Below are 223,136 nucleotides of genomic sequence, written 5' to 3' on the forward strand. Positions count from 1 at the left end.
AAGGCGACCTTGTTGATCACCTCGTTCTCGGCCACGATCACCACCAGGCGGCCGCCGCGATTGGAAATGCGCACGTCAGAAAACAGCCCGGTGGCGTACAGCGCCTTCAGGCCCTCGTCGATCTTGGCCGGCGTCAACGGCGGCGCACCAAAATAGGTGCGGATGGTTTCGGCGTCGACCCGGCGGTTGCCTTCGACGATGATCGAATTCGCGGTCTGCGCGACGGCGCTGACGGGCGCGAGAACCGATCCGGCGACCCCCGCGACGGCCACCAGGGCGACGACGCCCAGGACCGAAGCCATCTTACTCACGAACCGGACACTAACAGCCATTTGGTGCGCAACCTTACCGTTGTTCTGACGCCGGCCTGTTCACGCGCACGTAAACAGGCACGATCCTTCACCCTGCATTCCGCTTGTACAGGCTTTTCCCAGGCCTGCAAACCGAAGCAACCCGCGCCCGCGCGCCTTTTCCCGACCCCGTGGCACGTCGGCAACGCTTCGGCGGAGACCCGTCAAGATTTTGATATATTGAGAATATCGTTCCACGTCGCAAACAGCATGAGCATGAGGACCAGCGCCAAACCGATGCGGAACCCGACCTCCTGCGCCCGATCGCTGAGCGGGCGGCCGCGCAGCGCTTCGATGGCGTAGAACATCAGATGTCCACCGTCGAGCAAGGGTACGGGAAAGAGGTTAAGAAGACCGATCGAAACCGACAGGACCGCCGCGAGCTGCAGGAGCGCGCCGATGCCGAAGGTCGCCACCTGGCCCGAGACCTGGGCGATGCGGATCGGGCCGCCGAGCTGGTCGGCCGATTCGCGCCCGGTGACCACGCCGCCGAGATAGGAGAAGGTTCGATCGACGATGAACCACACCTCCTTGCCGGCGAGCCCCACCGCTTCCACCGGCCCGAAGCGCTGGGTGGTCACCTCCCCCGCCCCGGTCGAGCGGGAAATGCCGAGCACGCCGATGCGGTGGACATTGCCGAACGTGTCGGTGATCTCGCGCCGGTCCGGCGTCGCGGTCAGCGTCTCGTGCACGCCGCCGCGCTCCACCACCACGGCCAGCTTCTGGTCGGCGCTGGCGCTGACGATGCGCTGCATGTCGCCGAACGATTCGATCGGCGTGCCGTCGATGGAGAGGATGAGGTCCTGCGGCTGGAAGCCCGCGCGCTCGGCGGCGCTGCCGGCCTGGATCGAATCGACCCGCGGCGTCGTCACCTGCCGGCCGACCGTCATGAACAGGCCGGCGAAGATGACGATGGCGAGGATGAAATTGGCGATCGGCCCGGCGGCGACGATCGCCGCCCGCGCGCCCACCGGCTTGTGGAAGAAGCTCACCTTCTTCTCCGCCTCGGTCATCTGCGACAGCCCGTCGCGGTCCGGGGCGCTGGCGGCATTGTCGTCGCCGAGGAACTTCACATAGCCGCCGAGCGGGATGGCCGAGACCTTCCAGCGCGTGCCGTGGCGGTCGTTGAAGCCGACGATCTCCGGCCCGAAGCCGATCGAGAACGCCACCACCTTCACGCCCGCCCGGCGCGCCACCCAGAAATGGCCGAGCTCATGGAAGAACACCACGATCGTCAGCACGAACAGGAACGGCAGGAGGTAGCCGAGCAGCCATTCGGCGCTACCACCCATCGACGAGAGCACACCCATTTCGGTTTCCTATTGTGCGCGACGACCGCAGCCTTGCGATCCGCTCGCGGTAGATGTCGCGGTCAAGTTTGGCAGAGAAACGGCAGCGCGCCATTTTTGCCGGGGATGGCGGGCCGATTGCGTCGCCCTACCACACCAGAAGGCCCGCCGCCGGCGCCGCCGGATGGCGGGCGAGGCCGATGACGCAGGCGAAGGCCGCCGCCGCGATGAACCCGTCGAGCCGATCCATGAGCCCGCCATGGCCGGGAATGAGATGGCCGGAATCCTTCACGCCGAAGCGCCGCTTCATGGCGGATTCGAACAGGTCGCCCGCCTGGCTGAACACGCTGGCGGCGAGAGCGGCCGGTGCCGCCAGCAACGCCGATTCGATGCCGGCGAGCCGCACGGTGAGCATGCCGGCCGCCACCGCGAACAGGCTGCCGCCGATGGCGCCCGACCAGGTCTTGTTGGGGCTGACCCGCGGCCAGAGCTTCGGACCGCCGATCAGCCGGCCGCAGAAATAGGCGGCGATGTCGCTGGCCCACACCACCGCCAGCAGCCAGACGACCGCGACGAAGCCGAGGCCGGGATCGAGCCGCAGCGCGGTGACCGAGAATGCCAGCGCCCCCGCATAGAGCACGCCGACCAGGGCCCACAGCCGCATGCTCTTCCCGCCCCGCGCCGCCAGCGCCGCCCCCAGCGCGCCGGCTGGAAGGGCGAGCGCCAGTGTCGGCGGGCCGGCGACGAGACCGAACAGGGCGACCGCGATGCCGGCGCCGCCGAGCCCGACCACGGCGGAGATCGGCGTCAGCCGCGCCATGTCGATCCATTCCCGCAGGATCAGCAGCGAGGCGAGGAAACACAGCAGCACGAAGGGCCGGCCGCCCCACACCGCGGCGGCGATGACCAGCGGGCCCAGCACCAGCGCCGAGCCCAGTCGCGGCAGGAAATCGGCACCGATCTTCAAGTCACGAACGCCCGGCCGTGTCGAGGCCGCCGAAGCGCCGCTCGCGTCTGCCGAATTCGTCGAGGGCACGCTCAAGCCAGCCGCGGTCGAAATCCGGCCACAGCACCGGCAGGAACACCAGTTCGGCATAGGCCGCCTGCCAGAGCAGGAAATTCGACAGCCGCTGCTCGCCGCTGGTGCGCACGATGAGGTCGAGCGGCGGCAGTTCGGCGGTGTCCAGCGCGCCGGCGATGCGCGCGGGGGTGACGTCCTCCGGGCTCAGGCGGCCGGCCGCCACCTCGCGGGCCAGCGTGCGGGCGGCGCGGGCAATCTCGTTCTGCGAGCCGTAATTGAAGGCGACCGCGAGCGTCAGCCCGTCATTGCCGCGCGTGAGGGCTTCGGCCTCGCGCAGCATGGCCTCGATCTCGCCGTCGCGCGGATGGCCCTCGCCGAGGATGCGCACCCGCACGTTGCGGGCGTGGAGGTCCTGGAGGTCGCGGCGGATGAACAGCTTGAGCAGCCCCATCAGCTCGTCGATCTCGCCCTCGGGGCGCGACCAGTTCTCGCTGGAGAAGCTGAAGACGGTCAGCGCCTCGATGCCGAGCTCGATCGCCGCGCGGATCGTGCGGCGCACCGCCTCGACGCCGCGGCGGTGTCCCTCGAAGCGCGGCAGCCCATGCGCCGTCGCCCAGCGCCCGTTGCCATCCATGATGATGGCGACGTGTCGCGGCACCGCTCGCCCGGTCGGCGCAGCCTCCGGCTGTCCGGCCTCGATCGGTGCATCGTCTGACACGTCCAACTTCGCGATCTTCAAGGAGGTCGACCTCCGCGCCACCGACCGGCGCCGCACTCAAACCGCCAGGATTTCCTTTTCCTTCGACGCGAGCACCTGGTCGATCTCGGCGATCGACTGGTCCGTCGCCTTCTGGACCTGGTCGCTCAGGCGGTCGAGGTCGTCGGAGCTCATGTCGCCGTCCTTCTCGGCCTTCTTCAGGCTGTCCATGCCGTCGCGGCGCACGTGGCGCACCGAGACCCGGCAGGCTTCGGCATATTTATGGGCAACCTTCACCAGCTCCTGGCGGCGGTCCTGGGTAAGCTCGGGAATACGCACGCGGATCACCTGGCCCTCGGTCTGCGGGTTGAGGCCGAGATTGGACTCGCGAATCGCCTTCTCCACCGCCGAGGTCATCCCGCGGTCCCACACCTGCACCGACAGCAGGCGTGGCTCGGGCACGTTGATCGACGCCACCTGGCTCAGCGGCATGTGGCTGCCATAGGCATCCACCTGGATCGGCTCCAGCAGGCTCGCCGAGGCGCGCCCGGTGCGCAGGCCGCTCAGCTCCTGCTTCAGGACACCGATGGCGCCCTGCATGCGGCGCTTCAGATCGGCAATATCGGTCGGACCAGTGCTCATAGCGGACCCTCGTCTTCGTCATGCGCCGGGTTCGCGTCGCGCGGGCCGCTCACGGCGGCAACCGCGCCTCGAGCGGCCGGACCCGGCTATATCAGATGGATTGCCGCGCGAGGCAAGCGGGGAGACCGCTGGCTACGGCGCGACGGTGGTGGAGCGCCCCCTTCCCCGCACCGCATCCTCGATGGCGCCGGGCTGACGGATGGAAAAAACGATGATCGGCAGCTTCGCCTCGCGCGCCAGCGCGAAGGCGGCGGCGTCCATCACCTTGAGGTCCTTGGCCAGTGCCTCGTCATGCGTCAGCCGCTCGTAGCGGGTCGCGGTCGGGTCCAGCTTGGGATCGGCGGTGTAGACGCCGTCGACATTGGTCGCCTTCATCACCGCGTCGCATTCCAGTTCGGCGGCGCGCAGCACGGCGCCGGTATCGGTGGTGAAATAGGGATTGCCGGTGCCGCCGGCCAGCACGACGATGCGCCCGCGCGACAGGTGGCGCGAGGCGGTCTGGCGGGCATAGGGCTCGCAGATGGTCGGCATCGGAATGGCGGAGAGCGTGCGGGCCGGGGTGCCGGCCTCCTCGATCGCCTTCTCCAGCGCCAGCGCGTTCATCACTGTCGCCAGCATGCCCATATGGTCGGCGGTGGCGCGGTCGAGGCCGCGGCCGGCGACGCTGGCGCCGCGCAGGATGTTGCCGCCGCCCACCACCACGGCCACCTCGGCGCCGCTGCTGCGTGCATCGGCGAGATCGCGGGCGATGCCCTCGATGGTCGGCCAGTGGAGGCCGAACGCCTCGCTGCCCATCAGCGCTTCACCGGACACCTTCACCAGCACGCGCCGGTACGTGATTTGCGGTTCCGCCGCTGTGGTCATGAGGCACCTTCCGAGCTTTCGCGCGGCGATCCGCGCCGCCGCCGGAGTAAAACACGCCGGGCTCACGCGTGGCGGCCCGGCGTGGTCTTATCAAACGCTTTGTGCGTCTCAGGCGCCGGCGGCCGCGGCGACCTCGGCGGCGAAGTCGCTCTCCTGCTTCTCGACGCCTTCGCCGAGGGCGAAGCGCACGAAGCCGGTGATCTTCACCGGAGCGCCGACCTTGCCCTCGCTCTCCTTCACCGCCTGGGCGACGGTCTTGGAGGGCTCGTGGATGAAGGCCTGCTCGAGCAGCGTGACTTCCTTGTAATAGGTCTTCAGGCCGCTCTCGACGATCTTCTCGACCACGTTGTCCGGCTTGCCGGACGCCTTGGCCTTCTCGGCCAGCACGTTGCGCTCGCGCGCCACCAGCTCGGGATCGATGGCGGAGGCGTCGAGCGCCTGCGGGTTGGCGGCGGCCACATGCATGGCGACCTGGCGGCCGAGGGCAGCGAGCTCCTCGCTCTTGCCGGTCGATTCGAGCGCGACCAGCACGCCGATCTTGCCGAGGCCCTCGCCCACCGAGCCGTGGATGTAGCTGGCGACGACGCCGGAGCCGACTTCCAGCTGCTTGGCGCGGCGCAGGTTCATGTTCTCGCCGATGGTGGCGATGGCGGTGGAGACCGCCTCGGCGACGGTGCCGCCGCCGGGATAGGCGGCCGAGGCCAGCGCGGCGACATCGTCGCCGGCGCCGAGCGCGACCTGGGCGATGTTGCGCACCAGCGCCTGGAACTGCTCGTTGCGGGCGACGAAGTCGGTCTCCGAATTCACCTCGACCACCACGCCCTTGGTGCCGGCGAGCGCGAGGCCGATGAGGCCCTCGGCGGCGACGCGGCCGGCCTTCTTGGCCGCCTTGGCAAGGCCCTTCTTGCGCAGCCAGTCGACGGCCGCCTCGATGTCGCCCGCGACTTCGCCGAGCGCGTTCTTGCAGTCCATCATGCCCGCGCCGGTCTTCTCGCGCAGCTCCTTCACCATGCCCGCGGTGATGTTGGCCATATTCCTATTCCTCACACGATCTCATGTGTCATTCGACGACACGGCCGGCCGGAGGGTTCCGGGCCGGCCGCGCCTTCACGAACTCGACGGCAGCGCAAGGCTGCCGCAAAACCCTTCCGCCTGCGTCACTCGACGTCGGCGGTCAGCCCCTTGGCCTGGGCGATCCAGCCGTCGACGCGGCCGGGCAGACCCACTTCCTCGCCGAGGCGGTGCGCATCGGCCGCATCGAGGGAGGCGATCTGCGAATAGTGGAAGATGCCGAGATCGGTCAGCTTCTTCTCGATGGCGGGCGACACGCCGGTCAGCTTCTTCAGGTCGTCGGCGATGCCGCGCGGACCCGAGAGCGGCTCGAAGCTCGACCACACGGTCTCGGCCGGCAGTTCCTCGACCATCGGAACCTCGGAGGCGCCGATATCGATGCCGATATCGCCCTGGGCGCGGCCGATGCCGTCGATCGCCGCGCGGGCGATGAGGTCGCAATAGAGGTTGATGGCGCGGCCGGCGTCGTCATTGCCCGGCACCGGGTAGGAGATGCCGTCGGGATCGCAATTGGTGTCGAGGATGGCCGCGACCGGAATGCCCAGGCGGCGCGCCTCGGCGACCGCGAGGTCTTCCTTGTTGGTATCGATGACGAACAGCAGGTCCGGCAGGCCGCCCATGTCGCGGATGCCGCCAAGGGCGCGGTCGAGCTTCTCGCGCTCGCGCTGGAGCGTCAGGCGCTCCTTCTTGGTGTAGCCGACGCCTTCGCCGGCATTGAGCAGCTCTTCGAGCTTCTTCAGGCGGGCGATGGAGTGGGAAATGGTCTTCCAGTTGGTCAGCATGCCGCCGAGCCAGCGGGAATTGACGTAATACTGGGCCGAACGCTTGGCCGCATCCGCCACCGAATCGGCCGCCTGGCGCTTGGTGCCGACGAACAGCACGCGGCCGCCGCGGGCCACAGTGTCGGACACCGCCTGCAGCGCGCGGGCCAGTGAAGGCACCGTCTGGGCGAGGTCGATGATGTGGATGTTGTTGCGGGTGCCGAAGATGAACGGGGCCATCTTCGGGTTCCAGCGGTGGGATTGATGGCCGAAATGCACGCCAGCTTCAAGCAGCTGGCGCATGGTGAAATCGGGAAGTGCCATGGTCGTCTCTCTTCCGGTTAGCCTCCGCGGACATGGCCGTGCCGAAGGATTCGGCGGCGGCACCGGAGCGGCCGGATTGCCCCTTCCACGCATGGAAAAGAGCCCGGCCGCGAAGTCCGCGTGCGGGATGGCGCGGCTTATAGGCGAGGTGACGGTCTTAGGCAAGAGAAACGGGTGGTTTCAGAAACGGGGGCCCTCACAAACCGGCGGCCTCAATGCATCTCCACCGCCACCACGCCGGGCACCGCCTTGATGGCGCCGGCGATCTGCGGCGAGAGGCCGAAGCGGCCGGGAAGCTTCACCTCCACCTCGGTGGCGCCCTTCTCGCCGAGCAGCAGCACGAAGGCGACCTCGCCGTCGCCGCGCCCGCCGCCGAGCGAGCCGAGCCGCGAGGCGACGCTCTCCAGCGGGTCGGTCGAGCGCAGGAAGATGCGCAGGCCCTTCTGCATCTTGGCCGCGGCCTGGTCGAGCGGCTCGGCGGTCTGGATGCGCGCGCGCACGTCCTCGCCCTGCAATTCGGCGGCGACGTGCAGCAGCAGCGCGGTGCCCGGCTCCAGCAGGTCGCGGAACTGGTTCAGCGCCTCGGAGAACAGGATCGCCTCGAACTGGCCGGATGGATCCGACAGGCCGACAATGCCCATCTTGCTGCCGCTCTTGGTGCGCCGCTCCTGCCGGCTCACCACGGTGGCGGCCAGCCGCCCGGCGGTGGCGCCGGCGCGCACCGAGCGGGAGAAGTCGCTCCAGCGCTGCACCCGGAAGCGCTCCAGCGCCTTGCCGTAATCGTCGAGCGGATGGCCGGTGAGGAAGAAGCCGATGGCGTCGTACTCCTTCTGCAGCCGGTCGGCCGGCAGCCAGGCCTCGACATGGGGAATATGCAGGTCGACCTTCACCGTCTCGCCGCCGAACATGTTCCACTGGCCGGAGGCGGCCTCGGCGCTCGCCGCCTGCGCATGGCCGAGCACCGCCTCGACGGCGGCACTCGCGCGGGCGCGGTTCGGCTCCAGCGAGTCGAAGGCGCCGGCATTGACCAGGCTCTCCATGGTCCGCTTGTTCAGCGCCTTGGCGTTGATGCGGGCGGCGAAGTCGGCGAGGTCCTTGAACGGCCGGTCGCCCCGCGCCTCGACGATGGCGTCCACGGCCTGCACGCCCACCCCCTTGATGGCGGCGAGCGCATAGTGGATGCGCCCGTCCTTCACCGCGAAATCGCGGCCGGAATGGTTCACCGAGGGCGGCACCACCACGATATCGAGCCGCTGCGCCTCCTGGCGGAATTCCGCCAGCTTGTCGGTATTGCCCATGTCGAGCGTCATCGAGGCGGCGAGGAACTCGGTGGCGTAGTTGGCCTTCATGAAGGCGGTCTGGTAGGCGACCAGCGCATAGGCGGCGGCGTGGCTCTTGTTGAAGCCGTAATCGGCGAACTTGGCCAGCAGGTCGAAGATCTCCGAGGCCTTGGCCTTCGGCACGCCGCGCTCGACGGCGCCGTCGACGAAGCGCTCGCGCTGCTTGTCCATCTCGGCGCGGATCTTCTTGCCCATGGCGCGGCGCAGCAGATCCGCCTCGCCGAGCGAATAGCCCGACAGCGTCTGCGCGATCTGCATCACCTGCTCCTGGTAGATGATGACGCCGTAGGTCTCCTTCAGGCTGGCTTCGAGCGCCGGGTGGACATACTCGGCCTTTTCCTGCCCGTTCTTCACCGCGCAATAGACCGGGATATTGGCCATCGGGCCCGGACGGTACAGCGCCACTAGCGCGATGATGTCCTCCAGCCGGTCCGGCTTCATGTCGACGAGGGCGCGCCGCATGCCGGCGCTTTCCACCTGGAACACCCCGACCGTCTCGCCGCGCGTCATCATCGCGTAGCTTTTCTCGTCGTCGAGCGCGATGGTGCCGAGATCGAGCTTGATGCCGCGCTGGCCGACGAGCCGCACCGCGGTCTGCAGCACGGTCAGCGTCTTCAGGCCGAGAAAGTCGAACTTCACCAGCCCGGCCTGCTCGATCCACTTCATGTTGTACTGCGTCACCGGCATGTCGGAGCGCGGATCGCGATAGAGCGGCACCAGCCGGGAGAGCGGCCGATCGCCGATGACGATGCCGGCGGCATGGGTGGAGGCGTGGCGGTTGAGCCCTTCCAGCCGGGTGGCGATGTCGAAGGCGCGCTTCACCACCGGGTTGGCGTCGGCTTCCGCCTGAAGCTTCGGCTCGTCGTTGATCGCCTGCTTCAGCGTCACCGGATTGGCCGGGTTCTGCGGCACCAGCTTGCACAGCTTGTCGACCTGGCCATAGGGCATTTCCAGCACCCGGCCGACGTCGCGCAGCACGCCGCGCGCCTGCAGCGTACCGAAGGTGATGATCTGCGCCACCTGGTCGCGGCCGTAGCGCTGCTGCACGTAGCGGATCACCTCGTCGCGGCGCTCCTGGCAGAAATCGATGTCGAAATCGGGCATCGACACGCGCTCGGGATTGAGGAAGCGCTCGAACAGCAGCCCGAAGCGCAGCGGATCGAGATCGGTGATGGTCAGCGAATAGGCGACCAGCGAGCCGGCGCCCGAGCCGCGGCCCGGCCCGACCGGGATATCGTGCTGCTTCGCCCATTTGATGAAGTCCGACACGATGAGGAAATAGCCGGGGAACTTCATCTTGGTGATGATGTCGAGCTCGAAGGCCAGACGGTCGCGATAGTCCTTCTCGGTGAGATCCGGCGCCGGGCCGTGAACGGCCAGACGCGCCGCCAACCCCTCCTCCGCCTGCACGCGCAACTCCTCGGCCTCGTCGCGCTCCATGGTGAAGCGCGGCAGGATCGGCTTCACCGTGCGCGGGCGATAGGCGCAGCGGCGGGCGATCTCGACGGTGTTGGCCAGCGCCTCGGGCAGGTCCTCGAACAGCTTGATCATCTCCGCCCTTGTGCGGAAACGGTGATGCGGCGTGAGCTGGCGCCGCTCGCTCTCCGCCACCAGCCGCCCCTCGGCGATGCAGATCAGCGCGTCATGCGCCTCGTAGTCGTCCTGCGTGCCGAAGAACGGCTCGTTGGCGGCGACCAGCGGCACTTCCATGCGATAGGCGAAATCGACCAGCGTGCGCTCGACCCGGCGCTCCTCGGCGATGCCGTGACGCTGGATCTCGACATAGAGCCGGTCGCCGAACAGGACCTTGAGGGCCTCCAGCCGCTGGGCGGCGACATCCGGCGCGCCGAGCACGATCGCCCGGTCGATGGGGCCGGAGGGACCGCCCGTGAGGCAGATCAGGCCGGCGGCGCGGGCCTCCAGCCAGTCCGCCTTGATATGCGGGGCGCCATCGTCGGCGGTGTCGAGATAGGAGCGCGACACCAGCTCCATCAGGTGCCCCCAGCCGGTCTCGTCGGCGGCGAGCAGCACCAGGCGGGGACGTTGCGCATGCGCCGGGCCGCGACCGGCCTGGTCGCCGAAATCGATGGCGAGCGCGCAGCCGACGATGGGCTGGATGCCGGCGCCGGCCATCTTCTCGGAGAATTCCAGCGCGCCGAACAGATTGCCGGTGTCGGTCAGCGCGATGGCCGGCTGATGGTCCTTCTTGACCAGATCGGCGAGCTTGCCGACCGGCAGCGCCCCTTCCAGCAGCGAATAGGAGGAATGGACGTGGAGATGCACGAATCCGACATCGGCCTCGGCCATGGGAACTTCCTTTCGCGACTCAATCGGCCTTCATGGTGGGCATCGCGCCCCGCGGCGTCCACCTCGGCGTCCACAGGCGGCGCGGTGTTTCCCCGCCATCCTCTATACGCCGGTGAATACCCCGGCCCAGATGCCGATCATCGCGACGAACAGGCCGATGGACGACAGGGCGGCGACTTCCTGCAACAGGATGCGGATCATGGCGACCTCCGTTTGATCCATTTGAGTATGGAACATACAGAGAACATCGGGGATAAGCCGCTTCAGGTCAAGCTTTGTTCCCTCTCTGTTCCAGGTCGTGGTTGCGGAAGCGCTAACGTGACGTGTCGAATTCTCGGCAATATTCAGCCGATACGGGGCGGCCAGAAGAGGTCGAGGCGCACCGACAGTCCGCTTCCACCGAACGCGTCGGCGCCGACGATCAGCGCGCTGCAGCGCGCCGGCTTGCCGTCCATCGCCTCCAGGAAGGTCATCACCTCGCTACGGCAGATCTCGCCGACGGTGGCGCCCTCGATCACCACCCGGATGCGGATGGCATCGCGCGCCTGCGACGCCTCCGGCACCAGCTCGGCGACACAGTCATAGCCCGACGGGGTGGAGGCCCGCACCGAGAAACGGTCGAGCGTCGCCTGATGTTCGTCGGCATGGTCGACCAGATAGTCGTAGTCGCCGTCGCCGGCGAGGCGCTGCCATGCGGTCGGCGGCACATAACGGGTGCCAAGCAGCCGCAGCATGACGATCAGCGCCACCGCCGCCACCACGGCGATGGACATGAGCGTCAGAGGATCGCTGCTCGGCAGGTTCATTCGGACGATTCTCGCTGGCGGGAAAGAGGTAACATAATACAGGACACCTCCGCCACAACCGTCCGGCCCCTATCAGGCCAGCTCCACCACCTGTCCGTCCTGGATGGTGACGCGCCGATGCATGCGATAGGCAAGTTCGAGATTATGGGTGGCGATCACCGCCGCCAGTCCCGTCGCCTCCACCAGTTGCTGCAAGGCACCGAACACATGGTCGGCGGTGTGCGGGTCGAGATTGCCGGTCGGCTCGTCGGCCAGCAGCACCCGCGGCGCGTTGGCGACGGCGCGGGCGATGGCGACGCGCTGCTGCTCGCCGCCCGACAATTCGCCGGGGCGGTGCTCCAGCCGCTTGCCGAGGCCGAGATAGGTCAGCAGCTCGGTGCCGCGCCTGGCCGCCTCGCGCTTGGCGAGGCCGCGGATCATCTGCGGCAGCATCACATTCTCCAGCGCCGAGAATTCCGGCAGGAGATGGTGGAACTGGTAGACGAAGCCGATATCGGTGCGGCGGATGCGGGTGCGCTCGGCATCCGGCAGGCCGGCGGTCGGCTGGCTGCCGATATGCACCTCGCCGGCATCCTGGTGCTCCAGCAGGCCGGCAATGTGCAGGAGCGTCGACTTGCCGGTGCCGGAGGGCGCGACCAGCGCCACCGACTGACCCTCCATCACGACGAAATCGGCGCCGCGCAGAATTTCCAGCGTGCCCTCACCCTGGACGTAGCGGCGTTCGATGGCTTCGAGGCGCAGCGCGGCGGCCATGCGGGCCTCACTCGTAGCGCAGCGCTTCCACCGGATCGAGGCGCGCGGCGCGCCAGGACGGGTAGAGCGGAGCGAGGAAGGACAGGACCAGCGCCATGACCACCACGGTCGCGGTCTCGCCGGCATTCATCTCGGCCGGCAGGCGCGAGAGATAATAGAGTTCCGGCGAGAACAGCTCGGTGGCGGTGAGCCAGGAGATGAACTGGCGGATCTCCTCGACGTTCAGGCAGACGACGAGCCCGAGCAGGAAGCCCGCCAGCGTGCCCACGACGCCGATCGCCGCGCCGGTGACCAGGAAGATGCGCATGATCGCCCCGCGCGAGGCGCCCATGGTGCGCAGGATGCCGATGTCGCGGCCCTTGTCCTTCACCAGCATGTTGAGGCCGGACACGATGTTGAACGCCGCCACCACCACGATGAGGGTGAGGATGAGGAACATCACGTTCCGCTCCACCTGCAGCGCGTTGAAGAAGGTGGCGTTTCGCTGTCGCCAGTCGACGATATAGACCGGCCGGCCCGCCGCCTGCTGCACCTCGGCCCGGTAGCGCTCGATGGCGTCGGGATTGTCGGTGTAGACCTCGATGGCGGTAACGTCGCCGTCCTTGTTGAAATAGGCCTGCGCCTCCGGCAGCGGCATGAACACGAAGGCGCCGTCATATTCCGACATGCCGATCTCGAAGATGGCGGCGATGCGGTAGGCCTTTATGCGCGGCGAGGTCCCCATCGGGGTGACGGCACCGCGCGGCGAGACCAGGGTCATGTTGTCGCCGGCATGCAGCGACAGCTGGTCGGCGAGGCGCTTGCCGATGGCGATCCCCTCCCCGCTGTCGAAGCCCTCCAGCGTGCCTTCGCGGATGTTGGAGCCGATCGAGGGCAGGTCCCGCAGATTGGCCTCCGAGATGCCGCGCACCAGCACGCCGCTGGCATTGAACGCCGAGGAGGCCAGCGCCTGTCCCTCGATCAGCGGCACGGCGAACTTGATGCCCGGCACGCCGGCGATGCGCTTGGCCACCGCGTCGTAATCGGTGAGCGGGCTGTCGATCGGCTGTACCAGCAGATGGCCGTTGAGGCCGAGGATCTTCGACAGCAGCTCGGTGCGGAAGCCGTTCATCACCGCCATGACGATGATCAGCGTCGCCACGCCCAGCACGATGCCGAGGAAGGAGAAGCCGGCGATGACCGAGATGAAGCCTTCCTTGCGGCGCGCGCGCAGATAGCGCAGCGACAGCATCCATTCGAAGGCGCTGAACGGGCGCGTGCCGGACGGCTCGCCTCCGGTCGCCGAGGGCGCAGCCGGCTTCTTCGCCGGCTTTGCCGCGCGTGCGGCAGCTTTTTCCGCGACCTTGGCCGCCATCTGTCCTCCGCCCGCCGGGCTCATTCGAGAATGCGGGCGAGCGCCGCCGCGACGGTGAGGTTTTCGCGCGAGCCGTCGGCCCGGCGCTTCAGCTCCACCGTGCCGGCGGCGAGGCCCTTCGGCCCGACGATGATCTGCCAGGGCAGGCCGATCAGGTCGGCGGTGGCGAACTTGGAGCCGGGACGCTCCTCGGTATCATCATAGAGCACGTCGACGCCGCGGGCGGTCAGATCGGCATAGAGGCTCTCGCAGGCGGCGTCGGTGGCCGCGTCGCCGGCCTTGAGGTTCAGGATGCCGACGCGGAACGGCGCGATCGCCTCCGGCCAGATGATGCCGTTCTCGTCATGCGAGGCCTCGATGATCGCCGCCACCAGACGCGACGGGCCGATGCCGTAGGAGCCCATGTGGACCGGGCGCTCGACGCCGTCCGGCCCGGTGACCTTGGCGCCCATCGGCTCGGAATATTTGGTGCCGAAATAGAAGATGTGGCCGACCTCGATGCCGCGCGCCGACAGCCGGCTCTCCTCCGGCACCTGCGCGAAGGCGTCGGCGTCGTGCTTCTCCTCGGTGGCCGCGTAGAGACTGGTCCACTGGTCGACGATCGACTGCAGCTGCGCCGGGTCGGCGAAATCGACATCGGCGCCCGGCGTCGCCATGCCGAGATAGTCGGCGTGGCAGAACACCTCGCTCTCGCCGGTGGAGGCGAGGATGATGAATTCGTGGCTGTGATTGCCGCCGATCGGGCCGGTATCGGCCACCATCGGGATCGCCTTGAGGCCGAGGCGCGCGAAGGTCCTGAGATAGGCGACGAACATGCGGTTATAGGCGGTGACGGCGCTGTCGAAATCGAGGTCGACCGAATAGGCGTCCTTCATCAGGAATTCGCGCGAGCGCATGACGCCGAAGCGCGGGCGCACCTCGTCGCGGAACTTCCACTGGATATGGTAGAGGTTCAGCGGCAGGTCCTTGTAGGACTTCACATAGGCGCGAACGATCTCGGTCAGCATCTCCTCGTTGGTCGGCCCGAACAGCATGTCGCGTTCGTGGCGATCCTTGATGCGGAGCATTTCCTTGCCGTAGTCGTCATAGCGCCCGCTCTCGCGCCACAGATCCGCCGACTGGATGGTCGGCATCAGGATCTCGATGGCGCCGGAGCGGTTCTGCTCCTCGCGGATGACCTTGCAGATCTTGTCGAGCACCAGCTTGCCCAGCGGCAGCCAGGCATAGATGCCGGCGCTCTCCTGCCGGATCATGCCGGCGCGCAGCATCAGCCGGTGCGAGACGATTTCGGCTTCCTTCGGCACTTCGCGCAGGATGGGAAGGAAGTAGCGGGACAGGCGCATCGGACAGGACTCGCGATTCGGCCGGCGCGGATGGCCGGAAAGACGGAGCCGAGTGAAACCGGATCGGCGCCGAAAAGACAAGCCCTCGCCGCCCCGTCTCCCGGCCCGAAACCGCGTGGCGACGCCGATGTGAACGCCCGCCACGCTTCCGATGCACTTTTGACTATTGCGCTGCACAAACGATCTATTGCGGCGCAAGGATGACAAGCAGGTTAATTCCGGCCTATGTTGATTTCCTCAAGAAAGGGGTCCGCCCGTCGACGCTCAGGCGCGATGTTCGGCCCGGGTCTCGGGAGGAATGATCGGCAAGAAAGCCCCCTGGCGGATCACCGTAATGGGACGGAACCAGGCGCGGGCGGCCATGACGAAAGAGAAGGCGGGATCCTCGGATCCCGCCTCTTTTTTTGCCTGCCGGCAAGCAAAACGGCCGGTCAATCGACCTTGAACGGCATCGGGAACATGTCGAGCCGCAGCCGGTGGGTCTCGATCGCGAAAGCGAACAGCCCGACGATGACGGCGGAGATGAGCGTGGTGGCGATCGCCTTGCGCAGCAGCAGCGGGCGCTGCGGCGCGCCGGGCTCGGTGCCGTCGCCGAGCGCGCCGTCCTCGTGCTGCGAGCGCACGCCGAACGGCAGGGTGGCGAAGATCACCGTCCACCAGACGATGAAATAGATCGCGACATAGGTGCCGATGCCGAGCACGGTTCAGGCCTGCTCCAGTTCGACGAGGGTGCCGTTGAAATCCTTGGGATGCAGGAACAGCACCGGCTTGCCATGGGCGCCGAGGCGCGGCTCGCCGCTGCCCAGCACCCGTGCGCCCGCCGCCTTCAGCCGGTCGCGGGCCTCCAGGATATCGTCGACCTCGTAGCAGATATGGTGGATGCCGCCATCCGGGTTGCGATCGAGGAATTTCGCCACCGGCGAGCCGGTCCCCAGCAGCCCGAGCAGCTCGATCTTGGTATTGGGCAGCTCGACGAACACCGTCGTCACCCCGTGCTCGGGCTGGTCGACCGCCTCGGACACCGTAGCGCCGAGCGTGTCGCGATAAAGCGCGGTCGCCGCGGCCAGGTCCGGCACCGCGATGGCGACATGGTTGAGACGACCGATCATGACAGCACCTCCCGCCCGCTAGCGGGCGAAGTCCTTCATACCGTGATCACCAGCACATGGCAGAGCGGCTTCTTGCCCCAGGCGCCGTTCACCTGCGAGCGTACGGCGCGGGTGAGCGACTCCGCCACCGCGTCCGGGTCGCGCCGGCGCGGCTTCGGCAGGCCGTCGAGACAGTCGAGAATGGCGTCCTCGATCACCTCGTCGAGCGGCTTGCCGCCAAGGCCGAGCTGCGGCAAGCCGCTGAGGTCGATCATCGGGTCGCCGACCACCTCGCCCTTGGAGGTCATCGCCACCGCCACCGACACCAGGCCGGCGAAGGACAGCCGTCGGCGCTCGGCGATCGCCGGGTCGGCGTCGCCGACCAGGACCTGGCCGTCCTTGTAGAGCTTGCCGACCGGGATCTCCTCGATCACCTCGGCGTCGTGCGACGGGTCTTCGCCGATCAGCCGCACCATGTCGCCGTCGACGATGCGCACCACCTGCTGCGCGCCCATGCGGCGGGCGAGATCGGCGTGCTCGGACAGGTGCAGCGGCTCGCCATGCACCGGCACAGAGATGCGCGGGCGCAGCCACTTGTACATCTGCTCCAGCTCGCCGCGGCGCGGATGGCCGGAGACATGCACCAGCGCGTCGCGGTCGGTGGTCACCTTCACGCCATCCAGGATCAGCGCGTTGATGATGCGGTTCACCGCCCGCTCGTTGCCCGGAATGGTGCGCGAGGAGAAGATGACGTGGTCGCCGGCGGAAAGCGCGATCTCCGGGTGATCGTCATCGGCGATGCGGGCCAATGCCGCGCGCGGCTCGCCCTGGCTGCCGGTGAGGATCGCCACCACCTTCTCGCGCGGCAGGAAGCCATAGGCATCCACCGAGCGGAACGGCGGCAGGCCGTCGAGCAGCCTTTGCTCGCGCGCGACGCCGATGACGCGCTCCATCGCCCGGCCGACCAGCACCACTTCGCGTCCGACCGAGATCGCCGCCTCCGCCACCGAGCGGATGCGCGCGACATTGGAGGCGAAGGTGGTGACGGCGACGCGATGGGGCGAGGCGCGCATCAGGTCGGCCAGCACGGCGCCGACCTCGATTTCCGACGGCGAGACGCCCTCGCGAATGGCATTGGTCGAATCGCAGATCACCGCCCGCACGCCCTCGTCGCCGAGCGCGGTGAAGCGGGCCGGATCGGTGACGTTGCCGACCACCGGGGTCGGGTCGATCTTCCAGTCGCCGGTATGCACCACGAGGCCCAGCGGCGTGCGCAGCGCCAGCGCATGGCTGTCGGGAATCGAATGCGCCACCGGCACGAACTCGACATCGAACGGGCCGATCTTCTCGCGCCCCCCCGAGGCGACGACGCGGAACGGGATCTTCGGCGCGCCGGGCTCGCCAAGGCGGCGGGCCTCGGCCAGGGCGGCGGTGAAAGGCGTCGTGTAGACCGGGCAGCCGAGGCGCGGCCACAGATCGACCAGCGCCCCGACATGGTCCTCATGGCCGTGGGTGAGCACGAGGCCGACGATGTTCTCGCGCTCCCGATCGAGGAAGGCGATGTCCGGCATGATGATGTCCACGCCCGGCACGTCCGGCCCGGCGAAGGAGATGCCGAGATCCACGACCAGCCACTGCCGCTTGTGGCGGGGGCCGTAACCGTAGATCCCGAGATTCATGCCGATCTCGCCGACGCCTCCCAGTGCCGCGAAGACCAACTCGTCCGAAGACTTGCTCACTCAACTGCCTTTCATCACCCATGACCCGCCGACGACGGGAAAATGTCGCCGGCACGGATGGTCTCGCGCACCCCGTCGGGGCGGCGCAGGACCAGGGCACCGGAAAAATCCAGCGCCTCGAATATGCCTTCGGTCTCGCGACCGTGCAGCCGCACCGTCACCGCCCGGCCGATGCCGAGCGCACAGCGCAGCCAGGATTCGCGGGTCCGCGAAAACCCCTCGCCACGATCCCATTGCGCAAGTCGCGCCTGCATGGCGGTATCGAGCGCCGAAAGCAAGGAGTCTGGCTCGGTCGGAAACCCGGCGGCGGCGAGACTGGTAGTCGGATAGGGAGCATCGCCGGGGCTGCGGGCGCAGTTGACGCCGAAGCCGATCACCGTCGCCATCCGCCGGTCCGCCAGCACCGTGCCCTCGAGCAGGATGCCGGCGAGCTTGCCGCCGTCGATGAGCACGTCGTTCGGCCATTTCACGCCGATGCGCAGGGGATCGATGCCGGTCACCGCCCGCACCGCGTCGTAGAGCGCCAGCGCCGCGACGAAGCACAGCTCCGGCTGGCGCACCGGCGGGCCGGGATCGACCAGCAGCAGCGAGGCGTAGAGATTGCCGGGCCGGGAATCCCAGGGCCGCCCGCGCCGGCCGCGGCCGGCGGTCTGGCGGGCGGCCACGAACCAGCAGGGCGCGGCGGTGGGTGCCCCCCCGGTTGCGCGGGCCAGCGCCTCCGAATTGGTGGAGCCGATCTCCTCGAAACGAACGACCGGCGTTGCGCCCCGTCCTGCGCCCATCCTCAGAAGAGCGCCTTCGCCGCCACCCCCGCGGCAGCCAGCAACGGCGCCGGATAGACGAAGAGCAGCAGCGTGAACAGGCCGGAAACCGCCAGCACCGCCTTCAGCTCGCCCGGCATCGGCTCGAACGGAGCGGCCGGCTCGTCGAAATACATCACCTTGACGATGCGCAGATAGTAGAACGCGCCGACGACGCTCGCCAGCACGCCGACCACCGCCAGGGTGTAGAGCCCGGCCTGGATCGCCGCGAGGAAGACGTAGTACTTCGCCAGGAAGCCGGCGAGCGGCGGGATGCCGGCCAGCGAGAACATCAGCGCCGCCAGCATGAACGCCTTCACCGGGCTGGTGCGGGCGAGGCCGGCGAGGTCCTCGTAGGTCTCCACCATGCCGTCCTTGCGGCGCATGGACAGGATGCAGGCGAAGGTGCCGAGCGTCATCGCCACATAGACGGTCATGTAGACGAGCACGCCGCGTACGCCCTCCTCGGTGCCGGCGGCGAGGCCGACCAGCGCGTAGCCCATGTGGCCGATGGAGGAATAGGCCATCAGGCGCTTCAGGTTCTTCTGGCCGATGGCGGCGAAGGCGCCGAGCACCATCGAGGCCAGCGAGATGAACACCACGATCTGCTGCCACTGGTGGGCGACGTTCGGCAGAGCCTCGATGGAGAAGCGCACGAACACCGCGATGGCCGCCACCTTCGGCGCGGCGCCGAAGAAGGCGGTGACCGGGGTCGGCGCGCCCTCGTAGACGTCCGGCGTCCACATGTGGAACGGCACCGCCGACACCTTGAAGGCGAGGCCGGCGAACATGAACACGATGCCGAAGATCAGCCCCAGCGACGGCTCGCGCGCGGCATCGGCGATCCTGGCGAAGTTCACCGAGCCGGTGAAGCCGTAGATCAGCGAGGCGCCGTAGAGCAGCATGCCGGAGGACAGCGCGCCCAGGACGAAATATTTCAGGCCCGCCTCGGTGGAGCGCACCGAATCCCGGTTGTTCGCCGCGATGACGTAGAGCGCCAGGCTCATCAGCTCGAGGCCCATATAGAGGGCGATGAGGTCCCCGGCCGAGATCAGCATCATCATGCCGAGCGTCGAGAGCAGGATCAGGATCGCGTATTCGAAGCGGCTCTGCTTCTCGACCTTCAGCCAGTCCACCGACATGGCGAGCGCGCCGCCGGAGCCGAGCAGGGTCAGCACCTTCAGGAAGCGCGCATAGGCATCGACCTGGAAGCTGCCGTTGAACAGCACCGCCGGCTCGGACGGGCCGAGCAGCACCAGCACCAGCGCGGCGAACAGGGCCGCCAGCGCCAGGCCGTTCACCGTGTCCACCGATTTCGAACCGGCAATGGCGCCGAACAGCACCAGGGACAGCGCGACGAAGGCCAGGAGCATTTCCGGCAGCGCGGGGCCGAGCGCAGCGAGGGAGAAGGTCATCTTACGGGCTCCGCGAGCATCATGGATCGGTTCAAGGCAGCCCCCGTCAGTGCAGCGCCAGCGCGGCAGCCTTGACGGCGCCGGCGGCGAGATCGGCGCGGGCGACGATCGCCTGCACGGCGACGTTGCACGCATCGAGGATCGGGCCCGGCCAGATGCCGAACAGGATGGTGAAGAACAGCAGCGGGATGAGCGAGGCGAGCTCCCGGCGGTTGACGTCGAGAATGTCCTTCAGTCTCTCCTTCTCCAGCGGCCCGAAGATCACCCGGCGATACAGCCAGAGCGCATAGGCCGCCGACAGGATGACGCCGGTGGTGGCGAAGAACGCCACCCAGTTGTTGCGGCCGAACACCGCGAGCAGGGTCAGGAGCTCGCCGATGAAGCCGGAGGTGCCGGGCAGGCCGACATTGGCCATGGTGAACACCATGAACACCGTCGCGTAGACCGGCATCCGGTTGACCAGCCCGCCATAGGCGGCGATCTCGCGGGTGTGCATGCGGTCATAGACCACGCCGACGCACAGGAACAGCGCGCCCGACACGAAGCCGTGGCTGACCATCTGGAACACCGCGCCCTGGATGCCCTCCTGCGTCAGGGTGAAGATGCCCATGGTGACGTAGCCCATGTGCGCCACCGACGAGTAGGCGATCAGCTTCTTGATGTCTTCCTGCATCAGCGCGACCAGCGAAGTGTAGATGATCGCCACCACCGACAGGGTGAACACGAACGGCGCGAAATAGGCCGAGGCGTCCGGGAACATCGGCAGGCTGAAGCGCAGCAGGCCGTAGCCGCCCATCTTCAGCATGATGCCGGCAAGAATGACCGAGCCGGCGGTCGGTGCCTCGACATGCGCGTCCGGCAGCCAGGTATGCACCGGCCACATCGGCATCTTCACCGCGAAGGAGGCGAAGAAGGCGAGCCAGAGCCAGGTCTGCATCCCGGCGGGGAAGCCGAAGGTCAGCAGCTTGGTGATGTCGGTGGTGCCAGCCTGCCAGTACATCGCCATGATGGCGAGCATCATCAGCACCGAGCCGGCCAGCGTGTAGAGGAAGAACTTGAAGGTGGCGTAGATGCGCCGCTTGCCGCCCCAGATGCCGATGATGAGGAACATCGGGATCAGGCCGCCTTCGAAGAAGATGTAGAACTGCAGCAGGTCCAGCGACGTGAAGGTGCCGATCATCAGCGTCTCGAGCACCAGGAAGCAGATCATGTACTCCTTGACGCGCACATGGATCGATTCCCAGCTCGCCAGGATGCACATCGGCATCAGCAGCGTGGTGAGCAGCACGAAGGGCAGCGAGATGCCGTCCACGCCCATGCGATAGGCGGCGATGTCGCCCAGCCAGGGGCGGTATTCCTGAAACTGGAAGTCGGTATTGGCCGGATCGAAGCCGAACAGCAGCAGCAGCGAGATCAGGAAGGTGACGAGGGTCGCCCACAGCGCGACCCAGCGGGCATTGCGCTGCGCGACCTCGTCGTCGCCGCGGATCATCAGCACGATCAGCAGCGCGCCGACCACCGGCAGGAAGGCGACGACCGAAAGAATGGGCCAGTCGTACATCAGTGCGCCCCCCCGAACATGAACCAGGTGATGAAGGCGGCGACGCCGACCAGCATCACGAACGCGTAGTGGTAGAGATAGCCGGTCTGCAGGCGCACGACGCGGTTGGTCACGTCGATCACCCGCGCGGAGATGCCGTTCGGTCCCCACCCGTCGATGACGCGCCCGTCGCCTTCCTTCCAGAGGAAGCGGCCGAGCCACATCGTCGGCCGGACGAACAGGAAGTCGTAGAGCTCGTCGATGTACCACTTGTTGAGCAGGAAGCGGTACAGAACGTCATTGCGCCTGGCCAGCGCCTTCGGCACCGCCGGATTGAGGATGTACATCCAGTAGGCGAGCACGAAGCCGAGCACCATCATCACCGTCGGCGCATATTTCGCCCAGGCGGGAACGTGGTGGATCTCTTCCAGGATCTTGTTGTCCGGCGCCATGAAGATGGCTTCGCGGAAGAAGTGCTCGACATCGTGACCGGCGAAGTAGGGATAGAAGATCATACCGGCGAAGAGCGCCCCCACCGACAGCACGCCGAGCGGAACCATCATCGACAGCGGCGATTCATGCGCGTGGTCGAACGTGTGGTGGTCGGCGCGGGTGTGGCCGTGGAAGGTGAGGAAGGCGAGGCGCCAGGAATAGAACGAGGTCAGCGCCGCCGCCACCACCGTGCTCAGCCAGCCATAGGTGGCGAGCGGGTTGTGGCTGACGAAGGCCGCCTCGATGATGGCGTCCTTGGAATAGTAGCCGGCGGTGAAGGGGAAGCCGGTCAGCGCCAGCGTGCCGATCACCATGGCGGCATAGGTATAGGGGATCTTCTTCGCGAGCCCGCCCATGTGCCGCATGTCCTGCTCGTGGTGCATCGCATGGATGACCGAGCCGGCGCCGAGGAACAGCAGCGCCTTGAAGAAGGCATGGGTGAACAGGTGGAACACGCCGATCGAATAGGCCCCGACGCCGAGAGCCACGAACATGTAGCCGAGCTGCGAGCAGGTCGAGTAGGCGATCACCCGCTTGATGTCGGTCTGGACGAGGCCGACCGTCGCCGCGAAGAAGGCGGTAGTCGCCCCGAAGAAGATCACCACGGTGAGCGCGGTCTGCGACAGCTCGAACAGCGGCGACAGGCGCGCCACCATGAACACGCCGGCCGTCACCATGGTGGCGGCATGGATGAGCGCCGAGACCGGGGTCGGGCCCTCCATCGCGTCCGGCAGCCATGTGTGCAGGCCGAACTGCGCCGACTTGCCCATGGCGCCGACGAACAGCAGCAGGCAGATGATGGTCGGCGCGTCCCAGTCGTGGCCGAGGAAGTGGATGGTCTTGCCGACCAGCGACGGCGCCGCGGCGAAGACCTGCTCGAAGCCGACCGCGCCGGTCATCATGAACACGGCGAAGATGCCGAGCGCGAAGCCGAAATCGCCGACGCGGTTGACGATGAACGCCTTCATCGCCGCCGCGCAGGCCGAGGGCTTCTCGTACCAGAAGCCGATCAGCAGGTAGGAGGCGAGGCCCACGCCCTCCCAGCCGAAGAACAGCTGCACGAGGTTGTCCGCCGTCACCAGCATCAGCATGGCGAAGGTGAACAGCGAGAGATAGGCGAAGAAGCGCGGGCGGCTCGGATCCTCGTGCATGTAGCCGACGGAATAGAGGTGCACCAGCGAGGACACGGTGGTCACCACGATGAGCATCATCGCGGTCAGCGTGTCGACGCGCAGCGCCCATTTCACGTCGAGGCCGCCGGAGGAAATCCAGGTGAAGAGCTCGACCGTGCCGCCCTGCCCGCCGAAGCCGGTCTGGATGAAGGTGATCCAGGACAGCAGGCAGGAGATGAACAGGGCGCCGGTGGTCACGATCTCGGAGGCGCGCGCACCGATGACGCGGCCGAAAAGCCCCGCGATCAGGAAGCCCGCGAGTGGGAGGAAGACGATCGCCTGATACATAAACGGGTCTCCCTCAACCCTTCATCGTGTTGATGTCCTCGACGGCGATCGAACCGCGATTGCGGTAGAACACCACGAGGATGGCGAGGCCGATGGCCGCCTCGGCGGCGGCAACCGTCAGCACGAACAGCGCGAAGATCTGTCCGGTGATGTTGCCGAGGAACACCGAGAAGGCGACGAAGTTGATGTTCACGGCGAGCAGGATCAGCTCGACCGACATCAGGATGACGATCACGTTCTTCCGGTTGAGGAAGATGCCGAGCGTGCCCAGCGTGAACAGGATCGCCGCCACGGTCAGGTAATGCGAGAGACCGATGACCATGACTCAGAGCCCCTTGCCCGAGGGCACCTTGACGACGTCCATCGCCATGGCCTTGGTGCGCGCGTTCTGCACCGGAATGCTCTGGCGCTTGACGTTGGGCTTGTGGCGCAGCGTCAGCACGATGGCGCCGATCATCGCCACCAGCAGGATGAGCGCCGCCGCCTGGAAGAAATAGACGTAGTCGGTGTAGAGCACGCGGCCGATCTGCACCGTGTTCGGCACGTCGGAGGCGACGTTCGCCACCGCGCCGGTGACGCCGGTCCCGAAGGTCCAGGAGCCGAACACCAGCACCAGCTCGGCGAGGAACACGAGGCCGATCAGCGCGCCCACCGGCAGATATTGCAGGAAGCCCTGGCGCAGCTCGACGAAGTCGACGTCGAGCATCATCACCACGAACAGGAACAGCACCGCCACCGCGCCGACATAGACAACCACCAGCAGCATCGCCAGGAACTCGGCGCCGACCAGGATGAACAGCCCCGCCGCGTTGACGAAGGTGAGGATGAGGTACAGCACCGAATGCACCGGGTTGCGCGAGGCGATGACCATGAAGGCCGACGCCACCGCCACACCGGCGAAGAGATAGAAGAACAGCGCGGCGAGGCTCATGCCCGGCACTCCCCCTTGAACCCGGCGGCGAAACCAATCGCCTGGCCGGCCCGCGCTTCGGCGGCCATTCCCGTCACGTCGATCACTCGTCTTCCCCCCGCCGCTCAACGATAGGGCGCGTCGAGCGCCATGTTGCGCGCGATCTCGCGTTCCCAGCGGTCGCCATTGGCGAGCAGCTTGGCCTTGTCGTAATAGAGTTCCTCGCGCGTCTCGGTGGCGAACTCGAAGTTCGGTCCCTCGACGATCGCGTCCACCGGGCAGGCTTCCTGGCAGAAGCCGCAATAGATGCATTTCACCATGTCGATGTCGTAACGCGTGGTGCGGCGCGTGCCGTCGTTGCGGCGCGGGCCGGCCTCGATGGTGATGGCCTGCGCCGGGCAGATCGCCTCGCACAGCTTGCAGGCGATGCAGCGCTCCTCGCCGTTCGGATAGCGGCGCAGCGCGTGCTCGCCCCGGAAGCGCGGCGACACCGGCCCCTTCTCGAAGGGATAGTTCAGCGTCGCCTTCGGCTTGAAGAAGTAGCGCATCGCCAGGAAGAACGCCGAGACGAACTCGGTCAGCAGCAGCTGGCGGGCGGCCAGATCCAACCTCATATCGCTCTCCTCATTCGGCCATGGCTATGGCGAGGCCGAAGCCCACCAGCGGCATCGAGACGGCGAAGACGCGGATCACCGTCTTCCACCACGAAATGACGCCCTCGAGCTGATCGCGGCTCAGCTTGCGGGCCTCACGGGAACCGCGGATCGATGTCTCCATCAGCCGCGGCAGCACGAACCATTCCACCGAGCCGATCAGCAGCCCCACCAGCGCGCCGATCCAGGCGATGGCCGAGGCATCAAAAAGTGCGGCAAGCGACGTTTCGCTCATCTCAACCTCCGGCACCGGGTGCCAGGCCGGTGAAGTGCAGCACGCTCGCCACCAGCACCACCATCACCAGCGAGATCGGCAGGAAGACCTTCCAGCCCAGCCGCATCAGCTGGTCGTAGCGATACCGGGGGACCATGGCCTTGACCATGGCGAACATGAAGAACACCAGCAGCACCTTGACGAGGAACCACACGATGCCCGGCACCCACGTGAAGGGCGCGATCGGGAACGGCGGCAGCCACCCGCCCATGAACAGGATCGCGGTCAGCGCGCACATGGTCATGATCGCCACGTATTCACCGAGCATGAACATCATATAGGGGGTCGAACCGTATTCGACCATGAAGCCGGCCACGAGCTCGGATTCCGCCTCGCCGAGGTCGAAGGGCGGGCGGTTGGTCTCGGCCAGCGCCGAGATGAAGAAGATCACGAACATCGGGAACAGCGGCAGCCAGTACCACTGCAGCATGCCCCACGGCCCGTTCTGCGCCTCGACGATGGCCGACAGGTTCAGCGAGCCGGCGCACATCAGCACCGTGACGATCACGAAGCCGATCGAGACCTCGTAGGACACCATCTGCGCGGCGGCGCGAAGGGCGGACAGGAAGGGATATTTCGAGTTCGACGCCCAGCCGCCCATGATCACGCCATACACGCCGAGCGACGAGATGGCGAAGATGTAGAGCACGCCGACATTGATGTCCGCCACCACCCAGCCGGCATCGAGCGGCACCACCGCCCAGGCGGCAAGCGCCAGCAGGCAGGTGACGAACGGGGCCAGCAGGAACACGCCCTTGTTCGAGCCGTCCGGGATCACCGGCTCCTTCAGCACGAACTTCAAAAGGTCGGCGAAGGACTGGAACAGGCCGAAGGGGCCGACGACGTTGGGGCCGCGGCGCAGCTGCACCGCCGCCCAGATCTTGCGGTCGGCGAGCAGCACGTAGGCCACAACCAGCAGCAGCCCGACCAGCAGCCCGAGGCTCTGCGCGACGATGATGAGAACGTGGACGAGCGTATCGAACCAGGTGGCGTTGGTCATGGTCTCGGTCATGCTCCCCTCCCCTTACTCGGCCGCCGCCGCGAGGCGGCTATGGGCGAGCGCGGAGCATTCCGCCATCACGGCGGAGGCGCGGGCGATCGGATTGGTGAGATAGAACTCGGTGACGGCGGCGCGGAACGGCGCGCTCGCCGTCTCCCCGCCGCGGGCGGCGAGATCGACGACGGCCTGCGCCTCCGCCGGCTCGACATGGTCGAGGCGGGCGAGATGCGGATGGGCGGCGTAGAGCGCCGCGCGCAGCTGGCCGAGGCTGTCGAAGGGCAACTTGCTGCCCAGCACGTCGGACAGGGCGCGCAGGATCGCCCATTCCTCACGCGCCTCGCCGGGCGGGAAGGCGGCGCGGTTGGCGATCTGCGCCCGGCCTTCGGTGTTCACATAGGTGCCCGACTTCTCGGTATAGGCCGCGCCCGGCAGGATGACGTCGGCGCGGTGGGCGCCGCGGTCGCCATGGGTGCCGATATAGACGACGAAGGCGCCCGGCGCGATGTCGATCTCGTCGGCGCCGAGCGCGAACAGCACGTCGACCCCGCCCGGATTGGTCATGGCGACGGCGTCGAGACCGCCCACGCCCGGCACCGCGCCGACATCGAGCGCGCCGACGCGGCTCGCGGCCGTGTGCAGCACGCAGAAGCCGTTCCAGCCGTCCTTCACCGCGCCGACCGACACCGCCAGCCGCGCCGCAAGCGCCAGCACCGCCGCGCCGTCCGGCCGCGAGAGCGCGCCCTGGCCGACGAGGATCATCGGGTTCTTGGCGTTCTTCAGCGTCTCGGCGAACGTGCCGCTGCCGACGAGATCGGTCAGCGTGTCCGGGCCGGCGCCGAGATAGTCATAGGCATAGGTGAGGTCGACCGGCTCGCCGACGAGGCCGATCGGGAAGTTGCCGTGCAGCCAGCGCTTGCGGATGCGGGCATTGAGCACCGAGCCCTCGAGCCGCGGATTGGCGCCGACGATCAGCAGCGCGTCCGCCTGCTCGATGCCGGCAATCCCGGCATTGAACAGGTAGGATGCCCGGCCGAGCGAGGGATCGAGCGCCACCCCGTCCTGCCGGCAGTCGAGATTGGCCGAACCGAGGGCGCCGAGCAGCTGCTTCAGCGCGAACACCTCCTCCACCGAGGAGACGTCGCCGACCAGGCCGCCGATGCGGTTGCCGGGAACGCCCTTCACCCTGGCGGCGATGGCGGCGAAGGCCTCCGGCCAGCCGGCCGGCCTCAGCCTGCCGCCGACCCGGACATAGGGCCGGTCGAGGCGCTGGGTCTTGAGGCCGTCCCAGATGTAGCGGGTCTTGTCGGAGATCCACTCCTCGTTCACGTCCTCGTGGAGGCGCGGCAGGATGCGCATCACCTCGCGGCCGCGGGTGTCGACGCGGATATTGGAGCCGACGGCGTCCATCACGTCGATGGATTCGGTCTTCACCAGCTCCCAGGGACGGGCGTGGTAGGCGTAGGGGCGCTGGGTGAGCGCGCCGACCGGGCAGAGGTCGACGACATTGCCCTGCAGTTCGGAGGAGAGCGCCGCCTCGAGATAGGTGGTGATCTCCATGTCCTCGCCGCGGCCGATGGCGCCGAGCTCGGAGACGCCGGCCACCTCGGTGGTGAAGCGGACGCAGCGCGTGCACTGGATGCAGCGCGTCATCGAGGTCTTCACCAGCGGGCCGATATACTTGTCCTCGACCGCGCGCTTGTTCTCGGCATAGCGCGACGTGTCGACGCCATAGGCCATGGCCTGGTCCTGCAGGTCGCACTCGCCGCCCTGGTCGCAGATCGGGCAGTCGAGCGGGTGATTGATGAGCAGAAACTCCATCACCCCTTCGCGCGCCTTCTTCACCATCGGGCTCTTGGTGAGCACGACGGGCGGCTCGCCATTCGGGCCGGGGCGCAGGTCGCGCACGCTCATCGCGCAGCTCGCCTGCGGCTTGGGCGGCCCGCCCTTCACCTCGACGAGACACATGCGGCAATTGCCGGCGATGGACAGGCGCTCATGGAAGCAGAAGCGCGGAATTTCCGCCCCCGCCGCCTCGCACGCCTGCAGCAGCGTGAACTCGGCGGGAACCTCGACCTCGATATCGTCGACGATGAGCTTGGCCATGATGCTCTCTTACTCCGCCGCCACCGGCACCGGGTCGGAATGGGGGTTCGCCGAATACTGGTCGATCCGCTTCTCGATCTCGGGACGGAAATGCCGGATCAGGCCTTGCACGGGCCATGCCGCGGCGTCGCCCAGCGCGCAGATGGTGTGGCCCTCGATCTGGGTGGTGACCTGAAGCAGCAGGTCGATCTCGCGCTTCTGCGCGCGACCTTCCGCCATGCGGTCCATCACCCGCCACATCCACCCCGTTCCCTCGCGGCAGGGCGTGCACTGGCCGCAGCTCTCGTGCCGGAAGAAATAGGAGATGCGGGCAATGGCGCGGATGATGTCGGTCTGCTTGTCCATCACCAGCACGCCGGCGGTGCCGAAGGAGGACTTCACCGAGCGGCAGCCGTCGAAGTCCATGATCAGCTCGGCGCAGTCCGCCGCCGGGATCACCGGGCAGGAGGCGCCGCCGGGGATGATGGCGAGCAGGTTGTCCCAGCCGCCGCGCACGCCGCCGCCATGCTTTTCGATCAGTTCCTTGAACGGGATGCTCATCGCCTCTTCGACGATGCAGGGCGTGTTCACGTGGCCGGAAATGCCGAACAGCTTGGTGCCGACATTGTTCGCCCGGCCGATGCTGGAGAACCAGGACGGGCCGCGGCGCAGGATGGTCGGCGCCACCGCGATGGATTCGACGTTGTTGACCGTGGTCGGGCAGCCATAGAGGCCGACATTGGCCGGGAATGGCGGCTTCAGGCGCGGCTGGCCCTTCTTGCCCTCCAGGCTCTCGATCAGCGCGGTTTCCTCGCCGCAGATATAAGCGCCGGCGCCGTGATGGACATAGATGTCCATGTCCCAGCCATGCACGTTGCCCTTGCCGATGAGGTTCGCCTCATAGGCCTGGTCGACCGCCGCCTGCAGGTGCTCGCGCTCGGTGATGAACTCGCCACGCACATAGATATAGGCGACATGCGCGCCCATGGCGAAGCCGGCGATCAGGCAGCCCTCGACCAGATGGTGCGGATCGTGGCGCAGGATCTCGCGGTCCTTGCAGGTGCCGGGCTCGGATTCGTCGGCATTGACGACGAGATAATGCGGCCGCCCATCCGACTGCTTGGGCATGAACGACCATTTCAGGCCGGTGGGGAAGCCCGCCCCGCCCCGCCCGCGCAGGCCGGAGGCCTTCATCTGGTCGATGATCCAGTCGCGGCCGGCGTCGATGATGGTCCTGGTCCCGTCCCACGAGCCGCGCTTCAGCGCGCCGGGCAGGCCCCAGTCCTGGTAGCCGTAGATATTGGTGAAGATGCGATCCTTGTCCGCCAGCATGGTTCGCTCCTCAGCTCTGCTTCTCGCCCGGCTGGGGCTTGGGGCGCCAGCCGCTCGCGAACTTGACCGACCGGGCAACCCACGAGAATTTCGCCACCCGCTCGCCGTGCTCGCCGAGATATTGCTCGACCCACTTCACATTGTCGGGCGTCCAGCTCGCGATCTGCGAGAAGTGGAACACGCCGATCTTGTGCAGCGCGTTCTCGATGCCCGGTCCCAGCGCGCTCAGCAGCGTCAGCTGGTCCGGTCCGGGGTCCCGAGCGGCCGGCAATGCCTCCGGCCTGAAGCTGTCGGGCACCCGTTCCGCATCGGCGGCGCCGGCGGCCTTCACCGCCTCGGCGACCGGCAGCTTGGCCGGGGCCGGATCGCTCGCCGGCGGTGCCGGCGGAGCTGCGGCGGCGGCGGGCTCGGGAGCCTTGGCTTCGGCAGGCTTGGGCTCGGGAGCCTTGGCTTCGGCAGCCTCGGCTTCAGCGAGCTTGGCCGCCTCCGCGGCGGCCTGGCGGGCGGCGATGGCATCGCGGGCGGCGGCGAGGCCCTCGCCGGTGCCGATCATCGAGCCGTCGAACAGCTCGGGCGAGGTCAGCACGCGCAGGCCGGTGATCGGCTCGGACGAACGGCGGCCGTTCTGCGGACCCGGCGTCGGGCGCTCGCCGCGCTCGAACGCGTCGAGAATGCCTTCGAGGATTTCCGGCGTCAGGTCCTCATAGACCTCGTTGACCACCTGCACCATCGGGGCGTTGACGCAGGCGCCGGCGCATTCGACCTCTTCCCACGACAGGTTGCCGCTCTCGGACAGGTGGAACGGCTCGGCATGGATGCGCTTCCTGCATACCTTCATCAGGTCGCCGGCCCCCTTCAGGGCGCAGGGCGTGGTGCCGCACACCTGGATATGGGCGCGCCTGCCGACCGGCAGCAGCTGGAACTGGGTGTAAAAGGTCGCGACCTCGTAAACGCGGATCGGCGCCATGCCGAGCATGTCGCCGACATAGCGCATCGCCGGCTCCGACACCCAGCCGCCCGCCTGCTCCTGCGCGCGCATGAGCAGCGGGATCACCGCGCTGGCCTGCCGGCCGGGCGGATATTTGGCGATGGTCTTCTCCGCCCAGGCCAGATTCTCCGCCGTGAAGGCGAAGCTTTCGGGCTGTACTTCCTTGGGCGCAAGCCTACGGACCGACATGCCGTACCCTTCCCATCGAACCGCCTCGCCTCCTCGGGCTCAGCGGTCCACTTCCCCGAACACGATGTCCAGCGATCCGAGGATCGCCGAGACGTCCGCGAGCATGTAGCCGCGGCACATGAAATCCATCGACTGAAGATGCGCGAAGCCCGGCGCGCGGATCTTGCAGCGATACGGCTTGTTGGTACCGTCGGCGACCAGATAGACGCCGAACTCGCCCTTGGGCGCCTCCACCGCGGCATAGACCTCGCCGGCGGGAACGTGGAAGCCTTCCGTGTAGAGCTTGAAGTGATGGATGAGCGCTTCCATCGAACGCTTCATCTCGCCACGCTTGGGGGCGACGATCTTGTTGTCCACCGCCGAGACCGGGCCGGTTTCCTTCAACAGCCGCTCGCAGCACTGGCGCATGATGTAGGCCGACTGCCGCATCTCTTCCATGCGGATGCAGTAGCGGTCGTAATTGTCGCAGTTCTTGCCGATCGGGATGTCGAATTCCATCTCGTCGTAGCACTCGTAGGGTTGCGACTTGCGCAGGTCCCACGCTGCGCCGGAGCCGCGCACCATCACGCCGGAGAAGCCCCAGGCGAAGGCGTCCTCGAGGCTGACGATGCCGATATCGACATTGCGCTGCTTGAAGATGCGGTTGTCGGTCAGCAGTCCCTCGAGGTCGTCGCAGACCTTGAGGAAATACGGGATGAAATCGAGGATGTCCTCGACCAGCTTGCGCGGCAGGTCCTGGTGCACCCCGCCGGGGCGGAAATAGGCGGCGTGCATGCGCGAGCCGGAGGCGCGCTCATAGAACACCATCAGCTTCTCGCGCTCCTCGAAGCCCCAGAGCGGCGGGGTGAGCGCGCCGACATCCATCGCCTGCGTCGTCACGTTGAGCATGTGCGAGAGGATGCGGCCGATCTCGGAATAGAGCACGCGGATCAGCTGGCCGCGTTTGGGCACCTCGACGCCGAGCAGCCGCTCGATGGCGAGGCAGAAGGCATGCTCCTGGTTCATCGGCGCGACATAGTCGAGCCGGTCGAAATAGGGGATGGCCTGGGTATAGGTCTTGGTCTCGATCAGCTTCTCGGTGCCGCGGTGCAGCAGGCCGATATGCGGATCGACGCGCTCGACGATTTCGCCGTCGAGTTCCAGCACCAGACGCAGCACGCCGTGCGCAGCCGGATGCTGCGGGCCGAAATTGATCTGGAAGTTGCGGACGTTGGGCTCGGGCTTGGCAGACACGTCGTGGACAGCGGCGTTCATGGTCTCGTGCACTCCGCCTCAACCGGCCTTGGGGGAAGAGGTCGTGGACGCTCCGGCCTTCTCGTCGCCCGGGAGCGCGTAGTCCGGCCCCTCCCACGGCGACAGGAAGTCGAAATTGCGGAACTCCTGGGCAAGCTTCACCGGCTCGTAGACGACGCGCTTGCGCTCGTCGTCATAGCGCACCTCGACGAAGCCCGTGGTCGGGAAGTCCTTGCGCAGCGGATAGCCGTCGAAGCCGTAATCGGTCAGCAGCCGCCGCAGCTCCGGGTGGCCGGAGAACAGGATGCCGTACATGTCGTAGGCTTCGCGCTCGAACCACAGCGCGCCGGGGAACAGGGAGGTGGCGGAGGCGACGGGAGTGGTCTCGTCGGTCTGCACCTTCACCCGGATGCGGGCATTCAGCGTCGGCGACAGCAGGTGGTAGACGACGTCGAAGCGCTTCTCGCGCTGCGGCCAGTCGACGCCGCAGATGTCGACGAAGCTGACGAACCGGCAGGACGGGTCGTCGCGCAGGAAGGCGAGCACCTTCAGCACCTCGGCCGCCGGCACCAGCACCGTCAGCTCGCCGAACGCGACGACGATCTCGTCCACCGCGTTCGGCAGTGCCTCGGCGACATGCGCTCCCAGCTCTTTCAGCGTCTCGTCCATATCGTTCCCGCGTCGTCGGTTCCGAGTCGGTGGTTCCCGCGCCGGACAACCGGCGCCCGGTCGTCAGCGTTCGATGGTGCCGGTGCGGCGGATCTTCTTCTGCAGCAGCAGCACGCCGTAGAGAAGCGCCTCCGCCGTCGGCGGGCAGCCCGGAATGTAGATGTCTACCGGCACGATGCGGTCGCAGCCGCGCACCACCGAGTAGGAGTAATGGTAGTAGCCGCCGCCATTGGCGCAGGAGCCCATGGAGATGACGTAGCGCGGCTCCGGCATCTGGTCATAGACCTTGCGCAGCGCCGGGGCCATCTTGTTGGTCAGCGTGCCGGCGACGATCATCACGTCGGACTGGCGCGGCGACGCGCGGGGAGCAAAGCCGAAGCGCTCCACGTCGTAGCGCGGCATCGAGGTCTGCATCATCTCGACGGCGCAGCAGGCGAGGCCGAAGGTCATCCACATCAGCGAGCCGGTGCGCGCCCAGTTGATGAGGTCGTCGGTCGCGGTGACGAGGAAGCCCTTGTCGGCAAGCTCGGCGTTCACGTCCATGAAGAACGGATCGCTGGCGCCTACCGGCTTGCCGGTATTCGGATCGATGATGCCCTTGGCCGCCGGAGCGACGAGGGGGGCGTTCACGGCGCTCAATCCCATTCGAGCGCTCCCTTCTTCCATTCGTACACAAAGCCGATCGTCAGCACGGCGAGGAACAGCATCATCGACCAGAAGCCGAAATTGCCGAGTTCCCCGAAAGTGATCGCCCAGGGAAACAGGAAGGCGACCTCGAGATCGAAGATGATGAACAGGATCGACACCAGATAGAACCGGACGTCGAACTTCATGCGCGCGTCGTCGAACGCATTGAAGCCACATTCATAGGCCGACATCTTCTCAGGGTCGGGACGCGAGAAGGCGACGAGGAAGGGGGCCACCAGCAGCGCGATGCCGATGACGGCCGACACCCCGATAAAAATGACGACCGGCAGGTAATCCTGAAGCAGGCTGCTCATGGGCCGCATCCTCCCCGGTGAGTGGGCGCCGCGTGGCGCGCAACCGCAGTTGCGAAATATTCAAAGCACGAGGCAGGCTTATCGCACCGCCCCAAGCGAGGCAAGGGCGTCAATGGTCATTCCACTGCGAGTGGTATACAAAATTCACAGCCTCCCTAACGTCTCCAATGAGTTACGCCGCATTGCGGCATCCTGTTGACACGTTGGCACAATATCTCGGCATTAGACTTTCGTCTTGCATCCACGACCCGTATCGGCGGCGGCGAAGCGACGCGGCCGATGCACCCCGCAGGCCCCAGCGGGATACCGCAGCCGACGGCATCCTTCTTCCAGTGGCGGCCGACGCCGCGATAGGCCAAAAATCAGGATGCGGCCGCGCCCTCCGCGCGGCGATTCCGGGTGGGCATCATGGCGAATGACGGCGACGACGAGACCTATGATTATATCATCATCGGCGCCGGCTCGGCGGGCTGCGTGCTCGCCAATCGGCTCTCGGCCGACCCTTCCCGCCGCGTGCTGCTGCTGGAGGCCGGCGGCAAGGACGACTGGATCTGGTTCCACATTCCGGTCGGCTATCTGTTCGCCATCGGCAATCCGCGCGCCGACTGGTGCTTTCGCACCGAGCCGGAGCCGGGCCTGAACGGGCGCGCCCTCGCCTATCCGCGCGGCAAGGCCGTTGGCGGCTGCTCCGCCATCAACGCCATGATCTACATGCGCGGCCAGGCGGCGGACTATGACGGCTGGCGCCAGCTCGGCCTCGCCGGCTGGGGCTGGGACGACGTGCTGCCGATCTTCAAGGGCCATGAGGACCACTGCCGCGGCGCCAGCGAGTTCCACGGCGCCGGCGGCGAATGGCGGGTGGAATTCCCGCGCACCACCTGGCCGCTGCTCGACGCGGTGCGCGCGGCGGCGGCGCAGGACGGCATCGCCCCCATCGACGACTACAACAAGGGCGACAATGAAGGCTCCGCCTATTTCCAGGTCAACCAGAAGCGCGGCCGGCGCTGGAGCGCCGCGCGCGGCTTCCTCACGCCGGTGCTGCACAGGCCGAACCTCACGCTGCGCACCGGCTGCCTCAGCGAGCGGCTGATCCTGGCGAATCGCCGCGCCGTCGGCGTCGCCTATCGGCAGGACGGCGTGCCGCGCACCGCCCGCGCCCGCGGCGAGGTGATCCTGGCGGCCGGCGCCATCGGCTCGCCGCAGCTGCTGATGCTGTCGGGCATCGGCGCCGGCGCCGAGCTCGCCCGCCACGGCCTCGAGGTGGCGCTGGACCGGCCCGGCGTCGGCGCCAACTTGCAGGACCATCTGCAATTGCGGCTGATCTACAAGATCCACGGCATCGGCACCCTGAACGAGCGGTATCATTCGCTGCTCGGCAAGGCGGGCATGGCGCTGGAATACGCACTGTTCCGGCGCGGGCCGCTGACCATGGCGCCCTCGCAGCTCGGCCTGTTCGCCCGCTCGACGCCGGACAAGGAGCGCGCCGACATCGAGTTCCATGTCCAGCCGCTCTCGCTCGGTGCGTTCGGCGAGAAGCTGCACCCGTTCCCGGCCTTCACCATGAGCGTGTGCAACCTGCGCCCCTCCAGCCGCGGCACGCTCACGCTCGCCAGCGCCGATCCGGCGGCGGCACCGGCGATTCGGCCGAACTACCTCGCGACGCCGGACGACCGGCAGGTGGCGGCCGATTCGATCCGCGTCGCCCGGCGCATCGCCGCCCGGCCGGCGCTGGCGCCCTACCGGCCGGAGGAATTCCTGCCCGGCCCGACGGTCGGCGACACCGACGACGAACTGATCGAGGCCGCCGGCGCGATCGGCACCACCATCTTCCATCCGGTCGGCACCGCGAAGATGGGGCTGGCGAGCGACCCGATGGCGGTGGTCGACGAACGGCTGCGCGTCTTCGGCATTGACGGGCTGCGGGTGGTCGATGCCTCGGTGATGCCGACCATCGTCTCCGGCAACACCGCCTCGCCGACCATGATGATCGCCGAGAAGGCGGCGGCGATGATCCGTGCCGACGCGCGGTGAGCCGGGATGCGGTGGCGCACGGCGCGGTCAGCATCTGCGTCCTTCGAGGCCCGGCTGCGCCGGGCACCTCGGGATGACGAGCGAGGCCAACCGGTACCGGCAACCTCGGGATGACGAAGCTCCCGGCATGCGAGACCCTCGTCATGCTGAGGCGCGAGCGAAGCGAGCCTCGAAGCACGCAGGCGATGCCTTCTCCCCGCAGATGATTGAGAGCCAGCTCCTCACGGCGCCTTCAGCACCGCCGTGCAGGCGTTCGGCAGGTCGGCGAGGGTGATCGGCGGCGCCGGCTTGGGCGGTTCCTTCGGCGGCTTGGGGTGCAGCACCCCGTCGGAGAACCACCAGTCGAGCTTGTCGCAGCCGTCGCCCGGCACCACGGCCTCCTGCGGCCGGCAGTCCGGGCTGGAGGCCGGGCAGGAGATGCGCACATGCATGTGATAGTCGTGCCCCCAATAGGGCCGCACCTTCTGCAGCCAGGAACGGTCGCCGGTGGCGTCGCGGCACAGCGCCTTCTTGATCGCCGCGTTGACCAGCACCCGCTCCACCCGCTCGTCCTGCGCCGCGGCGCGGATGATGGCGAGGTGGCCCTTCGTCCACACCTTGGCGTCGACGTCCAGCCGGTCCGGCCGCACGATCATCGTCGCGGCGACGTCCTCGCGCTCCTGCGCGGTGAATTCGCGCTTCGGCATCGGGGTGAGCCAGATGTCGGCGTCGAGGCCGATCTGGTGCGAGGCGTGGCCGGTCGACATCGGCCCGCCGCGCGGCTGCGACATGTCGCCGACCAGGATGCCCGGCCAGCCGGCGACCTGCGGCGCCTCTCCCGCCAGCCGCTCGAGGAAGGCGACGAGGTCGGGATGGCCCCAGTTGCGGTTTCGCGACAGCCGCATCGCCTGCCAGCTCGGCCCGTTCACCGGCAGCGCCCGCGCACCGGCGAGGCAGCCGCGCGAATAGAAGCCGATCGACCGGGTGGCGAGATCGGCCGGCTTCTTGGCCGCCCCGAACAGCACCTTGGCGGGCACGAGACCCGCTGCCGGCGACGTCGCGGCCTGGGCCACGGCCTGCGGCAGCGGCGGCGCCTCCTCCTGCGCCTCGGCCGGGCCGAGCAGCAGGCACAGCGCGATCAGGGCGGCGAACCGGCGCATCTTGCTCTCCCCGCTCAGCTCATCGCCTGCGACATGACGACGAAGTCCTTGCCCGAGCGCGTCGTCTCGCTCGCCGGCAGGTCGGTGACGAACAGCGTCGAGCCCGGCACCAGCAGGCTCGCGAGCTGCTGGTTGGCCGACGGCGCCACGGTAATGCGGTCGATGGCGCCGGCCGCCTTGCCCTGCCCCGCGCCGTTGCCCTCGAAGCCGACCGCGGTCCAGGCCACCTCGCCGCTCACCTTCTTCAGCACGTAGACGACATTGCCGAGCGGCGTCTGCGGATCGCGGATCGTCACCGGCGCGGTGAGCACCACCGCGGCATCCTTCAGCACGACCAGCTGCTTGTCGGCGCCGCTAACCACCATGGAGACGGCGTCCGCCGCCGCCTCCTGCGCGCTCGCCTCGACGGCGGCGGGGCTGTCGTCTTTCGGCGCCCCGGTCCTGATCGCCGTGGTGGCGTCCGCCGGCAGCACGAGGCCGGGATGCAGCACGTCCACCGGCTGGGAATGCGCGTCGGCGATGATCACCGGCGTGCCGTAATGGGTGATGCCGAACAGCAGCTTGGAGAAGGCCAGCGGCAGGTGCACGCAGCCATGCGAGGACGGGTAGCCCGGCAGCCCGCCGGCATGCAGCGCCACGCCGGACCAGGTCAGGCGCTCGGTATAGGGCATGGAGGCGTCGTCATAGATCGAGGAATGGTGGTCGACATCCTTCTGCAGGATGGTGAACACCCCCACCGGCGTCTGGTGTCCTTCCTTGCCGGTCGAGCAGGTCGACACGCCGATGCGCACGCCGTTGCGATAGACATAGCAGCGCTGGTCCGGCAGCGAGACGATGATGGCGACGAACCCCGCCGGCGCCCGGTCGGGATACCAGGCATATTGGCCGGGCTTGAGATCGGCGACGTCGGTGAGGTCTTCCTGCTGCGCCCCCGCCATGCCGGGGCGCAGCGCCGCGATCCCCGTCGCCAGACCGACGAGGCCGAGAAGCTCCCGCCTGCGCAGATGAAGGCCCGGCCACCGACGAGACATGCGCAGCTCCCAAGATTCGCGGCGCCCACCTTAGCCCGTCGCACCGCCCGAGGCGATCACATGGGCGCGCGGATCATGGGTACGGATCATGGCCGGGCAGGCTACGGCCGGGCGCGCTTCAGCCGCCCCGGCCGGCGAAATGCAACGCCGCAGCCATGCGTTTCGCTCATATCCGGCCGAAGGTCGAACTGGCGCCGGCCGCCGCCGCGCGCGACACAGGTCGCCGCTCCCTCCCCGCGCCGCGCGTCACCGACACGATCCTACAGGTTACCTACAGGTCGCCCACAGGTCGGACCCGCCGGATCGACGGGAGCGCTGCTGAACGGGAGGACGCCCATGCACGAGGATCGCCTGCGCCACGCCGGCCTGATGGACAAGGTCACCACCGCCGAGGAGGCGGCGCGACTTATCAAGGACGGCATGACCGTCGGCATGAGCGGCTTCACCCGCGCCGGCGAGGCCAAGGCGGTGCCGATGGCGCTCGCGGAGCGCGCCCGCGCCGAGCCGCTCAAGATCACGCTGATCACCGGCGCCTCGCTCGGCAACGACCTCGACAAGACGCTGGCCGAGGCGCACGTCCTCTCCCGCCGCCTGCCGTTCCAGTCCGACCCCTACCTGCGCAAGGCGATCAATGCCGGCGAGGTGATGTTCGTCGACCAGCATTTGTCCGAGACCGTGGAGATGCTGCGCACCCGCCAGCTCGGCCCGGTCGACATCGCGGTGATCGAGGCGGTGGCCATCACCGAGCAGGGCGGCATCGTGCCGACCACCTCGGTCGGCAATTCCGCGAGCTTCGCCATCCTCGCCGAGAAGGTGATCGTCGAGATCAACCTCTCGCAGCCGACGGCGCTGGAAGGGCTGCACGACATCTACATCCCCACCCATCGGCCGCATCGCGAGCCGATCCCGGTGGTGGCGCCGGAAAGCCGGATCGGCCTGCCCTTCATTCCCGTCGACCCCGCCAAGATCGCCGCCATCGTCTTCACCACCAAGCTCGACAGCTCGTCCACCGTGCTGCCGCCGGATGCCGAGACCCGCGCCATTGCCGGCCATCTCACCGACTTCTTCCTGCATGAGGTGAAGAAGGGCCGGCTGACCAACCAGCTGCAGCCGCTGCAGGCCGGCATCGGCACCATCGCCAACGCGGTGATGCACGGCTTCATCGACACGCCGTTCCACAATCTCAAAATGTATTCCGAGGTGCTGCAGGACTCGACCTTCGACCTGTTCGAGGCCGGCAAGCTCGACTTCGCCTCCGGTTCGTCGATCACGCTCTCGGCGGCGAAGTACCGGGAGGTACTGCCGCTGCTGCCGCTCTACAAGCAGAAGCTGATCCTGCGCCCGCAGGAGATCAGCAACCACCCGGAAGTGGTGCGCCGGCTCGGCATCATCGGCATCAACACCGCGCTGGAAGTCGACATCTACGGCAACGTCAATTCCACCCATGTCGGCGGCACCCACATGATGAACGGCATCGGCGGCTCCGGCGATTTCGCCCGCAACGGCTACATGTCGATCTTCGTCACCAAGTCTGTGGCCAAGGACGGCGCCATTTCCTCCGTGGTGCCGATGGTCAGCCATGTCGACCATAATGAGCACGATGTCGACGTGGTGGTGACCGAGATCGGCCTCGCCGACCTGCGCGGCCTCGCCCCGCGCGAGCGGGCGCGGGCGATCATCGCCAATTGCGTCCACCCGTCCTACCGCGAGGCGCTGGCCGACTATCACCGCCGGGCGCTGGCCCGCGGCGGCCACACCCCGCACCTCATCGAGGAGGCGCTGTCCTGGCACGCGGCGCTGCGCGACACCGGCCGCATGCCGACCACGGCGCCCGCCGCGGCCTGAACGAAAAACGGCCCGCCCCCGGGGAGGGACGGGCCGCAGGTGCGGCTGCGGATCGGGTTCCTCAGCCGTTGATATAGGGGCGGTGCAGCTTGACCTCGGGGTTGAGCCGCACGCCGAAGCCGGGCTTGTCGAGCACGCTCGCCTTCATCCTTCCGTTCACCGGCACCGGCTCGTCGAGCAGGAGCGGGGTGAACATCGGCACCACCTGGTCCGGCACCGGGTGCATCATCAGGAACTCGGCGAAGGGCGAGTTCTGCCGCGTGATGACGAAATGGTAGCTGTAGACCGACGAGCCGTGCGGCACGACCATGGCGCTATGGGCATCCGCCAGCGCCGAGATCTTGATCAGCTCGGTGATGCCGCCGCACCAGCCCACATCCGGCTGGATGATGTCGCAGCAGTCCATCTCCAGCAGCAGCCGGAAGCCCCAGCGCGTCGCCTCGTGCTCGCCGGTGGTCACCAGCATGCCCTTCGGCACGTTGCGGCGCAGCTCGGCATAGCCCCAGTAATCGTCGGGGGAGAGGCACTCCTCGATCCATTTCAGGCCATATTCCTGCGCCTTGTGGGCAAGGCGGGTGGCGTAGTTCACGTCGAGGCTCATCCAGCAGTCGAACATCAGCCAGAAGTCCGGCCCGACGCGCTCGCGCATGGTGGCGAGCTCCTCGATATTGGCCTTCAGCCCCTCCTCGCCCTCGGCCGGCACGTGATGCAGGGGCATCTTGCCGCCGATGAAGCCCATCTGCTTGGCGAGGTCCGGCCGCGCGCCGGTGGCGTAGAACTGCAATTCGTCGCGCACCGGGCCGCCGAGCAGCGCATGCACCGGCTCGCCGCGCACCTTGGCGAGCAGGTCCCACAAAGCGAGGTCGACGCCGGAAATGGTGTTCAGCACCACGCCCTTGCGGCCGTAATACTGGGTGGAGAAATACATCTGGTCCCAGATCTTCTCGATCTCGGTGACCTGGCGGCCGATCAGGAAGCGCGCGAGGTGCTTCTCGACGATGAAGGCGCCGATCTCGCCCGCCGTGGTGACGGCGAACCCGACCGTGCCGTCGGAGGCCTCGATCTCCACCACCAGCGTGCCGAGCACGTTGATGCCGAAGCTCTGCCGGCTCTGGCGATACTCGGGATACTTGCCCATCGGCGTGCCGATGTGATCGTCGATCCAGTGGCCTGCGCCCTGGTCGTGATAATCGGCGCCGCCGCCCCGGACGGTGAAGGCGCGCACGGCCTTGATGGTCGGCATGGTCATGAGTGTCGAAGCTCCCGGAAGATGGAAGGCGGCGGGCGCCGCTTGCCGGCGCCCGCGTTGGATCGTGTCAGCGGGCCGAGGGCGCGGCGGCGCGCGCCTCGCGGCCGACGCCCACCGCCGCCAGAGCGAACAGCAGCAGCGCGCCGATGAAGGTGGTGCCGGCGAGCAGGTAGAGGCCCGCCGAGGTGGAGGCGAAGGTGGCTTCCGCCCAGGTCTTCACGTTCGGCGCCACGAAGCCGCCAAGCGAGCCGAGCGAGTTGATCAGCGCGATGCCGCCGGCCGCCGCCACGCCGCCGAGATAGCCGGTCGGCAGCGTCCAGAAGATCGGCTGCACCGAGATGAAGCCGGCCGCGGCGAAGCACAGCGCCACCAGCGACAGCGCCGGCGAGTCGCTCGCCACCGAGGCGGCGATGCCGAGTGCGCAGACGACGAGGATGCCGCCGGCGAACAGCCGGCGCTCGCCGGTGCGGTCGGACCAGCGCGGCAGGAAATAGGTGGCGATCATCGCGCAGATCCACGGGATCGCCGTCACCAGGCCCACCGTGAAGCCGACCTTGGTGCCGAGCAGCCCCGCGACCTGGGTCGGCAGGTAGAAGACGACGCCATACACGCTCATCTGGATGATGAAGTAGATCAGCGCGAAATAGAGCACCCGGCCGTTCTTCAGCGCCGCCAGCGTGCCGCGCGGGCCATGGCTCTGCTTCTGGCTCTCCTCGGCGTCGAGCGCGGTGGCGAGGGTCGCCTTCTCGGCCGCGCTCAGCCATTTGGCCTCGGTCGGCCGGTTGTCGAGGTAGAAATAGGCCCAGACGCCGACGATGGAGGCCAGCAGGCCTTCGACGAGGAACATCCACTGCCAGCCATGCAGGCCGCCGAAGCCCTGGAATTCGAGCAGCAGGCCGGACAGCGGCGAGCCGAAGATGAAGGCGAGCGGCGCGCCGAAATAGAACAGGCCCATCGCCCGGCCCCGCGCGAAGGACGGGAACCAGTAGGTCAGGTACAGGATCACGCCGGGGAAGAAGCCGGCCTCGGCGATGCCGAGCAGCACGCGCAGGATGTAGAAGGTGGTCTCGTTATGGGCGAACATCATCGCCGCCGAGATCAGCCCCCAGGTGACCATGATGCGCGCCATCCAGATCCTGGCACCGACCCGGTGCATGATGAGGTTGGACGGCACCTCGAACAGCGCGTAGCCGAGGAAGAAGATGCTGGCGCCGAGCGCGAAGGCGGCGTCGGAAATGCCGGTATCGGCCTGGAAGGCCTTCTTGGCGAAGCCGACATTGGCCCGGTCCAGGAAGGCGAGGACATACATCAGCAGCAGGAACGGCAGCAGCCGCCTGGTGACCTTGTCGATGGTCGCGGCGAGCGCCGGCGAGGACGCGAGTGATGGCACGGGCATGTGGGTTCCTCCCCAATCCTATGGACGAACGCCGCCTTCGGCCGCCACGTCATGGCGGCGGCCCGCGGTCTTGTCGGTGTTTTTGGACAGCGCCGTCTTTGCGGCGCCGTCGTCAGTAGACGGCGCGGCCGCCGGAAATGTCGAACACCGCGCCGGTGGTGAAGGCGCAGTCCTCCGACGACAGCCACGAGATCATTGCCGCCGCCTCGTCGACCGCCAGGAAGCGGTTCATCGGGATCTTCGACAGCATGAAGTCGATATGCTCCTGCTTCATCTGGTTGAAGATCTCGGTCTTCGCCGCCGCCGGGGTGATCGCGTTCACCAGAATTCCCGAGGTCGCCAGTTCCTTGCCGAGCGACTTGGTGAGGCCGATCAGCCCCGCCTTCGACGCCGAGTAGTGCGAGGCGTTCGGGTTGCCTTCCTTGCCGGCGATGGAGGCGACGTTGACGATGCGCCCCCAGCCGTTCTTCAGCATTTCCGGCACCACCGCCTTGCAGGTCAGGAACGGCCCGACCAGGTTGACGTCGACGACGCGCCGCCAGGTCTCGGTGTCGAGCTCCCACAGCTTGCCGTTGCCGCCGGTGATGCCGGCATTGTTGACCAGGATGTCGATCTTGCCGTGCGTCTCGGCGGTCGCCTTGGTGGCCGCGAGCACGCTGGCCTCGTCGGTGAGCTCGACGACATGGGTCGAGACCTTGCCGAGCGTGGAGAGCGCGGCCGCGGCCTCGTCGAGGCGGGCGGCGTCGATGTCCCAGATGGCGACCGAGGCGCCGGAGGCGAGCATGCGCTCGGCGGTGGCGTAGCCGATGCCGCGGGCGCCGCCGGTGATGATGGCCGCGCGTCCGTCGAGGTCGAGCTTGTTCATGGCATTCATTCCCTTCACGCCGCGGCGACGGTGGTCTGCTGCTGCTCGCCGAGGCCGGCAATGGCCAGCCGCATGGTCTGGCCGGCCTTGAGATAGACCGGCGGCTTCTGGCCGAGGCCGACGCCCGGCGGCGTGCCGGTGGTGATGATGTCGCCGGGATGCAGGCTCATGAACTGGCTGCAATAGGAGACGATGGTCGGCACGTCGAAGATCATCGTGCGGGTATTGCCGTTCTGGTAGCGCTTGCCGTCCACCTCCAGCCACATGTCGAGCTGCTGCGGGTCGGTGATCTCGTCGGTCGTCACCAGCCACGGGCCGATGGGGCCGAACGTGTCGCAGCCCTTGCCCTTGTCCCACTGGCCGCCGCGCTCGAGCTGGAAGCCGCGCTCGGAGACGTCGTTGACGACGCAATAGCCGGCGACATGCTTGTAGGCATCCTCGACCGCGACGTATTTCGCGGTCTTGCCGATGACGATGCCGAGTTCGACCTCCCAGTCGGTCTTCACCGAATTGCGCGGGATCTCGACGGCGTCATAGGGGCCGACGATGCAGCTCGACGGCTTCATGAAGATCACCGGCTCGTCCGGGATCGCCATGCCGGATTCGGCGGCGTGGTCGGTATAGTTGAGGCCGATGCAGAGGAACTTGCCGACCGCACCGACGCACGGACCGATGCGCGGCGTGCCCGCGACCGCCGGCAGCGAGGCCGGGTCGACGGCGGCGATCGTGGCGAGGCCCTCCGGCGTCAGCACGGCGCCGGCAATGTCGGGCACCACGCCGGAGAGATCGCGCAGAATGCCCTGCGCATCGACAATGGCGGGACGCTCCGCTCCCGGTTCGCCGTAACGGACGAGTTTCATGACGATCGCTCCTTCCCTGCTCATGGCCGACCTTCAGGCCGTGACATTTTCTTGGGTTCTTCCGTAGCGAGTCGACCGATAACGCGATAATGAAATCTTCGACTTGATTAATTCCGAATGGTTATCAACGATGGTATCCAGCTCCTTCGGCGCGCTCGCCTCCCGGCTGCGCTTCAAGCATTTGCGGCTCATCGACCTGCTGGCGCGCGGCGGCAACCTGCACCGCGTCGCCGCCGAGATGAACATGACGCAGCCGGCGGCCTCCAAGATCCTGCAGGATGCGGAGGGCATTCTCGGGGTGCGGCTGTTCGAGCGCACGCCGCGCGCCATGCTGCCGACCGAGATCGGAGCCTTCGCCGCCGACTACGCCGCGCGCACGCTGCGCGAGGCCGACAGCTTCACCGACGGGCTCGACAACCTGAAGGCCGGCGGCTTCGGCGCGCTCGCCATCGGCGCCATCATGGCGACGACGCCGGGCCTGCTGCCCAAGGCCATCGCCGAACTGAAGCGCCGGCGCCCGCTGATGACCATCCAGCTGCTCGCCGCCACCAGCGACATCCTGCTCGACGCGCTGGAGCGCAACGAGATCTCGATGGCGCTCGGCCGCTTCACCGATCCCCGCAACGCCCTCGCCTTCGATCTCGAACCGCTGGCGACAGAGGAATTATGGATCTTCGTTGCCGAGCAGCACCCGCTGGCGAAGGTGGAGCGGCTCACCCTCGGCGAGACCGCGCACCTGCCCTGGGTGCTGCAGCAGAAGACCAGCCCGATGCGCCAGCTGATCGACCGGGCGTTCCTCGAAGCCGGGGTGAACGCGCTCAACAACCGCGTGGAGACCACCTCGATCTTCGCCACCCTGCATCTGGTGCGCGAGGCCGGCATGATCGCCTGCCTGCCGAAGTCGATCCTCAAGGAGGGCGTCGGCCGCGAGACCTTCAAGCGGCTGCCGATCGATCTGCCCAACCAGCTCGGCCCGCTCGGCATCATCACCCGCCGCGGCGAGACGCCCTCGACCAATGTCGCCGATTTCATCGAGGTCCTGCACGCGGTCGCCGCCCGCGAGCGCACCGAGCTTATCGACGAGCGTGAAAGCATCGCCTGAAGAAACCGACGCAACCTCCTGTGATGATTCGGGATGCGGAACCCGACGTGACGGCGCGCGATCTCACAGCACGAAGTCGATCACCACCCGCGTGCCGCGCGGCGCGGCGTCATAGGCCAGCGTGGCGCCGAGCGAGCCGGCCATGCTCTTGACGATGCGCCCGCCGAGGCCGGTGCCCTTGGCCTTCCCCTCGCCGCTCCAGCCGATGCCGTCATCCTCCACCGCCAGCCGCGCGCCGCCGTCCTCGCCGCGCACGAGGCGCACCCGCACCTGCCCCGGCTCGCCGAGCGGATAGGCATATTTGAAGGCGTTGGTGACCAGCTCGGTAACGATCACCCCGATCGGCACCGCGCGGTCGGTCGGCACCTCCAGCGGTTCGACCTCGACATGGAGGTCGGCGCGATGGCCGGCGGCCCGCATCGAGGCCGACAGCTCGCCGGCGAGGCCGCGCAGATACTCGTCGATCTGCACCACCCGCACGTCGTGCGAGGTGTAGAGCCGCCGGTGCACGCCGGCGATCGCCATGATGCGCGCCTGCGTCTCGGCGAGCGCGTCCTTGGCGGTCTTGTCGGCGATGGCATTGGACTGCAGCCGCACCAGCGCCGCGATCATGGCGAGGCTGTTGGCGACGCGGTGGTTGACCTCCTGCAGCATGGTCTCGGCGAGGTCGCGGGCGTCGCGGACCTCCTGCTCGGCCCGCTCCTTGGCGCGCATCAGCCGCGCCTTCTCCACCGCCTGGTTGAGCGCGCTGCCCAGCAATTCGAGGAATTCGGCATCGATGGTCTTGGGCACGTAGTCGACCGCGCCGGCCTTGAGGGCCTCGACCGCGATCGAGGTCTCGGCCGAGCCGGTGACGTAGACCACCGGAGGCGCCCCCGGCCGGCCGGCCAGCGCCGCCAGCACGTCGAGCCCGGTGCCGGTCGGCAGGTGATGGTCGAGCACCACCACGTCGATGCCGCCGGCCTCGATCCGCGCCAGCCCGGTCTCGGCATCGGCGGCGCTCTCGACGATGAAGCCGCGCCGGCCGAGAACGCGCGAGACCAGGCGGGAAAGCGCCGGGTCGTCGTCGATATAGAGGACCGTCAGGGTCGAAAAAGGCATGACCTCACGCGGTTTCCGGCACCTGGATGACCGAGAAGAACAGGCCAAGCTGGCGGATGGCGTTGGCAAACCCTTCGTAGTTCACCGGCTTGGTGATGTAGACATTGGCGCCGAGATCGTAGCAGCGCTGGATCTCGCGGCTGTCGTCGGTCGTGGTCAGCACCACGACGGGCGAGCGCTTGGTGTGGATGTTGCCCTTCACCTTTTCCAGGATGTCGACCCCGGTCATGTCGGGCAGGTTGAGGTCGAGCAGGATCAGCAGGCTGCGCCCGGAGCTCGCCTCGCCGGACCCGTCCGGCCCGAACAGATAGTCGAGCGCCGCCGTGCCGTTGGAAAACGGCACGATCTCGTTGTTCACGCCGGCGCGGCGGATGTTCTTCTCGATCAGGCGGGCATGACCCTCGTCATCCTCCACCATGATGATGGTGACGGGCTTGGCAGAATGGCTCACGCGGCGACACTCCCGATTACGGCCCGCAAATCCAGCGGAAGAACTACAGAAAACGTGCTTCCTTGTCCAAGGACCGACCGCAGGCCGATCTCCCCGCCAAGGTTGCGGACCAGCGCCCGCACATGGGCGAGGCCGATGCCCTCGCCGGCCTGGTCCTGTGCGCCGGAGCGGCGGAACAGCTCGAAGACCCGCTCCAGGTCCTGCGGGGCGATGCCGCGGCCATTGTCCTCGATCTCCAGCCGGAAGCGCGCCGCACCCTCGCGCCGGCCGCGCACCGCGATGCGCAGCGGCACGCCGGGGCGCCGATATTTGACCGCGTTGTCGAGAAGGTTGCCGATCACCTGCTCCAGCGCCAGCCGGTCGGTGGCCACGCGCGGCACGTCGATGTCGAGCGCCACCTTGCCGTCGGCCTCGACCAGCTGGTGGCCGATGGCGGTCACCGCATTCGCCACCAACGCCGCGAGGTCGATCGCCTCGGGGCGCAGCACCCGCCTGCCCTCGCGTGACAGCCGCAGGATGGCGTTGATCAGCCCGTCCATCTTGCGGGTGGAGGAGCGGATAAAGCCCAGCGCCTCCGGCACGTCCTCCTCGGCCGCCCGTCGCGCCTCGTCGAAGGCGGGATCGTCGGACCGGGGCGCGGCGGCGACATAGGCCTGGAGCGGCACCAGGCTGGCCTCCAGCTCGCTGGTGAAGCCCATGATGTTGACCAGCGGCGCCCGGAGGTCGTGGGTGACGATATAGGCGAAGCGCTGGATCTCCTCATTGGCGCGGGCGAGGTCGGCGGTGCGCTCGCGCACCCGCTCCTCCAGCCCGGCATTGAGAGCTTCCACCTCGTTGCGCGCCCCGGCGATCTCCTGGGTGTAGCGCTGCACGACGAAGACCGCGAGGCCGGTGACGCCGAGGATCATCAGCCCGCCGACCACCGCCACCCACCACAGGGCATCGGCATTGACGCGCTGGTCCTCGACGAGGCTGCCGAGCCTGTCGTCCGCCCGCCGCATGAAGCCGTCGAGGATCGACCGTGCGTCGTCCATCAGCGCCTTGCCCTCGCCTTCCCGTACGATGGCGATGGCCTCGTCGGCGCGGCCGGCGCGGCGCAGCTCGATGGTGCGGGCGAGTTCGGCCATCTTGCCGGCGACCGCCTGGCCCAGCCGGTCGAGATCGCCGCGTATCTCCGCCGCGCCGGGCACCGCCTTGTTCAACGCGCCGAGGCGGTCGGTCAGCAGCGCCGCGGCGCGGTCGAACGGCGCCAGATAGGCCGAGTCGCCGGTGATCAGGAAGCCGCGCTGGCCGGTCTCGGCGTCCTGCAGCACCGACAGCGTGTCGGCCGCCGCCGAACGGAGCTGGCGGGTGGCGGCGATGTTCTCGGCATAGTCCTGCGTGCGGTTGACCAGCCACACCGTGGTGCCGACCACCGCGACCAGCGCCCCGAGGCCGACCAGCAGGAACAGGAGGGTGTAGCGCAGGAACGATGCGCGCGAGATCGGCATGGCGGCTATGGCATCCGGCTGACATGGGAGTTCGGCGACGCTGCCGGATCAGTATGCGCAGTTCCGCCGCGGCGGCGCGGCGTGTTCACGACCCCAGCATCAGCGGGACGCCGGCGCAAGCCGCCGGTACTCGGCGATGAGATTGGGCAGGTCGGACGGATCACGGCCGGCCCCGGCATCCTGGATGTCGCCCTGGATCTCGCGGGCGACGACCGGCCAGAGCCGGTCCACCGTGCGATTGAGATCGGCAGCGGCCACCCGCAGCCGCAAATCCGCCGCGCACAATGCCCGTGCCCTGACTTCGATGTTTGTTGTCATGGCCCGAAATTACCACGAACGACATCGCCCTTGTGCGCGAAAGTGGACACAAGCCTCGCATTAACCGCGACGCTGCGGCAGCACGACGGGCGGACGGGCAAATCGCCGGCGTCGACGGTGGTTCGATCCGCGGCGGCGCGAACCCCGAAAAGTAGCTGGCATGGACTGGATAATGAGTGGCGGGAGTGACGGGGCTCGAACCCGCGACCTCCGGCGTGACAGGCCGGCGCTCTAACCAACTGAGCTACACCCCCAACGACGGGTCGCTGTGGACCGCTCGTCGAGTGCGGCGGGTGTTAAGGCAGCGGCGGCGGGGTGTCAAGCGCCCCGCTCCGCGACTTGTGGACAGCTGCGGCGGCTGCCTCAGCCGGGCAGTTGCGGGCGTCGCGTCGCCAGCACCGCTTCGGTCAGCGCCATGGCGGCGATCAGCAGCGGCACCGAGAGGAAGGTACCGATCGGCCCCCAGAGCCAGGTCCACAGCGCCATGGAGAGGAATACCGCGAACGGATTGAGCGACACCCGGCGCCCGACGATGAGCGGCGTCAGGATCTGCCCCTCGACGGCGGTGACCGCGAGGAACAGGGCCGCCGGCAGCAGCCCCTCGACGATGCCGGGGAAACTGACGATGCCGACGGCGGCGAGGATCAGCGTCATCGAAGCCGGCCCGACATAGGGAATGTAGTTCAGCACCCCGGCCAGCACGCCCCACAGCAGCGGCGTCGGCAGACCCAGCGCCCAGGTGAGCGCGCAGGTGGCGACGCCGAGCCCGGCATTGATGAAGGTGGCGGTGACGAGATAGGTGCCGAGCCGTTCCTCGATGCCGCGGAACACCCGGAGCGCGGTCAGCCGCCCGGCGCGCGGGCCGATCGCCTGCACCACCCGGCGCTTGATCTGGATGCGTCCGGCCAGGAAGAACAGCAGCGAGCCGACGAACAGGATGAACTCGCCGATGGCCGGCGTCACCATGCCGATGGCGCTCTCCAGCATCTGCGAATCGGCGAGGGTGACCGTCATCGGTGGTTCGGCGACCCGGCCGATCGATTCCAGCGATTCGACGAAGGAGATCATGCTCTGCATCGCCGGCCGCAGCGTCGCGAAGCGTTCGCGCATGGTGTCGCCGATCTGCGGCGCGCGCTCGATCCAGTCGGCGAGCGGTGCGGCCAGCGCGACAGCGGCGGCATAGAAGGCGGCGACGATCGCCGCCACGATCAGCACCGCGGTCACCGGCGAGGGAATGCCCCGCCGCGACAGCGCCTCGATGAACGGGCCGATGACGCTGCCGATGATCACCGCGGCGACGATGGGGATGAGCACCGCCCGCGCCACCACTAGCGCTCCCGCCACGGCAAGCACCGCCAGCGCCATCACCGCCAGCTGCGAGAAGCGAAGCCACAGCGTGTCGATGCGGTGGCGACGGTCGGCAGCCGGTCCGAGCTTATGGGCGTAGGCGACTTCGCCGGCCGTTCCTCGCTGAATGTTCACCACGAAATCCCGCCGATCCTGATCCGCCCTGCCTGACGGCGACAACGCGCGGCTGCGGTCGCGGTTCCCGCGCCGGGGAGGTGCCGGAATGCCGCGAGGGCGAAGGACGGAAAATCCCTTGTCGCGCCGGCATTGCGTGAACTTCGCCCCGGCCTGCCCCGCGACTTGCACCCCGACCTGCCCCCCACTTGGCCGTGGACCTGGCCGCGGGCTTCCCCGCGGACTTGGCCGCGGATCGGAAATCCGGCATGGTGCCGCCGTGTCGCCCCTGCGGCGGCGCGGTGGCTCCGCCATGCGCGGGCCCGTGCGGATTTTCGGAGACCCCTGATGCTGAGCCCCTCCCCCATCGTTCCCGTGATTCTCGCCGGCGGCAGCGGGACGCGGCTCTGGCCGGTCTCGCGCGACAGCCTGCCCAAGCAGTTCCAGGTGCTCACCGGCTCGCACACCCTCTACCAGCAGACGCTGAAGCGGGTGTCCGACCGCTCGCTGTTCTCCTCGCCCATCGTCCTCACCCATGAGGATTTCCGCTTCTTCGCCCGCCGCCAGGCCACCGAGATCGGCATGGAGGTCACGGTGGCGCTGGAGCCGATGCGCCGCGATTCCGGCCCGGCGCTGATCGCCGCCGCGCTGATCGCCCAGCGGCTGCACGGCGAAGGCTGCCTGGTGCTGGCGCTCGCCGCCGACCATGTCGTGCTCGACGAGCCGCTGTTCCTCGACGCCTGCCGCGCCGGTGCCACCGCCGCCGCCGAGGGCCGCATCGTCACGTTCGGCATCACCCCGACCGAGCCGTCGACCGCCTATGGCTATATCCGCCCCGGCGCCGATTCGGGTGCCGGCGGCGCCCGCACCGTCGAGGCCTTCGTGGAGAAGCCGGACCTCGCCACCGCCACCCGCTATCTCGCGGAAGGCTACCTGTGGAATTCCGGCAATTTCTTCTTCCCGGCGAGCGTGCTCATCGAGGAAGCCACCCGCTTCGAGCCGGAAATGGTGGAGGCGGTGCGCGCCGCGGTGGAGACCGCCATCGAGGATCTCGGCTTCATCAAGCTCGACACCAAGGCCTTTTCCGGCGCCCCGTCCAAGTCGATCGACTATGCGGTGATGGAGCACACGCAGCGCGCCTCGGTGGTCGAGGGTCGGTTCCGCTGGTCGGATGTCGGCTCGTGGGACGCCCTGCACGAGCTTGCCGAGGGCGACGAGGACGGCAACGTCACCCGCGGCCCGGTGGCGCTGCTCGATTCGCACAATTCCTACTTCCATTCCGAGGGGCCGCTTCTGGCCGGCATCGGGCTGGAGAACGTCTCGGTGATCGCCACCGAGGACGCCGTGCTGGTGATGCCGGTCGACCGGGCGCAGGACGTCAAGGGCCTGGTCGCCAAGCTGAAGACCGACCGCCACAATGCGGCGAGCGAGCATGTGAAGGCGCACCGGCCCTGGGGCACCTACCAGACCATCTGCCGCGGCGAGCGCTTCCATGTGAAGAAGATCGTCGTCGAGCCGGGCGGGCGGCTGTCGCTGCAGAAGCACTATCACCGCGCCGAGCACTGGATCGTGGTGAAGGGCACCGCCGAGGTGACGCTGGACGGCCGCGTCTTCGAGGTGCGCGAGAACGAATCGACCTATCTGCCGCTCGGCGGCGTCCATCGCCTCGCCAATCCCGGCAAGATCCCGCTGGAGCTGATCGAGGTGCAGACCGGCTCCTATCTCGGTGAGGACGACATCGTCCGCCTGGAGGACGTCTATAACCGCGCCTGACGCGGTGGCCTTCCGGCGCGGGCTCGGCCCGCGCGCCGACCCGAACGACCCTCATGCCCGGCCTCGCGCCGGGCATTTTCGTCTTCGGGGGACATCTGGGGAACGTCCGGCGCGGTCAGCGGGCGCGGGTGGCCGCGAAGCTGCGCGAGGCGCGCCAGAGCCGCCAGATGCGCGCCGGCCCCGAGGCTGCCGGCACCCGCGCGAACGGGTCGTGCGGGCGGGCCATGCGCTCGAGATCGCCCGGCACCAGCGCCAGCGGCAGGAAGGCGGGATAATTGGCCGCGTCGACACGGGCGAGCGCCGCCAGGGCGAGGTCGTGATGCCGGCGCGCCAGGTTGCGCAGGTCGGCCAGCGCCGCCCGCAGCCCCGGCGTCGCGACCCCGGACACCGCGTCCTCCCGCCCGGCGCCATGCGCCTTGAGCAGGTCGAGCGGCACGTAGCACTGGCCGCGCCGCGCATGCACGGGAAAGGCGCGCAGCAGCCCGGTCACCGCGTAGGCCACCCCGGCATGGCCGGCGGCATCGGCCAGCGCCCGCTCGGCATCGGGGCGGGACGCGCCGGTGAGGATCAGCGTGCCGAGGCGGATCAGCGCCGAGGAGGTCTCGCCGGCATAGCCTTCGAGGTCGTTCACCGTCGGCATCGGGTCGTCATAGAGGTCGAAGATGCGCGCATCGAGCAGGGCGAAGAAGGTCTGCTTCGGCAGGCTGTGGCGCTCCACCGTATCGAGCAGCGCCGCCGCCACCGGATTGGCCCTGACGTCGCCGCGGGCGCCGCCGATCAGCGCCTCGCTCCACCATTGCAGCCGCACCTCCCCCGCCATCGGGGTGGTGATCGCCTCGCGCACCCGCGCCACCTCGGCATTGAAGGCGTGCAGCGCCATCAGCCCGGCGCGGGCGGGCTCGGGGGCGAACAGGTCGGCGATGTAGCGGTCGCGGTCGAGATCGCGCACCAGCTGCGCGCAATAGGCGCCGTTCGCGTCCTCGCCCACCACGATTCTGCCCGCCCCGCCCCGACCCGCCACCGCCCGGCCCTCAGCGCAGCGCGAGCAGAGCGGCGGCGACGGGACGCCCCTCCGCCAGCAGCACGTTATAGGTCGAGGCGGCGGCACGGGTCAGCATGGCGTCGATGCCGATGCCGACATCGCGCAGCCGCCAGCGCAGCGCGTCCGGCACCACCCACAGATCGGTGCCGGTGCCGATGATCAGCATGTCGATGGCATCGCTCTCGGCGATGACCGGCGCCAGCGCGACGGCATCGATGCCGCCGACATCGGCGACCGCCCAGGCATGGATGCCGCTCGGCAGGGCGAGGATGGATCCCTCCGAGGCCATGCCGGCAAAGTGGAAGAAGCCCCGGCCGTAGCCTTCGATGGGCACCTGCCGGGGGAGATGGGCGTCGGGCACGGCCATGGGATCGCTCCGCTCTCGTCGCTCCGGCCGGGCGTCCCTGATCGGCGTCCCGGAATATCGGCACGCCGGTCAGGGGCGCGCCGTCTTGACCCCGGTCTTGGGTTCCGCCTTGGCTTTCGCTTCCGCCCTGGCGCCCTCCGCCTCCTTCTCCGCCATCGTCCGCGTGGTGACGCCGAGATAGATCAGCAGCGGCGAGGCGATGAAGATCGAGGTGTAGGTGCCGACCAGCACCACGCCGAACATCATCGTCACCGAGAAGGAATGGATCGCCCGCCCGCCGAACAGCACCAGCGCCAGCAGCGCCAGCGTCACCGTCACATGGGTGATCACCGAGCGCGACAGCGTCGAGTTGATCGACTGGTTGAGCAGGTCGTCGATCGGCATCTTCTTGTAGCGCCGCAGCATTTCGCGGATGCGGTCGTAGATGACGATGGTGTCGTTCAGCGAATAGCCGAGAATGGTCAGCAGCGCCGCCACGCTGGTCAGGTCGAAATCGATCTGGAAGATCGACATAAAGCCGATGGTCAGCACGATGTCGTGGAAATTCGCGATCGAGGCGCCGAGCGCGAACTGCCATTCGAAGCGGAACCACAGGTAGATCAGGATGCAGAGCACCGCCAGCATCAGGCCGACAATGCCGTAGCTGAGCAGTTCCTGCGACACGCGCGGGCCGACCACCTCGACGCGGCGATACTCGACGCCGTCGCCGAGCGCGGCGCGCACCTTGCCGACCACCGCCTGCTGGGCGGTCTCGCCGCCCGGCTGCTGGGCGACGCGGATCAGCACCTCGCCGTCGGTGCCGATCTCCTGGATCTGCACCTCGCCGAGCTCAAGCGTCTCCAGCTTCGAGCGGACGTCGCCGATGTTCAGCGTGTTGTTCGGCCAGCGCACCTCGAGCAGCGTGCCGCCCTTGAAGTCGATGCCGAAATTCAGCCCGAGGGTGAGGAACGCCACCAGGGCGACGATCGACAGCAGCGCCGAGATCGGGAAGCTGATGCGCCGGAAGCGCATGAAGTCGAATTTGGTATCGTCGGGGACGATGCGGAGCAGACGCATGGGAGCTCGCCTTTCTCAGATCGGCACGCGCTGGGGACGCTTCCAGCGCACCCAGAGCGCCGCCATCAGGCGGGTCAGCGTGAAGGCCGTGAACACCGTCGTCAGGATGCCGATGCCGAAGGTGATGGCAAAGCCGCGGACGGGGCCGGAGCCGATGTAGAACAGCACCGCCGCCGCGATGAAGGTGGTGATGTTCGAATCGAGGATGGTGGCCAGCGCCCGCGTGAAGCCGGCGTCGATCGCCGAGATCGCCGAGCGGCCGGCGCGCGCTTCCTCGCGGATGCGCTCGTAGATCAGCACGTTCGAATCCACCGCGATGCCGACGGTGAGCACCACGCCGGCAATGCCCGGCAGGGTGAGCGTCGCGCCGAGCATGGCGAGGATGCCGAAGATCATGCCGACATTCACCGCCACCGCGAACACCGCGAACACCCCGAACAGGCCGTAGGTGGCGATCATGAACAGGGCGACCGCGAGCGCGCCGACGATGGAGGCGACAATGCCGGAGCGGATCGAATCGGCGCCGAGGCCGGGACCGACCGTGCGCTCCTCCACCACCTGCAGCGGCACCGGCAGCGCGCCGGCGCGCAGCAGGATGGCGAGGTCGTTGGCCTGCTGCACGGTGAAATTGCCGCTGATCTGGCCGGAGCCGCCGAGGATCGGCTCGCGGATCACCGGGGCGGAGATCACGTGGTTGTCGAGCACGATGGCGAAGGGCTTGCCGACATTGGCCTGCGTCGCCTCGGCGAAGCGGCGCGCGCCATTGGTGTTGAAGCGGAAGGTCACCACCGGCTCGCGCGTCTGCGAATCGAAGCTCGGCTGCGCGTCGGTGAGGTCCTCGCCGGCCACCAGCACCCGCTGCTCGATCACATAGGGGACCGGCGGATTGTCCTGCGAGTTGATGATCTCGGTTCCGGCCGGCGGCCGGCTCTGCAGCGCCTGCTGCGGGCTCATCGTGGTGTCGACGAGGCGGAAGCTCAGCTTGGCGGTCTGGCCGAGCAGCGCTTTCAGGCGCGAGGGATCCTGCAGGCCCGGCACCTGGACCTGGATGCGGTCGGCGCCCTGGCGCTGGATCGACGGCTCGGTGGTGCCGAGCTGGTCGATGCGCTTGCGCACGATCTCGATCGACTGCGACACCGCCTGGATGGTGCGGGCCTGGATGCCGGCGGACGAGGGGGCGATGCGGATGGCGTCGCCGCTCAGCGTCACGTCGGTGTCGAGCTGGCCGCTCGAGGCCACCACGCCGCCGATCGGCTGGGCGAGCTCGCGCAGCTTGGCGAAGGCGGCGGCCGCGTCATTGGCGTCGCGCACCCGCACCTGCACGGCGTCGCCCTGGATGGCGAGGCCGGCATAGCCGATCTTGGCGTCGCGCAGCAGGCGGCGGGCATCGTCGCGCAGTTGCTCCAGCCGCATCTGGCGCACGTCGTTCTGCTGCACTTCGAGCACGATATAGGAGCCGCCCTGCAAATCGAGACCGAGCACGATCTTGCGTTGCAGGAAGGCCGGCAGCTTCTCGAAAGCGGTCTGCGGCAGCAGGCTGGGCACCACCATGAGGCAGATGATCGCGGAGAAGACCACGATCGCCAGCGCTTTCCATCGGGAAAAATAGAGCATGTCGTTCTTTCCGGCCGCTCGCGTCGGGAAGCGCGCCGCTGGAGCCCTTTCCGATCAGGCGGTGAGCCCGACCGGAGAAATGCGCTCCCGATTCCATGATCTGGAGCCTGTTCCCGTCGCAAAAGTCTTTCCACTTTTGCCGAACAGGCTCAAGAGGCGGATCAGGACGCGCCGTCTTCCTTGGCGGGCTCGCCCTTGGCGCGCACTTCCGAGATCATCGCGCGCAGCTGGCGGATCTTGACGCCTTCGGCGAGCTGCAGCTCGATCTCGCTGTCGTCCACCACGCGGGAAACCTTGCCGATCAGGCCGCCGGAAGTCACCACGGTGTCGCCGCGGCGCACGCCCTTCACCAGTTCCTGGTGGGCCTTCACCTTCTTCTGCTGCGGACGCAGGATGAGGAAGTACATGATGACGAAGATCAGCACGAAGGGCAGCAGCGACATCAGCATGTCGGTACCGCCGCCGACACCGGGCACCTGAGCATAAGCGGGCGTAATGAACATGGTGTTCCTTGTCCGTCGAAAACATGGCGGGCAACAGGCCCGGCGAAGCGGCGCGGACTATACTGACGCGCCTGCCGATTGCAAACGTCTCCCGCACCGCCCGGCGGTCACAGCTGCGAAAGCGTGCCCCGGCAGCCTCCACGTTTCGCCATCCGCTTGTGGAGCGCGCCGCCGCCCTTTATTCCCCGGCGGCGGAGGAGACCACAATGACGCAGAACCCGAACGCCGCCGGAGCCGCTTCCGCCCCCGATTCCGCCCCCGATTCCGCACCGGACCTCGCCCGCGTGCTCGCGCGCATCGCCGACGCGCTGGAGCGCCTCGCCCCGCCGGCCGCCGCCGCCGTCGATTTCACCGCCGCCGACGCCTATGTCTGGCACGCCGAGGGCCGGCGCCTCGAGCCGGTGCCGCGGGTCAACCGCGTCGACATGGAGCTGCTCAAGGGCATCGACCGCACCCGCGACACGCTGGTGGACAACACCACCCGCTTCGCCCGCGGCCTGCCGGCCAACAACGCGCTGCTCTGGGGCGCGCGCGGCATGGGCAAGAGCTCGCTGGTCAAGGCCGCCCATGCCGAGGTCAATACCGGCCTCTCGGGCGAAGGGCTGCCGCCGCTCAAGCTGGTCGAGATCCACCGCGAGGACATCGAGACGCTGCCGGCGCTGATGGGCCTGATGCGCGCGGCGCCGTTCCGCTTCATCGTGTTCTGCGACGACCTGTCCTTCGATGGCGACGACACCTCCTACAAGTCGCTGAAAGCGGTGCTGGAGGGCGGCATCGAGGGCCGGCCGGAGAACGTGATCTTCTACGCCACCTCCAACCGCCGGCACCTGCTGCCGCGCGACATGATGGAGAACGAGCGCTCGACCGCCATCAATCCCGGCGAGGCGGTGGAGGAGAAGGTCTCGCTGTCGGACCGCTTCGGCCTGTGGCTCGGCTTCCACAAATGCTCGCAGGACGAATATCTCGCCATGGTGGAGGGCTATGTCGCCCATTTCGCCATTCCGCTCGACGCCGAGACGCTGCGGCGCGAGTCGCTGGAATGGTCGACCACCCGCGGCGCCCGCTCGGGCCGCACCGCCTTCCAATATGTGCAGGATGTCGCGGGACGGCTGGGCGTGCCGTTGGGCGGCAGCCCCGCCGCCCCGCGCTGAACCGGCGCCGAGGTCCAAACGTCACGCCGGTCGTCTGATGCGGGGCGGTGCCCCGGAAGGATTCGCCCCGGAAGGATTCGCCCGGAAGGAGCTGTCCCGGACGCTGCCGCCGGGGCCGTCGCGGCCCGGTCGGCGGTTGCGCGGCGATGCAGCAAGTCGGATGGCAGCAAGTCGGATGGCGGGAAGATGGACGCGATGGGCTCGGCCGGCCGCGCGGGCCGGCCGGCGCCGGCTCACAGCCCGGCGAGATACTGCGACGGATCGACCGCCTGCGAGCCCTTGCGGATCTCGAAATGCACCTGCGGCGAAGTCACCGAGCCGGTCTGGCCGGCCTTGGCGATCACCTGGCCGCGCTTGACGCTGTCGCCCTTCTTCACGTCGAGCTCGCTGTTATGGGCATAGGCGGTCACCCAGCCGTCCGAGTGCTTGACGAGGACCAGGTTGCCATAGCCCTTCAGCTCGCTGCCGGCATAGGCGACGACGCCGTCCTCGGCCGCCTTCACCGAGGTGCCTTCCGGCACCGAGACGTTGATGCCCTCATTGGTCTGGCCGCCGGGCTTGGGGCCGTAGCCGGAGATGATGCGCCCGCGCACCGGCCAGCGGAACTGCACGCCGCTGGCGGCGGTGCGCGCCTCTTCCGGCGTCTCGGAGGGCTTCACCGCGGCGATGGTCTGCGCCTTCGGCTCGGCGGGAGCCGCCGCGACGACCGGGGTCGGAGCCGCCGCCGGCTTGGCGGGCGCCGGCTTTGCCGCGGTGGTGACGGCCGGCGTGGGCGCGGCCAGTGCGGTCGCGACGGGAGCGGCACCCGGCTTGGCGGCGGCCACGGGAGCCGGGGCGGGGGCCGCGAGCGTTCCGGCGGCCGGGGCGGCCGGCTTGTGGGCCGCGACCTGCGTCGCGGCGGCGGCACCCGGAATGACGATGTTCTGGCCGATCCGCACCTGCGCATTCGGGTCGAGCCCGTTGGCGGCGGCGAGCGCGGCGCGGGACAGGTTGTAGCGCCGCGCCAGCGAGCTCAGCGTCTCGCCATTGGCGACGACATGGGCGGCGCCGGCGACCGGCGCGCTCGCCACCACCGGCGGCGTGCGAACCGGCGCGGGGGCCGCCGAGACCGGCATGGGCTGCTGCAGCGGAGCCTGAGCCGCCGCCACCGGGGCGGGCTGGCGAACCGGGGCCGCGGCCTGCGGCGCCGCAGAGGTGCCATAGAGCGGCTGCTGCGCCGGGGTGGCCATCGCCACCGTCCGCGGCGCGCCATAGTTCTGCGGCGCCGGATAGGCCGGGGCGGCGCCGTAATTCTGCGGCGCGGGATAGGCGGGCTGGGTGCCGTAGGGCGCGGCCGAGGCGACCGGCTGCATGGCGGGAGCGGGCGCCATCGGGGCGGACTGCACCGCGCCGCTGGGGGAGGCGATCGAGCCGGTATAGGCCGGCGAGCCCTGCGCGGCGGCATAGGGGCTCTGGCTCGGATTCTGGAACCGGCTGACGTCCGAACTGCAGGCCGCGGCCGTGCCGCCAAGCAGAGCGACAATCGACAACCTCAGAAAGGACCGGGAACCGGACGTCGACCAAGACCCAAGCATCGCACCATCACCCGCACGCCAAACATGGGGGCGATTAAAGCCTCGTATAGGTAAACAGCGGCTTAAGTCCGCCACCGGCGCCACCGCTGAAACGGCGAAAGCGTGGCAAAAACGCTACAGAATCTCGGCCACGCCGGACAGCAGCGGCACGAAGCGCACCGGCCCGAGATCGCGCCGGCTGAAGCCCCCCGGCATCGGCGAAAACCGCGTCAGCGTCTGGGTACCGTCGACCGGTCCGACCGGCGCCACGATGAGGCCGCCCGGCGCCAGCTGCGCCAGCACCGCGGCGGGCACTTCCTCCGCCGCCGCGGTGATGAGGATGCGGTCATAGGGCGCGCCGGGGAGGTAGCCGAGGCGGCCATCGGCCACCACCACGTCGACATTGGACAGGCCGAGCGCCTTCAGCCGCGCCCGTGCCTCGCGCGCCAGCGTGTGGAAGCGCTCCACGCTCGTCACCTTGCCGGCGATGCTGGCGAGGATCGCCGCCTGGTAGCCGCTCCCGGTGCCGATCTCCAGCACCCGGTGCTCGGGCGAGAGCTCCAGCGCCTCGGTCATGCGCGCCACCAGCGAGGGCTGGCTGATCGACTGGCCGCATTCGATCGGCAGCGCCTGGTCGCTCCAGGCGAGATGGCGGAACGCCGGCTCGACGAAGCGCTCGCGCGGCACCTGCTCCATCGCCCGCATCACCCGGAGGTCGCGGATGCCGCGCTGGCGCAGCGACAGCAGCAGCGCCGCCCGCGCCGTCGCCTCCCGCTGCTCCATCTTGCTCGATCCGGTCATGGGCACGATTACATCAGTCGCGGAACAGCTGCGCCAGCCGTGTCATCATCGGCTCGTCGGTCATGTCGAGCCGGAGCGGCGTCACCGAGATCGAGCCCTGGTCGAGCGCGTGCAGGTCCGAGCCGTTCACCGTCTCGAACACCCGCCGCTCGAAGGCGATCCAGTAATAGGGATTGCCGCGCCCGTCGGCCCGCTGGTCGATGCGCAGCAGCCCCTGGTCGCGCCGCCCCTGCGCCGTCACCGCGATGCCGGCGACATCCTCCGGCGCCCGGTTGGGGAAGTTCACATTGACGAGAATGCCGGGCGGGATGCCCTCGCCCAGCAGCCTGCGCACCACCGCCGGCCCGTGATGCTCGGCGGCGGCATAGGCGGGCGCATGGCGGGTCTGGAGGCCATAGGCCTGCGACAGCGCGATGGAGGGGATGCCGAGCACCGTGCCCTCCATGGCGCCGGCCACGGTGCCGGAATAGCCGACATCCTCGGCGACGTTCTGGCCGCGATTGACGCCGGAGAGCACGAGGTCGGGCTTGGCATCCTTGAGGATGTGCCGCACCGCCATGATCACGCAGTCGGTCGGGGTACCCTTCACCGCGAAGCGCTTCTCCTCCACCTGCCGCAGCCGCAGCGGATCGGAGAGCGACAGCGAATGCGACACGCCGGACTGGTCGAATTCCGGCGCCACGATCCACACGTCGTCGGAGAGCGCGCGGGCGATGCGGGCGCAGGATTCGAGGCCCGGCGCGTGGATGCCGTCGTCATTGGTCACCAGGATGCGCATGGCCTCTTCCTTTTCCCGCCGCCGGTTCGCAGGGCCGATCCCGCCCCCGATCCCGTCTCAACTCATCCCCCCGGCCCGACCGGGGAACCGCGCCGTCCCGCGACCGCGGACGGCCGGCCTCAGGCCCGCTCTATCGTCGTCCGCCCGCCCATATAGGGCACCAGCACGTCCGGCACCGTGACGGAGCCGTCCTCGTTCTGGTAGGTCTCGAGGATCGCCACCATCGCCCGCCCCACCGCGACGCCCGAGCCGTTGAGCGTGTGCAGGAAACGCGGCGCCTTGGCGCCGGCCGGCCGGTAGCGGGCGTTCATCCGCCGCGCCTGGAAATCGGTACAGGTGGAGACCGAGGAGATCTCGCGATAGGCGTTCTGGCCCGGCAGCCACACCTCGATGTCGAAAGTGCGCGCCGAGGCGAACCCCATGTCGCCGGTGCACAGCGTGACGACGCGGTGATTGAGGCCGAGCTTCTTCAGCACCGAAATGGCGCAGGCGAGCATGCGCTCCTGCTCGGCCAGCGAAGTCTCCGGGGTGGTGATCGACACCATCTCGACCTTGTTGAACTGGTGCTGGCGGATCATCCCCCGCGTATCGCGCCCCGCCGACCCGGCCTCGGCGCGGAAGCACTGGGTGAGCGCGGTATAGCGCAGCGGCAGTTCTTCCTCGGCGAGGATGCTCTGCGCGACGAGGTTGGTCAGCGGCACCTCGGCGGTGGGGATGAGCCACATGTCCTCGCCCGCCGAAAACTGATCGTCCCGGAACTTCGGCAGTTGCGCGGTGCCGAACATCGCCTCGTCCTTCACCAGGACCGGCGGCGCCACCTCGGTATAGCCGTGCTCTTCGGTATGGGTGTTGATGAAGAACTGCCCGATGGCCCGCTCCAGACGCGCCAGCTGGTTCTTCAGAACCACGAAGCGCGCGCCGGAGAGCTTGGCCGCCGCCTCGAAATCCATCTGGCCCAGCGCCTCGCCGATCTCGAAATGCTGCTTTGGCGCGAAGGCGTAATCGCGGATTGCCGGCATCGACAGCGCCGAACCCTCGATCTCCGCATGCGGCGCGGGGGCGAACGGCACGTTGTCGTGCTCGTCCTTGCCGAACGGCACCTCGGCGAGCGGCACGTTGGGGATCGCGGCGAGCTTCTCATGCAGCTCCGCCTCGGCCGCCTTCACGTCCTCCTCGATCGCCGGGATCTCGGTCTTGAAGCCGTTCACTTCCGCCATCAGCGCCTCGGCGCGGGCGTTGTCGCCGGACTTCTTGGCGCCGCCGATCTCCTTGGAGGCGGCGTTGCGGCGGGCCTGAAGCTCCTCAAGCTTGACGATGCCCGAGCGGCGGCGCTCGTCGAGGCCGATCAGCCCGTCCACCAGCGCCTGCGCCTCGGCCTCGTCCGTGCCGCGACGGACGAGCGCGGTCACCAGCCCCCGCGCGTCCTCGCGGATCCATTTGATGTCGTGCATGGAGGTCGTCCTTCGAAACCAGCCCGCTACCTCTAAGGTGGCGGGATTCTCCGCCACCGCCCTAGGTGGCGGACTTCTCCGCCGCCGCCTCTGCCGCCGAGCGCCTCTTCTCGACGACGCGCACGAGGTAGACCGAGACCTCGTAGAGAAGCAAGGTCGGGATGGCGAGCGCGAACTGGCTGACCAGGTCCGGCGGGGTCAGCACCGCCGCGGCGATGAACACGCCGACGATGGCGTAGCGCCGCGCCTTCCTCAGCTGGGCCGAGGTGACGACGCCGATCTGCGCCAGCAGCGTCAGGATCACCGGCAGCTGGAAGCAGATGCCGAAGGCGAAGATCAGCGTCATGATCAGCGACAGGTATTCGCTGACCTGCGGCAGCATGGAGATTTCCGCCGAGCCCGGCCCGGCCAGCTGCTGCATGGAGAGGAAATAGGTCATCGCCAGCGGCATGGCGACGAAATAGACGAAGGCCGCGCCGATGAGGAAGCACACCGGCGTGGCGATCAGGTAGGGCCGGAAGGCGCCCTTCTCGTGCTTGTACAGGCCCGGCGCCACGAACATGTAGATCTGCGTCGCCACCACCGGGAAGGAGATGAACGCGGCGCCGAACATGCCGAGCTTGATCTGGGTGAACAGGAATTCCTGCGGCGCGGTGTAGATGAGCTTGACGTGCTCGGTGCCGCCGGCGGCGAACTCATACGGCCACAGCAGGATATTGTAGATCACCTTGCCCAGCATGAAGCAGCCGAAGAAGGCGATGAAGAACGCGATCAGCGACTTGATCAGCCGCGCGCGCAGCTCGATCAGATGCTCGATCAGCGGAGCCTTGGAGGCGTCGATATCGTCCTCGCTCATGGCTTGGACCCTTCCGCCCCGGAACCGTCCGCCCCGGCCGGCGTCCCGCCGGCGGGCTTCGGCTTCGCAGGGGCGGCCGGCGCGTCGAGATCAGCGACCGCCTGTGCGACTTCCGGCTCGGACGCGGATACCGGCTCGGCCGGCGCCGCGACCGCCGCCGATGCCTCGCGGGCCGGCTCGGCCTCGCCGGGGGCATCGAGATCGGCGACCGCCAGCGCGATCTCCGGCTCGGACGCGGCTACGGGTTCAGTCGAGGGCACCGATTCGGCCGGCATGTCGACCGCCCGTGCGACGTCCGTCTCCGGCGCGGCCAGCGCGTCGGTGGCGATGCGCACCTCGTCCTCGATGGTCTCGAAGGCGTTCGGCTCCAGCTCGGTTGGCTCCGGCGCCGGCAGCGCCGCGCTCGTCGCGTCCGCCGGCGGCAGGTCCTTGCGCTCCACCGGGCTGGCGGCGTCCTTCAGCTGATTCTCGATGTCGAGCAGCGGATTGGTCGGGATCGACGCCGCCACGCTGTCGCGCACGCCCGAGATGCTGTTCTGCGTCTCCTCGGCGAAACCGGACAGCGTCTTCTTCACATCCGCGAGATCGGCCTCGCGCAGCGCTTCCTGGAAGGTACCCTGGAACTCGCCGGCCATGCGGCGCAGCTTGCCGACGGTGCGACCGACATTGCGGATCACGCCGGGCAGTTCCTTGGGGCCGATCACGACGAGCGCGACCACCCCGATCACCAGCATTTCGGACCAGCCGATATCAAACATGGAATATGCCGGGGCAGCGTGTCCGCTGCCCTCCCCGATCCGATTGCATCCGAGCTAAGCGGGCGTCAGCCGACCTTGGTCCGCTCGGCTTCCACGCTGTTCTGGTGGTCGAGCGAACGCACCGGCTCGGCCGGCTTGGCGGGCGGCGTCTCGTCGTCGGCCATGCCCTTCTTGAACGCCTTGATGCCCTTGGCAGCATCGCCCATCAGCTCGGACAGCTTGCCGCGACCGAAGAGGAGGAGCACGACAACCAGCACGATGATCCAATGCCAGATGCTCAACGAACCCATATCAAAAACTCCTTCAACCGAAACGCCGCCGGCCCCTCGCGGCATGCGCGTCGCAACTGACGCGGGACACTAGGGCCCGGTCGCGGCGAAAACAAGAACCTCTGCCGTATCGATGTGCACGCCGACGTCGTGACCAGCGGCCAGACCGGCGGTTCCCCGCCGCCGGACGATCAGCGGACGGTCGACGCCGTCGACCGCCACCTCGTACATGTCGAGCTCGCCGAGGAAGCGGTGCTCCATCACGCGGCCGGGAATGCCGGTGCCAGGCGCCCGCAACTCGATGCCCTGCGGGCGAACCGCCACCACCGCCTCGATGCCCTCCGGCAGGCCGCCGGCGGAAAAGCCGCCCAACGCGGTGCGCACCCGCCCGCTTTGGACGACGCCGCCCACCTCGTTGATCTCGCAGAAGAATCGCGCCGTCGACAGGTCCGCGGGACGGCGGTAGATCGCCTCCGGCGTGCCGAACTGGACGATCCGCCCGGCGCGCATCAGCGCGATGCGGTCGCCCATGCGCATCGCCTCCTCCGGGTCATGCGTGACGATGACGCAGGTGGCCCCGGCGTCGCGCACCACGTCCAGCGTCTCGGCCCGCACGCTGCCGCGCAGTCGGCTGTCGAGCCCGGAGAAAGGCTCGTCCATCAACAGGATGGCCGGCCGGGTCACAAGTGCGCGTGCCAGCGCCACGCGCTGCTGCTCGCCGCCCGACAGGGCATGTGGATAATCGTCGGCATAACGGCCGAGCCGCATGCGCTCCAGCGCCCGCCGCGCCTCGGCGAGCGCGTCGGGACGCGACAACGAGCGCAGCCCGAAGGCGACATTGTCGAGATTGGTGAGATGCGGGAACAGCGCATAATCCTGGAACACCAGCCCGATATGCCGCTTCTCCGGCGGCACGAAGACGTCCGGCCCCGCCACCACCTGGCGGTCGAGCAGGATTCGCCCGGCACTGGGCCGCTCGATGCCGGCGATCAGCCGCAGCAGCGTTGTCTTGCCGCAGCCGGACGTGCCCAGGAGACAGACGATCTCGCCCGGCTCGATGGTGAGGTCGATGCCGTCGACCGCGTTGGCGGTGCCGTAGCTGTGATGCACCGCCTCCAGGGTCAGGCGGCTGGCCAGCGAGACCGGCGTGCGGGTCAGAACCTCGTCCATGCGCATCCTTTCGCCGCGCCGCGGCGGTCAGGCCTCGTCCTCGGGCGCCGCTTCCGGCAGGCCGCCGCTTTCCGCCTCCGAAGAATCCAGTTCCGGCGAATCCAGTTCCGGCGAATCCGGCTCCGGCTCATGCGCGAAGCCGAGGTCGAGCTCCGGTTCGAGCGGATCCTCGTCGTCGGCCAGCGCCGCGTCGTCGCTCGGCAGCGGCACGGTTAGTCCGGCCGCGACCCGCGCGTCAACAAATCCCGCGCCGCGCAGGTCGTCGAGGCCGGGCAGGTCCTGGATCGCCTCCAGTCCGAAATGCACCAGGAACGTCTCGGTGGTGCCGTAGGTGATCGGCCGTCCGGGGCTGCGCCGCCGCCCGCGCATGCGCGCCCAGCCGGATTCCAGCAGCACGTCGAGCGTGCCCTTGTTGGTGGAGACGCCGCGGATCTCCTCGATCTCCGCCCGCGTCACCGGCTGGTGGTAGGCGATGATCGCCAGCGTCTCCAGCGCCGCGCGGGAGAGCCGTCGCGGCTCCGGCTTGTCGCGGGCGAGCAGGAAGCCGAGATCGGGCGCGGTGCGCAGCATCCATTTGCCGGCCACCCGCACCAGATTGACCCCGCGCCCGGCATAATCGGCCGAGAGCTGTGCCAGCAGCCGGCGCAGGTCCGCCCCCTCCGGCAGCCGCGTGGCCAGCGTCGCCTCGTCGAGCGGCTCGCCGGCGGCGAACAGCAGCGCTTCCAGCAGCCGCAGGTTCGGGTCGCGCGCAGGCTCGCGCAGGGATTCCGGTTCGGCGGCGCGATGCGCGGACGGCAGCGTCACCGTCCCTCCCCCCGCTCGCGGCGGCGGATATAGATCGGCGCGAAGGCCTCGCCCTGCTGCAGGTCGATCAGCCCCTCGCGCACCATCTCCAGGCTGGCGGAGAAGCTGGAGGCCAGCATGGTGGCGCGCATCTTCGGATCGGCGAGCCAGTCGAGCAGCAGCGCGTCGAGCCGCGACCATTCGCCCGCCGGCAGCAGCCGGCCGATCAGCCGCTCCAGCCGCTCGCGGGCATCGGCGAGCGGGATCACGTTGCGCGGCGCGAAGCGCACATGCGACAGCGCCATCTTCTGCCGCTGCGCGCCATAGGCGGCGAGCAGGTCGTAGAGCGTCGCCTCGTAGACCGGGCGGCCGCCGCCGGTCAGCGGCTCGGGCGCGCCGCGGGCGAACACCTCATGGCCTATGCGGTCGCGGGTGGCGAGATGCGCCGCCGCGCCGCGGATGCGTTCCAGCCGCCTGAGCCGCTCGGTGAGGTCCTGCGCCAGGTCGGCGGCGCTCGGCCCCTCCTCCTTCGGCGGCTCGGGCAGCAGCAGCCGCGACTTGAGGAAGGCCAGCCACGCCGCCATCACCAGATAGTCGGCCGCCAGCTCCAGCCTGATCTTCCGCGCCGCGTCGACGAAGCGCAGATATTGCTCGGCGAGCTCCAGGATGGAGATGCGGGAAAGGTCGACCTTCTGGGTGCGCGCCAGCGCCAGCAGCAGGTCGAGCGGGCCTTCGAAGCCGTCGACATCGACGACCAGCCCGCCCTCGCCGGGCTCGCTTGCGTCATCCGCCTCGAAGGCGAAACGGCTTTGTTCCATGGCGACAGAAGACCGGGGGTTCAGGACGCCGCGATCATACCCGAAAACGCAACGGAATCCTGCTCCCGCGCCGCAATAGCGGTATCGGGCAGCCAGGCGAGCGCCCGCGCGCAGCGCCGCGCCGCCGCGCCCGCCAGCACCGGCGAGCTGGCGGCGACCTCGCGCATCTCCTCGATGCGGCCGTTGCAATGCAGGGCGAGGTCGCAGCCGGCGGCGAACGAGGCCTCGGCGCGGCTCGCCAGCGAGCCGGCGAGCGCGCCCATCGACAGGTCGTCGCTCATCAGCGCGCCGTCGAAGCCGATGAACCCGCGGATCACCTCGGCGATCACGATCGGCGACGTCGTCGCCGGCCGGTCGGGATCGATGGCGGAATAGACCACATGCGCCGTCATGCCGAGCGGCAGGTCGGCCAATCGGCGGAACGCCTCGAAATCGGTGGCTTCCAGCTCGGCCCGCGGCGTGTCGACCACCGGCAGGCTCTCATGGCTGTCGGCGCGGGCGCGTCCATGCCCCGGAATGTGCTTGAGCACCGGCAGCACGCCGCGCTCGCGCATGCCGTCCGCCACCGCGCGGGCGAGCCGCGCCACCTGCACCGGCTCGGTGCCATAGGCGCGGTCGCCGATGATGCCGTGGCCTTCCGGCAGGCGCAGGTCGGCGCAGGGCACGCAATCGACATTGATGCCGAGCGCGGCGAGATCGTCGGCCATCCACCCCGCATTGTCGCGCGCCGCGTCGGCCGCCGCCGGATCGCCCGCCTCCGCCATGCGCGCGAAGCGCTCGGCCGGCGGATAGGACGGCCAGTGCGGCGGGCCGAGCCGCTGCACCCGCCCGCCTTCCTGGTCGATCAGCACCGGCGCATCGGGCCGGCCGACCATCGCGCGGAAATCCGCCACCAGCGCCGCCACCTGTTCCGGCGTCTCGACATTGCGGCGGAACAGGATCAGCCCCCACGGCGCCTGCGCGCGCAGGAAGTCCCGCTCCTCTTCGGTCAGCACGGGGCCGGCGCAGCCGGTGATGAAGGCGCGTGCGGCGGATGCGGATGCGGCGGCAGCGGCGGTCATGGCGGGCACGGTTTCCGCGGTCAGATGCGGGAGACGAAGCAGGAGCCGCCCTGCGCCTTGAGCGCCTCGCACAGGCTCACCGCGTCGTTGCGGTTGCCGAACGAGCCGATCTGCGCGCGATAGGTGACGCCGCCGGTCGAGGAGATGTCGCCGCGCCGCACCGTCGCCGGCTTGCCGCTGAGCAGGCTGCCGAAGCGCGACTGGGCGCTGCGCAGCATCGCCTGCGCATCCGCCTCGGTCGGCACCGAGCCGATCTGCACCACGAAGGCGCCGCTGGGGGCCGCGACCGCGTTCGCCGCCGCGTTCAGCGTCTGCGCCGCCGAGGGGGCGGCAGCCTGGGCCGGGGCGGCATTCTGCGCCGGAGCGGTGGCGACGCGGGTCGGCGGCAGCGGCACGTTCGGCACGATCGAGGGGGTCGCCGACAGCGGCGCCGGATTGGTGGAGACCGGCGCGGAATTGCCCGGACTCAGCGCCACCGACGCCGAGGCGGTCGGATGCGGCGACTGCACCGGCGGCGCCGCCGAGACGTTCGGCGCCGGGGCCGGAGCGGGAGTGCCCTCGACGATGCTGCCATCGGCGCGCACGGTCATGGTGCGCACGCGCTTGGGCTCGGTGGCGGAGCCGCCGGCGGCGGGCGCCGGCGCGTTGGCGGTCGGGCTGGTGGCCGGCTGGATCACCCGCGGCTGCGGCTGCGCCGCCTGCGACACGTCGACCGGCTGCTCCTCGCTGGAGACCACGCGCTCGCTGCCGGTGCTCGCGGTGCCGCCGACGCGGTCATAGATCAGCTTCTGGCCGTCGCTGGCGTTCTCGGCGGCGGTGTCGGCCGGGGCCGGCACCACCTTGTTGGGCGACGGCTCGGCGCGGATCACCGGCGGCTGGCCGCCGGCGAGGCCGGTGGTGCCGCCCTGCTTGAGCAGGGCATAGGCGCCGGCACCGCCGACGACCACCAGCACCAGCAGCGCGCCGACCACCACCAGCCGGCGACGGCTGCGGCGCGGCGCCTCATGGGCCTCGGTGCCGTAATCCTCGTCCTCGGCGGCGACGTGATAACCGTCATCCTCGGCCGAGGAGCGTCCGTAATCATAGACATCGTCGTCGCGGTCGAGGCCGAGATCGAAGGTCGGATCCTCCGCGGCCGGCGCGGGCGTGGCGGGTGCGGGCGTGGCGGCGCCACGGCTCATCCAGCTCGGCGGCGGCGCGGAGCCGCCGGCACGCGCGGGAGCCGGCTCGTCGGCGAAGGACGGCTCGGCCCGCGAGGACGGGCGGGGCGCATTCGCCATCGGCGCGCGCGGCGGCTGGGAGCGCGGCTCGGGAGCACGCGGCTCGGCGACGCGCGGCTCGGGAGCACGTGGTGCCGGGGCGGCCGGGCGCATGGCAGGGTCGGGACGCGGAGCGGCGGGGCGGCCGGCGTCGCGGTTATAGCCCTCGGGCTGCGACGGGCGCTCGGCGCGCGGGGCGGAGGGCGCGGCATTCGCGCCGCGCTGCGCGGATTCGGTATAGACCTCCGCCGCCAGCGCCGCGAAGGAGCCGGGCGCCGGGCGCGGCGTGCTCGAAGGCGCCCGCGGCGCCTGCGAGGGAGAGGGAGAGGGAGAGGCCGGCGCCTGCGGGCGCGGAGCGGCCGGGCGAGGCTGGGCCGTGGGGGCCTGGCCGGAGGCCGGAGGTTGAGCCTTGGGGCGCGGAACCTCCCGCATCAGCGCGGCGAACTCGTCCTCCTGCGCCATCATGCGGGCGAGCTCGGCGAGCGGATCGCTGGCAGTGGTCCGCCCGTCGGCCGAACGCGGGGAGGGACCCGGTTCGTTCTGCCGATAACGCGAGGTGCCGTCGTTGACCATTTTCACCGAACCTGTTGGCTGTGTGCGAACACCCGCCGGCAGGACCGGAGGCGCACTAAGAGGAGCGGGGCGAATCCGTACGCAACGCGCTCACCGCATTTCTTCGGGAGCACCGACCCCGAGGATCGCGAGTCCCGAAGCGATGATCAGCGCAACTGCGTGAACGAGTGCCAGCCGCGCATAAGTCGACTTTCGATCATCTTCGATAATGAAGCGTAAATGTGGCACCTCTTTGCCGCGATTCCACTGTCCGTGCAGGGCGCTGGCGAGGTCGTAGAGATAGAACGCCACGCGATGCGGCTCGCGCGCCCCCGCCGCCTGCTCGATCAGCCTGGGATAGCCGGCGATCAATTTGGCGAGCGCGATCTCCCCCTCGTCGGCCAGCAGCGACAGGTCGGCATCGGCGAAGGCCGCCGCCTCGCCCGGCAGGTCCGGCATCGCCTCGGCGGCGTTGCGCAGGATCGAGCGCGCGCGGGCATGGGCGTACTGCACATAGAACACCGGGTTCTCGCGGCTCTGCTCCATCACCTTGGCGAGGTCGAAATCCAACACCGCGTCGTTCTTGCGGTGGATCATCATGAACCGCACCGCGTCGACGCCGACCTCGTCCACCACCTCGCGCAGCGTCACGAAGGTGCCGGCACGCTTCGACATCTTCACCGGCTCGCCATTGCGCAGCAGCCGCACCAGCTGGCACAGCTCGATGTCGAGCACCCCCTCCCCCGCCGTGGCCGCCTTCACCGCCGCCTGCATGCGCTTGATGTAGCCGCCATGGTCGGCGCCCCATACGTCGACCATCTGCGCGAAGCCGCGGTCGAACTTGTCCTTGTGATAGGCGATGTCGGCGGCGAAATACGTATAGGCGCCGTCCGACTTCACCAGCGGCCGGTCGACATCGTCGCCGAACTGCGTAGCGCGGAACAGCGTCTGCTCGCGGTCCTCCCAGTCCTCCGGCGGCGCGCCCTTGGGCGGCGGCAACCGGCCGTCATAGACGAGGTCGCGGGCGCGCAGGTCGGCGAGCAGCCGGTCGATGGTCGAGCCGTTGCCCTCGCGGACATGCAGCGTGCGCTCGGAGAAGAACACGTCGAAGCGGATGTTGAGCGCCGCGAGATCCTCGCGGATCATGTCCATCATCGCGTCGATGGCGGCCGCGCGCACCAGCGGCAGCCACTTCGCCTCGTCCTTGGCCAGCAGCGTGTTGCCGTATTTGACGACGAGCGCCTTGCCGACCGGCACCAGATAGTCGCCGGGATACAGTCCCTCGGGGATGGTGATGGCCTCGCCCAGCGCCTCGCGGTAGCGCAGATAGGCGGAGCGGGCCAGCACGTCGACCTGCGCCCCGGCGTCGTTGATGTAATATTCGCGCGTCACCTCCCAGCCGGCCACCGCCAGCAGGTTGGCGAGCGCGTCGCCGAACACCGCGCCGCGGCAATGGCCGACATGCATCGGCCCGGTCGGGTTGGCCGAGACATATTCGATATTGATCGCCGCGCCGCCGCCCATGGCGGAGCGCCCGAACTCCCCGCCCTGCGTCAGCACGCCGGCGATCACCCGCGGCCAGAAGGCGGGCGACAGCGCGATATTGATGAAGCCCGGCCCGGCGACGTCGACCCGCTCGACATCCGCCACCGCGCGCAGCTTGTCCGCCAGCTTCTCCGCGAGGTCGCGCGGCTTCAGCCCCGCATCCCTGGAGAGCACCATCGCCGCATTGGTGGCGAGGTCGCCATGGCTGGCATCGCGCGGCGGCTCGACGACGACGCGGCGCGCATCGATGCCGCCCGGCAGCACTCCCTCGGACGCGAGCGCATCGAGCGCGCTGCGGACATGATCGGCGAAGAGGGCATAGAGATTCATGGCTGACGGCTCATGGCTTGCGGCTCCGGGCGCGGCTGGCCCGATGGGCGGCCTGCGGCTACCGCAGATCGCCTGCCAAGTCAAAGAAGGGCGGAAAGCCAAGCCTGCGTGCTTCGAGGCGCGCGATGCGCGCACCTCGGCATGACGGGGATCGGCAGGGGGCGGGTGTTCCCTGAAACCCGTCATCCTGAGGTGCGAGCGCAGCGAGCCTCGAAGGACGCACCGCGCCCGTCACGCGAGCCCTACATCTCGCCGCCCGCGGTCAGGCCGGCTCACCCATTCGCCGCGTCGAACAGCCTCGCGTGCTCGGCAAGCGCGTAGCGATCGGTCTGGCCGGCGATGAAATCGGCGATGCGCCGCGCCCGCTCGTGTTCCGCCAACCCGTCCATGCCGACGCGCCACTCCACCGGCAGGGTGAAGCTGTCGGCCATGTAGCCGCCGAACAGGTCGCGCACCACCCGCCCCGCCGCGTCCATCTCCAGCATCACGCGGGGGTGGCGGTACATGCGCGGAAACAGGAAATCCTTGATCGCCCGCTCGCCCGCGGCCCGTTCGGCCGAGAAGCCGACCAGCGCCTCGCCGAGCCGGCGCACGTCGTCGGCGCTCCGCGGCCCGCGCCGCGCGGCCCGCGCCCGCGTCTCGTCCACCACGTCCTCGATCAGCAGCGTGATCATGCGCCGGCCGATCTCGTGCACCAGGCGCGGCCCGTCGAGGCCGGGCCAGTCGGCCGCGATGCCGGCGATCACCCCGCCGACCAGCGGCAGCGCCCGCAATTCCTCCACCGTGAACAGCCCGGCGCGCAGGCCGTCGTCGAGGTCGTGCACGTCATAGGCGATGTCGTCGGCGATCGCCGCCACCTGCGCCTCGGCCGACGGCCAGCTCCACAGCCACAGGTCCTGCCGCGCCACATGCTCGGCAATGGCGTAAGGCAGCGGCCCATCCACCGGCCCGTTATGCTTGACGATGCCCTCCAGCGTCTCCCAGGAGAGGTTGAGCCCGTCGAAGCCGGGATAGCGGTTCTCCAGCCGCGTCACCACCCGCAGCGACTGCGCGTTGTGGTCGAAGCCGCCATAGCTGGCCATGCAGGCGTCCAGCACCCGCTCGCCGGCATGGGCGAAGGGCGGATGGCCGAGGTCGTGCGCCAGCGCCAGCGCCTCCGCGAGGTCCTCGTCGAGCCCGAGCGCGCGGGCGATGGAGCGCGCCACCTGCACCACTTCCAGCGTGTGGGTCAGCCTTGTGCGGTAATGGTCGCCCTCGTGATAGGTGAAGACCTGCGTCTTGTAGGCCAGCCGGCGGAAGGCGCTGGAATGGATGATGCGGTCGGCGTCGCGGCGGAAGGCGCTGCGGGTGCCGCTCTCGGCCTCCGGCACCAGCCGGCCGCGGCTCTCCCCGGCGCGGGCGGCCCACATCACGGCGTGGGATTCGGCCGCATGGGACCCGCCATCGCGCAATTCGGCGGCATCCGGCGCCATGCGCGGGTCTCCTCTGCGCTCTCGCCCTTTGACTCGGCGGCGGCAGCACTTAACTATTGGGACACGTCATATTCAACCCGAAGGCCGCCAGATGGCTGACCACATGATCGACGCCGTCAACCGGATTGGTCCCGAGAATGTCGCGGTGACGCCCGGCGCCGCGCGCCGGATCGCCGAGATCCTCGCCACCGAGCCGCCGCAGAGCATGCTGCGCGTCAGCGTCGAGGGCGGTGGCTGCTCCGGCTTCCAGTACAAGTTCGACATCACCCGCGAGAAGGCCGAAGACGACATCGTCATCGTCGAGGACGGCGCCACCGTGGTCATCGACCCGGTGTCGCTGGAATATATGTCCGGCTCGCATATCGACTTCGTCGACGATCTGATCGGCGCCTCGTTCAAGATCGAGAACCCCCATGCCGTCGCCTCCTGCGGCTGCGGCACCAGCTTCGCCCTGTGAAGCAACGCATCGGCGTGCTCTGCGCCCTCGAGCAGGAACTCGCCTTCCTGCTCGACAATCTCGAACATGCCGAGACCCATGACGCCGCCGGCATGGCCTTCCATCTCGGCCGCCTCGACGGCCGGGCGGTGGTGCTGGTCCGGGCCGGCATGGGCAAGGTCAATGCCGCCGTCGCCACCACGCTGCTGATCGAGCGCTTCGGCGCCCGCGCGGTGCTGTTCTCCGGCGTCGCCGGCGGGCTCGATCCCGATCTCGCCATCGGCGACGTGGTGGTGGCCGACCATGTGGTGCAGCACGACCACGGCTATGAGGGCCGCGACGGCTTCGTGGTCTACCAGCACGGCCACCAGCCCTTCTTCAACCCGTCCGACGGCCTCGGCCTTGCGCTCGACCCCGTGCTCGGCGCGCGCATCGCCGCCGCGCTGGCCGATTTCGAGCCCTCGGCGCTCTCGGTGACGATAGAGCTGGGCGAGCGCCCGCCGCGCATCCATTTCGGCCGGGTGCTCACCGGCGACCGCTTCATCAACAACGAGCAGGTGCGCGAGCGGCTGTTCCGCGATTTCGGCGGCATGGCGGTGGAGATGGAGGGCGCCGCCATGGCGCAGGCCTGCGCCGCCTTCGGCGTGCCCTGGGTGGTGATCCGCGCGCTGTCCGACCTCGCCGGGCACGAATCCCATTTCGACGTGCGCCGCTTCATCGACGAGGTGGCCTTGTCCTGCGCCCTCATCGTGCGCCGGCTGCTGCCGGTGCTGTAATTCCGCCCGGCGGCAAACGGCTCTAGACTGCCGGCCGAATCCCGAACCCGAGAGGCCGGCCGATGCGCATCGCCACCTGGAACGTCAATTCCGTCCGGCTGCGGCTCGACAACACGCTCGCCTGGCTCGCCGAGCGCCAGCCCGATCTCGTCTGCCTGCAGGAGATCAAGTGCCAGGACGACCAGTTCCCGCGCGAGGCCTTCGAATCCGCCGGCTACAACGTCGCCGTGCACGGGCAGAAGGGCTTCAACGGCGTCGCCGTGCTCTCGCGCCTGCCCTTCGACGAGGTGACGGCCGGCCTGCCCGGCGACGAGGCCGACGTGCAGTCGCGCTTCATCGAGGTGGTGGTCTCGCGCCCCGGCGGTGGCGTGGTGCGGGTCTGCGGCATCTACCTGCCGAACGGCAACCCGCCCGATACCGAGAAATACCCCTACAAGCTGTCCTGGATGGCGCGGCTGAAGGCGCATGTCGCCTCCCGCCTGGCGCTGGAGGAGCCGCTCGTCGTCGCCGGCGACTACAATGTCATCCCCGCCCCGGAGGATGCCGCCCATCCGCAGGCCTGGGTGAACGACGCGCTGTTCCTGCCCCGGACCCGCGCCGCCTTCCGCGAGATCGAGAATCTCGGCCTCACCGACGCGCTGCGGGCGGCGAGCGACGAAGCCGGGCTCTATACGTTTTGGGACTATCAGGCCGGCGCCTGGCAGCGGAACAACGGCATCCGCATCGACCATCTCCTGCTGTCGCCGCAGGCCGCGGACGGGCTGCGCGCCGTCGGCATCGACAAGCATGTGCGGGGCTGGGAGAAGCCCTCCGACCATGTGCCGGTATGGGCGGATATCGAGCCGGCCGCCTGACGCAGCGGCATATTCCGATTCCAGCGCAAGCACTTGGAACCGTTTGCTGTCGAACGACGTGAGCATCCGTCCGGCAGGAAGACGTCTCGATTCAGGAGGCCGGAGCCCGTCCCGCAAAAGTCGCCCGACTGCTGCGGGACGGGCTCTAGCGCTCGACCTTCATATATTGCTCGAGATAGACCAGCGCCATGGCGCGCTCGTCCGGCGTGGCGCCGGCGAAGGCGTCGTCATAGAGGTCGACCACCCATTTGTCGCTCGGGCCGGCCGCGGCGTCGCGCGCCAGCGTCAGCCACATCAGGCCGCGCGCCGACTGGCGCGGAATGCCGTCATCGCCCTTCACCAGCAGGCCGCCGAGCACCGCCTGCGCCTGGTACTGGCCCTTGTGGGCGGCAAGGCCGAGCCAGCGGGCGGCGAAGCGCAGGTCGCGGTTCACCCCGACGCCGTCGATATAGAGCCGCGCGAGATGGTATTGCCCCTCGGGGTCGCCGAAATAGGAGGCGGCATAGGCGAACATGTCGCGCGCCCGCGCCGGGTCGCGCCGCACCTTGCTGTTCGGGATGCCGGCCAGGTAGTAGCTGCCCAGCGCCACGAAGGCGTCGGCGACGAAGCGCGCCTGCGGCGTCGACGGGTTGTCGTCCGCATGCATGTTGGCGATCTGGGTGAAATACTCGAACGCCTTGATGTCGTTGCGCTCGACGCCCTCGCCCTCGGCATACATGCGGCCCAGCTTCCACTGGGCACCGGCATGGCCCTGGTCGGCGGCGTAGCGCAGCGAATCGATGCCCTTCTCGGTCTCGCCGGAGCGCAGCGCCTGGGTGCCGGAGCGCACCGCCTCGTCGAGGGGGCGCGGGGCCGTGATGGCTCCGCTCCCGGAATCCGTGCTGCCGTCGAAGGCAAAGACCTGCGAGGTCATCGCCAACAACGGAAGCAGAGCCGTCGCGAAGACGGCGAAGACGGCCGAACGGTCAAATATCCGCATAGCACGATGTCTCGGCCGCGCCACCCGGATGGGTCACGGCACCCTGACGGGCGGGACCCACGGCCTGCGCGAACTTCCAGATAGCCCCCGAGCCAACCGGAGACGGACGCGGCTTCCACGCCGCGCGGCGCACGGCGAGTTCCTCGTCCGAAAGCTCGACCTCGAGCCGTCCCTCGACGGCGTCGAGCGTGATGATGTCGCCGTCGCGCAGCAGCGCGATCGGTCCGCCGACCGCCGCTTCCGGCCCGACATGGCCGACGCAGAAGCCGCGGGTGGCGCCGGAGAAGCGGCCATCGGTGATCAGCGCCACCTTGTCGCCCATGCCCTGGCCATAGAGGGCCGCGGTGGTGGACAGCATCTCGCGCATGCCGGGGCCGCCCTTCGGCCCCTCGTAGCGGATCACCAGCACCTCGCCTTCCCGGTAGGCGCGGTTGGTCACCGCCTCGAAGCAGGCCTCCTCGCCGTCGAAGACGCGGGCCGGGCCGGAGAAGGTGAGATGCTTCAGGCCGGCCACCTTCACGATGGCGCCGTCCTCGGCGAGGTTGCCCCTGAGGCCGACCACGCCGCCGGTGGCGGTGATCGGGTCGTTGGCCGGGCGCACCACGTCCTGGTGCGGGTTCCACTTCACCGAGGCGAGGTTCTCGGCGATGGTCCGGCCGGTCACGGTCAGGCAGTCGCCATGCAGGTAGCCGTGGTCGAGCAGCGTCTTCATCAGGAGCGGGATGCCGCCGACCTCGAACATGTCCTTGGCGACATAGCGTCCGCCTGGCTTCAGGTCGGCGATGTAGGGGGTGCGCTTGAAGATCTCGGCGACGTCGAACAGGTCGAACGCGATGCCCGCCTCATGGGCGATGGCCGGCAGGTGCAGGCCGGCATTGGTCGAGCCGCCCGAGGCGGCCACCACCGTGGCGGCGTTTTCCAATGCCTTGCGGGTGACGATGTCGCGCGGGCGGATATTGCGGGCGATGAGCTCCATCACCTGCTCGCCGGCGGTCATGCAGAACCTGTCGCGGATCTCGTAGGGCGCCGGCGCGCCGGCCGAATAGGGCAGCGCGAGGCCGATCGCCTCGGAGACGGTCGCCATGGTGTTGGCGGTGAACTGGGCGCCGCAGGCGCCGGCGGAGGGGCACGCCACCTGCTCCAGCTCGTCGAGGTCCTCGCCCGACATCGCGCCGACCGAATATTTGCCGACCGCCTCGAACAGGTCCTGCACCGTCACCGGCTGGCCGCGGAACGAGCCGGGCAGGATCGAGCCGCCATAGATGAAGATCGACGGCACGTTGAGCCGCACCATGGCCATCATCATGCCCGGCAACGACTTGTCGCAGCCGGCGAGGCCGACCAGCGCGTCATAGGCATGGCCGCGGATGGTGAGCTCGACGGAATCGGCGATCACCTCGCGCGAGGCCAGCGAGGCCTTCATGCCGTCATGGCCCATGGCGATGCCGTCGGTGACGGTGATGGTGCAGAATTCGCGCGGGGTGCCGTTGGCGGCGGCGACGCCCTTCTTCACGGCCTGCGCCTGACGCATCAGCGAGATGTTGCACGGTGCCGCCTCGTTCCAGCACGACGCCACGCCCACCAGCGGCTGGTGGATCTGCTCGCGGGTCAGGCCCATGGCGTAGAGGTAGGAACGATGCGGAGCCCGGGACGGCCCTTCCGTCACATGACGGCTGGGCAGCTTCGTCTTGTCGATGAGCGTCTTGACGTCCATTTTTGAAGTACTTTCCCGGAGGAAGCGGCATTCACGGGCCCTGAACCCGAGACACTACTCTCCACTACCTATCCGTCGGATTTCGTGCCGGTTTGTGGCGGCTTCGGGGCGTCGCGGTTTCCGGCTCCGCTTATGGTTGCGAATGCGCGTCACTGTTGCACATCCGTCACGACGGCGGGTAGCGGCAAACGGCGCCTTGGGGGTCCCGTCCGCGCTTAGCCTTAAGTTTTGCCTACCCCGCGGCGCCGGCACCGCAGCACCGCCGCCGCCATGCCGGGGCGGCCGCTGCCGGTCATCAGCCTGTCATGCACCTGTGCGGAAGGGTGTAGAATGGAGAATCGCGGCGCAGCAGGCCGCGGGCGTAGCGGAGGGTGGGATGTCGAGCGGCAATATCGTGGAACGGCTGCGGGCGATGGCGGCGGATCTCGATCGGTTTCCCCGCGACAAGATCGAGGACGAACTGTCCGAAGCCGCCGACGTGATCGAGCGGTTGCGGGCCGAGCTCGACAAATACCTGCCGCCGGTCGAATTGCCCGCCACCGGGCGGCCCGCCGTCGAGCCGTCTGCGCTGACGTCGGACATCCCCGCCTCGCCAGCCGTCGGCGGCTGAACGCCGCCATCTCATGTCAAGCCGGCGGTTGAACGCCGCCGGTCCACCTGTCGTCGGCGGCAGGCGCGCGGCCATCCGCGTTCAATCGCCGGTGCCGCGGAACCAGTGCACCGAGGAAACGCCGGAAAGGCCGCGCAGCCGCGCCACCAGTGCATCGAGCTCGTTGCGGCTGGCGACGGTGGGCACCAGCCGCGCGGTGATCTCCACCATGTCGTTGGGCCGCTCCATCGCCTCGAAATCGGCGGCGGGATATTTGGCCTCGTCCAGCTCGACGGCGAGAAGCGCCTGCAGCGGTACCGCCTCGGCCTGCCTGCCGAGCAGGATCACCTCATAGCCCGCCTCGCTCTCCTCGCTTTGCGGCAGCCGCTCGATCAGCCGCACCAGCGGCCGCAGCAGCGTGTTGCCGGCCAGCACGAAGGCGGTGAGCAGCACCGACTGCGCCACGAGGTCGGCACCGGCGCAGGCCCCCACCGCCGCCGAGCACCACAGCGTCGCGGCGGTGTTGAGCCCGCTGATGGTGGCGCCGTTCTTCATGATGACGCCGGCGCCGAGAAAGCCGATGCCGGAGACCACATAGGCGATGACGCGCACCGCGCCCCCGGCGCCGTCGAGATGCATCGCCATGTCGACGAACTGGGTCGACGAACTGGCAGGCGCCGATCGCCACCAGCACATTGGTGCGCAGGCCGGCCATGCGCTGGCGATATTGCCGCTCGGCGCCGATCAGCGTGCCCAGGACGAAGGCGGCGACGAGGCTGACCAGCGAGCTGGCAAAATCCGCCGGCTGGAAGGACGCGATGAACGGCATGTCGGTCTCCATCGCTCCCGGCGTCCCCGGCGGAATCGCGCGCCGGCCCCGCCCGGCCCTGCCCGCCGGCCCTGCCCCGCCGATGATGTCATCCGGCGCCGACCGGCTCTAGACCGGCTTTAGTGACGCATCGATGACGGCGGCGGCCTGCGGCCGAACCTGACCTCGGTCGGAGGCGGACACGGCTTGCGAGCGGGGTGGCTGGCGTTCTGCGTCCTTCAAAGCCCGGCTTCGCCGGGCACCTCGGGATGACGAGGGTCGGAAGCACAAGTCCCCCAAACCCCTTCATGCTCCAGACAACCTCCGTCATGCTGAGGAGCGCGGCAAAGCCGCGCGTCTCGAAGCACGCACCCACGGCGACGACGCGGAAGACCAGGGCAGGCCCGGCCATGCCGTCAAGACAAGACGACGCCGGCGCCGGCACGGCCCTTCAGCCCCGCCTCACCCCACCTTGCCGAGCCGCGCCAGGGCGTCGCGGATCTTGGCGGCCCGCGCATGGGCGACGTCGCGGCGCTCGCGCTGCTCCTCGATCACCTCCTCCTTGGCGCGGGAGATGAAATCCGGGTTGCCGAGCTTCTTCTCGATCTTGTCGAGCTCGTCATGCGACTTGGCGAGTTCCTTGGTCAGGCGCGCGGCCTCGGCGTCCATGTCGATGATGCCGGCCAGCGGCAGCGCCGCCGTCTCGTCCTGCACCACGATCTGCACCGCCCCGGCCGGCGCGGCATCGGCGAAGGACACCGCCGACAGCCGGGCGAGGCGCATGAGCGCATCCATCCACACCTCGGTGCGGGTCATGGTGAGCGCGCTCGCCTCCACCAGCACCAGCGGGATCTGCGCCCCGGCCGGCACGTTCATCTCCGCCCGCACCGAGCGGATCTCGGTGACGAGGTCGATCAGCCAGCCGATCTCCTCGGCCGCGCCCGGCGCCTTCAGGCCTTCCAGCTTCGGCCACGCGGTGAGCGCCAGCATGGCCGGGCGCCGGGCGCCCTCGCCCGCCGTCAGCCGCCACAGCTCCTCGGTGAGGAACGGCATGAACGGGTGCAGCAGCTTCAGCACCTCGTCGAGCACGAAGGCGGTGGTCGCCCGCGTCTCCGCCTGCCAGGGGTTCTCGGCGCTCATGAACACCGGCTTGGCGAGTTCGAGATACCAGTCGCAGAAGATGTTCCACACGAAGCGATAGGCCGCGCCGGCCGCGTCGTTGAAGCGGTAGGCCTCGATGGCGGCGGTGATCTCCTCGTTCGCTCCCTGCAGCTCGCTCAGGATCCAGCGGTTCACCGCCAGCTCCACCTTCTTCGGCTCGAAGGTGGCGACGCGCGTGCAGCCGTTCATCTCGGCGAAGCGGGCGGCGTTCCACAGCTTGGTCGCGAAATTGCGGTAGCCCTCGACGCGGCTGGTCGCCAGCTTGATGTCGCGCCCCTGCGCCGCCATCGCCGCCAGGGTGAAGCGCAGCGCGTCGGCGCCGTATTCCTCGACCAGCGACAGGGGGTCGATGACATTGCCCTTGGACTTCGACATCTTGGCGCCCTTCTCGTCGCGGACGAGGGCGTGGATGTAGACGTGCCTGAACGGGATCTCGCCGTCCATGAAATGCATGCCCATCATCATCATCCGGGCGACCCAGAAGAAGATGATGTCGAAGCCGGTGATCAGCACCGAGGTCGGGTAGAAGCGCTCCAGCTCGGTGGTGCTGTCCGGCCAGCCCAGCGTCGAGAACGGCCACAGCGCCGAGGAGAACCAGGTATCCAGCACGTCCTCGTCGCGGGTGATCAGGCTGCCGATCTCGGCCGGGTGCGCGGCCAGATGCCGGGCCTGCTCGTCGGTGAGGATGCCGGTGCCGACGCAATGCGCCAGCGCCGCGGCGATCGCCGCCTCCTCGGTCTCCTCGACGAAGACGGTGCCGTCCGGCCCGTACCAGGCCGGGATCTGGTGGCCCCACCACAGCTGGCGCGAGATGCACCAGGGCTGGATGTTCTCCAGCCATTCGAAATAGGTCTTCTCCCAGTTCTTCGGGATGAACGTCGTCTTGCCGTCGCGCACCGCCTTCAGCGCCGGCTGCGCCAGCGTGTGGGCGTCGACATACCACTGGTCGGTCAGCCACGGCTCGATGACGGCGTTGGAGCGGTCGCCATGCGGCACCGTATGACCGTGCGGCTCGATCGCATCGAGCAGCCCGCGCTCCTCCATCAGCGCGATGACCGCCTTGCGCGCCGCCTCGCGGCTGAGGCCGCTGAGCGCCAGCACCGCGTCGAGATCGGCGCCCGCCTGCGTGCCGTCGAGGAAATCCTCGTTGCCCGCCAGAATCAGGCGCGCCTCGGCGTCGAGCACGTTGATCATCGGCAGCGCGTGCCGCTTGCCGACCTCGAAATCGTTGAAATCGTGCGCCGGGGTGATCTTCACCGCGCCGGTGCCCTTCTCGGGGTCGGAATAGGCGTCGGCGACGATCGGGATCAGCCGCCCGACCAGCGGCAGCCGCACGAATGTGCCGACCAGCTGCGCGTAGCGCTCGTCATCCGGGTGCACCGCGACCGCGGTGTCGCCCAGCATGGTCTCCGGCCGCGTGGTGGCGACGACGATATAGTCGCGCGTCTCGAACTCGGTCGGGTGGCCGGCCTCGTCGAAGGCGACCGGGTGCCGGTAGGTGACGCCGCCGTCGAGCGGGTAGCGGAAGTGCCAGAGATGGCCCTTCACCTCGACCGGCACCACCTCGAGGTCGGAAATGGCGGACTGGAACTTCGGGTCCCAGTTCACCAGCCGCTTGTCCTTGTAGATCAGCCCTTCCTTGTAGAGCCGCACGAACACCTTGAGGACGGCGCGCGACAGGCCCTCGTCCATGGTGAACCGCTCGCGCGACCAGTCGCAGGAGGCGCCCAGCCGCTTGAGCTGGTTGATGATGGTGCCGCCGGATTCTTCCTTCCACGCCCAGATGCGCTCGACGAAGGCGGCGCGGCCCATGTCGCGGCGGCCGGGCTGCTGGCGCTCGGCGAGCTGGCGCTCGACCACCATCTGGGTGGCGATGCCGGCATGGTCGGTACCGACCTGCCACAGCACGTCCTTGCCGCGCATGCGCTCGAAGCGGGCGAGCACGTCCTGCAGCGTGTTGTTGAGGGCGTGCCCCATATGGAGCGAGCCGGTGACGTTGGGCGGCGGGATGACGATGCAATAGGGCTCGGCGCCCACGCGCTCCGGCCGGCCGGCCTTGAAGGCATCGGCATCGAGCCAGGCCTGGTAGATGCGGCCTTCGACGGCGGCGGGATCGAACCTGTTGTCGAGCATGTCGGCTCCGGGGCACCACGAGAACGGAGCGACAGAAAGCGGAGCCGGCGGCTCAAGTCAACCGACAGTGTCGGTGCCGGCGCCCGGTGCAGGCGCCGCGACACCGCTCGGACGCCGCCAGCGCATGGTGTCGGCGGCCATGCGGCTCACCGGGGAGCGGGCGGGCGCGGACGGCCCGCCGCGCGTCACTGGCCGTGACGCGCCACGCGCTCGATCTCGGCGCGCACCAGCCGCTCGACCAGCGCCGGCAGGTTCTCGTCGAGCCAGCTCTTCAGCATCGGGCGCAGCGCGTCGGTGACCACGTCCTCCATCGAGCGGGTATTGGAGGCGACGGTGCGGGCCAGCGAGCCGAAGGACGCGGCGACCGAATCGGTCGTGGGGGCCGACACCAGCCGGTTCGGCCGGTGCGGCTCCAGTTCCGGCAGCGGCGCGCGCGACAGCGGGGTGCGGGGCTCCAGGCTACGCGGCTCGAGGCTGCGCGGCGCCTCGACGGCCGGGGCCTCCTCGGGCCGTGCCGCGTCCGGGCGACGCTCGGCGGCGAAGGGCGCGGCGAGACGCGACGAAACCACGGCGGGCTTGGCTTGCACCTGCATATCGGCAGTCTCCAGGGCGACATTGGGGATGACGGGATCGGCGGGCGTTTCCGCCTGTTCCGCGAGGAAACCGCCGGACAGGTCGGAGAGTTCCGCCTGCACGGCCTGTTCGACGATGGCGAGGTCCATCAGCGCCGCGGCGAAGGGCGTGTCGAAGCCCGCCTCCAGCGGCGCGCCCCGCCCGGACGCCGGGAAGGCGCGCGCGCGGGGGGCGAAGGGATCGCGCACCGGGGAGGCAACCGGGGAGGCATGGGGATCGCGTGCGGCAACGGCGTCGCGCGGCGGCGCATAGGGATCGCCGCCGTCGTAGGCCGGCTCCGCCTCGTCCGTCAGGCGAGCCTGCAGCTCCGCCGCCAGATCCGCGTCCTCGTCGTCCATCCCGGTGGGCGCGGCCGGCGCGCGCATCGGCGCCACATTGCCGGTCGCGCGCTCCTGCGCGGGTGCCGCGTCGGCGTCGGCCGGCTCGGTGGGCCGCCGCGCCGCCGCGCTCTCGCTGGCCACATCGTCCGAGATGATCCGCCTGATCGAGGCAAGGATCTCTTCCATCGACGGCTCGTTCGCCCTCGCGGTCACCGACATGCGCTGCATCCGATTTCTGAAACGCTGCTCTATGCGGAAGGCGGCTCGCCGCGGGGCGAATCACACCTTAACGCATTGTGAATATGACACCGGCGGTAAGATCGCGCCAACGAGACCGCGGCAGCTTGTGGATGGCTGGCCGATGGCGACGGGGACGGGCCGTGGCGAGAGGCGCATGACGTCGCAACGAAGCCCGCGCCGTCTCCCGACGGCATATTCGTGCGCGAACGCACGGCCGGCCGCCGCGACGGGCAATGGCGCCGCCGGCCCTTCTCACGCGAGGCGTGGCGGAAACGCCCCCTCGCCTCGCGGCACCGGCATCAGGCGCGGCGGATCCGCCGCGTGTGGCGGCGGCGACAGCGCGGCGGCGCGCTGGTCCGGCAGGAAACCGGACCGGCGTGGTGTCACTGGCCGCCGGGAGTGCGCACGCCGATCCAGGCGTCGCGCACCTGGTTGTAGTGGATCTTCGGATTATAGGTCGCGACCCGCAGCCCGAGCTTGGTGGAGTTCAGGTCGCCGACCGCCGAGAGCACCGCATAGGACGCCACCACCCGGTCGCGCTGGGCGATGACGAGGCTGGCGCGGGCGTTGAACAGCGCGGTCTGGGCGTTCAGCACGTCGAGCGTGGTGCGCTGGCCCACGCGCCATTCCTCGCGCACGCCCTTGAGCGCGATCTCGTTGGCGGTCACCGAAGCCTGCGCCGATTCGATGGCGTCCTTGGCCGCCTGCAACGCGCCCCAGTACTGCACGACATTCGCCCGCACCTGGTCGCGGTTCACGTCGACCTCGATGCGCGATTGGCCGAGCAGTTCCTTGGTCTGGCGGATGGTAGCGAATTCCGAACCGCCCTGGTAGATCGGCACCGTCAGGTTCAGCGTCGCCGCCGCGCTGGTGGCGCGCTCGACCGTATCCGAGGTGTTGTAGTTCGATGCCGCCGCGCCGTTGAGGGTCAGCTGCGGCGACAGCGCCGCTTCCGCCACCTTCACGTTGGACATCGAGGCATCGACCGCGAATTCGGCCGCCTTCACCGCCGGATGGCGGGCGATGCCGACCTGGATCGCGCTGTCGACCGATTTCGGCAGCAGCGGGTCGATCGGCCGGCCGGGCGAAAGCTTCTTCGCCTTCAGCCCGGTGACCTGGAAGAACACCGCCTCCGCCGTGGTCAGGTTGGACTGCGCCAGCGAGAGCTGGCTCTGGGCGTTGGCGACGCTGGCCTCGGCCTGCGCGACGTCGGTGCGGGTGATCTCGCCGACGGCGAAACGATCGCGCGCCGCCCGCAATTCTTCCTGCAGGGCGGCGAGGTTCTGCTTCTGCAGCTCCACCAGCGCCGAGTTCTGCAGCACGTTCATATAGGCGGTGGCGCCGTCGAGCAGCACCAGCTGCTCGGTGTTGCGCAGCAGCTCGCGCTGGCCCTTCACCTGCGATTCGGCGCCGCGCACCGAATTGGCGGTGCGCAGGCCGTCATAGATGGTCTGGCTGATGGTGATGCCGAATCCCGAGGGAAACAGCGTGGTGTTGCTCACCGTCATGCCGTTGTTGAGTAGCGCCGCATTGGTGGCGGAGCCGACGCGGGTCTCGGACCATTCCGTGCCGATGCTGGCGCTGCCGAACACCTGCGGGCGGTAGCCGGCGAGCGCGATCGGCACATATTCGTCGGTGGCGCGGGTGGCAGCACGCTGGGAATTCAGCGTCGGGTTGCCGTTATAGGCCGAGACCAGCGCCTGATCCAGGGTCTGGGCAGCGGCCGGAAGCGAGGATCCGATGACGAGAACTGCCACCGCCGAAGCGACGATTCGGCCCCCAGTAGCATTAAGCCACATGCTCAAACCCCTGCAAACGCTCGACTTAAAGTGGAAGCGGCTACCATTGGCCGCCCCTCATCTTTGTATGACGGACTGTCAGAATAAGGGGTGCGAGTGAAGCTGTGAACAGGGGCTCAGGCCATGGAGCCCATTTTGCCGGGAGCAGCGGCAGATCAGCCACAGCCCCCGCGCAAACCGTTAGAATACAAAGGCCGGCTTGGCCTCGAAGCCGGGCAGTGTCGGCACCGCGGCGTCGAAGACGATCCGTGACCCGATACCGCCGGGGGTGTTGGTGAACACCGTCGCGCGGCCGGCACGGCCGCGGCCGACCACGGCGACGAGTCGCCCGCCCGGCTTCAGCTGGCCGAGCAGGACCTGCGGCGCCTCGTCGACCGACCCGTTCAGCAGAATCACGTCATAGGGCGCTTCCGGCGGCCAGCCGGCGGTCAGCGGCCCCTTCACATGCGCGGCGTTGAGCAGCCCGAGATCGAGCAGCACGGTGGCGCCCCGGTCGGCGAGCTCGGCATCCTCCTCCAGCGCCACCACCTGGCCGGCGAGGCGGGCGAGCACGGCGGTCGAATAGCCCGTCGCCCCGCCGACATCGAGAACGAGGTCGCCCTCGCCGACATCGGCCGCCTGCAGCAGCTTGGCGAGCACCATCGGCTCCATGAGGTAGCGGCCGGGCGCGCCCTCCTTCACCTGGAGGTCGTCGTCGATATAGGCGAAGTTACGAAGGCCGGCGGGAACGAATCGCTCGCGCGGGGTCTCCATCATGGCGGCGACGATCCGCAGATCGGTCACGTCGTTCGCCCGCACCTGCGCGTCGACCATGGCCCGACGCATCTCAGCGAAATCGATCATTCTGCAATCCCGACTACGTTCCCCAAAACGCCGCCCGGCGCGTGACGCCCTGCCCTGAACGGCCAGTGATGAACGGCTCGTCATGAGTAGTGCGCCGCACGCCGGCTTGGCAAGAGTTCTCGACAGGTCGCCGCGGCCTCCGGGCGGCTCCCTGCCGCCTTCCCGAACGTCCCTCGACGCCGGCGCGGGCGGCCGTGCCCGCCTTCGGCACCGGAATTGGGCGCATCGTACATCCCGATGCGCCGAACTGGGCTCATCGTACACCTCACTGCACAGCGCGGCACGACGGGCGGGATGGCGGATGCCTCCTCCGTTGCCGTCCGCGAGCGGCTCTGTTATGAGGCGCCTCGGCTGCACGACGGTGACCTCTCGGAGACGTCCCCGTCGCCTGCGGCCACGTGGCGGAGTGGTTACGCAGCGGACTGCAAATCCGCGTACGGGGGTTCGATTCCCTCCGTGGCCTCCAACAGCGCACGCGCCGCCGAGACGCCGTCACCGGCACCGGCGGCGCGTGTTGCGCCCGCAACAGGGAGCGGCGCGTCGCGCGCCCGCGTTATTCCATCGTTTGACAATATGGGTCGATCGTCGTTGATGTTGCCCCGCCCTGAAGCCGCCGCTGGCGGCCAGCGCACGCGGCGCAGCGCGTGTCGTCCGCTGTAGAGGATCTGCCTTATGGTGCCGTCCAAACTGGCCAAATCGTTTCGCAACATGATCAGCCCGGAGACGCGGGACACGATCAAGCGGCTGTTCATGACCGATGGCCGGCGGCACTGGAAGGGGTACGCCATCTCCTTCGTGTTCATGGGCATCATGGCCCTGACGACGTCCGGCCTCGCCTACATCATGGGCGACGTCATCAACCGGATCTTCGTCGAGCAGAATTCCAGCGCCATCTGGATCCTGTCCGGCATCGTGCTGGCGCTCAGCGTCATCAAGGGATTTTCGACGTATGGCCAAGCGGTTACGCTGGCCAAGGTCGGCAACCGCATCGTCGCCGACAATCAGAAGCGCGTGCTCGAACGGCTGCTGCACCAGGACCTGCGCTTCTTCGCCAAGATCCACACGGCCGAGATCATGATGCGGTTCAATGCCGGCGCGGAAGGCGCCCGCAACGTGCTGAACCTCATCATCACCAGCATCGGCCGCGACTTCTTCTCGGTCGTCGGCCTGACGGCGGTGATGATCATCCAGGATCCCGCCATGGCGGTGATCGGGCTCATCGTCATGCCGATCGCGGTGGGCGGCGTGCGCAGCCTGATCCGCAAGGTGCAGAAGATCTTCACCCGCGAGTTCCACGCCGCGATCGAGATCATGGGCCAGTCGCTGGAGGCCTTCCAGGGCATCCGCACCGTCAAGTCCTTCAACCTCGAGCCGATCGTCAAGGAGCGCCTGCACGACCGCATCGACGCGCTCGAGAGGGCGTCGAACCGCATGGTCCGCGCCCAGTCGCAGGCGGGCCCGCTGATGGAGGCGCTCGGCGGCTGCGCGGTGGGCATGGTCATCATGTATGCCGGCTGGGGCGTGCTGCATGGCGGGCGCACGCCGGGCGAGTTCTTCTCGGTGATCACCGCGCTGCTGCTCAGCTACGAGCCCGCCAAGCGCCTGGCGCGGCTCAATATCGACCTCACCGCGCATCTGCTGAGCGCGCGGATGCTGTTCCAGATCCTCGACCTGAAGCCGACCGAGCAGGACGAGCCCGGCACGCCGCCGCTCGAGCTGACGCCGAATGGCGGGCGCATCGAGTTCAACGACGTCTATTTCGGCTACCGCCCGAACGAGCCGGTGCTGAAGGGCCTCAGCTTCGTCGCCGAGCCCGGCAAGACCACGGCGCTGGTCGGCCTGTCGGGCGGCGGCAAGAGCACGGTGATGAACCTCATCGAGCGCTTCTACGACATCGAATCGGGCGCGATCGCCATTGACGGCCAGAAGCTCGACCACGTGACCCGCCAGTCGGTGCGCGACAGCGTCGCCTATGTCAGCCAGGACGTCTTCCTGTTCTCCGGCAGCATCTTCGAGAACATCCTGGCCGGCAAACCCACCGCGACCACCGAGGAAGTGATGGAGGCGGCGCGCGCCGCCCACGCGCACGACTTCATCATGGGCTTCGCCGACAATTACGGCGCCACGGTCGGCGAGCACGGCGCTCAGCTTTCCGGCGGCCAGCGCCAGCGCATCGCCATCGCCCGCGCCTTCCTCAAGAATGCCCCTATCCTGCTGCTGGACGAGGCCACGGCGGCGCTGGACAGCGAATCCGAGGCCGAGGTGCAGAAGGCGCTGCGCTCGCTGCAGATGCACCGCACGACGCTGGTCATCGCCCACCGGCTGCAGACCGTCGTCAATGCAGACCGCATCTGCGTGATCGAAGAAGGACGCGTGGTGGAGAGCGGCCGACACGATGAGTTGATCGCCCGGCGCGGCCGCTATTTCGGCTTCCATCAGCTGCAGTTTTCCGGCGAGCAGGAGCGCCTCAGCGCCTGAGGATATCCACAAGCCGGCCGGATGCGACTTCACAAACGCATCCGGCATTGCTATAGGGGCGCCCGTGACGGCGACGTGGTCGCCTCCTTTCCCTGATAGCTCAGTTGGTAGAGCGTTCGACTGTTAATCGAATGGTCGCAGGTTCGAGTCCTGCTCAGGGAGCCATCACCCCATCCGGGGGTGTTCGTCGAAGTTCAGAAGACCTTGAAAATCCACGCTTTCGGCAGGCTCACTGTTCGGCGCTGATCGCCCCGATCCGTTGGTAGCCGCGAAAAGTGTTGGTATCCTTGCTGGTATCGCTCGCTATCAGCACGCCGGATACCAACGCCATGCCGCTCACAGATACCGCGATCAAGGCGGTCAAGCCGCAGGAACGCCCGTTCAAGCTCTCCGATGGCGAGGGCCTCCACCTCCTCGTCACTCCCGCCGGCGGCAAGCTCTGGCGATTCTCTTATCGGTTCGGCGGCAAGCAGAAGCTCCTCGCGCTCGGCTCCTACGATTACGTGAGCCTGAAAGAGGCTCGCGAAAAACGGGCGGGCGCCAAGCGGCTCTTAGCCGCCGGCGCGGACCCGAGCGAGGCTAAGAAGGCCCAGAAGGCCGCCGATACCAACAAGGCCACCGCCGATACCAACACCTTCGGCGTGATCGCCGACGAATATATCGAGAAGATCACCAAAGAGGGCCGCGCCGACGCCACCCTTCAAAAAGCCGATTGGCTCCTGAGGATCATCGCGGCGCCCCTCGCCAAGCGCCCGATATCGGAGGTCACGCCTGTCGAACTCCTCGACGTGCTGCGCAAGGTCGAGGCCAAGGGAAACCACGAAGCAGCTCGGAGAGCTCGAAGCGCCATCGGCCGCGTCTTCCGCTATGCCATCGCCACCGGCCGCGCTCAACGCGATATCGCCGCCGATCTCCAAGGGGCGCTGATCGCGCCTCAGGTGACGCACCGCGCCGCCCTGACCGATACAAAGGGGCTCGGCAGGCTCATGGCCGCGATCTATGGATGGAAGCGGGGCCAGCCTACGACGGTCGCCGGCCTGAAACTGCTCGCCATGCTCGCCCTGCGGCCGGGAGAGCTTCGGGCAGCTCGATGGGGCGAGGTCGACCTAGAGAAGGCCGTATGGACGATTCCTGCCAGCCGGGCAAAGATGCGGCGCCAGCATCGGACTCCCCTGCCCTCGCAGGCTATAGCCGTCCTAAAGGAGCTTCAGCCCATCAGCGATCGCGGACCGGATACCCTTGTGTTTCCCGCCACCACGTCGGTGAAAAAGCCCATGAGCGAGAACACTCTCAACGTCGCGATCCGGCGCCTTGGCTTCACCGCTGAGGAGATGACGTCACATGGCTTCCGCGCGGCCTTCGCCACCCTCGCCAATGAAAGCCGCCGCTGGCATCCCGACGCGATTGAACGGCAACTCGCGCACGTCGAGAGCAACAACGTCCGCCGCGCCTATACGCGCGGCGAACACTGGGAAGAGCGCATCAAAATGATGCAGTGGTGGGCGGACGAGCTCGCGAGGGTAGATCAATAGGCCTGCCGTGATTATGGCTACGACAGGCAACTGCAAGCTGAGACGTTGCGACGGGCTCGACTCTTTAATGCAGATATGCCTCCATCTCTTGTCGAAATAGGAGGCGCGTCGTGGCGAAGCAAGTGACTATCCAATATCGGCAACTCAAAACTGAAAACCTCTGGGAGGGGGTCGAGTTAAAGCCGATGATTGTCGATGTGCTTCGCCGAAGAGGATGGTCAACAAATGCGAAATTGAGGATTCTTGACCTTGATCAAGATCAGAGCTTTGTAATTTTAAACAAAATCTCGAATCCAGATAGCTGGGATGGACCAATTTTTTCTGGCCAAATAATTCAATTGCAAGAAGGGACAGATGTTCAAGCGGTTTTGCAATCTCTTGATGAGGATGCTCCGGAATTTTTGATTCAGAATTTGAACCTTGGTGAACAAGCGCGAGTATTGAAAGGCGCATTATATTTCGCCGTAATCGGAAATCACGTCGGCCTTATTGAGGGGCAGCAGGTCCGAGGGCGCACGCTTGAACGATATTTGACAGCGCTCCTTCAGCGAGCGGACGAGTTAGAGCCCGGACAAGCTATCATTCTGAACGGCAAGTTTATGGCTGGCGGCGGCAAAGAATTGGACGAATCGACTGAGATCACTGTTGCTGCAGAGCCGAATCGAGGTGGCACCGCACCCCCTACCGAGCGCGAGGTCATTGCAGAACGAGAAGCCGCGCATGAGCGCGACCATGGCAAGACCGTCTTCGATGTCCTTCGGACGCTGGGCTGGGACGATGAGGCAATCGCGAGCCTTGAGGCAGAAGTACCCAATGATGGCTGGATTGAAGGTTTCTTCCGAGTTTTCATCAAGGAGAAACGGCGTAAAAAGAAGCCGATCTCGCGAGCGACCATCAACGAGGCGCTGAGGAATATCGACCCCGCAGACCTCGGCCTCCGGGGGAACGGAAGCGAGAAAAACGGAATCGTCAAACTGTCGGTTCAGAGGCCGGTCGAGACAAACCGGTCGCTAATCGACCCCGAGAGTGCTATGGAACAGATTGTGAACGCGCTACGAGATTGGGCAGCAGCAGGGAAGATCGATTGCCAGTTCGAGGGGTAGAGAAGATAGCCATCGTGCTGTCTCTTGCCGGTGGCGCGGCCCTCAATCCGGGAACCATTTCCGGCGACGCTAGAAGTGCGCTTATAACGTTCCTTGGCCTGATATCTGCAAGCATACTCCCGACAATATCATTGCTGGTCAACAGCATGACAGCAAGCGGAAGATCAGTTCAATCAATCGATAAACTTGAATCTGAACTTCAAGCAGCGATGGACGCCCTCTTCTTCCTGTTTGGGTGCGTGGCAGTTGCAGTTGGCGCCTTAGTCGCTTTATCTATACATCCACCGGAAATTTTGAACCGAATCCCCTATCTGACAACTGACATATTGCCGCGATCGGGACAGATGATCGTTGTTGCGGCGTCATGCATGATCATGATGAGGGCCGGACAGCTGCCCGCAATACTTAGACGCTCACTTTTGGTTCGGCATGAGATAGCGGTTGCTGAAGCGCGTCGCAAATTGGCAGAAAACGCTCCAAGCGGGGACACGGTTCGAAAGGCATTCGCAACTCACCCAGACTTTGGAAAGGTCGTTTCAATGGGTGATTTGAACAACCGCGAGAACCACTGAGAAGCTGCGGAATCGACGACCTGACAAATGTGCCGCCCCCGGCCAATGTTCCGGGGGCGGCGATGATCGGCAGGAACAGCGGAGGCCCCTCCGCCATGACGGCACCGATCGCGTGAGCCGGCGCTCGCCGTCTGACCAGTGAACGCAGCGGGTCTACTCGGGGCGGGCTGCTGCGCTCTTCAGGGCGTGGTCACGCCCTCCGTTCTCCCCGCCGAAGCTCAGAAACCAGAGAGGCGCACGTTCACGCTCGTGGACGGATTGGCGGCGGCAGTGACGGCGGTGCCGATCTTGGTGTTGCCGCTGGCGGTCTTGTTCACCAGCTTGGTCGCCGCGTCGAAGTAGAGGGTGTCGCCGACGCTGATCGCGAGAGCGGAGACCTTCGGCAGGGTGAAGACGCCGCGCGTCTCGACGTCGACATCGGCGCCGCTGAGGGCGTCGCCGGCAGCGATGCCGATGATCGCACCGGAGATGACGACGGCGCCGGACAGGACGTCGGCGGGCGCCGGGATGGTGAGGCAGTCACCGGGCTGAACGAAGTTGCGCATGGTCAGAGACCTTTCGAGGTGCTGAAACGGATGATGCCGGGGCGGCGGCCCTGAAGGGCCGCCAGCTGGTTTTCGAGGTCGGCGATGGCGGCGCGCATCTCGGCGTCGCTCTTGAACTCGACCTCCTCATCGCCGAAGCGGGAGCGTTTGGTGCCGCTGGCGCGAAGCTCCCGCAGGGCTTCAAGGCGCGCGAGGATGATCCACGGGTCCACCATCGTCAGGCGCCCGGATTGCGCACGGCGCCGCGCCAGTCGAGGGCGCCGGCTCCGAAGTCGAGCACCACGCGATATTCTGTGCTGAGGACGTCCCAGCCCTCCCGGCTCGCCATCTGCGGACCCGGCGCGCTCGACAGGTAGGAATATTCCAGCACAGGCGCCGACGCCGGATCGGCGAAGACGTACCAGGCATCATCGGTGATGCGCGGCTCCACCAGCAGGGTCAGCTTGCCGCCGCCGAAGGGGTTCACCTCGGCGACCGTGTTGGCGGTGATCGTGGCGAGCACCTGTTCGGCGATCGTCTCAAGCTCCGGCCCGACCACGAGATACTTCGGCGTCACGGTGATGACGGTCTTGCCATCCAGCCCTTTCATGGTGCGCAGCGCCAGCCGGGCGGCGCTGAGGGAGGGAACGCTGAGGGCGGCTCCGGTCAGGGCGTTGCCGTGATCGGCGTGGAAGAGCCGCTTGGTGTCCTCGTTCATCACCGGCCCGGCGCCGCTCGCCTGCGACAGCAGCGACCACAGCACCCCGGCCTCGGTGGCGGCGGCGGCCTGTCCGGCCGCCCGCGACCAATCAGCGAAGGCATTGAGGTCGTCATTGATCAGCGCCTTGCGGGTGATCGCGAACATGCCGGCATAGGTGTCGAGCACATAGCTCTCGGCGGCTTCCGACCGGGAGACCGCCTTGATCTCCCCGCTCTCCGTCACCTTGGACAGCGCCGACAGTTCGCCGAGCTTCAGCGTCGAGCCGGCCCGGAAGTCGGCCCGCGAGCCCTGCCGGGCAATCTGCTTCAGCGGCGAAGCGGCGGCGGTGTAGCTCGCCAGCAGCGTGCGGGCGCCGACACCCTGAAGAAGCTGGGGGAAGTCGGAGGTGGTGTGCGCCGCCCGGAACAGCTCATCCGGGTTCATGCCCCGCGTCGAGACGCCGCGAGCCCGAAGGCAATCCGCTGCGAGGTCGCGCAGGCTGGCGCCGATGAACGGCCGGGCCGCTTCGGAGGGCGCGGTGCCGGCGAGCCGGGCGTCGAGGGCGTCGCCCATGGCGCGCAGCCGCACCGCCGGATCATCCTGCGGCGGCGCCTGCACCCGGATCGTCGGCGTCTGGCGAGACCGCTCGATCATCGCCGTGCGGGCGGCGCTGCGCGCCTGCTCGACGGTGGCGCCGGCGGCGATCTGCCCCTCGGCGAAGGACGGCGGCAGGTCCGCCAGTTCGCCAAGCGAGCGGATGCGTGCCTGATCGGCGTCCGGCATCGCCGGAGCAAGAGCGGGAGACTCGATATCGTTGGGATCGTCGGCCACGGGCTGGCTCCTGAGTTTGGCCTGCCGGTCAGCCGGCACGGCGACAAGGCTGGCTTCGAAGATGGAAGGGGTGACGGTCACGATCCGCTCGCCTGCTTCCGTCCGCTCGACGCGGGCCGCCTCGCGGTAGCCGATCGAGACGGAGAGCAATCCGTCGCGGGCGCGCTCGGCGATGGGCGCGATATCGGCCGCCATGCCGAGGCGGATGCGGGCGACGATGGCGCCGCCCTCGCGCTTGGCGGTGACGATGGCGCCGATCGCGTCGCGGGCGCTGCCCTGCCGGTGATTGTCGAGCACCGGGAGACCCGCGAGGGTGCCGAGCTCGACCGCCGAAAGGTCCAGCAGTTCCGTGTAGGCTCCGCGCGCGTCGCGGCGGCGGACGGCGGCGCCGGTCGAAATCACCGCGTCGAAGGTCCGATCCGCTTCGGACCAACTCGACGGGCGGGTGTCAGCCGGCAGGCGGCGGGTGATGTTGGTCATTCGGCGGCTCCCGGCTTCGGCGTCACGGTGGAGAAGGACAGGCCGAGCCGCGCCTCGCGCACCCGATCGGTGGCGATCTCGGCGTCGAGCTCGGCGATGTTCCAGCCCCGTTCGTTGACCTTCTGGCGGCGGGAGGCGAGGCCGGCGGCGATCTCCGCAAGATCGGCTTCCACCGCCTTGGCCGGGTCGACCTGAAGCGGCGCCGGGGCGATCCATTCGGCCCGCGCCTCCGGCTCGCCGTCGAGCACCATCAGGCGCCGCCAGACCGGGGCCAGGAACTGCGGCACGAACGTGCCATAGATGAACTGCTCCGTCCGGCGCCGGAACGGCAGGAGACCGGCCCGCAAGCTGGAATAGTTGGCGCCGGTGAGGTCGCCGTCGAGCATGAAGGCGGGAATCCCGAGCCCGGCGGCGAGCGCACGAATCTGCGTCTTCAGCAGGTCGGTGACCGCTTCGGCCTGCTCCGGCGTGGCGAAGGTGACGGTTTGCCCGCCCTTCAGGCGGACCAGCGTGCCCGGCTCGATCGACGGCTGAGGATCATCGCCGAACGCATCCTCGCCGCCGGTGACGTCGTTCTGATCCGAGATGAAGCCCGCGAACATCGCCGCGACGCTGGCGCCCATCAGCAAAGCGTCGGTGAGCTTGTCGAACTCATTGGCGGTCAAGATGATCGAGGCCGTCCACGGCACGCCGCGTATCTGACCGGGGAAGCTCGGCCGGAACACATGGAAGACGTCGCCGGCGTCGACCCGCACCGGGGCGGCCCAGCCGGCGAAATTGTCCTCGCGAAAGGGGCTGATCCAGTAGGCAATGCGTCGTCCGGTGGTGTCGAACTCGATGCCCTGCACGATGGTGCCGCCCTCGATCGTCCGCGTCAGCGAGCGGTCGACCTGCTCGACATCCAGTTGCCGGAGCTTCAGGCCGTCATCCGCCAGCATCGCGAGGATGAACGCCTCGCCGCGCACCACGACATCGCGAAACACGGCGGCTTGCAGCCCGAAGAAGTCGGTGCGCCCATCCGCATCGGCCGTTTCCGCCCAGCGGTCGAATTGCTCGACAAGCCGGGGCTCGGCGGAAGGCCGGATGCCGGTGCCGATCGTCTCGCCGACAAGGTTCGCGATGCCGTTGCCGATCAAGGGATTGTTCTCGGCGAGATGCGCCGAGCGGGCCGCGAGCGTCTGACCGGCGGCGCCGACCTCGGCATTCACCCGCCCGAAGCGGCCGATCGAGAAGGTGCGCCGGCCGCTCGCCGCGCCTTCATATGCGCGAGTGCCAACTGAACCGGAAAACATGCGCTTGATCGTGGCGAACATGCAAACGAACGAATCATGTTCGCCGGTACCGCGCAACGAAAATCATTGCTCACATGCATCTAAAACTTAGTATATCGCCGCATGACATTGCAGATTTGCGATTTCATCCAAGTTAGCGATCAAGGCAACTGACGTAACGATGCGGTGCTGCTACCGTTACAATCTCAACGGGACGGGGCGAAATGACCAAGACCGACGACAATTCACTGACTAAGGCAGAGAAATTCCTCTGGATCGTTCAGACAGCAACACTTGCAGTCGTTACGCACAAAGCGGTTCGTGAAGGTAAAGATTCGAACCATTTCATGAATTTTGAAGACCTCGCTCGAAATACCATGTCCACCGCCGTCTGGGCGGCAGATCGAATACCTCTTGAAATGAAAGCGTACGAGGCGGCTGATCTATTTTGCGGATGGTTTCTCTATGGAAATCGTTACGAAGATGGAGACGAAGATGTCTCTTGGTTCCAGAATAGGAATGAGTAACTACCGCTCCATCCAGCTCGATCTGATCACGCTCGGCGACGCCTTCGCGGGCGGCGCGCCTTTCAAATCCTCTTCACGGCGGACATCGTTCGTCGTGATAAGCGCGCGAGCGGCAAGCGCGTAGCAGAAGCCATCGAGCGCTTCGGCGCGCTTTCCCGGTATGCGCTCCCACAATCGCACCGGCTGGCCTCGCACATAGCGCGTCACCCGGTGCTCGCTGGTCAATTCCTCGAAGAAGCGAGACGGAAGGCCATCGCTGAATCGGATGCTGCGGCCCGCTTTCAGCCGGCCCATGATCGTGGCCTTCAGCCCGTCGACACCAACGATGAAGAGCCGTGAGCCCTTCGACTTCGATGCGGTGATGATCGGTCGATTGCCTTGCGCACCCTTGATGGCGACGATGCGTCGGCCGAACCGTGGTGCGCAAAACGCTTGAACCTTGTCCATCCATTCGCCATCGCCTGCGTCGACCGCACCGGCATCGACGCCGATCCGGCCTCCAAGTGGGTGAGGCCATGTCGAGCGCAGAAGGTCGTCGAGGTCGCGCCACGTCCGGTCATCATCCGGCCGGCCCCAAATGGTGTGATAGTCAAGGACAAAGGTCTCGGTGCGGGAATGGCCGAGAATCACGGTTTCGAGGCGATCATCTTGGACGTCGGTGCCGGTGCTGATGAAGAGCACGTCGGCAGGAATCGAACCGAGCGAAAACGGTTCGGCGCGGGCCGCGAGCTCACCCTCGTCCAGATCGTCGGCGCTCTCGCGCCACGGCTCGCCGAGCACTGTGTTGACGAAGGTTTGCAGCGTCTCCGGCGCCTTTTTAGCTTCCAGAAACTCGGCGGCGAGACGTGGCCATGCGGCATTCGGCAAGGTGCTAATGAGCGCCGACAGGCGATAACCGTGATGTCCTATCACTTCCGGTTGCGTCGCTCGCCAGCGCCCGGAGGCAATGAAGGCCGGCTTGTCAGCTTCTTCGACGATCCCGCCGCAGGAGGGACACGCCCAGTGCGCCGCTTCGGGCCGGCCATCCGGCCAGCGGATTTGCACCCAGCGGATTTCATGGTGCTCGCCGCAAGCAGGACAGACCGGCTCAAACACGCGTTTGTCGCTGCGCTCATATGCCCGGCAAATCCGGCTGGTGGTTTCATGAACCGGCGTACTGCCGGCGATAATGCGCCGGTTTGCGAACGTCGCGGTCCGGCGTTCGGCCAGCGCGACGGGATCGCCTTCGCCTCGCACGTCCACCTCGAAGGCGTCGATTTCATCCAGCAGGAGAACCCGTGCGGTATGTCCGCGCAGATTGCGCGGTGCTCGCGCCGACACCAGCAGGAGCGATCCACCGGCGAACCGGCGGGACAGCATATTGTCGCGGCCGGTGACGTTTGCGGTCAGGGCCGATCGAAGCACAGGGGACTCGGCGAAGGTCGGTTCGATCGTGCCAGTCATCAAGGTGCGACAGTCCGCATCGGCGGGCAGGACACAGAGCACGGGGCAAGGATCGTTGGCCGCGAAGTGGCCCAGCGCCGCGATCATCAAGTTCGTATAGCCGACGCGCGCGCTCTTAAGGATAGTGACCCGCTCGGCAGCGGGATCGCCCATGCTGCGGGCGATGGCGACCTGATGGGGCCAGAGTCTCATGCGACCGGGATGAGCCGCGATGCTCGCTGGAAGATGCACGCTCGCCTCGACCCATTCGGCGAGGTCGAGCTTGGCGGGTGGCCTGAGGGCCGCCAGCGCGTCACGACGCAGTTCAGCAAGATCAGCCATCGGCGAGGGTTTCCAGCGCAGTGCGCAGTTCACGATCAAGCGTCCCGGCCTGATCGCGCGTCAGCTCTGGGAGCCGGGTAGGAACGGCGAGAATGGCCGAACGCACGTCCGTCAAGATGCTCGCCCATGTTGCCTTAACGTCAGCGACCGGGATCATTTGTCCGCGCGCGACGGCATTCCGCATTGCCAGCGCGTCGGCAGCTTCCTTGGCCTGCCGAGCCCGTTCCGTCGCGAGCCCGGCGTGCGCGTCCCCGGCGCGGCCGGCGGCAACGGATCTCAGATGCTCACAATATGCTCGGATGGAGCCGGGGGCGTCATAGCGCCCCCGTCCGGCTTTCACCACGAGGTCGCGGGAGGCGAGTTCCCGCACCGTGCGCGGGGCGATGCCCAGCAGCGCCCCGAGCTCATCGGCCGTCACCAACGCTCCCAGAGGCGGCGGTGCCCCCTTAGCGGAGTTTGCAGCGAGCGACCCGTTGGGGCGGCGGTCCCCCGCGCTGGGGGTAGCGGGGAAGTACCTTTGACCGGCCACACCTGTGACCTTCTGGCCACGCTTCGCCATGGTCACGCCCCCTCCGGGAGTGGCCCGGCGTCGGCGAGCCAGCGGCGGTTAAGCTCGGCGAGGCGAGCGTGCTCGACGGCGACGCCCGATGGCGTCGGGGACACCGAGCCGGGATGAATGCACCCGATGGTAACGCACCGGGTCAGCCGAAGGTCATCTATGCACCGCCAGATGATCGGCAACGACAAGCCCGTGCATATACGAACCTCGGCGGGCGACCGGGCTCCGTCGAGCACGAGGGCATCGAGCACAAGCCGCACCTGATGATCAATCACAGGAGCGTAGATAATCATGCCGCGCTCCCCGTCTGGTCAGTCAGCCGGGGGCGAGCCTGAGGGCGCCCCCTCATACCCCCATCACTTCCATCACAACCGTCACGAAGGAGAGGGGAAGAAGTGACAGGTGTGACGATTGTGATGGGGGTAGAGTAGAGGCCGCGCTTGAGCTTCTCGACCTCGCCAGCTTCGACCATGGAGCCCAAGCGCTGCCTGACGACATCATCGGACAGTCCCGACGCCTTGGCGATTTCTGCCGGCCTCATCGGCTCCCCAGCCGCCTTGAGGGCGGCGAGGATGGTGTTGCGCGTATCCGAGCGCTGGATTTCATCGCGGTCGCCCAGCGCCCGCCAGCGGCAGGCGTTCCCGTCGAATTGTAGGGCCAGATCGAATGCCTCGACATCCCGGCCCCTGCCGTAGAGGGTTGCGCCCTTCGAACTTTTGTCGAGGATAAGTGCGTGGTCGGCAGCGCCAACGAGGCCCGTCGTGGCGCTGATGGCGTCAAGCGGGTCTTCGTCTGCCCCGCTCTTGCGGGTATGAGTGACCACGATGACAGCGATTCCAAACTCATCGGCAAGCGCCTTGAGCGGGAGGGTCGCGTCATAGTCGTCGGCGTAGAGCCGGGCGCCCTTGGCGCCCTTCGCTCGAATGCGCTGAAGCACGTCGACCACAACCAAGCGGGGTGTCGAACTGCGGACGATCCATTGGCGGATATCGTCCTCACCACCATCCCCGAGCGGCCGACATTCGGTCGCCAACGCCAACCGCTCCGGCACGTTGGCTCCGACCAAGAGGCGGCGCAGGCGATCTTGCAGCCGGCGCTCGCCGTCTTCGAGGCCGAGATACAGAGCGGCACCATTGTCGACATCGCGGCCGAGCACAGTGCCGGCGCTAGCGACGGCGGCGGCGATATTGAGCGCGAGCCAGGACTTTCCGAGCTTCGGTCGACCTGCGAGCAGGGTCAAACCAGCGGGAAGAATGCCGTCGACGATGAACCGGGCCGGCGGAAACTCCCGCGAGAGAAGGTCACGAGCGGATATGATGTTCACCGGGGCGCTACCTCTTCGAGGCCGGTCATCGCGGCGAGCACGAGGCGACCGATTCCATTCGGCCAAAGGCAAGGATCAAGACGGCGAGCATGGAGGGCGGCAGCTATCGCTTCGACAGCGGAAAGGTGGGGCGGCATGATGCGGCCCTCACGCGCTGCCAACGCGCGGCAAGCCCTCGACGTACCGGCGCAAGTCGCCACGCCGTAGGTACGTCCTTGCGCCTAGCTTCACCGCTGGCAGACGACCCGAATCGATTTCTTCGTAAAGCTTGGTCACGCCCAGCGGGAGAAGGCGTCTCCGCTCGTCACTGCGAAGCGGGATCAGTTCAAGATCAGCGTTAGTCTGGCTGTTCATCGACAGAGGCCCCAATTATAGGGGACGCCTCCGCCATAACAGACAAAGGCCGCCCCGAAGTTTCCACTTCGTCTGGCGGGCCTCTTGCCCAATCCTTGCGCGTGCCTACTGCCCAGCGCTTTTGACATGCTGACATTAGCGAACCGTCGCCGTTCGCGTCAAGCCGCTCCCGATCGCGAATGTTTGTGTGGCAGATGGCCGCGATTCCGGTCGCGCCTCTCGGCGCGCCTACTGTCGAGCGGATCGCCTCAAAGCTGGTATTTAAGCTGGTATCTTGGAAAATTCACCATAAGATTAACATTTATTATCATGATGATAAGTCATTTTTTCTTGTCCTGCTCAGGGAGCCATCGCCTTTTGTACGCCAGAGCGCGATATTGCGCGCCAGCGTGCGATGTTTCCCTACGCTACGATCCTCTACGCTCCTGCTGGCATAGCCATCGCAGGACCGCGAGACCGATCGAAGACAGGCGTACAATAGCGTTGCGCACCACGGTCGCCCACCCCTTCAGACCACCCTTCGCAGAATCGGCGGCCATGGCGTGGAAAGACGGCCATGGCGTGGAAAGACAGGTGATCGGCGGTGGATTTCGACTTTGCGCCAGCAGCGGACGTTGGCACCCAGCCCAAGACGGACGTTCATGCACCTCGTCAATGCAGGGGGTGTCAGCAGGTGATATCGGCGTTGTCTCGGATCGTCTCGACCTTAATGTCCGGATAGGCGGCGAGGCCGGGCTTCAGTTTCGCCCACACGGCGCTCTTCAGAGCGTGGTGGGAGAGCGTAAGCCGGATCGATCTGGCCAGCGTATCTTCGAGGGCTGCGAGGGAGGCGAGCCGTCCGACTACGCGCGAAGGATGGGCGCCTAATAGTCCGGGAAGATGGCCGGCATCGGTCCAAACTTGCCGATGTCCTTGGTCATAGCTGCGACTATCCCGAGGATGGCCTGAAGCCGATGCGAGAGGCTGTACAGATTGCACATCCAGTCAATCTACCCAGCCGAAGGGTCCTGGAAGGCCCGGTCTTCCTGGCAATTGGGGCTGCATGCCGCTGGGGCTAGAGATCGGCGACAGCCTACAGTTCGACCCCGTGATGGCTCAAGCATGGTACAGCGGCCTCAACAAGCTGGCGCGTGTCCCTGTTCTCGATCACGATCCCCGCTGGCAGTAAGGCTAGGGGCTTCGCCAGAAGGCGACTTTCACTCAGCCGAACGACCTTCTACGAAGAGGGGTAACCGCCCGTACCGGGTGCAAGGACAAACTGCGTGACGCCCTATTCCGACCTCGTGACCCGCCTTTGGCGACTCTGCAGCCTGCTGCGCAAGGACGGGGTGACCTATCCCCAATACGTGACCGAGCTTACCTATCTGATCTTCCTCAAGCTCGCTTCCGAGCGGCAGGCCGAAAGCCAAGCGATACCCGAGGGACACCGCTGGAGCGACCTCCTAAGCAGCTCGGACGATGCGATTCTAGATCGCTACCGCCAGACGCTCGCAATGCTTGGCACGTCTCGGCACAGCCGGACCATGCAAGCGGTCTTCGCAGGAGCCGTAACCGTTGTGCGGGACCCAGCAACGCTACGGCGGCTCGTCGATGCCATCGATGGCTCTGACTGGTTCTCGGAAGAACGGGACGCGTTCGGCGACGCTTACGAAGGACTGCTCCAGAAGAACGCGGAAGAGACCAAGCGCGGCGCGGGTCAGTACTTCACGCCTCGCGTATTGGTCGACAACATCGTTTCGCTGCTCGCACCTCGCCCCGGCGAGATTGTGCAGGATCCTGCAGCCGGCACCGGCGGATTTCTCATCGCGGCGGATCGCGCTTTGCGTTCCGGTTGGCGAGGGTCTGACGAGGAGTTGGCATTCCAGCGCAACCAGGCCCTGCGCGGCGTGGAAAACGTGCTGGACACCTATCGTCTGCTTTGCATGAACCTCTATCTGCATGGGATCGAGGCGGAGCACGTGCTCATGGGCGATACCCTGTCTCAGCTCGGAGCCTCTCCTGAGTTTCAGAAAGCCGACGTCATCCTCTCGAATCCCCCATTCGGGCCGTCCGGCGGCGTGTCCTCGCGCGAAGACCTCTCCATCACCGCGAAATCCGCAAGCTTCCAGCTGCCATTCGTGGAGCATTGCATGCGGGCGCTTGCTCCAGGAGGGCGGGCGGCGGTCATTGTCCCCGACAACGTCCTCTTCGAGGGGGGCAAGGGCAAGGCGTTGCGCCAAACATTGATGCAGGACTTCAATCTGCACACGATCCTGCGTCTGCCCACCGGAATCTTCTACGCTCAGGGCGTCAGAACCAATGTGCTCTTTTTTAGCCGGCCAGTTTCACCTCCATTTGAGGGGGCCACGGAAGCGGTCTGGATCTACGATCTTCGGGCCGCCGAGTCCGGAAGTGACCGAAGCGGAGGAGACTTCGCCTCTGGCCTGAACGCGTTCAGCACAGCATTCGGCGACGATCCCCTGGGTCAGTCGCGGCGCGAGGAGGATGGGCCAAACGGGCGCTTCCGCCGGTTCAGCCGCCAGGCGATCGCAGAACGCGGCGACGACCTGTACGTCGTCTGGCTGAACGAGGATGAGAGCCAGGACGAGGCGCTCGAGTCCGCCTCTCCTGATGAGGTCGCCGCTGTCGTTGAGCGCCATCTGGTTTCGGCCTTGGGCGAGATCCGGTCCCTCATCGACGAATTGGGCGATGACAATGTCACCTGGGATGAACTGGAATGACCCTTCCGGCGGACTGGACAACGTGCACCCTTGAGGATCTGCTCCATCCGGCGCCCGGCGCAATCGTCGACGGCCCGTTTGGAAGCGCTCTGAAGTCCAGCGACTACACCTCAGAGGGATGCCGCGTGATCCGGCTCAACAACGTCAACGTCGCCAGGTTCAACGACGCGGACAAGGCCTATGTGGATGCGCGCCGGTTTCCCGCGCTGCGTCGGCATGAAGCCCGGGCTGGAGATATTTTGACCGCCGCCTTGGGCGATCCGCTCGGTCGGTCCTGCCTCGTCCCCGAAGACCTCGGCCCTGCGATCGTGAAGGCCGACTGCTTCCGCTCGAGGCTTCACCCTCGAGTCAGCGGCGACCTCATCATGTTCTGGCTCAACAGCCCGCCGCTTGCGCGTTATTTCTCGGAGCATGGCAAGGGCGTCGGACGGATCAGGATCAATCTCGCCGTCCTGCGCACCGCCCCCCTGCCCCTCCCGCCCGAAGATGTGCAGGTGGCGCTTGTCGAACGAATCCGGACGGTCATGGCCCGGTCCCAGAACGCCAGGTCGGAAGCGCAGCTCGCGCCCAGGGCGGCGAACGCGCTCAAGGTCAGCGGCCTGAAGGCCGGTGTGACCGGCCAGCTGACGGCGCGTTGGCGAGAGACCTCCCCCGACGTCGAGACCGTCGACGCCCTTCTGGAGCGGGTACCGGCGCCGACCCAGGCCCCGGGCGGGCGCGTGGCGACGGACACGCGGATGGCCGGTCAGGCGGCGATCGCCGTCAACGATCCGGGATCTCCCCTGCCCCCAGGCTGGCGATGGACGCCCCTCCTGCGACTGGCGCGCCAGGAAACCGGACACACGCCAAGCCGACGACACCCCGAGTACTGGGACGGGGACGTCGCCTGGCTTGGCATTCGCGACGCCCGCAAACATCATGGTGGGGTCATCGACCGGACCGCGCAGACCATCACGGCGGCTGGCCTGGACGCATCATCCGCACGCGTCCTTCCTGCCCGGACGGTCTGTCTGTCCCGCACGGCGTCCGTAGGCTACGTCACTCTGCTCGGGCGCCCCATGGCGACAAGCCAGGATTTCGTCACTTGGACCTGCTCCCCAGCCCTGATGCCGGAATATCTGATGTATGCGCTAATGGCCGAGGGAAAGGGCATCCGTCGTTTCGGCAGAGGGTCGACTCACACAACAATCTATTTCCCCGAGTTGCGCGCCTTGCATATCGCCCTGCCACCGCTCGAGGAGCAGCAGGCCATCACAGCTCGTATCAAGCGGTTGCTCTATCGCGCTGACATGCTCGCGTCCGAGGCCTCACGCGCCATGGGCGTCGCGGACGGCCTCGTCGTGCGCACGATCACCCAGGCAATGTCGGGCGCCTTGGGCGGTGCGGGCGGAGTCTCAAGCGTGTCCGCCCAGTCGCTCCTGGATGACATCGCCGAGGCGCGACGCGTCCTCGAAGTGGAGCGCAAGCGCTCGAAGCCCAAAAGAGCGCCGAAGTCGGCCTCCCCTGCAACCTCGCCTAACCCGGACCCCTCCATGACCGCAGATCAGATAACCGCTGCAGTGCGCGAGGCCGGCGGCGCCATGCGCGCCGACGCCTTGTGGAAGCTGAGCGGTCTTCCCATCGAAATTTTCTACCGGCGTATCCGCGACGAGCTGGCGGCAGGCCGCCTGGCCGAATCGAGCGACAAGGAGAGCCTGCTTGCGCATTGACCATCTCGCGGTTCGGAACTTCAAAAACCTTCGTGACGTCCATCTGAACTTCGACTCGTCGCAGCTGGAGACCGTCATCATCGGACAGAACGGGACCGGCAAGTCCAACGTTCTGGAAGCTCTTGCGACAATCTTCCGGGACCTCGACGATCCGCGCCGGGAACGGGAAACGGATTTCGCATACGAAATCACCTATCAGTGCAAGGGCAGCAAGGTTTGTATCGACCATCACTACTCGGACCCGGCGACCACCATCGCGACGGTCGATGGCGCGCCTACACCGATGAGTGTCATCCGCACACGAGACAGCGAATTCCTGCCGAACCACGTGTTCGGCTATTACTCCGGCGAGTCCGACCGGCTGCGCGCCATCTTCGATCCGCCCCAGCGCCGGTTCTATGACGCAGCCATCGAAGCCGGGGCCGATGAGAAGCTGGACCCGAGGACGTCCTCACTGCGCCGGCTGTTCTACGTCCGAGAACGCTATGGCGCGCTGGCCCTCCTGACCTATTTCGCCTTCGCCGACAACGAAGCGCAGGCGTTCCTGAAGCGACACCTGAGCGTTGGTCAGTTTGATTCCGCCCTGCTCACGCTCCGCCGGACCGAGTGGGGCAAGCGTAAACCGGTCGGCGACGCACTGGCCAAGTCTGACAGCCGATTCTGGTACGCCCGAGGCATTGTTCGCAAGCTGCTCGATGGTCTCTGGATCCACTCCCTTGCGCCGATCCGGCACAAGGAAAGCGTCTCGGAAGACTATCGCCGGACGGGCGCGTCCGAAGAGCAGATGTACATCTACTTGAGGAACGAGGAGACGCTCCGGTCGCTCGCCGCGCCGTTCGGCGACGAGCAGACCTTCTTCGCCTATCTGGAAACCCTCGATCTCTCGGACCTCGTGCGGACGATCCGGATCTGGGTCACGCGGGAGGGCGCTTCAGAGGCTATCCCGTTTCACGAGATCAGCGACGGCGAGAAGCAGTTGCTCAGTGTCCTCGGGATGATGCGGTTCGCCGCCCATGACGAGTCCCTGTTCCTCCTTGACGAGCCGGACACACATCTGAATCCGGCCTGGAAATGGAACTACCTGAGCTTCATCAAGGAGGTCGCTGGTCGCAACGAGAACTGCCACGTCATCATGACCAGCCACGACCCTCTGACGATCGCTGGTCTGGAGAAGTCTCAGGTGCAGGTCCTATTCAGGGGCCGTGACACCGAGGTGAAGGCGGCGCAGCCTGCCGTCGATCCCAAGGGGCTAGGCGTGTCCGGCGTGCTTCGTCAGATTTTCGGCATGGCAACGACGCTGGATGCCGAGACGCAGAAGCTAGTGGATGACCGCAACGCGCTGCTCGCCCTGCCCACGCGCACAGCGCTGGAAGACGCCGAGTTGTTCAGACTGAACAACGTCCTGGACTCACTGGGCCTAGCCTACCAGAGCAGCGATCCCATCTTCGAAGACTTCCTCCGCTCCCTGCATCGAACCGACAAGGAAGAGCGCGGTCCCTACACACCTGAGGAGATCGAAGCGCAAAATCGCTTCATGCAGGAGATCGTCGAGGGTCTTCGGTGAAATACATCAACTATCCAGCGGGCGCGATCGACGCCGCTTGGCAGGCGAGAGCTGACACCGCCGCCGGCGCTGCGGCCCAGAAGAGCGGGAAGGCGGCCAGTGACTACATCGACAGTCGAAGTAATGTCTGGAGTGACCTGAAGCCTGCTCTCGAAACACTGTCTTTCGGAAAATGCTGGTATTCAGAAGCTAAGGACAGGGTGTCTTACTGGCATGTCGATCACTACCGTCCCAAGAGCCTCTACCCTTGGCTCGCGTTCGACTGGCGGAACATGCGCCTGTGCGGCGGCATGCCCAATATCGCCAAGTCCAACGACTTCCCCCTCGACGATGAGACGGCTCGAGCCACGGTCGCCAATCCGTCGACCGATTTGGAGGTCCCCCTGATCCTGGATCCCGTCCGTTGGGGCGACCCGGACCTCCTCACCTTCAATGGGGCTGGCGAGCCGACCTGCGCTGACCCCAGGGACGTCGTGGCGGCGCTTAGGGTCAAGCTATCGGTGAAGGTTCTCAACTTGGATACCGAGAAACTCTGCGAAGGCCGGCGTGACAAATGGCGCAGCTGCGAGCGCAGGCTGAAGGCTTTGCGCGGCATCGTCGAAGCCCAACGTCACCAGAACAACACCGACGCGGACGACCGCCTGAAAGACCTCTGCAAGGATCTGGATGGCCTCTATGATGAGACGTCCGAGTTCACAGCAACGGCGTGGGCCTGCGCCAAGGAGCTCAACGCGGAAACAATCGTGCGTCTTGCGAAGGAGGTCGCGAGGACCTTGGACTGACTACGACTTCGTTGGCAGCTCACGCTGGGCAGGCTAGGCGACGATGCCAAACAACCTCTCAGCGGTAGGTCTTCAAGCGCCTCGACGTCGTCCAGCGCAGCCATGCGTGCCTTGGCCTCCTGATGACACGGTCGCGGATTTCTTGCCAAAATGCGACCTACGGCGCTGTCCCCCGCCAAATTTCGTAGAAGACCCGTTAGGCGCGGCGTGGCTCGTCGCCATCCAGCCTCGTCAACGAATAGCTCGTGCTGCGCCCACCCGCTTCGTCTTTCACAAGCACGCCACGCGCCACGAGATCGTTGATGTCGCGCAGGGCCGTATCGGGCGAGATCTTCGCAAGCACCGCCCATTTCGAGGAGGTGAGCTTGCCTTCGAAGCCATCCAGCAGACGATTAACAACCTTGCGCTGGCGCTCGTTCAGCGGCTGCCCGGCCATCGCCTCCCAGAAACGCGCCTTGCGAAGGACATTGGCGAGAATGTTCTCGGCGCCGTCGAACGCCCGATCAAGGCAGGCCAGGAACCATTGCAGCCAAGCGGTGATGTCGAGGTCGCCCTTCTGGGTCCGCTCGAGAATGGCGTAGTAGTTCTTCCGCTCCAGACGGATCTGCGCGGACATGCTGTAGAAGCGTTGCGGACTGCCTTCCGATCGCGCCAGCATCATGTCGGCGATGGCGCGGGCGATCCGGCCGTTGCCGTCCTCGAAGGGATGGATGGTGACGAACCACAGATGGGCAACCGCCGCCTTCAGAACGGGGTCGAGCGGCGTGTCGTCGTTGAACCATCCGACGAAGCTTGCCATCTCGCCATCGAGCCGCGTTGCCGTCGGCGCTTCATAGTGCACCTTTTCGCGGCCTATGGGACCGGAGACGACCTGCATCGGTCCCGACGCCTCATCGCGCCAGGCACCGACAATGATCTTCGTCATGCCGCTGCGCCCAGTCGGGAACAGCGCCGCATGCCAGGCGAACAGCCGCTCGTCCGTGAGCGGCGCCCGATAGTTCTGGGTAGCGTCGAGCATCATCTCGACCACGCCTTCGACGTCGCGGTCGACCGGGGTCAACGCGCCGATGTCCATGCCGAGGCGGCGGGCAATGGAAGACCGCACCTGCTCCTTGTCGAGGATCTCGCCCTCGATCTCGCTGGATTTGAGCACGTCCTCGGTCAGGGTCTGCAGGACGGCCTCGGCCCGCAGGTCGAAACCGAGCGCTTCCATACGTCCCAGCAACCGGCCCTGCCGATGGCGCACGGCGGCCAACTGCTCAGTTAGGTTCGGGCTGTTCCATTCGAACCTTGGCCAGCCTTCAAGCTCATGGATATAAGTCGCCATATTCTCCGCGCTCCTTGCGGCGAATATGGTGGATATTCTCCGCAGGCGCAAGGTTATTCGCCGCATCCAATGCGGCGAATAGGGCAATTAAACCCTGCACCGCGGCACCCTCAGGCGTTGAGCGAAGCTCCGGACACACGGTTCTTCAGAAGCCGTCGTTCCGCTTCGCTCTCCTCTGCACGTCATTCCGCGTGCGATCATGAGGAGACGATCATGTCACGATTACCCGTCAACCTGCCGCCCCGTTTTCTGCGAACCGTCGAAGCGGCGCGCTTCCTAGGCCTGTCGCCACGAACATTGGAAAAGCACCGCAGCTACGGCACTGGCCCGCTCTACCGAAAGCTCGGCGGGCGCGTGGTCTATGCCATTTCAGATCTCCAGCATTGGGCGGATCAAGGGATCGTGCGATCGACGTCCGACCCCAATAACGGAACGGTCAGGGCGGCATCTCCGGAGAACCATTTGAACGACTGACGGACCGGCATAAGGAAGTCCGTGGGTGCGCCATCTCGGCCGGCGCGCCCACGGACGACTTCTGGCTCCGGCGCCGCTTCTTTGTATGTTGTACGTTGTGCGTGAGCCCACGGACCGACGCCAGTGCTTGGGAGAAAGCCATGGAAGCAGGAGTGACCGCCGACACCGCCATCCTGGCCGAGGCTTTCGCGCGCGGCTCGGCCATGAAGCGCACCCTGCTTCACATGGAAGGCGGGGCCCTGGCGCCTGATGAATTCGCGAACAGCATCGGCATCCCGACCGCAGAACTCGAAGCGCTGCCGCTGCTGTGGCTCGATATTGATGGCGAGCGCGCCTATCCGGCCTTCCAGATCGCCAATGGTGGGCTGCTTCCCGGTGTCAGCGCCGTGGTCCAGGCGTTCGCGATCGACGAGCCCTGGATGCGGCTCAACTTCATGCTGACCGGCGATGCCCGCCTCGGCAGCAAGCGTCCGATCGACGCTCTGCGCGAGGGACAGATCGGCGAGGTCATCGAAGCGGCCCGGGCCTATGGCGAACATGGTGCGGTTTGAGATCAGGCTACCTTCAGAAGCGCGGCTCGATACCGTCCGTAGCTGACTTTCACCAGCAGGCCTTCCTCGCACATCTTCGACAGATAGCATCGCGGAATGCCAATGTCCGTGAGATCGCGGGTCCTTACCTCGCCCCGCTCTCGCGCCAGGGCCACAGCGCGATCCCGAAGGGATGGTGGCGGCCCGCCGGCAAGGCGTAGTGCTTCCGCGCGGTCCCGGTCACGTTTTCGCATTTGCTGCGGCTGTGGCGTGTCCAGTCGTAGTGCTATGGCGAATTCATAATTCGCATCTTCGTCGACCCCGGCGAGCCATCACCTCACTCTTCGGATGATCTCATATTTTCCCCATCCAGCCTCGCTAGATATTGAAATGGCTGGATAGCTGGCTCTCCGGCCTTCTTAGCTCGCATCAGCCAGCACCACCGCATCTCAGGGATTTTGTTGGCCTTGATGTTGGCCTCGACGCGCGGCTTGCTGCCCCGGCGGTCGGCAGGGATGGCGATCATGGCCTTGTCGGATGCAGATTTCGTTCGGCCCGTCCGACGGAAACGAAAGCGGGGCACCCGCAGCTTCAGACCGGATTATTTCCGAAGCGGGTGCGGGACGTGGCCTGTCAACGCTTCGAATACCGCCGCGAAGACATGAGCCATGCCCCGCGCGAGATGACCTCCGGTCGGCGCGAGGCATCGCACGGCGATCCCGCATCCATTGGGAAGTTCGCTCATACCGACACGACAGCCCAGAGCGTCGAGCTGCTTCATCAAGACGGCAACATCGACATCCGATCGCCGGGTGCCAAGCCCCACCACGCTGCCCATCGAACGATAAGGGCCGAGCGGCGAAGCGGCGCCGGCGAATTGAATGCCACTGATGGCACCCCGATCCCAGACCAGAATTCGTCCGCTCTCGTCGCGAACGCAGAGTTCCGTGCGCAACCTGCCAAAGGGTCTGCTGCACTGCCCCGGGTCGTGCGTGGCGAAGCCGTCGGCAAGGATGACGCGCGCGCCCGGCGCCAGCGTCACCTCTGTCCTGGAACAGAGATAAGCGTCAGGAAAGAGAATGAAGGGGTCGTTGGTCAGGGCCAGCAGAGCATCGGCTCGGGCCCTTACTGCTGTCGAAAAGCGGGCCTCGTCGCCCGCCGTGCGGTGGACGACCGTCGCGGCCTGGCTGGTGACATGGGCCTGCGCGCCGCTGCTGACGTCGATGTCGAGCATCAGCCGGTCGCCCGTGTACAGACCGCCCGAGCAGGACTGCAGGTAGAGCGTGGCCAGATCCGGCAGATCGCGGTCGAGTGAGAAAGGCCGGGTGATGTGAAACGGGTAGGGAACATGCTGTCGCACGAGAACGGTGCGGCCACCACCGCGGATGAAATGCAGCTGCGCCGTCACATCGCGCGCACCCGACGTTGCGGGAGTGATCGGTCCGGCGTGTTGCAGACCGGCCATTCGGGGCGGGGCGTTCATCGGAACAGCACCGCCCTCATGATGTGCTCGGCGACGTCCGCCACCCCGCTGCCCCGGCGGGCATCGGTCAAGATGACGGGCCGTTGCGAACGGACTGTCCGGGCCTCTTCCAGCATGCGGGGCAGGTCGACACCGACATGGGGCGCGAGATCCTGCTTGTTGATCACCAGCAGGTCGCAACGCAGCGTTCCCGGCCCCTTCTTGCGCGGAATGTCGTCGCCGCCGGCCACGTCGATGACGAAGATCCACCAGTCGACCAGATCGAGCGAGAAGGTCGAGGCAAGATTATCCCCGCCGGATTCGAACAGGATCAGCTCGACGCCGGGAAAGCGGGCTTCCAGCTCGTCCCCGGCCGCGATGTTCAGGGTGGGATCTTCGCGGATGACGGTATGCGGGCAGGCCCCCGCTTCCACCGCCGACACGCGATGCGGGTCAATGAGGCCGGAGCGCCGCAGGCGCTCGGCATCCTCCTTGGTCACGAGATCGTTCGTCACCACGGCAAGGTCGACCCCGCGTGCATGAAGCACCGGAATGAGGGCCTCGATCAGGGCCGTCTTCCCAGAGCCGACCGGTCCGCCGATGCCCACGCGCGCCGCCACCGCGCGACCCGTCGCCTCTTCGGCGGAATGTTGGTCGATCATGTTCATCGCAGCATGTACCGCTGTGCGAGGGGAAGCGTGTCATAGGGCTCGCAGGTGGCCAGAGTGCCGTCGACGAAAACCTCGAAGGTCTGCGGATCGACGCGAATATCGGGGCAGGCCGAATTCAGCATCATGTCCTGCTTTGTAAGCGAGCGTGTGCCGCTGGCCGGCAGCAGCGCCTTGGAGAGACCGAGCGCCGATCCCAGTCCCTCCTCAATCGCCAGAGGGTGGACGAAGCACGCCGACAGGGCCGGCGCGGCGCGTCCAAAGGCTCCCCATTGCGGGCGCAGCAGCATGGGCTCGCAGGTCATCAGCGAGGCCGCGGAATCGCCCATGGCGCCCCAGGCGATGAATCCACCCTTCACGACCAGTTCCGGCTTGATGCCGAAGAAGCCTGGACGCCAGATCACGATGTCCGCCATCTTGCCGTCTTCGAGCGAGCCGATATGTGCGGCGATGCCAAAGGTGCGGGCGGCATTGATGGTGTATTTGGCGATATAGCGCCTGATGCGGGCGTTATCGCCCCTGCCCGGCACGTCTTCCGGCAGGAGCCCGCGCTGGTCCTTCATCTTCGAGGCAAGCTGCCATGTCCGGCAGATCACTTCGTGGATCCGTCCCATGCCCTGGCTGTCGGAGCCGAGCATCGAGATCGCGCCGAGATCGTGGAGCACGTCTTCGGCCGCGATGGTCTGCGGACGGATGCGGCTTTCGGCGAAGGCGACGTCCTCTGGGATCGCCGGGTTGAGGTGGTGGCACACCATCGTCATGTCGAGGTGTTCGTCGAACGTGTTGACCGTGTAGGGGTTGGTCGGGTTGGTCGACGAGGGCAAGCAATTGCTGATCCCTGCCACCCGTATGATGTCCGGCGCATGCCCGCCGCCGGCACCCTCAGTGTGGTACATGTGAATGGTGCGCCCGCCGATGGCCGCCAGCGTGTCCTCCAGAAACCCGCTCTCATTCAGCGTATCCGTGTGGATCTGCACCTGGAAATCGAGTTCGTCGGCAACACGCAGGCACATGTCGATGGGCGCCGGCATGGAGCCCCAGTCCTCATGCAGCTTGAGGCCGAGGCAGCCGGTCCGCATCTGCTCAACGAGCGAAGCGGGCTTGTGGCTGTTCCCTCGGCCGAGGAAGCCGAAATTGATCGGCCACTCCTCGGCTGCCTGCAACATCTTGCCCGTGTTGAACGGACCGCCAGAATCGATGCCGACGGTGATGGGGCCGAGCGAGCCCCCGATCATCGTGGTGATGCCGCTGGAGATGGCATGTGCGCACAGGCCGGCGCTGTCGAAATGCACATGCACGTCGATGGCGCCGGCCGTGGCGATCAGTCCCTCGCAATCGCGCACCGTAGTTCCCTGCGAGACGATGAGGCGGGGATCGACGCCGTCCATGATCGCCGGATTTCCGGCCTTGCCCAGGCCGACGATTTTGCCATCCTTGATGCCGAGGTCGCCCTTGACGATGCCGAGCACCGCGTCGATCACCACGACATTGCACAGCAACATGTCCAGCGCGCCTTCCGCGGACGTGACGCCGGCGGCAAGCCCTGCCCCGTCACGCAGCGTCTTGCCGCCACCATGCAGGCATTCGTCGCCATAGATCGTGTGGTCCTTTTCGACCACGGCGATCAGCGAGGTGTCTCCCAGCCGGATCCCGTCGCCGACCGTCGGCCCATACATATGGGCGTAATCTCTGCGTAGCATCTTGACCATGGTCAGGCTCCCTTGAAGCCGGCGTCGCGGGCCCGGCGCAACGCATCAGCGACATCTGCGGTGCCATCGCTGAGATTGTTGAAACCGCTGATTTTGCGCTCGCCGCCGAAGGCCACCAGCATCAGTGTCTTGCTCTGTCCGGGCTCGAAGCGCACGGCTGTGCCCGCCGGGATGTCGAGGCGCTTGCCATAGGCTTTCGACCGGTCGAACTCGAGCGCCTTGTTCACTTCAAAGAAGTGGAAATGCGACCCGATCTGTATGGCCCGATCGCCGGTATTGACCGCCGTGATCTCGATGCGCTCGCGTCCGGCATTGAGCTCGATCTCGCCGTCCAGCGGCAGCAGCGCGCCCGGCTCGAGCGCGTCCGCGTCGGCTCCCTCGCGCGGGCGGATCGGCTCGTGGATCGTGACCAGCTTGGTGCCGTCGCGGAACCCGCACTCGACCTGAAGGATCGGTATCAGCGACGCCACACCGGGCATGACGTCCTCGGTGGTCAGGATCGTCGAGCCGAAGCCCATCATCTCCGCCACGCTGCGGCCGTCCCGCGCGCCCTCGAGTATTTCGTCGGTGATCAGGGCAACGGCCTCGGGGTGGTTGAGCTTCAGCCCCCGCGCGCGACGCTTGCGGGCCAGTTCCGCCGCCGTGAAGATCGTCAGGCGTTCGAGTTCCGTCGGGGTCAGGAGCATGTTTTTCTTCCTGCGGATGGGAACGTGATCAGTTCGAGAACAGCCGAACCTCCGACGTCGCATGCCGCATGGTGGCAATGTCGAGCATTGGTGTGAGGCTCTCGAAATCGTCGCATGAGAGGGAACTGGCGGGGCCCGCCTCCTCCACCAGTCGCGCCATCAGCGGCAGCGTCGCGCCGAGGCAACGCTGGGCTTCCACGGCGCCAATGAGACTGAGGCGGACAGCGGCGCTGGTCATGCCGGCGGCGACGCCATAGGCGGAGGCGGCGAGGACGGAGCGCTCGTCGATCCCGCAGGCCCGCCATATCGCGCCCTGGAGGATCGGAAGGTGGCCTTGCATCCGGCCCGTCTCGACCTGCCGCTTCAGTTCCGCGGCAGCGCCGGTGCCAATTCGTGCATGCGCCGTCAGGAACCCCAGCCCGTTGCGGCGCGATCCCGTCCGCTGCAAGGCGGAAATCGTCGCGGCGTCGAAACGATGATCGATCTCCGCCAGGCGAGCCATATCGTCGCCGGCACCGAACGCCATCGATACGGCGATGCGATCCATCCCCATCCAGCGATGGGTCAGCGTCATGGCCAGGACGTCGATCAACCCTTCACGATCGAGGCGCTGGCCAAGCTCAGCCAGACCTTCGATTCCGTTGGAAAAGGCAAATCCACCATTAGGGAAAGCCGAATCCGCCTGCCAGAGCGTTGCGACGAGGCTCAGCATGACACCTCGTCGGCCGCGCGGGGGCTCGTCTCGATCCGGGTATCAAGACCGAGGGAGGCGAGCCGGGCCAGGTAGGTCTCTTCGGGTCCCTCAAGCGCGACATCGATGGAACCAGCCGCGAACCGTACACGCCAGTGCAGGTTGCCGACGTGATAGCCGAGCTCCAGCGCGGTCGCGAGATCCCGAGGCTTGATCCGAAGCCAGCGCTCGGCATCAACCTTCACCACGATCGCCCGATGCGCTTCAAACAGCAGCACGGCGCCATCGGTCAGCGGCTCGTCCCGCGGCAGCGCGACCGCGACCTCGGCTCCGCGGCTCGTCACCGCGCGGAAACGCCGCCGCGCCAGTTCGGCGGCGGGAAGAAGCAGCCACTCGACCTCGCCGTGATGTTCAAGGTGATGAATCGGGTCGGCGAAGTCCTCGTCCAGCCGGTTTCCAAGTACGCGATTGACAAGCAGCATGATCAGCTTCCTGAAAATGACGATGTGCCAGCCCTGCAAGGGCTCGAATTGTATGCCGGGAGACCTGCCGCACCGCGCATCTAGGTGTCTCCCCGGCATGACGGCGTGGATGCCCGGTTTTCCACCAGGCCGCGCTTGAACAGGAAAATGCAGCGGCCCGTTCGCGCATCTGACGCGTTAACGTGGAGCTGTTCCGTCAGGTAGCGAAACACGATGCGCGCCGCGGCCGCCGACAGCGTCGGCTTCCACAGCCAAATGTCGCTCTCGGCATCGACCGCGTGACGCGTGAAGAGCTCGTGCGTGGGATCATCGGCGCACCCGACGCACCAATCGGCAGGCTTCCCCCCGAATTCCTTGATGTAACTCAGGAATTCAAACTTGACCTGTTGAGGACTGAACACCATCCGCGTCACCCGGGAAGAGGGTTGAGACGCGCGTGGCAGGAGGTCTCCGCGGTGCGGCTTCGCCAGCGCCCGACCGCCGTGCTTCCCGCCCGCTTCTCGTCGGACGACATCTGCGACGCGATCGCCTCGAGCGCCGTCAGCGCGGCTCCCACGCCATGCTGCGCGGCAAGAGACAGCCAAGTGAACGCTTCGACGCGATCCTTGGATACACCGACGCCATTCGCATACATGAAGCCGAGGCGCGCCTGCGAGGGGTAGTGCCCGAGTTCGGCTGCAGATCGATACCAACGCGCTGCCGTGGCGTGGTCTGGCGGCAGCCCCTCGCCCTTCGAGAGAAGGGTTGCCAGATTGTACTGGGCGAAAACGTCCCCGCGCTGCGCCGCCTTTTCGAGCCAGCGGACGCCGGCGGGGATGTCGCGGGGCGTGCCGTGCCCCATCGCAAGCATCGCCCCCACATTGGTCTGCGCGAGCAGGTTGCCGGCCTCCGCGCCTTCAAGATAAAGGGCGAAGGCGCGCGCCAGCGAGGCGTTCACGCCTTCGCCATTGGCGTACATCGCGCCGAGCCACGTCTTCGCGTCCGGGTGGCCCTCATCGGCCAGCTGCGAGAACCGCCGGAACGCCTCGTCGTAATCGCAGCGCTTATAGGCCGCGATGGCAGCGCCAAGCGCCGTTACGTCCTCGGTGGAGAGATCCAGCGATAGCATGTCTCAGCCCCTCGGATTCTGGTAAAGCGGTTGCGGGAATTCCTCGCGCGGCATGCGGGTGAAGCGCGCTGCAATGGCGCTTTGCATCCATGCCCCCTGCGCCTCCCGCTGCAGCCGCAGCGGGGCGCCGATCGTCTGCGGGTGATGCTGGGTTCCCCAGCGGGCGAGCTCGTCATGCTCGACCTCCGCGCGCTCGGCACGGAGCCTGATTTCGTCGCGCCAGAAGAGACGGTCGCCTCGCGGGTCAGCGCCATAGGTCGAGAGCCGGCACAAGGTCTGCCCCATGGAGGTCGGCTGCAACGTCACGACGGCGGTGCTGCTCGCCGTGCCGATCAGGACCAGATTGGGGAACAGCCAGGCCGTGTGCGCGGCCGTGCCATCGGACAGGGCGGTATCGGCGAACATCCACAGATCGCGTTCGGCAATCACCGGCGCGCCAGTTGCCAGGCTCTGGCCCATGAGCTTCCAGTTCGCGGCGTATTCGAGCCAAACCTCGTCCGAGCGGCAGGGTTTGTGAGGGCCGAAGAACCCTCCCCTCCGGCCGAGAGCCGCGAGCTCCCCGTCCGGCCACGCTGGGGTGACGTCCAGATTGACGAAGATCAGCGGCCCCCAGCTCCGCACATGCGTGGTCAGCAACCGTTCCGGACGAAGGCCCAGATACTGGTGCATCTCGGGCGTGCCGTCGCCGAGCTCGCGTGCCTGGATCGCGCCTCGGTCACGGCTGTAGCCGCAAGACGTGAACGAGCATTTGGTCTTCGCTCCGGTCTGGCACTGCAGCGGCACGGCGCGGCATCCGCCGTGCTGTGCCTTGTTAAACCGCGCCACGATTCCGCTCTCCGTGCGCTGCACATGCACGCCGTGAGTGCCGACGGTGAAGGGAAGAAGATCGCCTTTTTCCGCAATGGCTTCATGGGCGCCGACGCAGATCCAGTCGCGCGTCCACACGGCTTCGTCTTCAAGCTGGCTGAACCGCAGCGAGCGAAAGGCGACAGGCGGCAGCACGCGGGGATCTTGGCCGAGCGCGTCGGCATAGAGGGCGGCGTCCGCGAGGTCGCGGCCCTCATCCCAGAAACCAAGATCGCGTCGGTGAGTCATGTCCGGCATCCAGCGAGAAGGGCCGGCCCTCGCGCAAGCCGCGCCAGGGCCGGCAGTCCATTCGAGGGGCTCAGGCGGTCGCAGCAAGGGCCGGCGATTCGTAGTCCGCGCGGCCGCGATGCTTGATTGCGTCCGCCGGAGCCGGCGGCAGCGGGCCATCCGCCGAGAACCGGTCGAGCACGTTCTTCACCAGGGTGGACACGTTGTTCTGGCACTCGTTCCACGGCAGGGAGCCACAGAAGGCGATCGACGAGAAGGCGAAGCACGCACCCCCGTTCGGGGTTTCGTGGAAGGCGATGTCGCCGCGCACGCGCGGGTGGACGGTGCCGTCGAGACCCTGCTGGTTGAAGCCGAAATCCTCCATGACGAGAAGATACGCTTCCGTGTGCCGGCCCGCCGACGTCGCGACGGCGAGCGTGTGGGGCGGAGAGCCGAGCGTGACGTCGACGATGTCGAGCTCAAGGCCGGCGCAGCCGCCGCCGACGAGGCCGAAATTGCCGATCGGCTCATCGTAGGAGATGCCCTCGAAGGCCCAGGCCACACGCGGGTCAAGGCTGTCCGGCGTCCGGCTGTAATAGGTCGAGATGTCGAAGCCTTCATTGGTCATGCCGACGCCGGCGACCGAGTAGAGCGACCGGCCCCGGAAGCGCCACATGCCGCCCAGTTCTCCGGTGCCCTGATGGTAGTACTCGCCCGGTTCGGCGCGCCAGGTGCGGATGCCGGACTCGCAGCGCCGCATCTCGGTGATAACGCCGCGTCCGACATCGTCATAGGCCGGATGGTACGAGTGCACCCAGTACCAGGCATCGGCGCCCATATACATCAGGCGCCCGCCCCGCTGGGTGTAGTTGTGCAGGGCGTCGAGCTGGGTGCCCGAATTGTGCTCGGGATGTGAGCCGGTGATGATGACGTTGTAGTTCTCGAGCCGCGCGAGGCCGTCATAGGTGACGTCTTCGTCGGTAATCACGTCATACTCGTAGCCCATCGTCTCCAGCCAGTAGATCAGATGAAGATCGGCGGGGTATTGCCACGGCGCCTGGGCGAGGAAGTGATCGTATTTCGGCCGGATCGACAGGATCGGACGGAGCCGCGACGACAGGCAGATGCCCGAGCCGTCCGTGTGCGTGTCGTAGATCGAGCCGCCATATTCGCGGTGCTCGGCCAGGAACATGTTCTGGTGCTGCATGATCGGCACGCGATAGACGAACAGCTCGGCGCCGCCGGCGTTGCAGGCCACGTGCTCGTTGGCATAGGCCATGTAGCTGATCGTCGGCACCATGACGGCGATCTTCGACTGCTCCTTGCCGATCTTCGGAACGATCCAGAATGGGATATAGTCCTCATCGCCTTCCGAGGTCGTCAGCTTCAGAGCGTAGAAGCGGCTCTTGATCTGTTCCGGTACGGTCCACTCGACATCCGCCTCCCAGCGGGCGTTGTCGACGTCGTCGTCATGGAAATGGATCGCGCCATATTCCTTCTTCGCGTATTTCCAGTCGAAGTTCTCGCCCGCCCAGTTATAGCCGGTGAGCGCGCGCGTCGGGCAGTTCACCAGCGTCACGTCGAAGCGGTACGGGCCGTTGTCCTTGGCGATGATGGTGTCGATGCCGTCCCAGAAGTCCCAGGCGGCGACGATCAGCGCGGACAGCTCGCCGGTCGGGCCGGAGTTGCGGCGCTCCGTGAGGCCGGGCTGCGCGCCACCCTTCATCTGCTCGATCTCGAAGCGGCTCAGAGCCTTCTTGACGATGCGCGGGCTGTCGATCTTGCCGTTATACTTGCCGGTGAACCAGACGCCGGCGGGAAGCGAAGACTTCCCGAGGGGATCGTCGCTGATCTTCTCGACATAGGCCGCAAGCGCGACCGGCGCCGCGGTATGGACGATCTTCGTCTTGATCGTGGTCTTCACCGGCTCGATGACGGGATCAAGGGCGTAGACGATCAGGGGTTCATGATAGAGCACCGCCTCGCCCGTCTCCGCATCGAAGCTGGCCGCGACGAAATGCCAAGCGTGATCACGGATCGGCACGCCGGTGGTGATCTTGTGCTCGTTGATGCGGAGTTCGACAAAGCCCTCTTCATTGATGAAGAGGCCATAGCCCTTGCCGTCCACCCACTTGGTGACGAGCCCCTGCGCCCCGTGCTTCCAGTAGCGCGGATGGGTCTTCGGCGTGGTCGGCCAGACGTGGCACTGGAGGGTGAAGCTGTCGACATGGAACTGTGGCGCATCCTCGACGTACCCGTAGGATCCACCATGAATGATCTGCTTGCGTCCCTTGTAGGTTCCGTTGGCGTCCGCCGTGATCGGCTTCTCGATGAAGCCGGGACTGCGCGGGTTGGTGTCGCCATTGATCATGTGAACGACTTCGGCGGTGAACTCCGCCGGGCCATCGCAATTCACGTAGAACTTGATCTTGTCGCCGGGATGGACGCCGAACTTGTCAGCGTACCCTGTCAGCCGCATGGCGCACATGTATCGTTTCTCCAATAGTGAAGCTGGCGTCAGACAAGCCGCTCCCGCTCGCGCCCGGAGGGCCGCGAGAACAGAATCTCTGCTGATGCGAAGCTAAAAAGGTTCGACGCGGCAGCGCGTGAAACCCGGCGATCAGGTAACGGGCCAGTTGTCGTCCCGATGCTTCCAGCCTTCCTGGAAGTTTTCGGGCATGCCGGCGGTCTCGGGCAGTTCGTCAAGGCGCATCAGGAAGATGTCGTGCTGGATTTCCTGCTCGCAGGTATAGACCTTGTCGTTGACGAACTCCGGCGGAACCCCGCGGATGCCGGACAGACGACCGATGCGCCATTCGGCATCGACCTTGGTGCAGATGACGATGAGCTTGCCCTTCGGCGACTCTCCGCGCATGCGCAGCAGCACGCGGCGAAGGTCCGGATTCTCATGAACGCCGCCGGTGACGACCGTGGTGTCGCCGGGTGTCTCGCATTTGAGCACCGAGAAGCCGGCAACTCCTTTCATGGAGTCGACGCATTCCCTGTGCTCCTTGATCATGGCTTCCCGCTCGGGCGTGCCCTTCTTCGGAATCGGTATCATCGCCAATTTTCTCCGTCTGGATCGAAGATGTGCCGCTGGGTATCGCGCATCGTCATGACGAGCGGCCCCTGGGCCTTGAATTCGACGCGCTCGGGCGACAGACGCCTCAGTTTAGAATTTGACTGATACTAGACAAAACGTCAATAACTTCTCGAGTTACGTCTAGATATTTTATCGTTTCATCTAGATCGTCATGTGCCGCTCAACCAGATCGTCGGTCATCTCCGACATCGGGCCCTGAGCGACCACGCGGCCATTGTCGACCATGAGGAAGGCATCGCCGAGCTTGCGGGCCACCTTGATGTGCTGCTCGGTCACGATCAGGCTGATGCCGAGTTCCTGGTTGAGCATCCTCAGGATCTCGCCGATCTCGAGGACGATGTTCGGCTGGATGCCCTCGGTCGGCTCGTCGAGCAGCAGGATTTGCGGATCGACCGCGAGCGCGCGGGCGATGGCGAGCTGCTGCTTCTGCCCACCTGACAGAAGGCCGGCGCGACGATCGAGGTTCTCCTTCAGATAGGGAAATATCCGCAGACAGAGTTCCGGGATCTCGCTGGCCTTGTCGGAGCGCGCAAAGGTTCCGAGCAGAATGTTCTCCCGGACGGTAAAGTTGGACAGGATGCCGCGCCCTTGCGGCACATAGCCGAGTCCATAGGTGGCGCGCACATGCGTTGGCTGGCTGCTCAACTCGGTGCCATTTATGCGGATCGCGCCGACGGAGCGATCCGTCAGCCCCATGATGGTGCGCATCAAGGTGGTCTTGCCCACGCCGTTGCGGCCAAGCACGCACAGGCACTGCCCCTTCTCGATCTCGAAGGAGAAATCTTTCAGGATGCGCGTCCCGCCATAATAGGAAGTGACGTTGTCGAAACTCAGCAACGCGCTCATGCCGCCTCCTGCTCGCCGAGATATACGTCCCGCACGCGCCGGTCGGCTTCGATCTCCTGGATCGAGCCCTGAGCGAGCAGCGAACCCATATGCATCACGACAACGACGTCCGCGATCTCGCGGACGAAGCCCATGTCATGCTCAACCACCAGCAACGTCGCGGACTTGCGCAGGTCCTTGAATATCCGCGCGGTCTTCTCGACCTCGCCTTCGGTCATGCCGGCGATCGGCTCGTCCATCAGCAGCAGCCGGGGCTCCTGCATGAGCACCATGCCGATCTCCAGCCACTGGGTCTCGCCGTGGGAGAGAATGCCGGCACGCTCGTTCAGCCGACCCGTCAGGCCGGCGAGGGTGGCGACCTCGTCGAGCTTGGCCTTCAGTCCCGCCTTGTGAAACTTGAACAGGTTGCGGAACGGGTTGGTCTGACGGCTGTAGGCGACCTCCAGGTTCTGCTGCACGGTCATATCGCGGAGCACGGCCGGCACCTGAAACTTGCGGCCAATGCCGGCCCGGGCAATCAGATGCTCGTGCTTCGCGGTGATGTCGTCATTGGCGAACATAACTTTGCCGGATGTCGGTTTGATGCGTCCCGTGATGAGGTCCATCGTCGTGGTCTTGCCGGCACCGTTCGGGCCGACCAGACAGCACACGGTGCCCTCGACGACCTCCATGCTGAAATCGTTGATGACCTTCGTGGCGTCGAAGCTTTTCGACAGATTGCGGATTTCGAGAAGACCGGACATGAAGGCGCTCACTCGGCTGGCATGGGCCTGCCGCCGTCGGGCGCAGGCGAGGAGGTCGGCTCTTTCCGCTCAAACAGGCCGAGCGCCGATTCGACGAGGCTGGCGAGGCCGTTCGGCAGGAACCGGACAACGACGATGAAGAAGCCGCCCAGGATCAGCAGCCAGGTCGCGAGAAACGTGTCGCCGAGATAGCTCTGCGCGCCTTGGATGATGAAAGCGCCGAGGATCGAGCCGATGAGCGAGTGCCGTCCGCCGATGGCCGCCCAGATGACGATCGAAAGGCTGAAGCTGACGTCCATCTGGGCGGGCGAGACATATTGCACCAGCATCACCCAGCAGCAGCCCGCCACCGCCGCGATCAGGCCCGAGATGGTGTAGATCACCGTCTCGTAGCCGGCAACGCTGTAGCCGAGAAAGCGCACGCGCTCGCTGTCGTCGCGGATCGCCTGCGTGACGAGGCCGAAGGAGCTCTGGGTAATGAGCTTGGCCAGAAAGGTGGCGCCCATCAGGAAGCTGAACACGACCCAGTAGGCGGTCGGGCTGTAGGGATCGATCTCCACGCCGGCAAACTGGAAGGCTGAGGGCGGCGTCAGCCCGTTGACGCCGCCGGTATAGGCCTGCCGGTCCAGGATGATGGTGTAGAAGGCCGAGAGCATGGCCAGCGTCATGATGGCGAAGAACGGGCCCGACACACGTGCGCGGAACATGATGCCGCCGAACGCCGCGCAGAACAGGGTCGGCACGGCGACCGCCAGGATGAGCCCGAGCGCCGTGCTCTGGAAAGGCTGCCAGAGCATCGGCAGGTAATCGAGGCTGTTGTTCAGCATGAACGGCGGAATGGGGTTTGATTCCGTCTGGCTCTGCATCTGCATGGTCATCGCCATGCCATAGGCGCCGAGACCGAAGGCTATGCCCTGGCCGAGGTTCAGGATTCCCCCGAAGCCCCAGCAAAGGCTGATCGAAAGCGCCAGCATGCCGTAGACGCCGTAGGTGGCGAACTGGTTCAGCAGGAAGCTGTCGCTCACCATCATCGGGACGATCGCCAGTGCCGCGAAGAACACGACATACACGACCCACTGCGCGATCTTGTTGTGATAGAGGTTGCCCATGTCTCAGAACCGTCCTGACGCTGCGTTGCTGACGACGGCGGCGGTCATCGCCGGGCTCCCGCCTGTGCAAACAGGCCTTGCGGACGAAACCGCAGGAAGATCACGATCAGCACGAAGATGATGAAGCGGGCGAGGGTGTCGTTGGTGAAGAAGGCGAAGACCGACTGGAGTTCGCCCGTCACGCCGCTCGCCACCACGCTTCCGGCCAGGGAGCCGCCGCCGACCACCACCATGAGGAACGCCTGCACGACATAGCTCGCCCCCATGGTGGGCAGGACGATCGCCAGCACGCCAAAGAGCGCCCCCGCGACGCCCGCCAGCCCGGCGCCTAGGGCAAAGGTCAACATGTAGATCCGGCCGGCGTTGATGCCGAACGACGCCGCCATCTCCTTGTTCTGCATCACGGCACGCACCTGGACGCCGTACCGCGTCTTGTAGAAGAGCAGCCACAGCGCGAAGACCAGCAGCGACGTTACCAGCAGAACGACAATGCGGAACGCGGAAATCGACACCGAGCCCAGCATCACGTTGCTCTGGAAGATTTCCGGCACAGCGAGATATTTCGGGTCGCTGCCGAAGATCAGACGAACCCCCTGCATCAGCACCAGCGAGACGCCGTAGGTCGCCAGCAACGTGTCCAGCGGACGGTTGTAGAGATAGCGGATCAGGCCGCGCTCCAGCGCCAGCCCCACCAGGGCAACGATGACAAAGGAGGCCGGCAGGCACAGCAGATAAGGCAGGCCCAGGTAGAATTGCAGCATGTAGGAGCTATAGGCACCAAGCATGATCAACTCGCCATGCGCCATGTTGATGACGCCGGCCGTGCCATAAATGATCGTCAGGCCAAGCGCGGCGATCAACCAGATGCTGGCGATGCTCACGCCGAGAATGAGCGCATTCAGAAGCGAACCCAGATCCATTGAATTGTATCCGTTAAGCCCTTGCGGCCCATCCGCGCGACAGGGCGCGCGCCCAGGCATGAAACACGAGAAGGGCCCTGCGGCGCACAGCGCCGCAGGGCCCGTTCCACGTCAGATGACGCTCTTGCGGATCTTGCCGTCGGGCGCCTTCAGGCCGTCCTTGGTGCAGACGCCGACGTCCGGGTAGATCGAGTACGGGTCGGGGGCGACGTGCTTTTCGGCAGCCTTCACGATCTTGAAGGTGCCATCGGCCTGGCACTGGCCGATCTTCGGCTTCAGCCAGGTGTTGAAGTTGTTCTCGTCGATCCAGATCAGGCCTTCCGGCGAGATATTGTCCTCGACGCGTATGCCGCCCGAATTGTCGCGGATGATGCGCGGGGTGACGTTCTCGAAGCCCACGGCGGCGGCGGCCTTCTCGAAGCCGGCCTTGAACACGTAGGCAGACGTGTAGGTCTCCTCCATGTTGTAGTGGGTCGTACCGTTCTTGCCGTACTTGCTCTTCAGGAAGCTCTCGACGAACTTGTGGTTGGTCGGGGTGTCGAGCGACTGGAAATAGGGCGCGGACAGGAAGTGGCCGGCGCCGAATTCCGCGCCCATGGCGCGCGTTTCGATCTCGCCGGTGGTCAGCGAGGCGATCGGCATCTTGTCGACCTTGAAGCCTTCCTGCTTGAACTGCTTGTGGAAGGCGATGTCGGACGCGCCGACCACCGTCGAGAAGATGAAGTCCGGGTTGGCTTCGCGAATCTTGTTCAGCACCGGCCCGAATTCCGAGCTTCCGAGCGGAATGTATTCTTCACCCAACAGCTCGCCGCCGGCCTTCTCCAGCCAGACCTTGGCGTTCTTGTTCGATTCCTTCGGCCACACGTAGTTCGAGCCCACGAAGAACACGCGCTTGCCGAACTGCTGCACCATGAAGGGGATGAGGTCCTGCGAATGCTGGTTGGCGAGCGGACCGGTGCAGATCGTGTTCTGGGTGCATTCCGCGCCCTCGTAGCAGGTGGGGTAATACAGCAGGTGGTCGCGCTGCATCACCGTCGGCAGGATCGCCTTGCGGCTCGCCGACGTGTAGCAGCCAAACAGCGCGATGACCTTGTCGCGCAGGATGAGTTCCTTGGCCTTCTCGGAATAGACGGCGAAGTCGGACTTCGCGTCGACGATCACCGGCTCGATCGGCACGCCGGCCACGCCGCCCGCCTTGTTGATCTCGTCGATGGCGTACTGCATGACGAGCGTGGAATCCTCCTCCGGGACGGCGAGCGAACCGGTGAGCGAGAACAGGAGCCCGACCTTGATCGGCTCACCCTTCTTCAGGGTCGCCCCCCAGGCTTCGCCGGACTTGGGCAGCCAAAGATGAGGCATAGCAAGAGCTGCAGAAGCGGCGACGGTCGTCTTGAGTATGTTGCGGCGCGTGATCTTCATAGTTGCGACCCTTCGGACATCCCGTGTTGAATGGGCATTTCATCTACTCGTCCGGGCGCTTTATTCGCCACTAGACCAATTATCTAGATGATAAGTTAAGGCCCGAAGCTCCGTCAATGGTTTTTCGTTAGAGTGATGAAAGTTTCTTGTGGCGATTAAAAACTGCCTGCGCTGACGTCAATATGGCGGTCAAAAACTGGACAAGCGCCTTGATATTAAGCGACTTCTGGCATGCGTGCCCCTCCCCGCCCATCTTCCCCCGCGTACCCTTGGACCGCGTGCGATTTCCGCCAAGAAGCGCCCTGCCCGCCGCAGTGGGAGCCTCAATATCGCCCTCGCTTGGTCGTGCGAAAGCTAGATGTTTCGTCGATGCTGCTCCTGATTGATAAGGCGGCTCCGCGCTCTTTCGCTAGCGCAATTGCGTCAAACCCCTTTAAATAATGTCGCAATCGTGACAGAAGGAGCTTATCTAAGATTGTGCGTACGCAGGCTCGATTGACGCTGTTTCGCGTCCGAGGGCGTCGACGACCGTCGGAAGCAGCGATCGCTGACCATATGAAGATCCTCATCGCCGATGACCATTGGGTGGTCCGTCAATCGCTGAAGCAGGTCATGCGGCGCCTGCGTCAGAAGCTCGAGATCTTTGAAGCGGAAACCTTCGACGAGACCGCGGCGCTGCTCGTCAAGCACCCTGATATCGATCTCGTGCTGATCGATCTGGTCATGCCCGGCTTCGATGCCTTCGACGGCCTGCACAAGCTGCGGACGAATTTTCCGGATGTGCCGGTGGTGGTGGTTTCCGTCCATGAGGATGTCGACCACGTGCTGCGCTCCGTGGAGCAAGGCGTCATCGGCTATGTGCCGAAATCCGCTGGCGGCTCCGAGATCGAACGCGCGCTGGAACGGGTGCTGGCCGGCGAGGTGAGCTTCCCCCGCCGGATCATCGAACGCTCCGCCGGCAGCAGCACGTCGAAGCCCGCCGCCAAGCCGGCTCCCGCGATAGCCGCGAACCCGACGCCAGCCGCGCCGACCGACGAGCCGCGCGACGAACTCGACCTGCTGACCCCCCGCGAGCGTGACGTGCTCGGCTTGCTCGGCCGCGGCTACTCGGTGAAGCGGATCGCGGAGGAGTTCGAGCTCAGCAGCCAGACGGTGCGCGTGCATCTGGGAAATGCCATGCGCAAGCTCAACATCCGGGACCGGTCCGCCGCCGTGCACTATGCCATTGGACGCTTCAACGCGGGGGAGTCCGCCTGACGTGACCGACGCGCCTGCTTCTGCCGGATCGGAGCACCTCAGCGAGATTTTCGCCGGATTGGACATCGCTCCCTTCGGCGTCCTGATCTGGTCCTGCGAGCGGCGGTTGGTCTATGTGAATGATCGCTTCCGGCGGAGTTGGGATCTGCCGGCGCAGATCGGCATGAGTTTCGAGGCGTTCATCGCCACCATGGCGCATTCGAGCGAATGCGTGCTGCCGATCGACGCCGAGGCGTGGGAGCGCCAGCAGATTGCGTCGTTCGGCATGGAGCGCAGCGAGGACTATCTTTTTGCCACCGGCAGCGCGCTCAATCTGACGCAGGCACCGATGGCGTCCGGCGGCATGACCATGACCTTTTCGGATGTTACCGCCGTCAAGAGCAATGAGCGTGCGCTCCAGCTCGCCAAGGAAACCGCGGAGGCAACGGACGAGGCCAAATCGCGATTTCTGCGGGCGGCAAACCATGATCTGCGCCAGCCGCTCGCATCACTGAAGATCCTCATTTACAACTGCATCCGCGAGGAGGATGCCGAGCATCGCTCCGACATGCTGCATGCCATGGGGATCGCCACCTCCATCATGGAGGATCTGCTCGGGGCGCTTCTCCAGATCGGGCAGCTCGATGCCGGCCGCGTGGAGCCGCGCATCACCTCGTTCCAGCTGTCGCAGCTGTTCGAGCGCCTCGACGTCCAGTTTCGCCATCAGGCGCGCGAGAAGGGGCTTCGCCTCGTGTTCGTCCCGCCGCGCGGCACGATCGCGACCGACCGGGCCCTGCTCGAACGCATCTTGAGCAATTTCGTCGCCAATGCCGTTCGCTTCACCGAGGTCGGCGGCATCGTCGTTGGCTGCCGGCGCGAGGCGAACGGCCTGCGGATCGAGGTGGTGGATACGGGGCGCGGCATCCGCGAGGAAGACCGCGAACGCGTGTTCGACGAGTTCTTCCGGGCGGAAGAGCAGCGCGCGCAGAAGAGCGGCCTCGGCCTCGGCCTCAATATCGTCAAGCGCCTGGCCGACCTGCTCGAGCTTCCCATCCGCCTGCGCTCGGAAGTCGGGCGGGGGTCGATATTCTCGGTCACGGTCCCGATGGGAAACATCTGGCACAGCGAGGCGAATGACGTCGAGATCAGCGAGACCGTCGCGGGCGAGTTCGTCGGCACGCCTGTCATCCTGGTCGAGGATGACGACATCCTGCGACAGACCATGACCCAGCTGCTTCAGCGCTGGGGCATCGACGTGCACGCAGCGGCGGACGAGGCGGAAGCCATTCGGCTGATCGAAAGCGGCGTATCGCCTCGATTGATCGTGGCTGACTATAATCTCAAGGCGCGCATGGGCGTCGACGTGGTCGAGAGGTTGCGGGGAGCGATCGGTGCCGAGGTGCCGGCGATGATCGTGACGGCCGACGCCGAACCCCGCGTCATCGAGTGCATCCGCACGGCCGGATTGCCCGTGCTGGTCAAGCCGGTCAGCCCGCCGCGGCTGCGCGTGCTGATGCACAATCTGTTGTTCGAGCCTTCGCTGGTGAATGTCGGCGAACCGACAGCCGTCCAGCCCAGGAGAAGCCTCACGTGACCGAGCGCAATGAGCCTGTGCCCATCGGCAGCATGGTGCCGCTCACCGGCCCGTCGGCGGCGGACGGTGCGGAGTTCCGCAAGGGCATGATTCTCGCCGTCGAGGAGCTCAATGCCCGGGGCGGGCTGCTCGGCCGGCCGATACAGCCGATCTTCGCCGACACCTGTCGCCAGACGGCGGAGGAAGTCGTCAGTGCCGCGCGATGGCTGATCGAGAAGCACAAAGTCCACGCGATCATCAATGGCTACAACATCGGGCCGCAGAATTCCGAGTACGAGCCGATCGCCGACGCCGGGATCATCTACGTCCATTCGAATACGCTGTTGCAGCACCATGACACGGTCATGAGCGACCCGGATCGCTATTTTGGCTGCTTCATGGCGGATCCGGCCGATTACTGGTACGGGCCCGGATTCATCAAGTTCATTTCCTGGCTACGCGACACCGGCCAGTGGACGCCGCAATCCGATCGGATCGCCATCATCTCCGGCTCCAAGCCCTACAGCATCGTCATTGCCAATGCCATGGCGAAGACGGCGGCCGATTTCGGCTGGCGGGTGGCCTTCGGGCCGAAGATCGTGCAGACGCCGACGCACCACTGGCGCGATGTGCTCGACGAAGTGCGCTCCGCCAATCCCGCCGTGCTCGCGAACACGCACTTCTATGCGGTCGACCTGGCGCATTTCCAGCGGCAGTTCCGGGCCAACCCTATGGATTGCATCGTCTATCTGCAATACGGCGCAATGCACCGCACCTTCAACGACATTGCCCAGGAGGCGAGCGACGGGGTCATCGTCTCCTCGGTGATCGGTCTTCTGCGCGACGAAATGGGCAAGCGCTTCGAGGCCCGCTACAATGCGCGCTTCGGCGAGGGCTCGACAGCCACGATTGGCTGCCAGTCCTACAGCAACATGCATCATTACGCCGTGGCGGCCGCCATGGCGGGCGGCTCTGGTCCGCCGGGCGATTTCGAGCAGAACCGCAAGGTCGCCTTCGCCCTAAAGGGCATGATCTACCGCAGTGTCCACGGCACGATCCGCTATCATCCCGACTGGCAAGCGGTTGTTCCCTATCCCGTCGTGACACACGATCCTTCGCTCGGGATGCCGCACATATTCTACCAGATCCAGGACTTCCGGAAGTCGCTCTCCATGATCGCTCCGGAGCCTTACAATACAGAACGGTTCATCTATCCGCCCTGGATGAGCGGCCGGACAACAACTGCGAAGCCGGCAACGTCCCAAAATCCACGCGGTCTCATCGGTCTTTGAGGCGCCGGTGGCAGAGCGCTGGGAGGGCCTGTGCCGTTCGCTTGGCATCATGATGCCTCACCGCGGGAGCGCTGGAATGTTTAGGGTGCGACGCGATACCTGTTGCAAACGTCTAGATATATGTTTCAACTAGACGTCTTGTGCAGATCGCACTTTCCATTCCCCGAACAACCGATCCAGGCACCGTGAGCGTACCCTCCCTTCCACTGCGCAATCCCGACGCGGTCGCCCGCTTCCATAGCCTGTTCGACGCCTTCGCGGCCTGCGGCGCGACAGATGCCGGCGGCGTTGACCGGCTATGCGCCAGCGGGGCCGATGGCGAAGCGCGCGCGGTGTTCGAGGCCGCTGTGCGGCACGCGGGCGGCACGGTGAGCATCGACGCCGTCGGCAACCAGTACGGATTGTTTTCACTGGCTTCGGAAGACGACGCTGCGCTCGTGATGTTCGGCTCCCATCTCGACAGCCAGCCGCGCGGCGGGCGCTTCGATGGTGCGCTCGGCGTGGCGGCCGCCCTCGCCGTCGGCGATGCCCTGGCGGCCGCGAAACAGGCGGGCGAGGAATTCTCGGCCGATTTCTGCGCCGTGAACTGGACGAACGAGGAGGGTGCCCGGTTTCGCCCGAGCCTGCTCGGCAGCGGCTTCTTTGCCGGGCGGCATGATGCGGCCTATGCCCTTGCCCGCACCGACGACTCCGGTATCCCGCTGAGGCAGGCGCTCGAGTCGATCGGTCAGCGCGGCGGCGACGCTCCACCGAAGACTCCCGCCTGCTATCTCGAACTCCATGTCGAGCAGGGCGTGGCGCTGGAGCAGGCCGGCGCGACGATCGGCATCGTCTGCCGCAACTGGGGGGCCTGCAAGTTCGAGGTGCGCTTTGACGGCGAGCAGACCCATACCGGTCCAAGCCCGATGAAGCGCCGGCGCGACGCATTGCTGGCGGCAGCCTATCTGATCGCGGAGACCCGTGCGATCGCTGACCGATGGCCTGGCGCCGTGCACGCCTCGGTCGGCCGCCTCGTCGTGCTGCCGAACTCTTCGAATGTCGTTCCAAGCGAGGTCAGCCTGTCTGTCGAGATCCGCGCGGCGGATGACGGCATCCTGCGCCAGGCCGGCGAACTCGGCGCCGAAGCCGTTCGCAGCGCGGCGGAGCGCGCCGGAGTGACTGTCGGTGTGTTTGAACGCGCCGAGCGGATGGCACGGCCGATGCCGCGCAATGTGCGCGACCTTGCCACCGTCTGTGCCGATGCTCTGGGCCTGTCGCACATCGATGTGGATACGGTAGCCGGTCACGACGCCATCAGCCTGCTCGGAATCTGTCCGACCGGCCTGGTCTTCGTCCCGAGCGTGGACGGCATCGCTCATAACGAACGCGAATACACGGCACCCGACGATCTTGAAGCAGGCTTTCAGCTCCTTCTGGAGGCGGCGGCGCGCCTGTGCCGGTCGGGCGGATCGGTGGAACGGGCCATGACGAATGGAGCCGCGGATGAGCGCGATGATCGTATCCACCCTCCCCTTTGAGGTTCGCGTCGAAGCCGCGCTCGCGCGCCTGCCCACCTTGGCCAGCCGTGTCCGCTCCCATGCTCTAGCCGCCGCCCCGGTCGCCTCGCCGATGCACCGCGGCGTCGCTTCGGACGGCGTTCGGCTCGACCTCGTCGACGGGTCCAGCGTGTTCCTGAAAATCCGGCACGATGATTGTGCCGCCGACATTACTCCCCACGCCGCCGAAGCCGCCCGGAAGGCCGCGTGCGTGGGGGTTGCCCCGGATGTCATCGCCGAGGCCGACGGCGTCCTTGCGCTCGCCTTCCTCGGCCCGCCCTGGCGGTATGCCCGCGTGGGTGATCTTCAGGACGCGAAGCTTCTCGGCAAGGCCCTGACAGCGAAGAAAAGCCTGCACGTCGAAGGGCCGATCGGCCATCGCTTCGACCCTTTCGCGCGGATCCAGGCCCTCTTCGTGGAGGTCGTCGCTTCAGGCGCCTCTCTGCCCGACGATACGGATCGCTTGGTCGCAACCTGCGCTCTGATCGGACAGGCGATTCAGGCAGCTGGAATCGACCTGACCTTTTGCCACAATGACGGAGTGGCCTCGAACATCATGGTCGATCCCGAAACAGGGGATGTTCGGCTCGTTGATTTCGATCTGGCTGGCGACAATGATCCCTGGTTCGACGTCGGAGCGTCGATCAACGAGGTCTGCCGATTCGAGGCGGATGAGCGTGCCGCGATCCAAGCCTATGCAGGGGTTTGCGAGGAGCGCGTGCTGAACCGATGCCGCCTCTACGGCATCGTGGACGACACCATGTGGGGCCTGTGGGGCCTTGCGCGTGCGGTCGCCACACACAGACGCGGCATCGAATTTCATAAATACGGAACCTGGCGTCTGTCGCATGCGCACGCAAACGTCGCGTCGCGAGGCTTCGAGACCTGGCTCCGCCGGCTTTAGGCACGCGAAGGAGAAGGCCGCGATGTCCTGGAAGACTCTTGGCGCGGCGGAAACAGCCGCCGAGCTCGAACTGGAAGCCATCCTCGCCCAGACGCCGCGATGGAGCGGGCGGACCTTGCGCTATCGGCCCGTTGCCGGCGGCATCAGCAACGCCAACTGGCGGATCGACGAGGGAGGCGAGCGCGATTATTTCCTCAAGGCGCCGGGGCGCGGCACGGAGATGTTCATCGACCGGACAGCCGCCCATGAGGCGAGTTGCCGAGCGCATGCCAGCGGCTTTGGCGTGGAGGCCGTCGACTTCCTCCCCGAATTGGGCGTCGAGATATTCGCCTTTGTCGAGGGTTTTCGCGCCTCGTCGAATCTCGACTTCCTGCGTCCTACGGTCCGTCGCAACGCGGTGCGCGCCCTGCGGGCCTTTAACGACAGCACGCCGCTCGGGCTCACCAAGACCATATTCGACATGATCGAGGAACATGTGGTGCAGGCTCTGGGCGTCCAGGGCCGGCTGCCTGCCGACCAGCCATTCCTGATGCGCCGCTGCGCCGAGGCCAAGGCAGCGCTCAGTGCTTCGGGACTCGATCTCGTGCCGTGCATGAACGACACGCTCGCCGGCAACTTCATGATCGACGAGACCGACGACGTGCTGATCGTCGATTTTGAATATGCGTCGAACAACGAGCGTGCCTATGAACTCGCCGGCTGGTTCGATGAAATGGCATTTCCCAGGGAAATCGAACGGGAAATGATCGAGGAATATTTTGGACGCGTAACCCGGCCGATCGAAGCGCGTATCAACGTGCTCAAGGGTCTCGCGGATCTCAAATGGTCGACATGGGCCATGATTCAGGAAGCTGTTTCCAGCCTCGACTTCGATTTTCACAAATATGGAATGTGGAAATACATGCGGGCACGAAACCAGTTTCACCACCCTGACTGGAACACCTGGCTAAGACGGCTCTGAAAGGTGGCCCGCGCTCCGCTGGATTGGTCACGGACCGACCCGGCCGAAGCCGCAGGTGTATCTGAACCACCCCTCGCCCGACGAGCAGCCGAAGACGGGCATTAGGCGGCCGCCGCGGTGCCGTGTCTCCACAGCGCGATCCGCGGTTCGATGGCGGGGAATTCGTCGTCTGCCGACGGGATCGGCAAGGCGTCGGCGGGGTGAGATCAGAGGCGGTAGAGGATCTGGTCGGTCCAGAAGCGCTCGAGCCGTTGCAGTGCCCTGTTGATCACCTGGAAATCCTGCGAGCCGATGCCGCCGATCTGCTCGATGGTGGCGATGTGCTTGGCGTAGAGGGAGCCGACGATGTCGCGCACCTCCTCGCCCTTGGGCGTAAGGCTGATGCGCACCGCCCTCCGGTCGACCCGCGAGCGCTGGTGGTCGAGATAGCCGGTCTCCACCAGCTTCTTGAGATTGTAGGAGACATTGGCACCGAGATAATAGCCGCGCGTGCGCAGCTCCCCGGCCGTCAGCTCGGAGTCGCCGATATTGAACAGCAGCAGCGCCTGCACCGGGTTGACGTCCGAACGACCGCGCCGGTCGAACTCGTCCTTCACCACGTCGAGCAGACGGCGGTGCAGCCGCTCAACCAGCGTCAACGCCTCGTGATACAGCGGCGTGATCGCGTCCTGCGACGTCTCGTCGGGTACGGGCACCAAGGCCCGCGCTGCGCTTCTCATGTTCGACACCCCGGCTCAACGTCATGGGGATTTTCTCCCTCTGTGTCGTTCCATATTCGGGGGCGCGTCTGAAAGTCCGTTTAAGCGGAAGGATGAATCGAATCGAAACGCTTATGCCTTACAAAGGGTTAAGCGTCGATCAGCGTTCAGCTTCGCGTCCGGCCTTGTAGGTCAGCCAGGCGTAGACGGCGACCAGCACCGTCTCGACCGCGGCGACGATCAGCAGCCGGCCAACGCCTTCCGGTGCGGAAGCGTTGATGAGGATCTGCACCATGGCGGTGACGAGCCAGAGCACCACGCCCCATGCCGCGCCGAGCCAGAGGCCGACCGCCGCGACCGGGTTCATGATCGCCGCCCAGATCACCGCGGACTGCGCGGCGAGCGACAGCATTTCAAAACGGCTGGTCTGGCCGTCCCAGACGCCGCAGATCAGCGTCCAGCTATAGACCGTCTTCAGCAGCAGGAAGCCGGCCAGCATGCGAAGGTACAGCAGCACCCGCCGCTGCCAGGGCGGCATGGCGGCGCCGGCGGGGCCGAGGGTGGCGTCGATCGGATCGTAGGGCGTGCTCATCGCGCTTGCATAACCGAAAAACCCCTCAGGTCAGCACCAAATCGTCCGGCAGCGGCTCGTCGAACAGCGCGGCGATGGCGGCCGGGTCGACCTCGTCGAGATCCGCCGGCTGCCAATGCGGGCTCATGTCCTTGTCCACCAGCACCGCGCGCACGCCTTCATAAAAGTCGTGCTGGGCGAGCAGCCGCGACACCACGCGGAACTCGAGCACAAGACAGCCGGCGAGGTCGTGGGCGAGCCCCCGGCGCATCTGCTCGAAGGCGATGTGCACGCTGGTCGGCGAGGCGCGGCGAATGGTTTCGGCCTGCTTGCGGGCGAATTCGCCTTCCACGCCGTCGAGGCCGGCGGCATGATCGAGCGCCGCCATCACGGCCGCGACGCTGCCGCCGGCGAATATGCGGTCGATGGTCGGGAACAGCGGCCCCAGCGGCGGGGCGTGCGGCGTCACGGCGAATCGCGCCAGCGTCGGCTCCACCTCGTCGCCGGCGGCGAAGGCCGCGACGAGGTCCGACCAACGCTCAACCGGCACGTGGTGGGTATAGAGTCCCAGTGCCATCGCATCCGCCATGCCGATGCGGGCGCCGGTCATGGCGAGCCAGGTTCCGCGCCAGCCCGGCAGGCGAGGCAGCACATAGGTGCCGCCGACATCGGGAAACAGGCCGATCGCCACTTCCGGCATCGCGAAGCCGAGCCCCTCTCCGGCGATGCGGTAGCGGGCATGGCCGGACACGCCGAAACCGCCGCCGAAGCACAGCCCGTCGACCAGCGCGACGAAGGGCTTGGGATAGCGCGAGATCAGATGGTTGAGCGGGTATTCGTCGCGCCAGAAGCTGCGCGCCTCCGCCTCCCGGCCGGCGCGGCCGAGATCGTGCATCGCCCGCACGTCGCCGCCAACGCAGAAGGCCCGCTCATGTGCCGAGCGCAGCACGACGGTGGCGACGGCGGGGTCGTCGATCCAGGCATCGAGCGTGGCGCGCATGGCCCGCAGCATTGCATGGTCGATGGCGTTCAGTGCCTTGAGGCGATCGAGCGTGATGATTCCCGCCGCTCCGGAAACCTCGAAGCGGACGCCGATCGGCTGCGTCGTCATTCATGCCCTCCAAGCCGGCGCGGCCTTACCCGGCCGCGTCAACATGACCTGCGACATATTTCGCGCGATTACGCAATCCTCCGGGTGAATATGTCGCTTCGAAGTCTTTATGACGTTATAAGTGTTCGAAACTGGCTTCGAAGAGTGCGCCATGCCCATTCCCTTCGCCCGCCCGCGTCCCGTGGAACTCGAGCCCGCCGGCCGCTCCGATGCTGCCACGCGCCTCGACATCGCCCACCGGCCCCGGCGCAACCGCAAGTCCGAATGGACCCGCCGGCTGACGCGCGAAAACACGCTGACCGCCGCCGACCTGATCTGGCCGATTTTCGTCATGGACGGCAGCGAGGCCCGCACGCCCGTCGGCTCCATGCCCGGCGTCGAGCGCCTGTCGATCGACCAGGCGGTGCGCGAGGCCGAACGGGCCGCCGGCCTCGGCATTCCGGCTTTGGCGCTGTTCCCCTATACCGACCCAGACCTGCGCAGCGCCGACGGGCGCGAGGCATTGAACCGCGACAACCTCGTGTGCCGCGCGCTGCGCGCCATCAAGGATGCCGTGCCGCATATCGGTCTCATCACCGACGTGGCGCTCGATCCCTATACCAGCCACGGCCATGACGGGCTGCTCGCGGCGGACGGCCGCATCCTCAACGACGAGACGGTGGCGGTGCTGGTCGAGCAGGCGCTGGTGCAGGCCGATGCCGGCGCCGACGTCATCGCGCCCTCCGACATGATGGATGGCCGCGTCGGCGCCATCCGTCGCGCCCTCGACACGCAAGGCCATCTCGACGCGCAGATCCTCGCCTACAGCGCCAAATACGCCTCCGCCTTCTACGGGCCCTTCCGTGACGCGGTCGGCTCCACCGGCTGCCTGAAGGGCGACAAGCGCACCTACCAGATGGACCCCGCCAACGGCGCCGAAGCGCTGCGCGAAGCCGCCCTCGACATCGAGGAAGGCGCGGACATGCTGATGGTGAAGCCCGGCCTGCCCTATCTCGATATCGTCTGGCGGCTGAAGGACGCATTCGGCCTACCGACCTTCGCCTATCAGGTGTCCGGCGAATACGCGATGATCGAGGCGGCGGCGCGCAATGGCTGGCTCGACGGCGACAAGGCGATGATGGAAAGCCTGATGGCCTTCAAGCGCGCCGGTGCCGACGGCGTGCTGACCTATTTCGCTCCCCGCGTCGCCGAGAAGCTCGCTCGCGAAGCCTGACCGTCGCCGGGCCGGCCCGCGTGCCCATAGATGGCCGGTCCATGCGTCTGCTGCTTGCTCTCGCCGCGCTGTGCCTGTGCCTGCTCATGTCGGCCTGCGGCTCGATCATAGATGCCGACCAGGCGCGCATCTGTCGCGGCTTGGCGCCGGCCTTGCACGACGCAGACGCACTGATCGAGGAGGCGGCACTGACACCGGTGCCGGGCGCCGCCGCCATCAAGCTGTCCTATCGGGTGCGCTCTGCGGCCCGCACGCGCCCGCACTGGATCATCTGCACCTTTGCCGGCCAAACCGGCGTCGCCCGCGCCACGCTGATCGCCGTCGACACCGACGCCGGGCCGCTGAGCGACGTCCGGCTCTATATCCTCAAGCGGTGGTGGCTGGCCGACATAACGTATGCTCCCGTTGCGGAAGCGGCGCTGCAGCTGTCGCCACGCGTGGCCTACTGGCTCCAGCAGGCCGTCAACGGCACGGCGCTGGCCGGCATCTACGGCCTCGTCGCGACAGGCTTCGCGCTGGTGCATGGCCTGTTCGGCCGCATCAATCTCGCTTTCGGCGAGATCGCGGTCGCCGGCGGGGTCTACATGCTGATCGCGGTGGAACTGGCGAGCCTTGCCGGGCGGCTGGGGCCGCTTGACCTGCTGCTGGCGCTCGCCGCCGGCCTCGCGGCAGCGATGACGCTGGGCTGGATCACCGGGCGCTACGTCGTTCTCCCGCTGACCTCCTCGTCCTCCTCGCCGCAATCCGTGCTGATCGGCACCATTGCCGTCGCGGTGGTGTTGGGAGAGGCGGCGCGCATCACGGCGCCGCTGCGGGTCAACTGGCTGCCGCCGCTGTTGAACCTGCCCATCCCGCTCGCCGGCCAGTCCGGCTTCGTTGCCACGGTGACCGCCGCGCAGCTCCTCGCCGCCGGCATGAGCCTATGCGGGGCCTCGACGCTACTCGGCCTCATGGCCTTCACTCGTTTCGGCCGCGCCTGGCGGGCCTATGCCGACGATCCGCTGATGGCGGCGCTCATCGGTGTCCGGGTTCCGGCGCTGCGGAGCGGTACGTTTCTGGTGGCGGGAGCCGCCGCGGGGCTGGCCGGTGCGGTCAGCGTCGTCGCCTATGGCACCGTCCAGCCGGGCGAAGGGCTGGCGATTACGCTCAAAGCCTTGATTTCGGCGATCATTGGCGGCATTGGCTCTGTGCCGGGTGCTTTTCTCGGCGCACTGCTGGTCGCCGCCGTCGAAATCGTGTGGTCGGCGACCTTCGATATCGTCTATCGCGATCTCGTCATCTATGCCCTTCTGGCTTTCTTCCTCGTGCTGAGGCCAGGCGGGCTCCTCAATAATGCGGCCACGCGGCCGCGCGAATTCTGAGTGGTTCCATGACCCTTCCCGTAACTCCCGCCGACGTCGCCGCAGCTCGCCATGTGCTGACCGGCGCGGTGCTGCGCACGCCCACGCTGCCGGCGCCGCGCCTGTCGGCGATTACGGGCGCGCATGTCTTCGTCAAATACGAGAATCTGCAGGTCACCGCGAGCTTCAAGGAGCGCGGCGCGCTGGTGAAGCTCGCCAGCCTCAGCGCCGAGGAGCGCGCCCATGGCGTCGTCGCCATGTCGGCCGGCAACCATGCGCAGGCGGTGGCCTATCACGCCGCCCGCCTCGGCATCCGTGCCACCATCGTCATGCCGAAATTCACCCCCATCGTGAAAGTGGCGGCGACCGAGGCCCATGGCGCCCGCGTGGTGCTGCACGGCGAGACCGTGGCCGATGCCAGCGTCGAGGCTGACCGCATCTCGCGGGAGGAGAACCTCGTCTGGGTGCACCCCTATGACGACCGCCACGTCATTGCCGGCCAGGGCTCCATCGCCGCCGAGATGCTGGAGGACGCGCCGGATCTCGACGTGATGCTGGTGCCGATCGGCGGCGGCGGCCTCATCTCCGGCATGGCGGTGGCGGCGCGGCATATCCGCCCCGATATCGAGCTGGTCGGCGTCGAGACGACGCTCTATCCCGCAATGTGGAACGCGCTCCACCAGCAGAACCTGCCCTGCGAGGGCACGACGCTGGCGGAAGGCATCGCGGTGAAGAATGTCGGCGTGCTGACGCGCGAGATCGTCTCGGCGCTGGTCTCCGATGTGGTGCTGGTCGACGAGCCCACCTTCGAGCGGGCGGTGAATCTGTTCCTCACCCAGCAGAAGACGCTGGCGGAGGGCGCCGGCGCCGGCGGCCTCGCCGCGCTGCTCGCCGAACCGGAGCGGTATCGCGGCCGCAATGTCGGCCTCGTGGTGTCCGGCGGCAATATCGACCCGCGCACCGTCGCCTCGATCATGCTGCGCGAGCTGGAACGCGAAGAGCGCATCGTCTCCTTCCGCTTCTCCATGCTCGACCGGCCGGGCGAGCTCGGCATCATCTCGACCCTGCTCGGCAGTCTCGGCGCCAACATCCTCGAGGTGGAGCACAAGCGCCACTTCCTCGACGTTCACGCCAAGGGCGCCCGGCTCGACGTCACGGTGGAGACCCGCGACCGCAGCCACGCCGAGAACGTGCACCGCGCCCTTATTGCCGAAGGCATGGACGTGGCGCGCATCGACTGGCAGTCCGGTAGCTGACCTCCGCGAGGCGGCTCTTGCCGCACGGTTCGGCGAAGGCCATCTGAAAGGGATCGATCCGGGAGAACGCCATGTCCGATCCCTTCACCATGGGCGGCTCCGCCGTGCCCAGGCCCTATGCCTATGACCCGCTCACCGAACCGGAATATTTCCGCGGCGTGCTGTGGAGGCGCCTCATCGCCTTCCTGATCGACGCCTTCATCGTCTGCGCCCCGATCGGGGTCGCGGCGCTGGTGATCTTCGTGTCGGGTTTCGTGACCTTCGGCCTCGGTTGGCTGCTGTTCGGCATGCTGAGCCCGGCCTTCGTGATCTGGGCGCTGGTCTATAGCGGGCTGACGCTCGGCGGACGCGAATCGGCCACGGTCGGCATGCGCGTCATGGAGATCGAGATGCGGCTCTGGTACGGCGCGCCGATGTATTCGCTGCTCGCCGTGCTCAGCGTCGTGCTGTTCTGGGTGTCGCTCAGCGTCCTGACCCCGCTGGTCCTGATCGTCGGCCTGCTCAACAGCCGCAAGCGTTTGCTGCATGACCTGCTGCTGGGCACCGTGGTCACCAACAGCGAAGCCCGCGCCGCTTCCCTGCGCCGACGGTGACACTTTTACGCGATACGCATTTCTGCCTTTGACGCGGAGGCCGGCCCGCGCGATCCTTCTATCAGTCGGACATTGAAAGACCCGTGACGGAACATCCTCGCGATACGCCGCAATTCTATCTGACGGCTCCCTCGCCGTGCCCCTATCTGCCGGGGCGCGAGGAACGTAAGGTGTTTACCCATCTGGTAGGCGAGCGGGCGACCCAGCTCAACGATGTGCTCACCCATGGCGGCTTTCGCCGCAGCCAGTCGATCGCCTATCGCCCCGCCTGCGAACAGTGCCGCGCCTGTGTCTCCGTGCGTGTCTGCGTCGACGATTTTCATGAATCGCGGCGTTTTCGCCGGGTCCGGCAGGCCAATGCCGACCTGATCGGCGACATGCGGGCGGCGGTGCCGACCGCCGAGCAATATTCGCTGTTCCGCGCCTATCTCGACAGCCGCCATGGCGACGGCGGCATGGCGGACATGACGGTGCTTGACTACGCGATGATGGTCGAGGACAGCCATGTGCGCACCCGCCTCGTCGAATATCGCCGGCGCGGGCCGGACACCGCCATCCATGGCCACGGACAGGGTTCGCTCTACGCGGTGGCGCTCACCGACATCCTCGCCGATGGCCTGTCCATGGTCTACTCGTTCTACGAGCCGGACGAGGCCGCCCGCTCCATCGGCACCTTCGTCATCCTCGACCATATCGCAAAGGCCAAGGCGCTCGGCCTGCCCTATGTCTATCTCGGCTATTGGGTCGATGGCTCGGCCAAGATGGGCTACAAGCGCCAGTTCCTGCCGCAGGAACGGTTGACCGCCCATGGCTGGGAGCGGGTCGACCAGGTTCAGGCCTAATCGGCCGTGATTATATTAGCCGGCAACATTATTCCTTGATGGACGAACCGTCACGTACTCAACCCTTCGTGCCGTTCAAAATCGATTATTGCGCGGAAATCCCTTAGGCGGCAAACGACCGGTGCCCGCGCGTTCGCCACGCCATTCGGTCAGATCGGTCACCGTCCAGGTGCGGTTGGACGTGTCGAGCCAGGTAAGGCCGTCGGCGAGGGCGAACACCTTGATGTCCGACATCTCGCCGTCCTTGTAGCGCTGGAGGCGCACGCCGCGCCCGCGCACCATTTCCGGCACCTGCGACAGCGGGAACACCAGCAGCTTGCGGTTCTCGCCGATCACCGCGACGCTGTCGCCGGACGCCACCACGAGCCGGCAGGCTTCCTGCCCGTCGACGCCCAGAACCTGCTTGCCCTTGCGGGTATTGGCGAGGCAGTCGTCCTCGGCGACCAGGAAGCCCCTGCCCTCCTTCGCCGCCACCAGCAGCTTGCGCCCACCCTGGTAGACGATGACGTCGACGATATCGGCCTCCTGCTCGAGGTCGATCGACAGGCGCAACGGCTCGCCATGTCCGCGGCCGCCCGGCAGCTTGGAGGCATCCAGCGTATAGAAGCGGCCATTGGTGGCGAAGACCAGCAGCTTGGAGGTGGTCTCGGCGAAGAAGCTGAGCTTCAGCGAATCGTCGCCCTTGAAGGCGAGCGTGCCGAGATCGGCGACATGGCCCTTGAGGGTACGGATCCAGCCTTTCTGCGACACGACGACGGTGATCGGCTCGCGCTCCACCAGCGCCTCGATCACCGCGCCGGCGTCATGGGAGGTGGCCTCGCCGAACGTCGTGCGGCGGCGGCCGATCTCGGTGTCCGGCCCGAACAGCTTGCGTGTCTCGGTGATCTGGTCGCCGATCGCCTTCCACTGGCGCGCTTCCGATCCCAGCAGCTTTTCCAGCTTGTCCTTTTCCTTCGACAGCTTGTCGTGCTCCTTGCGGATCTCGAACTCCTCGAGACGCCGCAGGCTGCGCAGCCGCATGTTCAGGATGGCCTCGGCCTGCACGTCCGTAAGCTCGAAACGCGCCATCAGCACCGGCTTCGGCTCGTCCTCCTCGCGAATGATGCGGATCACCTCGTCGAGATTGAGATAGGCGATGAGGTAGCCGGCGAGCACTTCCAGCCGATGCTCGATCTCGGCCAGACGGTGACGCGAGCGGCGCAGCAGCACGTCGCGCCGATGGTCCAGCCATTCGCGCAGCACCTCGGCGAGGCTGACCACCTTCGGCACCAGCCCGCCGACCAGCACATTCATGTTCAGCGGGAAGCGCACCTCCAGCTCGGTGAGCTTGAACAGGCTTTCCATCAGCAGCTCGGCGTCGACATTGCGCGCCCGCGGCTCCAGCACGAGGCGCACATCCTCGGCGGATTCGTCGCGCACGTCGGCGAGCAGCGGCAGCTTCTTCTCGTTGAGCAGGTCGGCAATCTTTTCCACGAGGCGCGACTTGGCGACGCCGTAGGGAATCTCGGTCACCACCACGACATAGGTGCCGCGGCCGGTTTCTTCCTTGCTCCAGCGGGCGCGCAGGCGGAAGCCGCCGCGGCCGGTGGCATAGGCGTCGGCGATTGAGGCCGGCGATTCGATGAGTATGCCGCCGGTCGGGAAGTCCGGCCCCTTCACGAAGTGCAGCAACTCGTCGGTGGTCGCCTCGGGGTTCGCGATGAGATGCAGACAGGCGTCGAACAGCTCGGCCGCGTTGTGCGGCGGGATCGAGGTCGCCATGCCGACCGCGATGCCGGTCGAGCCGTTGGCGAGCAGATTGGGGAAGCCGCCGGGCATGACGACGGGTTCGTCGGTGGTGCCGTCATAGTTAGGGCGGAAGGCGACCGCATCCTCGTCGATGCCGTCGATGATCAGCCGCGCCACCTCGGTCAGTCGCGCCTCGGTGTAGCGCTCGGCGGCGGCATTGTCGCCGTCGATATTGCCGAAATTGCCCTGCCCGTCGACCAGCGGATAGCGCTGCGAGAAATCCTGGGCCAGCCGCACCATGGCATCGTAGATCGCCATGTTGCCGTGCGGATGGAAGGAGCCCATCACATCGCCGACGATCTTGGCGCTCTTGCGGAAGCCGCCGCCGGGATCGAGGCGCAACAGCCGCATGCCATAGAGGATGCGGCGATGCACCGGCTTCAACCCGTCGCGCGCATCCGGCAGCGCGCGATGCATGATGGTGGACAGCGCATAGGCGAGGTAGCGCTCCTCGAGCGCGGCCTTGAGGCCGACAGGCTCGATAATGCCGTCGTCAGTCGGAATCGGTCCCTCTCCCATAGATCCTTCGCTACATGGAACTCGTCACGGGAACAAGACGCGAACGCGCCGCATCAACCGGCGTTTTCGTCGGGCTGTACGCAGGCAGGCCACCGCCGCGGTCTTGTTGCCGACCTATGGCACGCATGACACGTGAAAGCCCACCGAAGGCACCTGCTCGCCGACCTGAATCTCGTCCCCCCTCATCTACCGATCCACAGGGCCTCGCAGCACGGCGTGGAGGAATGCGGCGCGGGTGTCAGGCAGCGCCGCGCCGCGGGGCTCGAAGACCCGTCGGGCGAGGAAATGGCCGGTCAGCTCGAAAGCCGCGCGAAGATCGCCCGCGGCCGGCGGCTCGGCCACTTCGCCGATCAGGAAATAGGGCAGATCGAAGAGCTGCGTGCGCCATGGCTCGCCGGCATCGCGGCTGACGGCCCGGCCGGATTTCGGCGAGACATAGAGCAGGTCGTTGCGCCCGCCCGTCGCGGCGCAGCTATCGAGGTCGAGGCCGAAACCCAGCTCGGCCAGCATCCTCAGCTCGAACCGGGCCAGCATCATCGCCGCGAGCGACGGCTCGGCGAGATGGTCGACCATGACGTCGAGCGTCGCATAGAGATCGGGATGCGGGTCGCGCTCCGGCAACAGGCGAACGAGGCTGCCGAGATGGCTGATGGCAAAGGCGGAATGGGCCTGGTTCATCAGGTTGCCGGCCCGTGAGCGCGTCACCTCCAGGGTGAAGGCGCCGAGATGCTCGTCGAGCCGCGCCCGCCACGCGACATGGACACCGTTTCCGGGCTGCAGCGCCGGCGCCTGCTTGCGCGAGCCGCCGCCGCGCACCAGGCCGAGATGCCGGCCATGAGCGGCGGTCAGCAGCTCGACGATGGCATTGGCCTCGCCGTGACGGCGAAGCCCGAGGATGATGCCTTCATCCGTCCACTCCATCGCGGCGGCGCCCTGGTTATATCCTTATTCCGAACGGGCTAGTCGGAGCTCGGGAACTCCAGACCCATTTCGCGATAGCGCTCCGGGTCGTCGGCCCAGTTCTCGCGCACCTTCACGAACAGGAACAGATGCACCGGTGCCTCGACGATCTCGGTAAGCTCCTTGCGCGAGGCCATGGAGATCGCCTTGATGGTCTCGCCACCCTTGCCGAGCACGATCTTCCGCTGGCTTTCGCGCTCGACGAAGATCGTCTGCTCGATGCGCACCGACCCGTCCTTGCGTTCCTGCCAGCTGTCCGTCTCCACCGTCGAGCGGTAGGGAAGTTCCTCGTGCAGGCGGTGGAACAGCTTCTCGCGGGTGATCTCGGCGGCCAGCATGCGCATCGGCGCGTCGGAAATCTGGTCCTCGGGATAGAGCCAGGGCCCAACCGGCAATACCTCGGTCAGCCACTGGCGCAGCTGCGCAAGCCCATCGCCCTCCAGCGCCGAGATCATGAACACACGGTCGAGGCTGATATGCTCGGCCACCTTGGCGGCAAGCTCCAGCAGGCTGTCGCGTTTGACGAGGTCGATCTTGTTCAGGATGACCGCGCGCGGGCGCTTGACCTCGGCGAGGCCGCGCATGATCGCCTCGACCTCTTCGGTGATGCCGACACGCGCGTCCACGAGCAGCGCCACCGCATCGGCGTCACCGGCTCCACCCCAGGCGGAGCGCACCATCGCCTTCTCCAGCCGGCGCTTCGGCGCAAAGATGCCGGGCGTGTCGACGAGCACGATCTGCACCGTCCCCTCGATGGCGATGCCGCGCACCAGGCTGCGGGTCGTCTGCACCTTGTGCGAAACGATCGAGACCTTGGTGCCGACCAGCGCGTTGGTCAGCGTCGACTTGCCGGCATTCGGGGCGCCGATGAGGGCGACGAAGCCGCAGCGCGTAGTAACGTCCGTATCGTTCATGAAGCGACCCGTTCGAGAAAGGCAGCGGCCGCCGCCTTCTGAGCGCCCTGCTTGGAGGTACCGACACCTTCGGCCGGCTCCCATCCGGGAACCTCGACCGCGATGCGGAACTGCGGATTATGATCCGGTCCGTCCCGCTCGACCAGCCGGTAATGCGGCGGCGGCAGGCCGCGCGCTTGCGCCCATTCCTGAAGCGCGGTCTTGGGATCGCGCCCGGCGCTGCCGCGCCTGTCGAGACGGGGACGCCAGAAGCGCTCGACCAGCTTTTCGGCAGCGGGGAAGCCAGCGTCGAGATAGACGGCGGCCAGCACCGCCTCGGCGATGTCGGCGAGGATGGCCTGCCGATGCCGCCCGCCGGTGCGCTCCTCGCCGGCACCCAACCGCACGAAGGCCGCAATGCCCATATCCTGCGCGACCTGGGCGCAGGCCTCCTCGCAGACGAGATCGGAGAGCCGGCGCGACAGCTCGCCCTCCTCGGCGTCGGGATAGGTGCGGTAGAGCATGTCGGAGACGATGAGCCCGAGCACATGGTCGCCGAGGAATTCCAGCCGCTGATAAGACAGTACCCGCGCGCGGCTGCCCTGCACGCCGGTCACGGCGCTGATATGGGTCAGCGCCAGGACGAGGTAGGACAGCTCGGAAAAATCGTGGCCGAGAGAATGCTCGAGCGCAGCGAGATCGGCCCGGTCATCGCTCCGGGTCGGCCGATTCATCGCACGAACGAGAACAGGCGATCCCACCGGATCGTCCAGGGCCATTTCCACACCTGCCAGGCCGATGCCCCCTCCTTCACCGAGAAGAAGATCATCTGGGCACGGCCGATCAGGTTCTCATAGGGCACATAGCCGACCTGGCTGAGCACGCGGCTGTCGGAGGAATTGTCGCGGTTGTCGCCCATCATGAAATAATGGCCGGGCGGCACCTGATAGACGGGGGTGTTGTCGTAGAAGCCGTTATCGACGAGATCGAGCGTCTGGTAGCTGACGCCGTTCGGCAGCGTCTCCCTCCACACCTTCACCCGCTGGACCCGCCCGTCGCCTTCGTCGTCCATCCAGTAGCCGGCATCCTCGCGCTTCACCGGCACGCCGTTGATGTTGAGCACGCCGCCGATCATCTGGATCTGGTCACCGGGCAGGCCGATGACGCGCTTGATGTAGTCGGTGGCTTCGTCGCGGGGCAGCTTGAACACCACCACGTCGCCGCGCTCGGGCGTCGAGCCGAGGATCCGCCCGTCAAACAGCGGCGGCGAGAGCGGCAGCGAGAAGCGGCTGTAGCCGTAGCTGAACTTCGACACAAAGAGATAATCGCCGACCAGCAGCGTCTCCTTCATCGAGCCGGATGGAATGTTGAACGGCTGGAACAGGAAGGTGCGGATGATCAGAGCGATCAGAAACGCCTGAAGGATGACCTTGGCGGTCTCGCCGAGGCCGCCTTCCTTCTTCTTCGGTTCGGTTGTCGAGCTCATCGTGCTTTCCGCTAAGCCGCGCTCAGGCTGACGCCGGCACGGCACCACCTAAATCGGGGCCGTGGGCTCCTATAGCCGCTCCTTACGCCTGCGGCAACGCGCGCACTTCACGATCGAAGGAGCTTACCTTTCGGGAACGGGGACCGGTTTGGGCACCGCGCTGATGATGACGAAAGCCTGGGCGAGCGGGCCGTCATCGGTGATGGTCAGGTCGATGCGTGCCTCGCAGCCCGGCGGCGTCATCGCGTCGAGCCGCTCCTTGGCCCCGCCGGTAAGAAGCATGGTGGGCCGGCCGGAGGGCAGGTTCACCACCCCCATGTCCCGCCAGAACACGCCCTGCGACAGCCCGGTGCCGAGGGCCTTGGAACAGGCTTCCTTGGCGGCGAAGCGCTTGGCGTAGCTCTCGGCGCGACGCGCGCGGCGCTCCGACTTCGCCCGCTCGACCGGCGTGAAGACACGCTCGATGAAGCGTTCGCCGTGGCGCTCCAGCACTTCGGCGACCCGCCGCGCGTCAATGAGATCCGAACCGATTCCCAGGATCATGTCGCCCTCTCACGCCGCCTTGCCCGCCCGCAACTGCGCCCGACCGCGCGCCATTGCCGAGCGCATGCGCCGGACTGCCGTCTCGAGCCCCTCGAAAATCGCCTCGCCGATCAGGAAATGACCGATATTGAGTTCGCGGATAGGGGCATGCGCCGCCATGATCTGAGCCGTCTCGAAGTCGAGACCATGGCCGGCATGCACTTCCAGACCCAACGTCGCCGCCTGTTCGGCGGCAGCGGTGAGCCGGCCCAGCTCGGCCGCGGCTTCGTCGTGCCGCCCCGCCGTGCGAAGCTCGCACCAGGCGCCGGTATGAAGCTCGACCACCGCCGCGCCGATATCGGCGGCCCGCACGATCTGGTCGGCATCCGGCGCGACGAACAGCGACACGCGGATGCCGGCGGCCGAAAGCCGTTCGACGCGATGGGCAAGGTCGATGCCGCCGCCAAGCACGTCGAGCCCGCCTTCCGTCGTGCGCTCCTCGCGCCGCTCCGGCACCAGGCAGCAGGCATGCGGACGCAATTTGGTGGCGATGGCGACCATCTCGCTGGTTGCCGCCATCTCGAAATTGAGCGGAATGGGCAGAGCCTCGCGCAGGCGCCGGATATCGTCGTCGCGCACATGGCGGCGGTCTTCGCGTAGATGGGCAGTGATGCCGTCGGCGCCGGCAGCCGCGGCGAGCTGCGCGGCGCGCAGCGGATCGGGCAACGCGCCGCCGCGGGCATTCCGCACCGTGGCGACGTGGTCGATATTCACGCCGAGGCGGATCGGCGGAACCACGAGCGGCGATATGGACACGGTGCTCATGCCTTCGCACCCTGCAGCCCGCGGCTGCCCGGCTTTACCGCCGGCATGGCGGCAAGGTCCGGCGGCAGCGCATCCGGTGCGTAGGTCGGGATGTCGAGGCTGGCGAGCGCCACCATCGGCACACCGAGATCCGCCTTGCCGCCCGACCGGTCGATCAGGCAGGCGGCGCCAACGATCTTGCCAGGGTAGCTCGCGATGGAGGCGAGGCATTCGCGCGACGACAGGCCGGTGGTGACGATGTCCTCGACCATCAACACGCGCGCGCCCTCCGGGATGGAGAAACCACGCCGCAGCGCGAACTGCCCATCCTCGCGCTCGACGAATATCGCCTTGGCGCCGAGGTGGCGGGCCGTCTCATAGCCGGGAATGATGCCACCCATGGCGGGCGAAACCACGTAGTCGATGCGGCCGAAGGCGGCCTGCGCCTTTTCGGCGAGCGCGCGGCACAGCCGCTCGGTGCGCGCCGGATCCATGAAGATGAACATCTTCTGGAGGAACACCGGGCTGCGCAGCCCGGAGGAGAGGATGAAATGCCCTTCGAGCAGAGCGCCGGCGGCGCGAAACTCGGCGAGGACCTCGTCTTCAGTCATGGCGGCAAACCGATCGGGCAATGAATGGAACGGCGGGTGATAACCCATCCGCCGTTCCGCGTCACGATGCCCGTGCCATCGGACGGTATGTCAGGCCGCCACCGCCTCGCTTCCCACCATCTCGTCGGTCCAGACCTCGAAGCCGGCGAGGCCATGTGAGCCGAAGGTGCAGACGATCGGCACGTCGGTGGCGTCGCGGCCACGCGCCATGACGACGCGACCGATGCGCGGGATATTGTGGCGAGCGTCGAAGCTGTACCAGCGTCCGCCGAGATAGGCCTCGAACCAGGCGCTGAAATCCATCGGCGCCGGATCGCGCGGCACGCCGATGTCGCCGAGATAGCCGGTGCAGTAGCGTGCCGGGATGTTCATCGCCCGGCACAGGGTGATGGCGAGATGGGCAAAGTCGCGGCAGACGCCACGCTTCTCCCGGAACACGCCGGTAGCGGAACGGGTGCAGTCGGCATGGGCATAGCCGAACCGCACATGATCGTGCACGAAATCGCAGATCGCCTGCACGCGCGCCCACCCCTCCGGCACATGGCCGAAGCGAGACCACGCCTCGCCGGCGAGCAGGTCGGTCTCGCAATAGCGGCTGCCCAGCAGGAACACCATCACGTCCTCGGGCAGTTCGTCGAGCGGCGACTGCCGAGCGGCGAAATTGGTCACGTCGCGCGTGCCGGGATCGTGGATCACGCCGTGATGCTCGATCTCGGTACGTCCAACCGGCAGGACGACCCGCCGACGCACATTCCCGAACATGTCGAGCGACATGGAGGGGGCAAGCGTGCGTTGGCCGTCATTGCGCATGAACATCGGCGACTGCACGATGATGTCCTGATGGCGCGACGTGTGCACATCGATGGCGAAGGTCGCCGGTGTCGGATTGGCACAGTCGAGCGCCACCCGAAATCCATATCGGATACGCATGCTTCTCAGCCTCATGTGAGAGAGGGAGCGGGCTCGGCCGCGCTCAATAGTGACCGGACGTACGACCACCGCGTGATCGTGCCCGAACGGAAACCAGAACCGCCTGTCCGACCAACCGGTCGACGCGTCCGGCCGCCTCGAGGGCGCCATGGCCCAGCGTGCGGCCACTCCACTGCTTGGCAAGGCCGGCGACGATACGCATTGTGCTGTGAACGATATCCGCGATCATCGCGTCCTCCCTCGCATGGCCATCCAGGCGGCCTTTTCGAAGCGACAACGCGAAGAAAGCCAGAGGGTTCCGGCGGTTCGGCGGCGTCTTAACCGTTGACGCGCTCGACGCTCGACACCACCGGGCGCGAGCGCAGATCCGAAACGATGCCGTTGAGATGGCGCAGGTCGTAGACGCCGATATCGATCACCATGCGCGTGAAATCGGGCGAGCGCGACGACATGTGCAGGTTGTCGATATTGCCGTCGCGCTCGCCGATGACCTGCGCAATCTGCCCGAGCGAGCCCGGCTCGTTGGTGGCGACCACCACGATCTGCACCGGAAAGCGCTGCGGATCGCCCTCGTCGACGTCCCAGCGCACATCGAGCCAGCGCTCCGGCTCTTCCTCGAAATCCTGCAAGGCCGGCGACTGGATCGGATAGATGGTGATCCCCTCGCCCGGCGTCATGATGCCGACGATCCGGTCGCCGGGCACGGCGCCGCCATTCGGCGCGAAGCGGACGGGCAGTTCGCGGTTGATGCCGCGGATCGGGATGGCGGTCTTGGGATCGGCCACCGTCTCGACGCCGGGTATCTTGAACTTCAGGCTCTGGCCGCGCTCCAGTTCGAACCAGCCCTCGCCCTTGGGGGCGACCTTCTCTTCCGAGCGCGGCCCGGTCCATTCCGGATAGAGCGCCTTGACCACGTCGTCGGCCTTCATCTCGCCGAGGCCGACCGCCGCATAGACTTCCTCCGGCGTCGCGCGGGCGAGGCGATTGACCGATCCGGCCAGCTTCTCGTCGGAGAACGCCTTGCCGGCGCGCGCCATGGCACGGTCCACCATGCGGCGTCCGAGGCCGGCATATTGCGCGCGCACCGCGACGCGCGTTGCACGCCTGATCGCGGCGCGGGCCTTGCCGGTGACGACGATGGATTCCCACGCCGCCGGCGGCGTTGCCGACGGCGAGGTGATGATCTCGACCTCGTCGCCATTGTGGAGGCGGGACACCAGCGGCGATACCTTGCCGTTGATCTTGGCGCCGGTCGCCATGTTGCCCACGCCGGTATGCACCGCATAGGCGAAGTCGATCGGCGTCGCCCCGCGCGGCAGGGCGATCAGCCGTCCCTTGGGCGTGAAGCAGAACACCTGGTCGTGGAAGAGTTCGAGCTTGGTATGCTCCAGGAATTCCTCGGGGCTCGATCCCTCGGCCAGCAGCTCGATGGTGCGCCGCAGCCACGCATAGGCGTTGGAATCGCGGGTCAGCAGGTCCTCGCCGACCGCGGCCGGCTCGCCATCCTTGTAGATCGCATGCGCGGCGATGCCGTATTCGGCGATCTCGTGCATCTGGCGGGTGCGGATCTGCAGCTCGACACGCTGGCGCCCGGGACCGACGACGGTGGTATGGACGGAGCGGTAGTCGTTCTGCTTGGGGGTCGAGATGTAGTCCTTGAAGCGGCCCGGCACCACGCGCCACCTGGTGTGCACCACGCCGAGCGCGCCGTAGCATTCCTCCACCGTCCGCACGATGATGCGGAAGCCGTAGATATCCGACAACTGCTCGAAGGCGACAGACTTCTGCTCCATCTTCCGCCAGATGGAATAGGGCCGCTTCTCGCGCCCCTTCACGACCGCCGCCACCCCCTTCTGGCCGAGGGCATCGGACAGCTCGCGCTCGATGGCCGCCACCAGTTCGCCATTGTGATCCTTGAGCGCGTTCAGCCGGCCGAGGATCGATTCATAGGCTTCCGGGGAAAGCTGGCGGAAGGACAGGTCCTCCAGCTCTTCGCGCATGTCATGCATGCCCATGCGGCCGGCGAGCGGCGCATAGATGTCCAGCGTTTCCTGGGCGACGCGGTTGCGCTTCTCTTCCGGCACCCATTTCAGGGTCCGCATGTTGTGCAGCCGGTCGGCGAGCTTGACCAGCAGCACCCGTACATCATCGGCGATGGCGAGCAGCAGCTTGCGGAGGTTCTCCGCCTGCTTGGCCTGCTTGGAGACGAGATCGAGCTTCTTGATCTTGGTCAGGCCCTCGACCAGCGCGCCGATCTGCGGACCGAACCACTTGTCGATCTCGTCGCGGGTGGCGTCGGTGTCCTCGATCGTGTCGTGCAGCAGCGCCGCGACGATGGTGGCGTCATCGAGCTTGAGGTCGGTAAGGATCGCGGCGACTTCGAGCGGATGCGAGAAATAGGGGTCGCCGGAGGCGCGCTTCTGCGTGCCATGCGCGCGCATGGCATAGACATAGGCGCGATCGAGCAGCGCCTCGTCGGTATTGGGATTATACCGGCGCACGCGCTCGACGAGCTCGTACTGCCGCATCATGACAGGATCTCGCGAGGGGAACGACCCGACCGTCCCCGATGGCTAGATATGATCGTCGGCGGGGCCAAGGCAAGCGCTCCAGCGGAAATTCCGCCGCAAAAGCAACAGCCCGGCACGAGGCCGGGCTGCGGGATAAATCTATTGCCGGATCGGCCGGACGGCCATTCAGCCTTCTTCGTCGTCGCTCGGCTCCGGCGGCACCAGGCCCTGAAGACCGGCCAGCAGTTCCTCTTCCGTCATGCGGTCGAGCATGACGTCGGGATCGTCCGCACCGCCCTCGCCGCTCGACGCGATCATCGGAACCGTCTCGGCTTCCGGCTCGTCGACTTCGGTGAACTTCTGCAGCGAATGGATGAGATCTTCCTTCAGATCCTCCGGCGAGATGGTCTCGTCGGCGATCTCGCGAAGGGCGACGACGGGGTTCTTGTCGTTGTCGCGATCGACGGTGATCGGCGAACCGGACGCGATCATGCGGGCCCGGTGGCCGGCCAGAAGGACGAGTTCGAAGCGATTGTCGACCTTGTCGATGCAATCCTCGACGGTGACGCGAGCCATGCTCCGGCACTCCTGTGGGTTATTTCGGAAAGCGTTGCCTTAGCCGATGCCTCGCCGGAGAGCAAGCGGTCATCCTGGCAGGCAATCCGCAAACGCAAAATTTGACCGCATGACGACGATAAATGCGCTATGACTGGGAGATAGGGCGGAAGTCAGCTTCGTTGAGTGGTAAGCGAGGCTTCATTTTTAAATCATGTTCATTAGGTAAGAGCCATAATGGTCCAGCCCATGGAAAAAATTGCTCTCTTTATCGACGGTGCAAATCTATATTCAGCGACAAAGTCTCTTGGTTTCGATATCGACTACAAGCGCCTTCTGAAAGAATTTCAGAGCAAGGGCTACGTATTACGGGCTTTTTATTACACTACTCTCGTAGAGGATAGCGAGTACTCCTCGATCCGCCCGCTGCTGGATTGGCTCGATTACAATGGCTATTCGGTGGTCACCAAGCCGGCGCGCGAGTTCACCGACAGCCAGGGCCGCCGCCGCGTGCGCGGTAATATGGATATCGAGCTCGCCGTCAATGCAATGGAACTGGCGAGCCATGTCGACCATATCGTCATCTTCTCCGGCGATGGCGATTTTAGGTCGCTGGTCGAAGCGATCCAGCGCAAGGGCGTGCGGGTGAGCGTCGTCTCCAGTGTGAGCACGCAGCCGCCGATGATCGCCGACGAGTTGCGCCGCCAGGCCGATGCCTTCATCGATCTCGTCGACCTGCAGGCGCGCATCGGCCGCGATCCGAACGAGCGGGCGGGCCGCATGACCGAAACGCCCCGCTTCCTCGAACGGCGCGGCCCGGCGCCGACCGTCGGCGGCGACGAAGAGCTCGCCGGCCGGTGAACCCGGTCGACGTCTCTACCGCACCGGCAGCGGAGCCGGCGCGGAACTGTCCGCTGTGCCCGCGCCTCGTCGCATTCCGCGACCAGTGGCGGGCGGCCGAGCCGGGATGGCATAATGCGCCGGTCCCGTCCTTCGGCCCGCAGGATGGTCGCCTGCTCATCGTCGGCCTCGCTCCCGGCCTGCGCGGCGCCAACCGTACCGGCCGACCGTTCACCGGCGATTATGCCGGCGAACTGCTCTACGACACCTTGCTGCGCTTCGGTTTCGCCACCGGACGCTTCGAGGCGCGGGCGGACGACAGCTTGCGGCTGGTCGACGCCCGGCTGACCAACGCCGTGCGCTGCGTGCCACCGGAAAACAAGCCGACCACCGAGGAGATGCGCACCTGCCGCCCCTTCCTCACCGCGACCATCGGCCTGCTGCCGAGCCTCAGCGCCATCGTCGCGCTGGGCAAGATCGCCCACGACCAGGTACTGGCCGCCCATGGCGAACGTCTGTCGCACCATAAGTTCGCGCATGGCGCGGTGCATCGGCTGGGCGACGTCGTGCTCTTCGACAGCTATCATTGCTCCCGCTACAACACGAATACCGGCGTGCTGACGCCGGAAATGTTCCGCGCCGTCTTCGCTGCCGTCCGCACCCATCTCGATGCACTTGGCTGATCAGGGCGCGCGATCAGGGGGCTACCGGCGCCCATAGCACATCCTCTATGCGCCGAGCACCGGTGGCCAGCAGCGCCAGCCGGTCGAGGCCGAGGGCGATGCCGGAGGCCTCCGGCATCCGCGCCAGAGCGGCGAGGAAATCCTCGTCGATCGGATACCGCTCGCCATAGAGCCGCTGCTTCTCATCCATCCACTGCACGAAGCGCCGGCGCTGCTCGGCGGCATCGGTCAGTTCGCCGAAGGCGTTTGCCAGCTCGACGCCGCAGACATAGAGCTCGAACCGTTCCGCCACCCGTCCGTCGCCGGGCTTCGGCCGGGCCAGGGCCGCCTCGCCGATCGGGTATTCGCACAGGATGGTCGGCCGGCCGATGCCGAGGAAGGGCTCGATCTTCTCCACCATCACCCGGGTGAATATATCCGCCCAGACATCGTCCTCGGCGACGCGGATGCCGGCACGGCGGGCGGCGTGCCACAGGGCGTCGCGGTCGGGCGCTCCGGCCGGGTCCAGCGTGGCGAGCAGATCGATGCCGGCATAGCAGGCGAATGCCTCCGTCACCGTCAGCCGCTCCGGCTCCAGCCCGACATCGACGACATGCGCGCCATAACGGAAGATGCCGGCTTCCACCGCCTGCGCCGCCGCCTGCAGCAGGCCGGCGCAATCGTCCATCAGCGCCTCATAGGTCTCGTCGGCGCGATACCATTCCAGCATGGTGAATTCGGGATGATGCAGCGCCGTGCGCTCGCCATTTCGGAACACGCGGGCGAAGGTGAACAGTCGCTTCTCGCCGGCGGCAAGCAGCTTCTTGGCCGTGAATTCCGGCGAGGTGTGCAGGTAGCGCGTGGAGGCCGACCCGTCCGGTGCCACGAGTTGCGTCGAAAAGGCGTGGAGATGCGTCTCGTTGCCGGGGGAGACCTGGAGAATGGGCGTCTCCACCTCGATGAAGTCGCGCGCTATGAAGAAATCGCGCAGCGCCACAACGATGCGCTGGCGGCCGACCAGAAACGGCCGGCGGTCGGCATGGACATCCGGCGACCACCACGGCGAGGCGGCTGCGAAGCTTGAATGTGTCATCGGAACGTCTCCGTCGAACGGGCGAGGTGCCGGCATCGCGCGATGGGGTTGGCGACAGGCGGTCGCGCTTGTATAGGAACCGCCCAAAGGAATCCCGGTCTGCGCCATTTTCCTGTCCGGCGCACCCAACAGCCAGAGGACCGAAATGGTCAAGGTCATCGCCAGCACGCTGCGCAAGGGCGCCGTGGTCGACATCGACGGCAAGCTCTATGTCGTGCTCACCGCCGATAACATCCATCCCGGCAAGGGTACGCCCGTCACCCAGCTCGACATGCGCCGCATCTCCGACGGGGTGAAGATCTCCGAGCGCTACCGCACCACCGAACAGGTGGAGCGCGCCCATGTCGAGGATCGTCCCCACACCTTCCTCTACTCGGACGGCGAAGGGTTCCACTTCATGAACCCGGACAATTACGACCAGGTCGCCGTGCATCCCGACGTCGTCGGCGACCAGGCGCCCTATCTGCAGGAAGGCATGCAGGTCATGCTGAAGATGCACGACGGCAACGGCATCGCCATCGAACTGCCGCAGCGCGTGACGCTGGAGGTCACCGAGACCGAGCCGGCGATGAAGGGTCAGACGGCATCGTCCTCCTACAAGCCCGCCATCCTGTCGAACGGCGTGCGCTCCGCCGTGCCGCCGCATATCGGCATCGGCACCCGCATCGTGGTGATGACGGCGGACGGCTCCTATGTCGAGCGCGCCAAGGACTGAAGCGCGACCGGCCGGGGCTCCCTAGCGCGGATGGGCTCGCAGCCAGGCGAGGACATCCGGCGCGTTCCGCTCCGGCGGAAACACCGGATAGAAGCACTGCGTGATGGCGCCGTCGTCCACGACGAGCGCCATTCGCTTTATGAGCTCCCGGCCATCGGCGAGGAAGGTGGGCAGGCTCAACGCCCGGCCGAAGGCGAGCCCCTCGTCGGACAGTAGCGCGAACGGCAGGTGCAGCCGCTCGGCCGCCTCGCGCTGATAGGCGGTGTCCTGCGTCGACAGGCCGAACACCGCCGTCGCTCCCGCCTCGACCAGTTCGGCGAAATGATCGCGGAAGGCGCAGGATTGCGGCGTGCAGCCACGCGCGCCGGGGATCGCATCCCAGCCTTCCGGCAAGGCGACGCCGGGTCGCCCGGTCATCGGGTAGACATAGACCACGGTGCGGCCCGCAAGCGCGGAGAGGTCGATCGTCCGCCCATCGGTCGCCGGCAAGGCGATGGTCGGAAGGCGCGAGCCGGGCAGGTGCGCCGCCGCGCCGTCGTCTTCCGGCACCGGCAGATCGTCGGGCCGCGTCTCGTATCCGGTCATTGGGCTACCCCCGGTCGCGCATCAGGCGCTGCTTGTCGCGCGCCCAGTCCTTTGCCTTCAGCGCCTCGCGCTTGTCATGCGCCTTGCGGCCGCGGGCGATGGCAAGCTCGACCTTGGCTCGCCCCTGCTCGTTGAAATAGATGCGCAGCGGCACGACGGTCATGCCTTCGCGCTCCACCGCCTGCCACAGCTTGGCGATCTCGCGCATGTGCAGCAGCAATTTGCGCGGCCGGCGCGGCTCGTGGTTGAACCGGTTGGCCTGCAGATATTCGGGGATGAAGGAATTATAGAGGATCGCCTCGCCCGACTTGGCCGAGACGTAGCTCTCCCCCACCGTCGCCTTGCCGTCACGCAGGCTCTTCACCTCCGTGCCGGACAAGGCGATGCCGGCCTCGAACACCTCGCCGATGTCGTAGTCGAATCGGGCGCGGCGGTTCTCGGCCACCACTTTGCGGGGAAGCGTCTTCTTTTCGGCCATTTTATTCAGCTCCGGTTCGGAGCGAAGGCCCCGAACGGCTTCAGTTGATCAGTCCCGCATGAACCATGGCGGCGCGGACGATGTCTTTCGTCGCGTCGCTTACCGGAACCATGGGCAAGCGCGCTTCGTCGGCAATCTTGCCGAGCACGCTCAACGCATATTTGGTGGGGCTGGGGTTGGTTTCAACGAACAGCGCCTGGAACAGCGGGAACAGCCGGTCCTGCAAGGCGAGCGCAGCACCGAAATCGCCGGCGAGGCAGGCGTTCTGCAGCTGCGAGCACAGCTTGGGCGCCACGTTGGAGGCGACCGAGATGCACCCGTCGCCGCCATGGGCCATGAAGGCGAGGGCGGTGGCGTCCTCGCCGGAGAGCTGGTTGAAGGACGGTCCCATCGCCGCGCGCTGCTGGCTGACGCGGGCGAGATTGGCGGTGGCATCCTTCACCCCGACAATGTTCGGCAGTTCGAACAACCGGGCCATGGTTTCCACCGACATGTCGACCACGGACCGGCCGGGAATGTTGTAGATGATGATCGGAATGCCCACCGCACCGGCAATCGCCTTGTAGTGCTGGTACAGGCCCTCCTGGCCAGGCTTGTTGTAGTAGGGCGTCACCACGAGCGCCGCGGCCGCCCCCGCCTTCTCGGCGTGGCGGGCGAGGTCGATCGCCTCGATGGTGTTGTTGGAGCCCGCACCAGCGATCACCGGCACGCGGCCGGCCGCCTGCGCGACGGTCCACTCCACCACAAGCTTGTGTTCCTCATGGGAGACGGTCGGGCTTTCGCCGGTGGTGCCGACGGGAACGAGGCCGTGCGTGCCTTCCTCGATCTGCCAGTCGACCAGTCCGCGCAGCGCTTTCTCATCGAGCACACCATCGCGGAACGGCGTCACGAGAGCCGTATATGAGCCACGAAAGGGCGGCGTGTGAGGCATGGCGCGCTCCTGGTCTTTTCTGGTCGCTGGCGCCCGGCGCAACGTCTGCACCGGCAAAGGGGCTCTCAGATATCGCGTCGGCAGGCGCGAAGAAAGGGGTGTTATGCCGATCCTTCACCGATCCTTTGCCGAACCTTCTTGGCAAAGCTGCGCCTTTGCGGCAGGCTGCCCCGGTTTCGCCGGCTTGAACGGGCAACAAGGCCCGGCGCCGACGAAGATCACAATGCACGGATCACAATACGCGTGAGCCGCTTGTGGTTAGCACTTCGTCAATGAGATCGCGAGACAACTGGAACGGACACGGGCCCATTCGGGGATCGTACGCGTCACGCTGGCCGCGTCTGTTTTTGGGAGTGCGTTAGGCCATGAGCCTCGAACTGCATCGCCGTTTCGGCTTCGCTCTACCCGTTGCCGCCAGCTTGCTGCTCGTGACGACCGCTTCCTTTGTGCCTGCGCACGGCGCCGAGACCACATCGGCACCCAAGCCGCCGCAAAAGCCCAAGGCCGGCGCGAAGACGGCTTCGGCATCCACGGCCAAGCCGGCCCAGAAGACGGCATCTAAACCCGCCGCCAAGCAGGCCGCTGCGAAGCCGGCGCCCAAGCCGGCCGCCGCCGCGCCGGCGAAAAAGCCGCAGATCGCGGTGCCGTCGAGCGGCGCGACCTTCACCGCCGCTTCGGCCGCCGCCGGCGCGTCGATCCTGTCCTCGGCTTTCGCCTCGACGCCCGGCTACTCGTCCGACCTCAAGCAGGCCGTCGAACTCGTCGAGAAGGGTAACGCCGCCGACGCCCTCGCCATGGCCGACCGCATGCGCGACCCCGGCGCCCAGGCTCTGGTCCGCTGGCTCGCCCTGCGGGTGACCGCCCGCGACGTCGGCTTCGACCGGGCGGTGGCGATCCTGCGCGCCCACCCGACCCTGCCGACCCCGGTGGTGCTGCGCCGCCGCCTCGAATACCTGCTCTATGTCGAGAACAAGGACCCGGCGACCATCACCGCCTTCTTCGCCGAGCAGCGCCCCTATTCCGGCGAAGGCAAGATCGCCCTTGCCCGCGCCATGTTCGCCAATGGCGACCGCGCCAACGGCACCGCCTGGCTGCGCGACGCCTGGCACAACGATCCGATGTCCTCGGACGTCGAATCGACCGTCGTGGTCGAGTTCGGTGGCGTGCTGACCCGCGCCGACCACAAGTATCGCGCCGACAAGATGATCTATAACGAGGATGCCGAGCGCGGCCTGCGCGCCGCCGAGCGCGCCGGTCCCGACGTCATGGCATTGGCCAGGGCGCGGATCGCGTTGTTCGACAAGAAGACCGGCGATGCTACCAAGCTGCTGGCCAATGTGCCGGCATCGCTGCGTTCGGACCCGGCCTATCTCTACGCCCTCGCCAAGATCCAGCGCCGCGCCGGCGACGATGCCGCCGCCGCCCGCACGCTGTCGGCGGCGCCGAAGGATCCCAATCTGCTGATCGATCCCGACGAATGGTGGATCGAGCGCCGCCTGGTCTCCCGCGAACTGCTCGACGCCGGCGACGCCAAGACCGCCTACAAGATCGCCCGCGAGACGGTAACGCCGGAAAACGAGCATTACGTCGCCGACGCGCAGTTCACCGCCGGCTGGATCGCCCTGCGCTTCCTCGGCGACGCCCGTACCGCGCAGCAGCACTTCGCCCGCATCCCGGAAGGCCAGACCCACCCGGCAACGGTCTCGCGCGGCTATTATTGGCAGGGCCGCGCCTGGGAGGCGCTCGGCAGCACGGCCAATGCCCGTGCGCAGTACGAGCTCGCCGCACGCTACACCTCGGCCTATTATGGCCAGCTGGCGCGCGCGCGTGTCGGCCGCCCCGAAGTGACGGTGCGCGCCGCGCCGCCGGCAAGCGCCACCCAGCGCGCCGCCTTCGCCCGCGACGAAGGCGTGCAGATCTTCCGGCTGCTGCAGAAGCTCGACAAGACGGCGCTGACCGTGGCCCTCGCCTACGATCTCGCCGAACGCCTGCCCGACGCGGCCTCGGTCGGCATGCTGGCCGAAGTCGCCCGCGCCGATGGCGACGCACGCACCATGACCGTTATCGGCAAGGTCGCGCTCGGGCGCGGCATGCCGCTGGAGGCCGAGGCTTTCCCGACCATCGGCGTCCCCCGATACCAGCCGATCACCGAGGACGTCGACCGTGCGCTGGTCTTCGCGATCACCCGCCAGGAAAGCATGTTCAACGCCTCGGCGGTCTCCAGCGCCGGCGCGTCGGGGCTGATGCAGGTGATGCCGGCGACCGGCCGCACCATCGCCAGCCGCACCGGCGCCCGGCTCGATCCGGCCCAGCTGCGCACCAACCCGACGGTGAATGTGCAGTTCGGCGCCGCCGAGCTCAGGGCGCTGCTCGACAATTACCAGAACAACTACGTGCTGACCTTCGCCGGCTACAATGCCGGCCGGGGCAATGTGGCGAAGTGGATCGCCCAATATGGCGACCCGCGCGACCCCAGCGTCGATCCGATCGACTGGGTGGAGCGCATCCCGTTCTCCGAGACCCGCAACTATGTTCAGCGGGTGATGGAGAACGCCCAGGTCTACAAGGCCCGCTTCGGCTCGCACAGCGCCCTGCAGATCGAGGCGGACCTGCGCGGCGCGCGGGGGGTGGACTGAACGAGGCTCAGCGCCGACTAAAGCTTCGGCGAAGCCAGCAGCCGGCGCCGCAACCCACGGCATAGGCGACGAACAGCAGCAGCGCGGTATCGACGGCGAAGGCGGTCATGGTGCAGCCTTCGCCTTGTCGTCGCTCGCCGACGCTCGGCGGCGGGGCGCGCAGCCGCTCATCCATCCGGTGACGAGGCCGATCGCCGCGGCGCCGAGCAGGTAGGGCCACAATTCGAGTGCGAGAAATCCCATCGGCCCCTACCTTACGATGAGCACGATACCGCCACCGGCATCGGTGCGGCTATCCGTCGCCTGAGCCGCGAGCGTGCCGATCGGGCCGACCCAGAGCCGGTCCGGCAAGATGCCGGCCTCGGCGAGATAGTCGACGACCGCCCTGGCCCTGGCCGCCGCCTGGTCCGGCTCGATATCGGCCGGAGCGACGCTGATCTCGATGGCGACGTCGGGACAGCCGGCGGCGACCGACGCCACCCGGTCCAGCAGCCCGTGACTGATCGGGTCGAGGCGTTCGCTCGCCCCCACGAAGACGATGCTGCCGCGGTCCAGCAGGGCGGCAACCGCCTTGCGACAGGCATCGCGATCCAGCATCTCGCGGCGCACGACGACGTCGAGCCCGAGATCGACCGCGAATCCGGCCGGCATCTCCCGCTTGAGGGTTTCGCCGATGGCGGCGACTGCCGCGCTGTGAAAGGCGGTGCCGGTGAGGCGCAGCTTGCGGTCGTCCAGGCGCAACTCCCCGCTTTCGAGACGGGCGAGTTCACGCAGCGCCAGCTCGACGGCCGCCTCGAAACCATCCGGCGCGCCCTGCGCCAGCGCCGATACGTCATTGATGGCAAGACCGGGAAAGTAGCGCTTGGCCGCATCGACGATGAGCGCATGAGCCTGCGACGTCGGGTAGAAGCCGGAGACCGTCAGCCCCTCCCCGTCCCTGCGCATGCCGAACACATAGGGCGCCACCACCGGCGGGCGCACGTCGCTCTGCAGTGCGAAACCCTTCGGCACGGCATCGGTCAACGCCGTGCTGACCGCCGCATAGGCCGCCGAATCCACCGCCTCGCCGGAGATCGTGAGCATGGTGCCGAGCCCGCGCACCGACCCCGCCCGCAGCCGCGCCAGCTGGGCGATGCCGAACGCCGTCGCGCTCGCCCATGCCTCGGCCGGCGGACCGCCGGCGGCGATGCGCATCTCGTCGCTCACCGGCAGTCCGGGGAAACCGGCGCGCACCGCGTCGAGCGCCAGCTTCTTGGCGCTTTCGGAGGGCGCAAAGCCGGTAAGCCGCAACCCGCCGGCACCGTTCAGCACGCCCCAGATGAAGGGGGTGACCGTCGGCGCCTCGACCGCGAAGCGGGTGAGCGTATAGCCCTCCGGCACGTTGCGCCGCGCGCCGGCCAGCGCGTCATAGGCGGCGAAGTCCGGCGCGGTGCCGTCGATCGAAATGGTGGTACCGGACAGCGAGACCTTGCCATCCGGCAGCCGGCCGAGCTGGTCGAGCGCGAAGGCCACGGCCTTCAGCCAGCCCTGCGTCGGCGGCGAGCCGTCGGCGAGGCGCAGCTGGTCGGAAATGGCCGCACCCGGCACCGCGCTGCGCACCAGGTCGAGCAGAGACCGCCTCGCATCGCCGAGCGGGATATAGCCGGAGAGCTTCACCCCGTCGCTCTCGCGCTCGGCCGACCAGACGAAGGGCGCCACTGCCGGCGGCAGCACGGCGAAGCGGGCAAGTTCGAAATCCGCCGGCAATTCGCTGCGCACCGTCACTTCCAGCGCGTCATAGGTGGCGAAATCGGGTGCACGTCCCTCGATGGAAAAGGAATTGTCGGAAATGGTGACCCGGCCGGACGGCATCTTGGCCAATTGCTCGATGCCGAAGATCACCACGCCGGCGAAATCGCCGGCCGCAACGCCCCGGGCCCGGGTGAGCTCCTTCTCGCCGGTCACCACCACGCCGGGCGCCATCTTCGCCGCCGCTTCGGCAATGCGGCTGCGCGCCCAGCGGGAGGGCACATAACCGGCCAGGTGCAGCTTCGAGCCGTCGCGGACCACCGAGAAGGTGAAGGGCCGGCGCTCCGGCAGCAGCGTGGTGCGGTCGTCGATGCTGCGTACGCCGGACAGCGCCGCGAGTTCGGCACGGACCTTGACCCGCGCCTCCTCCGACAGCGCCTCGCCTTCGAGGCGCGCGTCGCGCCCGTCGAAGCTCGCATGCGCCCAGGATTCGCCGATGGCGACCAGCAACGCCTCCGCCCGGCTACCGAGGTCCTGCTCGGTCGGCACGCGCGCGAAATAGACCGCCGCCGCAACCAGCAGCACGAGGGCGGGCAAGCCTTTCCACCAGGCGCGCCAGCGACACATCACGTCAGGTCTCCCGATTCGCGAAGGCGGCCCGACAACCGCGAACGCAGCACGAGTTCATCACAGTTCACCGGCATCAGGAAGCAGCACCATGGCCGTACCGCATCGCCCTCGCCAGCCGGGCCGGGATCATACCCATTCGCCCCGCCGCATCACCGGCTCGGACGACCCGTCGACGCCGATGCCGTCGACATCCACTTCGCCCGACCCGATCATCCAGTCGATATGGATCAGGCTGGAATTGGCGCCGCGCGCCGCCAGCTCCTCCGGCGACAGATCGGCGCCGTTGATGAAGCACTTGGAATAGGACTGGCCGAGCGCGATGTGGCTGGAGGCGTTCTCGTCATATAGGGTGCTGAAGAACAATAGGCCGCTCTTGGAGATCGGCGAGGAATGCGGCACCAGCGCCACCTCGCCGAGACGGCGCGAGCCCTCGTCGGTGTCCAGCACCTTCGAGAGAATGTCGAGCCCGGTGGCGGCATGGGCCTCGACGATGCGCCCTTCCTCGAACGTCACCGCGATGTCCTTGATGAGCGTGCCCTGATAGGCGAGCGGCTTGGTGCTCGATACATGCCCGTTCACCCGCAGCTTGTGCGGGGTGGTGAACACTTCCTCGGTCGGGATATTGGCGTTGCAGACGACGCCGTTCTTGGCGACCGAGGCGCCGCCGGCCCATTCGTGCTCGTCGGCGAGGCCTACCGTCAAATCGGTGCCCGGCCCCTGGAAGCGCAACGCCGAGAAGCGCTTGCCGTTCAACAGGGCCGTGCGCGTGCTGAGCTCGGCATTATGCGCGTTCCAGGCCGCGACGGGATCGTGCGTGTCGACCCGCGAGGCGGCGAAGATGGCGTGCCAGAGCTTGGCGACCGCGATGTCCTCCGGGTCGTCAGGGAACATCGCCCTGGCCCAGGCCGGCGAGGCGTAGGAGACGATGGTCCAGTTGATATCGAATCCGGCGATCAGCGACAGCGCCGGCATATAGGCCTTCGAGCGGGCCCGGTTGGCGCGGGCGACCTTCTCGGGATCTTCATGCGCCAGCAGCGAGGGATTCTCGCCGGCGATGGCGAGGCGGGCCGCGCCGCCCTTGAACGCATTGGCCATGCCCTCGTAGAGCCAGCCCGACGCGGTATCGAAGCTCGAATCCGTCGCGTGGTGGAATCGCATCAGCGCCGCCTCCTCGTCGGAGAACAGCGTCGTCACCAGCGTGGCGCCGGCCTTGTAGGCATGCTCGGTGATGCGCCGTACCAGCGGCAGCGCGTCGAGCGAGGCGGTGATCACCAGTTCCTGGCCCGGTTTGAGGCCGAGACCGACCTGGACGGCGACCTGTCCCAGCCGGTCGAGCAGTTCCTCATGCGAAAAGGTTTCTATGGGAACGCCTGCATGCCTGGTCATCGTCGTCTCCGGGTCGGGGCGGTCGGGCCGCGTGCGTGCCGGCATGAAGGAACCTGCGAGGCGCCCCGTCAAGACCGGCAGAGCGCCGGCGGTCGTTCCGGGGCGGGATCCGACAATGGCGAACCCAGCGCCCGCCTGGTCTCACCAGCCGACCAGCCAGTCGACGACCGACCCGGCTGCGAGCGCGACGGCAAGGCTGACCGCAATCGCCGCCAGCACCATGATGCGGGTGCGGCGGTGAATCGCCCGGTGCCGTTCCAGCGCCTGCCGCCTGCCGGTAGCCGTCGAGAGTGTCGCCACGGCCGCCACAATAGCGTCTTCCGGCCGTCGATGCACCGTCTCGCCGTCGCGAACGATCATCAGGTTCTCCGGCTTGGCGAAATCCTCGATCAGATGGCCGTCGGCGTCCCGCAGCGCGCCATGGCGCGGATCCGCTTCTATGCGCTGCGCGAGGGGGCGAGGATCGTTCGACCAGAGGAAGACCGGCCGGCCGATCGCCTCGGCATAGCCGATCTCGAAGGCGGTGCCGGGGTCCATATGGGCGCCGCGGAACGGGCTGATATTGGCGATCACCGCGTCGGCGCGATGGATGAGGACGATGCAGCCGGCGCGGATGGCGTCGGCGGAGGGCGGCTCGGCCGTCTCCTGCAAGGGATAGAGGCCGAGCGCGCCATGCTGCGCGCAGAGTACCTGCAATCGCTCACCCTCCTCCACGGCATCCGGCCGGAACACCTCGGGACCGGCGAGATAGAGGCTCGGCAGCGACGGAGCGGGCGCGGAACGATCGGCTTTCGGCATGCAGCGTCCCTGTCGTGAAGATCTGCTGCCGTCCTTATACGCACCGCGGCCCGCCCGGCAATCGCGGCAAGGCGTGCGGAGGTGGTGCTTACCCCGCTCCCGCAATTCGGATACATGCAGATGCAACAGGGCCGCTCCGCCCATGGGAGACTGGAGAGATGACAGACAAGCGCGAGCCCTCCTTCGATCAAGGTGCAGCGCCGGCCGACGTGCCCGCCGCCGGTACCGACAAGCCGCGCGTCCCCGCCCCCGCGCCGCGCCCGGCGCGCAGCGGCCGCACGCCGCCGGAGGAGCCGGAGGCGTTTCATCGCTGGATCGAGATCGAGAAGCTCAAGGTCGAGCTGAAGCGGCTGGAATTCGACGCGCAGCACCTGCAGGCCGCCGCCGAGCCCGCCTCCAACATCCTCGGCTATGCCACGCTGGCGCTGATCGCCGCCGTCGCCGGCATGCTGATCTATGTCGTGGCGACGCTGGTTCCGCTGCGCGAGGAGGTCTCCCGCCTGCGGGCGGCGCAGGCTGTGGCGCCCGCCGTGACGGCCGTCGCGCCCGCTCCGGCGCCGCAGATCGCCCAGGCGCCCGCTGCGCAACCTCCTGCAGAAACAGCGAAATCCGACGCACCGCCGCCTGAGGCGGCAACGCCTGCGCCCGCCTCCGAGCCGGCCGCCGCACCTGCCGAGACCGCGCCGGTCAACGCCGCCCAGAACCCGCCGCCTGCCGCGACGCCGGCGCCGGTCACCTATACGGTGCGCATCTTCGCCACCGCCTCGGCGGACAAGGGGAAGCTGGAGCGCTTCGCCAATGTCGCCAGGGCGGCGGGATTCACCGTCGACGTCTCGGCGGCGGAGGTGTTCCAGCCGCTGCGCAACGCGATCTCCTATCATCCCTCGGTGACGGATGCCGCCAACAGGCTCGCCAGGGCGCTGCAAGCCAAGTATCCCGGCATCAATCTCGATAGCCGCGCGTCGCCATCCATCACCGACTACGCGAAAAACACGTTGATCCTCAACATCATGGACGACGCGATCAACTGATCGCGCCTCACGGCTTGAACCGGCGCCTGAGCGCCTCCGAGCCGCGCGCCAGCAGGCCGGCATCGGAGCCGACGGCGGTGAACAGGCATCCAGCCTCAATGTAGCGCTTCGCCAGGCCCTCGTCGCCGGTGAGGATTCCGGCCCGGTTTCCGGCCTGACCGATGCGACCGATGAGGTGTACGATGAGCCCGACGACAGCCTCGTTTCCCTGGTCGCCGAGATAGCCGATGGCGGCCGAGAGGTCACCCGGCCCGATGAACACCCCGTCCACCCCCGGCACCGCGCAGATCGCCTCCAGATTGTCCACGCCGCGCTGGGATTCGATCTGCACCAGCACGCAGATCTCCTCATGGGCGCGCGTGTAGTAGTCCGGCACCCGGCCGAAGCGGGACGAGCGCGCCGTGGCGGCGAAGCCGCGCACCCCCTCCGGCGGATAGCGGGTATAGGAGACGGCGGCGGTGGCCTCCTCGGCGGTCTCGACCATCGGGATGAGGAAGCTCTGCACCCCGGCATCGAGGAAGCGCTTCACCCAGATCGGGTCGTTGACCGGCGGACGCACGATCGGCTGCACCCGGTTCTCCATGCAGGCCTGCAGCTGGCACAGCACCATCGGCAGCTCGTTGGGCGAGTGCTCGGTGTCGAGGAGCAGCCAGTCATAGCCGGAGCCGGCGAGGATCTCGACGGAGATGTGGCTGGCGAGGCTGCACCACAGGCCGATCTGCTGCTCGCCGGCATGGAGGCCGCGCTTGAAGTGGTTGACGGGCAGGTCCAAGGGATCAGTCCTTCCGATAAATCGCGCCGATGGATGGCGCTAGAAGATCGAGGGTTCGCCGACGGGAGCGCCGAACGAGGTTTTCAGGAAGTCGAAATCGCAGCCGAGATGCGCCTGCTCGATATGCTGGGAGAACATCCAGCCATAGCCGCGCTCGTAATGCGGCGCCGGCGGCGTCAGCGCCGCCCGGCGGCGGGCGAGCTCCTCGGCGTCCACCTTCATGTCGATGCGGCGGGCCGGCACGTCGACGCTGACGAGATCGCCGGTGCGCAGCAGCGCCAGCGGGCCGCCGACATAGCTCTCCGGGGCGACATGCAGGATGCAGGCGCCATAGCTGGTGCCGCTCATCCGCGAGTCGGAGAGGCGCAGCATGTCGCGCACCCCCTGCTTCACCAGCTTCTTCGGAATCGGCAGCATGCCCCATTCCGGCATGCCCGGCCCGCCCAGCGGCCCGGCATTGCGCAGCACCAGCACGTGGTCGGGCGTGACGTCGAGAGTCTCGTCGTCAATGGCCGCCTTCATGCTCGGGTAGTCGTCGAAGACCAGCGCCGGGCCGGTATGCACCAGCAGATGCGGGGCGCAGGCGCTCGGCTTGATGACGCAGCCGTCCGGCGCCAGGTTGCCGCGCAGTACCGCCAGCGCGCCCTCGGCATAGATCGGGTTCTCGACGGTGCGGATGACGTCGTCATTATAGACGGTGGCGCCGGCGATGTTCTCGCCGACCGTGCGGCCGGAGACGGTGAGCGCATCGAGATGCAGCAGGTCGCCGAGCCGGTTCATCAGCGCCGGCAGGCCGCCGGCGAAGTAGAAATCCTCCATCAGATAGGCGTCGCCGCTGGGGCGCACATTGGCGATGACCGGCACGATGCGGCTGGCGCGGTCGAAATCGTCGAGGCGGATATCGACCCCGGCGCGGCGCCCTTGCGCAATCAGATGGATGATGGCGTTGGTGGAGCAACCCATCGCCATGGCGACGGCGATGGCGTTCTCATAGGCCGGGCGGGTCTGGATGCGGGCCGGGACGAGGTCCTCCCACACCATCTCGACGATGCGCCGGCCGCAGGCGGCGGCCATGCGGTTATGCCCGGCATCGGCCGCCGGTATCGAGGTGGCGCCGGGCAGCGTCATGCCGAGCGCCTCGGCGATGGCGGTCATGGTGCTCGCCGTTCCCATGGTCATGCAATGGCCGAAGGAGCGGGCAATGCCGCCCTCGATCTCGTTCCACGCCTTCTCGTCGATATTGCCGGCGCGGCGCTCGTCCCAGAACTTCCAGGCATCCGAGCCGGAGCCGAGGGTCTTGCCCTTCCAGTTGCCGCGCAGCATCGGCCCGGCCGGCATGAAGACGGCCGGCACCCCGGCGCTCGTGGCCCCCATGAGCAGCGCCGGGGTGCTCTTGTCGCAGCCGCCCATCAGCACCGCGCCGTCGATCGGATGGGCGCGGATGCCCTCCTCCACCTCCATGGCGAGGAAGTTGCGGTAGAGCATGGAGGTCGGCTTGAGGAAGGTCTCGGAGGCCGAATGCACCGGCAGCTCCAGTGGGAAGCCGCCGGCCTGCAGCACGCCGCGCTTCACATCCTCCACCCGTTCCTTGAAATGGCCGTGGCACGGGTTGAAGTCCGACCAGGTGTTGAGGATGCCGATGACCGGCTTGCCGACCCAGTCCTCCGGCGCGTAGCCCATCTGCCGCAGGCGCGAGCGATGGCCGAAGCTACGCAGGTCGTCATGGGCGAAATAACGGGCGCTGCGCAGCGTTTCGGGAGTCTTCACGGTCGGGATCTTCGGATGGGCGTTCATGAGGCACCTGTGGAGGAGCGGCGGTCGGTCGGGGGAGTGAGGGCTGCCGGCAAGGGCGGCGCCCTTAAGCTGCTTGGAGGCCCGGCTGCGCCGGGCATCTCGGCATGACGGGTTTTGAATCATGAGCCACGGAACGCGCCCGTCAGATTGAAAGCGTACCCCTGTTTTCCCTCTCCCCGACGGGGAGAGGTGGCCCGCGAAGCGGGTCGGTGAGGGGGACTCGCCAGCGGAAGCAAAGAGCCCCTCACCCCGGCCCTCTCCCCGACGGGGAGAGGGAGAAGACCCGCCGTTTCATCACTGCGTCGCGATGTTGCCGGCGCTGACGACCTGCCGCCAGCGGGCTTCCTCGGCCGCCTGGAAGGCGGCGAACTGCTCGGGCGTGCTGGCGACCACCTCGAAGCCCATCTCGTTGAACTTCGCCTTCACCGCGGGATCGGCGAGGCCGGCGGCCATGGACTTCACCACCCTGGCCCTGACGTCGGCCGGCAGGCCCTTGGGCGCGGCGGCGGCCTGCCAGGAATAGACTTCCAGCCCGCCGACCCCGGCTTCCTTCATGGTCGGCACGTCCGGCAGCACCGGGTTGCGCTCGGCGGCGGTGACGCCCAGCACCTTCAGCTTGCCGGCCTTGATGTGGCTCGCCACCGAGCCGAGATTCTGGAACGAGACGTCGGCATGGCCGGCGATCAGGTCGCCAATGGCCGGGCCGCCGCCCTTGTAGGGCACATGGATGCCGGTGGTGCCGGTCTTCTGCCAGAACAAGGCCGCGGTGAGATGGTCCGACGAGCCGACGCCCGAGGAGGCGAAGGTGACCTTGTCCGGGTTCTTCTTCAGATAGTCGACGAGTTCCTTCACCGAACCCACCGGGAAATTCGGGTTGGCGACCAGCACGTTGGGCGTGCGCACCGCCACGGTGACCAGGTCGAAATCCTTCTTCGGGTCATAGCCGAGCGCGGGGTTCAGCGCCGGATTGATGGCGAACACGCCGATCGAGCCGACCAGCAGCGTGTAGCCGTCCGGCGGCGAATTCTTCACATGCTGGGCGCCCGTCGCGCCGTTGGCGCCGGGGCGGTTGTCGATGACCACCGGCTGGCCCAGCGTCTCCGGCATTTTCGAGGCGACGAGGCGCGCGGTGGAATCCGACGCGCCGCCGGGCGGGAACGGCACCACGATGGTGAGCGGCCGGTCGGGATAGGTGTCGGCGGCAGCCGGCACGGCGATGCCGGCGACCGCCGCGAGCGCGGCCACCGAGGCGACGAGCGAGCGGCGGGATATCGAGCGAGAAGAGCGCGAGCGGGACATGTTTCCTCCTGTTCGTCCGTCTGGACCGGGTGGAGGCGGGCCGTTGGCGCGGCCGTGTCGCCTCCCCTGCATTCCCGTCTGGTGCGGGACCGGCGCTTCGGCGCCGTTGACACACTAAAGCGCTAATGCATCAGTGAAGTCAACACGCGGCTGCTGTAGGATCGGCCTCATGAACATCACCGCGATTCCACGCCCCTCCCGCGACCCGCACCGCCATGCGGCGCCGCAGGTGTTCGACTATCTGCGCGAGCGCATCGTCAACCTGGAACTGCCGCCGGGGGCGCTGATCTCGCGCGCCGAGCTGCAGGACCTGTTCGGCTTCTCCTCGACGCCGGTGCGCGACGCGCTGCTGCGGCTGCAGGAGGAATCGCTGGTGGAGATCTTCCCCCAGCACGCCACGGTGGTGAGCCCGATCGATCTGAGGCTCGCGCGGCAGGCGCAGTTCCTGCGCCGCTCCATCGAGCAGGAGGCGGTGCGGACCATCGCCCTGATGCCGGCGGCCGAGCGGGCGCCGGTGACGGCGCGGCTGGAGACCGCCATCGAGATCCAGGCGGCGCTGCTCGGGCGCGGCGACCTCGAGGCCTTCCACGTCGCCGACCGCGACTTCCACAAGCTGTTCTTCGACGCCGTGGGGGTGCCGGACCTGTGGCTGATGGCGCGCCGGCATGCCGGCCATATCGACCGCATCCGCCGGCTGCACCTGCCGATCCCCGGCAAGGCCGAACAGGTGATCGCCGACCACCGCGCCATCGTCGCCGGCATCGCGGCCGGCGATGTCGAGGCGGCGCAGGCGGCGCTGCGGCTGCACCTGTCGAAGTCGCTGGCCTTCACGCCGGACCTCAGGGCGCGCTGGCCGGATTATTTCCGCGACTGATCAGCCGGCGGGCTTCAGCATGCCTTCGGCGATCAGCGCGTCGAGCGCGCTGGCGAGCCGCGCCGCCGCCGCCGCCGACAGCGCACCGACCGGCGGCAGCGAGGTGCCGATCGGCAGGCCGATATGGGCGAAGGCGCGGCGCACCGCTTCCGGGAACTGCTCGGCGAACAACGCGTCCATCAGCGGGTTCAGCCGCCCCTGCATCGCCAGCGCCTCGGCAACGCGCCCCGATTGCGCCAGCGCCTGCACCTCGCCCCAATAGCCCGGCAGCAGCGCGGCGGAGGTGAGCACGCCGCCTTTGGCGCCGAGCATCACCTGCTGCACGAACAGCGTGTCCTGGCCGGAGAGCAGGCTGAAATCCGCGTCGATCAGCTTCGAGAGCTGGTCGAGATGATAGAGGTCGGTGTTGGATGCCTTGATGCCGACGATGAGTCGCTCCTGCGCCATGCGGGCGATGGTGGCCGGCGCGGTGACGACATGGGCGCGGAACGGGTTGTCGTAATACAGGATCGGCAGCTTCAATTCCGGCGCCAGCGCCCGGAAATAGCGCAGCACGCCGTCCTGGTCGGTGCGGGCGTAATAGGGCGGGATCACCATCAGCCCGTCGGCGCCGGCGGCGCGGTACGCCCGCCCGGTATCCACCGCCCCGCCGAAGCCGGGATCGAGCACGCCGCCGATCACCGGCACCCGGCGGGCCGCCACCGCGACGGTGACCTCCATCACCCGCCGGCGGGTCTCGAAGCCGAGCGAGGTCGCCTCGCCGGTGCCGCCGAGCGGGACCAGCCCGGAGGCGCCGCGGGCGATCTGGTAGTCGACGAGACGCTCCAGGGCCGGCTCGTCCAGCGAGAAATCGGCCTTGAGCGGGGTCGGAAAGGCGGGGATCAGCCCGCGGAACATCGGTTCGCCCATGGCGCGTCTCCCTCAGCCCAGATGGATCCAGGTGGCCTTCAGCTCGGTATATTTCTCCAGCGCATGCAGCGACTTGTCGCGTCCGAAGCCGGACTGCTTGAAGCCGCCGAACGGCGAGGAGATGTCGCCGTGGTCGAAGCAGTTCACCCACACGACGCCGGCCCGCAGCGCCGACGACGCCTTGAACGCCTTGGCGATGTCGCGGGTCCACACCGCCGCGGCGAGGCCGTAGCTGGTGTCGTTGCCGATGCGGATCGCCTCGTCGACATCGCTCGCCGCCAGCGTCGCCAGCACCGGCCCGAAGATCTCCTCGCGGGCGATGGTCATGTCGCTGGTGACGCCGTCGAACAGGGTCGCCTCAATGAAGCAGCCCTCCGAGGCGAGGCGCCGGCCGCCGAGGCGCAGCGTGGCGCCCTCCGCCTCGCCGGTCGCGATATAGGCCATCACCCGCTCGGTCTGTTTCGCGTCGACCATGGCGCCCATCTCGGTCGCCGGATCGAGCGGGTCGCCGAGCCGGATGGCGCCGCCGACCGCGATGACCTTCTCGACCACCTCGTCCTTGACGCTCTCCTCGACGATCAGGCGCGAGCCGGCGTTACACACCTCGCCCTGATTGTAGAAGATGCCCCAGGCGGCGGCGGTGGCGGCGGCATCGAGGTCCGGCGCGTCGGCGAGGATGATGTTCGGGCTCTTGCCGCCGCATTCGAGCCCGACCCGCTTGAGGTTCGACTGACCGGAATATTGCATGAAATACTTGCCGACCTCGGTGGAGCCGGTGAAGGCGACCGCGTCGACGTCCATGTGCAGGCCGAGCGCCCGGCCGGCGGTCTCGCCGAAGCCGGGCAGCACGTTGAACACCCCGTCGGGAATGCCGGCCTCCGCCGCCAGCTCGCCGAGCCTGATGGCGGTGAGCGGCGACTGCTCGGCCGGCTTGAGGATCACCGAATTGCCGGCGGCCAGGATTGGGCCGAGCTTCCACGCCGCCATCAGCAGCGGGAAGTTCCACGGCACCACCGCCGCCACCACGCCGAGCGGCTCGCGGCGGATCAGCGACACCGCGCTGGAGGCGGTCGGGGCGATCTCGTCATACACCTTGTCGATGGCCTCGGCGTACCAGTCGATGCACTGGGCCGAGAGCGGCAGGTCGACGGCGAGGCTGTCGCGGATCGGCTTGCCCATGTCGAGCGTCTCGATCAGCGCCAGTTCTTCCGTGTGAGCGGAGATGAGGTCGGCGAAGGCCTTGAGCCGCTTCTTGCGATCGCGCGGCGCCATGCGCGACCAGGCGCCGGACTCGAAGGCCGCCCGCGCCACCCTCACCGCGTGGTCGACATCCCCGGCCTCGCAGGCGGCGACCGCCGCCAGCGGCCTGCCGGTGGCGGGATTGACGCAGTCGAAGGTCCTGCCGGACAGCGCCGGCACGTAGCGGCCGCCGATGAAGGCGCGGCCATTCAGGGAAAGCGACGCGGCGCGCGCGTGCCAATCGATCGAAGCGGGCATGATGACTTTCCGAAACCGGCGGCGGTGCGCCCAAACATGCGTCCATGATAGGAGCTCGGGCCGGGGTCCTCCAGCCAAATTTTTGGATTTCTGAAAATTGGTTTGGCTTCTTCATGAGATGCCGCTATCCGTGTAGGCTGTGAAAGCCCGCGGGAACGATCGCGGGCAGCGATGGAACAGTGGACGCGCCCGATCGATGCCGCACATCAAGACCGTCGACGACAGCGCAGCGCGATCCCAGAACGGCACGGCCCATTCCGACGACGAAACCCAGAAGCTGGGGCGGCGGATTCGTGATCTGCGGTCCAAGGCCGGCATGACGCTATCCGACCTCGCCAAGGCCACCGGCGTGTCGATCGGCACGCTGTCCCAGCTCGAACGCGGCCTCGTCTCGCCGACGGTGCGCACCGTCTACACCGTCGCCAACGCGCTCGGCGTGATGCCGGCCTGGCTGATCGACCCCTCGCAAATGCCGGCCCGCACGGCCGAAAGCCGTTATATCGTCAGGGCCGGGCAACGCTCGCGCCTGCTCGACATCGACGGCATCCGCAAGGACATCGCCTCGCCGGCGGCCAGCGAGCGGCTGCGCGGCTTCTTCATGGTGATCCAGCCCGGCTGCACCTCCGGCGCCCAGCCCTATTCGCACAAGGGCGAGGAGATCGGCTTCCTGCTCTCCGGCTCGCTGGAGCTGCAGATCGACGGCGAGACCTTCAGCCTCAACGAGGGCGACTGCTTCGCCTTCTCCAGCGAGATCCCCCACCAATTCGCGAATCTCGGCGCCCGCCCGGCCTCGGTGTTCTGGGTCAACGCCAATATTTAGCGCGTTCAGATTTCAGAATTTTGAAATCTCACATTGCGCTTCCGAAAACCCGCTGCCATAGTTTCGCGGTTCGCCGACGGGGAGCCACGAGGGTTTTCCGCCGCGCCACGGAACGCAGGGACGCGCCGCCATTGGCCCATTCACCTTCCGCATCCGATCTCGGCCGCTGGTCGGCGCTGCTCCTGCTGGCGCCGCTGACGCTGCTGATGCTGGCGATGCTGCTCTATCCGCTGGCGCTGACGGTGTGGACCAGCGTCTATGACGGCTCGCTGTCGCTCCGGGCCTATGCCGAGCTCGCCACCAGCACGCTGTTCCTGAAAGTGCTGCGCAACACCTTCGAGATCGCCATTGCCGGCACGCTGGTGAGCCTGCTGTTCGGCTATCCGGTGGCGATGCACCTCGCCGCCCAGCCGCCGAGCCGGCGCACCGCCTATCTCATCATGGTGATGCTGCCGTTCTGGACCAGCATCCTGGTCAAGAGCTTCGCCCTCGTCGCGGTGTTCGGCAACCAGGGGCTGATCAACCAGTTCCTCGGCTTCGTCAGCGGCGGCCAGATCAACCTGCCGATGATGTTCAACCGCGTCGGCGTGATCCTCGGCATGATCAATTTCCTGCTGCCCTTCATGATCCTCTCGATCCTCGGCAGCCTGCTCGCGCTCGACCGCACGCTGATCCTCGCCGCCGAGACCATGGGCGCCGGGGCGCTGCGCATCTTCTGGAAGATCACCCTGCCGCTCAGCCTGCCCGGCGTGATCGCCGGGGTGCTGATCAACATCACCCTGTCGATCGGCATGTACATCACCCCCGCCCTGCTCGGCGGGCGGCAGGACATGATGGTGGCCAACCTCGTCGACTTCTACACCCGCCAGACGCTGGACTGGACCGCCGCCTCCGCCACCGCCGTGGCGCTGCTGGCGATATCCGGCCTGCTGGTCGCCCTGCTCGGCCGGGTGCGCGGCGCCGCCGGATTGTCGGGAGCGGCGGCATGAACGCGCTGTTCGGCTCCAGCCGCCTCGCCCGCGTCCTCGTCTCGGCGGCGGCGTGGGCCTGCTATGTCTTCCTCGTGGTGCCGAGCCTCGTCGTCATCCCGATCTCGTTCGGCAATCCGGGCCAGATCGAGTTCCCGCCGCGCCAGTTCACGCTGGAGCTCTACCGCCAGTTCTTCACCGATGCCGCCTGGTGGGGCTCGATGGTGCAGAGCCTCGTCGTCGCCACCGCGACGACGCTGCTGGCGCTGGTGCTGGCGGTGCCGGCGGCCTATGCGCTCGCCCGCTCGAACCTGCCGGGACGCGGTGCGCTGCGCGGCCTGTTCATGATGCCGATGCTGGTGCCGGTGATCGTGCTCGGCCTCGGGCTGTATCTGCAATTCGCCAATTGGGGCCTGCTCGACACCACGGCCGGCATCGTGCTGGCGCATGTCATGCTGACCACGCCCTATATCATGGTGTCGGTGATGTCCGGCCTGCACCATTCCGACAAGGCGCTGGAGACGGTGGCCGCGATCATGGGCGCCTCGCGCCCGACCATCTTCTTCCGCGTGGTGCTGCCGCAGCTCAAGCCCGCCATCGCGGTGGGGGGGCTGTTCGCCTTCCTGATGTCGCTCGACGAGGTGGTGGTGGCCTATTTCCTCACCGGCACCAATGCGATGACGCTGCCGGTCAAGATGTACTCCTCCATCCGCTGGGAGCTGACCCCGGTGCTGGCGGCGGTCTCGACGCTGCTCACCGTGCTGTCGCTGCTGATCGCGCTCGGCATCATCGCCCTGCAGCGCAAGACCGAGGCCCGCTCATGAATGCCCCCGCCCCCGCCATGGTCGAGCTCCAGGGCGTCGCCAAGCGCTATGGCGACGTCGCGGCGCTGCACCGCATCGACCTGTCCATCGCCAGGGGCGAGTTCGTCACCCTGCTCGGCCCCTCCGGCTCCGGCAAGTCGACGCTGCTCAACCTCATCGCCGGCATGGTCGCGCCGAGCTCGGGCCGCATCGTCATCGACGGGCGCGACGCCACCACGCTGCCGACCAACCGGCGCGGCCTCGGCATGGTGTTCCAGAACTACGCGCTGATGCCGCACATGACGGTGTTCGAGAACATCGCCTTCCCGCTGCAGGTGCGGCAGGTGCCCAAGCACGAGATCGCGCGCCGGGTGGCGCAGGTGCTCGACCTGATCCAGCTCGGCCATGTGGCTGGCCGCCGGCCGCGCGAGCTTTCCGGCGGCCAGCAGCAGCGCATCTCGCTGGCGCGCTGCATCGTCTACAACCCGGCGCTGATCCTGATGGACGAGCCGCTCGGCGCGCTCGACAAGAAGCTGCGCGAGCAGATGCAGCTGGAGATCAAGCGCCTGCACGCCGAGCTCGGCATCACCATGCTCTACGTGACGCACGACCAGGACGAGGCGCTGACCATGTCCGACCGCATCGTGCTGATGAATGGCGGCCGCATCGAGCAGCAGGGCGCGCCGGAAGCGCTGTATTTCAAGCCGGAGACGGTGTTCTCGGCCGAGTTCATCGGCTCGTCGAACCTGATCCCCGGCACGGTGGCGATCGGCGCCGACGGCACCTATGCGCTGGCAACCGCCTTCGGCCGGCTGGACGTGCCGGCGCCGGAGCGGGCGATGGCGGCCGGCGAGAGGGCGGTGCTGCTGGTGCGCCCGGAGAACATGCAGCTCACCGACCGCGCCGGGGCGTCGAGCATCCCCGGAAAGCTCGAGGATTCGATCCTGCTCGGCGGCGTGGTGCGGCATTTCCTGCGCTGCGCCGACGGCACGACCCTGGTCGTGCAGGAACTCAACCAGCCCGGCCGCCCCGGCGCCCGCCGCGGCGAGGAGGTGCGCGCCGCCTGGCAGCCGGGGCATGGCCGCCTGCTGCCGCCGCCGCCGAACTGAGCCTTACCGATCCAGCCATAAAAACAGGGGAACGTGCTTATGACCAAGATGACCTTCTCGACGTCGCGGCGCGGCCTGCTGCGCGGCGGTGCCGCCGGCCTCGCCGGGCTGATCGCCGCTCCCGCGGTATTCACCGGCCGGGCGGCCGCGGCCGACACCACGCTCACCGTCACCTCCTGGGGTGGCGACTACAACAAGTCGGTGCGCGAGGTGTTCGCCGACCCGTTCACCAAGGAGACCGGCATCGCGGTGACGCTGGTCGACAATGGCGACATGGCCAAGGTGAAGGCGCAGGTGCAGGGCAATGCCGTGCAGTGGGACGTGATCGACGCCCCCGCCGCCTTCGCCACCTCCGGCGCCCGCGACAAGCTGTGGGAACCGCTCGACATGTCGATCGTCAAGCCCGGCCCGCTGGTCGCCCAGCCGGCGGCGGACTACATGCCGATGTATCTCTATAGCGGCGGCCTGCTGTGGGATTCCAAGCGCACCCCGGACGGCAAGCACCCGGTGGATTTCGCCGGCTTCTACGATTTCGAGAAGTTCCCCGGCCGCCGGGTGATGCGCTCGCTCGCCTCGGAGACGCTGGAAGTGGCGCTGGTCGCCGACGGCGTGGCGCCGAAGGACCTCTATCCGCTCGACGTCGAGCGCGCCTTCAGGGCGCTCGACCGCATGAAGCCGCACGTCTCCAAATGGGCGGCGACCACGCCGGACCAGGTGAACGCGGTGGTGCAGAACGAGGGCGACTTCTCCTACAGCTACTTCAACCGCGTGAAGAGCGCGCAGAAGGCCGGCGCGCCGCTCGCCTTCTCCTTCGAGCAGACGGTGAACTCGCTCGACTATTTCGCGGTGCCGAAGGGCACGAAGAACAAGGAAGCGGCGATGCGCTTCATCGATTTCTGCCTCAAGCCCGACCGCCAGGTGGCCTGGGCGGTGCGCGGCTATTACCTGCCCAACAGCGTCGCCGCCATGGACGAGGTGAAGGCCTCGCCCGCCGGCGATTTCCTGCCCGACCTTACCAATGGCAAGAACGTCATCGTGAACTCCCAGTGGTGGGGCGAGAACTATACCGCCATGCAGAAGCGCTACGCCGAGTGGATGCTGACCTGAATTCGGCGTGACCCCGCCCCGTCCCGGCCTATCGGGGCGGGGTGCATTGCTGCTGATTCCTGCAGACCGCCTCCGCTTTCAGGTTCGACCATCATGTCCCCGACCGCCACGCCCGACGCCGCCACGCCCGATACCCCCACGCCCGACGCCGCCTTCCTCGCCAGGCTGAGCTCGATCGTCGGGGAGCGCTATGTCGTCACCGACCCCGCCGATACCGCGCCTTTCCTCACCGACCATCGCGGCCGCTACCACGGTACGGCGCTGGCGGTGGTGCGGCCGGCAGGCACCGACGAGGTGGCGAAGGTGGTGAAGGCCTGCGCCGAGGCGGGTGTCGTGGTGGTGCCGCAGGGCGGCAATACCGGCCTGTGCGGCGGCGCGACCCCGCTCGACCCGCGCCCCGGCATCGTGCTGCGGCTCGACCGGATGAACCGCATCCGCGCGGTGTCCCCCGCCGAGGAGACCGTCACCGTCGAGGCCGGCTGCATCCTCGCCGAGATCCAGGCCGCCGCCGCGCGCGAGGGCCTGCTGTTCCCGCTCAGCCTCGGCGCCGAGGGCAGCTGCCAGATCGGCGGCAACATCGCCACCAATGCCGGCGGCATCGCGGTGCTGCGCTACGGCAACATGCGCCAGCTGGTGCTCGGCCTCGAAGTGGTGCTCGCCGACGGCACCGTGCTCGACGGGCTGCGCCGGCTGCGCAAGGACAATGCCGGCTACGACCTGAAGCAGCTGTTCATCGGTGCCGAGGGCACGCTCGGCGTCGTCACCGGCGCGGTGCTGAAGCTGTTCCCGGCGATCCGCTCGCGCTCCATCGCGCTGATGCAGCTCGAAAGCGTCGAGGATGCGCTCGCCATGTTCGAGCGGGCGCGCAAGGTGTTCGGCGAGCGCATCTCCAGCTTCGAGATCATCGGCGCGTCCTACATGGATTTCGTGCTGCGCTATGTGCCCGGCACGGTGATGCCGTTCGCGCAGTCGTCGCCCTGGTATCTGCTGCTGGAAGCCGGCGATTCCCAGCCCGGCGCGCCGCTGGAGGCCGCGATGGAGGGCCTGCTCGCCGAGGCCTTCGAGGCCCGGCTGATCAGCGACGCGACCATCGCTTCCAGCCTCGCGCAGGAGGAGGCGATCTGGAAGCTGCGCCACGGCGTGACCGGCGAGTTCAAGCTCGCCGGCAAGACCATGTCGCACGACACCTCGGTGCCGGTGGCCGAGCAGCCCGCCTTCGTGAAACAGGTGGAGGACGGCGTGCTGGGCGCCTATCCCGACGCCAATGTGATGATGGTCGGCCATATCGGCGACGGCAACATCCATGTCGTGGTGCTGTTCCCGCATGAGCGCTTCGCGACCTCCGAAGAATTCGAGGCGGCGTCCGACGCTGTCGACGTGATCATCGACGATGTCGCCATGGCGCTCGGCGGCAGCATCACCGCCGAGCACGGCGTCGGCACCACCTACCGCAAGCGCCTTGCCCGCACCAAGAATCCGGCCGAACTTGCGGTGATGCGCCGGATCAAGGCGGTGCTCGATCCCGGCGGGCTGATGAACCCCGGCAAGATATTCCTCGCCGATACCGCCGCCTGACCGGCGCGCCCTCACCGGCCCGGAGGCCGAACCGCAATGACCGCCATCGTGAGCGCACCTTCGAGCCTGCCGCCGAACGTCTACCAGCTCGACGCACCGCCGGCGCCGCCGACGCCGCCGCTCGACGGCTCCCGCCGTGTCTCGGTGGCGATCATCGGCGGCGGCATCGTCGGGCTGACCGCCGCGCTGCACCTGGCCGAGGCGGGCGTGGAGACGCTGGTGCTGGAGGCCGGCGAACCCGGCTGGGGCGCCTCCGGCAATAATGGCGGCCAGCTCAATCCGGGCCTCAAGTTCGACCCCGACATGGTGGAGCGGACCTACGGGCCCGACCTCGGCCGCCGCATGGTGGCGTTCGGCTGGAACACGCCGACGCGGGCGCTGGAGCTGATCGAGCGCCTCGGCATCGCCTGCGACGCGCATCGTGGCGGCACGCTGCGGGTGGCGCGCAGCGCGAAAGCGCGGACCGGCGTGGAGGAAACCGCCCGCCAATGCATCGCGCGCGGCATGCCGGTGAGCTTTCTCGACCGCGCGGCGACCGAAGAGGCCACCGGCACCGCGGCCTATTTCGGCGCCATGCACGACGCGCGCGGCGGCAATCTCAACCCGCTCGCCTATACGCGCGGCCTCGCCGGCGCCGCCATCGCCGCCGGGGCGAGCGTGCATGGCCGGACGAAGGCGACCGCGCTGCGCCGCGGCGGGCACGGCTGGTCCATCGACACGCCGGCGGGCACGGTGGAGGCGGAGAAGATCCTCATCGCCACCAATGGCTTCACCGACGATCTGTGGCAGGGGCTGCGGCAGACCGTCGTGCCGGTCTACAGCGCCATCGCCGCCAGCGAGAAGCTGGGCGCCGACCGGCTGGCCGGCATCACGCCCGGCCGGCCGTCGATCTATGAGAGCGGACGCATCACCGTCTATTACCGCATCGACGCGCAGGGCCGGCTGCTGATGGGCGGGCGCGGGCCGATGCGGGCGATCCGCACGCCGGACGCCCTCGCCTATCTCACCGACTATGCGGCGACGCTCTGGCCGCAGCTGGCCGGCATCGGCTGGACCCATGGCTGGAACAGCCAGCTGGCGGTCACCAAGGACCACTGGCCGCATGTGCACGAGCCCTCGCCCGATGCGCTGATCTATCTCGGCTGCAACGGGCGCGGCGTGGCGCTGGGCACCGCCATCGCCGAACAGCTCGCCGGACGGCTGCTGCATGGACGCGGCTTCACGCTCGACCTGCCGGTCGTCGAGCCGAAGCCGATCGCCTTCCACGGCTTCTGGCCGCTGGGGGTGCAGGCGGCGGTGCTGCACGGGCGGATCATGGACCGGCTGGGCCTCTGAGGGCGCCGCCTTCCCGGACCGGGCGCGCTTTCCCGCCGATCGGCGTTCGGGCCCGACCGACGGGGCGCGGGGTCAGTTCATCCACAGGCCGCCGGTGACGTTGATCGCCTGCCCGGTCATGTAGGCGGCCTCGTCGGAGGCGAGGAAGGCGACCACGCGGGCGATGTCGTCCGGCACGCCGACGCGGCCGATCGGGATCGTCGCTTCGCGCTCCTTGGCCGTCGACAGTCCCTGCTCACGGGACATGCGGTCGGCCTCGTCGCGCATGCGGGTGCCGACGATCGAGCCCGGACACACCGTGTTCACATTGATGCCGAGCGGCGCCACCTCGGCGGCGAGCGCCTGGGTAAAGGCGATGACCGCCGCCTTGGAGGCCGAGTAGGGCGCGTAGCTCGGCTTGCCGATCTTGGCGAACCACGACGCGATGTTGACGATGCGCCCGCCGCGCCGTTCGATCATACCCGGCAGCACCGCCTGGGAGACGTTGAACACGCTGTCGGTATTGATGGCGAACACCCGGCGCCACAGCGCCATGTCGATGTCCACCACCTTGCCCACGGCGGTGATGCCCGCGTTGTTGACCGCAATGTCGACCTTGCCGAAGGCGCGCTCCGCCGCGACGACGGCCGCCTTGACGCCCTCATGGTCGGCGACGTCGACGGCGAGCGCGAGCGCGCGGCGGCCGAGCGCCTCCACCATGGCGGCGGTCTCCTGCGCGCCATCGCGGTCGAGGTCGAGGATGGCGACGTCGCAGCCCTCCTCGGCGAGGCGGGTGGCGATGCGCCGGCCGATGCCGACGGCACCTCCGGTGACGAGGGCCGAGCGGCCGTCGAGATTGTACATGGCACGTCGATCCCTGAGATCAGTGGGCGGCCTCGAGGCCGGGCAGGTAGATGTCCTTGATGCGCGGGTCGGCCGCCATCTTCGCCGCCGGGCCGGAGCATTGCAGCGCCCCGTGCTCCAGCGCGTAGACGTAGTCGGCCACCTCGAAGGAGAGGTCGATATTCTGCTCGACGAGGATGATCGACACCCCGCTCTCGGCGAGCCGCAGCACGATCTCGAAGATCTGGTGGATGATGATCGGGGCGAGGCCGAGCGAGGGCTCGTCGAGCAGCAGCAGCTCCGGGCCGCCCATCAGCGCCCGGCCGATCGCCAGCATCTGCTGCTGGCCGCCGGAGAGCCGGCCCGCCGACTGGCCGCGCCGCTCGCCGAGGATCGGGAACAGGCCGTAGACCATGTCGCGCAGCTCGGCGAACGACTTGCCGCGGCCGGGGATGTAGCCGGTGATCAGGTTCTCCTCGACGGAGAGCTGGAACACCCGCCGCCCCTCCGGGCAATGGCCGAGGCCGAGGCGCACCATCTGGTGCGGCTTCAGCCCGGTGACGTCCTGCCCCTTGAAGCGGACGGAGCCGCGGCTGGCGCGGTTCAGCCCGCTGATGGTGCGCAGCAGCGTGGTCTTGCCGGCGCCGTTGGGGCCGATGATGCAGACCACCTCGCCCGGCAGGACCTCAAGGCTGATGCCATGTAAGACTTTCACCCTCCCGTAGCCGGACTCGATTGCGTCGACCGCGAGCAGCGGCTTCGATGTCTCGGATCGCGCCGGGTTGTCCAAGATAGGCCTCCTGCACTTCGATGTTGGAGCGGATCTGCGCCGCGGTGCCCTGCGCCAGCAGGCGCCCGCCGCTCATCACCACGATGGTGTCGGAGATCGACATGATCAGCTTCATGTCATGCTCGATCAGCACCATCGCCATGCCGGGCGCGCGCAGGTCGAGGATGTGCCGCTTGAGCAGCTCGGTCTCGCCATGGTTGAGGCCGGCGGCCGGCTCGTCGAGCAGCAGCACGCGCGGCTCGCCGACCACGGCGCGGGCCAGCTCGACCAGCTTCTGCTGGCCGTAGGCAAGGCTGCCGGCGAGCCGATGGGCATAGGGCGCGAGGCCGAGCCGTTCCAGCACCGCATGGCAGCGCTCGCGGCGCGCCGCGCCCGCCGCCTTGCCGGCAAGGCCGAACGTATCGGCGATCAGCGTGCCGACACGCGGCGGCACCAGCGCCACTTCGAGGTTCTGCAGCACGCTCATGCCGTCGAACAGGCGGATGTTCTGATAGGTGCGGGCCAGCCCCGCATGGGCGATGCGGTGCTTGGGCAGCTTCTGCAATTCGACGTCGCCGACCAGGATGCGGCCGGACGTCACGCTGTAGGAGCCGGCCGCCATGTTGACGAGGGTCGACTTGCCGGCGCCGTTCGGGCCGATCACCGCGGTGATCAGGCCCGGCCTCACCTCGAAGGAGACGTCGTCGATGGCCTTCAGCGCGCCGAACTGCTTGGTGACGTGATCAAACCTGAGCATTGCCGCCTCCCAGCCTGCGCATCAGCCAGGTCGGCCCGAACCGGCGGCTGATGAGGCCGCGCGGGCGCGAGAGGATGATGATCACCAGCGCCATGCCGTAGAGCAGCAGCCGGTAGTCGGCATAGGCGCGCAGCATTTCCGGGATGAGAACCAGCAGCGTGGCGCCGAGCAGCGCGCCGAACGGGTTGCCGAGGCCGCCGACCACGATCACCAGCACGATGACCAGCGATTCCCAGAAGGTGAAGCTCTCCGGCGAGACGAAGCGTTGCATGGCGGCGAAGACGACGCCGCCCGCCCCGCCGATGAAGGCGCTGAAGCCGAAGGCGACCAGCTTCACCCGCGTGGTGTTGATGCCGCAGCCGCGCGCCGCGTCCTGGTCCTCGCGCACGGCGGCCAGCGCGGTGCCGAGCGCGCTCGCCTGCACACGCCACACGAACAGGAACACCACCACCATGAGGGCGACGAGCAGGTAGAGGAAGTCGATCGGCTCGGCGAGCGTCCAGCCGAACAGCGTTGCCTCGTCGATGCGGGAAATGCCCTGCGGACCGTTGGTCACGCCGTCGAGATTGTTCATCAAGAGGCGGATGATCTCGCCGAAGCCGAGCGTGACGATGGCGAGATAGTCGCCGCGCAGCCGCAGCACCGGGATGCCGAGCAGGATGCCGGCAAAGCCGGCGAGGCCGGCGCCGATGAGCAGCACCAGCGCGAAGGGCAGATGGATGTCGAACTGGCCGGACGCCAGCAGCGCCCAGGAATAGGCGCCGATGGCGTAGAAGGCGACATAGCCGAGGTCGAGCAGGCCGGCATAGCCGACCACGATGTTCAGCCCCAGGCCGAGAATGGCGTAGAGCAGGATCATGTCGAGGATGCGCAGCGGATAGGTCGGCAGGAACTGGCCGAGCACCAGCGCCAGCACCGGGATGAGCGCCATCACCGCGGCGCCACGCCAGGAATGCGACCGGGGATAGGTCATCGGGGGCGCCTCAGAAGTCACTCTTGTACACCATGGTTTCTTCGCTGACGTGCTCGCCGAGCAGGCCGGCGGGGCGGAACAGCAGGATCAGCACCAGCACGGAGAAGGCGAAGATGTCGCGATATTCGGTGCCGATCACCCCGCCGGTGAGCACCGGCATCCAGGCGGTGCCGAAGGTCTCGATGATGCCGAGCAGGAAGCCGCCCAGCACCGCGCCGGGGATCGAGCCGATGCCGCCGAGAATGGCGGCGGTGAACGCCTTCATGCCGATGACGAACCCCATGGTGAAGGTCGCCACGCCGTAGAAGGACGAATAGAGGATGCCCGCCACCGCGCCGAGGCCGGGGCCGATGAAGAAGATCAGCGAGATCGCCATGTTCGGGTTGATGCCGACCAGCGAGGCGGTCTCGGCATTCTCGGCCACCGCGCGGATGCGCACCCCGAGATTGGTGCGGTTCACGAACAGTTCCAGCCCGATCATCAGCACCACCGCCACGGTGAAGATGGTGATCTGCTTGTAGGTGACGATGGCGCCGAACAGGTCGATGGCACCGGACGGCAGGAAGGACGGGTAGATCAACGGCCGGCGGCCGCCGATCAGCATCACCGCGTTCTGGATCACCACCGCCATGCCGAGCGCCGAGAGCATCGGCGCCAGCCGCGAGGTGCGCCGCAGCGGGCGGTAGGCGACGATCTCGACGCTGACGCCGGCGAGGCCGATGATGACGAAGGTGATCAGGCCGACGAGGATGCCCCCGGCCGGATGGCCGACCACGCCGAGCGCGCCGGCCAGCGCCAGCCCGATGAAGGCGCCGGCGGTGAACAGTTCGCTATGGGCGAAATTGATGAGGCGCAGCACGCCGTAGACCATGGTGTAGCCGAGCGCGATCAGCGCATAGATCGAGCCGACCGTCAGGGCATTGATGGCCTGCTGCAGGATGAGGGCGCCCATGTGGAGCTTTCCTTGTCGCGATCGGGCAGACGATCTTCCCCGACGGGCGCGGGCCCGCCGGGGAGATGTCGGTCAGGCGAGGCTCACTTCACCAGTTCGAACTTGTCGCCCTTGACGGCGTAGAGGAACAGGAAGGGCTTCTGCAGTTCGCCGGCCGGCGTGAAGGAGACGTGGCCGACGATGCCGTCGAAGTCGCTCTTGGCGATCTCGGACACGATGCCGGCGCGGGTGAGCGGCGCGGGCGCCTTCTTCATCGCCTCGATGATGATGGTGGCTTCCACATAGCCATAGGCCGAATACGGGCCCGGCTCTTCGCCGAAAGCGGCCTTGTAGTCGGCGGCGAACTTGGCGAGCGCCGGCGAGGAGTCGTAGGGAGGCGCCTGGAAGGAGACGACGGTGCCTTCCGAGGCCGGGCCGGCGCCGGCGATGAAGTCCGGGGTGAAGGCCGAGTCGGCGGCGAAGAAGGTCGCCTTGATGCCGAGCTCGCGCGCCTGCTTCACGAACAGGCCGACCGCCGGCATGACGCCGCCGAAATAGATCACGTCCGGGTTCTCGGCGCGGATGGTGGAGAGCAGCGCGCTGAAGTCGACATCGGTCTGGGCGATGCCGGAGAAGGAGGTGACGGTGCCGCCGCCCTTGGTGAAGCTGTCGCGGAACACTTCGGCGACGCCCTGGCCGAAGGCCTGCTTGTCGTGGACGATCGCCGCCTTCTTGGCGCCGAGCTTGGCCAGCGCATATTCCGCCGGCGCCGCGCCCTGCGACAGGTCGTTGGCGATCGGGCGGAACAGGTTCTTGTAGCCGGCCTTGGTGACCTTCGGGTTGGAGGCATTGGTCACCTGCGGCATGCCGCAGCGGTTATAGACGTCGGACGAGGGAATGGTGACGCCCGAGTTGAAATTGGCGACCACGCCCAGCATGGCGGCGTTGTCGCAATGCTTCTGGGCGACCAGCGTGCCCTGCTTCGGGTCGCCGCCGTCGTCGTCGCGCAGCAGCACCAGCTTCTGGCCCTGCACGCCGCCGGCGGCATTGGCCTGGCGCACGGCGAGTTCCATGCCGTTCTGCCAGGTGGTGCCGAACAGCGCCTCGGCATTGGTGGTGGGACCGGCCGTGCCGATCACGATGTCGGCGCGCGCGGCGCCGGTCAGGGCGGCGACGGCCACCGCTGCGCAGAGTAGATTCCTGAAACGCATGCTAGTCCCCTTCTCTGATAGGGCCCGTTCGGGCCGCGTTATCGTTGGACGGGGAACCGGCACGCGCCGGCACCCTGCCCTCAAGCGATGTTGCGCGCCTTGCCGAGCCGGCCTTCGGCCAGCGACGCGATGAGATTGCGCGAGACGCGCTGGATATGCGCCCGCAGCGTGTCCCCGCCCCGGCGGATGTCGCCGAGCCGGGCAAAGGTGATCAGCGCCCGGTGGTCGCGGAGCTCGCGCTCCACGTCCTCCGCCACCGCGATCTGCAGGTTCACGTAGCGGTTGGCGTTGTCGTGCACGGTGCGGAGCAGCTTGAGCGCGATTAGGTTGCCGCTCGGGCGATACAGCGCCTCGTGGAAGCGCCAGTTCAGCTCGCCCCAGTTCTCGACGCTGCCGCTCGCCATGGCCTCGTCGGTGACCGCCTCGGCGAGGGCGAAATCCGCCTCCGTCATGTGCGGGATCGCCGCCTCGAACAGCCAGGCCTCGATGCGCAGCCGAATCTCGAACAGCTCCTCGATCTCCTCCAGCGACAGCGACGACACCACCGTGCCCTTGTGCAGTTCCGACACCACCAGCCCCTCGGCCTCGAGCTGGCGGATCGCCTCGCGCAGCGGAACGCGGGACACGCCGAGCTCGGCGGCCAGCTTCTCCTGTCGCAGCGGCGTGCCCTCGGGCAGCTGGCCGTTGATGATCCGATGTCGCAATTCGGTGACGATCTGGTCCGTCAACGACTGGCGATCGACTTTCGTCATCATTCGTCTCGCTCCATATTGAATACGATATTCAATTGATGTGAATCAACAAGCCCATTTTTTAGACGTTTATTGAAGGTATATGCTCATTTTTTAGACTTTTATTCTCATTTTTCGAAGCGTAGGGTGCATATTGTATTCAATCTATCCGGTTCACCGCGACGGGAACAGATCAATGTCCGAGCAGACAAGCGCGCCCTCCCCTCTTGGCGACGTTCTGGTGAGCCAGCCCGGCGAAGCCGTCAGCTATTGGCAGCCGATGCCGGCCAACGGCCATATCGAGGTGATCTTCGCGCCGCATATCGTGCCGATGGACCACCCGATCGGATTCGGAACCCAGACGGTACCTCCCGGCGGCTATGTGCGCGAGCACGCCCACGACCGGAACGAGGAGGTCATCTTCGTCATCAGTGGCAAGGGTCGTGCCGTCGTCGATGGCGTCGACCATCCGATGCAGCCGGGCTCGGCCTTCTTCATCGGCAAGAACCGCCGCCACATGTTCATCAACGAGGGCAGCGAGGACATTCTCTGGACCTGGCTCATCGTGCCGAACGGCCTCGAGGACTTCTTCCGGCTGATCGGCCGCGACCGCCGCCCCGGCGAGCCGGTTCCCGAGCCGTTCCCGCGCCCGGAGAACGTGCTGCAGATCGAGCGCGACACCGTGTTCGCGGCACAGCCCGCCGACCAGCGCCAGCCCTGACGCCCCAGCGCCAGCCCCGACGCCGTCGCGCCGGGCCGCTTCTTCATCGATTTCGAGGGTACCATGCGTCTCAAGGACAAGGTCGCGATCATCACCGGCTCGGCCGCCGGCATCGGTGAGGCCGCGGCGGAGATATTCATACGGGAAGGCGCCCGCGTGCTGGTCGCCGACCGCAACGGCGAGGGTGCGGCCGCGGTCGCTGCCCGGCTGGGGCCGAATGCCGCCTCGGTGGCGGTCGACGTCAGCAGCAGCGCCGACGTGAAGCGCATGATCGCCACCGCGCTGGAGCGCTTCGGCCGGCTCGACATCCTCGCCAACAATGCCGGCTACGGCATTCCCGGCTCGGTGGTCGACACCGAGGAGGACGCCTGGGACGCGCTGATGGCGGTGAACCTGAAGGGCGTCTATCTCTGCTGCAAATACGCCATCCCGGTCATGGCGGCGCAGGGCGGCGGCACCATCGTCAACACCGCCTCCAATGTCGCGACCGTCGGCATTTTCGACCGCGCCGCCTATGTCGCCTCCAAGGGCGGCGTCGCCGCGCTGACCAAGGCGATGGCGCTCGACCACGCCAAGCAGAACATCCGGGTCAACTGCGTGGCGCCGGGCGTCACCTGGTCGACCTATTTCGACAAGATGGTCGCCGAGAATCCCGACCCCGAGACCTTCAAGGAGAAGCTGAAGGCCCGCTCGCCGATCCACCGCTGGGCGAAGCCGGTGGAGATCGCCAACGCCATCCTGTGGCTGGCCTCGGACGAAGCCTCCTTCGCCACCGGCGCCATGTTCACCGTCGACGGCGGCATGACGGCCTGGTGAGGAACGGGGATCGGTGACGCGGATGGCAAGCGGGGCGCAATTCGAGGCGCATGTCGGGGCGCATGTCGGGCTGATCGGCTTCGGTGCCATCGGCCGCGACCTGCATGCGCATCTGTCCGCCCTGCCCGGCCTGCGCGTCACCGTGCTGACGCGTGGCGGCGCGCCCCTGCCGCCGGGCATCGAGGAGGTGCACTCGCTCGACGCGCTGATCGCCGCCGGCCCGTCGCTGGCGGTGGAAGCCGCCGGACAGGCGGCGGCGGGCGAGATGCTGCCGGCGCTGATGGAGGCGGGCATCGACGTGGTGATCGGCTCGACCGGCGCGCTCGGCGACGACGCCCTGCTCGATCGGCTGCTGGCGGCGGCGCAGAAAAGCGGGGCGCGGCTGATCGTGCCGGCCGGCGCCGTCGGAGGGCTCGACTATCTCGCGGCGCTGACGCCGGTGGCCGGCACGCGCGTCACCTATACCTCGCGCAAGCCGGTCGCCGCCTGGACTTCGGAACTGCGCGCGCTCGGCCAGGATCCCGCGGCGCTGGCGGCCGAGCATGTGCTGTTCGAGGGCACGGCGCGCGAGGCGGCGAGGCTCTATCCGCGCAACCTCAATGCCGGGCTCGCGGTGGCGCTGGCGGCCGGGCACGAGCGCACGACGGTGCGGGTGATCGCCGATCCGGCCGCGACCGGCAACACCCACGAGATCGCGGTCGAAAGCCCGGTCGGCAGCGCACGGATGCGCTTTGCCAACCTGCCCTCGCCCGCCAACCCGAAGACCTCGGCGCTCACCGCCCTCAGCCTCGCGGCGGCGGTGCGCCGGCACCTCTCCCCCATCGTCATCTAGGGAACCCGCCGCACCATGTCGCGCATTCTCGTCATCGGCGCCGGTATTGTCGGCCTGTCCTGCGCCCATGCGCTGGCAAGGGACGGGCACGCCGTCACCGTGCTCGACCGCGACCCGTCCGGCGACAAATGTTCCTTCGGCAATGCCGGGGGGCTCGGCGTCACCGAGATCGTGCCGGCCTCGGTGCCCGGCCTCGCCTGGAAAGTGCCGGGCTGGCTGTTCGACCCGCTGGGGCCGCTGTCGCTGCGGCTCGCGCATGCGCCGAGGCTGCTGCCCTGGCTGCTGCGCTTCCTCAAGTCCGGCTCCTGGGACGAGGTCGAGCGCATCACCGCCGCGCTCGCGAGCCTCGCTGCCCGCACCTATGACGACATGCTGCCGCTGCTGGCCGAGCTGGACCTCATGGGCGACCTGCACCAGGTCGGCTGCCTGTGGGTCTACGAGACGCGCGAGGGCTTCGAGGCCGACGCGCGCTTCCGCGAGCTGCGGCGGCGGCACGGCATCGTCTGCCAGGAGATCAGCGGCGCCGCCGCGCGCGACATGGAGCCGGCGCTGAGCGAGGCGGTGCAATACGCCATGTTCACCCCGCAATGGTCGCACGTCTCCGACCCCAGGCGCATCGTCGACCGGCTGCGCACCCATCTCGAGGCGCGCGGCACGACCATCGTGAAGGGCGAGGCCGCGCGCATTGACGGGCGCAACGTCGTCATGACCGACGGCCGACGGCTCGATTTCGACCGGCTGGTGATCGCCGCCGGCGCCTGGTCCGGCCGGCTCGCCGCGCAGATCGGCGACCGGGCGCTGATCGAGAGCGAGCGCGGCTACAACACCACCCTGCCCGCGCCGGGCGTGACGCTATCCCGCGAGGTGATCTTCGCCGAGCGGCAATTCGTGGCGACGCCGCTCGACATGGGCCTGCGCATCGGCGGCGCGGCGGAGTTCGCCGGGCTGGAGGCGGCGCCGAACTATGCCCGCTCCGACGCGCTGGCCGAGCTCGGCCGGCGCTACCTGCCGGGGCTCGACACCAAGGGCGGCACCCGCTGGATGGGGCATCGCCCGACCACGGCGGATTCGCTGCCCGTCATCGGCCGCTCGCCGAGGCGCGACGACGTCTTCTACGCCTTCGGCCACGGCCATACCGGCCTGACCTTCGGCCCAACCACCGGACGGCTGATCGCCGAGCTGGTGGGCGGGCGCCAAACCTCCGTCGATGTCGCGCCGTTCGCCATCGCCCGTTTCAACTAGAACGCAGGCAACGCCATGAACCCGCACACCTTTCTCTGCGTCGACGCCCATACCTGCGGCAACCCGGTCCGCGTGGTCGCCGGCGGCGCGCCGATGCTGCCCAATGTCAGCATGGCCGAGAAGCGGCAGATCTTCCTGAGGGACCATGACTGGGTGCGCAAGGCGCTGATGTTCGAGCCGCGCGGCCATGACGTGATGTCCGGCTCGATCCTCTACCCGCCCTCGCGCGAGGATTGCGAGCTCGGCGTGCTGTTCATCGAGGTGTCCGGCTGCCTGCCCATGTGCGGGCACGGCACCATCGGCACCGTCACCGTGGCGCTGGAACAGGGCTTCGTGGTGCCGCGCGTCGAGGGGCGGCTGTCGCTGGAGGTGCCGGCCGGCAAGGTCGAGGTCGCGTACACGCGCAACGGCCGCTTCGTCGACCAGGTGCGGCTGTACAATATTCCGAGCTACCTGCATGCGCAGGGCGTGACGGTCGACGTGCCGGGCTTCGGCGAGCTGACCGTCGACGTCTCCTATGGCGGCAATTACTACGCCATCGTCGAGCCGCAGGAGAACTGGGCCGGCCTCGACACGATGAACGCCGAGGCGATCCTGAAATGGAGCCCGGTGGTGCGCGAGGCGGTGCAGAAGGCGGTGGCGCCGGTGCACCCGGAGGACCCGCGCATCAACGGCGTCAGCCATGTGATGTGGGCGGACGGGCCCAGGCACCCGGAAGCCGATGCCCGCAACGCGGTGTTCTACGGCGCCAAGGGCATCGACCGCTCGCCCTGCGGCACCGGCACCTCCGCCCGCATGGCGCAGCGCGTCGCCAAGGGGCTGCTCAAGGTCGGCGACGCCTTCGTGCATGAGAGCATCATCGGCACGCTGTTCCACGGCCGGGTGGAAAGCGCCGCCGAGGTCGCCGGCCGCCCCGCCATCCGCCCCAGCATCGGCGGCTGGGCGCGGGTCTACGGCCACAACACCATCACCGTCGACGAGCGCGACCCGCTCGCCTTCGGCTTCCAGCTGGCGTGAGGAGCAGCACGATGATCATCGAGGAACGCGACTATCACATCCGTCCGGGCTACCTGAAGGACTTCGTCACCGCCTACGAGACGCTGGGCCTGCAGATCCAGAAGGACTTCCTCGGCGAGTTCGTCGGCTATTTCACCACCGAGATCGGCGAATTGAACCATGTCGTGGCGCTGTGGCGCTACGAGAGCCTCGGCGACCGCGAGGCGCGGCGCGCCCGCATGATGGCCCATGCGCCGTGGCAGGACTATCTCGACGCCATCAAGGGCATGGTCGAGCGCCAGAACACCCGCATCCTGGTGCCGACCTCCTTCTCGCCGATGAAGTGACGCGCCATGCCGCCGCTGCCCTCCCGCGCCGAGCTGATCCCGCCGAACCTGCGTCCCGGCCGTGACCTGCTGGACGAGGGCCGGCGTCTGGCGCGCGACTGGAGCGTGGGGCGCAACGCCTTTCTCGATGCGCGGGGCGTCGCCTGCGAGGCCGACTACAAGCGCACGATGGCGGCGCAGGGCCGCATCATGCAGCACGCCCATATCGGCTTCCGCTCGGTGGAGCGCACCGTCGCCGCCATCGCCGAGGTGCACGCCACCTGCGCCGCGCGCGGCGTCACGGTGGACCGCTTCGGCATCACCCTCGACTGGACCATGGGCTACCCGCCGGACATGCGTCGGGGCAGCCGGCGCGGCACCGGCATCGTGCTGGACGGGCCGGAAGCCTTCGCCCGCATCACCAATGCCGCGCCGGCCGCCGCGCATTTCGGCGACTTCATGCTCGGCCTGCCCGGCGCGCTGGAGAACACCAAGGGCGCGCTGGCGGCGGGCGCCACCGCCATCGGCAATCTCGGGCAATATTTCACCTTCCGCCTGCCGGACTGGGACGACGACGTCGCCACCACCGAAGCGACGGTGACGGCGCTGGGGCTGATCGCCGCGCAGCCGGTGGAGGTGCTGGCGCATTCCAATCTCGACGACGGCTTCGCCGGGCTGTTCGCCGACATGAGCTCGGCGCTCGGCATGGTGATCGTCGAGAAATACATCGTCGAGACGCTGATCGGCGCGCGCGCCTCGCATTGCTTCGGCCACCATTTCACCGCGCCGCTGGTGCGCATGGCCTTCCACACCGCGCTCTGCCGGGTGAGCGACACGCCGGGCACGATGATGTTCGGCAACACGGTGAGCTACAAATCCACCCCGGCCGGCAACTATGCCAGCCTCGCCAGCTATCTGCAGGCCGACATCTGGGCGCTTACCCGGCTCAATTCCGGCCATGCCGTCAATCCGGTGCCGGTGACCGAGAACGAGCGCATCCCCGACATCGACGAGATCATCGACGCACAGACCTTCGCCGCCCGGCTGGTGGAGCATGCCGGCGCCGCCGGGGCGCTGATCGATACCGCCCCGGTCGACGCGCTGGCGGGCCGGCTGGTGGAAGGCGGGCAGCTTTTCGCCCGGCGCCTCATCGACGGCATGGTGGAGATCGGCATCGACATCGCCGATCCCGCCGAGCTGATGCTGGCGCTTCGCCGCATCGGCCCCAAGCGGCTGGAAGCCGCCTTCGGCGCCGGCGCGCCGGATCCGGCCGCGTGGAGCGGGCGCCGATCCATCGCGCTGGCGGAATGGGTCGAGGAACTGGAGCACGAGGCGCGGCGCTGGGCCGGCACGGTGCCTCCCGACGCCGCACGGCGCATTGCCGGGCGCGGGCTCAGGGCCTGCGTCGCCTCCAGCGACGTGCACGAGCACGGCAAGAACCTCGTCGCCCGCATCCTCGCCCATCTCGGCGTCGAGATCGTCGAGGGCGGCACCTCGGTGGATGCCGACGATCTGGTCGCGACCGCGCTGGAGGGCGGCGCCGACCTCATCGCCATCAGCACCTATAACGGCATCGCGCTCACCTATGCCGGCGAGGTGAAGGACGCGCTCTCCCGCGCCGGGGCCGACCTGCCGGTCTGCATCGGCGGGCGGCTGAACCAGGTGCCGGACGAGTCGAATTCCGGCCTGCCGGTCGACGTCACCGCCGACATCGAGGCGCTCGGCCTCACCCCCTGCGACAGCCCGGCCGGGCTGATCGACCTCATCGCCGCTTTGCCGGCTACCCAGAAACGCGCGCCAAAGGAAACGTCATGACCCGCTGGACCGGAGTCTTCCCCGCCGTCACCACCAAGCTGCGCGAGGACGAGAGCGTCGACCTCGCCGCGACGCAGGCCAGCATCGACCGGCTGATCGCCGGCGGCGTCTCGGGCGTCATCGTGCTGCCGATGCTGGGCGAGAACGCCTCGCTGACCGCCACCGAGCGCGAGTCGGTCATCCTCGCCGCCAGGGAGGCGGTGGCCGGCCGGGTGCCGCTGCTCTCCGGCCTCGCCCATGTCGGCATGGCCGACGCGCTGGCTTCCGCCCGCCACTACGAGAAGCTCGGTGCACAGGGCCTGATGGCGTTCCCCTCCATCGCCTACAAGAGCGATCCGCGCGAGACCGCCCAGTGGTACCGCACCCTCGGCACCGGCTGCGGCCTGCCGATCATGATCTACAACAACCCGATTGCGTACGGCGTCGACGTCACCCCGGCGATCCTCAACGAGATCGCCGATGTCGAGAACATCGTCTGCATCAAGGAGGAGACCGGCGACATCCGCCGCGTCACCGACCTCTACAACGAGTGCGGCGACCGCTTCTCGGTGTTCTGCGGCGTCGACGACCTGCTGCTGGAGAGCGCCGCGCTCGGCGTCACCGGCTGGGTGTCCGGCATGACCAATGCCTGGCCGGTCGAATGCGTGACGCTGTTCAACCTGTGCAGGGCCGGCAGGTTCGCGGAGGCGCTCGGCCTCTACCGGCTGCTCACCCCGGCCTTCCATCTCGATACCGACGTCAAGCTGGTGCAGTACATCAAGCTCGCCGAGATGGTCACCTATGGCGCGCCGGAATGGGTGCGCGCCCCGCGCCTACCGCTGATCGGCGAGGAACGCGCACGGGTGCTGTCGGTCATCCAGGACACCGTCGACGCGCTCAAGGCGCGCGGCACCCACTGAACCCGAGGAGAGGCGTCGATGCGATTCAGCCGAATGATCACCGTTGTCGGCGCCCATGCCGCCGGCGAACTCAACGAGGTCATCACCGGGGGCGTGCGCGACGTGCCCGGCAAGACCATGTTCGAGAAGATGCAATATGTGCAGACCCACCAGGACTGGCTGCGCAAGTTCCTGCTGAACGAGCCGCGCGGCAGGGTCTCGCAATGCGTGAATCTGGTGCTGCCGCCGACCACGCCGGAGGCCGATGCCGGCTTCGTCATCATCGAGTCGGACTATTACGTGCCGATGTCCGGCACCAACACGATCTGCACCGTCACCGCGCTGCTGGAGACCGGCATGATCCCGATGCAGGAGCCGGTGACGCATCTGACGCTGGAGGCGCCGGCCGGCCTGGTGAAGGTCTCGGCCGAATGCCGCGACGGCAAATGCGTCAGCGTCACCTTCGACAATGTGCCGGGATTCGCCTTCGCGCTCGACTCCAAGGTGGACGTGCCGGGGCTCGGTACCATCAATGTCGATGTCGGCTATGGCGGCATGATCTACGCGATCGTCGATGCCGCCGCCCTCGGCTACAAGCTGGAGCTGAAGGAAGCCGGGGAACTGGTCGAGGTCGGCGAGCGCATCAAGAAGGCGGCGGCCGAGCAGATTCCCTGCGTGCATCCCGAGAACCCGGACATCCACACCATCAACCAGACCCTGTTCGCCGGACCGCTGGAGCGCGACGCCGAGGGGCTGGTCTCTAAGAACACCGTCATCGTCTCGCCGGGCCGGCACGACCGCTCGCCCTGCGGCACCGGCACCTGCGCGCGCATGGCGGTGCTGCACGCCAAGGGCCTGCTGCAGGTGGGCGAGCGCTTCGCGCACCGTTCGCTGATCGGCACCGAGTTCATCGGCCGCCTGCGCAGAACCACCGAGCTGGGCGGCAAGCCGGCGGTGCTGCCGACCATTACCGGGCCGGGCTGGATCACCGCCTTCCACCAATATGTGCTCGACCCGACCGATCCGTTCCCGGACGGCTACCGGCTCGGCGATACCTGGCCGGGCTATACCGGCGAGCAGCCGATCTGAGGGAGCGCCTATGAGCGAACTCGTCGCCTCCGACGGCTGCCGGGTGCATTACGACGTGACGGGGGATGGCGAGCCTGTGGTTCTCATCCCCGGCCTCGGCGGCGACGGGCGCTTCTGGGAGCCGGTGGCGGCGCTTCTCGCCGACCGCTTCCGGCTGATCTCGCTCGACCATCGCGGCGCCGGGCGCAGCGACCGGCCGGCCGGCCCCTACCATATCGGCCGCATCGCCGCCGACGTCCGGGAGATCATGGACCGGGAGGGCTGCGCGCACGCGCATCTGGTCGGCCATTCCACCGGCGGCACGGTGGTGCAGACGCTGGCGCTCGACGCGCCGGACCGGGTGCGGCGGCTGGTGATCTCGGGAAGCTGGCCGGGGCCGGATGCGCGCTTCCGCGCGCTGTTCGCGGCGCGGCTGGCGCTGCTCGATGCCGGGCAGCCGGAAATCTACCAGGCCTTCACCCATGTGCTGGGCTATGACGCCGACTGGATCGCCGCCCATGAGGCAGAGCTGGACGCGGCGGTGGCGCGCGCGCCGACGGCTCTGGCGCCGCTGGAAGTGACGGCCGCACGCATCCGCATGCTGCTCGGCTTCGACCGCGCGGCCGAACTGGGCAATATCCGTGCGCCCACGCTGGTCATCGGCGCGACAGACGACGAGATGATCCTGTTCGCCCAGTCGGAGAGGCTGGCGGGAGCCATTCCCGGCGCCCGGCTGCTGACCTTCTCCGGCGGGCATTTTTATCCGCGCACCCGTCCCGACGCTTTCGCGCGGGCGGTGCGGGAATTCCTGGCGGCGTGACGCCGGCGGCGGATTGATCCACCGTCGGCCTGAAGCCGTGTTGCCTCAGGCGGCCCGGGCGAGGTGCAGGCGGGGCTGGTGATGCTCGACGGCCGGCTCGACCGGCGCGCTCTCGGCGGCCTGGCGGGCGACATCGTGAATGTCGTAGCGGCTGAGGCCGAGCTCGGCGAGCTCGCGATCCTGGTAGGATTCCAGCTCGCGGCGGACCTGGTTGTAGTGGCGGCGGCGCTCAAAGGCCGCCCGCAAGGCGATGCCGATCTGATCGATCTGCATGATGTTTTTCTCCTCGATCTTCATGCTGCAGAGCAGCAAGGACGAGGACAATATAGTGTGCATCGCAGCATCGCAGAAGCGCGGTTCCCGCACAGCAGCAATGCGTGGCGTTCAGACGAGAAACCGCCGACCCGCCCCCGGCGTGGAGCGGATCGGCGGCAGTACGCGGAGCCGGCGGGAGACGGTCCGCGATCCCGTGACGGAGCTCTTTCCAACAAGATGAGAGCGTCCGATCGATAAAACGGTCTTCGATTCGGCAGGCCTAAGCCGCCGTTTCCTCCTAAGCCGCCATTTCCTCCGCCGGCGCCTTGGCCCCGGTCATGAAGGCCACGGCGTCCGACATGGTGTATTCCTTCGGGTCGATGACGCAGAGCCGCCGGCCGAGCCGGTGGATATGGATGCGGTCGGCGATCTCGAACACATGCGGCATGTTGTGGCTGATCAGCACGATCGGCAGGCCGCGCGAGCGCACGTCCAGGATCAGTTCCAGCACCCGGCGCGATTCCTTGACGCCGAGGGCCGCCGTCGGCTCGTCCATGATGACCACGCGCGAGCCGAAGGCGGCGGCGCGCGCCACCGCCACGCCCTGCCGCTGGCCGCCCGACAGCGTCTCCACCGGCTGGTTGATGCTCTGCACCGTCATCAGCCCGAGCTCGGTGAGCTTGTCGCGGGCGATCTTCTGCATGGCGGGGCGATCCAGCATGCGGAACACCGAGCCGAGCATGCCGGGGCGGCGCATCTCCCGCCCGAGGAACATGTTGTCGGCGATCGACAGGCTGGGCGAGAGCGCCAGCGACTGGTGCACCGTCTCGATGCCGGCCTTCTGCGCGTCGAGCGGCGACTTGAAGTCGACCTTCGCGCCGTCGAGCAGGACCTCGCCCTCGTCCGGCACCAGCGCGCCGGACAGAGCGCGGATGAGCGAGGACTTGCCGGCGCCGTTGTCGCCGATCACGGCGAGGATCTCGCCGGGATAGAGGTCGAAATCGGCGTGGTCCATGGCGGTGACGCGGCCATAGCGCTTGACGAGGCCGCGGGCGGCAAGGACCGGGGTGACCGCGGGGGCAGCCATGCCGGAGGTCTGGGCGGAAGCGGGTCTGAGTTCCGTGAGAGTCGATTGAGTGATCATGCCGACACCTTTCGGATCCACTGGTCGAGGGCGACTGCGACGATGATGAGGATGCCGACGGTGAATTCCTGCCACAGCACATCGACGCCGGAGAGCGCGAGGCCGTTGCGGAACACGCCGACGATGAGAGCGCCGATGAGCGTGCCGATGATGGAGCCGCGCCCGCCGAACAGGCTGGCGCCGCCGATCACCACCGCGGTGATGCTGTCGAGATTGGCGGTCTGGCCCGCCTGCGGGCTGACCGAGCCGATGCGGCCGATCAGCGCCCAGGCGCCGAGGGCGCAGATGACGCCCGCCGCGACATAGACGGTGAACAGCACCTTCTGGGTGCGGATGCCGGAGAGTTCGGCGGCGGCGGGATCGTCGCCCACCGCATAGAGATGCCGGCCGAAGGCGGTGCGGTTCAGGATGTACCAGACCACCGCCACCAGCCCGAGCAGGAAGAACGAGCCATAGGTGAAGCGGGCCCCGAGCACGTCCACCGGCGTGCCGAGGAACTGCAGGAAGGGCGCCGCCTTGGCGACGTCCTGCGAGCGGATGGTCTCGGAGGCCGAATACCAGAGATTGAGCGCGAAGAAGATCGACCAGGTGCCGAGGGTGACGATGAAGGGTGGCAGCTTCAGCCGCGTCACCAGGATGCCGTTGATGGCGCCGCAGCCACCGCCCACCGCGATGCCGGCGGCAAAGGCCAGCGGCACCGGCAGGCCGACCGAGATGGCGAGCTTGCCCATCACCACCGAGCACAGGACCATGATCGCCCCGACCGACAGGTCGATGCCGGCGGTGATGACGATCAGCGTCTGGGCGATGCCGATAATGCCGATGATCGTCACCTGCTGGATGATCAGCGACAGGTTGAAGGACGACAGGAAGCGGCCGCCGACGATGAGGCTGAAGCCGACAATGCCGAGCAGCAGCACGATGGCGGGCACCGCCGTCGGGTTGGCGTGCAGGAAATGCTGCACGCGCTGCAGTGGCGACTTGGGGGTAACGTCGAATTCGGCGACGCGGGTCTCCCGCTTTTCGAGCACCGCCTCGAAACCCTGTATCGGGGGTCGGCCGGTATTGCTGACATCGGACATCGCCGTTTCCTCCCGCATACCGGCCGCCGCGCGGCGATGCGCGGGGCCGGGAGGGTCGCTTATGCGACCCTCGGATGGTTCAATCGCCGGCTTGCGCCGGGACACGGATGACGGGGCGGTCAGCCCCAGCACTTCTTCAGCGCAGCCTCGGAGGTGATCGACGGCAGGCCGGTGACCGGCTTGTCGGTGATGAGCTCGACGCCGGTGTTGAAGAAGTCGAGGCCGGGCGTCGCCTTCGGCTTCGAGCCGTCGGTCGCGTATTTCTTCACCGCCTCCACGCCCATGGACGCCATCAGCAGCGGGAACTGCATCGAGGTGGCGCCGATCACCCCGTCCTGCACGTTGCGCACGCCGGGGCAGCCGCCGTCGACCGAGACGATCAGCACGTCCTTGTCGCGCCCGACCGACTTCAGCGCCTCATAGGCGCCGGCCGCCGCCGGCTCGTTGATCGTGTAGACCACCGAGACCTCGGGATCCTTCTGCAGCAGGTTCTCCATCGCCTTGCGGCCGCCCTCCTCGTTGCCGAGGGTGGTGTCGTGGCCGACGATGCGCTTGTCCTTCTCGTCGCCGATGACCGCCGGATTGCCGAGGTCGATGCCGAAGCCCTTCATGAAGCCCTGGTCGCGGGCGACGTCGACCGAGACCTGGTTCACGTTGAGGTCGAGCAGGGCGATCTTGGCCGTGCCGGCCTTCTCGCCCAGAGCCTTGGCGGCCCACTGGCCGACATACTGGCCGGCGAGGAAATTGTCGGTGGCGAAGGTGGCGTCCGCCGCGCTCGCCGGATCGAGCGGGGTGTCGAGCGCGATCACCAGGATGCCGGCGGCGCGCGCCTTCTCGATGGACGGCACGATGGCGCGCGAGTCGCTGGGGGTGATGAGGATGCCCTTGGCGCCGGCGGCGATCAGGTTCTCCACGGCGGCGACCTGCGAGTCGTTGTCGCCGTCGACCTTGCCGGCGAAGGAGCGCAGCTCCATGCCGAGCTCGGCGGCCTTGGCCTCGGCGCCTTCCTTCATCTTCACGAAGAAGGGATTGGTGTTGGTCTTGGTGATGATGCCGACGATCGGCTTGTCGGCGGCGGCAGCGAGGCCGAGACCCGCGGCGGAGCCGATGGCGAGCGCAATGACGGAAACGGCGGCGAAAGCGGCATTCTGCCGAAAAGAGCGGCGCATTCTTCCCTCCCTTGGGATCCAGTGGAACGCACGGTTCAGGCCCGTGTCGTGTTCTTGACGCTTCCATGAAGCCGGAGAGCGGCGAGGCTGTCAATAAATAAATCACTCGGATTTAATAATTGACAGAACTGGCTTGCCTGCCTCATGCTCTGCACGATAAGCCGACGCTAAAAGCGGCAGCACGAAAACAAGACGGTGAGGAGCTCAGGGAATGGACGACACGGCGTCCTTTGCGATTCTCGACGATTCCGCACCGCCCTCGCCGTCCGGCCGCGGCACCAACCAGAGCGGCGTGAGGCTCTACAACGAGCGGCTGATCCTGTCGCTGATCCGCCGGCACCGCGCGCTCGCGAAAGTGGACATCGCCCGCCTTACCGGCCTGTCGGCGCAGACCACCACCGTGATCATGAACCGGCTGCAGGCCGACGGGCTGCTGATCGCCGGCGAGCGCCAGCGCGGGCGCATCGGCCAGCCTTCCGTGCCGTTCTCGCTCAATCCCGACGGCGCCTTCGGGCTCGGCCTGATGATCGGCCGGCGCTCGTCCGACCTCGTTCTGATGGATTTCACCGCCGGCATCCGCGCCCGCGCCCGCATCACCTACGCCTATCCGCTGCCGCAGACGCTGCTGGACTTCGCGCAGGCCGAGATCCCCAGGCTGATCGGCCGGCTCTCCGCCGAGCAGCGCGCCCGCATCACCGGCCTCGGCGTCGCCATGCCGTTCGAGCTGTGGAACTGGGAGACCGACCTCGAGACGCCGCCGGGCGCGCTCGCCATCTGGCGCACCTTCGACGCCACGCACGAGCTGGGGCAGCTGTTCCCCGACTGGCCGGTGCGGATGTGCAACGACGCCACCTCCGCCTGCGCAGCCGAGCTGACCTTCGGGCGCGGCGCCGGCTTCCACGACTTCGCCTATCTCTATATCGGCACCTTCGTCGGCGGCGGCATCGTGCTGAACGGCAGCCTGTTCCCCGGCCGCAGCGGCAATGCCGGCGCGCTCGGCTCCATGCCGATCCTGCGGCGCGAGGCGGACGGCACGGCGAGCCTGCAGCAGCTGATCCGCATCGCCTCCATCTACCGGCTGGAGCGGCGGCTGATCGCCCGCGGCCTGCCCGGCACCGACATCTGGCTCTCGCCCGACGACTGGTCGAAATTCGCCGAACCGCTCGAGGAATGGCTGGACGAGGCGGCGGACGGCCTCGCCCAGGCGATCGCCGCCATGCTGTCGGTGATCGATTTCGAGGCCATCGTCATCGACGGCGCCTTTCCCGCCGACGTGCGCACCCGGCTGGTGGAACGCACCCGCCAGCGCTTCGCCGCCATCGACCGGCAGGGCCTCACCGAGGCGCTGGTGGTGGAGGGCTCGGTCGGGCGCGACGCACGGGCCATCGGCGGGGCGGCGCTGCCGCTGCTCGCCACCTTCGCTCGCGATTTCGACGTCCTTTTCAAGGAATAGACCATGCTCAAGGGCATCGATCCGCTGCTCGGCCCCGATCTTCTGATGATCCTTCGCGCCATGGGCCATGGCGACGAGATCGCCATCGTCGACGGCAATTATCCGGCGACGGCGCATGCCAGGCGCCTGGTGCGCCTGGACGGCCATTCCGCGCCGGCCATCCTCGACGCCATCCTGTCGGTCATGCCGCTCGACGCGGCGGTGCCGGACGCGGCCTTCCGCCCCTGCGCCTTCGGGGAATGCGAGCGGATCGAGTCGGTCTTCGCCGAATTCACCGCGATCATCGACCGCCGCGAGCCCGGCTTCCTTCTGGTGCCGATCGCCGGCGAGCCGTTCTACGATCGCGTGCGCGCCGCCTATGCCATCGTCGCCAGCGGCGAGCGGCGGCTCTATGGCAATATCGTGCTGCGCAAGGGCGTGATCCATCCCGAAGGAGCGGCGACATGATCCTCGTCTGCGGAGAAGCGCTGATCGACCTGTTCGTCGGCCTGCCGGAAGGCACGGAAATGCCGGCCCGCGCGGTGGCCGGCGGCTCGCCCTTCAACGTCGCCATCGGGCTCGCGCGCCTCGGCGCGCGCTCGGCGTTTTTCGGCGGCGTGTCGCGCGACCGCTTCGGCACGCTGCTCGCCGACGTGCTGGCGCGCGAGGGCGTCGACACCCGCTTCCTCGTCCGCACCGACCGGCTCACCACCATCTCGGCGGTGGCGACCGCGCCGGACGGCCAGCCGAGCTATTCCTTCCATGGCGAGGCGGCGGCCGACCGCTCGCTGGCGCCGGAAGACCTGCCCGCCGCCCTGCCGGACGAGGTGCGGGCCCTGACCTTCGGCTCCTACACCATGGTGGTGGAGCCGGTCGGCTCGGCCTATGCCCTGCTCGCCGACCGCGAGAAGGGCCGGCGCGTCATCAGCGTCGACCCGAATATACGCCCGACCGTGGTGTCGGACATGAAGCGCTGGAGCGCCGCCGCCGAGCGCTTCTACCGCACCGCCACCATCGTCAAGGCGAGCGACGAGGACGTGCGCACCGCCTTCGGTCCCGAGACCTCGCTGGCGGACGCCGCCGCCTATTGGCTGGGCTATGGCGCGAAGCTGGTGGTGATCACCCGCGGCGCCGAGGGCGCGGTCGCGTTCGGCGCCTGCGGCACGGTGAGCGTGCCGGGCCGCAAGGTGAGCGTGCGCGACACCGTGGGCGCCGGCGACACCTTCCACGCGGCCCTGCTGGCGCGGCTCGCCGCCACCGGCCGGCTGGACGATGCCGCGATCGCCGCGCTGGACAAGGACGTGCTCGGCGACCTGCTCACCTATGCGACGGCGGCGGCTTCGGTGACCATCACCCGGCGCGGAGCCGACCTGCCGAACCTCGGGGACGTCGAGGCGGTGCTCGCCGACGAAGCGCCGGCCCGGCTGGCCGCCAGCGCCTGAACCGGCGCCGCGCCGGAGAAGCCTGCTTGAGCGCGGGCGCCGTCACCGCGGGATCGGCCTGCCGCTCGATGCCGATCCCCCTGAACGACCGGCGGCGCGGGTTCGTCGTGATGCGCGACCGCCGCTACCTGCGCGGCCGCGAACGGTTGAAGCCGCTCCACCCGGCGCCGCCTCACTCACGCATCGGGGGCGACGGTGTGGTTTGCGAGCATCTCCAGCGCCTTCACCAGCGCCGAATGGTCCCAGGCCGCCCCGCCATTGGCGGCGCAGGCGCTGAACAGCTGCTGCGCCACCGCGGTCGCCGGCAGCGCCATCTGCAGCTGCCGCGCCCCGGTCAGCGCCAGGTTCAGGTCCTTCTGGTGCAGCTCGATGCGGAACCCGGGCGCGAAGGTCCGCTTCACCATCCGCTCGCCATGCACCTCCAGGATGCGCGAATTGGCGAAGCCGCCCATCAGCGCCTGCCGCACCTTGGCCGGGTCGGCCCCGGCCTTGGAGGCGAACAGCAGCGCCTCGCCCACGGCGAGGATGTTGAGCGCGACGATGATCTGGTTGGCCACCTTGGTGGTCTGGCCGTCGCCATTGCCGCCGACCAGGGTGATGTTCTTGCCCATCTTTTCGAACAGCGGCTTCACCGTCTCGAAGGCGGCCTCGGGGCCGCCGACCATGATGGTCAGCGAGGCCGCCTTGGCGCCGACCTCGCCGCCGGAGACCGGGGCGTCGAGATAGTCGCAGCCGAGCTCGTTGATCTTGCGGGCGAATTCCTTGGTCTCCACCGGCGCGATCGACGACATGTCGACCACGATCTTGCCGGCACTGAGCCCGGCCGCGATGCCGTTCTCGCCGAACAGGACCTTGGCGACGTCGGACGTGTCGGGGAGCATGGTGAAGATGACGTCGGCCTGCCGCGCCACGTCTTCGGCCGTCGCGCAGGCCAGGGCACCGGCCGCCTCCAGCGCCGGCGGCAGGCCGCTGCGCGACTGGCCGTAGAGCGTGTGACCGGCGGCGATCAGGTGCCCCGCCATCGGCGCGCCCATGATGCCCAAACCGACAAATCCGACCTTCATATTCACTTCTCCCTGAACCCGTCGCGCCGATGCCCGCACCGGCATGCCCTCGCCCGCAACCGGCCGAGCGCCCATTCACCGGCGGCGACCATGCGACCGATGGCGGTCCCGATCAATTCGACCATGTAAGAGCCCGGATGTGGGCCCTCCCCCTCGGCCGGCGCCGCGCCTCTTCCCAGCCGCCCCACGCACGCCGAGACTGTCCACCCGCCGCTGAATCGTCCATCACGGAGGGCAGCGGCCCATCATCGTCTCATCCCCCCAGGGGGATTGAAATAACCCCTCCAGGGGGATAGGATATTGACATGAGCGACCACCCTCACATCCACGAGACCCATCCCGAGATCGTCAAGCGGCTGAAGCGTTCGCACGGCCACCTGCGCACGGTGATCGAGATGCTGGAGACCGGCCGTCCCTGCGTCGACATCGCCCAGCAGCTGCATGCGGTGGAGAAGGCGATCAGCCAGGCCAAGAAGACGCTGATCCAGGACCATCTCGACCATTGCCTCGACGAGGTGGTGGCTCCGCTGGAGCGGGATCAGCGGCGCTCGATCGACGATTTCAAGAACATCATCAAATATCTCTGAGGTCCGATGCCCCCCTTTGCCGAGCTGATCCAGCAGAGTTCCGCCCACGCCTGGCTGTTCATTCCCAGCGCCATCCTCCTCGGCGCCCTGCACGGACTGGAGCCCGGCCATTCCAAGACGATGATGGCCGCCTTCATCGTCGCGGTGCGCGGAACGGTGCTGCAGGCGGTGCTGCTCGGCCTCGCCGCCACCGTCTCGCATACGATGGTGGTGTGGGGCATCGCGCTCGGCGGCATGTATCTGTGGCGCGGCGTCGCGGCGGAGACCTTCGAGCCCTACCTGCAATTCGTCTCGGCGATCATCATCATCGCCATGGCGCTGTGGATGCTCTGGCGCACCCGCCAGGACCAGAGGATGGCGCAGGCGGCGCAAAGACATGGGCATGGCCCCGGGCACAGCCACGGCCATCCCCATCACGGGCCGGACGAGGACCACGGCCACGGCCACACGCATGACCGGCACCACGGCCACGGCCATGATCACGGCCATCACGACCACCGGCACGCCGCCTCCGAAACCCGCATGATCGACACCGGCCACGGGCTGCACAAGCTGGAGCTGCACGACCACCGCAATGGCGACGCGCATTGGCGCTTCAGCCCCGAGCGCGGCAAGCCCTGGGCGGCACGCGAGGTGGCGCTGACCACCGAGCGCCCGGACGGGCGCAGCCAGACCTTCTCCTTCACCGAGCGCGACGGCTACATCGAAAGCGTGGAGGCGATCCCGGAGCCCTTCGATTTCATGACCCGCATCGCGCTCGGTCATGGCAATCATTCGCATGATTTCGACGTGTCGTTCCTGAAGACCACCGCCGGCCACGACCATCTGCATGAGGAAATGCGCGGGCTCGACATCGCCACCGACGGCTATCAGGACCCTCATGAGCTTGCCCACGCCAACGACATCCGCCGGCGCTTCACCGATCGCAAGGTGACGACCTGGCAGATCGTGCTGTTCGGCCTCACCGGCGGGCTGATCCCCTGCCCGGCCGCCATCACCGTGCTGCTGCTGTGCCTGCAATTGCAGGAATTCACCCTCGGCTTCACGCTGGTCCTGTGCTTCTCCATCGGCCTTGCCATCACGCTGGTGACGGTCGGCGCCGCCGCCGCGCTCAGCGTGCAGCACGCGACCAGGCGCTGGAGTTGGTTCTCGACGGCGGCACGGCGGGCGCCGTATCTTTCCGGCGCATTGCTGGTGGCGGTCGGCCTCTATGTCGGCTGGCACGGCTGGACCGGCATCCGGGCGCTGAACGCTCCCGACGCCGTGGTGGAGCTGCGCACCCCATGACGACGCATATCGGCGCCCATCCCGACGGCGCCCATCCTCCGGCGGCCAATCCCCCGGCTACCTTGCAGGTCTACCTGATCCGCCACGGGCAGACCTCGTGGTCGCTGTCGGGCCAGCACACGGGCCGCACGGACATTCCGCTGACGTCTCACGGCGAGGACGAGGCGCGCCGGCTGGGCGCGTATCTCGGCGGCACCGTTTTTTCCCAAGCCTTCAGCAGCCCTCGGGTGCGGGCTCTCCAGACCGCCGAATTGACCGGCATCGGCACGACGATCGAGATCGAGCTGGATCTGGCGGAATGGGATTATGGCGAGTTCGAAGGCCTGCGTTCCGACGAGATTCGCCGGACACGGCCCGACTGGAGCATCTTTCGCGACGGCTGTCCCGGCGGGGAATCGCCCCGGCAGATAACCGCGCGCGCCGATCGCCTGATCGACCGGCTTTGCGCGCTGACCGGGACGATCGCGCTGTTCTCGCATGGCCATTTCGGGCGCAGCCTCGCCACCCGGTGGATCGGCCTCGATCTCGCCGAGGCGCAGCATTTCCTGCTCGGGACGGCGACCTGCAGCATTCTTGGCTTCGATCCCGGCCATCCCGAGACGAGGGTCGTCTCGCGCTGGAACGTTTCTCCCGCACCGCCCCAAGCGGGATGACGCCGTCATGCCTGCCGCGCGGACGGCCGGCGGCGCGTTCGATTCCATTCTCGCGGACGCTTCCCGGAGCCCGTGCCCCTAACGGAGCCGGCTGACGCAAGCGTCCTCGCCAAGCACATGAAGCTTTGGCGGCAACTCATCGATTTTTATGGAGTTTTTGGTCGGAGCGAGAGGATTTGAACCTCCGACCCCTAGTCCCCCAGACTAGTGCGCTAACCAGGCTGCGCTACGCTCCGACGCCGTGAGGCGCTGTCTTCCTAATGATTTGACGGTTGAAGCGCAAGCCGCCATGCGCAGGAGCGGGCTAAAATGATGCCTGGGCGCGTCGGGGCATGTGGAAAGAGCCGATGGAATCCGGCGCCGGATGCCGATGGCATCCCGCGACGCCCGGCGGAGAGCCGCCATCGCGAAAAAGGCCGCGGAAACGCGAACGGAAACCCGAGATCTGGTAAGGATATACGGTGCGGTTCATATTCCCCGCCAGACCCGGAAAGGGCGGTGCAGACGATAGATGACCATAATGCGGCAACTGCTTGCCGAGGCGGACGAGGCCCTCGCGCGCGGCCCCTATTCGGTGATCGACAAGACGGCGCTTCCTCCCAGCGGATCCCGTCGCGACTACTTCCATCCCGCCCCGTATTTCTGGCCGAACCCCCATACGCCCGACGGGCTGCCCTATGTCATGCGGGACGGCGTGCGTGTGCCGGGAACACGCATGTATGAGCCCGACAGCGACAAATACGACCGGACACGCCTCCAACGGGTCTTCGACGATTCGCGCATCCTGACGCTCGCGTGGAAGGAGACGGGCGAACGCACCTATATCGAGCACGCCAAGTCCATATTGGTCCGCTTCTTTATCGACCCCGATGCGCGCATGACCCGGCACCTGAAATATGCCCAGGTTCGCTTGGGGCATAACAAGAATTTCGGCTCGCCGACCGGCCTCATCGAAATGAAGGATTTCTACTTCTACCTCGATGCGGTTCGTGTCCTGCTGACCGCGAGAATGTTGACAAGCCATGAGATCAGGGAGTTCCGCGCCTGGCTCAAGTCCTATGTCAATTGGCTGATCAAATCCCGGCAAGGGGTGCTGGAGCGCGCCGCCAGGAACAACCATGGCACCTATTACGATCTTCAGGTCGCCTCGATTTCAGCCATCCTTGGCGACGACCTGATGCTGTACCGCACTCTTGATCACGCCATCGTCCGGTTTCGGGATCATTTTTTGGGTGATGGCTCCCAGCCGCACGAAATAACCCGCGCGACATCTCAACATTATTGCTGTTTCAACCTGCAGGGCTGGCTCAATCTTGCCACGCTCGGCAAGCAGTACGGCTACGACTTCTGGGCGCTTCGCGCGCCCAATGGCGCGACCTTGCGCCTCGCCTGCGAATGGCTGCTGTCCCTTGCCCGACATGAGTGGCCCTACGTCCAGATCGACGCGTTCGACCGCGACCGCTTTCTGCCGATCTGGTTCGCTGCGACGGAAAATGGCGCGGCCATCGATCCGCTCGACGGCATAACCGACAAGATGGACGTAAAGCCCGTTTTCCCCCCGCATGACGGGATCATGCCATTCTGGCAGCTGGCGTGACGAACCCGGCGCCGATCTCCGCAAGGACATCGAGAACAGGGGCGTCGAGAACAAGGACATGGCGAACATGTCGCCGCGGCGCGCGATGCGGACGCCTCGACCTCATTGCGATTCCTGTCGCGCCTCCTGCAGGCCGGACATGTCCTTCCCGGCCTCGCGCGCCTCGCGTTCCGGGCCGATCTGGCGCTCCACCGAGGCGCTGAAGCGCTGGAACAGGCCGAGCGAGACCAGCGCCGCGCAGCCGGTGATCACCAGCACCGCGGGATAGACCACGTCGGAGATATCCTCGCGCGCGGTTTCGAACAGCAGCACCAGCGCCTCCAGGAAGATGGCGATGATGATGGTGGACAGGAACTTGGTGAGCCCGCGCCGCGCATCCGCCGCCGTGCGCTTCTCGCGGCCGGCCGGCACCTCCTCCTCGAAGAAATATTTGGCGACGTCGAACAGCGCGATGGCGACGATGAGATAGCCCACCACGTTGAGCAGCGATTCATGCACCATATGATCGCCGCTCAACCCCTCGCGCAGCGCGGTATAGGGCGCGTAGACCAGCAGGACCGCCGCCACCGCCATCAGGGCGCAGGCACCGAGGGCGAAGACGACGCGGATGACGAGGCTCATGGCAGGGCGCAGCTCCATTGACGTCAAGGAACTAGGCCGCCGCCGCCGGCCGGCAAGTATAGGTGAACCGGCCGCTGAACCGGCAGTCGGACGTGCCGCGGCATCGGCTCGTGTATAGTCGCGGGCGCGACAACGACCGGAGGTCCTCGATGGCGCATGTCCAAGACCAAATCGAAAGCTTTCCCCAGATCGAAAGCCGCGCCCGGATCGAGAACGACGCGCAGGTGCGGCACCACGCCCACGCCGGCGCCGAGCTTGCCCGCGATCCCGGCTTCGTGCCGCCGCCGGCGCTGGAGCCGATGGTCGAGCGGCTGGCCACCCGCCGCTCGGCGCCGCTGCGCAGCCTGGGAGGACCGGCCCCGAGCCCGGCCGAGCTCGACCGCCTGTTCGCGCTGGCACTGCGGGTGCCGGACCACGGGCGCCTCACGCCCTGGCGCTTCATCGTCATCGAGGGCGAGGACCGGCAGGCGCTCGGCGCCCGGCTGGACGCGCTCTACGCGCGGCAGAACCCGGAATTGCCGGCGGCCAAGGCCGACATGTGGACGCTCTACCTGATGCGCGCGCCGCTGACCGTGGTGCTGGTCAGCCGGCCGGACCCGGCGGCCAAAGTGCCGGAATGGAACCAGGTGCTCTCCGCCGGCGCCGCCGGCATGGCGCTCACGGTGGCGGCGAGCGCGCTGGGCTTCGCCAGCCAGTGGCTGCTGAAATGGCCGGGCCGCGACCCCCGCGCGGCGGCCCTGCTGGGCGTGGAGGCCGGCGAGAAGGTCGCCGGCTTCATCCATATCGGCCGGCCGACGGTGGGCAGCCCCGACCGTCCGCGCCCGGAGGCCGCCCGCGTGGTGGCGCGCTGGCGGCCCGCCATGCACTCACCCGAGGATCATTCGCCCGAGGATCATTCCCCGACGTCGAACGACACGCCCTGGGCCAGCGGCAGCGCGCGGGAATAGTTGATGGTGTTGGTCGCCCGCCGCATATAGGCCTTCCAGGCGTCGGAGCCGGCCTCGCGCCCGCCGCCGGTCTCCTTCTCGCCGCCGAAGGCACCGCCGATCTCGGCGCCGGAAGGGCCGATATTCACGTTGGCGATGCCGCAATCCGAGCCCTCCGCCGACATGAAGGCCTCCGCCTCGCGCATGTCATTGGTGAAGATCGACGAGGACAGGCCCTGCGGCACGCCGTTCTGCAGCGCGATGGCCTCGGTGAGGCCGCCGACGCGCAGCACGTAGAGGATCGGCGCGAAGGTCTCGTGCTTCACCACGTCGACCTGGCTGTCGATCTCCACCAGCGCCGGGCGCACGTAATAGGCGTCGTCGGCGCCGGCCACCGCCACGCGCTCGCCGCCATGCACGGTGGCGCCGGCGGCCCTGGCCTGCTCCAGCGCCGCCTGCATGCCGTCGAAGGCCGCCTTGTCGATCAGCGGGCCGATCAGCGTGCCGGCCGCGCGCGGATCGCCGATGGCGACCGAGCCATAGGCGCGGGCAAGGCGCGGCACCAGCGTGTCGTAGACGCCCTCGTTGACGATCAGCCGGCGCAGCGAGGTGCAGCGCTGGCCGGCGGTGCCCATGGCGGCGAAGGCGATGCCGCGCAACGCGAGGTCGAGATCGGCCGAGGGGCAGACGATGGCGGCGTTGTTGCCGCCGAGTTCGAGGATCGAGCGGCCGAAGCGCTTCGCCACCCGCTCGCCGACGATGCGGCCCATGCGGGTCGAGCCGGTCGCCGAGATCACCGGCACGCGGGTGTCGTCGGTCAGCGCCGCGCCGACCTCCCCGCCGCCGACCAGAACCTGCGACAGGCCCTCGGGCGCGTCGCCGAAGGCGGCCGCCGCGCGATCGAACAGCGCCTGCACGGCGAGCGCGGTCAGCGGGGTCTTCTCGGAGGGCTTCCACAGCAGGCTGTCGCCGCAGACCAGCGCCAGCGCCGCGTTCCACGACCATACCGCGACCGGGAAGTTGAAGGCGGTGACGATGCCGACCGGACCCACCGGGTGCCAGGTCTCCATCATCCGGTGGCCGGGGCGCTCGGAGGCGATGGTGAGGCCGTAGAGCTGGCGTGACAGCCCGACGGCGAAGTCGCAGATGTCGATCATCTCCTGCACCTCGCCGAGGCCCTCGGAGAGGATCTTTCCGGCCTCCAGCGTGACGAGGCGGCCGAGCGCCACCTTGTGCGCCCGCAACTCCTCGCCGATGAGGCGCACCAGCTCGCCCCGGCGCGGCGCCGGCACGGTGCGCCAGGCATGGAAGGCCGCGACCGAGCGTTCCACCGCCGCGCCGACATCGGCCGCCGACGCCTCGGCGACGCTGGCGACCACCTCGCCGGTGACCGGCGAGCGCACCTGCCGGCTGCCGCCGCGCCACAGCGCCTCGTCGACCCCCATGGCGGCGAGCAGTTCCGCCACTTCACCGGCCACCGGTCCGAGGGACGCGTTGATCCTGGACGCGTTGATCTTGGCTGCGTTGATCTTGGCTGCGTTGATCTGGCCCGTCATGGTCTCATGCTCCTCGCACGGCTGGATTTGCGCGTGCATAGCACCGCTTGGCGGCACAAATCCATCACGCCCAAGGGCGGAGCCCGCCCTGCCCCGACAGATGAGGCCCCGTGATTGCCGCGCGCGACAGAGGTGTTTTTACCTTGCAGCGATCTCTTGAATTTATGCTGCGTATAACCCACATCTACGGCACGATCAGCCTCGACAATAGGTCGCGAACACTGCCAGAATGAGCCTGTTCGCATATGAATTATGCATGGATTATTCCATAGGCTGATTCGCGAAATCACATTATCGACATAGAATAGCTTCACTCCGGTCACGCTCCTTTTCCATCCGGTCTTCTGGATGCAACAGGAGAAGGACAGAGGTATTGACGGCTTGGGGAATGGGACGGGTCGCCGGCGCGACACTCACCGCCGCGATCATCTTCGCCGCCAGCGGCAATGCTGCTTTCGCAGAGACAAAAAAACCAGTCGCCACCAGTGGGATGGCCTCCTATTACGGCTATGGCGGACGCACCGCCAACGGTGAGCGCCACAACGCTCAGGCCCTCACCGCCGCGCATCGCAGCCTGCCCTTCGGCACGAAGGTGCGGGTGACCAACGCCGCAAATGGCCGTTCGGTCGTCGTGCGCATCAATGATCGCGGTCCCTTTGTCCGCGGTCGTATCATCGATGTCTCGACCGCTGCCGCCGAGAGCCTCGGCTTCCGTCAGCGCGGCGTCGCCAAGGTCGAAATGGCCGTGGTGCAGTGATGCGGCGCCGGGGCGGCGGCCAAGGCCCTGCTCCGGCTCGCCCCGCTCCGGCTCGCCTCGGTCAGTAGTCGCCCCGGTCAGTAGTCGCCCATCGGTTCGCGCCGGCTGGTCCCGCCCCGGCGCGCCTCGTCGAGCAGGCGAGAGCATTCCTGCAATTCGAACAAGGCCGCCTCCAGCTGCTGCAGGTCCTCGGGCGACAGCCGCGAGCGCCCGAAATCCGGCCCCTCGACGGGCCGGAACGAGGTCAGCCGCGCCGCCTCCGCGCGCTCGATCGGCTGCGGCGGCGGCGGCATATAGGGCGGCTGGGCCAGCGGCGGCTGGGTCAGCGGCGGCTCATGGCGCTCCATGCGGTGCGGAACGGGAGCCGGTTCCGGCCCGATGCCGCGGAACGGGAACACCGGCCCGTCGTCCGGCGGCATGAAAGGCGGCTCCAGATGCCGGGGCTCGGCATGCCGCATCTCGCCATGGCGCCCCTGCGCCGCCGGGCGCGGCGGATCGATCTCCGGCAGCAGCGGCATGTCGAGGAAATTCGGCTCGTCGTCGGAGGCACGCCGGCGGCTCGGCTTGCGGGACGGCGCACGTTCCGGCGCCAATTCGGGCTCCTCCACCGGGGCGCCCGCTCCGCCGCGGCGGCCGGGCAGCAGGCCGAAGAAGCCGCTGAGCGAGGATGACTTCGCCTCGGACTTGCCATCGGCCGGCGCCGGGCGGCGCGCGACACCGGGATGGCCGGCATCGACGCCATAGCGCCCGTCCTCGTCCGGCATGCCCTCGCCCATCGCATCGCGCAGGATCGCCTGCACGTAGCGCGGCCCCTCTTCCTTCAGGATGCGCTGCACGCCGCGGATCGTGTAGCCTTCCCCGTAGAGCAGGTGGCGGATGCCGCGCAGCAGCTCCACGTCGTCCGGGCGGTAGTAACGCCGGCCGCCGCCGCGCTTGAGCGGATGGATCTGCGGGAACTTGGTCTCCCAGAAGCGCAGCACATGCTGCGGCAGATCGAGCTCTTCGGCGACCTCGCTGATCGTGCGGAACGCGTCCGGGCTCTTCTCCACGGCCGAGAACTCCCCCCGTCAGCTCACGACTCGGTCGTGTCGCCGTTGATCTGCTGCTTGAGGATGTTCGACGGCTTGAACACCATCACGCGGCGCGGCGCGATCGGCACCTCTTCGCCGGTCTTCGGGTTACGGCCGATTCGCTCGCCCTTCTGGCGTACCACGAACGAGCCGAAGGAGGAGAGCTTCACCGTCTCGCCGCGCGCCACGCAATCGGCGATTTCAGTGAGCACCGTCTCCACCAGGGTGGCGGATTCGGTCCGCGACAGCCCCACGCGCTGATATACCGCCTCGCAAAGATCCGCGCGCGTGATCGTCCGACCTGCCATTGCCCGTCTCCGCCTCTTGTCTTCATTTGCTTGGCGCTATCTGTCCGTCAGCCTAGGCGCCGTCGACGGCACAGGTCAACGGGCGACCGTACGCCTTGCGCTACCAGCGGACCAGCGCCGAGGCCCAGGTGAAGCCGCCGCCCATCGCCTCCAGCAGCACCACGTCCCCCGCCTTGATCCGCCCGTCCTCCACCGCGCTGGCGAGCGCGAGCGGAATCGAGGCGGCCGAGGTGTTGCCGTGCTTGTCGACCGTCAGCACCACCTTCTCCGGCGCGATGCCGAGCTTGACCGCGCTGGCGTCGATGATGCGGCGATTGGCCTGATGCGGCACGAACCAGTCGATGGTCGCCGACGTGATCCCGGTGGCGTTGTAGGCGTCGGTGATGACGTCGGCGATCATGCCCACCGCGTGGCGGAACACCTCGCGTCCCTCCATCCTGAGAAAGCCGGTCGAGCGGGTCGAGGAGACGCCGCCATCGACATAGAGCTTGTGCTTGTGGCGCCCGTCCGAGCGCAGATGCGTGGTCAGCACGCCGCGCTCGTCGGCGGCACCGGTGGCCGGCACGGCTTCCAGCACGACGGCGCCGGCGCCGTCGCCGAACAGCACGCAGGTGGTGCGGTCCGACCAGTCGAGGATGCGCGAGAAGGTCTCGGCTCCGATGACGAGCGCCCGGCGGAAACTGCCGGCCTTGAGGAAGTTGTCGGCGGTCGCCAGCGCGAAGACGAAGCCCGAGCACACCGCCTGCACGTCGAAGGCGGCGCCATGGGTGATGCCGAGCCCGGCCTGCACCGTCACCGCCGAGGCGGGAAAGGTGTTGTCCGGGGTCGAGGTCGCCAGCACGATGAGGTCGATGTCCTGCGCGTCGAGCCCGGCATTGTCGAGCGCCGCGCGCGCCGCCTTCAGGGCGAGGTCCGAGGTCACCTCGTCGTCGGCGGCGATGTGGCGCTCGCGAATGCCGGTGCGCTGGACGATCCACTCGTCGGACGTGTCGACCATCAGCGCCAGGTCGGCATTGCTGAGGGTACGGGCCGGCAGGTACGCGCCGACGCCGCGGACCACTGAAGTCAAGCTGCTCACGATGAAACCTGCAGTTCTGGCGCCTGTGCGTCGGCCGGGGCCGGCGCGGAGCCGGCGTCGGCCGTGCGCGGCCGCCCCTTGATGCCCGCCTCGATGCGCGACAGCAAGGCGTAGCGCACCATGTCGTAGCCGATGTCGATCGCCGAGGCGAACCCTTCGGCATCGGTTCCGCCGTGGCTCTTGATCACCACGCCGTTCAATCCCAGGAACACGCCGCCATTCGACTTGCGCGGGTCCAGCTTCTCGCGCAGCACCCGGAAGGCGCCGCGGGCGAACAGGTAGCCAATGCGCGCCATCAGGCTGGAGCGCATCGCCCCGCGCAGGAATTCGGCGAACTGCTTGGCGGTGCCCTCGGCGGTCTTCAGGGCGATATTGCCGGAGAACCCCTCGGTGACCACCACGTCCACCACGCCGCGGCCGATATCGTTGCCCTCGACGAAGCCGCAATAATCCAGCCCCGGATGGTCGGCGGCCTTGAGCGTGACCCCGGCCTCCTTGACCTCCTCGACGCCCTTGATCTCCTCGACGCCGACATTGAGCAGCCCGACCTTCGGCCGCTCGATGTCGAAGACGATGCGCGCCATCGCCGCGCCCATCACCGCCATGTCGACGAGGTGCTGGGCGGTGGCGCCGATCGAGGCGCCGACATCGAGAACCACGCTCTCCCCGCGCAGGGTCGGCCACAGGCAGGCAATGGCGGGGCGGCTGATGCCGGCCATGGTCTTGAGGTTGACCTTGGCCATCGCCATCAGCGCGCCGGTATTGCCGGCCGAGACCGCGCAGTCGGCCTCGCGCAGCTTCACCGCGTCGATGGCGCGCCACATCGAGGAGACCTTGCGGCCGCGCCGCAGCGCCTGGCTCGGCTTGTCATGCATCTCCACGACGACGTCGGTGTGGAAGATCGAGCTCGCCGCCGCGAGGCGCGGATGCGTGGCGAGGATGGCCTTGATCCTGGCCTCGTCGCCGAACAGCAGGAACCGGATGTCGGGATGGCGCGTGAGCGCGATCTCGGCACCGGGAAGCACGACACCCGCACCGTGGTCTCCCCCCATGACGTCGAGCGCGATTCGGACGGGCGATGACATGAAGCGGCTACTGGTCTCGTTCGTTCGGTGCCGGCGGGCAAGGCCGAGGGATGATGAGGGCATGCCCCAGTTGCAGCCGCGTGACAATAGCCACGGCCCGCCGCAGGGCAATTATCGGATCAGGAGGGCTCGCCGGATTCGGTCTTCTTCAGCCGGGCGAGCGCCGCGAAAGGCGAGGCTTCCTCGGGATCCGGCTCGGCCGGCGCCTTGAACGCCACGCCGGGCTTGCGCGGATAGGGATCGAGCCCGAGCGCCAGGAATTCGGCCACCACCGCGCCGACATCGATCATGCCGTCGACGATCGGGTCGGGAATTTCCTGCTCGCCGACCTCGACCTCCTGGCCGGGGCGGATCTCCGGCAGCTTCTCCTCGGGGACGAAATACATGTCGATGTCCTCCGACACCGGCTCGTCGAAATCGTCGAGCGAGACGACGCAGGTCTGCCGCACCACCGCGTCGACATGGCCGCCGACCCGCACCCCGCCCCGCTCGGGGGTCAGCGTCACCGTCGCGGACAGCCTGGAAATGCCGACGATGCCGAAATCGCTGGCGAGCGCCGCGCGCGCCGCCGCGTCCGGCTCCAGCCGCACGGTGAACCCGGCATCCGGCAGGCTGGCGACAAGGACGGGATGGGTAAGCGGAACCGGATCTGCGCTCATATTTGGTTCTCCACGAAGCTCGGGGCATCGGCCGCCGGCAGGGGCAGCTCGCCGCGGGCGAAAATCTCGAAGGGCGTCGCCTCCAGCGCCGCCGCCGACAGCCGCAGCCGCACGGCGAGAGCCGCCGCCTGCGCCTGCCGCTCCGGCACCGAGGAATAGACATTGCGCAGCAACGCCTCCGCCAGTTCCCCGTCCGTAGCGTCCAGTGCCGCATCATAGACGCCGACGCGGCCGTAGAAAGCCGAGGCGATGGATTTCATCTTCTTCGGCACCGTCAGGTCGCCGACGCCCATCTCGCGCAGATTGGCGTCCATGTCCTTGCAGAAGGCGTCGAACACCCGCTGGCCCAGCGCCTTGCCCGCCTCGCCCTCGCGCTTGAGGCGATGGAACAGCAGGAACGCGTGCAGGAGGACCATCTCGAAGCGGCCGGCAATGCTGTCCGGCACGCCATAGTCGGTGTAATAGGCCGGATCGCGCGAATGCGCCACGATCGCGCCATAGAGCCGCTGAATGGTCTCGCGTCCGTCGTCCCGGCGGAAGAATCGCAGGATCATGGCGGGCCTCTGCCTGGTTGCCGCAGTCGTCATCGCCTCGCGAGGCGCCCGTGTCCGGCGCGGGTTAGCGCGGGCGCAGGCGGCTGGCAAGCCCGGTGCAGGGGGATTTCCCGTTGCCTCCCGCCGCCCGCCTGTGCTTTTTGCGCAGGAACGGTGTGCGAGAGAGTGGCACAGGAGTTGGTTGAATGGCATTGCGGCAAGCGACACCGGCAGCGACGCGGAACGTTGCCCGGCAGGTGACGGAGACAGCGGAGCGCAGCGGACCCGTTCCGGCGCGCACGGTCCGTGTCGTCGGCCGCGTCGCCGGCGTCGTCGCGCTTTGCGCCGGCATCGCCGCCTGTTCGGGCGACATGCCGATGCCGACATCCGCCATGGGCCTCGCCCGCACGCCCACCGGCTTCGTCTCCGAGCAGCAGCGCGGCTATGTGCCCGCCCCCGGCGCCCTCGACCAGATTCCGGTCGGCTCCAGCCAGGAGCAGGTGCTGCTGGTGCTCGGCACGCCGTCCACCGTCGCCACCGTCGACGGCGAGGTGTTCTACTACATCTCGCAGAAGACCAAGAAGGTGATGTTCATGCGGCCGGAAGTGGTGGACCAGCGGGTGCTCGCCATCTATTTCGACCCGAAGGACAAGCGCGTCACCCGCATCGCCGATTACGGGCTGAAGGACGGCAAGGTGTTCGACTTCGTGTCGCGCAGCACCCCGACCGGCGGCAGCGAGCTGTCGATCCTCGGCCAGATCTTCACCTCCGCGCTCGGCAACTAGGTCCCCTGATCGATCGGGCAATGCCGCCCGATCGACAGCAAGGCGCCGCCTGGTCCGACAGGCGCCCCCGCGCGCCCGCTCCGATGCGGTTCAGCCGAACCGCGCCGGGGCGAAGGGCGCCGGATCGACGCTGGGCGTCTCCCCGCTCATCATCTCGGCGATGAGCCGGCCGGTGACCGGGCCGAGCGTGAAGCCGAGATGCTGGTGGCCGATGGCGAGCCACAGTCCCTTCAGCTTCTCGCCGTTCCGTCCCTGCGCCGGGCCGATCGCCGGCAGCATGTCCGGGAAGGCCGGGCGGTAGCCCATCCACGGCTCGGCCTCGGCGCGCTCGCCGAGCGGGAACAGCGCGCGGGCGACCTTCTCGGTGCGCTCCAGCTGCACCGGCGTCTTGCGCGCGTCGCGGCGGGCGAACTCCACCCCGGTGGTCAGGCGGATGCCGAGCTCCATCGGGGTGATGACGTAGCCGCCCTCCTCGTCGAGCACCGGGCGCGACAGCCGCGCCCCGCCCTCCCCCTTGTAGTGCATGTGGTAGCCGCGCTTGACCGCCAGCGGCAGGCGCACGCCGAACGGGCGCAGCACGTCGCTGGCCCAGGGGCCGAGGGCGACCACCACCTGCCGCGCCTCGACCAGCCCCTCGGCGGTGCCCATCGCCCAGCCGCCGCCCAGCTTCACCAGCCCGCGCGCGTCGCCGGTCCGCAGCACGCCGCCCAGCGCCTGGAAATGCCGGGCATAGGCGCTGGTGACCCCGCCGGGGCTGGAGACCGAATGCGGGTCCGACCACAGCACCGCGCCGGTGAATTCCGGCCGCAGGTCCGGCTCCAGCGCCAGCGCCTCGTCGACGGCGAGCTCGCGCACGGTGAGCCCGTACTGCCGGGCGAGGCCGAATTCCGACCGCTCGACATCGAGCCCGTGCGCGGTGCGGTAGAGCTTCAGCCAGCCGCCCTCGCGGAAATAATGCTCGGCGCCGCTCAGCGCCGCCAGCCGCGCATGTTCGTCGAGGCTGTGGCGCAGCAGCTGCTCCATGGTGCGGGCATAGTGGAGGATGCGCTCCGGCGCCGAGGCCTTCCAATAGGCATACATCCAGGGAACCAGGCCCGGCAGCGCGTCCCAATGGTAGTTCGCCGCCGGATTGCGGCCGAGCGCCACGTCGAACAGCGCCTTCAGGTCGCGCGGAAACGCCACCGGATAGATCGAGGCGCGCTCGACCAGCCCGGCATTGCCATAGGAAGTCTCCTCGCCCGGCCCGCGCCGGTCGACCAGCGCCACCGACTGCCCGCGCAGCTTGAGATTGAGCGCCACCGAGGTGCCGACGATTCCGGCGCCGAGCACAAGCGTATCGACTTTCATGGAGAAACCATTTTGGAGGAACCATCCGCTGATCGGCGACCCGTCGCCGAACGTTCAAAACCAAAGGGCGCGGCGGCCCGGCCGGAGCCGCCGCGCCCTGAGGATCAATAGATGTCGAAGGGGAAATACTTGGCGTTGATCGCCTTGTAGGTGCCGTCGGCGACGATCTCCTTGATCGCCTTGTCGAGCATCCCGCGCAGCTCGTTGTCTTCCTTGCGCACCGCGATGCCGGTGCCCTGCGGGTTGACGCCGGCGAGGTCCGGGCCGACGAACTTGCAGCACTTGCCGGCGTCGGTCTTCTCCAGCCATTCGTAGAGCACGAACTTGTCGGCCAGGATGGTGTCGAGGCGGCCGGAGGCGAGGTCGGCATTCGCCTCGTCCTGGGTCGGGTAGAGCTTGATCTCCGAGCCCTTGTACTTCTCCTCGAGATAGGTCGCCGCGGTGGTCGAGGACTGGGTGCCGATCACCTTGCCCTTCAGCGCCTCGGGGGAGATGTCGGTGATCTTGGTGTCCTTCGGGGCGATGAAATCGCCGGGCGTCTGGTAGTAGGGGATGGTGAAGGCGACCTTCTCCTTGCGTTCGTCGGTGATCGACATCGAGGCGACGATGGCGTCGAACTTCTTGGCCAGCAGCGCCGGAATGATGCCGTCCCAGTCCTGCGCCACGAAGGTGCATTCCACCTTCATCTTCGCGCACAGCGCCTTGGCGATGTCGATGTCGAACCCGACCAGCTGACCGGACGAATCCACCGAATTGAAGGGCGGGTAGGCACCCTCGGTGCCGATGCGCACCGTCTTCGTCTCGGCATGGGCGGAGGCGGCGGTGAGCGCCAGCGCGGCGGCGGCGACAAGCAGTTTCACGGTTTTCATTTGGCGAACCCCATGGTCGTGTCGGGCCGGTTCGGCCCGCTTGGGCGGGAGGCTAGGGCCGCGCAACCGGCGGGGCAAGGAGCCAAATGGTCGAGGTGGGGTTCGCGACCGGTTCGTCAGAAATGGCTGAAGCTGCGCCGCGCAAACACCATCTCGGCGCCGTCCGGCCCGATGACGCTCAACCCCGCGCCGGCGAAGGTGGCGCCGATCACCGTCGCGCCGAAGCCGGCGGCGGTCGCCACCATGCCGAAGGCGCCGAGCCGGTCATGCGGCATCACCGCCAGGATCTCGTAATCGTCGCCGCCGGTCAGCGCCGTCTCCATCAGCACCGGCTCGGCGGCGATGGCGGCGCGGGCGGCGGCGCTGAGCGGCACCCGCTCGGCGCGGATCTCGCCGGCGAGGCCGGAGGCGGCGATGAGCTTGGCGGCATCGCCGATCAGCCCATCCGACACGTCCATCGCCGCGCTGGCATGTTCGCGCAGGGCGCTTGCCAGGGCGAGGCGCGGGCGCGGATGCAGGTAGCGGTCGGCGAGGAAGGCCCGCTCCGCCGCGCTCAGCGCCGCGAAGCCGGGACGCGCGGGATCCTGCCGCAGCGCGAGGCCGAGCGCCCCGTCGCCGATGGTGCCGGTCACGACGATCGCCTGGCCCGCCCGCGCGCCGGAGCGCTTCACCATCGTCCCGGCCGGCACCGAGCCGAGCGCGGTGATCGAGACGGTGAACGGCCCCGGCGTCCTCACCGTGTCGCCGCCGAGCAGCGGCGCGCCGTGGAGCCGCGCCTCCTCGCCGATGCCGCGGGCGAAGGCGGCGAGCGCGGCATCGTCCATGTCGGGCGGAATGGCGAAGGCCAGCAGCACGCCGAGCGGCGCCGCGCCCTTGGCGGCGAGGTCGGACAGGTTCACCCGCATCGCCTTGCGGGCGATGGAAGCCGGCGGGTCCTCGGGAAAGAAATGCACCCCGGCGACCAGCGCGTCCTTGGTCAGCACCAGGTCATGGCCGGGCGGCGGCGCGAGGCAGGCGGCATCGTCCCTGAGGCCGAGCGCGCCGGGATGGGTGGCGATGGGCCCGAACAGCCGGGCGATGAGCAGATCCTCGCCGGAAGCCTTCGCCTCGCCGGATGCCTTCGCCTCGCCGGATGCCGCCGCTCCGCCGGACGCCCTGCCCTCGCCCGCCATGATGGTCAGCCGCCGAATTCGCCGGTACGCATCTCGCGCGCCAGCCCGTCCAGCACCGCGTTCACCATGCCGGTCTCCTCGCGGTCGAGGAAGGCGGCGGCGACGTTGACATACTCGGCCACCACCACGCGGGCGGGAATGTCCGGGCGGCCGTTCAGCTCGTAGGCGCCGGCGCGCAGCACCGCGCGCAGCACCGTCTCGATGCGCTTCAGCGGCCAGCCATTGACCAGCGCGGCATCGAGGATCGGGTCGATGATCAGCTGGTCGCGCACCACCCCGCCGACCACGTCGCGGAACAGGGTGACGTCGGCGCCGGCGATCTCGTCGCCCTCGATCTCGCGGCCGATCCAGTGGCTTTCGAACTGGGCGAGAATCTCCGGCAGCGGCGTCGCCGCCACGTCCATCTGGTAGAGCGCCTGCACGGCGTTCAGCCGCGCCGCGCTCTTGCGCAACGGCTTGTGGTTCACCGCCTTGTGGTTCACCGCCTTGCCCGAGTCGGCCTTGGGGCTGTCGGATTTCGGCTTGTCGGATTTGGCGTCGGTCGACATCTTCACCCTCACATCGACCGGCGCTTGAGCCGCAGCAGCGCCAGCGCCGCCTCGACCGCCCCGCCGCCCTTGTTGCCCTCGCTGACGCGGGCGCGCACCCAGGCCTGCTCGTCGGTCTCGACGGTGAGGATGCCGTTGCCGAGCGGCAGCTTGCGCGCCACGGCGAGGTCCATCAAGGCCCGCGAGGATTCCCCGGCGACGATCTCGAAATGATAGGTCTCGCCGCGCACCACGCAGCCGAGCGCCACCGCGGCGTCGAACGGCGCGCCCGCCGCCTCCGCCGCGTCGACCGCGATCGCGATGGCGGTGGGCACTTCCAGCGCGCCCGGCATGGTCACGACCTCGCAGGTCGCGCCGACGGCTTCGACGGCGGCACGAGCGCCGGCCAGCAATTCGTCGGCGAGGTCGTCATAGAAACGGCCTTCGACGATCAGAACGCGGACGCCGGCGAGCCGTGCCTGCTCCTCGGCGGTGCGACGGGGGGTCGCCATGGATGAACCTCACAATCGGAAACGGACCGAGGACGTACAGGCCTCAACGAAACTCCGCAAGCCGCGCGGCGTAGCGGGCCATCATGTCGACTTCGATATTGACAGGATCGCCGGGCTGCACGCCGCCCCAGGTCGTGTGGCCGAGCGTGTGGGGAATGAGCAGGCAGGAGAAGCGCTCGCCCTCGACGCTGTTAACGGTCAGCGAGGTGCCGTCCAGCGTCACCGAGCCCTTCATGGCGATGAACGGCGCCAGCTCGCGCGGCGCGGCGAAGGTGAAGCGGGTGGTTTCGCCGAGGTCCTCGCGGGCGATCACCTCGGCCTGCCCGTCGACATGGCCCTGCACGATATGGCCGCCGAGTTCGTCGCCGATCCTGAGCGCCCGCTCCAGATTGATCCGCGCCCCCTCCGCCCAGCGGACCACGGTGGTGAGCGCCAGCGTCTCCGGCGCCGCCTCCACCGAGAAGCTCGCCTTCTGCGTCTCCACCACGGTGAGGCAGACGCCGGCGCAGGCGATGGAGGCGCCGAGATCGATGCCGGCGGTGTCGTAGGCCGTGGCGATGGTCAGGCGGCGCACGTCGTTGCGGCGCTCCACCGCGACCACTTCGCCGATATCGGTGACAATCCCCGTGAACATGATCTAGCGCCGCCTCAGGATTCGCAGCCGGTCCGGCCCGTGCCGCTCGGTTTCAACCGTGGTGAGATAGGTATCGAAGGCCGCCAGCGGCAGCCCCTCCAGCGCATCGATCGCCTGCGCCCCGAGCATTGCCGGCGCCTCGAACAGGCAGGCCTCGTCGACGAGATCGGCCTTGAGGAAGGCGGCCGCCAGCGTCGGCCCCGCCTCCACCATGGCGCGGGTGATGCCGCGCGCGGCCAGCAGGTGCAGGGCGGCGCGCAGGTCGAGCCCGCCCTTCGGGTTCGCCTCCACCCGCATCACCTCGACGCCGCGCTCGACCAGCCGGCGTTCCGGCTCGGCCGGCGCATGCTCGCCGGCGATCACCCAGAGCGGCGCCATATCGATATTGCCCAGAAGCCGCGCGGCTTCCGGCAGCCGCAGATGCGTGTCGAGCACCACCCGCACCGGCGAGCGATCCGCCATGCCGGGCAGCCGGCAGGTCAGGTCCGGGTCGTCGGCCAGCACCGTGCCGATGCCGGTGATCACCGCATCATGCGTCGCCCGCATCATGTGGACCCGCGCCCGCGCCTGCTCGCCGGTGATGGCGACCGGCCGGCGGCCTTCGAGTCCGGCCTTGCCGTCGGCGGAGACCGCGAGCTTGAGCATCACATGCGGCCGCCCCTCGACGACGCGGCGTATGTG

General features: G+C 67.5%; 213 protein-coding genes, 4 tRNA genes and 4 pseudogenes (1 of these 221 running past the window's edge). 67 read left to right on the forward strand and 154 right to left on the reverse strand.

Translation table 11 applies throughout. From position 1 onward, the window contains the following. The 32 genes and pseudogenes from AC1RU4_RS13515 to AC1RU4_RS13670 form a co-directional block, all read right to left on the reverse strand. Positions 1–302, reverse strand: a pseudogene (locus AC1RU4_RS13515) (outer membrane protein assembly factor BamA); the annotation flags it as partial. 212 nt (positions 303–514) lie between these two features. Beyond that, a complete protein-coding gene (gene rseP / locus AC1RU4_RS13520) occupies positions 515–1,660 on the reverse strand; it encodes an RIP metalloprotease RseP (RefSeq protein ID WP_492891617.1) in 1,146 nt (381 codons plus the stop codon). Between the two features lie 127 nt (positions 1,661–1,787). Beyond that, entirely contained in the window at positions 1,788–2,606 is an 819-nt protein-coding gene (locus AC1RU4_RS13525) for a phosphatidate cytidylyltransferase (protein WP_492891618.1), read from the reverse strand. A 1-nt stretch (position 2,607) separates the two neighbouring features. Further along, positions 2,608–3,294 (reverse strand): isoprenyl transferase, encoded by a 687-nt coding sequence (locus AC1RU4_RS13530; protein ID WP_492891861.1) that lies wholly within the window; start codon positions 3,292–3,294, stop codon positions 2,608–2,610. A 141-nt stretch (positions 3,295–3,435) separates the two neighbouring features. After that, the gene (frr, locus tag AC1RU4_RS13535) at positions 3,436–3,999 is read right to left on the reverse strand and encodes a ribosome recycling factor (RefSeq protein ID WP_492891619.1); all 564 of its coding nucleotides are present in this window, start codon (positions 3,997–3,999) and stop codon (positions 3,436–3,438) included. 132 nt (positions 4,000–4,131) lie between these two features. After that, entirely contained in the window at positions 4,132–4,863 is a 732-nt protein-coding gene (pyrH, locus tag AC1RU4_RS13540; RefSeq protein WP_492891620.1) for a UMP kinase, read from the reverse strand. Between the two features lie 108 nt (positions 4,864–4,971). Further along, positions 4,972–5,895, reverse strand: a complete 924-nt coding sequence (gene tsf / locus AC1RU4_RS13545) for a translation elongation factor Ts (RefSeq protein ID WP_492891621.1) — start codon at positions 5,893–5,895, stop codon at positions 4,972–4,974. Positions 5,896–6,020: 125 nt separating this feature from the next. After that, positions 6,021–7,019: a 30S ribosomal protein S2 gene (locus AC1RU4_RS13550; protein WP_492891622.1), complete on the reverse strand. Its 999-nt coding sequence runs from the start codon at positions 7,017–7,019 to the stop codon at positions 6,021–6,023. 212 nt (positions 7,020–7,231) lie between these two features. After that, the gene (gene dnaE, locus AC1RU4_RS13555) at positions 7,232–10,666 is read right to left on the reverse strand and encodes a DNA polymerase III subunit alpha (RefSeq protein WP_492891623.1); all 3,435 of its coding nucleotides are present in this window, start codon (positions 10,664–10,666) and stop codon (positions 7,232–7,234) included. A 344-nt stretch (positions 10,667–11,010) separates the two neighbouring features. After that, on the reverse strand, positions 11,011–11,472 hold the full coding sequence (locus AC1RU4_RS13560; protein WP_492891624.1) for a hypothetical protein: 462 nt from the start codon (positions 11,470–11,472) through the stop codon (positions 11,011–11,013). A gap of 72 nt (positions 11,473–11,544) precedes the next feature. Continuing rightward, a complete protein-coding gene (locus tag AC1RU4_RS13565) occupies positions 11,545–12,225 on the reverse strand; it encodes an ABC transporter ATP-binding protein (protein ID WP_492891625.1) in 681 nt (226 codons plus the stop codon). Between the two features lie 7 nt (positions 12,226–12,232). Continuing rightward, on the reverse strand, positions 12,233–13,456 hold the full coding sequence (locus AC1RU4_RS13570) for a lipoprotein-releasing ABC transporter permease subunit (RefSeq protein ID WP_492891862.1): 1,224 nt from the start codon (positions 13,454–13,456) through the stop codon (positions 12,233–12,235). Positions 13,457–13,599: 143 nt separating this feature from the next. Then, entirely contained in the window at positions 13,600–14,922 is a 1,323-nt protein-coding gene (proS, locus tag AC1RU4_RS13575; protein WP_492891626.1) for a proline--tRNA ligase, read from the reverse strand. Positions 14,923–15,353: 431 nt separating this feature from the next. Next, entirely contained in the window at positions 15,354–15,623 is a 270-nt protein-coding gene (locus tag AC1RU4_RS13580) for a DUF1467 family protein (RefSeq protein ID WP_492891627.1), read from the reverse strand. Positions 15,624–15,626: 3 nt separating this feature from the next. Continuing rightward, a complete protein-coding gene (gene mce, locus AC1RU4_RS13585; RefSeq protein ID WP_492891628.1) occupies positions 15,627–16,031 on the reverse strand; it encodes a methylmalonyl-CoA epimerase in 405 nt (134 codons plus the stop codon). A gap of 35 nt (positions 16,032–16,066) precedes the next feature. Further along, on the reverse strand, positions 16,067–17,749 hold the full coding sequence (locus tag AC1RU4_RS13590; RefSeq protein WP_492891629.1) for a ribonuclease J: 1,683 nt from the start codon (positions 17,747–17,749) through the stop codon (positions 16,067–16,069). 14 nt (positions 17,750–17,763) lie between these two features. After that, positions 17,764–18,531, reverse strand: coding sequence for a biotin--[acetyl-CoA-carboxylase] ligase (locus AC1RU4_RS13595; RefSeq protein ID WP_492891630.1), 768 nt, complete (start codon positions 18,529–18,531; stop codon positions 17,764–17,766). Positions 18,532–18,533: 2 nt separating this feature from the next. Further along, entirely contained in the window at positions 18,534–19,964 is a 1,431-nt protein-coding gene (nuoN, locus tag AC1RU4_RS13600) for an NADH-quinone oxidoreductase subunit NuoN (RefSeq protein WP_492891631.1), read from the reverse strand. 46 nt (positions 19,965–20,010) lie between these two features. Then, positions 20,011–21,525, reverse strand: a complete 1,515-nt coding sequence (locus AC1RU4_RS13605) for an NADH-quinone oxidoreductase subunit M (protein ID WP_492891632.1) — start codon at positions 21,523–21,525, stop codon at positions 20,011–20,013. Continuing rightward, a complete protein-coding gene (gene nuoL, locus AC1RU4_RS13610) occupies positions 21,525–23,456 on the reverse strand; it encodes an NADH-quinone oxidoreductase subunit L (protein WP_492891633.1) in 1,932 nt (643 codons plus the stop codon). The genes AC1RU4_RS13605 and nuoL overlap by 1 nt, the downstream gene beginning before the upstream one ends. A 13-nt stretch (positions 23,457–23,469) precedes the next feature. After that, a complete protein-coding gene (nuoK, locus tag AC1RU4_RS13615; RefSeq protein ID WP_492891634.1) occupies positions 23,470–23,778 on the reverse strand; it encodes an NADH-quinone oxidoreductase subunit NuoK in 309 nt (102 codons plus the stop codon). Between the two features lie 3 nt (positions 23,779–23,781). Next, on the reverse strand, positions 23,782–24,387 hold the full coding sequence (locus tag AC1RU4_RS13620) for an NADH-quinone oxidoreductase subunit J (RefSeq protein ID WP_492891635.1): 606 nt from the start codon (positions 24,385–24,387) through the stop codon (positions 23,782–23,784). Positions 24,388–24,491: 104 nt separating this feature from the next. Further along, a complete protein-coding gene (nuoI, locus tag AC1RU4_RS13625; protein ID WP_013166662.1) occupies positions 24,492–24,980 on the reverse strand; it encodes an NADH-quinone oxidoreductase subunit NuoI in 489 nt (162 codons plus the stop codon). A 10-nt stretch (positions 24,981–24,990) separates the two neighbouring features. Further along, positions 24,991–25,254 (reverse strand): hypothetical protein, encoded by a 264-nt coding sequence (locus AC1RU4_RS13630; protein ID WP_492891636.1) that lies wholly within the window; start codon positions 25,252–25,254, stop codon positions 24,991–24,993. Between the two features lies 1 nt (position 25,255). After that, positions 25,256–26,293, reverse strand: a complete 1,038-nt coding sequence (gene nuoH, locus AC1RU4_RS13635; protein WP_492891863.1) for an NADH-quinone oxidoreductase subunit NuoH — start codon at positions 26,291–26,293, stop codon at positions 25,256–25,258. Positions 26,294–26,317: 24 nt separating this feature from the next. Then, positions 26,318–28,396, reverse strand: coding sequence for an NADH-quinone oxidoreductase subunit NuoG (nuoG, locus tag AC1RU4_RS13640; RefSeq protein ID WP_492891637.1), 2,079 nt, complete (start codon positions 28,394–28,396; stop codon positions 26,318–26,320). A 9-nt stretch (positions 28,397–28,405) separates the two neighbouring features. Beyond that, the gene (gene nuoF / locus AC1RU4_RS13645) at positions 28,406–29,707 is read right to left on the reverse strand and encodes an NADH-quinone oxidoreductase subunit NuoF (RefSeq protein WP_492891638.1); all 1,302 of its coding nucleotides are present in this window, start codon (positions 29,705–29,707) and stop codon (positions 28,406–28,408) included. Positions 29,708–29,717: 10 nt separating this feature from the next. Continuing rightward, complete coding sequence (gene nuoE, locus AC1RU4_RS13650; RefSeq protein ID WP_492891639.1) at positions 29,718–30,884, reverse strand: NADH-quinone oxidoreductase subunit NuoE; 1,167 nt, start codon at positions 30,882–30,884, stop codon at positions 29,718–29,720. Between the two features lie 39 nt (positions 30,885–30,923). After that, on the reverse strand, positions 30,924–32,138 hold the full coding sequence (locus AC1RU4_RS13655; protein ID WP_492891640.1) for an NADH-quinone oxidoreductase subunit D: 1,215 nt from the start codon (positions 32,136–32,138) through the stop codon (positions 30,924–30,926). 18 nt (positions 32,139–32,156) lie between these two features. Continuing rightward, positions 32,157–32,786: an NADH-quinone oxidoreductase subunit C gene (locus tag AC1RU4_RS13660; protein WP_492891641.1), complete on the reverse strand. Its 630-nt coding sequence runs from the start codon at positions 32,784–32,786 to the stop codon at positions 32,157–32,159. A gap of 63 nt (positions 32,787–32,849) precedes the next feature. Next, positions 32,850–33,452, reverse strand: a complete 603-nt coding sequence (locus AC1RU4_RS13665; protein ID WP_492891642.1) for a NuoB/complex I 20 kDa subunit family protein — start codon at positions 33,450–33,452, stop codon at positions 32,850–32,852. Continuing rightward, on the reverse strand, positions 33,422–33,787 hold the full coding sequence (locus AC1RU4_RS13670) for an NADH-quinone oxidoreductase subunit A (protein ID WP_492891643.1): 366 nt from the start codon (positions 33,785–33,787) through the stop codon (positions 33,422–33,424). Before AC1RU4_RS13670 ends, AC1RU4_RS13665 begins: the two co-directional genes overlap by 31 nt. A 408-nt stretch (positions 33,788–34,195) precedes the next feature. Between AC1RU4_RS13670 and AC1RU4_RS13675 the strand changes: the two genes are divergently transcribed. Then, positions 34,196–35,818 (forward strand): GMC family oxidoreductase, encoded by a 1,623-nt coding sequence (locus tag AC1RU4_RS13675; protein ID WP_492891644.1) that lies wholly within the window; start codon positions 34,196–34,198, stop codon positions 35,816–35,818. 221 nt (positions 35,819–36,039) lie between these two features. Here AC1RU4_RS13675 and mepA read toward each other — a convergent pair whose 3' ends face one another. Further along, positions 36,040–36,957: a penicillin-insensitive murein endopeptidase gene (gene mepA / locus AC1RU4_RS13680; protein ID WP_492891645.1), complete on the reverse strand. Its 918-nt coding sequence runs from the start codon at positions 36,955–36,957 to the stop codon at positions 36,040–36,042. A gap of 14 nt (positions 36,958–36,971) precedes the next feature. Continuing rightward, positions 36,972–37,988, reverse strand: a complete 1,017-nt coding sequence (locus AC1RU4_RS13685) for a L,D-transpeptidase (protein WP_492891646.1) — start codon at positions 37,986–37,988, stop codon at positions 36,972–36,974. Between the two features lie 336 nt (positions 37,989–38,324). Between AC1RU4_RS13685 and scpC the strand changes: the two genes are divergently transcribed. Further along, positions 38,325–39,833 (forward strand): succinyl-CoA:acetate CoA-transferase ScpC, encoded by a 1,509-nt coding sequence (gene scpC, locus AC1RU4_RS13690; RefSeq protein ID WP_492891647.1) that lies wholly within the window; start codon positions 38,325–38,327, stop codon positions 39,831–39,833. A gap of 61 nt (positions 39,834–39,894) precedes the next feature. On the opposite strand, the gene rhmD is transcribed toward scpC, so the two are convergent. The 4 genes from rhmD to AC1RU4_RS13710 all read right to left on the reverse strand — a co-directional run bounded on the left by rhmD (position 39,895) and on the right by AC1RU4_RS13710 (position 44,203). Further along, entirely contained in the window at positions 39,895–41,082 is a 1,188-nt protein-coding gene (gene rhmD / locus AC1RU4_RS13695; RefSeq protein ID WP_492891648.1) for an L-rhamnonate dehydratase, read from the reverse strand. Positions 41,083–41,149: 67 nt separating this feature from the next. Then, positions 41,150–42,478, reverse strand: coding sequence for an MFS transporter (locus AC1RU4_RS13700; RefSeq protein ID WP_492891649.1), 1,329 nt, complete (start codon positions 42,476–42,478; stop codon positions 41,150–41,152). A gap of 112 nt (positions 42,479–42,590) precedes the next feature. Next, positions 42,591–43,343, reverse strand: a complete 753-nt coding sequence (locus tag AC1RU4_RS13705; RefSeq protein WP_492891650.1) for an SDR family NAD(P)-dependent oxidoreductase — start codon at positions 43,341–43,343, stop codon at positions 42,591–42,593. A gap of 14 nt (positions 43,344–43,357) precedes the next feature. Beyond that, positions 43,358–44,203, reverse strand: a complete 846-nt coding sequence (locus AC1RU4_RS13710; protein ID WP_492891651.1) for a fumarylacetoacetate hydrolase family protein — start codon at positions 44,201–44,203, stop codon at positions 43,358–43,360. A gap of 130 nt (positions 44,204–44,333) precedes the next feature. Here AC1RU4_RS13710 and AC1RU4_RS13715 point away from each other — a divergent pair, with 130 nt between their 5' ends. Next, complete coding sequence (locus AC1RU4_RS13715) at positions 44,334–45,305, forward strand: LysR family transcriptional regulator (RefSeq protein WP_492891652.1); 972 nt, start codon at positions 44,334–44,336, stop codon at positions 45,303–45,305. Between the two features lie 63 nt (positions 45,306–45,368). On the opposite strand, the gene AC1RU4_RS13720 is transcribed toward AC1RU4_RS13715, so the two are convergent. From AC1RU4_RS13720 to AC1RU4_RS13745, 6 genes are all read right to left on the reverse strand, one after another. Then, complete coding sequence (locus tag AC1RU4_RS13720; RefSeq protein ID WP_492891653.1) at positions 45,369–46,406, reverse strand: sensor histidine kinase; 1,038 nt, start codon at positions 46,404–46,406, stop codon at positions 45,369–45,371. Positions 46,407–46,410: 4 nt separating this feature from the next. Next, the gene (locus AC1RU4_RS13725; protein WP_492891864.1) at positions 46,411–46,824 is read right to left on the reverse strand and encodes a response regulator; all 414 of its coding nucleotides are present in this window, start codon (positions 46,822–46,824) and stop codon (positions 46,411–46,413) included. Between the two features lie 29 nt (positions 46,825–46,853). Then, positions 46,854–48,347: a sensor histidine kinase gene (locus AC1RU4_RS13730; protein ID WP_492891654.1), complete on the reverse strand. Its 1,494-nt coding sequence runs from the start codon at positions 48,345–48,347 to the stop codon at positions 46,854–46,856. Between the two features lie 99 nt (positions 48,348–48,446). Beyond that, complete coding sequence (locus tag AC1RU4_RS13735) at positions 48,447–48,665, reverse strand: hypothetical protein (protein ID WP_492891655.1); 219 nt, start codon at positions 48,663–48,665, stop codon at positions 48,447–48,449. 177 nt (positions 48,666–48,842) lie between these two features. After that, positions 48,843–48,919 (reverse strand) — tRNA-Asp (locus AC1RU4_RS13740). A gap of 109 nt (positions 48,920–49,028) precedes the next feature. Then, entirely contained in the window at positions 49,029–50,147 is a 1,119-nt protein-coding gene (locus tag AC1RU4_RS13745; protein ID WP_492891656.1) for an AI-2E family transporter, read from the reverse strand. A gap of 327 nt (positions 50,148–50,474) precedes the next feature. Here AC1RU4_RS13745 and AC1RU4_RS13750 point away from each other — a divergent pair, with 327 nt between their 5' ends. Further along, the gene (locus tag AC1RU4_RS13750) at positions 50,475–51,899 is read left to right on the forward strand and encodes a mannose-1-phosphate guanylyltransferase/mannose-6-phosphate isomerase (protein WP_492891657.1); all 1,425 of its coding nucleotides are present in this window, start codon (positions 50,475–50,477) and stop codon (positions 51,897–51,899) included. Between the two features lie 115 nt (positions 51,900–52,014). Here AC1RU4_RS13750 and AC1RU4_RS13755 read toward each other — a convergent pair whose 3' ends face one another. The 5 genes from AC1RU4_RS13755 to yajC form a co-directional block, all read right to left on the reverse strand. Next, on the reverse strand, positions 52,015–52,887 hold the full coding sequence (locus tag AC1RU4_RS13755; protein ID WP_492891658.1) for a phytoene/squalene synthase family protein: 873 nt from the start codon (positions 52,885–52,887) through the stop codon (positions 52,015–52,017). A 43-nt stretch (positions 52,888–52,930) separates the two neighbouring features. Beyond that, complete coding sequence (locus AC1RU4_RS13760; protein ID WP_492891659.1) at positions 52,931–53,308, reverse strand: Mth938-like domain-containing protein; 378 nt, start codon at positions 53,306–53,308, stop codon at positions 52,931–52,933. Between the two features lie 69 nt (positions 53,309–53,377). Then, on the reverse strand, positions 53,378–54,364 hold the full coding sequence (gene secF / locus AC1RU4_RS13765) for a protein translocase subunit SecF (protein ID WP_492891660.1): 987 nt from the start codon (positions 54,362–54,364) through the stop codon (positions 53,378–53,380). A 15-nt stretch (positions 54,365–54,379) separates the two neighbouring features. Then, on the reverse strand, positions 54,380–55,978 hold the full coding sequence (gene secD, locus AC1RU4_RS13770; protein WP_492891661.1) for a protein translocase subunit SecD: 1,599 nt from the start codon (positions 55,976–55,978) through the stop codon (positions 54,380–54,382). A 161-nt stretch (positions 55,979–56,139) separates the two neighbouring features. Continuing rightward, complete coding sequence (gene yajC, locus AC1RU4_RS13775) at positions 56,140–56,481, reverse strand: preprotein translocase subunit YajC (protein ID WP_492891662.1); 342 nt, start codon at positions 56,479–56,481, stop codon at positions 56,140–56,142. 206 nt (positions 56,482–56,687) lie between these two features. Here yajC and AC1RU4_RS13780 point away from each other — a divergent pair, with 206 nt between their 5' ends. Continuing rightward, on the forward strand, positions 56,688–57,632 hold the full coding sequence (locus AC1RU4_RS13780; protein ID WP_492891663.1) for an ATP-binding protein: 945 nt from the start codon (positions 56,688–56,690) through the stop codon (positions 57,630–57,632). Between the two features lie 233 nt (positions 57,633–57,865). Here AC1RU4_RS13780 and AC1RU4_RS13785 read toward each other — a convergent pair whose 3' ends face one another. The 14 genes from AC1RU4_RS13785 to AC1RU4_RS13850 all read right to left on the reverse strand — a co-directional run bounded on the left by AC1RU4_RS13785 (position 57,866) and on the right by AC1RU4_RS13850 (position 73,088). Continuing rightward, positions 57,866–59,161 (reverse strand): peptidoglycan DD-metalloendopeptidase family protein, encoded by a 1,296-nt coding sequence (locus AC1RU4_RS13785; RefSeq protein WP_492891664.1) that lies wholly within the window; start codon positions 59,159–59,161, stop codon positions 57,866–57,868. Between the two features lie 159 nt (positions 59,162–59,320). Continuing rightward, positions 59,321–59,986 carry a protein-L-isoaspartate(D-aspartate) O-methyltransferase gene (locus AC1RU4_RS13790; protein ID WP_492891665.1) on the reverse strand — a complete coding sequence of 222 codons (666 nt, stop codon included), beginning with the start codon at positions 59,984–59,986 and terminating at the stop codon, positions 59,321–59,323. A 13-nt stretch (positions 59,987–59,999) separates the two neighbouring features. Further along, complete coding sequence (gene surE, locus AC1RU4_RS13795; protein WP_492891666.1) at positions 60,000–60,764, reverse strand: 5'/3'-nucleotidase SurE; 765 nt, start codon at positions 60,762–60,764, stop codon at positions 60,000–60,002. 119 nt (positions 60,765–60,883) lie between these two features. After that, positions 60,884–62,215 (reverse strand): serine--tRNA ligase, encoded by a 1,332-nt coding sequence (serS, locus tag AC1RU4_RS13800; RefSeq protein ID WP_492891667.1) that lies wholly within the window; start codon positions 62,213–62,215, stop codon positions 60,884–60,886. Between the two features lie 61 nt (positions 62,216–62,276). Beyond that, on the reverse strand, positions 62,277–63,071 hold the full coding sequence (tatC, locus tag AC1RU4_RS13805) for a twin-arginine translocase subunit TatC (RefSeq protein ID WP_492891668.1): 795 nt from the start codon (positions 63,069–63,071) through the stop codon (positions 62,277–62,279). After that, on the reverse strand, positions 63,068–63,829 hold the full coding sequence (gene tatB, locus AC1RU4_RS13810) for a Sec-independent protein translocase protein TatB (protein ID WP_492891669.1): 762 nt from the start codon (positions 63,827–63,829) through the stop codon (positions 63,068–63,070). Before tatB ends, tatC begins: the two co-directional genes overlap by 4 nt. A gap of 65 nt (positions 63,830–63,894) precedes the next feature. Continuing rightward, positions 63,895–64,119 (reverse strand): twin-arginine translocase TatA/TatE family subunit, encoded by a 225-nt coding sequence (locus AC1RU4_RS13815; protein ID WP_492891670.1) that lies wholly within the window; start codon positions 64,117–64,119, stop codon positions 63,895–63,897. Between the two features lie 69 nt (positions 64,120–64,188). Beyond that, on the reverse strand, positions 64,189–65,268 hold the full coding sequence (locus AC1RU4_RS13820) for an ABC transporter ATP-binding protein (protein WP_492891671.1): 1,080 nt from the start codon (positions 65,266–65,268) through the stop codon (positions 64,189–64,191). 27 nt (positions 65,269–65,295) lie between these two features. Next, on the reverse strand, positions 65,296–66,072 hold the full coding sequence (gene scpB, locus AC1RU4_RS13825; RefSeq protein WP_492891672.1) for an SMC-Scp complex subunit ScpB: 777 nt from the start codon (positions 66,070–66,072) through the stop codon (positions 65,296–65,298). Continuing rightward, the gene (locus AC1RU4_RS13830; protein ID WP_492891673.1) at positions 66,069–66,869 is read right to left on the reverse strand and encodes a segregation and condensation protein A; all 801 of its coding nucleotides are present in this window, start codon (positions 66,867–66,869) and stop codon (positions 66,069–66,071) included. Before AC1RU4_RS13830 ends, scpB begins: the two co-directional genes overlap by 4 nt. Positions 66,870–66,889: 20 nt before the next feature. Then, positions 66,890–67,930 carry a beta-N-acetylhexosaminidase gene (gene nagZ, locus AC1RU4_RS13835; RefSeq protein WP_492891674.1) on the reverse strand — a complete coding sequence of 347 codons (1,041 nt, stop codon included), beginning with the start codon at positions 67,928–67,930 and terminating at the stop codon, positions 66,890–66,892. A 20-nt stretch (positions 67,931–67,950) separates the two neighbouring features. Further along, positions 67,951–69,762 carry an SPOR domain-containing protein gene (locus AC1RU4_RS13840; protein WP_492891675.1) on the reverse strand — a complete coding sequence of 604 codons (1,812 nt, stop codon included), beginning with the start codon at positions 69,760–69,762 and terminating at the stop codon, positions 67,951–67,953. Between the two features lie 90 nt (positions 69,763–69,852). Then, complete coding sequence (gene argS / locus AC1RU4_RS13845) at positions 69,853–71,616, reverse strand: arginine--tRNA ligase (RefSeq protein WP_492891676.1); 1,764 nt, start codon at positions 71,614–71,616, stop codon at positions 69,853–69,855. Positions 71,617–71,888: 272 nt separating this feature from the next. Beyond that, positions 71,889–73,088, reverse strand: coding sequence for a deoxyguanosinetriphosphate triphosphohydrolase (locus AC1RU4_RS13850; protein WP_492891677.1), 1,200 nt, complete (start codon positions 73,086–73,088; stop codon positions 71,889–71,891). Positions 73,089–73,179: 91 nt separating this feature from the next. Here AC1RU4_RS13850 and erpA point away from each other — a divergent pair, with 91 nt between their 5' ends. The 3 genes from erpA to xth all read left to right on the forward strand — a co-directional run bounded on the left by erpA (position 73,180) and on the right by xth (position 75,154). Further along, positions 73,180–73,545 carry an iron-sulfur cluster insertion protein ErpA gene (gene erpA / locus AC1RU4_RS13855; protein ID WP_492891678.1) on the forward strand — a complete coding sequence of 122 codons (366 nt, stop codon included), beginning with the start codon at positions 73,180–73,182 and terminating at the stop codon, positions 73,543–73,545. Further along, positions 73,542–74,300, forward strand: a complete 759-nt coding sequence (locus AC1RU4_RS13860) for a 5'-methylthioadenosine/adenosylhomocysteine nucleosidase (protein ID WP_492891679.1) — start codon at positions 73,542–73,544, stop codon at positions 74,298–74,300. Before erpA ends, AC1RU4_RS13860 begins: the two co-directional genes overlap by 4 nt. A gap of 62 nt (positions 74,301–74,362) precedes the next feature. Beyond that, positions 74,363–75,154 (forward strand): exodeoxyribonuclease III, encoded by a 792-nt coding sequence (gene xth, locus AC1RU4_RS13865; protein WP_492891680.1) that lies wholly within the window; start codon positions 74,363–74,365, stop codon positions 75,152–75,154. A 145-nt stretch (positions 75,155–75,299) separates the two neighbouring features. Here xth and AC1RU4_RS13870 read toward each other — a convergent pair whose 3' ends face one another. Together AC1RU4_RS13870 and ilvD are read right to left on the reverse strand one after the other, a co-directional pair. Beyond that, entirely contained in the window at positions 75,300–76,133 is an 834-nt protein-coding gene (locus AC1RU4_RS13870) for a tetratricopeptide repeat protein (protein WP_492891681.1), read from the reverse strand. After that, positions 76,120–77,847, reverse strand: a complete 1,728-nt coding sequence (gene ilvD / locus AC1RU4_RS13875) for a dihydroxy-acid dehydratase (RefSeq protein WP_492891682.1) — start codon at positions 77,845–77,847, stop codon at positions 76,120–76,122. Before ilvD ends, AC1RU4_RS13870 begins: the two co-directional genes overlap by 14 nt. 376 nt (positions 77,848–78,223) lie before the next feature. Between ilvD and AC1RU4_RS13880 the strand changes: the two genes are divergently transcribed. Further along, entirely contained in the window at positions 78,224–78,457 is a 234-nt protein-coding gene (locus tag AC1RU4_RS13880) for a hypothetical protein (protein ID WP_492891683.1), read from the forward strand. Between the two features lie 81 nt (positions 78,458–78,538). On the opposite strand, the pseudogene AC1RU4_RS13885 reads toward AC1RU4_RS13880, so the two are convergent. Further along, positions 78,539–79,256, reverse strand: a pseudogene (locus AC1RU4_RS13885) (MgtC/SapB family protein). Between AC1RU4_RS13885 and AC1RU4_RS13890 the strand changes: the two are divergent. Further along, entirely contained in the window at positions 79,150–79,377 is a 228-nt protein-coding gene (locus tag AC1RU4_RS13890; protein WP_492891872.1) for a hypothetical protein, read from the forward strand. The pseudogene AC1RU4_RS13885 and the gene AC1RU4_RS13890 overlap by 107 nt on opposite strands. 329 nt (positions 79,378–79,706) lie before the next feature. Here the strand turns inward: AC1RU4_RS13890 and AC1RU4_RS13895 are convergent, their stop codons facing one another. The 4 genes from AC1RU4_RS13895 to AC1RU4_RS13910 form a co-directional block, all read right to left on the reverse strand. Further along, positions 79,707–82,538 (reverse strand): valine--tRNA ligase, encoded by a 2,832-nt coding sequence (locus tag AC1RU4_RS13895; RefSeq protein ID WP_492891684.1) that lies wholly within the window; start codon positions 82,536–82,538, stop codon positions 79,707–79,709. A 185-nt stretch (positions 82,539–82,723) separates the two neighbouring features. Then, on the reverse strand, positions 82,724–83,710 hold the full coding sequence (locus AC1RU4_RS13900; RefSeq protein ID WP_492891685.1) for a PopZ family protein: 987 nt from the start codon (positions 83,708–83,710) through the stop codon (positions 82,724–82,726). Positions 83,711–84,114: 404 nt separating this feature from the next. After that, the gene (locus AC1RU4_RS13905; RefSeq protein ID WP_492891686.1) at positions 84,115–85,530 is read right to left on the reverse strand and encodes a TolC family outer membrane protein; all 1,416 of its coding nucleotides are present in this window, start codon (positions 85,528–85,530) and stop codon (positions 84,115–84,117) included. A gap of 180 nt (positions 85,531–85,710) precedes the next feature. After that, the gene (locus tag AC1RU4_RS13910) at positions 85,711–86,373 is read right to left on the reverse strand and encodes a protein-L-isoaspartate O-methyltransferase family protein (RefSeq protein WP_492891687.1); all 663 of its coding nucleotides are present in this window, start codon (positions 86,371–86,373) and stop codon (positions 85,711–85,713) included. 392 nt (positions 86,374–86,765) lie between these two features. Between AC1RU4_RS13910 and AC1RU4_RS13915 the strand changes: the two genes are divergently transcribed. The 6 genes from AC1RU4_RS13915 (at position 86,766) to AC1RU4_RS13940 (ending at position 92,058) form a co-directional block, all read left to right on the forward strand. After that, positions 86,766–86,839, forward strand: a tRNA-Cys gene (locus tag AC1RU4_RS13915). Between the two features lie 206 nt (positions 86,840–87,045). Continuing rightward, a complete protein-coding gene (locus AC1RU4_RS13920) occupies positions 87,046–88,851 on the forward strand; it encodes an ABC transporter ATP-binding protein (protein WP_492891688.1) in 1,806 nt (601 codons plus the stop codon). 89 nt (positions 88,852–88,940) lie between these two features. Continuing rightward, a tRNA-Asn gene (locus tag AC1RU4_RS13925) sits at positions 88,941–89,016 on the forward strand. A gap of 122 nt (positions 89,017–89,138) precedes the next feature. After that, positions 89,139–90,383: a tyrosine-type recombinase/integrase gene (locus tag AC1RU4_RS13930; protein WP_492891689.1), complete on the forward strand. Its 1,245-nt coding sequence runs from the start codon at positions 89,139–89,141 to the stop codon at positions 90,381–90,383. A 110-nt stretch (positions 90,384–90,493) separates the two neighbouring features. After that, positions 90,494–91,486 carry a hypothetical protein gene (locus AC1RU4_RS13935; protein ID WP_492891690.1) on the forward strand — a complete coding sequence of 331 codons (993 nt, stop codon included), beginning with the start codon at positions 90,494–90,496 and terminating at the stop codon, positions 91,484–91,486. A gap of 14 nt (positions 91,487–91,500) precedes the next feature. Next, positions 91,501–92,058: a hypothetical protein gene (locus AC1RU4_RS13940; RefSeq protein WP_492891691.1), complete on the forward strand. Its 558-nt coding sequence runs from the start codon at positions 91,501–91,503 to the stop codon at positions 92,056–92,058. Between the two features lie 218 nt (positions 92,059–92,276). On the opposite strand, the gene AC1RU4_RS13945 is transcribed toward AC1RU4_RS13940, so the two are convergent. Genes AC1RU4_RS13945 through AC1RU4_RS13960 form a run of 4 tightly spaced genes read right to left on the reverse strand, consistent with a single transcriptional unit; the run spans position 92,277 to position 95,906 of the window. Continuing rightward, complete coding sequence (locus AC1RU4_RS13945) at positions 92,277–92,603, reverse strand: DUF2190 family protein (RefSeq protein ID WP_492891692.1); 327 nt, start codon at positions 92,601–92,603, stop codon at positions 92,277–92,279. A gap of 2 nt (positions 92,604–92,605) precedes the next feature. Further along, positions 92,606–92,818 (reverse strand): phage head-tail joining protein, encoded by a 213-nt coding sequence (locus AC1RU4_RS13950; protein WP_492891693.1) that lies wholly within the window; start codon positions 92,816–92,818, stop codon positions 92,606–92,608. Between the two features lie 2 nt (positions 92,819–92,820). After that, entirely contained in the window at positions 92,821–94,593 is a 1,773-nt protein-coding gene (locus AC1RU4_RS13955) for a prohead protease/major capsid protein fusion protein (protein WP_492891694.1), read from the reverse strand. Beyond that, entirely contained in the window at positions 94,590–95,906 is a 1,317-nt protein-coding gene (locus AC1RU4_RS13960) for a phage portal protein (RefSeq protein ID WP_492891695.1), read from the reverse strand. Before AC1RU4_RS13960 ends, AC1RU4_RS13955 begins: the two co-directional genes overlap by 4 nt. Positions 95,907–96,088: 182 nt before the next feature. On the opposite strand from AC1RU4_RS13960, the gene AC1RU4_RS13965 reads away from it, so the two are divergent. Next, on the forward strand, positions 96,089–96,391 hold the full coding sequence (locus AC1RU4_RS13965; RefSeq protein ID WP_492891696.1) for a hypothetical protein: 303 nt from the start codon (positions 96,089–96,091) through the stop codon (positions 96,389–96,391). Here AC1RU4_RS13965 and AC1RU4_RS13970 read toward each other — a convergent pair whose 3' ends face one another. The 5 genes from AC1RU4_RS13970 to AC1RU4_RS13990 all read right to left on the reverse strand — a co-directional run bounded on the left by AC1RU4_RS13970 (position 96,392) and on the right by AC1RU4_RS13990 (position 100,392). Then, complete coding sequence (locus AC1RU4_RS13970) at positions 96,392–98,155, reverse strand: phage terminase large subunit family protein (protein WP_492891697.1); 1,764 nt, start codon at positions 98,153–98,155, stop codon at positions 96,392–96,394. It abuts the gene before it with no gap. Next, the gene (locus AC1RU4_RS13975) at positions 98,148–98,573 is read right to left on the reverse strand and encodes a hypothetical protein (RefSeq protein WP_492891698.1); all 426 of its coding nucleotides are present in this window, start codon (positions 98,571–98,573) and stop codon (positions 98,148–98,150) included. The genes AC1RU4_RS13970 and AC1RU4_RS13975 overlap by 8 nt, the downstream gene beginning before the upstream one ends. Positions 98,574–98,716: 143 nt before the next feature. Then, complete coding sequence (locus AC1RU4_RS13980; protein ID WP_492891699.1) at positions 98,717–99,007, reverse strand: hypothetical protein; 291 nt, start codon at positions 99,005–99,007, stop codon at positions 98,717–98,719. Beyond that, positions 99,004–100,038, reverse strand: a complete 1,035-nt coding sequence (locus AC1RU4_RS13985; protein WP_492891700.1) for an AAA family ATPase — start codon at positions 100,036–100,038, stop codon at positions 99,004–99,006. Before AC1RU4_RS13985 ends, AC1RU4_RS13980 begins: the two co-directional genes overlap by 4 nt. 147 nt (positions 100,039–100,185) lie before the next feature. Beyond that, positions 100,186–100,392: a helix-turn-helix domain-containing protein gene (locus AC1RU4_RS13990; RefSeq protein WP_492891701.1), complete on the reverse strand. Its 207-nt coding sequence runs from the start codon at positions 100,390–100,392 to the stop codon at positions 100,186–100,188. 1,262 nt (positions 100,393–101,654) lie between these two features. Between AC1RU4_RS13990 and AC1RU4_RS13995 the strand changes: the two genes are divergently transcribed. The 4 genes from AC1RU4_RS13995 to AC1RU4_RS14010 are packed head-to-tail and all read left to right on the forward strand — an operon-like array spanning position 101,655 to position 107,167. Then, positions 101,655–103,112 carry a class I SAM-dependent DNA methyltransferase gene (locus AC1RU4_RS13995; RefSeq protein ID WP_492891702.1) on the forward strand — a complete coding sequence of 486 codons (1,458 nt, stop codon included), beginning with the start codon at positions 101,655–101,657 and terminating at the stop codon, positions 103,110–103,112. Next, positions 103,109–104,821 (forward strand): restriction endonuclease subunit S, encoded by a 1,713-nt coding sequence (locus tag AC1RU4_RS14000; protein ID WP_492891703.1) that lies wholly within the window; start codon positions 103,109–103,111, stop codon positions 104,819–104,821. The genes AC1RU4_RS13995 and AC1RU4_RS14000 overlap by 4 nt, the downstream gene beginning before the upstream one ends. Continuing rightward, positions 104,811–106,385 carry an AAA family ATPase gene (locus AC1RU4_RS14005; RefSeq protein WP_492891704.1) on the forward strand — a complete coding sequence of 525 codons (1,575 nt, stop codon included), beginning with the start codon at positions 104,811–104,813 and terminating at the stop codon, positions 106,383–106,385. The genes AC1RU4_RS14000 and AC1RU4_RS14005 overlap by 11 nt, the downstream gene beginning before the upstream one ends. Further along, positions 106,382–107,167: an HNH endonuclease family protein gene (locus AC1RU4_RS14010; RefSeq protein WP_492891705.1), complete on the forward strand. Its 786-nt coding sequence runs from the start codon at positions 106,382–106,384 to the stop codon at positions 107,165–107,167. Before AC1RU4_RS14005 ends, AC1RU4_RS14010 begins: the two co-directional genes overlap by 4 nt. A gap of 196 nt (positions 107,168–107,363) precedes the next feature. On the opposite strand, the gene AC1RU4_RS14015 is transcribed toward AC1RU4_RS14010, so the two are convergent. Further along, positions 107,364–108,494 (reverse strand): Fic family protein, encoded by a 1,131-nt coding sequence (locus tag AC1RU4_RS14015; protein ID WP_492891706.1) that lies wholly within the window; start codon positions 108,492–108,494, stop codon positions 107,364–107,366. A 213-nt stretch (positions 108,495–108,707) separates the two neighbouring features. On the opposite strand from AC1RU4_RS14015, the gene AC1RU4_RS14020 reads away from it, so the two are divergent. Next, positions 108,708–108,968, forward strand: a complete 261-nt coding sequence (locus AC1RU4_RS14020; RefSeq protein WP_492891707.1) for a helix-turn-helix transcriptional regulator — start codon at positions 108,708–108,710, stop codon at positions 108,966–108,968. A gap of 140 nt (positions 108,969–109,108) precedes the next feature. Continuing rightward, positions 109,109–109,519 carry a hypothetical protein gene (locus tag AC1RU4_RS14025; RefSeq protein ID WP_492891708.1) on the forward strand — a complete coding sequence of 137 codons (411 nt, stop codon included), beginning with the start codon at positions 109,109–109,111 and terminating at the stop codon, positions 109,517–109,519. A 2-nt stretch (positions 109,520–109,521) separates the two neighbouring features. On the opposite strand, the gene AC1RU4_RS14030 is transcribed toward AC1RU4_RS14025, so the two are convergent. From AC1RU4_RS14030 to AC1RU4_RS14115, 18 genes are all read right to left on the reverse strand, one after another. Next, entirely contained in the window at positions 109,522–109,752 is a 231-nt protein-coding gene (locus AC1RU4_RS14030) for a type IV toxin-antitoxin system AbiEi family antitoxin domain-containing protein (RefSeq protein WP_492891709.1), read from the reverse strand. An 83-nt stretch (positions 109,753–109,835) separates the two neighbouring features. Next, a complete protein-coding gene (locus AC1RU4_RS14035; protein WP_492891710.1) occupies positions 109,836–110,024 on the reverse strand; it encodes a hypothetical protein in 189 nt (62 codons plus the stop codon). A 75-nt stretch (positions 110,025–110,099) separates the two neighbouring features. Then, positions 110,100–110,981, reverse strand: coding sequence for an urease accessory protein UreD (locus tag AC1RU4_RS14040; protein WP_492891711.1), 882 nt, complete (start codon positions 110,979–110,981; stop codon positions 110,100–110,102). Next, on the reverse strand, positions 110,978–111,622 hold the full coding sequence (gene ureG / locus AC1RU4_RS14045) for an urease accessory protein UreG (RefSeq protein ID WP_492891712.1): 645 nt from the start codon (positions 111,620–111,622) through the stop codon (positions 110,978–110,980). Before ureG ends, AC1RU4_RS14040 begins: the two co-directional genes overlap by 4 nt. 2 nt (positions 111,623–111,624) lie before the next feature. Then, complete coding sequence (gene ureC, locus AC1RU4_RS14050) at positions 111,625–113,337, reverse strand: urease subunit alpha (protein WP_492891713.1); 1,713 nt, start codon at positions 113,335–113,337, stop codon at positions 111,625–111,627. Positions 113,338–113,339: 2 nt separating this feature from the next. Further along, the gene (locus tag AC1RU4_RS14055; RefSeq protein ID WP_492891714.1) at positions 113,340–114,023 is read right to left on the reverse strand and encodes an urease subunit gamma; all 684 of its coding nucleotides are present in this window, start codon (positions 114,021–114,023) and stop codon (positions 113,340–113,342) included. Between the two features lie 28 nt (positions 114,024–114,051). Continuing rightward, complete coding sequence (locus AC1RU4_RS14060; protein ID WP_492891715.1) at positions 114,052–114,735, reverse strand: urease accessory protein UreF; 684 nt, start codon at positions 114,733–114,735, stop codon at positions 114,052–114,054. Then, complete coding sequence (ureE, locus tag AC1RU4_RS14065; RefSeq protein ID WP_492891716.1) at positions 114,729–115,196, reverse strand: urease accessory protein UreE; 468 nt, start codon at positions 115,194–115,196, stop codon at positions 114,729–114,731. The genes AC1RU4_RS14060 and ureE overlap by 7 nt, the downstream gene beginning before the upstream one ends. Positions 115,197–115,276: 80 nt before the next feature. Continuing rightward, complete coding sequence (locus AC1RU4_RS14070) at positions 115,277–115,600, reverse strand: hypothetical protein (protein ID WP_492891717.1); 324 nt, start codon at positions 115,598–115,600, stop codon at positions 115,277–115,279. Between the two features lie 5 nt (positions 115,601–115,605). After that, positions 115,606–116,304, reverse strand: coding sequence for a tetratricopeptide repeat protein (locus AC1RU4_RS14075; RefSeq protein ID WP_492891718.1), 699 nt, complete (start codon positions 116,302–116,304; stop codon positions 115,606–115,608). Positions 116,305–116,307: 3 nt separating this feature from the next. Beyond that, entirely contained in the window at positions 116,308–117,399 is a 1,092-nt protein-coding gene (locus AC1RU4_RS14080; protein ID WP_492891719.1) for a Rieske (2Fe-2S) protein, read from the reverse strand. A 70-nt stretch (positions 117,400–117,469) separates the two neighbouring features. Further along, positions 117,470–119,857: a N,N-dimethylformamidase beta subunit family domain-containing protein gene (locus AC1RU4_RS14085; protein ID WP_492891720.1), complete on the reverse strand. Its 2,388-nt coding sequence runs from the start codon at positions 119,855–119,857 to the stop codon at positions 117,470–117,472. Positions 119,858–119,998: 141 nt separating this feature from the next. Further along, complete coding sequence (locus AC1RU4_RS14090; protein WP_492891721.1) at positions 119,999–120,439, reverse strand: N,N-dimethylformamidase alpha subunit family protein; 441 nt, start codon at positions 120,437–120,439, stop codon at positions 119,999–120,001. Between the two features lie 183 nt (positions 120,440–120,622). Further along, complete coding sequence (gene urtE / locus AC1RU4_RS14095) at positions 120,623–121,327, reverse strand: urea ABC transporter ATP-binding subunit UrtE (protein ID WP_492891722.1); 705 nt, start codon at positions 121,325–121,327, stop codon at positions 120,623–120,625. Then, complete coding sequence (urtD, locus tag AC1RU4_RS14100) at positions 121,324–122,070, reverse strand: urea ABC transporter ATP-binding protein UrtD (RefSeq protein ID WP_492891723.1); 747 nt, start codon at positions 122,068–122,070, stop codon at positions 121,324–121,326. Before urtD ends, urtE begins: the two co-directional genes overlap by 4 nt. Before the next feature lie 8 nt (positions 122,071–122,078). Beyond that, on the reverse strand, positions 122,079–123,179 hold the full coding sequence (gene urtC / locus AC1RU4_RS14105; protein ID WP_492891724.1) for an urea ABC transporter permease subunit UrtC: 1,101 nt from the start codon (positions 123,177–123,179) through the stop codon (positions 122,079–122,081). Positions 123,180–123,223: 44 nt separating this feature from the next. Then, positions 123,224–124,099, reverse strand: coding sequence for an urea ABC transporter permease subunit UrtB (gene urtB, locus AC1RU4_RS14110; RefSeq protein ID WP_492891725.1), 876 nt, complete (start codon positions 124,097–124,099; stop codon positions 123,224–123,226). A gap of 111 nt (positions 124,100–124,210) precedes the next feature. Next, positions 124,211–125,518 (reverse strand): transporter substrate-binding protein, encoded by a 1,308-nt coding sequence (locus AC1RU4_RS14115; protein WP_492891726.1) that lies wholly within the window; start codon positions 125,516–125,518, stop codon positions 124,211–124,213. Positions 125,519–126,073: 555 nt separating this feature from the next. On the opposite strand from AC1RU4_RS14115, the gene AC1RU4_RS14120 reads away from it, so the two are divergent. From AC1RU4_RS14120 to AC1RU4_RS14145, 6 genes are all read left to right on the forward strand, one after another. After that, positions 126,074–126,775 (forward strand): response regulator, encoded by a 702-nt coding sequence (locus AC1RU4_RS14120; protein ID WP_492891727.1) that lies wholly within the window; start codon positions 126,074–126,076, stop codon positions 126,773–126,775. A 1-nt stretch (position 126,776) separates the two neighbouring features. After that, positions 126,777–128,348, forward strand: a complete 1,572-nt coding sequence (locus AC1RU4_RS14125; RefSeq protein ID WP_492891728.1) for a sensor histidine kinase — start codon at positions 126,777–126,779, stop codon at positions 128,346–128,348. Next, positions 128,345–129,619 carry an ABC transporter substrate-binding protein gene (locus tag AC1RU4_RS14130; protein ID WP_492891729.1) on the forward strand — a complete coding sequence of 425 codons (1,275 nt, stop codon included), beginning with the start codon at positions 128,345–128,347 and terminating at the stop codon, positions 129,617–129,619. Before AC1RU4_RS14125 ends, AC1RU4_RS14130 begins: the two co-directional genes overlap by 4 nt. Positions 129,620–129,759: 140 nt before the next feature. Beyond that, entirely contained in the window at positions 129,760–131,136 is a 1,377-nt protein-coding gene (locus AC1RU4_RS14135; RefSeq protein ID WP_492891730.1) for a Zn-dependent hydrolase, read from the forward strand. Next, the gene (locus tag AC1RU4_RS14140) at positions 131,102–132,058 is read left to right on the forward strand and encodes a phosphotransferase family protein (protein WP_492891731.1); all 957 of its coding nucleotides are present in this window, start codon (positions 131,102–131,104) and stop codon (positions 132,056–132,058) included. Before AC1RU4_RS14135 ends, AC1RU4_RS14140 begins: the two co-directional genes overlap by 35 nt. Before the next feature lie 22 nt (positions 132,059–132,080). Further along, positions 132,081–133,019: a phosphotransferase gene (locus tag AC1RU4_RS14145; RefSeq protein WP_492891732.1), complete on the forward strand. Its 939-nt coding sequence runs from the start codon at positions 132,081–132,083 to the stop codon at positions 133,017–133,019. Between the two features lie 206 nt (positions 133,020–133,225). Here the strand turns inward: AC1RU4_RS14145 and ldtR are convergent, their stop codons facing one another. The 3 genes from ldtR to AC1RU4_RS14160 form a co-directional block, all read right to left on the reverse strand. Further along, complete coding sequence (gene ldtR, locus AC1RU4_RS14150) at positions 133,226–133,738, reverse strand: transcriptional regulator LdtR (protein ID WP_492891733.1); 513 nt, start codon at positions 133,736–133,738, stop codon at positions 133,226–133,228. A 139-nt stretch (positions 133,739–133,877) separates the two neighbouring features. Further along, positions 133,878–134,309 carry a DUF6163 family protein gene (locus tag AC1RU4_RS14155; protein WP_492891734.1) on the reverse strand — a complete coding sequence of 144 codons (432 nt, stop codon included), beginning with the start codon at positions 134,307–134,309 and terminating at the stop codon, positions 133,878–133,880. A gap of 25 nt (positions 134,310–134,334) precedes the next feature. Further along, a complete protein-coding gene (locus AC1RU4_RS14160; protein ID WP_492891735.1) occupies positions 134,335–135,399 on the reverse strand; it encodes an enoyl-CoA hydratase/isomerase family protein in 1,065 nt (354 codons plus the stop codon). A 151-nt stretch (positions 135,400–135,550) separates the two neighbouring features. On the opposite strand from AC1RU4_RS14160, the gene hemB reads away from it, so the two are divergent. From hemB to AC1RU4_RS14185, 5 genes are all read left to right on the forward strand, one after another. Then, positions 135,551–136,612, forward strand: coding sequence for a porphobilinogen synthase (gene hemB / locus AC1RU4_RS14165; protein WP_492891736.1), 1,062 nt, complete (start codon positions 135,551–135,553; stop codon positions 136,610–136,612). Between the two features lie 41 nt (positions 136,613–136,653). Next, positions 136,654–137,973 carry a branched-chain amino acid ABC transporter permease gene (locus AC1RU4_RS14170; RefSeq protein ID WP_492891737.1) on the forward strand — a complete coding sequence of 440 codons (1,320 nt, stop codon included), beginning with the start codon at positions 136,654–136,656 and terminating at the stop codon, positions 137,971–137,973. 8 nt (positions 137,974–137,981) lie between these two features. Next, on the forward strand, positions 137,982–139,208 hold the full coding sequence (locus AC1RU4_RS14175) for a threonine ammonia-lyase (RefSeq protein WP_492891738.1): 1,227 nt from the start codon (positions 137,982–137,984) through the stop codon (positions 139,206–139,208). Positions 139,209–139,279: 71 nt separating this feature from the next. After that, positions 139,280–139,801 (forward strand): RDD family protein, encoded by a 522-nt coding sequence (locus AC1RU4_RS14180; protein WP_492891739.1) that lies wholly within the window; start codon positions 139,280–139,282, stop codon positions 139,799–139,801. An 83-nt stretch (positions 139,802–139,884) separates the two neighbouring features. Next, positions 139,885–140,643: an arginyltransferase gene (locus AC1RU4_RS14185; protein ID WP_492891740.1), complete on the forward strand. Its 759-nt coding sequence runs from the start codon at positions 139,885–139,887 to the stop codon at positions 140,641–140,643. 75 nt (positions 140,644–140,718) lie between these two features. On the opposite strand, the gene parC is transcribed toward AC1RU4_RS14185, so the two are convergent. The 12 genes from parC to rpoZ all read right to left on the reverse strand — a co-directional run bounded on the left by parC (position 140,719) and on the right by rpoZ (position 152,242). Then, complete coding sequence (gene parC / locus AC1RU4_RS14190; RefSeq protein WP_492891741.1) at positions 140,719–142,950, reverse strand: DNA topoisomerase IV subunit A; 2,232 nt, start codon at positions 142,948–142,950, stop codon at positions 140,719–140,721. Between the two features lie 186 nt (positions 142,951–143,136). Next, positions 143,137–143,871, reverse strand: a complete 735-nt coding sequence (gene recO, locus AC1RU4_RS14195; RefSeq protein ID WP_492891742.1) for a DNA repair protein RecO — start codon at positions 143,869–143,871, stop codon at positions 143,137–143,139. Between the two features lie 38 nt (positions 143,872–143,909). Continuing rightward, entirely contained in the window at positions 143,910–144,824 is a 915-nt protein-coding gene (gene era / locus AC1RU4_RS14200; protein WP_492891743.1) for a GTPase Era, read from the reverse strand. Continuing rightward, complete coding sequence (rnc, locus tag AC1RU4_RS14205; RefSeq protein WP_492891744.1) at positions 144,821–145,537, reverse strand: ribonuclease III; 717 nt, start codon at positions 145,535–145,537, stop codon at positions 144,821–144,823. Before rnc ends, era begins: the two co-directional genes overlap by 4 nt. Then, positions 145,534–146,289 (reverse strand): signal peptidase I, encoded by a 756-nt coding sequence (gene lepB / locus AC1RU4_RS14210; protein WP_492891745.1) that lies wholly within the window; start codon positions 146,287–146,289, stop codon positions 145,534–145,536. The genes rnc and lepB overlap by 4 nt, the downstream gene beginning before the upstream one ends. 123 nt (positions 146,290–146,412) lie before the next feature. After that, entirely contained in the window at positions 146,413–146,832 is a 420-nt protein-coding gene (acpS, locus tag AC1RU4_RS14215; protein ID WP_492891746.1) for a holo-ACP synthase, read from the reverse strand. 9 nt (positions 146,833–146,841) lie between these two features. Next, positions 146,842–147,636, reverse strand: a complete 795-nt coding sequence (locus AC1RU4_RS14220) for a pyridoxine 5'-phosphate synthase (RefSeq protein ID WP_492891747.1) — start codon at positions 147,634–147,636, stop codon at positions 146,842–146,844. Continuing rightward, the gene (gene pyrE, locus AC1RU4_RS14225; RefSeq protein ID WP_492891748.1) at positions 147,633–148,226 is read right to left on the reverse strand and encodes an orotate phosphoribosyltransferase; all 594 of its coding nucleotides are present in this window, start codon (positions 148,224–148,226) and stop codon (positions 147,633–147,635) included. The genes AC1RU4_RS14220 and pyrE overlap by 4 nt, the downstream gene beginning before the upstream one ends. Positions 148,227–148,316: 90 nt before the next feature. Beyond that, positions 148,317–149,156, reverse strand: a complete 840-nt coding sequence (locus AC1RU4_RS14230) for a transglutaminase-like domain-containing protein (protein ID WP_492891749.1) — start codon at positions 149,154–149,156, stop codon at positions 148,317–148,319. Positions 149,157–149,199: 43 nt separating this feature from the next. Beyond that, entirely contained in the window at positions 149,200–149,385 is a 186-nt protein-coding gene (locus AC1RU4_RS14235; RefSeq protein ID WP_492891750.1) for a hypothetical protein, read from the reverse strand. Positions 149,386–149,473: 88 nt separating this feature from the next. Further along, the gene (locus tag AC1RU4_RS14240) at positions 149,474–151,687 is read right to left on the reverse strand and encodes a RelA/SpoT family protein (RefSeq protein WP_492891751.1); all 2,214 of its coding nucleotides are present in this window, start codon (positions 151,685–151,687) and stop codon (positions 149,474–149,476) included. Positions 151,688–151,852: 165 nt separating this feature from the next. Beyond that, on the reverse strand, positions 151,853–152,242 hold the full coding sequence (gene rpoZ / locus AC1RU4_RS14245; RefSeq protein ID WP_492891752.1) for a DNA-directed RNA polymerase subunit omega: 390 nt from the start codon (positions 152,240–152,242) through the stop codon (positions 151,853–151,855). Positions 152,243–152,458: 216 nt separating this feature from the next. On the opposite strand from rpoZ, the gene AC1RU4_RS14250 reads away from it, so the two are divergent. Both AC1RU4_RS14250 and AC1RU4_RS14255 read left to right on the forward strand, forming a co-directional pair. Next, a complete protein-coding gene (locus AC1RU4_RS14250; RefSeq protein ID WP_492891753.1) occupies positions 152,459–153,082 on the forward strand; it encodes a LabA-like NYN domain-containing protein in 624 nt (207 codons plus the stop codon). Then, entirely contained in the window at positions 153,079–153,744 is a 666-nt protein-coding gene (locus tag AC1RU4_RS14255) for a uracil-DNA glycosylase (RefSeq protein ID WP_492891754.1), read from the forward strand. The genes AC1RU4_RS14250 and AC1RU4_RS14255 overlap by 4 nt, the downstream gene beginning before the upstream one ends. A gap of 13 nt (positions 153,745–153,757) precedes the next feature. On the opposite strand, the gene epmA is transcribed toward AC1RU4_RS14255, so the two are convergent. Then, a complete protein-coding gene (gene epmA, locus AC1RU4_RS14260; RefSeq protein ID WP_492891755.1) occupies positions 153,758–154,816 on the reverse strand; it encodes an EF-P lysine aminoacylase EpmA in 1,059 nt (352 codons plus the stop codon). A 145-nt stretch (positions 154,817–154,961) separates the two neighbouring features. Between epmA and efp the strand changes: the two genes are divergently transcribed. Further along, entirely contained in the window at positions 154,962–155,531 is a 570-nt protein-coding gene (efp, locus tag AC1RU4_RS14265; RefSeq protein ID WP_492891756.1) for an elongation factor P, read from the forward strand. 21 nt (positions 155,532–155,552) lie between these two features. On the opposite strand, the gene AC1RU4_RS14270 is transcribed toward efp, so the two are convergent. Genes AC1RU4_RS14270 through dapA form a run of 3 tightly spaced genes read right to left on the reverse strand, consistent with a single transcriptional unit; the run spans position 155,553 to position 157,525 of the window. Next, entirely contained in the window at positions 155,553–156,116 is a 564-nt protein-coding gene (locus AC1RU4_RS14270; protein WP_492891757.1) for a peroxiredoxin, read from the reverse strand. Positions 156,117–156,120: 4 nt separating this feature from the next. Next, a complete protein-coding gene (gene smpB / locus AC1RU4_RS14275) occupies positions 156,121–156,594 on the reverse strand; it encodes an SsrA-binding protein SmpB (RefSeq protein WP_492891758.1) in 474 nt (157 codons plus the stop codon). Between the two features lie 40 nt (positions 156,595–156,634). Then, entirely contained in the window at positions 156,635–157,525 is an 891-nt protein-coding gene (dapA, locus tag AC1RU4_RS14280; protein WP_492891759.1) for a 4-hydroxy-tetrahydrodipicolinate synthase, read from the reverse strand. A 365-nt stretch (positions 157,526–157,890) separates the two neighbouring features. On the opposite strand from dapA, the gene AC1RU4_RS14285 reads away from it, so the two are divergent. Then, complete coding sequence (locus tag AC1RU4_RS14285) at positions 157,891–160,161, forward strand: lytic transglycosylase domain-containing protein (protein ID WP_492891760.1); 2,271 nt, start codon at positions 157,891–157,893, stop codon at positions 160,159–160,161. A gap of 105 nt (positions 160,162–160,266) precedes the next feature. On the opposite strand, the gene AC1RU4_RS14290 is transcribed toward AC1RU4_RS14285, so the two are convergent. The 4 genes from AC1RU4_RS14290 to AC1RU4_RS14305 all read right to left on the reverse strand — a co-directional run bounded on the left by AC1RU4_RS14290 (position 160,267) and on the right by AC1RU4_RS14305 (position 164,703). After that, the gene (locus tag AC1RU4_RS14290) at positions 160,267–160,404 is read right to left on the reverse strand and encodes a hypothetical protein (protein WP_492891761.1); all 138 of its coding nucleotides are present in this window, start codon (positions 160,402–160,404) and stop codon (positions 160,267–160,269) included. A 6-nt stretch (positions 160,405–160,410) separates the two neighbouring features. Further along, positions 160,411–162,516, reverse strand: coding sequence for a flagellar motor protein MotB (locus tag AC1RU4_RS14295; RefSeq protein WP_492891865.1), 2,106 nt, complete (start codon positions 162,514–162,516; stop codon positions 160,411–160,413). A gap of 129 nt (positions 162,517–162,645) precedes the next feature. After that, positions 162,646–163,905 carry an aminopeptidase gene (locus tag AC1RU4_RS14300; RefSeq protein WP_492891762.1) on the reverse strand — a complete coding sequence of 420 codons (1,260 nt, stop codon included), beginning with the start codon at positions 163,903–163,905 and terminating at the stop codon, positions 162,646–162,648. A 141-nt stretch (positions 163,906–164,046) separates the two neighbouring features. Then, entirely contained in the window at positions 164,047–164,703 is a 657-nt protein-coding gene (locus tag AC1RU4_RS14305) for a nucleoside 2-deoxyribosyltransferase (protein ID WP_492891763.1), read from the reverse strand. A 158-nt stretch (positions 164,704–164,861) separates the two neighbouring features. Between AC1RU4_RS14305 and AC1RU4_RS14310 the strand changes: the two genes are divergently transcribed. Beyond that, the gene (locus AC1RU4_RS14310; protein ID WP_492891764.1) at positions 164,862–165,734 is read left to right on the forward strand and encodes a hypothetical protein; all 873 of its coding nucleotides are present in this window, start codon (positions 164,862–164,864) and stop codon (positions 165,732–165,734) included. A 7-nt stretch (positions 165,735–165,741) separates the two neighbouring features. Here AC1RU4_RS14310 and AC1RU4_RS14315 read toward each other — a convergent pair whose 3' ends face one another. From AC1RU4_RS14315 to AC1RU4_RS14325, 3 genes are all read right to left on the reverse strand, one after another. Then, entirely contained in the window at positions 165,742–166,506 is a 765-nt protein-coding gene (locus AC1RU4_RS14315; RefSeq protein WP_492891765.1) for an HpcH/HpaI aldolase family protein, read from the reverse strand. A 39-nt stretch (positions 166,507–166,545) separates the two neighbouring features. Continuing rightward, positions 166,546–168,300 (reverse strand): L-arabinonate dehydratase, encoded by a 1,755-nt coding sequence (araD, locus tag AC1RU4_RS14320; protein ID WP_492891766.1) that lies wholly within the window; start codon positions 168,298–168,300, stop codon positions 166,546–166,548. A 294-nt stretch (positions 168,301–168,594) separates the two neighbouring features. Then, the gene (locus AC1RU4_RS14325; RefSeq protein WP_492891767.1) at positions 168,595–169,599 is read right to left on the reverse strand and encodes a Bug family tripartite tricarboxylate transporter substrate binding protein; all 1,005 of its coding nucleotides are present in this window, start codon (positions 169,597–169,599) and stop codon (positions 168,595–168,597) included. A 169-nt stretch (positions 169,600–169,768) separates the two neighbouring features. On the opposite strand from AC1RU4_RS14325, the gene AC1RU4_RS14330 reads away from it, so the two are divergent. Next, positions 169,769–170,473, forward strand: coding sequence for a GntR family transcriptional regulator (locus AC1RU4_RS14330; protein ID WP_492891768.1), 705 nt, complete (start codon positions 169,769–169,771; stop codon positions 170,471–170,473). Here the strand turns inward: AC1RU4_RS14330 and AC1RU4_RS14335 are convergent, their stop codons facing one another. Continuing rightward, the gene (locus tag AC1RU4_RS14335) at positions 170,474–171,382 is read right to left on the reverse strand and encodes a dihydrodipicolinate synthase family protein (RefSeq protein ID WP_492891769.1); all 909 of its coding nucleotides are present in this window, start codon (positions 171,380–171,382) and stop codon (positions 170,474–170,476) included. Between the two features lie 12 nt (positions 171,383–171,394). Next, the gene (locus AC1RU4_RS14340) at positions 171,395–172,879 is read right to left on the reverse strand and encodes an aldehyde dehydrogenase (protein ID WP_492891770.1); all 1,485 of its coding nucleotides are present in this window, start codon (positions 172,877–172,879) and stop codon (positions 171,395–171,397) included. Positions 172,880–173,075: 196 nt separating this feature from the next. On the opposite strand from AC1RU4_RS14340, the gene AC1RU4_RS14345 reads away from it, so the two are divergent. The 7 genes from AC1RU4_RS14345 to AC1RU4_RS14375 all read left to right on the forward strand — a co-directional run bounded on the left by AC1RU4_RS14345 (position 173,076) and on the right by AC1RU4_RS14375 (position 180,596). Further along, positions 173,076–173,699, forward strand: coding sequence for a cupin domain-containing protein (locus tag AC1RU4_RS14345; protein ID WP_492891771.1), 624 nt, complete (start codon positions 173,076–173,078; stop codon positions 173,697–173,699). 131 nt (positions 173,700–173,830) lie between these two features. Further along, entirely contained in the window at positions 173,831–174,688 is an 858-nt protein-coding gene (locus AC1RU4_RS14350; protein ID WP_492891772.1) for an ABC transporter permease, read from the forward strand. Further along, positions 174,685–175,491: an ABC transporter permease gene (locus AC1RU4_RS14355; RefSeq protein WP_492891773.1), complete on the forward strand. Its 807-nt coding sequence runs from the start codon at positions 174,685–174,687 to the stop codon at positions 175,489–175,491. The genes AC1RU4_RS14350 and AC1RU4_RS14355 overlap by 4 nt, the downstream gene beginning before the upstream one ends. Then, the gene (locus AC1RU4_RS14360; RefSeq protein ID WP_492891774.1) at positions 175,488–176,579 is read left to right on the forward strand and encodes an ABC transporter ATP-binding protein; all 1,092 of its coding nucleotides are present in this window, start codon (positions 175,488–175,490) and stop codon (positions 176,577–176,579) included. The genes AC1RU4_RS14355 and AC1RU4_RS14360 overlap by 4 nt, the downstream gene beginning before the upstream one ends. Before the next feature lie 39 nt (positions 176,580–176,618). Beyond that, complete coding sequence (locus AC1RU4_RS14365; protein ID WP_492891775.1) at positions 176,619–177,686, forward strand: ABC transporter substrate-binding protein; 1,068 nt, start codon at positions 176,619–176,621, stop codon at positions 177,684–177,686. Positions 177,687–177,779: 93 nt separating this feature from the next. Continuing rightward, positions 177,780–179,261 (forward strand): FAD-binding oxidoreductase, encoded by a 1,482-nt coding sequence (locus tag AC1RU4_RS14370; RefSeq protein ID WP_492891776.1) that lies wholly within the window; start codon positions 177,780–177,782, stop codon positions 179,259–179,261. Positions 179,262–179,297: 36 nt separating this feature from the next. Next, positions 179,298–180,596, forward strand: coding sequence for an NAD(P)/FAD-dependent oxidoreductase (locus AC1RU4_RS14375; protein ID WP_492891777.1), 1,299 nt, complete (start codon positions 179,298–179,300; stop codon positions 180,594–180,596). A 72-nt stretch (positions 180,597–180,668) separates the two neighbouring features. On the opposite strand, the gene AC1RU4_RS14380 is transcribed toward AC1RU4_RS14375, so the two are convergent. The 7 genes from AC1RU4_RS14380 to AC1RU4_RS14410 all read right to left on the reverse strand — a co-directional run bounded on the left by AC1RU4_RS14380 (position 180,669) and on the right by AC1RU4_RS14410 (position 186,811). After that, the gene (locus tag AC1RU4_RS14380) at positions 180,669–181,439 is read right to left on the reverse strand and encodes an SDR family NAD(P)-dependent oxidoreductase (protein WP_492891778.1); all 771 of its coding nucleotides are present in this window, start codon (positions 181,437–181,439) and stop codon (positions 180,669–180,671) included. A 19-nt stretch (positions 181,440–181,458) separates the two neighbouring features. Next, positions 181,459–182,133, reverse strand: a complete 675-nt coding sequence (locus tag AC1RU4_RS14385; protein ID WP_492891779.1) for an ABC transporter ATP-binding protein — start codon at positions 182,131–182,133, stop codon at positions 181,459–181,461. Next, complete coding sequence (locus AC1RU4_RS14390; RefSeq protein ID WP_492891780.1) at positions 182,105–182,944, reverse strand: ABC transporter ATP-binding protein; 840 nt, start codon at positions 182,942–182,944, stop codon at positions 182,105–182,107. Before AC1RU4_RS14390 ends, AC1RU4_RS14385 begins: the two co-directional genes overlap by 29 nt. Continuing rightward, entirely contained in the window at positions 182,931–183,917 is a 987-nt protein-coding gene (locus AC1RU4_RS14395) for a branched-chain amino acid ABC transporter permease (RefSeq protein WP_492891781.1), read from the reverse strand. Before AC1RU4_RS14395 ends, AC1RU4_RS14390 begins: the two co-directional genes overlap by 14 nt. A gap of 10 nt (positions 183,918–183,927) precedes the next feature. Next, a complete protein-coding gene (locus tag AC1RU4_RS14400) occupies positions 183,928–184,869 on the reverse strand; it encodes a branched-chain amino acid ABC transporter permease (protein ID WP_492891782.1) in 942 nt (313 codons plus the stop codon). Between the two features lie 83 nt (positions 184,870–184,952). Then, positions 184,953–186,059 (reverse strand): branched-chain amino acid ABC transporter substrate-binding protein, encoded by a 1,107-nt coding sequence (locus tag AC1RU4_RS14405; RefSeq protein WP_492891783.1) that lies wholly within the window; start codon positions 186,057–186,059, stop codon positions 184,953–184,955. Positions 186,060–186,139: 80 nt separating this feature from the next. Next, complete coding sequence (locus AC1RU4_RS14410; RefSeq protein WP_492891784.1) at positions 186,140–186,811, reverse strand: GntR family transcriptional regulator; 672 nt, start codon at positions 186,809–186,811, stop codon at positions 186,140–186,142. Between the two features lie 175 nt (positions 186,812–186,986). Between AC1RU4_RS14410 and AC1RU4_RS14415 the strand changes: the two genes are divergently transcribed. The 10 genes from AC1RU4_RS14415 to AC1RU4_RS14460 all read left to right on the forward strand — a co-directional run bounded on the left by AC1RU4_RS14415 (position 186,987) and on the right by AC1RU4_RS14460 (position 196,304). Continuing rightward, complete coding sequence (locus AC1RU4_RS14415; RefSeq protein WP_492891785.1) at positions 186,987–187,511, forward strand: cupin domain-containing protein; 525 nt, start codon at positions 186,987–186,989, stop codon at positions 187,509–187,511. Between the two features lie 63 nt (positions 187,512–187,574). Continuing rightward, on the forward strand, positions 187,575–188,327 hold the full coding sequence (locus AC1RU4_RS14420; RefSeq protein ID WP_492891786.1) for an SDR family oxidoreductase: 753 nt from the start codon (positions 187,575–187,577) through the stop codon (positions 188,325–188,327). A gap of 22 nt (positions 188,328–188,349) precedes the next feature. Further along, positions 188,350–189,159: an aspartate dehydrogenase gene (locus AC1RU4_RS14425; RefSeq protein ID WP_492891866.1), complete on the forward strand. Its 810-nt coding sequence runs from the start codon at positions 188,350–188,352 to the stop codon at positions 189,157–189,159. Positions 189,160–189,174: 15 nt separating this feature from the next. Further along, complete coding sequence (locus tag AC1RU4_RS14430) at positions 189,175–190,401, forward strand: NAD(P)/FAD-dependent oxidoreductase (RefSeq protein ID WP_492891787.1); 1,227 nt, start codon at positions 189,175–189,177, stop codon at positions 190,399–190,401. Positions 190,402–190,416: 15 nt separating this feature from the next. Beyond that, the gene (locus tag AC1RU4_RS14435; RefSeq protein ID WP_492891788.1) at positions 190,417–191,418 is read left to right on the forward strand and encodes a 4-hydroxyproline epimerase; all 1,002 of its coding nucleotides are present in this window, start codon (positions 190,417–190,419) and stop codon (positions 191,416–191,418) included. 11 nt (positions 191,419–191,429) lie between these two features. Then, entirely contained in the window at positions 191,430–191,744 is a 315-nt protein-coding gene (locus tag AC1RU4_RS14440; RefSeq protein ID WP_492891789.1) for an NIPSNAP family protein, read from the forward strand. Positions 191,745–191,750: 6 nt separating this feature from the next. Beyond that, positions 191,751–193,538, forward strand: a complete 1,788-nt coding sequence (locus AC1RU4_RS14445) for a cobalamin-dependent protein (RefSeq protein WP_492891790.1) — start codon at positions 191,751–191,753, stop codon at positions 193,536–193,538. Beyond that, the gene (locus tag AC1RU4_RS14450; RefSeq protein ID WP_492891791.1) at positions 193,535–194,437 is read left to right on the forward strand and encodes a dihydrodipicolinate synthase family protein; all 903 of its coding nucleotides are present in this window, start codon (positions 193,535–193,537) and stop codon (positions 194,435–194,437) included. Before AC1RU4_RS14445 ends, AC1RU4_RS14450 begins: the two co-directional genes overlap by 4 nt. Before the next feature lie 18 nt (positions 194,438–194,455). Continuing rightward, complete coding sequence (locus AC1RU4_RS14455) at positions 194,456–195,505, forward strand: proline racemase family protein (RefSeq protein ID WP_492891792.1); 1,050 nt, start codon at positions 194,456–194,458, stop codon at positions 195,503–195,505. Positions 195,506–195,515: 10 nt separating this feature from the next. After that, on the forward strand, positions 195,516–196,304 hold the full coding sequence (locus AC1RU4_RS14460) for an alpha/beta fold hydrolase (RefSeq protein ID WP_492891793.1): 789 nt from the start codon (positions 195,516–195,518) through the stop codon (positions 196,302–196,304). Positions 196,305–196,349: 45 nt separating this feature from the next. On the opposite strand, the gene AC1RU4_RS14465 is transcribed toward AC1RU4_RS14460, so the two are convergent. From AC1RU4_RS14465 to AC1RU4_RS14480, 4 genes are all read right to left on the reverse strand, one after another. Then, on the reverse strand, positions 196,350–196,577 hold the full coding sequence (locus tag AC1RU4_RS14465; RefSeq protein ID WP_492891794.1) for a DUF1127 domain-containing protein: 228 nt from the start codon (positions 196,575–196,577) through the stop codon (positions 196,350–196,352). A 280-nt stretch (positions 196,578–196,857) separates the two neighbouring features. Further along, positions 196,858–197,646, reverse strand: coding sequence for an ATP-binding cassette domain-containing protein (locus AC1RU4_RS14470; RefSeq protein ID WP_492891795.1), 789 nt, complete (start codon positions 197,644–197,646; stop codon positions 196,858–196,860). Positions 197,647–197,699: 53 nt separating this feature from the next. Next, entirely contained in the window at positions 197,700–198,785 is a 1,086-nt protein-coding gene (locus AC1RU4_RS14475; protein WP_492891796.1) for an ABC transporter permease, read from the reverse strand. Between the two features lie 119 nt (positions 198,786–198,904). Next, entirely contained in the window at positions 198,905–199,954 is a 1,050-nt protein-coding gene (locus AC1RU4_RS14480) for a sugar ABC transporter substrate-binding protein (protein ID WP_492891797.1), read from the reverse strand. Positions 199,955–200,165: 211 nt separating this feature from the next. Between AC1RU4_RS14480 and AC1RU4_RS14485 the strand changes: the two genes are divergently transcribed. From AC1RU4_RS14485 to AC1RU4_RS14495, 3 genes are read left to right on the forward strand one after another with little or no spacing between them, the layout of a single operon-like run. Then, entirely contained in the window at positions 200,166–201,407 is a 1,242-nt protein-coding gene (locus AC1RU4_RS14485; RefSeq protein ID WP_492891798.1) for an ROK family transcriptional regulator, read from the forward strand. A gap of 3 nt (positions 201,408–201,410) precedes the next feature. Next, positions 201,411–201,854, forward strand: a complete 444-nt coding sequence (locus AC1RU4_RS14490) for an RbsD/FucU family protein (RefSeq protein ID WP_492891799.1) — start codon at positions 201,411–201,413, stop codon at positions 201,852–201,854. Then, on the forward strand, positions 201,851–202,828 hold the full coding sequence (locus AC1RU4_RS14495) for a carbohydrate kinase family protein (RefSeq protein ID WP_492891800.1): 978 nt from the start codon (positions 201,851–201,853) through the stop codon (positions 202,826–202,828). Before AC1RU4_RS14490 ends, AC1RU4_RS14495 begins: the two co-directional genes overlap by 4 nt. Positions 202,829–203,004: 176 nt before the next feature. Here AC1RU4_RS14495 and AC1RU4_RS14500 read toward each other — a convergent pair whose 3' ends face one another. Next, a complete protein-coding gene (locus AC1RU4_RS14500; RefSeq protein ID WP_492891801.1) occupies positions 203,005–203,892 on the reverse strand; it encodes a 2-hydroxy-3-oxopropionate reductase in 888 nt (295 codons plus the stop codon). A 305-nt stretch (positions 203,893–204,197) separates the two neighbouring features. On the opposite strand from AC1RU4_RS14500, the gene AC1RU4_RS14505 reads away from it, so the two are divergent. From AC1RU4_RS14505 to AC1RU4_RS14515, 3 genes are all read left to right on the forward strand, one after another. Beyond that, on the forward strand, positions 204,198–204,479 hold the full coding sequence (locus AC1RU4_RS14505; protein ID WP_492891802.1) for a metal-sensing transcriptional repressor: 282 nt from the start codon (positions 204,198–204,200) through the stop codon (positions 204,477–204,479). 6 nt (positions 204,480–204,485) lie between these two features. Further along, positions 204,486–205,766 (forward strand): nickel/cobalt efflux transporter, encoded by a 1,281-nt coding sequence (locus AC1RU4_RS14510; RefSeq protein ID WP_492891803.1) that lies wholly within the window; start codon positions 204,486–204,488, stop codon positions 205,764–205,766. Between the two features lie 62 nt (positions 205,767–205,828). Further along, a complete protein-coding gene (locus AC1RU4_RS14515; RefSeq protein WP_492891804.1) occupies positions 205,829–206,419 on the forward strand; it encodes a histidine phosphatase family protein in 591 nt (196 codons plus the stop codon). 158 nt (positions 206,420–206,577) lie between these two features. On the opposite strand, the gene AC1RU4_RS14520 is transcribed toward AC1RU4_RS14515, so the two are convergent. Continuing rightward, positions 206,578–206,655 (reverse strand) — tRNA-Pro (locus tag AC1RU4_RS14520). 284 nt (positions 206,656–206,939) lie between these two features. Here AC1RU4_RS14520 and AC1RU4_RS14525 point away from each other — a divergent pair. Then, on the forward strand, positions 206,940–208,016 hold the full coding sequence (locus tag AC1RU4_RS14525; RefSeq protein ID WP_492891805.1) for an alginate lyase family protein: 1,077 nt from the start codon (positions 206,940–206,942) through the stop codon (positions 208,014–208,016). A 102-nt stretch (positions 208,017–208,118) separates the two neighbouring features. Here the strand turns inward: AC1RU4_RS14525 and AC1RU4_RS14530 are convergent, their stop codons facing one another. Then, the gene (locus tag AC1RU4_RS14530; protein ID WP_492891806.1) at positions 208,119–208,637 is read right to left on the reverse strand and encodes a GNAT family acetyltransferase; all 519 of its coding nucleotides are present in this window, start codon (positions 208,635–208,637) and stop codon (positions 208,119–208,121) included. Positions 208,638–208,786: 149 nt separating this feature from the next. On the opposite strand from AC1RU4_RS14530, the gene AC1RU4_RS14535 reads away from it, so the two are divergent. Next, entirely contained in the window at positions 208,787–209,584 is a 798-nt protein-coding gene (locus AC1RU4_RS14535; RefSeq protein WP_492891807.1) for a nitroreductase family protein, read from the forward strand. On the opposite strand, the gene amaB is transcribed toward AC1RU4_RS14535, so the two are convergent. Beyond that, positions 209,530–211,008: an L-piperidine-6-carboxylate dehydrogenase gene (gene amaB, locus AC1RU4_RS14540; protein WP_492891867.1), complete on the reverse strand. Its 1,479-nt coding sequence runs from the start codon at positions 211,006–211,008 to the stop codon at positions 209,530–209,532. The two genes, AC1RU4_RS14535 and amaB, sit on opposite strands and share 55 nt — an antisense overlap. 499 nt (positions 211,009–211,507) lie before the next feature. On the opposite strand from amaB, the gene AC1RU4_RS14545 reads away from it, so the two are divergent. Then, positions 211,508–211,876: a septal ring lytic transglycosylase RlpA family protein gene (locus AC1RU4_RS14545; RefSeq protein WP_492891808.1), complete on the forward strand. Its 369-nt coding sequence runs from the start codon at positions 211,508–211,510 to the stop codon at positions 211,874–211,876. Between the two features lie 776 nt (positions 211,877–212,652). Here AC1RU4_RS14545 and AC1RU4_RS14550 read toward each other — a convergent pair. The 6 genes and pseudogenes from AC1RU4_RS14550 to AC1RU4_RS14575 all read right to left on the reverse strand — a co-directional run. Continuing rightward, positions 212,653–212,925: pseudogene (locus tag AC1RU4_RS14550) on the reverse strand (MerR family transcriptional regulator); the annotation flags it as partial. Between the two features lie 23 nt (positions 212,926–212,948). After that, positions 212,949–213,266 (reverse strand): annotated as a pseudogene (locus AC1RU4_RS14555) (integration host factor subunit alpha); the annotation flags it as partial. 88 nt (positions 213,267–213,354) lie between these two features. After that, positions 213,355–214,332 (reverse strand): beta-ketoacyl-ACP synthase III, encoded by a 978-nt coding sequence (locus AC1RU4_RS14560; RefSeq protein ID WP_492891809.1) that lies wholly within the window; start codon positions 214,330–214,332, stop codon positions 213,355–213,357. Beyond that, positions 214,329–215,417 carry a phosphate acyltransferase PlsX gene (gene plsX / locus AC1RU4_RS14565; RefSeq protein ID WP_492891810.1) on the reverse strand — a complete coding sequence of 363 codons (1,089 nt, stop codon included), beginning with the start codon at positions 215,415–215,417 and terminating at the stop codon, positions 214,329–214,331. Before plsX ends, AC1RU4_RS14560 begins: the two co-directional genes overlap by 4 nt. A 119-nt stretch (positions 215,418–215,536) precedes the next feature. Further along, positions 215,537–216,076 (reverse strand): YceD family protein, encoded by a 540-nt coding sequence (locus AC1RU4_RS14570; protein WP_492891811.1) that lies wholly within the window; start codon positions 216,074–216,076, stop codon positions 215,537–215,539. Further along, positions 216,073–216,630, reverse strand: coding sequence for a ubiquinol-cytochrome C chaperone family protein (locus AC1RU4_RS14575; protein ID WP_492891812.1), 558 nt, complete (start codon positions 216,628–216,630; stop codon positions 216,073–216,075). The genes AC1RU4_RS14570 and AC1RU4_RS14575 overlap by 4 nt, the downstream gene beginning before the upstream one ends. 350 nt (positions 216,631–216,980) lie before the next feature. On the opposite strand from AC1RU4_RS14575, the gene AC1RU4_RS14580 reads away from it, so the two are divergent. Continuing rightward, positions 216,981–217,394, forward strand: a complete 414-nt coding sequence (locus AC1RU4_RS14580; RefSeq protein ID WP_492891868.1) for an outer membrane protein assembly factor BamE — start codon at positions 216,981–216,983, stop codon at positions 217,392–217,394. Positions 217,395–217,484: 90 nt separating this feature from the next. Here AC1RU4_RS14580 and AC1RU4_RS14585 read toward each other — a convergent pair whose 3' ends face one another. The 7 genes from AC1RU4_RS14585 to ribD all read right to left on the reverse strand — a co-directional run. Further along, a complete protein-coding gene (locus AC1RU4_RS14585; protein WP_492891813.1) occupies positions 217,485–218,741 on the reverse strand; it encodes an NAD(P)/FAD-dependent oxidoreductase in 1,257 nt (418 codons plus the stop codon). A gap of 104 nt (positions 218,742–218,845) precedes the next feature. Further along, positions 218,846–219,610: an ABC transporter substrate-binding protein gene (locus tag AC1RU4_RS14590; RefSeq protein ID WP_492891814.1), complete on the reverse strand. Its 765-nt coding sequence runs from the start codon at positions 219,608–219,610 to the stop codon at positions 218,846–218,848. A 116-nt stretch (positions 219,611–219,726) separates the two neighbouring features. Beyond that, entirely contained in the window at positions 219,727–220,782 is a 1,056-nt protein-coding gene (thiL, locus tag AC1RU4_RS14595) for a thiamine-phosphate kinase (protein ID WP_492891815.1), read from the reverse strand. Positions 220,783–220,787: 5 nt separating this feature from the next. Then, positions 220,788–221,330, reverse strand: a complete 543-nt coding sequence (gene nusB / locus AC1RU4_RS14600; RefSeq protein WP_492891816.1) for a transcription antitermination factor NusB — start codon at positions 221,328–221,330, stop codon at positions 220,788–220,790. Between the two features lie 8 nt (positions 221,331–221,338). Continuing rightward, positions 221,339–221,821, reverse strand: a complete 483-nt coding sequence (gene ribH, locus AC1RU4_RS14605; RefSeq protein ID WP_492891817.1) for a 6,7-dimethyl-8-ribityllumazine synthase — start codon at positions 221,819–221,821, stop codon at positions 221,339–221,341. A 43-nt stretch (positions 221,822–221,864) separates the two neighbouring features. Continuing rightward, on the reverse strand, positions 221,865–222,455 hold the full coding sequence (locus AC1RU4_RS14610) for a riboflavin synthase (RefSeq protein WP_492891818.1): 591 nt from the start codon (positions 222,453–222,455) through the stop codon (positions 221,865–221,867). 3 nt (positions 222,456–222,458) lie between these two features. Beyond that, a protein-coding gene (gene ribD / locus AC1RU4_RS14615) for a bifunctional diaminohydroxyphosphoribosylaminopyrimidine deaminase/5-amino-6-(5-phosphoribosylamino)uracil reductase RibD (protein ID WP_492891869.1) crosses the window boundary here: on the reverse strand, positions 222,459–223,136 show its 3' portion. The gene runs 417 nt beyond the window's last position; only the last 678 of its 1,095 coding nucleotides appear in the window; its start codon lies beyond the right edge, outside the window; it ends in the stop codon at positions 222,459–222,461.

The sequence above is a fragment of the Ancylobacter sp. GW821-FHT10E12 genome (assembly GCF_058809335.1).

Excerpts from the sequence above, each read along its gene's own strand:
- AC1RU4_RS14090 (WP_492891721.1), bottom strand. The coding sequence starts at position 120,439 with ATGATACCGATTCCGAAGAAGGGCACGCCCGAGCGGGAAGCCATGATC.
- AC1RU4_RS14465 (WP_492891794.1), bottom strand. The coding sequence starts at position 196,577 with ATGCAGATCGATCAGATCGGCATCGCCTTGCGGGCGGCCTTTGAGCGC.
- nusB (WP_492891816.1), bottom strand. The coding sequence starts at position 221,330 with ATGTCGACCGACGCCAAATCCGACAAGCCGAAATCCGACAGCCCCAAG.
- AC1RU4_RS14180 (WP_492891739.1), top strand. The coding sequence starts at position 139,280 with ATGTCCGATCCCTTCACCATGGGCGGCTCCGCCGTGCCCAGGCCCTAT.
- araD (WP_492891766.1), bottom strand. The coding sequence starts at position 168,300 with ATGAACGCCCATCCGAAGATCCCGACCGTGAAGACTCCCGAAACGCTG.
- AC1RU4_RS14040 (WP_492891711.1), bottom strand. The coding sequence starts at position 110,981 with ATGAACGCCCCGCCCCGAATGGCCGGTCTGCAACACGCCGGACCGATC.
- pyrE (WP_492891748.1), bottom strand. The coding sequence starts at position 148,226 with ATGACTGAAGACGAGGTCCTCGCCGAGTTTCGCGCCGCCGGCGCTCTG.
- AC1RU4_RS14310 (WP_492891764.1), top strand. The coding sequence starts at position 164,862 with ATGACAGACAAGCGCGAGCCCTCCTTCGATCAAGGTGCAGCGCCGGCC.
- AC1RU4_RS13970 (WP_492891697.1), bottom strand. The coding sequence starts at position 98,155 with ATGGCTGATCTTGCTGAACTGCGTCGTGACGCGCTGGCGGCCCTCAGG.
- ilvD (WP_492891682.1), bottom strand. The coding sequence starts at position 77,847 with ATGGACGTCAAGACGCTCATCGACAAGACGAAGCTGCCCAGCCGTCAT.
- AC1RU4_RS14510 (WP_492891803.1), top strand. The coding sequence starts at position 204,486 with ATGCCCCCCTTTGCCGAGCTGATCCAGCAGAGTTCCGCCCACGCCTGG.
- AC1RU4_RS14525 (WP_492891805.1), top strand. The coding sequence starts at position 206,940 with ATGCGGCAACTGCTTGCCGAGGCGGACGAGGCCCTCGCGCGCGGCCCC.
- AC1RU4_RS14370 (WP_492891776.1), top strand. The coding sequence starts at position 177,780 with ATGTCCCCGACCGCCACGCCCGACGCCGCCACGCCCGATACCCCCACG.
- AC1RU4_RS14485 (WP_492891798.1), top strand. The coding sequence starts at position 200,166 with ATGGACGACACGGCGTCCTTTGCGATTCTCGACGATTCCGCACCGCCC.
- AC1RU4_RS14410 (WP_492891784.1), bottom strand. The coding sequence starts at position 186,811 with ATGACGAAAGTCGATCGCCAGTCGTTGACGGACCAGATCGTCACCGAA.
- tatB (WP_492891669.1), bottom strand. The coding sequence starts at position 63,829 with ATGTTTGATATCGGCTGGTCCGAAATGCTGGTGATCGGGGTGGTCGCG.
- tsf (WP_492891621.1), bottom strand. The coding sequence starts at position 5,895 with ATGGCCAACATCACCGCGGGCATGGTGAAGGAGCTGCGCGAGAAGACC.
- AC1RU4_RS13870 (WP_492891681.1), bottom strand. The coding sequence starts at position 76,133 with ATGCGGATATTTGACCGTTCGGCCGTCTTCGCCGTCTTCGCGACGGCT.
- AC1RU4_RS14355 (WP_492891773.1), top strand. The coding sequence starts at position 174,685 with ATGAACGCGCTGTTCGGCTCCAGCCGCCTCGCCCGCGTCCTCGTCTCG.
- AC1RU4_RS13840 (WP_492891675.1), bottom strand. The coding sequence starts at position 69,762 with ATGGTCAACGACGGCACCTCGCGTTATCGGCAGAACGAACCGGGTCCC.
- AC1RU4_RS14365 (WP_492891775.1), top strand. The coding sequence starts at position 176,619 with ATGACCAAGATGACCTTCTCGACGTCGCGGCGCGGCCTGCTGCGCGGC.
- AC1RU4_RS13715 (WP_492891652.1), top strand. The coding sequence starts at position 44,334 with ATGGTATCCAGCTCCTTCGGCGCGCTCGCCTCCCGGCTGCGCTTCAAG.
- AC1RU4_RS14175 (WP_492891738.1), top strand. The coding sequence starts at position 137,982 with ATGACCCTTCCCGTAACTCCCGCCGACGTCGCCGCAGCTCGCCATGTG.
- AC1RU4_RS13595 (WP_492891630.1), bottom strand. The coding sequence starts at position 18,531 with ATGGGCGCAGGACGGGGCGCAACGCCGGTCGTTCGTTTCGAGGAGATC.
- AC1RU4_RS14285 (WP_492891760.1), top strand. The coding sequence starts at position 157,891 with ATGAGCCTCGAACTGCATCGCCGTTTCGGCTTCGCTCTACCCGTTGCC.
- AC1RU4_RS14455 (WP_492891792.1), top strand. The coding sequence starts at position 194,456 with ATGCGATTCAGCCGAATGATCACCGTTGTCGGCGCCCATGCCGCCGGC.
- pyrH (WP_492891620.1), bottom strand. The coding sequence starts at position 4,863 with ATGACCACAGCGGCGGAACCGCAAATCACGTACCGGCGCGTGCTGGTG.
- mce (WP_492891628.1), bottom strand. The coding sequence starts at position 16,031 with ATGATCGGTCGTCTCAACCATGTCGCCATCGCGGTGCCGGACCTGGCC.
- AC1RU4_RS14240 (WP_492891751.1), bottom strand. The coding sequence starts at position 151,687 with ATGATGCGGCAGTACGAGCTCGTCGAGCGCGTGCGCCGGTATAATCCC.
- AC1RU4_RS13850 (WP_492891677.1), bottom strand. The coding sequence starts at position 73,088 with ATGGCGCCGGATGCCGCCGAATTGCGCGATGGCGGGTCCCATGCGGCC.
- nuoL (WP_492891633.1), bottom strand. The coding sequence starts at position 23,456 with ATGTATCAGGCGATCGTCTTCCTCCCACTCGCGGGCTTCCTGATCGCG.
- era (WP_492891743.1), bottom strand. The coding sequence starts at position 144,824 with ATGAACGATACGGACGTTACTACGCGCTGCGGCTTCGTCGCCCTCATC.
- nuoF (WP_492891638.1), bottom strand. The coding sequence starts at position 29,707 with ATGCTGGCGGACAAGGATCGCATCTTCACCAATATCTACGGCTACCAG.
- urtB (WP_492891725.1), bottom strand. The coding sequence starts at position 124,099 with ATGGATCTGGGTTCGCTTCTGAATGCGCTCATTCTCGGCGTGAGCATC.
- AC1RU4_RS13670 (WP_492891643.1), bottom strand. The coding sequence starts at position 33,787 with ATGAGCAGCCTGCTTCAGGATTACCTGCCGGTCGTCATTTTTATCGGG.
- AC1RU4_RS14075 (WP_492891718.1), bottom strand. The coding sequence starts at position 116,304 with ATGCTATCGCTGGATCTCTCCACCGAGGACGTAACGGCGCTTGGCGCT.
- AC1RU4_RS13665 (WP_492891642.1), bottom strand. The coding sequence starts at position 33,452 with ATGGAAGAAGGGAGCGCTCGAATGGGATTGAGCGCCGTGAACGCCCCC.
- thiL (WP_492891815.1), bottom strand. The coding sequence starts at position 220,782 with ATGGCGGGCGAGGGCAGGGCGTCCGGCGGAGCGGCGGCATCCGGCGAG.
- AC1RU4_RS13830 (WP_492891673.1), bottom strand. The coding sequence starts at position 66,869 with ATGGAACAAAGCCGTTTCGCCTTCGAGGCGGATGACGCAAGCGAGCCC.
- AC1RU4_RS14025 (WP_492891708.1), top strand. The coding sequence starts at position 109,109 with ATGGAAGCAGGAGTGACCGCCGACACCGCCATCCTGGCCGAGGCTTTC.
- AC1RU4_RS14085 (WP_492891720.1), bottom strand. The coding sequence starts at position 119,857 with ATGCGGCTGACAGGGTACGCTGACAAGTTCGGCGTCCATCCCGGCGAC.
- AC1RU4_RS14330 (WP_492891768.1), top strand. The coding sequence starts at position 169,769 with ATGAACATCACCGCGATTCCACGCCCCTCCCGCGACCCGCACCGCCAT.
- AC1RU4_RS14440 (WP_492891789.1), top strand. The coding sequence starts at position 191,430 with ATGATCATCGAGGAACGCGACTATCACATCCGTCCGGGCTACCTGAAG.
- urtC (WP_492891724.1), bottom strand. The coding sequence starts at position 123,179 with ATGGGCAACCTCTATCACAACAAGATCGCGCAGTGGGTCGTGTATGTC.
- nuoG (WP_492891637.1), bottom strand. The coding sequence starts at position 28,396 with ATGGCCAAGCTCATCGTCGACGATATCGAGGTCGAGGTTCCCGCCGAG.
- AC1RU4_RS14140 (WP_492891731.1), top strand. The coding sequence starts at position 131,102 with ATGAGCGCGATGATCGTATCCACCCTCCCCTTTGAGGTTCGCGTCGAA.
- plsX (WP_492891810.1), bottom strand. The coding sequence starts at position 215,417 with ATGTCATCGCCCGTCCGAATCGCGCTCGACGTCATGGGGGGAGACCAC.
- rseP (WP_492891617.1), bottom strand. The coding sequence starts at position 1,660 with ATGGGTGTGCTCTCGTCGATGGGTGGTAGCGCCGAATGGCTGCTCGGC.
- nagZ (WP_492891674.1), bottom strand. The coding sequence starts at position 67,930 with ATGACCGCCGCTGCCGCCGCATCCGCATCCGCCGCACGCGCCTTCATC.
- AC1RU4_RS13530 (WP_492891861.1), bottom strand. The coding sequence starts at position 3,294 with ATGGATGGCAACGGGCGCTGGGCGACGGCGCATGGGCTGCCGCGCTTC.
- AC1RU4_RS13605 (WP_492891632.1), bottom strand. The coding sequence starts at position 21,525 with ATGTACGACTGGCCCATTCTTTCGGTCGTCGCCTTCCTGCCGGTGGTC.
- secF (WP_492891660.1), bottom strand. The coding sequence starts at position 54,364 with ATGCGTCTGCTCCGCATCGTCCCCGACGATACCAAATTCGACTTCATG.
- dapA (WP_492891759.1), bottom strand. The coding sequence starts at position 157,525 with ATGCCTCACACGCCGCCCTTTCGTGGCTCATATACGGCTCTCGTGACG.
- AC1RU4_RS13780 (WP_492891663.1), top strand. The coding sequence starts at position 56,688 with ATGACGCAGAACCCGAACGCCGCCGGAGCCGCTTCCGCCCCCGATTCC.
- AC1RU4_RS14505 (WP_492891802.1), top strand. The coding sequence starts at position 204,198 with ATGAGCGACCACCCTCACATCCACGAGACCCATCCCGAGATCGTCAAG.
- AC1RU4_RS13735 (WP_492891655.1), bottom strand. The coding sequence starts at position 48,665 with ATGACAACAAACATCGAAGTCAGGGCACGGGCATTGTGCGCGGCGGAT.
- AC1RU4_RS14570 (WP_492891811.1), bottom strand. The coding sequence starts at position 216,076 with ATGAGCGCAGATCCGGTTCCGCTTACCCATCCCGTCCTTGTCGCCAGC.
- AC1RU4_RS13675 (WP_492891644.1), top strand. The coding sequence starts at position 34,196 with ATGGCGAATGACGGCGACGACGAGACCTATGATTATATCATCATCGGC.
- AC1RU4_RS14500 (WP_492891801.1), bottom strand. The coding sequence starts at position 203,892 with ATGAAGGTCGGATTTGTCGGTTTGGGCATCATGGGCGCGCCGATGGCG.
- AC1RU4_RS13965 (WP_492891696.1), top strand. The coding sequence starts at position 96,089 with ATGACCAAGACCGACGACAATTCACTGACTAAGGCAGAGAAATTCCTC.
- hemB (WP_492891736.1), top strand. The coding sequence starts at position 135,551 with ATGCCCATTCCCTTCGCCCGCCCGCGTCCCGTGGAACTCGAGCCCGCC.
- AC1RU4_RS14475 (WP_492891796.1), bottom strand. The coding sequence starts at position 198,785 with ATGTCCGATGTCAGCAATACCGGCCGACCCCCGATACAGGGTTTCGAG.
- AC1RU4_RS13990 (WP_492891701.1), bottom strand. The coding sequence starts at position 100,392 with ATGAACAGCCAGACTAACGCTGATCTTGAACTGATCCCGCTTCGCAGT.
- mepA (WP_492891645.1), bottom strand. The coding sequence starts at position 36,957 with ATGCGCCGGTTCGCCGCCCTGATCGCGCTGTGCCTGCTGCTCGGCCCG.
- AC1RU4_RS13565 (WP_492891625.1), bottom strand. The coding sequence starts at position 12,225 with ATGGCCGCCGCGCTGCGCCTCGAAGCCATCGAACGCCGCTACGTCCAG.
- AC1RU4_RS13685 (WP_492891646.1), bottom strand. The coding sequence starts at position 37,988 with ATGTCTCGTCGGTGGCCGGGCCTTCATCTGCGCAGGCGGGAGCTTCTC.
- surE (WP_492891666.1), bottom strand. The coding sequence starts at position 60,764 with ATGCGCATCCTGGTGACCAATGACGACGGCATCCACGCGCCGGGCCTC.
- rpoZ (WP_492891752.1), bottom strand. The coding sequence starts at position 152,242 with ATGGCTCGCGTCACCGTCGAGGATTGCATCGACAAGGTCGACAATCGC.
- AC1RU4_RS14300 (WP_492891762.1), bottom strand. The coding sequence starts at position 163,905 with ATGACCAGGCATGCAGGCGTTCCCATAGAAACCTTTTCGCATGAGGAA.
- AC1RU4_RS14015 (WP_492891706.1), bottom strand. The coding sequence starts at position 108,494 with ATGGCGACTTATATCCATGAGCTTGAAGGCTGGCCAAGGTTCGAATGG.
- AC1RU4_RS14060 (WP_492891715.1), bottom strand. The coding sequence starts at position 114,735 with ATGCTGAGCCTCGTCGCAACGCTCTGGCAGGCGGATTCGGCTTTCCCT.
- frr (WP_492891619.1), bottom strand. The coding sequence starts at position 3,999 with ATGAGCACTGGTCCGACCGATATTGCCGATCTGAAGCGCCGCATGCAG.
- AC1RU4_RS13700 (WP_492891649.1), bottom strand. The coding sequence starts at position 42,478 with ATGCCCGTGCCATCACTCGCGTCCTCGCCGGCGCTCGCCGCGACCATC.
- erpA (WP_492891678.1), top strand. The coding sequence starts at position 73,180 with ATGGCTGACCACATGATCGACGCCGTCAACCGGATTGGTCCCGAGAAT.
- AC1RU4_RS14345 (WP_492891771.1), top strand. The coding sequence starts at position 173,076 with ATGCCGCACATCAAGACCGTCGACGACAGCGCAGCGCGATCCCAGAAC.
- AC1RU4_RS14530 (WP_492891806.1), bottom strand. The coding sequence starts at position 208,637 with ATGAGCCTCGTCATCCGCGTCGTCTTCGCCCTCGGTGCCTGCGCCCTG.
- AC1RU4_RS13710 (WP_492891651.1), bottom strand. The coding sequence starts at position 44,203 with ATGAAACTCGTCCGTTACGGCGAACCGGGAGCGGAGCGTCCCGCCATT.
- AC1RU4_RS14020 (WP_492891707.1), top strand. The coding sequence starts at position 108,708 with ATGTCACGATTACCCGTCAACCTGCCGCCCCGTTTTCTGCGAACCGTC.
- nuoK (WP_492891634.1), bottom strand. The coding sequence starts at position 23,778 with ATGGTCATCGGTCTCTCGCATTACCTGACCGTGGCGGCGATCCTGTTC.
- AC1RU4_RS13705 (WP_492891650.1), bottom strand. The coding sequence starts at position 43,343 with ATGAACAAGCTCGACCTCGACGGACGCGCGGCCATCATCACCGGCGGC.
- AC1RU4_RS14445 (WP_492891790.1), top strand. The coding sequence starts at position 191,751 with ATGCCGCCGCTGCCCTCCCGCGCCGAGCTGATCCCGCCGAACCTGCGT.
- AC1RU4_RS14270 (WP_492891757.1), bottom strand. The coding sequence starts at position 156,116 with ATGACCGGATACGAGACGCGGCCCGACGATCTGCCGGTGCCGGAAGAC.
- AC1RU4_RS14375 (WP_492891777.1), top strand. The coding sequence starts at position 179,298 with ATGACCGCCATCGTGAGCGCACCTTCGAGCCTGCCGCCGAACGTCTAC.
- yajC (WP_492891662.1), bottom strand. The coding sequence starts at position 56,481 with ATGTTCATTACGCCCGCTTATGCTCAGGTGCCCGGTGTCGGCGGCGGT.
- AC1RU4_RS13725 (WP_492891864.1), bottom strand. The coding sequence starts at position 46,824 with ATGGTGGAGGATGACGAGGGTCATGCCCGCCTGATCGAGAAGAACATC.
- AC1RU4_RS14170 (WP_492891737.1), top strand. The coding sequence starts at position 136,654 with ATGCGTCTGCTGCTTGCTCTCGCCGCGCTGTGCCTGTGCCTGCTCATG.
- AC1RU4_RS14490 (WP_492891799.1), top strand. The coding sequence starts at position 201,411 with ATGCTCAAGGGCATCGATCCGCTGCTCGGCCCCGATCTTCTGATGATC.
- AC1RU4_RS13920 (WP_492891688.1), top strand. The coding sequence starts at position 87,046 with ATGGTGCCGTCCAAACTGGCCAAATCGTTTCGCAACATGATCAGCCCG.
- ureG (WP_492891712.1), bottom strand. The coding sequence starts at position 111,622 with ATGATCGACCAACATTCCGCCGAAGAGGCGACGGGTCGCGCGGTGGCG.
- tatC (WP_492891668.1), bottom strand. The coding sequence starts at position 63,071 with ATGAGCGAGGACGATATCGACGCCTCCAAGGCTCCGCTGATCGAGCAT.
- AC1RU4_RS13900 (WP_492891685.1), bottom strand. The coding sequence starts at position 83,710 with ATGTCGGTGACCGCGAGGGCGAACGAGCCGTCGATGGAAGAGATCCTT.
- AC1RU4_RS13550 (WP_492891622.1), bottom strand. The coding sequence starts at position 7,019 with ATGGCACTTCCCGATTTCACCATGCGCCAGCTGCTTGAAGCTGGCGTG.
- AC1RU4_RS14080 (WP_492891719.1), bottom strand. The coding sequence starts at position 117,399 with ATGACTCACCGACGCGATCTTGGTTTCTGGGATGAGGGCCGCGACCTC.
- AC1RU4_RS13760 (WP_492891659.1), bottom strand. The coding sequence starts at position 53,308 with ATGGCCGTGCCCGACGCCCATCTCCCCCGGCAGGTGCCCATCGAAGGC.
- urtD (WP_492891723.1), bottom strand. The coding sequence starts at position 122,070 with ATGTCCGGTCTTCTCGAAATCCGCAATCTGTCGAAAAGCTTCGACGCC.
- AC1RU4_RS13905 (WP_492891686.1), bottom strand. The coding sequence starts at position 85,530 with ATGTGGCTTAATGCTACTGGGGGCCGAATCGTCGCTTCGGCGGTGGCA.
- AC1RU4_RS14480 (WP_492891797.1), bottom strand. The coding sequence starts at position 199,954 with ATGCGCCGCTCTTTTCGGCAGAATGCCGCTTTCGCCGCCGTTTCCGTC.
- AC1RU4_RS14115 (WP_492891726.1), bottom strand. The coding sequence starts at position 125,518 with ATGAAGATCACGCGCCGCAACATACTCAAGACGACCGTCGCCGCTTCT.
- AC1RU4_RS13660 (WP_492891641.1), bottom strand. The coding sequence starts at position 32,786 with ATGGACGAGACGCTGAAAGAGCTGGGAGCGCATGTCGCCGAGGCACTG.
- AC1RU4_RS14305 (WP_492891763.1), bottom strand. The coding sequence starts at position 164,703 with ATGCCGAAAGCCGATCGTTCCGCGCCCGCTCCGTCGCTGCCGAGCCTC.
- amaB (WP_492891867.1), bottom strand. The coding sequence starts at position 211,008 with ATGGGGGTCGACGAGGCGCTGTGGCGCGGCGGCAGCCGGCAGGTGCGC.
- AC1RU4_RS14495 (WP_492891800.1), top strand. The coding sequence starts at position 201,851 with ATGATCCTCGTCTGCGGAGAAGCGCTGATCGACCTGTTCGTCGGCCTG.
- AC1RU4_RS13620 (WP_492891635.1), bottom strand. The coding sequence starts at position 24,387 with ATGAGCCTCGCCGCGCTGTTCTTCTATCTCTTCGCCGGTGTGGCGGTG.
- AC1RU4_RS14450 (WP_492891791.1), top strand. The coding sequence starts at position 193,535 with ATGACCCGCTGGACCGGAGTCTTCCCCGCCGTCACCACCAAGCTGCGC.
- AC1RU4_RS13720 (WP_492891653.1), bottom strand. The coding sequence starts at position 46,406 with ATGCCTTTTTCGACCCTGACGGTCCTCTATATCGACGACGACCCGGCG.
- smpB (WP_492891758.1), bottom strand. The coding sequence starts at position 156,594 with ATGGCCGAAAAGAAGACGCTTCCCCGCAAAGTGGTGGCCGAGAACCGC.
- AC1RU4_RS14435 (WP_492891788.1), top strand. The coding sequence starts at position 190,417 with ATGAACCCGCACACCTTTCTCTGCGTCGACGCCCATACCTGCGGCAAC.
- AC1RU4_RS14360 (WP_492891774.1), top strand. The coding sequence starts at position 175,488 with ATGAATGCCCCCGCCCCCGCCATGGTCGAGCTCCAGGGCGTCGCCAAG.
- AC1RU4_RS14000 (WP_492891703.1), top strand. The coding sequence starts at position 103,109 with ATGACCCTTCCGGCGGACTGGACAACGTGCACCCTTGAGGATCTGCTC.
- recO (WP_492891742.1), bottom strand. The coding sequence starts at position 143,871 with ATGGAGTGGACGGATGAAGGCATCATCCTCGGGCTTCGCCGTCACGGC.
- ureE (WP_492891716.1), bottom strand. The coding sequence starts at position 115,196 with ATGCTGCTTGTCAATCGCGTACTTGGAAACCGGCTGGACGAGGACTTC.
- AC1RU4_RS13750 (WP_492891657.1), top strand. The coding sequence starts at position 50,475 with ATGCTGAGCCCCTCCCCCATCGTTCCCGTGATTCTCGCCGGCGGCAGC.
- AC1RU4_RS14070 (WP_492891717.1), bottom strand. The coding sequence starts at position 115,600 with ATGGTGTTCAGTCCTCAACAGGTCAAGTTTGAATTCCTGAGTTACATC.
- lepB (WP_492891745.1), bottom strand. The coding sequence starts at position 146,289 with ATGAGCTCGACAACCGAACCGAAGAAGAAGGAAGGCGGCCTCGGCGAG.
- AC1RU4_RS14415 (WP_492891785.1), top strand. The coding sequence starts at position 186,987 with ATGTCCGAGCAGACAAGCGCGCCCTCCCCTCTTGGCGACGTTCTGGTG.
- AC1RU4_RS14155 (WP_492891734.1), bottom strand. The coding sequence starts at position 134,309 with ATGAGCACGCCCTACGATCCGATCGACGCCACCCTCGGCCCCGCCGGC.
- AC1RU4_RS14585 (WP_492891813.1), bottom strand. The coding sequence starts at position 218,741 with ATGAAAGTCGATACGCTTGTGCTCGGCGCCGGAATCGTCGGCACCTCG.
- nuoE (WP_492891639.1), bottom strand. The coding sequence starts at position 30,884 with ATGTCGGTCCGTAGGCTTGCGCCCAAGGAAGTACAGCCCGAAAGCTTC.
- AC1RU4_RS13560 (WP_492891624.1), bottom strand. The coding sequence starts at position 11,472 with ATGAACCTGCCGAGCAGCGATCCTCTGACGCTCATGTCCATCGCCGTG.
- AC1RU4_RS13630 (WP_492891636.1), bottom strand. The coding sequence starts at position 25,254 with ATGAGCGAAACGTCGCTTGCCGCACTTTTTGATGCCTCGGCCATCGCC.
- AC1RU4_RS13945 (WP_492891692.1), bottom strand. The coding sequence starts at position 92,603 with ATGCGCAACTTCGTTCAGCCCGGTGACTGCCTCACCATCCCGGCGCCC.
- epmA (WP_492891755.1), bottom strand. The coding sequence starts at position 154,816 with ATGACACATTCAAGCTTCGCAGCCGCCTCGCCGTGGTGGTCGCCGGAT.
- AC1RU4_RS14230 (WP_492891749.1), bottom strand. The coding sequence starts at position 149,156 with ATGCGTATCCGATATGGATTTCGGGTGGCGCTCGACTGTGCCAATCCG.
- nuoH (WP_492891863.1), bottom strand. The coding sequence starts at position 26,293 with ATGACCAACGCCACCTGGTTCGATACGCTCGTCCACGTTCTCATCATC.
- AC1RU4_RS14395 (WP_492891781.1), bottom strand. The coding sequence starts at position 183,917 with ATGACCTATCCCCGGTCGCATTCCTGGCGTGGCGCCGCGGTGATGGCG.
- AC1RU4_RS13820 (WP_492891671.1), bottom strand. The coding sequence starts at position 65,268 with ATGGACGAGGTTCTGACCCGCACGCCGGTCTCGCTGGCCAGCCGCCTG.
- AC1RU4_RS13570 (WP_492891862.1), bottom strand. The coding sequence starts at position 13,456 with ATGCTGTCGCTGCGCTATCTGCGCGCGCGCCGCAAGGAAGGCTTCATC.
- AC1RU4_RS14425 (WP_492891866.1), top strand. The coding sequence starts at position 188,350 with ATGGCAAGCGGGGCGCAATTCGAGGCGCATGTCGGGGCGCATGTCGGG.
- AC1RU4_RS14405 (WP_492891783.1), bottom strand. The coding sequence starts at position 186,059 with ATGCGTTTCAGGAATCTACTCTGCGCAGCGGTGGCCGTCGCCGCCCTG.
- AC1RU4_RS13895 (WP_492891684.1), bottom strand. The coding sequence starts at position 82,538 with ATGCTCGACAACAGGTTCGATCCCGCCGCCGTCGAAGGCCGCATCTAC.
- AC1RU4_RS13960 (WP_492891695.1), bottom strand. The coding sequence starts at position 95,906 with ATGTTCGCCACGATCAAGCGCATGTTTTCCGGTTCAGTTGGCACTCGC.
- AC1RU4_RS14545 (WP_492891808.1), top strand. The coding sequence starts at position 211,508 with ATGGGACGGGTCGCCGGCGCGACACTCACCGCCGCGATCATCTTCGCC.
- ldtR (WP_492891733.1), bottom strand. The coding sequence starts at position 133,738 with ATGAGAAGCGCAGCGCGGGCCTTGGTGCCCGTACCCGACGAGACGTCG.
- AC1RU4_RS13815 (WP_492891670.1), bottom strand. The coding sequence starts at position 64,119 with ATGGGTTCGTTGAGCATCTGGCATTGGATCATCGTGCTGGTTGTCGTG.
- AC1RU4_RS13910 (WP_492891687.1), bottom strand. The coding sequence starts at position 86,373 with ATGATCGATTTCGCTGAGATGCGTCGGGCCATGGTCGACGCGCAGGTG.
- scpC (WP_492891647.1), top strand. The coding sequence starts at position 38,325 with ATGCACGAGGATCGCCTGCGCCACGCCGGCCTGATGGACAAGGTCACC.
- efp (WP_492891756.1), top strand. The coding sequence starts at position 154,962 with ATGGTCAAGGTCATCGCCAGCACGCTGCGCAAGGGCGCCGTGGTCGAC.
- nuoN (WP_492891631.1), bottom strand. The coding sequence starts at position 19,964 with ATGACCTTCTCCCTCGCTGCGCTCGGCCCCGCGCTGCCGGAAATGCTC.
- AC1RU4_RS14610 (WP_492891818.1), bottom strand. The coding sequence starts at position 222,455 with ATGTTCACGGGGATTGTCACCGATATCGGCGAAGTGGTCGCGGTGGAG.
- xth (WP_492891680.1), top strand. The coding sequence starts at position 74,363 with ATGCGCATCGCCACCTGGAACGTCAATTCCGTCCGGCTGCGGCTCGAC.
- rhmD (WP_492891648.1), bottom strand. The coding sequence starts at position 41,082 with ATGACCATGCCGACCATCAAGGCCGTGCGCGCCTTCACCGTCCGGGGC.
- AC1RU4_RS14470 (WP_492891795.1), bottom strand. The coding sequence starts at position 197,646 with ATGGCTGCCCCCGCGGTCACCCCGGTCCTTGCCGCCCGCGGCCTCGTC.
- AC1RU4_RS14380 (WP_492891778.1), bottom strand. The coding sequence starts at position 181,439 with ATGTACAATCTCGACGGCCGCTCGGCCCTCGTCACCGGAGGTGCCGTC.
- AC1RU4_RS13790 (WP_492891665.1), bottom strand. The coding sequence starts at position 59,986 with ATGACCGGATCGAGCAAGATGGAGCAGCGGGAGGCGACGGCGCGGGCG.
- ureC (WP_492891713.1), bottom strand. The coding sequence starts at position 113,337 with ATGGTCAAGATGCTACGCAGAGATTACGCCCATATGTATGGGCCGACG.
- secD (WP_492891661.1), bottom strand. The coding sequence starts at position 55,978 with ATGCTCTATTTTTCCCGATGGAAAGCGCTGGCGATCGTGGTCTTCTCC.
- AC1RU4_RS13730 (WP_492891654.1), bottom strand. The coding sequence starts at position 48,347 with ATGCCGATCTCGCGCGCATCGTTCCTGCGCTACACCCTCCTGTTCCTG.
- AC1RU4_RS14590 (WP_492891814.1), bottom strand. The coding sequence starts at position 219,610 with ATGAAAACCGTGAAACTGCTTGTCGCCGCCGCCGCGCTGGCGCTCACC.
- AC1RU4_RS14295 (WP_492891865.1), bottom strand. The coding sequence starts at position 162,516 with ATGTGTCGCTGGCGCGCCTGGTGGAAAGGCTTGCCCGCCCTCGTGCTG.
- AC1RU4_RS13955 (WP_492891694.1), bottom strand. The coding sequence starts at position 94,593 with ATGACCAACATCACCCGCCGCCTGCCGGCTGACACCCGCCCGTCGAGT.
- AC1RU4_RS14030 (WP_492891709.1), bottom strand. The coding sequence starts at position 109,752 with ATGCGAAAACGTGACCGGGACCGCGCGGAAGCACTACGCCTTGCCGGC.
- AC1RU4_RS13890 (WP_492891872.1), top strand. The coding sequence starts at position 79,150 with ATGCGCTGGCGATATTGCCGCTCGGCGCCGATCAGCGTGCCCAGGACG.
- rnc (WP_492891744.1), bottom strand. The coding sequence starts at position 145,537 with ATGAATCGGCCGACCCGGAGCGATGACCGGGCCGATCTCGCTGCGCTC.
- serS (WP_492891667.1), bottom strand. The coding sequence starts at position 62,215 with ATGCACGACATCAAATGGATCCGCGAGGACGCGCGGGGGCTGGTGACC.
- AC1RU4_RS14290 (WP_492891761.1), bottom strand. The coding sequence starts at position 160,404 with ATGGGATTTCTCGCACTCGAATTGTGGCCCTACCTGCTCGGCGCCGCG.
- urtE (WP_492891722.1), bottom strand. The coding sequence starts at position 121,327 with ATGAGCGCGTTGCTGAGTTTCGACAACGTCACTTCCTATTATGGCGGG.
- proS (WP_492891626.1), bottom strand. The coding sequence starts at position 14,922 with ATGCGCCTGTCCCGCTACTTCCTTCCCATCCTGCGCGAAGTGCCGAAG.
- AC1RU4_RS14235 (WP_492891750.1), bottom strand. The coding sequence starts at position 149,385 with ATGATCGCGGATATCGTTCACAGCACAATGCGTATCGTCGCCGGCCTT.
- ribH (WP_492891817.1), bottom strand. The coding sequence starts at position 221,821 with ATGGCGACCCCCCGTCGCACCGCCGAGGAGCAGGCACGGCTCGCCGGC.
- AC1RU4_RS14535 (WP_492891807.1), top strand. The coding sequence starts at position 208,787 with ATGGCGCATGTCCAAGACCAAATCGAAAGCTTTCCCCAGATCGAAAGC.
- AC1RU4_RS14400 (WP_492891782.1), bottom strand. The coding sequence starts at position 184,869 with ATGGGCGCCCTCATCCTGCAGCAGGCCATCAATGCCCTGACGGTCGGC.
- AC1RU4_RS13950 (WP_492891693.1), bottom strand. The coding sequence starts at position 92,818 with ATGGTGGACCCGTGGATCATCCTCGCGCGCCTTGAAGCCCTGCGGGAG.
- acpS (WP_492891746.1), bottom strand. The coding sequence starts at position 146,832 with ATGATCCTGGGAATCGGTTCGGATCTCATTGACGCGCGGCGGGTCGCC.
- dnaE (WP_492891623.1), bottom strand. The coding sequence starts at position 10,666 with ATGGCCGAGGCCGATGTCGGATTCGTGCATCTCCACGTCCATTCCTCC.
- AC1RU4_RS14460 (WP_492891793.1), top strand. The coding sequence starts at position 195,516 with ATGAGCGAACTCGTCGCCTCCGACGGCTGCCGGGTGCATTACGACGTG.
- AC1RU4_RS14390 (WP_492891780.1), bottom strand. The coding sequence starts at position 182,944 with ATGCTCAGGTTTGATCACGTCACCAAGCAGTTCGGCGCGCTGAAGGCC.
- AC1RU4_RS14035 (WP_492891710.1), bottom strand. The coding sequence starts at position 110,024 with ATGATCGCCATCCCTGCCGACCGCCGGGGCAGCAAGCCGCGCGTCGAG.
- AC1RU4_RS13980 (WP_492891699.1), bottom strand. The coding sequence starts at position 99,007 with ATGATTATCTACGCTCCTGTGATTGATCATCAGGTGCGGCTTGTGCTC.
- AC1RU4_RS14335 (WP_492891769.1), bottom strand. The coding sequence starts at position 171,382 with ATGGGCGAACCGATGTTCCGCGGGCTGATCCCCGCCTTTCCGACCCCG.
- AC1RU4_RS14430 (WP_492891787.1), top strand. The coding sequence starts at position 189,175 with ATGTCGCGCATTCTCGTCATCGGCGCCGGTATTGTCGGCCTGTCCTGC.
- AC1RU4_RS14420 (WP_492891786.1), top strand. The coding sequence starts at position 187,575 with ATGCGTCTCAAGGACAAGGTCGCGATCATCACCGGCTCGGCCGCCGGC.
- AC1RU4_RS14220 (WP_492891747.1), bottom strand. The coding sequence starts at position 147,636 with ATGAGCACCGTGTCCATATCGCCGCTCGTGGTTCCGCCGATCCGCCTC.
- AC1RU4_RS13880 (WP_492891683.1), top strand. The coding sequence starts at position 78,224 with ATGTCGAGCGGCAATATCGTGGAACGGCTGCGGGCGATGGCGGCGGAT.
- AC1RU4_RS13655 (WP_492891640.1), bottom strand. The coding sequence starts at position 32,138 with ATGAACGCCGCTGTCCACGACGTGTCTGCCAAGCCCGAGCCCAACGTC.
- AC1RU4_RS14250 (WP_492891753.1), top strand. The coding sequence starts at position 152,459 with ATGGTCCAGCCCATGGAAAAAATTGCTCTCTTTATCGACGGTGCAAAT.
- AC1RU4_RS14120 (WP_492891727.1), top strand. The coding sequence starts at position 126,074 with ATGAAGATCCTCATCGCCGATGACCATTGGGTGGTCCGTCAATCGCTG.
- AC1RU4_RS14325 (WP_492891767.1), bottom strand. The coding sequence starts at position 169,599 with ATGTCCCGCTCGCGCTCTTCTCGCTCGATATCCCGCCGCTCGCTCGTC.
- AC1RU4_RS14575 (WP_492891812.1), bottom strand. The coding sequence starts at position 216,630 with ATGATCCTGCGATTCTTCCGCCGGGACGACGGACGCGAGACCATTCAG.
- argS (WP_492891676.1), bottom strand. The coding sequence starts at position 71,616 with ATGAATCTCTATGCCCTCTTCGCCGATCATGTCCGCAGCGCGCTCGAT.
- AC1RU4_RS14160 (WP_492891735.1), bottom strand. The coding sequence starts at position 135,399 with ATGACGACGCAGCCGATCGGCGTCCGCTTCGAGGTTTCCGGAGCGGCG.
- AC1RU4_RS14340 (WP_492891770.1), bottom strand. The coding sequence starts at position 172,879 with ATGCCCGCTTCGATCGATTGGCACGCGCGCGCCGCGTCGCTTTCCCTG.
- AC1RU4_RS14055 (WP_492891714.1), bottom strand. The coding sequence starts at position 114,023 with ATGCTCCTGACCCCGACGGAACTCGAACGCCTGACGATCTTCACGGCG.
- parC (WP_492891741.1), bottom strand. The coding sequence starts at position 142,950 with ATGGGAGAGGGACCGATTCCGACTGACGACGGCATTATCGAGCCTGTC.
- AC1RU4_RS14145 (WP_492891732.1), top strand. The coding sequence starts at position 132,081 with ATGTCCTGGAAGACTCTTGGCGCGGCGGAAACAGCCGCCGAGCTCGAA.
- AC1RU4_RS14580 (WP_492891868.1), top strand. The coding sequence starts at position 216,981 with ATGCCGATGCCGACATCCGCCATGGGCCTCGCCCGCACGCCCACCGGC.
- nuoI (WP_013166662.1), bottom strand. The coding sequence starts at position 24,980 with ATGAGGTTGGATCTGGCCGCCCGCCAGCTGCTGCTGACCGAGTTCGTC.